The organism is Streptomyces sp. NPDC039609 (assembly GCF_055596705.1).
Map to the genome: position 1 here is coordinate 1 of NZ_JBVIUJ010000004.1, position 229,570 is coordinate 229,570.

199 protein-coding genes, 1 tRNA gene and 4 pseudogenes (1 of these 204 cut by a window edge) are annotated in these 229,570 nt (G+C 71.7%); 116 read left to right on the forward strand and 88 right to left on the reverse strand.

Annotation, left to right across the window (positions count from 1 at the left end; all coding sequences use genetic code 11):
• Positions 1–3,004 (forward strand): amino acid adenylation domain-containing protein (locus tag ACZ561_RS12240; protein ID WP_470993022.1); only part of this gene is annotated, 3,004 nt, incomplete at its 5' end.
• A gap of 74 nt (positions 3,005–3,078) precedes the next feature.
• Positions 3,079–4,344, forward strand: coding sequence for a cation:proton antiporter (locus tag ACZ561_RS12245; RefSeq protein WP_470993025.1), 1,266 nt, complete (start codon positions 3,079–3,081; stop codon positions 4,342–4,344).
• Here the strand turns inward: ACZ561_RS12245 and ACZ561_RS12250 are convergent.
• Together ACZ561_RS12250 and ACZ561_RS12255 are read right to left on the reverse strand one after the other, a co-directional pair.
• Entirely contained in the window at positions 4,271–4,693 is a 423-nt protein-coding gene (locus tag ACZ561_RS12250; RefSeq protein WP_470993028.1) for a DDE-type integrase/transposase/recombinase, read from the reverse strand. The genes ACZ561_RS12245 and ACZ561_RS12250 overlap by 74 nt on opposite strands.
• Entirely contained in the window at positions 4,690–5,010 is a 321-nt protein-coding gene (locus ACZ561_RS12255; RefSeq protein WP_470993031.1) for an IS3 family transposase, read from the reverse strand. Before ACZ561_RS12255 ends, ACZ561_RS12250 begins: the two co-directional genes overlap by 4 nt.
• Between ACZ561_RS12255 and ACZ561_RS12260 the strand changes: the two are divergent.
• Together ACZ561_RS12260 and ACZ561_RS12265 are read left to right on the forward strand one after the other, a co-directional pair.
• A pseudogene (locus tag ACZ561_RS12260) lies at positions 4,916–5,357 on the forward strand (LLM class flavin-dependent oxidoreductase); the annotation flags it as partial. The gene ACZ561_RS12255 and the pseudogene ACZ561_RS12260 overlap by 95 nt on opposite strands.
• Positions 5,358–5,499: 142 nt before the next feature.
• Positions 5,500–5,814: a hypothetical protein gene (locus ACZ561_RS12265; protein WP_470993034.1), complete on the forward strand. Its 315-nt coding sequence runs from the start codon at positions 5,500–5,502 to the stop codon at positions 5,812–5,814.
• Between the two features lie 219 nt (positions 5,815–6,033).
• On the opposite strand, the gene ACZ561_RS12270 is transcribed toward ACZ561_RS12265, so the two are convergent.
• Positions 6,034–6,207, reverse strand: coding sequence for a CsbD family protein (locus ACZ561_RS12270; protein WP_470994392.1), 174 nt, complete (start codon positions 6,205–6,207; stop codon positions 6,034–6,036).
• A 224-nt stretch (positions 6,208–6,431) separates the two neighbouring features.
• On the opposite strand from ACZ561_RS12270, the gene ACZ561_RS12275 reads away from it, so the two are divergent.
• Both ACZ561_RS12275 and ACZ561_RS12280 read left to right on the forward strand, forming a co-directional pair.
• Entirely contained in the window at positions 6,432–7,973 is a 1,542-nt protein-coding gene (locus tag ACZ561_RS12275) for an NCS1 family nucleobase:cation symporter-1 (RefSeq protein WP_470993037.1), read from the forward strand.
• Positions 7,974–8,006: 33 nt separating this feature from the next.
• Complete coding sequence (locus tag ACZ561_RS12280; RefSeq protein ID WP_470993040.1) at positions 8,007–9,425, forward strand: amidase; 1,419 nt, start codon at positions 8,007–8,009, stop codon at positions 9,423–9,425.
• Between the two features lie 256 nt (positions 9,426–9,681).
• Here ACZ561_RS12280 and ACZ561_RS12285 read toward each other — a convergent pair whose 3' ends face one another.
• Complete coding sequence (locus tag ACZ561_RS12285; protein ID WP_470993043.1) at positions 9,682–10,737, reverse strand: lipoate--protein ligase family protein; 1,056 nt, start codon at positions 10,735–10,737, stop codon at positions 9,682–9,684.
• 121 nt (positions 10,738–10,858) lie between these two features.
• On the opposite strand from ACZ561_RS12285, the gene ACZ561_RS12290 reads away from it, so the two are divergent.
• The 4 genes from ACZ561_RS12290 (at position 10,859) to ACZ561_RS12305 (ending at position 14,479) form a co-directional block, all read left to right on the forward strand.
• A complete protein-coding gene (locus tag ACZ561_RS12290; protein ID WP_470993046.1) occupies positions 10,859–11,695 on the forward strand; it encodes an inositol monophosphatase family protein in 837 nt (278 codons plus the stop codon).
• 63 nt (positions 11,696–11,758) lie between these two features.
• On the forward strand, positions 11,759–13,180 hold the full coding sequence (locus ACZ561_RS12295; protein ID WP_470993049.1) for a phytoene desaturase family protein: 1,422 nt from the start codon (positions 11,759–11,761) through the stop codon (positions 13,178–13,180).
• 117 nt (positions 13,181–13,297) lie between these two features.
• The gene (locus tag ACZ561_RS12300; RefSeq protein ID WP_470993052.1) at positions 13,298–13,822 is read left to right on the forward strand and encodes an O-acetyl-ADP-ribose deacetylase; all 525 of its coding nucleotides are present in this window, start codon (positions 13,298–13,300) and stop codon (positions 13,820–13,822) included.
• 93 nt (positions 13,823–13,915) lie between these two features.
• Positions 13,916–14,479: a tellurite resistance TerB family protein gene (locus ACZ561_RS12305; protein WP_470993055.1), complete on the forward strand. Its 564-nt coding sequence runs from the start codon at positions 13,916–13,918 to the stop codon at positions 14,477–14,479.
• 122 nt (positions 14,480–14,601) lie between these two features.
• Here ACZ561_RS12305 and ACZ561_RS12310 read toward each other — a convergent pair whose 3' ends face one another.
• Entirely contained in the window at positions 14,602–15,075 is a 474-nt protein-coding gene (locus ACZ561_RS12310) for an Lrp/AsnC family transcriptional regulator (RefSeq protein WP_470994396.1), read from the reverse strand.
• Between the two features lie 139 nt (positions 15,076–15,214).
• Here ACZ561_RS12310 and ACZ561_RS12315 point away from each other — a divergent pair, with 139 nt between their 5' ends.
• A complete protein-coding gene (locus ACZ561_RS12315) occupies positions 15,215–16,180 on the forward strand; it encodes a DMT family transporter (protein WP_470993058.1) in 966 nt (321 codons plus the stop codon).
• Positions 16,173–17,378, forward strand: coding sequence for an amino acid aminotransferase (locus ACZ561_RS12320; protein WP_470993061.1), 1,206 nt, complete (start codon positions 16,173–16,175; stop codon positions 17,376–17,378). Before ACZ561_RS12315 ends, ACZ561_RS12320 begins: the two co-directional genes overlap by 8 nt.
• Before the next feature lie 3 nt (positions 17,379–17,381).
• On the opposite strand, the gene ACZ561_RS12325 is transcribed toward ACZ561_RS12320, so the two are convergent.
• Entirely contained in the window at positions 17,382–19,325 is a 1,944-nt protein-coding gene (locus ACZ561_RS12325; protein ID WP_470993063.1) for a cellulase family glycosylhydrolase, read from the reverse strand.
• 163 nt (positions 19,326–19,488) lie between these two features.
• Here ACZ561_RS12325 and ACZ561_RS12330 point away from each other — a divergent pair, with 163 nt between their 5' ends.
• Positions 19,489–21,549 (forward strand): SpoIIE family protein phosphatase, encoded by a 2,061-nt coding sequence (locus tag ACZ561_RS12330; protein WP_470993066.1) that lies wholly within the window; start codon positions 19,489–19,491, stop codon positions 21,547–21,549.
• 15 nt (positions 21,550–21,564) lie between these two features.
• On the opposite strand, the gene ACZ561_RS12335 is transcribed toward ACZ561_RS12330, so the two are convergent.
• The gene (locus tag ACZ561_RS12335; protein WP_470993069.1) at positions 21,565–24,333 is read right to left on the reverse strand and encodes a SpoIIE family protein phosphatase; all 2,769 of its coding nucleotides are present in this window, start codon (positions 24,331–24,333) and stop codon (positions 21,565–21,567) included.
• A 207-nt stretch (positions 24,334–24,540) separates the two neighbouring features.
• On the opposite strand from ACZ561_RS12335, the gene ACZ561_RS12340 reads away from it, so the two are divergent.
• Genes ACZ561_RS12340 through ACZ561_RS12350 form a run of 3 tightly spaced genes read left to right on the forward strand, consistent with a single transcriptional unit; the run spans position 24,541 to position 28,003 of the window.
• Complete coding sequence (locus tag ACZ561_RS12340) at positions 24,541–26,022, forward strand: AlkA N-terminal domain-containing protein (RefSeq protein ID WP_470993072.1); 1,482 nt, start codon at positions 24,541–24,543, stop codon at positions 26,020–26,022.
• A gap of 13 nt (positions 26,023–26,035) precedes the next feature.
• The gene (locus tag ACZ561_RS12345; RefSeq protein ID WP_470993075.1) at positions 26,036–26,536 is read left to right on the forward strand and encodes a methylated-DNA--[protein]-cysteine S-methyltransferase; all 501 of its coding nucleotides are present in this window, start codon (positions 26,036–26,038) and stop codon (positions 26,534–26,536) included.
• A gap of 45 nt (positions 26,537–26,581) precedes the next feature.
• A complete protein-coding gene (locus tag ACZ561_RS12350) occupies positions 26,582–28,003 on the forward strand; it encodes a hypothetical protein (RefSeq protein WP_470993078.1) in 1,422 nt (473 codons plus the stop codon).
• A gap of 14 nt (positions 28,004–28,017) precedes the next feature.
• Here ACZ561_RS12350 and ACZ561_RS12355 read toward each other — a convergent pair whose 3' ends face one another.
• The 3 genes from ACZ561_RS12355 to ACZ561_RS12365 form a co-directional block, all read right to left on the reverse strand.
• Positions 28,018–28,737, reverse strand: a complete 720-nt coding sequence (locus tag ACZ561_RS12355; protein WP_470993081.1) for an SIR2 family NAD-dependent protein deacylase — start codon at positions 28,735–28,737, stop codon at positions 28,018–28,020.
• 114 nt (positions 28,738–28,851) lie between these two features.
• Positions 28,852–29,343 (reverse strand): NUDIX domain-containing protein, encoded by a 492-nt coding sequence (locus tag ACZ561_RS12360; RefSeq protein WP_470993084.1) that lies wholly within the window; start codon positions 29,341–29,343, stop codon positions 28,852–28,854.
• Positions 29,340–30,413 carry an ADP-ribosylglycohydrolase family protein gene (locus ACZ561_RS12365; RefSeq protein WP_470993087.1) on the reverse strand — a complete coding sequence of 358 codons (1,074 nt, stop codon included), beginning with the start codon at positions 30,411–30,413 and terminating at the stop codon, positions 29,340–29,342. Before ACZ561_RS12365 ends, ACZ561_RS12360 begins: the two co-directional genes overlap by 4 nt.
• A gap of 167 nt (positions 30,414–30,580) precedes the next feature.
• Here ACZ561_RS12365 and ACZ561_RS12370 point away from each other — a divergent pair, with 167 nt between their 5' ends.
• Positions 30,581–31,735, forward strand: a complete 1,155-nt coding sequence (locus ACZ561_RS12370; protein WP_470993090.1) for a glycerate kinase — start codon at positions 30,581–30,583, stop codon at positions 31,733–31,735.
• Positions 31,736–32,357: 622 nt separating this feature from the next.
• On the opposite strand, the gene ACZ561_RS12375 is transcribed toward ACZ561_RS12370, so the two are convergent.
• Complete coding sequence (locus ACZ561_RS12375) at positions 32,358–33,557, reverse strand: PucR family transcriptional regulator (protein WP_470993096.1); 1,200 nt, start codon at positions 33,555–33,557, stop codon at positions 32,358–32,360.
• Positions 33,558–33,738: 181 nt separating this feature from the next.
• On the opposite strand from ACZ561_RS12375, the gene ACZ561_RS12380 reads away from it, so the two are divergent.
• The 5 genes from ACZ561_RS12380 (at position 33,739) to ACZ561_RS12400 (ending at position 38,724) form a co-directional block, all read left to right on the forward strand.
• Positions 33,739–34,557 (forward strand): ABC transporter ATP-binding protein, encoded by an 819-nt coding sequence (locus ACZ561_RS12380; RefSeq protein ID WP_470993099.1) that lies wholly within the window; start codon positions 33,739–33,741, stop codon positions 34,555–34,557.
• An 82-nt stretch (positions 34,558–34,639) separates the two neighbouring features.
• Entirely contained in the window at positions 34,640–35,473 is an 834-nt protein-coding gene (locus ACZ561_RS12385) for an ABC transporter ATP-binding protein (protein WP_470993102.1), read from the forward strand.
• Positions 35,470–36,360, forward strand: a complete 891-nt coding sequence (locus ACZ561_RS12390; RefSeq protein WP_329114013.1) for a branched-chain amino acid ABC transporter permease — start codon at positions 35,470–35,472, stop codon at positions 36,358–36,360. The genes ACZ561_RS12385 and ACZ561_RS12390 overlap by 4 nt, the downstream gene beginning before the upstream one ends.
• On the forward strand, positions 36,353–37,456 hold the full coding sequence (locus tag ACZ561_RS12395) for a branched-chain amino acid ABC transporter permease (protein ID WP_376430644.1): 1,104 nt from the start codon (positions 36,353–36,355) through the stop codon (positions 37,454–37,456). The genes ACZ561_RS12390 and ACZ561_RS12395 overlap by 8 nt, the downstream gene beginning before the upstream one ends.
• Positions 37,453–38,724, forward strand: coding sequence for an ABC transporter substrate-binding protein (locus tag ACZ561_RS12400; protein WP_470993105.1), 1,272 nt, complete (start codon positions 37,453–37,455; stop codon positions 38,722–38,724). Before ACZ561_RS12395 ends, ACZ561_RS12400 begins: the two co-directional genes overlap by 4 nt.
• Positions 38,725–39,156: 432 nt before the next feature.
• On the opposite strand, the gene pssA is transcribed toward ACZ561_RS12400, so the two are convergent.
• The 9 genes from pssA to ACZ561_RS12445 form a co-directional block, all read right to left on the reverse strand.
• Complete coding sequence (gene pssA, locus ACZ561_RS12405; protein WP_470994399.1) at positions 39,157–40,023, reverse strand: CDP-diacylglycerol--serine O-phosphatidyltransferase; 867 nt, start codon at positions 40,021–40,023, stop codon at positions 39,157–39,159.
• Positions 40,016–40,672 (reverse strand): phosphatidylserine decarboxylase, encoded by a 657-nt coding sequence (locus ACZ561_RS12410; RefSeq protein ID WP_362355995.1) that lies wholly within the window; start codon positions 40,670–40,672, stop codon positions 40,016–40,018. The genes pssA and ACZ561_RS12410 overlap by 8 nt, the downstream gene beginning before the upstream one ends.
• 169 nt (positions 40,673–40,841) lie before the next feature.
• Positions 40,842–42,047, reverse strand: a complete 1,206-nt coding sequence (locus ACZ561_RS12415; protein ID WP_329114005.1) for an acyl-CoA dehydrogenase family protein — start codon at positions 42,045–42,047, stop codon at positions 40,842–40,844.
• A 2-nt stretch (positions 42,048–42,049) separates the two neighbouring features.
• Positions 42,050–42,562, reverse strand: a complete 513-nt coding sequence (locus ACZ561_RS12420; protein ID WP_329114003.1) for a MaoC family dehydratase — start codon at positions 42,560–42,562, stop codon at positions 42,050–42,052.
• A gap of 5 nt (positions 42,563–42,567) precedes the next feature.
• Positions 42,568–43,533 (reverse strand): HpcH/HpaI aldolase/citrate lyase family protein, encoded by a 966-nt coding sequence (locus ACZ561_RS12425; RefSeq protein ID WP_260226713.1) that lies wholly within the window; start codon positions 43,531–43,533, stop codon positions 42,568–42,570.
• Positions 43,530–45,665, reverse strand: a complete 2,136-nt coding sequence (locus ACZ561_RS12430) for a protein meaA (RefSeq protein ID WP_470993109.1) — start codon at positions 45,663–45,665, stop codon at positions 43,530–43,532. The genes ACZ561_RS12425 and ACZ561_RS12430 overlap by 4 nt, the downstream gene beginning before the upstream one ends.
• Before the next feature lie 14 nt (positions 45,666–45,679).
• Positions 45,680–47,017 carry a crotonyl-CoA carboxylase/reductase gene (gene ccrA / locus ACZ561_RS12435; protein WP_376430640.1) on the reverse strand — a complete coding sequence of 446 codons (1,338 nt, stop codon included), beginning with the start codon at positions 47,015–47,017 and terminating at the stop codon, positions 45,680–45,682.
• Positions 47,018–47,434: 417 nt separating this feature from the next.
• Positions 47,435–48,280, reverse strand: a complete 846-nt coding sequence (locus ACZ561_RS12440) for a TetR family transcriptional regulator (protein ID WP_470993112.1) — start codon at positions 48,278–48,280, stop codon at positions 47,435–47,437.
• A 109-nt stretch (positions 48,281–48,389) separates the two neighbouring features.
• A complete protein-coding gene (locus tag ACZ561_RS12445; RefSeq protein ID WP_376430638.1) occupies positions 48,390–50,171 on the reverse strand; it encodes a 3-hydroxyacyl-CoA dehydrogenase family protein in 1,782 nt (593 codons plus the stop codon).
• A 312-nt stretch (positions 50,172–50,483) separates the two neighbouring features.
• On the opposite strand from ACZ561_RS12445, the gene ACZ561_RS12450 reads away from it, so the two are divergent.
• Positions 50,484–51,080, forward strand: coding sequence for a HEAT repeat domain-containing protein (locus ACZ561_RS12450; protein WP_470993115.1), 597 nt, complete (start codon positions 50,484–50,486; stop codon positions 51,078–51,080).
• Here ACZ561_RS12450 and ACZ561_RS12455 read toward each other — a convergent pair.
• The 3 genes from ACZ561_RS12455 to ACZ561_RS12465 form a co-directional block, all read right to left on the reverse strand.
• The gene (locus tag ACZ561_RS12455) at positions 51,077–51,490 is read right to left on the reverse strand and encodes a RidA family protein (protein WP_470993118.1); all 414 of its coding nucleotides are present in this window, start codon (positions 51,488–51,490) and stop codon (positions 51,077–51,079) included. The two genes, ACZ561_RS12450 and ACZ561_RS12455, sit on opposite strands and share 4 nt — an antisense overlap.
• Before the next feature lie 51 nt (positions 51,491–51,541).
• Positions 51,542–53,158 (reverse strand): alpha/beta hydrolase, encoded by a 1,617-nt coding sequence (locus tag ACZ561_RS12460; RefSeq protein WP_470993121.1) that lies wholly within the window; start codon positions 53,156–53,158, stop codon positions 51,542–51,544.
• 71 nt (positions 53,159–53,229) lie between these two features.
• Positions 53,230–54,261 (reverse strand): Rv2578c family radical SAM protein, encoded by a 1,032-nt coding sequence (locus tag ACZ561_RS12465; protein ID WP_470993124.1) that lies wholly within the window; start codon positions 54,259–54,261, stop codon positions 53,230–53,232.
• Positions 54,262–54,411: 150 nt separating this feature from the next.
• On the opposite strand from ACZ561_RS12465, the gene ACZ561_RS12470 reads away from it, so the two are divergent.
• Together ACZ561_RS12470 and ACZ561_RS12475 are read left to right on the forward strand one after the other, a co-directional pair.
• Positions 54,412–54,885 carry an SRPBCC family protein gene (locus ACZ561_RS12470; RefSeq protein ID WP_470993127.1) on the forward strand — a complete coding sequence of 158 codons (474 nt, stop codon included), beginning with the start codon at positions 54,412–54,414 and terminating at the stop codon, positions 54,883–54,885.
• A gap of 237 nt (positions 54,886–55,122) precedes the next feature.
• Complete coding sequence (locus ACZ561_RS12475) at positions 55,123–57,531, forward strand: MFS transporter (RefSeq protein ID WP_470993130.1); 2,409 nt, start codon at positions 55,123–55,125, stop codon at positions 57,529–57,531.
• A 6-nt stretch (positions 57,532–57,537) separates the two neighbouring features.
• Here the strand turns inward: ACZ561_RS12475 and ACZ561_RS12480 are convergent, their stop codons facing one another.
• On the reverse strand, positions 57,538–58,575 hold the full coding sequence (locus ACZ561_RS12480; protein ID WP_470994402.1) for a hypothetical protein: 1,038 nt from the start codon (positions 58,573–58,575) through the stop codon (positions 57,538–57,540).
• Positions 58,576–58,769: 194 nt separating this feature from the next.
• Here ACZ561_RS12480 and ACZ561_RS12485 point away from each other — a divergent pair, with 194 nt between their 5' ends.
• From ACZ561_RS12485 to ACZ561_RS12520, 8 genes are all read left to right on the forward strand, one after another.
• Positions 58,770–59,366, forward strand: coding sequence for a TetR/AcrR family transcriptional regulator (locus ACZ561_RS12485; protein WP_470993133.1), 597 nt, complete (start codon positions 58,770–58,772; stop codon positions 59,364–59,366).
• A gap of 114 nt (positions 59,367–59,480) precedes the next feature.
• Positions 59,481–60,635, forward strand: coding sequence for an MFS transporter (locus ACZ561_RS12490; RefSeq protein ID WP_470994404.1), 1,155 nt, complete (start codon positions 59,481–59,483; stop codon positions 60,633–60,635).
• 101 nt (positions 60,636–60,736) lie between these two features.
• Complete coding sequence (locus ACZ561_RS12495) at positions 60,737–61,570, forward strand: M55 family metallopeptidase (RefSeq protein WP_470993136.1); 834 nt, start codon at positions 60,737–60,739, stop codon at positions 61,568–61,570.
• Positions 61,563–62,897, forward strand: coding sequence for a M20/M25/M40 family metallo-hydrolase (locus ACZ561_RS12500; protein ID WP_470993139.1), 1,335 nt, complete (start codon positions 61,563–61,565; stop codon positions 62,895–62,897). The genes ACZ561_RS12495 and ACZ561_RS12500 overlap by 8 nt, the downstream gene beginning before the upstream one ends.
• Positions 62,898–62,908: 11 nt before the next feature.
• The gene (locus ACZ561_RS12505; protein WP_470993141.1) at positions 62,909–64,900 is read left to right on the forward strand and encodes a S9 family peptidase; all 1,992 of its coding nucleotides are present in this window, start codon (positions 62,909–62,911) and stop codon (positions 64,898–64,900) included.
• On the forward strand, positions 64,897–65,829 hold the full coding sequence (locus ACZ561_RS12510) for a S66 peptidase family protein (RefSeq protein ID WP_470993144.1): 933 nt from the start codon (positions 64,897–64,899) through the stop codon (positions 65,827–65,829). The genes ACZ561_RS12505 and ACZ561_RS12510 overlap by 4 nt, the downstream gene beginning before the upstream one ends.
• 166 nt (positions 65,830–65,995) lie before the next feature.
• On the forward strand, positions 65,996–67,765 hold the full coding sequence (locus tag ACZ561_RS12515; protein WP_470994406.1) for a CocE/NonD family hydrolase: 1,770 nt from the start codon (positions 65,996–65,998) through the stop codon (positions 67,763–67,765).
• Between the two features lie 150 nt (positions 67,766–67,915).
• The gene (locus tag ACZ561_RS12520; RefSeq protein ID WP_470993147.1) at positions 67,916–68,680 is read left to right on the forward strand and encodes a GNAT family N-acetyltransferase; all 765 of its coding nucleotides are present in this window, start codon (positions 67,916–67,918) and stop codon (positions 68,678–68,680) included.
• A 134-nt stretch (positions 68,681–68,814) separates the two neighbouring features.
• Here ACZ561_RS12520 and ACZ561_RS12525 read toward each other — a convergent pair whose 3' ends face one another.
• Together ACZ561_RS12525 and ACZ561_RS12530 are read right to left on the reverse strand one after the other, a co-directional pair.
• Complete coding sequence (locus ACZ561_RS12525; protein ID WP_470993150.1) at positions 68,815–69,915, reverse strand: adenosine deaminase; 1,101 nt, start codon at positions 69,913–69,915, stop codon at positions 68,815–68,817.
• 77 nt (positions 69,916–69,992) lie between these two features.
• Positions 69,993–70,742, reverse strand: a complete 750-nt coding sequence (locus ACZ561_RS12530) for a GntR family transcriptional regulator (protein WP_470993153.1) — start codon at positions 70,740–70,742, stop codon at positions 69,993–69,995.
• Between the two features lie 157 nt (positions 70,743–70,899).
• Here ACZ561_RS12530 and ACZ561_RS12535 point away from each other — a divergent pair, with 157 nt between their 5' ends.
• Both ACZ561_RS12535 and ACZ561_RS12540 read left to right on the forward strand, forming a co-directional pair.
• Positions 70,900–72,327, forward strand: coding sequence for an MFS transporter (locus ACZ561_RS12535; RefSeq protein WP_470993156.1), 1,428 nt, complete (start codon positions 70,900–70,902; stop codon positions 72,325–72,327).
• 140 nt (positions 72,328–72,467) lie between these two features.
• Positions 72,468–72,857 (forward strand): hypothetical protein, encoded by a 390-nt coding sequence (locus ACZ561_RS12540; RefSeq protein WP_470993159.1) that lies wholly within the window; start codon positions 72,468–72,470, stop codon positions 72,855–72,857.
• Between the two features lie 28 nt (positions 72,858–72,885).
• On the opposite strand, the gene ACZ561_RS12545 is transcribed toward ACZ561_RS12540, so the two are convergent.
• Positions 72,886–73,218, reverse strand: coding sequence for a DUF6204 family protein (locus ACZ561_RS12545; RefSeq protein ID WP_470993161.1), 333 nt, complete (start codon positions 73,216–73,218; stop codon positions 72,886–72,888).
• 69 nt (positions 73,219–73,287) lie between these two features.
• On the opposite strand from ACZ561_RS12545, the gene ACZ561_RS12550 reads away from it, so the two are divergent.
• Together ACZ561_RS12550 and ACZ561_RS12555 are read left to right on the forward strand one after the other, a co-directional pair.
• Positions 73,288–74,193 carry an arginase family protein gene (locus ACZ561_RS12550; RefSeq protein WP_470993164.1) on the forward strand — a complete coding sequence of 302 codons (906 nt, stop codon included), beginning with the start codon at positions 73,288–73,290 and terminating at the stop codon, positions 74,191–74,193.
• Between the two features lie 40 nt (positions 74,194–74,233).
• Positions 74,234–76,207, forward strand: a complete 1,974-nt coding sequence (locus ACZ561_RS12555) for a DUF5107 domain-containing protein (RefSeq protein WP_470993167.1) — start codon at positions 74,234–74,236, stop codon at positions 76,205–76,207.
• A gap of 25 nt (positions 76,208–76,232) precedes the next feature.
• On the opposite strand, the gene ACZ561_RS12560 is transcribed toward ACZ561_RS12555, so the two are convergent.
• Together ACZ561_RS12560 and ACZ561_RS12565 are read right to left on the reverse strand one after the other, a co-directional pair.
• Complete coding sequence (locus ACZ561_RS12560) at positions 76,233–76,583, reverse strand: VOC family protein (protein ID WP_470993169.1); 351 nt, start codon at positions 76,581–76,583, stop codon at positions 76,233–76,235.
• 21 nt (positions 76,584–76,604) lie between these two features.
• Positions 76,605–77,441 (reverse strand): methyltransferase domain-containing protein, encoded by an 837-nt coding sequence (locus ACZ561_RS12565; RefSeq protein WP_470993171.1) that lies wholly within the window; start codon positions 77,439–77,441, stop codon positions 76,605–76,607.
• 218 nt (positions 77,442–77,659) lie between these two features.
• Between ACZ561_RS12565 and ACZ561_RS12570 the strand changes: the two genes are divergently transcribed.
• From ACZ561_RS12570 to ACZ561_RS12585, 4 genes and pseudogenes are all read left to right on the forward strand, one after another.
• Positions 77,660–79,510: a transketolase gene (locus ACZ561_RS12570; protein WP_470993173.1), complete on the forward strand. Its 1,851-nt coding sequence runs from the start codon at positions 77,660–77,662 to the stop codon at positions 79,508–79,510.
• Positions 79,511–79,701: 191 nt separating this feature from the next.
• A pseudogene (locus tag ACZ561_RS12575) lies at positions 79,702–80,897 on the forward strand (sulfite oxidase).
• An 84-nt stretch (positions 80,898–80,981) separates the two neighbouring features.
• On the forward strand, positions 80,982–82,214 hold the full coding sequence (locus ACZ561_RS12580; protein WP_470993176.1) for an aminotransferase class I/II-fold pyridoxal phosphate-dependent enzyme: 1,233 nt from the start codon (positions 80,982–80,984) through the stop codon (positions 82,212–82,214).
• A gap of 71 nt (positions 82,215–82,285) precedes the next feature.
• Positions 82,286–83,419: an MBL fold metallo-hydrolase gene (locus ACZ561_RS12585; RefSeq protein ID WP_470993179.1), complete on the forward strand. Its 1,134-nt coding sequence runs from the start codon at positions 82,286–82,288 to the stop codon at positions 83,417–83,419.
• Here ACZ561_RS12585 and ACZ561_RS12590 read toward each other — a convergent pair.
• Both ACZ561_RS12590 and ACZ561_RS12595 read right to left on the reverse strand, forming a co-directional pair.
• Positions 83,399–84,037 carry a DedA family protein gene (locus tag ACZ561_RS12590; protein ID WP_470994409.1) on the reverse strand — a complete coding sequence of 213 codons (639 nt, stop codon included), beginning with the start codon at positions 84,035–84,037 and terminating at the stop codon, positions 83,399–83,401. The two genes, ACZ561_RS12585 and ACZ561_RS12590, sit on opposite strands and share 21 nt — an antisense overlap.
• Before the next feature lie 8 nt (positions 84,038–84,045).
• Complete coding sequence (locus ACZ561_RS12595) at positions 84,046–84,819, reverse strand: MBL fold metallo-hydrolase (RefSeq protein ID WP_470993182.1); 774 nt, start codon at positions 84,817–84,819, stop codon at positions 84,046–84,048.
• 310 nt (positions 84,820–85,129) lie between these two features.
• Between ACZ561_RS12595 and ACZ561_RS12600 the strand changes: the two genes are divergently transcribed.
• The 6 genes from ACZ561_RS12600 (at position 85,130) to ACZ561_RS12625 (ending at position 92,011) form a co-directional block, all read left to right on the forward strand.
• On the forward strand, positions 85,130–85,534 hold the full coding sequence (locus tag ACZ561_RS12600; protein WP_376430611.1) for a recombinase family protein: 405 nt from the start codon (positions 85,130–85,132) through the stop codon (positions 85,532–85,534).
• Positions 85,535–85,634: 100 nt separating this feature from the next.
• Positions 85,635–87,764: a phage holin family protein gene (locus ACZ561_RS12605; protein ID WP_470993184.1), complete on the forward strand. Its 2,130-nt coding sequence runs from the start codon at positions 85,635–85,637 to the stop codon at positions 87,762–87,764.
• Positions 87,765–87,842: 78 nt separating this feature from the next.
• Positions 87,843–89,282 carry an amino acid permease gene (locus tag ACZ561_RS12610; RefSeq protein ID WP_470993186.1) on the forward strand — a complete coding sequence of 480 codons (1,440 nt, stop codon included), beginning with the start codon at positions 87,843–87,845 and terminating at the stop codon, positions 89,280–89,282.
• A gap of 387 nt (positions 89,283–89,669) precedes the next feature.
• Positions 89,670–89,975 carry a hypothetical protein gene (locus ACZ561_RS12615; RefSeq protein WP_470993189.1) on the forward strand — a complete coding sequence of 102 codons (306 nt, stop codon included), beginning with the start codon at positions 89,670–89,672 and terminating at the stop codon, positions 89,973–89,975.
• Between the two features lie 52 nt (positions 89,976–90,027).
• Positions 90,028–90,168, forward strand: coding sequence for a hypothetical protein (locus ACZ561_RS12620; protein WP_470993192.1), 141 nt, complete (start codon positions 90,028–90,030; stop codon positions 90,166–90,168).
• 37 nt (positions 90,169–90,205) lie between these two features.
• Positions 90,206–92,011: an alpha/beta hydrolase gene (locus ACZ561_RS12625; protein WP_470993195.1), complete on the forward strand. Its 1,806-nt coding sequence runs from the start codon at positions 90,206–90,208 to the stop codon at positions 92,009–92,011.
• Between the two features lie 33 nt (positions 92,012–92,044).
• Here the strand turns inward: ACZ561_RS12625 and ACZ561_RS12630 are convergent, their stop codons facing one another.
• On the reverse strand, positions 92,045–93,250 hold the full coding sequence (locus ACZ561_RS12630; protein ID WP_470993197.1) for a low temperature requirement protein A: 1,206 nt from the start codon (positions 93,248–93,250) through the stop codon (positions 92,045–92,047).
• A gap of 714 nt (positions 93,251–93,964) precedes the next feature.
• On the opposite strand from ACZ561_RS12630, the gene ACZ561_RS12635 reads away from it, so the two are divergent.
• Both ACZ561_RS12635 and ACZ561_RS12640 read left to right on the forward strand, forming a co-directional pair.
• The gene (locus ACZ561_RS12635) at positions 93,965–94,195 is read left to right on the forward strand and encodes a hypothetical protein (RefSeq protein WP_470993200.1); all 231 of its coding nucleotides are present in this window, start codon (positions 93,965–93,967) and stop codon (positions 94,193–94,195) included.
• On the forward strand, positions 94,192–94,338 hold the full coding sequence (locus tag ACZ561_RS12640; RefSeq protein WP_470993203.1) for a hypothetical protein: 147 nt from the start codon (positions 94,192–94,194) through the stop codon (positions 94,336–94,338). Before ACZ561_RS12635 ends, ACZ561_RS12640 begins: the two co-directional genes overlap by 4 nt.
• A gap of 351 nt (positions 94,339–94,689) precedes the next feature.
• On the opposite strand, the gene ACZ561_RS12645 is transcribed toward ACZ561_RS12640, so the two are convergent.
• A complete protein-coding gene (locus tag ACZ561_RS12645; RefSeq protein ID WP_376430602.1) occupies positions 94,690–94,944 on the reverse strand; it encodes a DUF6332 family protein in 255 nt (84 codons plus the stop codon).
• A 192-nt stretch (positions 94,945–95,136) separates the two neighbouring features.
• On the opposite strand from ACZ561_RS12645, the gene ACZ561_RS12650 reads away from it, so the two are divergent.
• Together ACZ561_RS12650 and ACZ561_RS12655 are read left to right on the forward strand one after the other, a co-directional pair.
• On the forward strand, positions 95,137–95,334 hold the full coding sequence (locus ACZ561_RS12650) for a hypothetical protein (protein WP_470993206.1): 198 nt from the start codon (positions 95,137–95,139) through the stop codon (positions 95,332–95,334).
• A gap of 356 nt (positions 95,335–95,690) precedes the next feature.
• Positions 95,691–96,107: a hypothetical protein gene (locus ACZ561_RS12655; RefSeq protein WP_470993209.1), complete on the forward strand. Its 417-nt coding sequence runs from the start codon at positions 95,691–95,693 to the stop codon at positions 96,105–96,107.
• Here the strand turns inward: ACZ561_RS12655 and ACZ561_RS12660 are convergent.
• Positions 96,097–96,906 (reverse strand): helix-turn-helix domain-containing protein, encoded by an 810-nt coding sequence (locus ACZ561_RS12660; protein WP_470993213.1) that lies wholly within the window; start codon positions 96,904–96,906, stop codon positions 96,097–96,099. The two genes, ACZ561_RS12655 and ACZ561_RS12660, sit on opposite strands and share 11 nt — an antisense overlap.
• Positions 96,907–96,997: 91 nt before the next feature.
• Here ACZ561_RS12660 and ACZ561_RS12665 point away from each other — a divergent pair, with 91 nt between their 5' ends.
• The gene (locus ACZ561_RS12665; RefSeq protein WP_385146622.1) at positions 96,998–97,303 is read left to right on the forward strand and encodes a 4a-hydroxytetrahydrobiopterin dehydratase; all 306 of its coding nucleotides are present in this window, start codon (positions 96,998–97,000) and stop codon (positions 97,301–97,303) included.
• A 37-nt stretch (positions 97,304–97,340) separates the two neighbouring features.
• Positions 97,341–98,084 carry a class I SAM-dependent methyltransferase gene (locus ACZ561_RS12670; RefSeq protein ID WP_470994412.1) on the forward strand — a complete coding sequence of 248 codons (744 nt, stop codon included), beginning with the start codon at positions 97,341–97,343 and terminating at the stop codon, positions 98,082–98,084.
• On the opposite strand, the gene ACZ561_RS12675 is transcribed toward ACZ561_RS12670, so the two are convergent.
• Positions 98,071–98,553, reverse strand: coding sequence for a hypothetical protein (locus ACZ561_RS12675; protein WP_470993216.1), 483 nt, complete (start codon positions 98,551–98,553; stop codon positions 98,071–98,073). The genes ACZ561_RS12670 and ACZ561_RS12675 overlap by 14 nt on opposite strands.
• 39 nt (positions 98,554–98,592) lie before the next feature.
• On the opposite strand from ACZ561_RS12675, the gene ACZ561_RS12680 reads away from it, so the two are divergent.
• Positions 98,593–99,585: a helix-turn-helix transcriptional regulator gene (locus ACZ561_RS12680; RefSeq protein WP_470993219.1), complete on the forward strand. Its 993-nt coding sequence runs from the start codon at positions 98,593–98,595 to the stop codon at positions 99,583–99,585.
• On the opposite strand, the gene ACZ561_RS12685 is transcribed toward ACZ561_RS12680, so the two are convergent.
• On the reverse strand, positions 99,542–100,375 hold the full coding sequence (locus tag ACZ561_RS12685; RefSeq protein WP_470993222.1) for an NmrA family NAD(P)-binding protein: 834 nt from the start codon (positions 100,373–100,375) through the stop codon (positions 99,542–99,544). The two genes, ACZ561_RS12680 and ACZ561_RS12685, sit on opposite strands and share 44 nt — an antisense overlap.
• An 83-nt stretch (positions 100,376–100,458) precedes the next feature.
• Here ACZ561_RS12685 and ACZ561_RS12690 point away from each other — a divergent pair.
• Both ACZ561_RS12690 and ACZ561_RS12695 read left to right on the forward strand, forming a co-directional pair.
• A pseudogene (locus ACZ561_RS12690) lies at positions 100,459–101,390 on the forward strand (AraC family transcriptional regulator).
• A gap of 61 nt (positions 101,391–101,451) precedes the next feature.
• Entirely contained in the window at positions 101,452–102,312 is an 861-nt protein-coding gene (locus tag ACZ561_RS12695) for a class I SAM-dependent methyltransferase (protein WP_470993225.1), read from the forward strand.
• Between the two features lie 15 nt (positions 102,313–102,327).
• Here ACZ561_RS12695 and ACZ561_RS12700 read toward each other — a convergent pair whose 3' ends face one another.
• The 7 genes from ACZ561_RS12700 to ACZ561_RS12730 all read right to left on the reverse strand — a co-directional run bounded on the left by ACZ561_RS12700 (position 102,328) and on the right by ACZ561_RS12730 (position 112,009).
• Positions 102,328–102,792, reverse strand: a complete 465-nt coding sequence (locus ACZ561_RS12700; protein ID WP_470993227.1) for an RICIN domain-containing protein — start codon at positions 102,790–102,792, stop codon at positions 102,328–102,330.
• A 95-nt stretch (positions 102,793–102,887) separates the two neighbouring features.
• Positions 102,888–103,682: an aldo/keto reductase gene (locus ACZ561_RS12705; protein WP_470994415.1), complete on the reverse strand. Its 795-nt coding sequence runs from the start codon at positions 103,680–103,682 to the stop codon at positions 102,888–102,890.
• A gap of 100 nt (positions 103,683–103,782) precedes the next feature.
• Entirely contained in the window at positions 103,783–104,580 is a 798-nt protein-coding gene (locus ACZ561_RS12710) for an ABC transporter ATP-binding protein (protein ID WP_470993230.1), read from the reverse strand.
• A complete protein-coding gene (locus tag ACZ561_RS12715) occupies positions 104,577–107,570 on the reverse strand; it encodes an ABC transporter permease subunit (RefSeq protein WP_470993233.1) in 2,994 nt (997 codons plus the stop codon). The genes ACZ561_RS12710 and ACZ561_RS12715 overlap by 4 nt, the downstream gene beginning before the upstream one ends.
• Positions 107,571–107,582: 12 nt before the next feature.
• Complete coding sequence (locus ACZ561_RS12720) at positions 107,583–108,836, reverse strand: ABC transporter substrate-binding protein (RefSeq protein WP_470993236.1); 1,254 nt, start codon at positions 108,834–108,836, stop codon at positions 107,583–107,585.
• A gap of 135 nt (positions 108,837–108,971) precedes the next feature.
• Positions 108,972–110,801 carry an AMP-dependent synthetase/ligase gene (locus ACZ561_RS12725; RefSeq protein ID WP_470993239.1) on the reverse strand — a complete coding sequence of 610 codons (1,830 nt, stop codon included), beginning with the start codon at positions 110,799–110,801 and terminating at the stop codon, positions 108,972–108,974.
• Positions 110,802–111,133: 332 nt separating this feature from the next.
• On the reverse strand, positions 111,134–112,009 hold the full coding sequence (locus ACZ561_RS12730) for a LysR substrate-binding domain-containing protein (RefSeq protein ID WP_470993242.1): 876 nt from the start codon (positions 112,007–112,009) through the stop codon (positions 111,134–111,136).
• A gap of 134 nt (positions 112,010–112,143) precedes the next feature.
• On the opposite strand from ACZ561_RS12730, the gene ACZ561_RS12735 reads away from it, so the two are divergent.
• From ACZ561_RS12735 to ACZ561_RS12745, 3 genes are all read left to right on the forward strand, one after another.
• Positions 112,144–113,193 carry a bile acid:sodium symporter family protein gene (locus ACZ561_RS12735; protein ID WP_470993244.1) on the forward strand — a complete coding sequence of 350 codons (1,050 nt, stop codon included), beginning with the start codon at positions 112,144–112,146 and terminating at the stop codon, positions 113,191–113,193.
• 119 nt (positions 113,194–113,312) lie between these two features.
• Positions 113,313–113,834, forward strand: coding sequence for an isochorismatase family protein (locus ACZ561_RS12740; protein WP_470993247.1), 522 nt, complete (start codon positions 113,313–113,315; stop codon positions 113,832–113,834).
• A complete protein-coding gene (locus ACZ561_RS12745) occupies positions 113,831–114,235 on the forward strand; it encodes a (2Fe-2S) ferredoxin domain-containing protein (RefSeq protein WP_470993250.1) in 405 nt (134 codons plus the stop codon). Before ACZ561_RS12740 ends, ACZ561_RS12745 begins: the two co-directional genes overlap by 4 nt.
• Here ACZ561_RS12745 and ACZ561_RS12750 read toward each other — a convergent pair.
• The 7 genes from ACZ561_RS12750 to ACZ561_RS12780 form a co-directional block, all read right to left on the reverse strand.
• Positions 114,232–114,561, reverse strand: coding sequence for a hypothetical protein (locus ACZ561_RS12750; RefSeq protein ID WP_470993253.1), 330 nt, complete (start codon positions 114,559–114,561; stop codon positions 114,232–114,234). The two genes, ACZ561_RS12745 and ACZ561_RS12750, sit on opposite strands and share 4 nt — an antisense overlap.
• A 9-nt stretch (positions 114,562–114,570) precedes the next feature.
• Positions 114,571–116,094: a hypothetical protein gene (locus ACZ561_RS12755; protein WP_470993255.1), complete on the reverse strand. Its 1,524-nt coding sequence runs from the start codon at positions 116,092–116,094 to the stop codon at positions 114,571–114,573.
• A gap of 162 nt (positions 116,095–116,256) precedes the next feature.
• Entirely contained in the window at positions 116,257–117,105 is an 849-nt protein-coding gene (fdhD, locus tag ACZ561_RS12760; RefSeq protein ID WP_470993258.1) for a formate dehydrogenase accessory sulfurtransferase FdhD, read from the reverse strand.
• A 5-nt stretch (positions 117,106–117,110) separates the two neighbouring features.
• Entirely contained in the window at positions 117,111–117,971 is an 861-nt protein-coding gene (locus ACZ561_RS12765; RefSeq protein ID WP_470993261.1) for a 2Fe-2S iron-sulfur cluster-binding protein, read from the reverse strand.
• Positions 117,968–120,097, reverse strand: coding sequence for an NADH-ubiquinone oxidoreductase-F iron-sulfur binding region domain-containing protein (locus ACZ561_RS12770; RefSeq protein WP_470993264.1), 2,130 nt, complete (start codon positions 120,095–120,097; stop codon positions 117,968–117,970). The genes ACZ561_RS12765 and ACZ561_RS12770 overlap by 4 nt, the downstream gene beginning before the upstream one ends.
• A complete protein-coding gene (locus tag ACZ561_RS12775; protein WP_470993267.1) occupies positions 120,078–122,018 on the reverse strand; it encodes a molybdopterin oxidoreductase family protein in 1,941 nt (646 codons plus the stop codon). Before ACZ561_RS12775 ends, ACZ561_RS12770 begins: the two co-directional genes overlap by 20 nt.
• Before the next feature lie 19 nt (positions 122,019–122,037).
• Positions 122,038–123,015, reverse strand: a complete 978-nt coding sequence (locus tag ACZ561_RS12780; protein ID WP_470993270.1) for a 2-dehydropantoate 2-reductase — start codon at positions 123,013–123,015, stop codon at positions 122,038–122,040.
• Between the two features lie 262 nt (positions 123,016–123,277).
• Here ACZ561_RS12780 and ACZ561_RS12785 point away from each other — a divergent pair, with 262 nt between their 5' ends.
• From ACZ561_RS12785 to ACZ561_RS12875, 19 genes are all read left to right on the forward strand, one after another.
• The gene (locus ACZ561_RS12785; RefSeq protein WP_470993272.1) at positions 123,278–124,225 is read left to right on the forward strand and encodes a beta-ketoacyl-ACP synthase III; all 948 of its coding nucleotides are present in this window, start codon (positions 123,278–123,280) and stop codon (positions 124,223–124,225) included.
• A 121-nt stretch (positions 124,226–124,346) separates the two neighbouring features.
• Positions 124,347–125,024, forward strand: coding sequence for a GntR family transcriptional regulator (locus ACZ561_RS12790; protein ID WP_470993275.1), 678 nt, complete (start codon positions 124,347–124,349; stop codon positions 125,022–125,024).
• A 234-nt stretch (positions 125,025–125,258) separates the two neighbouring features.
• Complete coding sequence (locus ACZ561_RS12795; RefSeq protein ID WP_470993278.1) at positions 125,259–125,819, forward strand: hypothetical protein; 561 nt, start codon at positions 125,259–125,261, stop codon at positions 125,817–125,819.
• 94 nt (positions 125,820–125,913) lie between these two features.
• Entirely contained in the window at positions 125,914–126,567 is a 654-nt protein-coding gene (locus tag ACZ561_RS12800) for a class F sortase (RefSeq protein WP_470993281.1), read from the forward strand.
• Between the two features lie 169 nt (positions 126,568–126,736).
• Entirely contained in the window at positions 126,737–127,918 is a 1,182-nt protein-coding gene (locus tag ACZ561_RS12805) for an ROK family transcriptional regulator (protein WP_376430575.1), read from the forward strand.
• A gap of 164 nt (positions 127,919–128,082) precedes the next feature.
• Positions 128,083–129,618: a sugar ABC transporter ATP-binding protein gene (locus ACZ561_RS12810; protein WP_470993284.1), complete on the forward strand. Its 1,536-nt coding sequence runs from the start codon at positions 128,083–128,085 to the stop codon at positions 129,616–129,618.
• Entirely contained in the window at positions 129,615–130,622 is a 1,008-nt protein-coding gene (locus ACZ561_RS12815) for an ABC transporter permease (protein ID WP_470993287.1), read from the forward strand. Before ACZ561_RS12810 ends, ACZ561_RS12815 begins: the two co-directional genes overlap by 4 nt.
• Positions 130,623–130,678: 56 nt before the next feature.
• Positions 130,679–131,725, forward strand: a complete 1,047-nt coding sequence (locus tag ACZ561_RS12820; RefSeq protein WP_470993290.1) for a substrate-binding domain-containing protein — start codon at positions 130,679–130,681, stop codon at positions 131,723–131,725.
• 47 nt (positions 131,726–131,772) lie between these two features.
• A complete protein-coding gene (locus ACZ561_RS12825; RefSeq protein ID WP_470993292.1) occupies positions 131,773–132,981 on the forward strand; it encodes a Gfo/Idh/MocA family protein in 1,209 nt (402 codons plus the stop codon).
• A gap of 12 nt (positions 132,982–132,993) precedes the next feature.
• Positions 132,994–133,998 carry a sugar phosphate isomerase/epimerase family protein gene (locus ACZ561_RS12830; RefSeq protein ID WP_470993295.1) on the forward strand — a complete coding sequence of 335 codons (1,005 nt, stop codon included), beginning with the start codon at positions 132,994–132,996 and terminating at the stop codon, positions 133,996–133,998.
• A 269-nt stretch (positions 133,999–134,267) separates the two neighbouring features.
• Positions 134,268–137,951, forward strand: a complete 3,684-nt coding sequence (locus tag ACZ561_RS12835) for a ThuA domain-containing protein (protein ID WP_470993298.1) — start codon at positions 134,268–134,270, stop codon at positions 137,949–137,951.
• An 83-nt stretch (positions 137,952–138,034) separates the two neighbouring features.
• Positions 138,035–139,180: an inositol-3-phosphate synthase gene (locus tag ACZ561_RS12840; protein ID WP_470993301.1), complete on the forward strand. Its 1,146-nt coding sequence runs from the start codon at positions 138,035–138,037 to the stop codon at positions 139,178–139,180.
• A complete protein-coding gene (locus ACZ561_RS12845; RefSeq protein WP_470993303.1) occupies positions 139,177–140,085 on the forward strand; it encodes an SCO3242 family prenyltransferase in 909 nt (302 codons plus the stop codon). Before ACZ561_RS12840 ends, ACZ561_RS12845 begins: the two co-directional genes overlap by 4 nt.
• Positions 140,082–140,972, forward strand: coding sequence for a sugar phosphate isomerase/epimerase family protein (locus ACZ561_RS12850; RefSeq protein ID WP_470993305.1), 891 nt, complete (start codon positions 140,082–140,084; stop codon positions 140,970–140,972). The genes ACZ561_RS12845 and ACZ561_RS12850 overlap by 4 nt, the downstream gene beginning before the upstream one ends.
• Positions 140,966–141,520: an EboA domain-containing protein gene (locus tag ACZ561_RS12855; protein WP_470993308.1), complete on the forward strand. Its 555-nt coding sequence runs from the start codon at positions 140,966–140,968 to the stop codon at positions 141,518–141,520. Before ACZ561_RS12850 ends, ACZ561_RS12855 begins: the two co-directional genes overlap by 7 nt.
• Complete coding sequence (locus tag ACZ561_RS12860; protein ID WP_470993310.1) at positions 141,520–142,368, forward strand: TatD family hydrolase; 849 nt, start codon at positions 141,520–141,522, stop codon at positions 142,366–142,368. The genes ACZ561_RS12855 and ACZ561_RS12860 overlap by 1 nt, the downstream gene beginning before the upstream one ends.
• Before the next feature lie 13 nt (positions 142,369–142,381).
• Complete coding sequence (gene eboE, locus ACZ561_RS12865; RefSeq protein ID WP_470993313.1) at positions 142,382–143,551, forward strand: metabolite traffic protein EboE; 1,170 nt, start codon at positions 142,382–142,384, stop codon at positions 143,549–143,551.
• Positions 143,548–144,945, forward strand: a complete 1,398-nt coding sequence (locus ACZ561_RS12870; protein ID WP_470993316.1) for a nucleotide pyrophosphatase/phosphodiesterase family protein — start codon at positions 143,548–143,550, stop codon at positions 144,943–144,945. The genes eboE and ACZ561_RS12870 overlap by 4 nt, the downstream gene beginning before the upstream one ends.
• A gap of 49 nt (positions 144,946–144,994) precedes the next feature.
• Positions 144,995–146,059: a sugar phosphate isomerase/epimerase family protein gene (locus ACZ561_RS12875; RefSeq protein WP_470993319.1), complete on the forward strand. Its 1,065-nt coding sequence runs from the start codon at positions 144,995–144,997 to the stop codon at positions 146,057–146,059.
• Positions 146,060–146,077: 18 nt separating this feature from the next.
• Here the strand turns inward: ACZ561_RS12875 and ACZ561_RS12880 are convergent, their stop codons facing one another.
• The 4 genes from ACZ561_RS12880 to ACZ561_RS12895 form a co-directional block, all read right to left on the reverse strand.
• Positions 146,078–147,463, reverse strand: coding sequence for an OFA family MFS transporter (locus ACZ561_RS12880; RefSeq protein ID WP_470993322.1), 1,386 nt, complete (start codon positions 147,461–147,463; stop codon positions 146,078–146,080).
• A gap of 112 nt (positions 147,464–147,575) precedes the next feature.
• Positions 147,576–149,747: an acetate--CoA ligase family protein gene (locus ACZ561_RS12885; RefSeq protein WP_470993325.1), complete on the reverse strand. Its 2,172-nt coding sequence runs from the start codon at positions 149,745–149,747 to the stop codon at positions 147,576–147,578.
• On the reverse strand, positions 149,747–150,991 hold the full coding sequence (gene frc / locus ACZ561_RS12890) for a formyl-CoA transferase (RefSeq protein ID WP_470993328.1): 1,245 nt from the start codon (positions 150,989–150,991) through the stop codon (positions 149,747–149,749). Before frc ends, ACZ561_RS12885 begins: the two co-directional genes overlap by 1 nt.
• 13 nt (positions 150,992–151,004) lie before the next feature.
• Positions 151,005–152,699 (reverse strand): thiamine pyrophosphate-binding protein, encoded by a 1,695-nt coding sequence (locus ACZ561_RS12895; protein ID WP_470993331.1) that lies wholly within the window; start codon positions 152,697–152,699, stop codon positions 151,005–151,007.
• A gap of 145 nt (positions 152,700–152,844) precedes the next feature.
• Between ACZ561_RS12895 and sucC the strand changes: the two genes are divergently transcribed.
• The 3 genes from sucC (at position 152,845) to ACZ561_RS12910 (ending at position 156,642) form a co-directional block, all read left to right on the forward strand.
• Positions 152,845–153,981 carry an ADP-forming succinate--CoA ligase subunit beta gene (gene sucC, locus ACZ561_RS12900; RefSeq protein ID WP_470993334.1) on the forward strand — a complete coding sequence of 379 codons (1,137 nt, stop codon included), beginning with the start codon at positions 152,845–152,847 and terminating at the stop codon, positions 153,979–153,981.
• Between the two features lie 14 nt (positions 153,982–153,995).
• Entirely contained in the window at positions 153,996–154,898 is a 903-nt protein-coding gene (gene sucD, locus ACZ561_RS12905; protein ID WP_470993337.1) for a succinate--CoA ligase subunit alpha, read from the forward strand.
• Positions 154,899–155,067: 169 nt separating this feature from the next.
• Positions 155,068–156,642 (forward strand): aldehyde dehydrogenase family protein, encoded by a 1,575-nt coding sequence (locus tag ACZ561_RS12910; RefSeq protein ID WP_470993340.1) that lies wholly within the window; start codon positions 155,068–155,070, stop codon positions 156,640–156,642.
• A 10-nt stretch (positions 156,643–156,652) separates the two neighbouring features.
• On the opposite strand, the gene ACZ561_RS12915 is transcribed toward ACZ561_RS12910, so the two are convergent.
• Entirely contained in the window at positions 156,653–157,921 is a 1,269-nt protein-coding gene (locus ACZ561_RS12915; protein WP_470994418.1) for a DUF2254 domain-containing protein, read from the reverse strand.
• Between the two features lie 255 nt (positions 157,922–158,176).
• On the opposite strand from ACZ561_RS12915, the gene ACZ561_RS12920 reads away from it, so the two are divergent.
• Positions 158,177–158,264: transfer RNA gene (locus tag ACZ561_RS12920), tRNA-Leu, on the forward strand.
• Positions 158,265–158,341: 77 nt separating this feature from the next.
• Here ACZ561_RS12920 and ACZ561_RS12925 read toward each other — a convergent pair.
• The 3 genes from ACZ561_RS12925 to ACZ561_RS12935 are packed head-to-tail and all read right to left on the reverse strand — an operon-like array spanning position 158,342 to position 159,922.
• On the reverse strand, positions 158,342–159,052 hold the full coding sequence (locus ACZ561_RS12925; RefSeq protein WP_470993343.1) for a class I SAM-dependent methyltransferase: 711 nt from the start codon (positions 159,050–159,052) through the stop codon (positions 158,342–158,344).
• Positions 159,021–159,467 carry a hypothetical protein gene (locus tag ACZ561_RS12930; RefSeq protein WP_470993346.1) on the reverse strand — a complete coding sequence of 149 codons (447 nt, stop codon included), beginning with the start codon at positions 159,465–159,467 and terminating at the stop codon, positions 159,021–159,023. The genes ACZ561_RS12925 and ACZ561_RS12930 overlap by 32 nt, the downstream gene beginning before the upstream one ends.
• 5 nt (positions 159,468–159,472) lie before the next feature.
• Positions 159,473–159,922 carry an ATP-binding protein gene (locus ACZ561_RS12935; RefSeq protein ID WP_329113818.1) on the reverse strand — a complete coding sequence of 150 codons (450 nt, stop codon included), beginning with the start codon at positions 159,920–159,922 and terminating at the stop codon, positions 159,473–159,475.
• Positions 159,923–160,176: 254 nt separating this feature from the next.
• Here ACZ561_RS12935 and ACZ561_RS12940 point away from each other — a divergent pair, with 254 nt between their 5' ends.
• The 3 genes from ACZ561_RS12940 (at position 160,177) to ACZ561_RS12950 (ending at position 162,170) form a co-directional block, all read left to right on the forward strand.
• The gene (locus ACZ561_RS12940) at positions 160,177–161,049 is read left to right on the forward strand and encodes a helix-turn-helix domain-containing protein (RefSeq protein WP_470993350.1); all 873 of its coding nucleotides are present in this window, start codon (positions 160,177–160,179) and stop codon (positions 161,047–161,049) included.
• Entirely contained in the window at positions 161,050–161,286 is a 237-nt protein-coding gene (locus ACZ561_RS12945; RefSeq protein WP_015037566.1) for a DUF397 domain-containing protein, read from the forward strand.
• 77 nt (positions 161,287–161,363) lie between these two features.
• Complete coding sequence (locus tag ACZ561_RS12950) at positions 161,364–162,170, forward strand: SAM-dependent methyltransferase (RefSeq protein WP_470993353.1); 807 nt, start codon at positions 161,364–161,366, stop codon at positions 162,168–162,170.
• A gap of 222 nt (positions 162,171–162,392) precedes the next feature.
• Here the strand turns inward: ACZ561_RS12950 and ACZ561_RS12955 are convergent, their stop codons facing one another.
• Together ACZ561_RS12955 and ACZ561_RS12960 are read right to left on the reverse strand one after the other, a co-directional pair.
• On the reverse strand, positions 162,393–164,306 hold the full coding sequence (locus ACZ561_RS12955) for a M64 family metallopeptidase (RefSeq protein ID WP_470993356.1): 1,914 nt from the start codon (positions 164,304–164,306) through the stop codon (positions 162,393–162,395).
• Positions 164,307–164,364: 58 nt separating this feature from the next.
• The gene (locus ACZ561_RS12960) at positions 164,365–165,708 is read right to left on the reverse strand and encodes a 6-phospho-beta-glucosidase (RefSeq protein WP_470993358.1); all 1,344 of its coding nucleotides are present in this window, start codon (positions 165,706–165,708) and stop codon (positions 164,365–164,367) included.
• A 17-nt stretch (positions 165,709–165,725) separates the two neighbouring features.
• On the opposite strand from ACZ561_RS12960, the gene ACZ561_RS12965 reads away from it, so the two are divergent.
• Positions 165,726–166,112 (forward strand): VOC family protein, encoded by a 387-nt coding sequence (locus ACZ561_RS12965; protein WP_470993361.1) that lies wholly within the window; start codon positions 165,726–165,728, stop codon positions 166,110–166,112.
• 13 nt (positions 166,113–166,125) lie between these two features.
• On the opposite strand, the gene ACZ561_RS12970 is transcribed toward ACZ561_RS12965, so the two are convergent.
• A complete protein-coding gene (locus ACZ561_RS12970; protein WP_470993364.1) occupies positions 166,126–167,943 on the reverse strand; it encodes a hydroxysqualene dehydroxylase in 1,818 nt (605 codons plus the stop codon).
• 144 nt (positions 167,944–168,087) lie between these two features.
• Between ACZ561_RS12970 and ACZ561_RS12975 the strand changes: the two genes are divergently transcribed.
• The gene (locus ACZ561_RS12975; protein WP_470993367.1) at positions 168,088–168,519 is read left to right on the forward strand and encodes a YchJ family protein; all 432 of its coding nucleotides are present in this window, start codon (positions 168,088–168,090) and stop codon (positions 168,517–168,519) included.
• Here ACZ561_RS12975 and ACZ561_RS12980 read toward each other — a convergent pair.
• On the reverse strand, positions 168,509–170,596 hold the full coding sequence (locus ACZ561_RS12980) for an MDR family MFS transporter (RefSeq protein WP_470993370.1): 2,088 nt from the start codon (positions 170,594–170,596) through the stop codon (positions 168,509–168,511). The two genes, ACZ561_RS12975 and ACZ561_RS12980, sit on opposite strands and share 11 nt — an antisense overlap.
• A gap of 281 nt (positions 170,597–170,877) precedes the next feature.
• A complete protein-coding gene (locus ACZ561_RS12985; RefSeq protein WP_376435313.1) occupies positions 170,878–171,075 on the reverse strand; it encodes a hypothetical protein in 198 nt (65 codons plus the stop codon).
• A gap of 536 nt (positions 171,076–171,611) precedes the next feature.
• Here ACZ561_RS12985 and ACZ561_RS12990 point away from each other — a divergent pair.
• Complete coding sequence (locus tag ACZ561_RS12990; protein ID WP_470993372.1) at positions 171,612–173,525, forward strand: AMP-dependent synthetase/ligase; 1,914 nt, start codon at positions 171,612–171,614, stop codon at positions 173,523–173,525.
• A 19-nt stretch (positions 173,526–173,544) separates the two neighbouring features.
• Here the strand turns inward: ACZ561_RS12990 and ACZ561_RS12995 are convergent, their stop codons facing one another.
• Positions 173,545–174,603: an ATP-dependent DNA ligase gene (locus ACZ561_RS12995; RefSeq protein WP_470993375.1), complete on the reverse strand. Its 1,059-nt coding sequence runs from the start codon at positions 174,601–174,603 to the stop codon at positions 173,545–173,547.
• 52 nt (positions 174,604–174,655) lie between these two features.
• On the opposite strand from ACZ561_RS12995, the gene ligD reads away from it, so the two are divergent.
• From ligD to ACZ561_RS13010, 3 genes are all read left to right on the forward strand, one after another.
• Entirely contained in the window at positions 174,656–175,678 is a 1,023-nt protein-coding gene (gene ligD / locus ACZ561_RS13000; protein ID WP_470993378.1) for a non-homologous end-joining DNA ligase, read from the forward strand.
• Positions 175,679–175,794: 116 nt separating this feature from the next.
• The gene (locus ACZ561_RS13005; RefSeq protein ID WP_470993381.1) at positions 175,795–176,055 is read left to right on the forward strand and encodes a WhiB family transcriptional regulator; all 261 of its coding nucleotides are present in this window, start codon (positions 175,795–175,797) and stop codon (positions 176,053–176,055) included.
• Positions 176,056–176,239: 184 nt separating this feature from the next.
• Positions 176,240–177,571 (forward strand): SDR family NAD(P)-dependent oxidoreductase, encoded by a 1,332-nt coding sequence (locus tag ACZ561_RS13010; protein WP_470993384.1) that lies wholly within the window; start codon positions 176,240–176,242, stop codon positions 177,569–177,571.
• 83 nt (positions 177,572–177,654) lie between these two features.
• Here the strand turns inward: ACZ561_RS13010 and ACZ561_RS13015 are convergent, their stop codons facing one another.
• The 4 genes from ACZ561_RS13015 to ACZ561_RS13030 form a co-directional block, all read right to left on the reverse strand.
• On the reverse strand, positions 177,655–178,629 hold the full coding sequence (locus ACZ561_RS13015; RefSeq protein WP_470993387.1) for an acyl-ACP desaturase: 975 nt from the start codon (positions 178,627–178,629) through the stop codon (positions 177,655–177,657).
• 204 nt (positions 178,630–178,833) lie between these two features.
• Entirely contained in the window at positions 178,834–180,492 is a 1,659-nt protein-coding gene (locus tag ACZ561_RS13020) for an ABC-F family ATP-binding cassette domain-containing protein (RefSeq protein WP_470993390.1), read from the reverse strand.
• Between the two features lie 264 nt (positions 180,493–180,756).
• Positions 180,757–181,173 carry a spore wall synthesis regulator SsgD gene (gene ssgD / locus ACZ561_RS13025; protein ID WP_376435256.1) on the reverse strand — a complete coding sequence of 139 codons (417 nt, stop codon included), beginning with the start codon at positions 181,171–181,173 and terminating at the stop codon, positions 180,757–180,759.
• Positions 181,174–181,298: 125 nt separating this feature from the next.
• Positions 181,299–181,754, reverse strand: a complete 456-nt coding sequence (locus ACZ561_RS13030) for a (4Fe-4S)-binding protein (RefSeq protein WP_470993392.1) — start codon at positions 181,752–181,754, stop codon at positions 181,299–181,301.
• Positions 181,755–181,838: 84 nt separating this feature from the next.
• Here ACZ561_RS13030 and ACZ561_RS13035 point away from each other — a divergent pair, with 84 nt between their 5' ends.
• Positions 181,839–182,915, forward strand: coding sequence for an oxidoreductase (locus ACZ561_RS13035; protein ID WP_470994421.1), 1,077 nt, complete (start codon positions 181,839–181,841; stop codon positions 182,913–182,915).
• Positions 182,916–182,999: 84 nt separating this feature from the next.
• Here ACZ561_RS13035 and ACZ561_RS13040 read toward each other — a convergent pair whose 3' ends face one another.
• Entirely contained in the window at positions 183,000–183,299 is a 300-nt protein-coding gene (locus ACZ561_RS13040) for a YciI family protein (RefSeq protein ID WP_470993395.1), read from the reverse strand.
• A gap of 85 nt (positions 183,300–183,384) precedes the next feature.
• Between ACZ561_RS13040 and ACZ561_RS13045 the strand changes: the two genes are divergently transcribed.
• From ACZ561_RS13045 to ACZ561_RS13060, 4 genes are read left to right on the forward strand one after another with little or no spacing between them, the layout of a single operon-like run.
• Complete coding sequence (locus ACZ561_RS13045; protein WP_470993398.1) at positions 183,385–184,083, forward strand: endonuclease V; 699 nt, start codon at positions 183,385–183,387, stop codon at positions 184,081–184,083.
• The gene (locus ACZ561_RS13050) at positions 184,080–184,997 is read left to right on the forward strand and encodes a hypothetical protein (RefSeq protein ID WP_470993401.1); all 918 of its coding nucleotides are present in this window, start codon (positions 184,080–184,082) and stop codon (positions 184,995–184,997) included. The genes ACZ561_RS13045 and ACZ561_RS13050 overlap by 4 nt, the downstream gene beginning before the upstream one ends.
• A complete protein-coding gene (gene mmpA, locus ACZ561_RS13055; RefSeq protein WP_376435240.1) occupies positions 184,994–185,128 on the forward strand; it encodes a morphogenic membrane protein MmpA in 135 nt (44 codons plus the stop codon). The genes ACZ561_RS13050 and mmpA overlap by 4 nt, the downstream gene beginning before the upstream one ends.
• Positions 185,125–185,499: a VOC family protein gene (locus ACZ561_RS13060; RefSeq protein ID WP_376435238.1), complete on the forward strand. Its 375-nt coding sequence runs from the start codon at positions 185,125–185,127 to the stop codon at positions 185,497–185,499. Before mmpA ends, ACZ561_RS13060 begins: the two co-directional genes overlap by 4 nt.
• 63 nt (positions 185,500–185,562) lie before the next feature.
• Here ACZ561_RS13060 and ACZ561_RS13065 read toward each other — a convergent pair whose 3' ends face one another.
• Positions 185,563–186,768, reverse strand: a complete 1,206-nt coding sequence (locus tag ACZ561_RS13065; protein ID WP_470993404.1) for a saccharopine dehydrogenase family protein — start codon at positions 186,766–186,768, stop codon at positions 185,563–185,565.
• Positions 186,769–187,039: 271 nt separating this feature from the next.
• Between ACZ561_RS13065 and ACZ561_RS13070 the strand changes: the two genes are divergently transcribed.
• The 4 genes from ACZ561_RS13070 to ACZ561_RS13085 are packed head-to-tail and all read left to right on the forward strand — an operon-like array spanning position 187,040 to position 192,842.
• The gene (locus ACZ561_RS13070; RefSeq protein ID WP_470993407.1) at positions 187,040–188,233 is read left to right on the forward strand and encodes a CaiB/BaiF CoA transferase family protein; all 1,194 of its coding nucleotides are present in this window, start codon (positions 187,040–187,042) and stop codon (positions 188,231–188,233) included.
• Positions 188,230–189,372, forward strand: coding sequence for an acyl-CoA dehydrogenase family protein (locus ACZ561_RS13075; protein ID WP_470993410.1), 1,143 nt, complete (start codon positions 188,230–188,232; stop codon positions 189,370–189,372). The genes ACZ561_RS13070 and ACZ561_RS13075 overlap by 4 nt, the downstream gene beginning before the upstream one ends.
• Positions 189,373–189,406: 34 nt before the next feature.
• Entirely contained in the window at positions 189,407–190,621 is a 1,215-nt protein-coding gene (locus ACZ561_RS13080; protein ID WP_470993413.1) for an acetyl-CoA C-acetyltransferase, read from the forward strand.
• A gap of 34 nt (positions 190,622–190,655) precedes the next feature.
• Positions 190,656–192,842 carry a 3-hydroxyacyl-CoA dehydrogenase NAD-binding domain-containing protein gene (locus ACZ561_RS13085; RefSeq protein WP_470993416.1) on the forward strand — a complete coding sequence of 729 codons (2,187 nt, stop codon included), beginning with the start codon at positions 190,656–190,658 and terminating at the stop codon, positions 192,840–192,842.
• A 17-nt stretch (positions 192,843–192,859) separates the two neighbouring features.
• Here the strand turns inward: ACZ561_RS13085 and ACZ561_RS13090 are convergent, their stop codons facing one another.
• Positions 192,860–193,594 (reverse strand): MerR family transcriptional regulator, encoded by a 735-nt coding sequence (locus ACZ561_RS13090; protein ID WP_470993419.1) that lies wholly within the window; start codon positions 193,592–193,594, stop codon positions 192,860–192,862.
• A gap of 116 nt (positions 193,595–193,710) precedes the next feature.
• Between ACZ561_RS13090 and ACZ561_RS13095 the strand changes: the two genes are divergently transcribed.
• Positions 193,711–194,193: a macro domain-containing protein gene (locus ACZ561_RS13095; protein ID WP_470993422.1), complete on the forward strand. Its 483-nt coding sequence runs from the start codon at positions 193,711–193,713 to the stop codon at positions 194,191–194,193.
• Between the two features lie 114 nt (positions 194,194–194,307).
• Positions 194,308–194,784, forward strand: a complete 477-nt coding sequence (locus ACZ561_RS13100) for a hypothetical protein (RefSeq protein WP_470993424.1) — start codon at positions 194,308–194,310, stop codon at positions 194,782–194,784.
• 106 nt (positions 194,785–194,890) lie between these two features.
• Here the strand turns inward: ACZ561_RS13100 and sph are convergent, their stop codons facing one another.
• Positions 194,891–195,913: a sphingomyelin phosphodiesterase gene (gene sph, locus ACZ561_RS13105; RefSeq protein WP_470993427.1), complete on the reverse strand. Its 1,023-nt coding sequence runs from the start codon at positions 195,911–195,913 to the stop codon at positions 194,891–194,893.
• A gap of 125 nt (positions 195,914–196,038) precedes the next feature.
• On the opposite strand from sph, the gene ACZ561_RS13110 reads away from it, so the two are divergent.
• A complete protein-coding gene (locus ACZ561_RS13110) occupies positions 196,039–196,527 on the forward strand; it encodes a F0F1 ATP synthase subunit B family protein (protein WP_470993430.1) in 489 nt (162 codons plus the stop codon).
• Between the two features lie 126 nt (positions 196,528–196,653).
• A complete protein-coding gene (locus ACZ561_RS13115; protein ID WP_470993433.1) occupies positions 196,654–197,571 on the forward strand; it encodes an oxygenase MpaB family protein in 918 nt (305 codons plus the stop codon).
• Here the strand turns inward: ACZ561_RS13115 and ACZ561_RS13120 are convergent.
• The 7 genes from ACZ561_RS13120 to ACZ561_RS13150 all read right to left on the reverse strand — a co-directional run bounded on the left by ACZ561_RS13120 (position 197,546) and on the right by ACZ561_RS13150 (position 206,444).
• Complete coding sequence (locus ACZ561_RS13120) at positions 197,546–198,913, reverse strand: GH1 family beta-glucosidase (protein ID WP_470993436.1); 1,368 nt, start codon at positions 198,911–198,913, stop codon at positions 197,546–197,548. The genes ACZ561_RS13115 and ACZ561_RS13120 overlap by 26 nt on opposite strands.
• Positions 198,914–199,061: 148 nt before the next feature.
• Positions 199,062–199,901: a carbohydrate ABC transporter permease gene (locus ACZ561_RS13125; protein WP_470993439.1), complete on the reverse strand. Its 840-nt coding sequence runs from the start codon at positions 199,899–199,901 to the stop codon at positions 199,062–199,064.
• Positions 199,898–200,866, reverse strand: coding sequence for a carbohydrate ABC transporter permease (locus ACZ561_RS13130; RefSeq protein ID WP_376435198.1), 969 nt, complete (start codon positions 200,864–200,866; stop codon positions 199,898–199,900). Before ACZ561_RS13130 ends, ACZ561_RS13125 begins: the two co-directional genes overlap by 4 nt.
• 158 nt (positions 200,867–201,024) lie before the next feature.
• Positions 201,025–202,329 (reverse strand): ABC transporter substrate-binding protein, encoded by a 1,305-nt coding sequence (locus ACZ561_RS13135; RefSeq protein ID WP_470993442.1) that lies wholly within the window; start codon positions 202,327–202,329, stop codon positions 201,025–201,027.
• A gap of 156 nt (positions 202,330–202,485) precedes the next feature.
• On the reverse strand, positions 202,486–203,514 hold the full coding sequence (locus tag ACZ561_RS13140) for a LacI family DNA-binding transcriptional regulator (RefSeq protein WP_470993445.1): 1,029 nt from the start codon (positions 203,512–203,514) through the stop codon (positions 202,486–202,488).
• 253 nt (positions 203,515–203,767) lie between these two features.
• The gene (locus ACZ561_RS13145; protein ID WP_470993448.1) at positions 203,768–204,748 is read right to left on the reverse strand and encodes an ADP-ribosylation family protein; all 981 of its coding nucleotides are present in this window, start codon (positions 204,746–204,748) and stop codon (positions 203,768–203,770) included.
• 136 nt (positions 204,749–204,884) lie between these two features.
• Positions 204,885–206,444 carry a M1 family metallopeptidase gene (locus tag ACZ561_RS13150; protein WP_470993451.1) on the reverse strand — a complete coding sequence of 520 codons (1,560 nt, stop codon included), beginning with the start codon at positions 206,442–206,444 and terminating at the stop codon, positions 204,885–204,887.
• 202 nt (positions 206,445–206,646) lie between these two features.
• Here ACZ561_RS13150 and ACZ561_RS13155 point away from each other — a divergent pair, with 202 nt between their 5' ends.
• From ACZ561_RS13155 to ACZ561_RS13170, 4 genes are all read left to right on the forward strand, one after another.
• A complete protein-coding gene (locus tag ACZ561_RS13155) occupies positions 206,647–208,638 on the forward strand; it encodes a Xaa-Pro dipeptidyl-peptidase (protein WP_470993454.1) in 1,992 nt (663 codons plus the stop codon).
• The gene (locus tag ACZ561_RS13160; RefSeq protein ID WP_470993457.1) at positions 208,635–209,945 is read left to right on the forward strand and encodes a M14 family metallopeptidase; all 1,311 of its coding nucleotides are present in this window, start codon (positions 208,635–208,637) and stop codon (positions 209,943–209,945) included. The genes ACZ561_RS13155 and ACZ561_RS13160 overlap by 4 nt, the downstream gene beginning before the upstream one ends.
• Before the next feature lie 95 nt (positions 209,946–210,040).
• Positions 210,041–211,780 carry a BCCT family transporter gene (locus ACZ561_RS13165; RefSeq protein WP_470993460.1) on the forward strand — a complete coding sequence of 580 codons (1,740 nt, stop codon included), beginning with the start codon at positions 210,041–210,043 and terminating at the stop codon, positions 211,778–211,780.
• 77 nt (positions 211,781–211,857) lie between these two features.
• Positions 211,858–212,163, forward strand: coding sequence for a hypothetical protein (locus ACZ561_RS13170; RefSeq protein WP_470993463.1), 306 nt, complete (start codon positions 211,858–211,860; stop codon positions 212,161–212,163).
• 74 nt (positions 212,164–212,237) lie between these two features.
• On the opposite strand, the gene ACZ561_RS13175 is transcribed toward ACZ561_RS13170, so the two are convergent.
• Positions 212,238–213,194, reverse strand: coding sequence for an NAD(P)/FAD-dependent oxidoreductase (locus ACZ561_RS13175; protein ID WP_470993465.1), 957 nt, complete (start codon positions 213,192–213,194; stop codon positions 212,238–212,240).
• 103 nt (positions 213,195–213,297) lie between these two features.
• Here ACZ561_RS13175 and ACZ561_RS13180 point away from each other — a divergent pair, with 103 nt between their 5' ends.
• The 4 genes from ACZ561_RS13180 to ACZ561_RS13195 all read left to right on the forward strand — a co-directional run bounded on the left by ACZ561_RS13180 (position 213,298) and on the right by ACZ561_RS13195 (position 217,163).
• Positions 213,298–214,332 carry an oxidoreductase gene (locus ACZ561_RS13180; RefSeq protein WP_470993468.1) on the forward strand — a complete coding sequence of 345 codons (1,035 nt, stop codon included), beginning with the start codon at positions 213,298–213,300 and terminating at the stop codon, positions 214,330–214,332.
• Between the two features lie 61 nt (positions 214,333–214,393).
• Positions 214,394–216,031, forward strand: coding sequence for an ABC-F family ATP-binding cassette domain-containing protein (locus ACZ561_RS13185; RefSeq protein ID WP_470993471.1), 1,638 nt, complete (start codon positions 214,394–214,396; stop codon positions 216,029–216,031).
• Positions 216,031–216,759, forward strand: a complete 729-nt coding sequence (locus tag ACZ561_RS13190) for a 2-phosphosulfolactate phosphatase (protein ID WP_470993474.1) — start codon at positions 216,031–216,033, stop codon at positions 216,757–216,759. Before ACZ561_RS13185 ends, ACZ561_RS13190 begins: the two co-directional genes overlap by 1 nt.
• Positions 216,756–217,163, forward strand: a complete 408-nt coding sequence (locus tag ACZ561_RS13195; protein WP_470993477.1) for a hypothetical protein — start codon at positions 216,756–216,758, stop codon at positions 217,161–217,163. Before ACZ561_RS13190 ends, ACZ561_RS13195 begins: the two co-directional genes overlap by 4 nt.
• 49 nt (positions 217,164–217,212) lie before the next feature.
• Here the strand turns inward: ACZ561_RS13195 and ACZ561_RS13200 are convergent, their stop codons facing one another.
• The 4 genes from ACZ561_RS13200 to ACZ561_RS13215 all read right to left on the reverse strand — a co-directional run bounded on the left by ACZ561_RS13200 (position 217,213) and on the right by ACZ561_RS13215 (position 222,674).
• On the reverse strand, positions 217,213–218,733 hold the full coding sequence (locus ACZ561_RS13200; RefSeq protein ID WP_470993481.1) for a UDP-N-acetylmuramoyl-L-alanyl-D-glutamate--2,6-diaminopimelate ligase: 1,521 nt from the start codon (positions 218,731–218,733) through the stop codon (positions 217,213–217,215).
• 192 nt (positions 218,734–218,925) lie between these two features.
• Positions 218,926–219,063, reverse strand: a complete 138-nt coding sequence (locus tag ACZ561_RS13205; protein WP_470993484.1) for a hypothetical protein — start codon at positions 219,061–219,063, stop codon at positions 218,926–218,928.
• Positions 219,064–219,287: 224 nt separating this feature from the next.
• On the reverse strand, positions 219,288–221,711 hold the full coding sequence (locus tag ACZ561_RS13210) for a Tex family protein (RefSeq protein WP_470993487.1): 2,424 nt from the start codon (positions 221,709–221,711) through the stop codon (positions 219,288–219,290).
• Between the two features lie 99 nt (positions 221,712–221,810).
• Positions 221,811–222,674, reverse strand: a complete 864-nt coding sequence (locus ACZ561_RS13215) for an SCO6745 family protein (RefSeq protein WP_470993490.1) — start codon at positions 222,672–222,674, stop codon at positions 221,811–221,813.
• A 137-nt stretch (positions 222,675–222,811) separates the two neighbouring features.
• On the opposite strand from ACZ561_RS13215, the gene ACZ561_RS13220 reads away from it, so the two are divergent.
• Together ACZ561_RS13220 and ACZ561_RS13225 are read left to right on the forward strand one after the other, a co-directional pair.
• A complete protein-coding gene (locus tag ACZ561_RS13220) occupies positions 222,812–223,783 on the forward strand; it encodes a GlxA family transcriptional regulator (RefSeq protein ID WP_470993493.1) in 972 nt (323 codons plus the stop codon).
• 164 nt (positions 223,784–223,947) lie between these two features.
• On the forward strand, positions 223,948–224,592 hold the full coding sequence (locus ACZ561_RS13225) for a DJ-1/PfpI family protein (protein ID WP_470993496.1): 645 nt from the start codon (positions 223,948–223,950) through the stop codon (positions 224,590–224,592).
• Between the two features lie 16 nt (positions 224,593–224,608).
• On the opposite strand, the gene ACZ561_RS13230 is transcribed toward ACZ561_RS13225, so the two are convergent.
• Positions 224,609–225,352 (reverse strand): enoyl-CoA hydratase/isomerase family protein, encoded by a 744-nt coding sequence (locus ACZ561_RS13230; RefSeq protein ID WP_470993499.1) that lies wholly within the window; start codon positions 225,350–225,352, stop codon positions 224,609–224,611.
• A gap of 66 nt (positions 225,353–225,418) precedes the next feature.
• Between ACZ561_RS13230 and ACZ561_RS13235 the strand changes: the two genes are divergently transcribed.
• Positions 225,419–226,102 carry an HdeD family acid-resistance protein gene (locus ACZ561_RS13235; RefSeq protein WP_470993502.1) on the forward strand — a complete coding sequence of 228 codons (684 nt, stop codon included), beginning with the start codon at positions 225,419–225,421 and terminating at the stop codon, positions 226,100–226,102.
• Positions 226,103–226,233: 131 nt separating this feature from the next.
• Positions 226,234–226,680 (forward strand): annotated as a pseudogene (locus tag ACZ561_RS13240) (ATP-binding protein); the annotation flags it as partial.
• 82 nt (positions 226,681–226,762) lie between these two features.
• On the opposite strand, the gene idi reads toward ACZ561_RS13240, so the two are convergent.
• The 3 genes from idi to ACZ561_RS13255 all read right to left on the reverse strand — a co-directional run.
• A complete protein-coding gene (gene idi / locus ACZ561_RS13245) occupies positions 226,763–227,371 on the reverse strand; it encodes an isopentenyl-diphosphate Delta-isomerase (protein WP_376435130.1) in 609 nt (202 codons plus the stop codon).
• A gap of 143 nt (positions 227,372–227,514) precedes the next feature.
• Positions 227,515–228,762: a GNAT family N-acetyltransferase gene (locus ACZ561_RS13250; RefSeq protein WP_470993505.1), complete on the reverse strand. Its 1,248-nt coding sequence runs from the start codon at positions 228,760–228,762 to the stop codon at positions 227,515–227,517.
• A 204-nt stretch (positions 228,763–228,966) separates the two neighbouring features.
• Positions 228,967–229,570, reverse strand: the 3' portion of a protein-coding gene (locus tag ACZ561_RS13255) for a cation diffusion facilitator family transporter (protein WP_470993508.1). The gene runs 338 nt beyond the window's last position; the window shows 604 of its 942 coding nt (coding positions 339–942); the start codon falls outside the window, past its right edge — the gene reads right to left on this strand; it ends in the stop codon at positions 228,967–228,969.

Consider the following 229,570-nt stretch of genomic DNA (forward strand, 5'->3'; position numbering starts at 1 on the left):
CCGCACCCGCACCACCGACCTCGCCGCCTACACCCACCAGGACACCCCCTTCGAACGCATCGTCGAAGCCGTCAACCCCCACCGCTCCCTCGCCCGGCATCCGGTCTTCCAGGTCATCTTCGGCCTGGACTCCACCGGCGGCGGTGCGCTGCGCCTGCCGGGGCTGGACGTGGCCCAGGAAGTGGTCCCGTCCGCGTACAGCAGGTTCGACCTGGGCTTCCACTTCACCGAGCAGTTCGGGCCCGACGGCAGCCCGGCCGGAATCGGCGGCCTGCTGCACTACAGCACGGACCTGTTCGACCGGGGGAGCGCCGAATCCTTCGCGGCCCGGCTGGTGCGCCTGGCGGAAGCGGCGGCCGCGGACCCGGACCGGCCGGTCGGGGGGATCGGGATCCTCTCGGCGCGGGAGGAGCGGCAGGTCCTGGCGGAGTGGAACGACACGGCGGCCGAGCCGGTCCCGGCGACCCTTCCCGCGCTCTTCCAAGCGCAGGCCGCCCTGACTCCGGGGCGCCCCGCGGTCCTGGCCGCGGACGCCGACCTGACCTACGGCGAGCTGAACGAGCGGGCCAACCGCCTGGCCCACCACCTGATCGCGCAGGGGGCCGGTCCGGAGAAGTTCGTGGCCCTGGCCCTGCCGCGTACCGCGCAGACCATGGTGGCGCTGCTGGCGGTGCTCAAGGCGGGAGCCGCCTACCTGCCCGTCGACCCCGCATACCCGGCGGACCGGATCGCCTACCTGCTGCGGGACGCCGATCCGGCGCTCGTCCTCACCGTCGCGGAGACCGAGCGGATCCTCCCGGACGGCTGCGGGACCCCGCGCCTGGTCCTGGACGCTCCCGAAGTCGTCGCGGCCCTGGAGAGCCGGCCCGCCACCGACCCGACCGACCGGGACCGGAGCGGCGTCCTGGAGCCGTTGCACCCGGCCTACGTCAACTACACCTCGGGTTCCACCGGCCGCCCCAAGGGCGTCGTCGTCAGTCACGCCAACGTGGCCAACCTGGCCGCCTGGGCCCGTGACGAGTTCGGCGCCGCGCGGCTGTCCCACGTCCTGTTCACCACGTCGCTCAACTTCGACGTCTCCGTGTTCGAGATGTTCGGTCCGCTGCTGACCGGCGGCCGCATCGAAGTCCTCCCGGACCTGCTGGCCCTGGGCGACCGGAGTCCCGACGCGGGCCCGGCGGCCCTGGTGAGCGGGGTGCCCTCGGCCCTCGCCAGGATCGTGTCCCAGGGCGTGGTGCGCACCATGGCGGACACCGTGGTGTTCTGCGGCGAGGCCCTGACCGCCCAGGCCGCCGCGGAGGCCCGGGACGGACTCCGGGCCGGCCGCGTGTACAACCTCTACGGTCCGACCGAGGCCACGGTGTACGCCACCGCATGGTCCACGGACGAAGCCGTGACCGGGGCCCCGCCGATCGGCCGCCCGCTGCGCAACACGCAGGTCTACGTTCTCGACGACGGTCTGCAGCCGGTTCCGGCGGGCGTGACCGGCGAGCTGTACCTGGCCGGTACGGGCCTGGCCCGGGGCTACCATGGGCGTCCGGACCTGACGGCGGAGCGGTTCACCGCCGACCCCTTCGGCCCGGCCGGCAGCCGCATGTACCGCACCGGCGACCTGGTCCGCTGGTCCGGTGACGGGCTGCTGGACTACCTGGGCCGGGTCGACGACCAGGTCAAGATCCGAGGGTTCCGCATCGAACTCGGCGAGATCGAGGACGTGCTGGGCCGCTTCCCCGGCCTGTCACAGGTGGCGGTGGTGGCCCGGGAGGACCGGCCCGGCGACAAGCGCCTGGTGGCCTACGCGGTCCCCGCCCCCGGGAACGACGGAGTGGACACCGGGGCCCTGCGGGCGCATGCCGCCGGACTGCTGCCGGAGTACATGGTGCCCTCCGTGTTCGCGGTGGTGGACGTGCTGCCGTCGACCGCGAACGGCAAGCTGGACCGGCGGGCCCTCCCCGCGCCCTCGTACGCGGCGGGCGCCTTCGGCCGGGCTCCCCGGACCCCGGGGGAGGAGATCCTGTGCGGACTGTTCGCGGAGACCCTGGGCCTGCCCGCTGTCGGCGTCGATGACAACTTCTTCGAACTGGGCGGCCACTCCCTGCTGGCGGTCCGGCTGATCGGCCGGATCCGGGAGGTCCTCGGGGACACGCTCGCCCTGCGGGCCCTCTTCGAGGCGCCCACGGCCGCCGCCCTCGCCGAACGGCTGGGCCGGTCCTCGGACGGAGAGGGCTTCGAGGTGCTCCTGCCCGTGAAGGAACACGGCGGTGGCACGGCCACCTTCTGCGTCCACCCCGTCAGCGGAATCGGCTGGTGCTACGCGCCGCTGGCGGGGATCGCCTCGCCCGAGGAGTCGGTCCACGCCCTTCAGGCGCGCGGCATGGACCGCGGTGAGGTCCTCCCGGACTCCGTCCGGGAGATGGCGGCCGACTACGTCCGGCAGATCCGCACCGTCCAGGCATCGGGTCCGTACCGCCTGATGGGCTGGTCCTTCGGAGGCGTCGTCGCCCACGAGATGGCCGTCCAGCTGCGGGCCGAGGGAGAGCGGGTGGAGACCCTGGCCCTGCTCGACTCCTACCCCGTGACCGGGGCCGGGGCGGACCTCTCCCTCACCGAGGAGGAGGTGGTGGCGGGACTCGCCGAGTTCTTCGGCCTGCGGGCCGGGGACGGCCAGGAGCCCCTCACGATGGCCGGGATGGTGCCGGCCCTACGCCGGGACCGGAACACGTTCACCGAACTCGCCGAGAGGTACCTCCCGGAGATCGCCGCGGTGTACCGGAACAACCACCGGATCATGGCGGATCACACCCCCGGGGAGTTCGACGGCGACGTCCTCTTCTTCGAGGCGGGACACGGGAAGCCCGCCGGTGCGCCCGGCCCGGACATCTGGAACGGGTACGCCTCGGGCCGGCTCGACGTCACCCGTATCGCCTGCAGCCACGCGGAAATGGCCCGGCCGGAGTCGCTGGCCGAGATCTGGCGCGGCATCTCCCGCGCGACCGGCCGCTAGGACGCCGGGGGGCGGGCCCCGGCCCGCCCCCGGTCCTCCGCTAGGTCCGCAACTCACAGAACTGGTGCTCTGTCATGTCTCTGATTTCCCATCTCTTCCTGATACTTCCCCTGGTCATGCTCTGCTGCCACCTCGCGGGGCGGGTCTGCCGCCGCCTCGGGCAACCCCCCGTGATCGGCGAGATCGTGGCCGGCGTCGCACTTGGTCCCTCGCTCTTCGGGGCCGTCTGGCCCTCGGGGCAGCAGTGGCTCTTCCCCCGGGAGGTGCTGCCCCTGCTCGACGCGTTGGCCCAGATCGGCCTGGTCCTCTTCATGTTCCTGATCGGGTACGAGCTGAACGTGGGGCAGGTCCGCAGCCGCGGCAAGGTCGCGGCACTGGTCAGCCACGCGAGCGTGGCGGTCCCCATGGTCGGCGGGGTCCTGCTCGCGCTCGCGATGTACGGGAGGTTCGCATCCCCCGAGGCCGGGTTCCCGGCGTTCGCCCTCTTCATCGCCGTGTCCATGAGCATCACGGCGTTCCCGGTGCTCGCCCGGATCCTCACGGACCGGAAGATGGACCGCACCCTCGTCGGGGGACTGGCCCTCACCTGCGCGGCCGTCGACGACATCACCGCCTGGTGCCTGCTCGCACTGGCCACGGCGCTGGGCCGGGACACTTCTCTGACCGGGGTCCTCATCACAGTCGTACTGACCGCCGTGTTCATCTCCGCGATGGTGTACGGACTGCGCCCCCTGCTGGCCCGGCTGGCCGAGCGCCGCGCGGACCGGCCGGGCGGGGGACCGGCGGTCCTGCCCCTGCTGCTCACAGGGATCCTGCTGGCCTCGTTCGCCACCGACTGGATCGGCATCCACCCGATCTTCGGGGCCTTCCTGTTCGGTGCCGTCGTACCGCGCGGCGCCGCCCAGGCAGAGGCCGCGGAGCTGATGCGAGGGGTCACCGTGGCGCTGCTCCTGCCGCTGTTCTTCGCGTACTCCGGGATGAAGACCGACTTCCGGCTCATCGGCGCGGAGCCCGGCCTGTGGGGCTGGTGCGCCCTCATCGTGGTCGTCGCGACCGTCAGCAAGTGGGCGGGCAGCACCGGTGCGGCCCGGGTGGCCGGTCTCGGGTGGCAGGAGGCGTCCTCGCTCGGCGCGCTCATGAACTGCCGGGGGCTGACCGAGCTCGTGGTGCTCGGCATCGGTCTGCAACTGGGGATCATCACGCCCACCGTGTTCGCCATGCTCGTGGTCATGACGCTGGTCACCACGGTGCTGACAGCGCCTGCGCTCACCCTGATCGACCGCGTGGCCGCCCGGCAGCGGAGCACCTCTCTGAAGGGGCCGGAAGCCGTGGCGCGATGACTGCACGCCCCCGAGTTTCAACCGCGTACCTGGGGTTGAAGGTGCCGTTGAGTGCCTCGGCCATCGCGTTGTCGTACCTGTCCGCGACGGACCCGACCGACGCCGGGGCGCCGATGTCGGAGAGTCGATCGGTATACCGAGTGGACACGTATGGCGACCCGCGGTCGCTGTGGTGAATGAGGCCGGAGTCCTTCTTGATCCTCCGTCTCCACAGGACCATCTCCAGGGCGTCCGGAGGGAGTTCGGTCCGCATGTGGTCCGCCGTCTGCCAGCCGACGATCATCCGCGAGTACACGTCCAGGACGAACGCCACATACGCCCAGCCCGACCAGGCGCGGACATATGTCATATCCGCCACCCGCAACTGGTCCGGGCGCGAGGCGGTGAATTCGCGCTCGACCAGGTCCGGTGGTTGCGGCGCAGACGGCTCGGGCACCGTGATGCGGCGCCGCTGCCCGCGGATGCGCCCTCGATGCCCAGCTCGCGCATCAGCCGCTCGACCGTGCACCGGGCCGCCTCGATGCCTTTGCGCCGAAGCGCGCGGGTGATCCTCCGGGCCCCATAGGTGGTGACCGTCTGCGGCATCGGCCGCGGCGACTCCGCGATGCGCGTCGCCGGCCGCAAGCCCAACACCCTCGCCCGGCTCGGGGAGGCCATCGACGTCATCCGCGACCTCGCCGAGGGCAGCGAGGCGCTCGTGGACGAGAACCCGATCCGGATCCCCTGGGTACGGGACGGGAAACTGCCGGTCTGGATGGCCGCGTACGGCCCGAAGGCGCTCGCCCTCGCCGGACAGAAGGCCGAGGGCTTCATCCTCCGGCTCGCCGATCCGTTCCTCACCGAATGGATGGCCAAGGCGGTCCGCCAGGCAGCTACGGACGCCGGCCGCGACCCCGACGCGGCGGCTGCGGGAGATGGGCGTGGACCAGTTCGCCGTGTATGCCATGCACGACGCGAAGGAGACGACCATCGACGTGTACGGCTCCGAGATCATCCCGGCGCTCAACGCCTGAGCGTCGGGGCGCCGCATGCGTGTGCCGTGGTGCTTGAGCGGTTCGGGTGACACGCGAGAGGGCGGGGAAGGGCGTTCCGGTGATCGCTGTCCGGGAAGTGCAGACTGCTGCAAGCCCCGAGCCGAGCCCCTGGAGGTAGATCGTGCTGATCAGCCATGTCGTCGAGGACGGAGTCCTGAAGGTGCGGGTTCATCGGGACCTGGACATCACGAACCGTGCGGCGGCGGCCCTGCAGATCCAGGCCCTGGTCCACGCGCTCCGGCCCTCCCGTCTCACCGTCGAGCTCCCCGTCGCCAACCCCTCGGCGGCGTCGCTCAGCGCCGTGGCCCGCACCCACCGCATGTGCCAGAGCGTCGGCATCCCCTGCGACGTGACCGGGCCGGGCACCGCGGTCACCGGCTCTCTGCCGGCCGCCGCGCCCCAACGGCTGGAGTTCGGCGCACGCGGGCATCGGTAAAGAGTTCGGCGCGGACGGACATCGGTCACCTCAGGCCTCGGTCACCTCAGGCCTCGGTCACCTCGGGCATCGGTCACCTCGGGCATCGGTCACCTCGGGCATCGGTCACCTCGGGCATCGGTCACCTCGCGAAGGGTGATCGCCGGACGGAGACCGCACGCGTCAGGCGCCGAGAGGGCCGGTGGCCTCCCCGGTGCCTGACGTCGTGCGCACAGCCGGTCAGTCCTCGAGCGTGTCCTTGACCTTTTCCTTGGCTTGGCGGGCGTCTCCCTTGGCCTTCTCGGCGCGCCCCTTGGCGGTCATGCGCTCGTTGCCCACGGCCCGACCGACGGTCTCCTGGGTCTTGCCCTTCGCCTGCTCGGCCTTCGCTTTCGCCTTCTGCTCGCCCGACACAATGACCACTTCCGGTGGATAGGGAACTACGTACTCTTCCGCGACTGACCCGCACGGCCTCCCGCAAACGTCCTGTCGTGCGGCCATTGCTCTCGTCCGGCCCATAGGGCGGCCGGTGGCATCGCTGTTATCGTCAAAAACGCCCGCTGGACCCCCGCGCCCCGCCGAACCCCCCACGCGCCGCACGGCCTCGTTCCGTCCCCGAACGAAGGGTTCCGCCGCTCATGACCGCAACCACTCCCTCCGAAAGACCCGGAACACCCGCACACACCGACGGTCGCGTCGAACTTCCGCCCGGCACGGCCCCCTCCGACCCCCGGTTCGTCAACGACGATCTCCTGCCCGTTCCCGTCGAGCGGCGCCGCTGGACCACGTACAACTTCGCCGCCCTCTGGGTCGGCATGGCCCACAACATCCCCTCCTGGCTGCTCGCCTCCGGACTCGTCGCCCTGGGCATGGACTGGAAACAGGCCGTCCTCACCATCGCGTTGGCGAATGTGATCGTGCTTCTGCCGATGCTCCTGACCGGGCACGCGGGACCGAAGTACGGCATCCCCTTCCCCGTCCTCGCCCGCGCCTCCTTCGGGCTGCGCGGGGCCAACCTGCCCGCCCTCATCCGTGCCGGCGTCGCCTGCGCCTGGTTCGGCATCCAGACCTGGATCGGCGGACAGGGGATCTTCATCCTGCTCGACAAGGTCTTCGGCGGCTGGTCCGATGCGGCACGGGTCGGCGGCCAGCCGTGGACGCTCTGGCTCTGCTTCGTCCTCTTCTGGATCCTCGAACTCGCCATCATCTACCGGGGGATGGAGGCGCTGCGCCGCTTCGAGAACTGGGCCGCGCCGTTCGTCATCGTCGGCGCGCTCGTGCTGCTCGTCTGGATCGCCGCGAAGGCGGGCGGGCTCGGGCCGCTGCTCGACCAGCCCTCGAAGCTGGGCTGGGGAGCCGACTTCTGGCCCGTCTTCTTCCCCTCGCTCATGGGGATGATCGCCTTCTGGTCGACCCTGTCCCTGAACATTCCCGACTTCACACGGTTCGGCGCCGGGCAGCGGGCGCAGATCTGGGGCCAGACCCTGGGCCTGCCGACGACCATGACGCTCTTCGCCCTGCTCTCCGTCCTCGTGACCTCCGGCTCGCAGGCGGTGTACGGCGCGCCCGTCTGGGACCCGGTCGCGCTCGCCGCGAAGACGGACAACGTCTTCGGGCTGCTCTTCGCCCTGGTGACCGTGCTCGTCGCCACGATCTCGGTGAACATCGCGGCGAACGTCGTCTCGCCGGCGTACGACCTCGCCAACCTCGCGCCGAAGGTCGTCAACTTCCGTACGGGCGCGCTGATCACGGGCGTCGTGGGCGTTCTGATCATGCCCTGGAAGCTGACGGAGACGCCCGAGCTGTACATCTTCACCTGGCTCGGCCTGGTCGGCGGACTGCTCGGTACGGTGGCGGGCATCCTCATCGCCGACTACTGGATCCTCCGGCGGACCGTTCTCGACCTGGCCGGTCTCTACCGGCAGGACGGCCCCTACTGGTACGCGGGCGGCTGGAACCCCGCCGCCGTCCTCGCCTTCGCCGTCGGCGGCGTCCTGGCGATCGGCGGATCGCACTCCGCCCCGGGCAAGGGTCCCTTCCCCGAGGACGGACTCGTCCCCTTCCTGAAACCGCTCGCCGACTACGGCTGGGCCGTGGGTCTCGCCGCCGCGCTGCTGCTCTACACGGCCCTCATGGCAGGGCGCCGGAAGAGTGATGACAGGGAAGTTACGCTCCAGTAGGGTTCCGGCAGCCGAAGAGACGAGGGGGCTGCCGTGACCACGGTCGACTACATCGGACTGGCGGAACAGGCGCGGCGGTTGGGGGACGGAACGGCCACCTCGACCGCCGTCGTCCAGGCCGCGCTCGACCGGATCGAGGCCACGCAGCCCACCCTCAACGCGTTCCGCTGCACCCGGCCGGAGGCCGCCCTCGCCGAGGCGGCGGAGGCGGACCGCAGGCTCGCCGCGGGGGAGAGGCTGCCACTGCTCGGCGTGCCGATCGCCGTCAAGGACGACACCGACGTCGCCGGACTGCCCACCCGCTTCGGCTGCGCCGGGGACATCCCCGACGCGGCCGAGGACGGCGAGGCCGTGCGGCGGCTGCGGGCCGCCGGGGCGGTGATCGTCGGCAAGACCAACGCCTGCGAACTGGGACAGTGGCCGTTCACCGAAGGACCCGCCTTCGGCGCCACCCGCAACCCCTGGAACACCGGCCATACCCCCGGGGGTTCGTCCGGGGGATCGGCGGCGGCCGTCGCCGCCGGCATCATCCCCGCCGCGCTCGGCTCCGACGGCGCCGGCTCCATCCGGATTCCGGCCGCCTGGACCCATCTCGTCGGCATCAAGCCACAACGCGGCCGGGTCTCGGTCCATCCGTACGACGACTGCTTCCAGGGCCTGACCGTCAACGGCCCGCTCGCCCGGACCGTCCGCGACGCCGCACTGCTCCTCGACGCGGTCGCCGGGCCGCACACGGGGGACCGCTTCCGGCCGACCGCCGTCGACGCGTCGGCCGCCGCGCGCCGGGAGCCGGGGCGGCTGCGCATCGCGCTCGCCTGGCGGGCGCCCTTCACCGCCACGTACAACCCCCTCGACGCAGGGATACGCCGGGCCGTCGGCGACCTCGCCGAGGCGCTCGCCGGGCTCGGCCACACCGTGGAGGAGGCGCGTCCGCGCTACGGCCAGATCGGGCTGAGCTTCCTGCCCCGCGCCACCGCCGGAATCGCCGAGTACGCCGACCGGCACCCCGAGCCCGCGCTGCTCGACCCTCGCACCCGCAGCGCCGCCCGCACCGGGCACCGCCTCGGCGGCCGCCTCCTGCGTGCCGCCCGCGCCCGCGAGGCCCGTCAACACCGGAGGATCGGCGCACTCTTCGACACGTACGACGTCCTCCTCACCCCGACGACGGCGGCGCCCCCGCCCCGGATCGGCACCTTCGACGCGATGCCGGCCTGGCGCACCGACCTGACGATGGCGTCGGCCTGCCCCTACGCCTGGCCGTGGAACGTCCTCGGCTGGCCCGGCGTGAACGTCCCGGCCGGCTTCACGCCCGACGGCCTCCCGGTCGGCGCGCAACTGCTCGGCCCGGCGGGCAGCGAACCGCTGCTGATCTCACTCGCGGCCCAACTGGAGGACGACCAGAAGTGGTTCGCTCACCGCCCGCCGATCGCCGGAGCCGTGTCGGCGGGTTGAGGCGGCGGTGACACGGCCACGCGCCTGCCGCCCGCACCGAGTGATCAGGCGTCGGCGTCCGGGGACCAGCCGGGGGGCGTGCTTCGCCACCGCGGCCTCCCAGGCGGCCGGGCCGCCGGGCAGCGGCCAGGCCCTGGTCAGGTCGGTGGCGGCAGTGAGGGCCCGGAGTTCCTCCGCCGGCCGACGGCTCGCGGCGGCCGTCCGTGCCGCCGCGAGGGGGCCGTCCAGCGCGGCCACCTTCTTCCCCGGCGGGAACCTACGGCACCCGCGCCGTCCACTCCTCCGTCGCGAACTTGGTCGCGGCCAGCTCCTTCGCCCGCGCCATCTCCTCCTCCGTCACCCGGCCGTCCGACAGGCCGTACCGGTCACGGAAGGAGCCGATCATCCGCTCGATCACCGCCTCGCGCGGCAGACCCGTCTGACGGCGCAGCGGGTCCACCCGCTTCTTCGCGCTCTTCGTCCCTTTGTCGGAGAGCTTCTCGCGGCCGATGCGCAGCACGTCCGTCATCTTGTCGGCGTCGATGTCGTACGCCATCGTCACGTGGTGCAGGACCGCGCCCTCGCCCGCCACCATCCGCTTCTGCGCCGCACCCGCGATCTTCCCGGCGTCCGTGGCGATGTCGTTCAGTGGCTGGTACCAGGCCTTGACCCCCATGTCGCCGAGGGCGCCCAGCACCCATTCGTCGAGGTAGGCGTAGCTGTCGGTGAAGGAGAGTCCCTGGACCAGGGCGTCGGGCACCGACAGCGAGTACGTGATGGTGTTGCCCGGTTCGATGAACATCGCACCACCGCCACTGATCCGGCGCACCACCTCGAAGCCGTGCCGCTCGGCCGCCTCCGGGTCCACCTCGTTGCGCAGCGACTGGAAGCTTCCGATGACGACGGCCGGCGCGCCCCACTCCCAGACCCGCAGGGTCGGCGGACGGCGGCCCGCCGCGACCTCGGCGGTGAGGACCTCGTCCAGGGCCATGTGCAGGGCGGGGGACTGCGGCGGCTCGTGGACGAGCTGCCAGTCGTAGTCGGTCCAGTCCGTCGCGTGCGCGAGGGCCCGGCGGACCGCGACCCCGATGCCCTCCGTGGTCAGGCCGTACATCTCCGTGCCGGGCGGCAGCGCCGCGTCGATCCGGGCCGCGAGCCCCGACGCGTCGGTGTCGACGGGGGCGCCGTCGAGTGCGCGGTCGATGGCGAGAATCGCCTCGTCCGGCTCCAGGAAGAAGTCGCCCGCGACCCGGACGTCCGCGAGGAAGCCGTCCCGCGTCTCGAGGTCGACGACCACCAGCTTGCCGCCGGGAACCTTGTACTCGCCGTGCACGGACCCTCCCTCTCCCCGATTCCCCGTAAGGGGTGAACCGGTCCAAAGCGTACTCCGCGGGGAAACGGAGGGTTAAGGAGCGGACAGCCGACATGTCAGACCGACGTGCTTAGCTGGACGCATGATCGATGACTTCCTTGACCACATCCTCGCCGGTGGTACGACCGAAGTGGAGGAGGCGGTCCGCAAGGCGGCCGCGGCCGAGATCACGCCGCGCTTCCGCCAGCTCGCCGCGCACGAGATCGTCGAGAAGAACGGACCGCACGACCTGGTGACGGTCGCCGACCGGGCCGCGGAGGAGCATCTGACCGCGTCCCTGACGGCGCTGCTGCCCGGCTCCGTGGTCGTCGGCGAGGAGGCCGTCCACGCCGACCCCGCGGTCTACGAGGCGCTGCAGGGCGACGCCCCGGTCTGGATCGTCGACCCCGTCGACGGCACACGCCAATTCGTGCGCGGAGAGCCCGGCTTCTGCAGCCTGGTGGCGCTCGCCCGGCGCGGCGAGCTGCTCGCCTCCTGGACGTTCGCCCCCGTCCTGGACGAGATGGCGGTCGCCGTGCGCGGACGCGGGGCCACGCTCAACGGAGAGCCGATACGGTCCGGCTCACCCGCGCCCGGGGCCGTTCTGGAAGTCGCCACCTCCCACCCCGACTACACCACCGAGGACCAGAAGCGAGCCCTGCTCGGCCTGGACGCGGAGGGCGTCCACCCGCGCCCCTGCGGCTCGGCCGGACTGGAGTACCTGGACGTGGCCCGGGGCGTCCTCGACGGCACCGCCTTCGGTTGGGAGTACGCCTGGGACCACGCCGCCGGACTGCTTCTGGTGACCGAGGCGGGCGGCGCCCACACGACCATCGCCGGCGAGCCGTTCCGCATCACCGGAGGCAACGCGCTGCCGTTCACCGCGGCGCGCGACGCGGCCACCGCAGACCGGATCCGGACACTGCTCCGGGGGCAGTGAGGTCCGGAGGGGCCCAGGAATATCCTGGGAGCCTTGGCCATCGGCTGACGAAGGAGTCCCAAGGTGCCGTCGATGCTCGATGCCGTCGTCGTGGGGGCGGGACCCAACGGACTGACCGCCGCGGTGGAGCTCGCCCGACGAGGCTTCTCCGTCGCCGTGTTCGAGGCCCGTTCGACCGTGGGCGGGGGTGCCAGGACCGCGGAGCTGACGCTCCCCGGCTTCCTGCACGACCCCTGTTCCGCCGTGCACCCGCTGGGATTCGGCTCACCCGTCTTCAAGACGATGCCGCTGGACCGGTACGGCCTCGAGTGGCTGCATCCCCCACTGCCCATGGCGCACCCCTGGGACGACGGCACCGCGGCCGTGCTCTCCCGGTCCGTCGCCGAGACCGCCGCCTCCTTCGGGCCGCGTGACGCCGGCACGTACCGCAGGCTCGTCGCCCCGTACCTCGGCAAGTGGGACACCCTGGCACGGGACTTCATGTCCCTGCCGCTCACCGCGCTGCCCCGGGACCCGGTCACGCTCGCCCGGTTCGGCCTCGACGGCATGCGGCCCTCGACCTGGACCCTGCGCCGTTTCCAGGACGAGAAGGCGCGGGCCCTGTTCGCGGGGCTCGTCGGTCATGTCATCGCCCCGCTGGGCGGGTTCGCCACCACGGCGGTCGGTCTCGTCTTCGCGCTCGCCGCGCACGAGGGCGGCTGGCCGATGCCGCGCGGCGGTTCCCAGTCGATCTCGGACGCCCTCACCGCGTATCTGAAGGATCTGGGCGGCGCCGTCCACACCGACTACGAGGTCAAGCGGCTCGACGACCTGCCGCCGGCCCGCGCGTACATTTTCGACACCTCACCCACCGCCCTCGCGCGCATCGCCGGCTTCGGCAGCCACTACGACCACTACCGGTACGGCGCGAGCGTCTTCAAGATCGACTACGCGCTGGACGGCCCCGTGCCGTGGACGGCGGAGGCGCCCCGACAGGCGGGCACCGTCCAGATCGGGCCCACCAGCGGCGAGATCGGCGCCGCACTGAACCAGGCGTCCTCCGGTACGGCCCCCCGCACCCCCTTCCTCATCACCGCCCAGCCCAGCCTCGTCGACCCCGGCCGGGCCCCCGAGGGCAAGCACTCCTTCTGGACGTACGGCCATGTGCCGAACGGCTGGGAGGGCGATCTCACCGACGCCGTGGAGCGCCAGATCGAGCGCTTCGCCCCCGGCTTCCGCGACCTGGTCCTGGCCCGCGCCACCGCCGGACCGCCCGAAATGGCCGCCCGCAACGCCAACTACGTGGGCGGCGACATCGCCTGCGGCGCGGCCCGCGGGCTCCAACTGCTGCTGCGTCCCAAGCTGTCGCTGCGTCCGTACGCCACCCCGCACCCGGCGGTCTTCCTCTGCTCCGCCGCGACGCCTCCGGGCCCGGGCGTGCACGGCATGTCCGGCCACAACGCGGCCAAGGCGGTCTGGCGCCGACTGCGGGCGACGCGGAACTGACGACCGTACGGCGGCCGGTGTCCGTCCGGGCCTCGGAGGCCGCCCGAGCAGCCGGAGCGTTTCCGAGCCGCACGCAATTCCGAGGCGCCGGTGCGAGGACGGCGGGATGATGGCTTCATGAGCACGCAGCCGTCCCTCGTCCTCGACTTCGGCGACATCACGGACCAGCACGTCGACGCCATCGTCAACGCCGCGAACTCCTCCCTCCTCGGCGGAGGTGGCGTCGACGGCGCGATCCACCGCCGTGGCGGCCCGGCCATCCTGGACGCCTGCCGCGCGCTCCGAGCGGGCCACTACGGCCGGGGCCTCTCCACCGGCCGAGCCGTCGCCACGACGGCGGGACGGCTCGACGCCCAGTGGGTGATCCACACCGTCGGTCCCGTCTGGTCCCGGGACGAGGACCGGTCGGAGTTGCTGGCCTCGTGCTACCGGGAGTCTCTCCGGGTGGCCGACGAGCTGGGCGCCCGTACCGTCGCCTTCCCGGCCATCTCCACCGGGATCTACGGCTGGCCGATGGACGACGGCGCCCGCATCGCCGTCGAGACGGTGCGGAGCACGGAGACCGCCGTCGAGGAGGTCAGGTTCGTCCTCTTCGACGAGGAGGCGTATCGGGCCTTCGCCGCGAGGGTCCCCACCGCGTAGCCCGGGTGGCGAGGGAACTCGGAAGGGGCGGCAGCCGTTTCCAGGGGGACGTGCGGAACGCGCGCGGACGAACGGCTAGCCGAGGTGGCACGCATGGCGATGTGGGACCGGATCAAGGACCAGGCCAAGGGGCTCCAGCAGCAGGCGCAGGGAGCACGGGGCGCCGGTGGCCACGGACAGCCCGGTGCGGGGTCGAGCGCGGGCGCGCGCGGGGGATCGAAGGCCCAGCTCGTCGGCGTGCTCAAGACCCAGCTCGCCTCCCTCAAGACGGAGCTCAAGAGCGGCGCCTACCGGGACGCGAGCATGGCCATGTGCGCGCTGGTCGCGGCCGCCGACGGGTCGGTCGATCCGGTGGAGCGGCAGCATGTGGAGTCGCTCATCCTGCAGAACGACGTCCTGCGGAACTTCCCGCCCGACCAGCTGCGGCAGCGGTTCAACAAGCACGTCGACCAGTTGACGTACAACTTCCAGCAGGGCAGGACGGAGGCCCTGCAGGAGATCGCCAAGGCGGCGAAGAAGCCCGTGGAGGCCAAGGCGGTCGTGCAGACCGGCTTCGTCGTCGCCGGCGCGGACGGCTACATCGCCCCGGCCGAGGAGCAGGTCCTCCGTGAGGCGTGCGCGGCGCTCGGCGTCTCCCCGCAGGAGTTCGGCCTCTGATGCGGTCGGCCGGGGTCGGACCGGTCGTCGCGGCGCCGTCGGTCGGCGCGGTGACCCCCACCGGTCGGGCCCCGGCCGCCGGTCGGTGACGGCCGTTGGGCAGGTCGGCCGCCGGGTGGGATTCAGCCCCGGCGGCTTCCGTCCGGAGCCGTCGGTCGCGGATAGATCCTGGACTGCTTCACGCTGCCGAAGGCGAAGCTGGACTCGATGGACGCGATACCGGGGATGGCGTGGATCCGGTTGCGCACCAGGGCTTCGTACGCCTCCAGGCTCTCGATCACGACCCTGAGCAGGTAGTCGCTGCTGCCTGCCATCAGATAGCAGTCCTGGATGTGCTCGATGAGGCCGACGTGCTCCTCGAACACGTTGACGGCCTCGGCGGTGTGGCGTTCCAGCCGGATCCGTACGAATACGGTGATCGGCAGACCGAACGCGACCTGGTCCACCATGGCCGTGTAGCCGCGGATCAGGCCCGCCTCCTCCAGACGGCGCACGCGCCGCAGACACGGCGACGGGGACAGCCTGATCCGGTCGGCGAGATCCTGGTTCGACAGCCGGCCGTCCTGCTGCAACTCGTGGATGATCTGCAGGTCCACCGCGTCCAATGCCGCTCCCTCGTCGTTTCTTGGCAGATTCTGCCTCCACGCTAGGTCTGGAGGGCAGAACTGGCAATCGGCTGCCTCGCCGAAAGCTCTACCGTTGCTTGTGGCAGTGGTGCGAGCGGGAGGACTTTCGGTGGGCGGGATACGAATGGCGGGGGCACCGCCCGTGGAGCCGACGCCTCGCGTCGGCCGGAGCGGGTCCCTCTCGCCGCAGACCGTCGGGTTTCTCGCCCTGCTGCTCACCGTGGCCATCTGGGCCGCGTTCGCCCTCAGCGCCCGTGCGCTGAGCGCCTCCACGCTGCTGCCCGCCGACGCGGCGCTGCTGCGCTTCGGCGTGCCCCTCGTGGTCCTCGCGCCCGCCCTGTGGCGGCGCAGGCGCCGGCTGGCCGCGGTGCGGCTCGGCCCCGCAGTCAAGATCATCTGTGGCGCGGGGGTCCCGTTCTTCCTCGCCGCCATGTACGGCGGTTCGCTGACCTCGGCCGCGTTCGTCGGGGCGATCGTCCCGGGCATGGTCCCGCTGTTCGTCTCCGCCCTCATGGTCGCGGGCGGGAAGAGCGTCCCGCGCGGCACCCAGTCGGCCGGTCTCGCGCTGATCGTGGCAGGCGTCGTGGCGCTGGTGTGGCGCCACACGGCAGCGCTGGACGCGGACGCGCTGCTCGGCGTGGGAACGCTGCTCGTCGCCAGCGGCCTGTGGGCCCTCTACACCGTGGGTCTGCGCGAGGTGGACCTCGACCCCATCGGGTCCATCGGGCTGCTCTGCCTGCCCTCCTTCGCCGTCATCGCGCTGCTGACCCTGACCGGGTTCCTGCCCACCGGCCTCGCCCGGGCGGCCGGTGGCGACATCGCGTTGTTCCTCGTCGTCCAGGGCCTGGGCGTCGGCCTGTGCGCCGGGCTGCTGTACGCGTTCGCCATCCGCCGGCTGGGACCGGAGCGCAGCTCGGTCGTCGGCAGCCTCAGCCCGGTCGCCGTCGTCCTGCTGGCCATCCCTCTCCTCGACGAGTCGCCGACCCTCTCCGTCATGGTCGGCGTGCCCCTCATCACCCTCGGCGTCGCGCTCGCCAACCGGCGCCCCCGATCCAAGGTCTCCGCCCATGCTTGAGCTGCTGCCCGCCCCGCCCGTGGACCCGCTGTGGGACCTCGCCGCCGAGTTCGCCGCCGATCCGCGACCCGAGCGCCTGAACCTCGTACTCGGCGTCTACCGCGACCACACCGGGGTCACCCCCGTCATGGCCGCGGTCAGGGAGGCCGAGATACGCCTGGCGGAACGCTCCGCCTCCAAGGAGTACCGCGGGCTCTCCGGCAACATCGCCTTCAACCGCGCCATGCTGTCCATGGTTCTCGGCACCGAGGCCCTGACCGCGCGGGCGACGGCCGTCCAGACCGTGGCGGGCACCGGAGCCCTGCGTCTGCTCGCCGATCTCGTGAGCCGGACGCGCCCCGGCACCACGGTCTGGATCAGCGATCCCGCCTACGTCAATCACCGCCCCATCCTGGAAGGCGCCGGCCTCCGCGTCCGGACGTACGGCAGGCTCGACTCCGCCGGACTGCCGGACACCGCGGCCGTGCTCGACGATCTGAGCGCTGCCCGCCGGGACGACGTCGTCCTGCTCCAGGGCTGCTGCCACAACCCCACCGGGGTCGACCCCTCCTTCGCCATGTGGGAGGAGCTGGCCGCACTCGCCGCGACCAACGGCTGGGTCCCCTTCGTCGACCTCGCGTACCACGGGCTCGGCGACGGCCTCGCCGCCGACCTGCGGGCCACCCGGATGCTGGCCGAGCGGCTGCCCGAGGTGCTGATCGCCGTCAGCTGCTCCAAGAACTTCGGCCTGTACAGCGACCGCACCGGGTGTGCCATGGTCGTGGGCTCGTCGGGCAAGGCGCTGACGCACGTCGAGACGGCACTCCAGAACGCCGCGCGCACCCTGTACTCCATGCCGCCCGAGCACGGCGCCGCCGTCGTCGCCACCGTCCTGGAGGACGAGCGGCTGCGGGCAGAGTGGCTTGCCGAGCTCGACGTGATGCGGCACCGCATCACGGCCAACCGCGCCGACCTCGTCGCCCATCTCCGCGCCCTCGGCCAGGACGAACAGGCGACGTCACTCGCGCGGCAGAAGGGCATGTTCTCGATGCTGCCGCTCACGCCCGACCGGATGGGCCTGCTGCGCGAGCGGTTCGGCATCTACGGCACGACCACGGGCCGCATCAACATCGCGGGCGTCTCCGCGCACAGGATCCCGTACCTGGCGCACAGCATCGCCGCCGTCCTGGAGACGCCCCACGCCATGTCGTCCGTCTGACCGTCACGCCTCCGGGGGAGCGGGGCGGCACAGCAGTGCGGCCGGGGAGGTCCGGGCGCCGAACCGGGTGGTGAAGGCGATGCCCGCGGCGTACTCGGTGGGCGGACACTGGCCCTTGTAGTGGCCGCTCGCGTACTCCCCACCGGGCGCGCCCGACGGGCGGTTGTCGCCACGGTCGAACCACACCGTGCGGCCGCCGCTCGCCGCGAGCGCCGTACGGGCCGGCGCGCACAGGGCGGCCGAGACCCGCTCGCCGCGCAGGCTGTAGCCGATCAGGAACTGGCCGGCCGGGCACTGGAACTTGGTGTACCCGCCGGCCCAGTCCCCGCCCGGTGGGACGTGCGACTCGTCGCGGACGACGGTGTGCCCGCCGGTGGCGGCGCGGAGGGCGGAACTCGCGCACAGACCGCGTCCGCCGGTGTGGCTGAGCCCGGCCAGCCGGGAGCCGTCGGGGCAGACGGCCTTCCGGGCGCCGCTGTCCCAGTCCCCGCCCGCCCGCACCCGTAGCGAGGCGTTGTGGTCACGGTGGTCGGTCGTCAGCTGGTACCAGGCGGGTGTGACGGGTACGGCTCCGGTGCGGCCGGGCGCGTTCGTCAGCCCGGTCCACAGCGGGGTCCGCCAGTCGCCCGCGTCCAGGACCCCGGTCCGTCGGCCCTCGGAGTCGTACCGCAGCAGCGCCCAGCTGTCCCCTCCGCCGCTCCAGCCGACGAGCGGCCAGTACGCGTAGTCCACGTCGGCGTCGGTGAGCAGCTCGGTCAGGTTGCGGAACCAGTCGCGCGGGCGGCTGTTCGTCTCGTCGGCTCCGATGCCGAACTCGCTGATCCAGACCGGGGCGGTGAAGTGCTTCCCGGTCTCGGCGGAGACGTAGAGCGCCTGGTCGTGGACGACCTGGCGGAGCTGCTCGCGGCCGAGGTCCTGGTAGCGGAGGTCGCTGGTCTCGCCGATGCCCGTGGCGCCGCTGTGGTTCGGGCCGGTGTAGCCGTAGAAGTGGGCCGAGTAGACGAGCTTGCCCGAGGCCACCAGGGTGTGCGAGAGGGTACGGACCGGGGCGAGCGTGGGGCGGCCGTGCGGGAAGCCGTCCACCGGAATGCCCTGCCAGTTGATGCCCTCGACGACGATCAGCAGGTTCGGATTGGCCTCGGCCAGGATGCGGTCGCCGGCCTCCTGCGCCGCGGCGTGCCAGTCGTGGTTGTCGCCCAGGCCCCAGTTGGGGTCGTCCCAGATGTCGCGGCGGACCTCGTTGTACAGGTCGGCGCCGACCACGCGCGGGTCGGCGCGGTAGCGCTTCGCCATGAAGACCCAGTCGTCGGCCCACCGGGCGGTGGACTGCCCGCTGCTGTTCCAGCGTTCGTTTCCGTCCACCGCACAGCACCAGCGGGTCGTCACGGTGTGGTTGTTGAGGATGACGGCGAACCCGTCGGCGGTGAGGGCGGTGACGACGGCGTCGAAGACCTGGAGCGGAGTCCTGCCGCGCAGGGCCGGGTTGGCCGCGACGGCGCTGTCCGGCACGGGAGCCGTCGCGCGCAGCATCTCGTTGGAGAAGGGGAGCCGGATGCTGTTCAGGCCGAGGGCGCGGAAGTCGGCGAGGAGCGTGGGGAGAGGGGCGCGGTCCAGGCCGATCGGGATGCCGTGGGAGGGCTGCCCGGCATGGTGGTTGGCCGGGTCGGCGATGTCGCCCGACCCGTTCCAGGAGCCTTGGGCGCCGTCCCAGTTGCCGGACCGCAGCCGGAAACGGTTGCCGTGGGCATCGACCACATGGCGCCCGCGGGTGGACAGCGGCGGGGTCCAGGAGGCGGCCTCGGACAGGCGGGCGGTGGCGTCCGCCCTGTCCGACGCGGCCGTCGACGACCGGAGAGGACCGGCCTGCGCCGCGGCACCCGGCACGGTCGGCACCAGCAGCGCGCCCACCAGGAGGACGCCTCGGACCACACGTAACACGCTCTGCATCTCGTACCTGCCATGACGGTCGGGGAGTGGGCGCGCGTCAAGTTACCGGCGGGTCGCCGGGAGGGGAACCCACACCGTACGGAGCGGTGCCACAGCGCCCCGTTCCGACGGCTCGGATAGGGTGATGGGGAAGGAAGGCACCCCCCGGGGTTAGGTCGAAGTGTTGGACACTTTTCAGTCGCCGAGCGAGACGCCGGAACGGCCACCGGCGGCCATCGGATACGCGGGTGTACTGCGCGAACTACTGCCGATCGCCCTGTGGAGGGAGGACTCGGACGGGTGCGTCGTGGAGTGGTCGCTGGCCGCCCAGGACCTGCTCGGCCACCGTCCCGAGGACGTCCTCGGCCGCCCCGCCGCACCCATTCTGGTCCCCGACGCCAACCGGGAACTCGCCGATCAGCTGACCCGCCGTGTCCAGGCCGGCGAGACCGTCGTCGGCACCCTGCCCGTACGCCACCTCGACGGTCACCAGATCACGATGGAGATGTGGATCGTCCCCGAGGTCGACCCCCAGGGGCGGCCCGGCGCGATGCTCATCGCCGTGGAGACCTCCGAGGTCCTGCGGATGCGGGACTCGCTCGCCGCCCTCCAGAGCCTCTTCACCCAGTCGCCCATCGGCCTCGCCACCCTCGGTCCCGACCTGCGGTTCCTCCGGGTCAACGACGCCCTCGCGCGGATGAACGGGGCCTCGGCCGAAGAGCACCTCGGCAAGCGGCTGACCGAGGTGGTGCCCGGTGTCAACGCCGTCGCGCTGGAAGCCACCATGCGGCAGGTCCTCGAACGCGGCGAGGCCGTCGTCGATGTGCGCCGCACCGGCCGGACCTCGGCCGACCCCGACCACGACCGGACCTGGTCCTGCTCCTACGCCCCGCTCCTCGACGGCTCGGGCCGGCGACTCGGCCTGATCGCCTCCCTCATCGACATCACCGAGGGGCAGCGCGCGCTCGTCGAGGCCGAACGGGCCCGGCACCGCTTCGCCCTGCTCGCGGAGGCCGGCACCCGGATCGGCACCACCCTCGACCTGAGCCAGACCGCCGAGGAGATCGTCCAGGTCCTCGTACCGCAGCTCGCCGACTCGGCCGATGTACAGCTGCTCGAGAGCGTCATCGAACCCGACGAGGCGGGCGCCTCCAGCCATGGCCTGCTGCGCCGCCTCGCGGCCGTCTTTCCCGACCCGACCGCGCCCACCGCCCTGCTCGTCCCAGGACAGACCTTCCAGATCCCGCTCGGCACCGTGTACGAGCAGGTCATCACCGACGCCCGGCCGATGAACCTCTACCACTCCGACCTTCCGGCGCTCTTTCCCGACCCCCGTACCGACCCCCTCAAGGCCTACTTCGAGGCCAACATCGGCTCCGCGCGCATCGTCCCGCTCGTCGCCCGCGGCAAGGTGCTCGGCGCCGTCAGCATGACCCGTCTCAACGAGCGCGAACCCTTCGACGAGCAGGACTGCGTCCTCGTCGACGAACTCGTCGCCCGCGCGGCCCTGAACATCGACAACGCCCGGATGTACACCACCCAGCGCGAGGCCGCCCTCACACTGCAACGCAGCCTCACCAACAGCGCCCTGCCCAAGGTCGAAGGCCTGGAGCTCACCGGCCGCTACCTTCCCGCGAGCGACCACGACGTGGGCGGCGACTGGTTCGACGTCATCGCCCTGCCCGAGGGCCGGACGGGTCTCGTCATCGGTGACGTCATGGGGCACGGCATCCACGCCGCGGCCGTCATGGGCCAGCTCCGTACGGCCGTACGCACCCTCGCCCGGCACGGGGTGCCGCCCGCCCAACTGCTCCGCTCCCTGGACGCGGCCGTCGCCGACCTGGGCGAGGACGAGATGGCGACCTGTGTCTACGCCGTCCACGACCCGGCCACCGGCGGGGTCGTCATCGCCCGGGCCGGACACCCCCCACCGGCCGTGGCCACGGCGGACGGCGCGATCACCTTTCTGGAGGGCCCGCCCGGCACCCCGCTCGGCACCGGCGCGCAGGACTTCCGGACCGAGGAGCTGCGGCTCCCGCCCGGCAGCCTGCTGGTCCTGTACACCGACGGCCTCATCGAGGCCAGGGACCGGGACCTCGACCAGGGCATGGACCAGCTCGCCCAGGCACTGCTGCACATCGAACAGCCGCTCAGCCAGCTCTGCGACGACATCCTCGCGCAACTGCTGCCCTGCGCACCGCCGGACGACGTCGCCGTACTCCTGGCCCGCACGCCCCTGCGGTGACGGCCGGACGCCGACTCACCAGGCCAGGTCCTCCAGGGCGTCGAGGTCCGGCACCGGAAGTCCCGGCAGCTCCGAGTCGCGCGTGGTCAGGAGAAGTTCCGCCCAGATGACCTTGCCGCGCTCGGTGTAACGGGTGCCCCACCGCTCGGCGAACTGGGCGACGAGGAACAGCCCACGGCCGCCCTCGTCGGTGGTGGCCGCGTAGCGCAGATGCGGGGCGGTGCTGCTGCCGTCGGAGATCTCGCAGATCAGCCGGCGGTCACGGAGCAGTCGGACCCGGATGGGCTCGGCACCGTACCGGATGGCGTTGGTGACGAGTTCGCTGAGGATGAGTTCGGCGGTGAACGAGAGGGAGTCCAGCTCCCAGGCTTCGAGCTGCGCGGCGCCTTCGTTGCGGACCCGGGAGACCTCGGCCGGGTCGGCGGGAACGTTCCACTCCGCGATCCGGTCGGCGTCCAGGCGCTGGGTGTCGGCGACCAGCAGCACGATGTCGTCGTCCGGAGCGGGCACGAGCAGCGCGGTCAGGACATCGGCGCAGGCCTGCTCAGGACTGCGCCCCGTCGTGGCCAGCGCGTCGCACAGCAGCCCGAGCCCCGTGTCGAAGTCCCGGTCGCGATCCTCCAGAAGTCCGTCGGTGAACAGCACCAGCCGACTCCCCTCCGGCAGTTGCAGCTCGGTCGCCTCGAACGGCATCCCGCCCACGCCCAGCGGCAGCCCGGCCGGCACCTCCGGGAACTCCACCCGGCCGTCGCGGTGCACCAGCGCAGGCCCCGGATGCCCGGCCCGGGCCATGGTGCAGCGCCCGCTCGCGGGGTCGTAGACCACGTACAGGCAGGTGGCGCCGGTCATCCGCTCGTTGCGCCCGTTCTCCTCGTCCCCGGCGTGGCCCGCACCGGCCTCGCCCCCGTCCTCCCCGTCGCCCGTGTCGGGCCGGTCGATCCTGTCGATCAGCTCGTCGAGGTGGCCCAGGAGCTCGTCGGGCGGCAGGTCCAGGGTGGAGAAGTTGTGCACCGCCGTGCGCAGCCGGCCCATCGACGCCGCGGCATGGAGACCGTGCCCGACGACATCGCCGACGACCAGCGCCACCCGGGCGCCCGGCAGCGGGATCACGTCGAACCAGTCGCCGCCGACGCCCGCCTTCGCCGGCAGATAGCGGTAGGCCACGTCGACCGCCGACAGCTCGGGCAGGCCGCGGGGGAGCAGACTGCGCTGAAGCGTCACCGCCATGGCGTGCTCGCGGGTGAACCGGCGGGCGTTGTCGATCGAGACCGCGGCGCGCGCGGTCAGCTCCTCCGCGAACGTCAGGTCCTCCTCCCCGAAGGCGTCGTCGGTCTCGGCCCGCCAGAAGTTGGCCATCCCCAGGACGACACCCCGGGCCAGCAGCGGCACGGCCACGAGCGAGTGCAGTCCGTACGCCAGGGCGTCCGTCGCCCCCTCGGGGTCCTGGGCCTGCCAGCCCCCGGCCGTCGTCAGGTCCGCCACCAGCACCGCATGACCGGCGTCGAGCGCCCTCGCCATCGGCGTGGTCGGCACGACGAACCTGATCACGTCGCCCACCGGCTGGAACGGATGCTTCGTGCGGGTGCCGTTCAACGCCGTACGCCGCATCTCGGTGAACGCCCCCGACGGCTCCTCGCCGCGCAGCACCGGCTCCAGCAGCTCCACGGTCACGAAGTCCGCGAAGCGCGGGACGGCCACCTCCGTCAGCTCCTCCGCGGTCCGTACGACGTCCAGCGTCGTCCCGATCCGCACCCCGGCCTCGTACAGCAGTTGCAGCCGGCCCCGGGCCACCTCGGCCCGACCCGAGATCGTGCTGAGCTCGGTCGAGTCCCGCAGGGTCATCACGGTTCCGGTCGGCCGGCCCCGGTAGGGCTCCGTGGGGCGTACGTTGACGGCGAGCAGCCGGTCGCCCGCCAGATGCACCTCGTCGGTCACGACCCGGCCGGAGGAGAGCAGCGCGGCGGTACGGGGGTCCAGGCCCAGCTCGGTGACGTGCCGTCGCTCGGCGTCGGGTGCCAGGTCGAGCAGGCGGCGCGCCTCGTCGTTGGCGAGCAGCAGCCGACGGTCCGCGTCGATGATCATCACGCCCTCGCGCACCGCGTGCAGGACCGCCTCGTGGTGCTCGTTGATCCGGGTCATCTCCAGCGGGCCCAGACCGTGGGTCTGCCGGCGCAGCCGCCGACTCACCAGCGCCGCGCCGCCCACCGCCAGCAGCAGCGCTCCCGCGGCCGTGCCGAACAGCAGCGGCAGCTGGTCCTCGACCACGTTGCCGACGTTCTGGATCTCGACCCCCGCGCCCACCAGGCCGACGATGTCGCCGTCCTCGGTCCGCACCGGGACGATGGCCCGGACGGCGTCCGTCGGCTCCCCGGTGAAGATCTCCGTGAACGACTCACCGGCCCTGGCCCTGTCGATGTCGCCGGTGGCGCGCTGCCCGATCAGCTCCGGCCGGGAGTCCGTGTAACGGATCCCGTCGGGTGTCATCACGGCGAGGAAGTCGAGCCCCGAGGCCGTGCGGGCGGCCTCGGCCCGTTCCTGGAGCAGGAGGGTCGGGTCGGGTGCCTTCAGGGAGTCGACAAGCCCCGGCGCGTGCGCGAAGGCCTCCGCCGCTGCCAGCGAACGGTTCCGTGCGTCGCGCTCCGTGTCGTACCGGGCCTGGAAGAGCAGGGCCAGCGTCCCGGCGGTCACCAGCAGCACGACGATGATCGCCTGCAGGGCGAACACCTGCCCGGCGACGCTTCGCAGCCCCAGCCCCTTGGGTCGGCGGCCAAGACGTCCGCTCATGGGGTGCTTCTCGGAGGTTCGGCTGTCGTCACTGATTCGGCTGTCACCCGTCCACTTCCTCGGTTTCCCTTCCATGCTGCTCCTGCCGCGGCGGGATATCGAGGCGAGGCGGGGCTGGGTGGGGCAGTCGGGCCCGATCCGCCGCGCGGGGACGTCCATGTCGTTTTCTCGCCAGCCGACCGCCCCGGGATCCCCGATCCTGGATTCATGCACACCGACACCGAGCGCTGCGTACGGGCCGTCCGATCGAAGGACGCCCGCTTCGACGGCGTGTTCTTCACCGCCGTCCTGACGACTCGGATCTACTGCCGCCCCAGCTGCCCCGTCGTGCCGCCGAAGGCCGAGAACATGGTCTTCCACCCGAGCGCCGCCTCCTGCCAGCGCGCCGGCTTCCGGGCGTGCAAGCGCTGCCGCCCCGACACCAGCCCCGGTTCGCCCGAGTGGAACGTACGGGCCGACGCCGTCGCCCGGGCCATGCGGCTCATCCAGGACGGCGTCGTGGACCGCGAGGGCGTGCCCGGCCTCGCGGCTCGGCTCGGCTGGTCCACCCGACAGATCGAACGCCAGCTCCTCGCCGAACTCGGCGCGGGACCGCTCGCCCTGGCCCGCGCCCAGCGGGCCCAGACCGCCCGGCTGCTCATCGAGACGACGCCGATGCCCATGGCCGAGATCGCCTTCGCCGCCGGCTTCTCCTCGATCCGTACCTTCAACGACACCGTCCGCGAGGTCTTCGCCCTCGCGCCCGGAGAGCTGCGTGCCCGGGCGGCGCGGTCGCGGGGCGCCGCGGACGCCCCTCGCACCCCGGGCGTCATCGCGCTACGGCTGCCGTACCGCGCGCCCCTCAACCCTTCCAACCTCTTCGGCCATCTCGCCGCGACCGCCGTCCCCGGCGTGGAGGAGTGGCGGGACGGCGCGTACCGGCGGACCCTGACGCTGCCGCACGGCCACGGCATCGTGGCCCTCACTCCCCGGACCGACCACATCGCCTGCCGGCTCTTCCTCACCGACCCGCGCGATCTCACCCTCGCCATCAGCCGCTGCCGCTGGATGCTCGATCTCGACGCCGACCCGGTCGCCGTCGACGAGCAACTGTGCACGGATCCGCTGCTGGCCCCGCTGGTCGAGCGGGCTCCCGGGCGGCGCGTGCCGCGGACCGTGGACGCCGCCGAGTTCGCCGTACGGGCCGTGCTCGGCCAGCAGGTCTCGACGGCGGCCGCGCGCACGCACGCGGCCCGGCTCGTCGCCGCGCACGGCGTCCCCGTCGAGGACCCCGAGGGCGGCCTCACCCATCTCTTCCCCACCTCCCAGGCGCTCGCCGGACTCGACCCCGAGTCCCTCGCGCTGCCCGGCAGCCGCCGCACCACCCTCCTCACCCTCGTCGAGGCCCTCGCCGACGGCTCCCTCAGTCTCGGACCGGCCACCGACTGGGACGAGGCCCGCGCCCGGCTCCTCGCGCTGCCCGGCTTCGGCCCCTGGACCACCGAGGTCATCGCGATGCGGGCGCTCGGCGACCCCGACGCCTTCCTCCCCGGGGACCTCGGAGTCCGCCGCGCCGCCGAGGGCCTCGGCCTGCCCGCCACCCCGGCCGCGCTCACGGCCCGCGCCGCGCGGTGGCGGCCCTGGCGGGCGTACGCCGTCCAGTACCTCTGGGCCACCGACAGCCACCCGATCAACCACCTCCCCGCCTGAGGAGCAGCGCGCCATGCCCACCGTCCAGCACACCGTCATCGACAGCCCCTACGACGCGCTGACCCTGGTAGCCGTCGACGGCGTTCTCAGCCGTGTCCACATGACCGACCAGCGCCACCGTCCCGCCGAGGAGACCTTCGGGGAGTCCGACCCCCGCCCCTTCGGCGAGGCGATCCGCCAGCTCGACGCCTACTTCGCCGGTGAACTGACCGAGTTCGACCTGCCGTTGAAGCTGATCGGTACGCCGTTCCAGCTGCGGGTGTGGGAGCAGCTGACCCTGATCCCGTACGGCGAGACGCGCACGTACGGCGAACTGGCGGAGGCCCTCGGCAGCCCCGGCGCCTCACGTGCCGTCGGTCTCGCCAACGGCAAGAACCCGGTCAGCATCGTCGTGCCCTGCCACCGGGTGATCGGGGCGAGCGGCTCCCTGACCGGGTACGGCGGCGGCCTCGGCCGCAAGCAGCGGCTGCTCGCCTTCGAGTCGGGCACCGCCGAGCCGGGCGCGCTGTTCTGAACCCCCGCCGCGTGCGATGCCGGAGCGCCGCTAGGGTTCGGCCGTATGACCGACCGCGTTCTGGAGCTCTTGCGCAGCCGCCCCGATCTGGCCGAACTGGCCGCGTTTCCGTTCAACTTCGATGTGGGACGGGCGTACCACGTCGAGCCGGTGCACCTGGCCTCCGGCGCGTCCTTGGAGCCGATCGCCGGTGACGACACGGGCGGCACGTACTTCCTGAGCGGGGGAACGGCCGTGCTCTACGCATCCTCCGAGGGGAGCGCCGTGCTGCTCGCCGACAGTGTCGGCGAGGCGCTCGAGATGCGGGTCCGGCTGCCCTGGTGGTGCGAGAACATCTCCTCCGAGCTCGGCGAGGAGGAGCTCCTCGCCGAGACAGCGGCGGCGGACGACGAGGCGCGGGAGGAGTTCGCTCCCGAACTGCACGCCCAGCGAGCGGCGTTGATCAGCGGGCTCGGTCTGCCGGAGCGGCCGCTGGCCGAGCTCGTCGCCCTGTCGGAGTCGACCGGCCGGCGTACCGAACCGGATCACCTCCTGCTCAACTCCGACGAGCTGTGCGCGTACCGGCTGCACGAGCCGTACCGGCAGCCCCTCCGCGAGATCGTCCTCGCCCCGGGACGGGAAGCGCTGGAACGGCTGCGCTCCGGCGACGTCGACGCGCGCCAGGAGGCGGCCGAGGATCCGGTGTTGCGCGCGGCGACGATACGGGCGGCGTGGCACGACCGACGGGACGGCGACCTGCCGCTGCTGCGGTTCCTGCTGGAGCACGAGAACGCCGAACGGACCGACTGGTACCGGGAACGGCGACTGGCCGCGCTCCTGGTGGCGGCGCACGGCCGGGCCGAGGACGTCCCGCTCCTGCGGGCGGCCACCCACGGGGAGGTCACCGACAGCGCCGGAGGCGTGGAATGGGCGGGCACCGAGGAGGCCGAGGACAGCGAGTTCACCTGGATCGAACTGGCCCACCGGCAGGGGCGTGTCGAGCACGCCCGGGTCGCCCTGATCCGGATGCTGGACGACACGGGCCCGGACGCGGACCGGCTCCGGGAGCTGAGCCGTGCGCTGGAGCGCCTCGGCGACCACGCACAGGCGGCGCGCGCCCAGTTCAACCTCCTCTCGCTCCAGGACACGGCCCGGGGGCGGGCCACGGAGGCGTACGTCCTCGCCCGCCTGGAGCGCCTCAAGGGCGACCTCGCGGCGGCGGGGCGGGCACTGGAGCGGGCCAGGGCCGCGGTCGGCGCCGACGCCACCGAATGGCACCGCCGGCGCGTGGGCCGGCTGATCACGGAACAGCACCTGGAGCTGACGCTCGCCGCCGTCGAGGCGGGTGACGCGAACCTCGCGAAGGCGACGATGGCGCATGCCGGAGTGCTGCTGGACAAGATCGCCAAGCCGTCGGTCAAGGCGCTCGGTCCGCTGTCCGCACGGGCGAAATGGGTGGTGGCCGGGCTGCGCCGCTCCGACGACTGACCCGGCCTCCCCCCTCAGGCCCCGAGGCGCGTCAGCAGCGCGGGCAGTGAGGTCCCGATCGGCTCGCGGACGATCTCGTCGGCGATCTCGTCGTACGGAGTGGGCTCGGCGTTCACGATGATCAACCGGGCTCCGTGCTCGGCGGCGATCCCCGCGAGCGAGGCCGCCGGCTGGACGTGGAGGCTCGTACCGACCGCGATGAACACCTCGGTGGCCTTCGCGATCGACATCGCCTCGCCCAGCACCATGGGGTCGAGCCGCTGACCGAACATCACCGTCGCCGACTTCAGAATGCCCCCGCAGCGCAGGCACTTCGGGTCGTCCTCACCGGCCTTCACCCGCTCCAGCGCCTCGGCCATCGGCGACCGGGCATGGCAGCCGGTGCAGACCACCGACCGGGCCGAACCGTGGAGTTCGAGGACCTTGCGGTCCGGCACCCCGGCGATCTGGTGCAGCCCGTCGACGTTCTGCGTGATGACCCGGAGCGCGTTCCCGGTCCGCTCGAACGCGGCGACGGCCCGGTGCGCCGCGTTCGGCTCGGCACGCAGCACCGGCCCGTCGAGACGCATCCGCCACGCCCGCCGCCGGATCTCCGGGTCCGCCATGTAGTGGTCGTACGTAGCGAGCTTCTCGGCCTCCGGATCACGCGTCCACACGCCGTTGGGCCCCCGGTAGTCCGGGATGCCCGAGTCCGTGGAGATGCCTGCCCCGCTGAGAATCGCGACCATGGTCATGACGCGAGCGTAGGCAGGTCCGTGGGCTCCCGCGAACGGATTGACGGGTGTGACGTGCATGCCGAGGCCCGGGCCGGCCGGCCACTGCACTCGACGCCGAGCGCCGCGGCTCGCTCAGCGCGGTGCCCGACCGTTCTCCAGCTCCGCCGGGCCCCGGCCGGTCGCGAGGACGTCCAGGGCGACGAGGACGCGCAGGCCGAGACTCCCCGGGAGATGGGCGGTGACCTCGTCGCGGGTGATCAGCTTCCAGGACAGCAACTCCTCCTCCTGGAGCCGGATCTCGGCGAACCGCCCGTCCGACAGCACCCCGCCGTCGTACACGTACGCCACGATCGGCGGCCTCGCCGTGCCGTGCGACCAGTCGACCGCGAGCAGCGCCCCCAGCTCCACGTCCAGGCCGATCTCCTCCGCCGTCTCACGGCGCGCCGCCTGACGGGGCGTCTCGCCCGTGTCGGACTCGATCGTGCCGCCGGGCAGCGTCCAGCCCTCGCGGTAGTTCGGCTCGACGATCAGAACGCGGCCCGCCGCGTCCCGGAAGAGCGCGGCGGCGCCTGCGAGGACACGCGGCAGGGTGGCGATGTACGCGGCGTAATCGGTCGTCGTCATACCGTCAGCGTAGCCAGCCGAAGCGTCCGCTCCGCCAACTCGCCGATCCGCACCCCGTCGAAACCGAACACCGCGCTGCGCACCCGGTCACGCAACGGCTCCGACCACTGCGGCGGGATCGCCGCCGCACCGCACATCACCCCGGCCACCGAGCCCGCCGTCGCTCCGTTCGAGTCCGTGTCCAGACCGCCGCGGACCGTCAGGGTGATCGTCGTCGTGAAGTCGCCGCCGCCGTACAGCAGTCCGGCCGTCAGCACCGCCGCGTTGGGAACGGTGTGGATCCAGCCCAGGCCGGCCGTCTCCTCGGCGAGCACGGCGAGGGTGTCGGACCACTCCACCCCCGACTCGTACAGGGCGATCGTGTGCCGCACCGTCCGCGCCAGGCGGGCGCTCGCAGGGATCCGCTCCAGCGCCGTCTCCAGCGCTGTGCGCACGTCCGGTGCGGTGAACGCGGCGGAGATCAGCGCCGCCGCCCACATCGCGCCGTACACCCCGTTGCCCGTGTGCGACAGCACCGCGTCCCGCCGGGCCAGCGAGGCGGCCCGGCGCGGATCGCCCGGGGAGGTCCAGCCGTAGACGTCCGCCCTGATCAGCGCACCGATCCACTCCTGGTGAGGATTGTCGTACGTCGCGGTGAGCGGCGGCTTCAGACCGTTGGCGAGATTGCGGTACGCCGTCCGCTCGGCGGTGAACGTCTGCAGATAGGGCAGGCGCAGCAGCCAGAGCTCGCCGACCTGCTCCGTGGTGAAGGCGAAGCCGTGGGTCTCCAGGAGGTGCAGACCGAGCACCGAGTAGTCGATGTCGTCGTCCCGGCAGCTTCCGTCGATCCGCCCACGCACGCACTGCGGCCACTCGGGCCGCAGCTCGAACCCGGCCGCCAGGGCGTCCGCGGGCGGCGGCGGCAGGTAGTCGGTGAGCGGGAGCGCGTCCGTGAGCCGCAGGTAGCGGTCGATGTGCTCGGGCGTCCAGTGATCGCCCCGCTCGACGGGCTTGCCGAGCATGTTCCCGGCGATCCGTCCCGTCCAGCCGCCGAGGATGCGGTCGGCGAGTTCGCCGTGCGTGAGCGCCATACGTCCGGTGTACCGAATCCCCCGTCCCGGCGCGCGCCGACGCGTCGGGCGCTCGGATAGCACCCTTATGGTGCGGAATATCGTCTTATCAGGGGGTGGCACGGTGTCGGGGGGTGCGGATAGGGTCGGCTCGGCGCGACTGCACGTTCGAAAGCAAGGGATGCAAGGTGACGGACGGAGCAGTAACTGAGGTCGCACGCGTACTCGTCGCGGCCGACAAGTTCAAGGGCTCGCTCACGGCCGTACAGGTCGCGGAGCGGGTCACAGCAGGTCTGCGACGGGTCGTCCCGGAGCTGGAAGTGGAGACCCTGCCGGTTGCGGACGGCGGCGACGGTACGGTCGCAGCCGCGGTGGCGGCCGGGTTCGAACGGCGTGAGGTACGGGTCACCGGGCCCGTCGGCGACCCCGTGACGGCGGCGTTCGCGCTGCGCGGCACCACGGCCGTCGTGGAGATGGCGGAGGCCTCGGGCCTCCAGCTGCTTCCGACGGGCGTCTTCGCGCCCCTCACGTCGACGACGTACGGCTCGGGCGAGCTGCTGCGCGCCGCGCTGGACGCGGGCGCGACGACGATCGTCTTCGGCGTCGGCGGCAGCGCGACCACGGACGGCGGGGCGGGGATGCTCGCCGCGCTCGGCGCGGTGTTCCTGGACGCGCAGGGCGAGCCGGTGGGACCCGGAGGAGCGGCGCTGGCGTCGCTCGCCTCCGCCGACCTCACCGGCCTCGACCCGCGCTTCGCCTCGGTGGACCTGATCCTGGCCAGCGATGTCGACAACCCGCTGACCGGCCCGAAGGGCGCTCCGGCCGTGTACGGCCCGCAGAAGGGCGCGTCCCCCGAGGACGTCGAGACGCTGGACGCGGCGCTCGCGCACTTCGTGACCGTCCTGGAGAAGGCGATCGGCCCCAAGGCGGCGGAGTGCGCGGTCGCGCCGGGCGCGGGCGGCGCGGGCGGTATCGGGTACGGGGCGCTCGTCGGCCTCGACGCGAGCTTCCGCCCCGGCATCGAGCTGATGCTCGACGTCCTGGGCTTCGCCCCGGCCCTCGAGCGGGCCACGCTCGTCATCACGGGTGAGGGCTCGCTCGACGAGCAGACCCTGCACGGCAAGGCCCCCGCGGGCGTCGCCGCGGCGGCCCGGGCGGCGGGCAAGGAGGTCGTCGCGGTCTGCGGCCGCCTGGCGCTCGCCCCCGCGACCCTGGGCACCGCCGGCATCCGCCGCGCCTACCCGCTCACGGACCTCGAGCCGGACACCGCGAAGTGCATCGCGAACGCGGGCCCGCTCCTGGAGCAGGTGGCGGAGAACATCGCCCGGGACTTCCTGGCGTAGCGCCCATACGCACGCGGGTCGACGGGCACTCGGCGGCCCCGTGCGGGCCGAGCCACGTGAACCTGCCACTCCGACCTCGCGGCCGGGCGGACCCGGGGCGGTACCGACGCCACGAAGCCACCTGGGCGCCCCGCGCCCTGCGGCGCGAAGCCGTCGGCGCCCTGCGGCGCGAAGCCGTCGGCGCCCTGCGGGTGCGTGCCCGGAGCCGTACCGCGCCTGGGGCGGCGCGGTGACTGCGCGCCCCTGGCCCGCGGGGGCCGGTGTGCGCTGCCGATGGTGCCGAGCCGCCTCGGGCGTCCGGCGCCCTGCGGCGCGAAGCCGTCGGGGCCCTGCGGGTGCGTGCCCGGAGCCGTACCGCGCCTGGGGCGGCGCGGTGACTGCGCGCCCCTGGCCCGCGGGGGCCGGTGTGCGTTGCCGATGGTGCCGAGCCGCCTCGGGCGTCCGGCGCCCTGCGGGGCGTGCCCGGGGCGGTGCCGACGGCGGCAAGCCAACCTCGGCCCCCCGCTCCCCGCGGCGCGAAGCCGCCGTTCTCAGGGGTGTGGGGGCGTAGCCCCCACATCGACCCCAACACGCCCCCGGCAGGGTTTCGGGGAGGGGCGGGTGGGGGAGTCCGCCCCGCCCCTCACCCCGTCGCCGTCAGCCGGAACGCGTCCAGCGCCAAGGTCATCTCCGTGAGGTCCCGCGGACGGGACAACGACCGCGACGTCAGTTGTTCCAGCCGGCGGAGGCGGTTGAAGACCGTATTGCGGTGGCAGTACAGACGACCCGCCGCCCGCCCCGCCGACCCCTCGCAGTCCAGCCAGACGTCCAGGGTCTCCAGCAGGACCGCCCGGTCCGCCGGATCCAGTTCCAGCAAGGCGCCCAGCACGTCCGTGACCAGCAGCCCGGCCAGCTCCGGCTGGCCCACCACCAGCGCCCCGCCCATCCGGCGGTCCAGCCGCACGACCTGGTGGGAGCCGGGCGGACAGGTGCGCAGCGCCAGCTCGGCGAGGCGCCGCGCGCGGCCCAGCTCCGACAGGCCGGTGACCACCGGGCTGATCCCGCCGGGCCCCGGACAGCGACCGTCCAGGAGCTCCGACAGCGCGTCCAGACCCGTGCCCTCCGCCAGCGACACCACACCGAACTCGCAGTCCGCCCCCATCCGCCACAGGAACCGCACCCCCGCCCCCTGCACCCGCCGGTGGAACGGCTCCGGCACCTCCCGGCGGTCGTGGCGCAGGACCACCACCGCGTACCGCCCGTGCTCCGGCAGGTCCAGGCCCGCCGCCGCCCGTGAGGTCACCTCCGGCGAGCGCTGCCCCTGAAGCAGGGCGTCCAGGAGCGCCTGCAGCTGCTCGTCCGTACGGCGTCGCAGCTCGAGCTCCGTCGACCGGTACGCCTCCGACGCGGTGTCCGCCTGCGCGTCCACCGCCGACCACACGATCGTCGCCGACTGCGTCAGCGCGGCCAGCCTCGGCGGGAACGCCGACGCGTCCTCGATCAGCGCGTCCCAGACCAGATGCCCGGCGTGCCGGTACGCGTGCACCACCAGCTCCACCGGCATCCCCTGCTCGGCCCGCCGCCGCCCCATCTCGTCCGCGTGCTCCAGGTCCCGCCGCGGCGAGTCCCGGGGCGCCGAGATCATCTCGATCCCGATCCGCATCGCCTCATGGGCCTCCTGCCAGTGCTGGTCGTACGGCACGATCCGGCCGTACGCCGGCTCGTACGCGTGCAACTCCCTCAGATGCTCGTCCACCAGCTCGGGCAGCCGCTCCAGAAGCGCCGTGCACGCCTCTGCCAGCAGCTTCCAGTCATCGCCGGTCCGCGGTCTGCGCCGTCCCATGCCCGGAGGATGCCACCCCGCACCCCTTCCCGACAGGCCCCTGACACGCGGTGTTGTGCGCGTGCACAACCCACCGCCGCGCCCGCTGGTCACCGGCAGCGTTTCGGCCGCCGCACGTGGACGCACGGCCCCACGCGGTGTTGGGGTGAGCGCCACTGAACGGGCCCACGGAAGGGGAACCATGGGAGGTACCGCACTCGCCCTCGAGGTGGCGGACCTGTCGGCGGGATACGGACCGGTACGCGCCCTGCGGCAGGTGTCGCTCGCCGTGCCGGAGGGCAGCGTCGTGACCGTCCTCGGCGGCAACGGCGCGGGCAAGTCCACGCTGCTGCGGGCCATCTCGCGCACATTGCCGTTCCACGGCGGAGCCGTCACCTCCGGCACCGTCAGCCTCGGCGGCAGGGAGATCGGCGGGCTCGCACCCGACCGGATCGTGGCCGCCGGGGTGTCCCAGGTGCCGGAAGGCCGCCAGGTCTTCGCCCGGATGACCGTCGAGGACAACCTGCGGGCGGGAGCGCTCGGCGCGCCGGGAGACCGCGCCGCGAAGGCGGCGGCCCTGAAACGGGTCCACGAACTCTTCCCCGTGCTCTCCGAGCGCGCCCACCAGCGCGCCGGGCTGCTCTCCGGCGGCGAACAGCAGATGCTCGCCGTCGGGCGCGCCCTGATGGCCTCACCGAAACTGCTGCTCCTGGACGAGCCCTCGCTCGGCCTCGCGCCGCTGATGGCCGCCCGGATCGCCGACACCATCCGCGAGATCAACGCCCAGGGCACGGCCGTGCTGCTCGTCGAGCAGAACGCCGCGCTCGCGCTGCGCCTCGCCTCCCGGGCGTACGTCCTGGAGGTCGGCGAGGTCACGCTCTCCGGCCCGGCCGCCGAACTCGCCGCCTCCGACGAGGTCCGCCGCCGCTACCTGGGCGTCGTGGACGAGGACGCCGCCGCCGACGCGGCGGGCGCCGCGAGCACGCACCCGGTCCTGGCCCGCTGGGAGGGCGGCCGATGACGACGACCTTCGCCCCGTCCGCGGCCGGCCGCACACCGCGCGCCGCCGCCTCCCGCCCGATGCCGTCCCGTGGGGAGAACCGATGAGCCAGCTCCCGCCCCCCGGCGAGGCAGCCGCCGAGGCGGACCGGCCCCCCGCCGTGTCCGTACCCGCCCTCGAAGTCCGTGACCTCACCGTCCGTTTCGCCGGGCTCACCGCCCTCGACTCGGTCGGCTTCACCGTCCGCCCCGGCACCGTCCACGCCGTCATCGGCCCCAACGGCGCCGGCAAGTCCACCTGCTTCAACGTCCTCTCCGGGGTCTACAAGGCGACCTCGGGCAGCGTCCGCTTCGGCGAGCACGAGCTCACCGCCCTGCCCCCGCACAAGATCGCGGACCTCGGCGTCGCCCGTATCTTCCAGAACCTCGCGCTGCCGCCCCGCGCCACCGTCGAGGACAGCCTGATGCTCGGGCGCCACCGGCTCACCCGGACCGGCTTCGTCGCCGCCGGGCTCCGGCTGCCCTCCGCCGCCCGCGAGGACGCCCGCCACCGTGCCCGGGTTCGCGAGATCGCCGCCTTCGTCGGCCTGGAGAAGCAGCTCGCCCAGCCCGCAGGATCGCTCCCGTACGGGCAGCAGAAGCTGGCCGAACTGGCCCGCGCCCTCTGCATGGAGCCCAAGCTGCTCCTCCTCGACGAGCCCGTCGCCGGTATGACCGCCGACGAGCGCCGACGTACCGCCGCCGTCATCGCCGGCGTCCGCGACAGCCTCGGGATCTCCATCGTCCTCGTCGAGCACGACATGGGAGTGGTGATGCGGCTCGCCGACGCCGTCACCGTTCTCGACTTCGGCCGTCGCATCGCCGACGGCGCCCCCGGCGACGTACAGAACGACCCGGCGGTCGTCCGCGCCTATCTCGGAGAGGAGACCGCCGAGTGACCACCTTCGCCGAACTCCTGCTCAACGGCGTCTCGTTGGGCTCCATCTACGCCCTCATCGCCCTCGGCTTCGTGGTGATCTTCCGCGCCACCGAGGTCGTCAACTTCGCCCACGCCTCCCTGCTGCTCGCCGGCGGGTACTTCACCGCCGTGCTCCATGACGACATCGGCTTCTGGCCGGCGCTGCTCGTCGGCATCGGCGGCGCGGCCCTGGTCGGGGCGGCCGTCGAGTTCCTTGTGATGCGCCGCTACCGCGGCTCCGACCACAGCGTCCTCGCCATCGTGACCATCGGCGTCGACATTCTGCTGGCCACCGAGCTGACGCGTCGCATCGGTACGGACATCCTGTCGCTCGGCGACCCCTGGGGCGATGCCGTCGTCACCTTCGGCCCGGTCACGATCGCCCAGACCCGGATCGCCGCCTTCCTCGCCGCTGCGCTGCTCATCACCGCGTTCCTGCTGGCCTTCCGCTACACCTCGTGGGGCGTCGCCATGCGCGCCGCCGCCGAGAACCAGGAGACCGCGGCCCTGATGGGCATCCGGCTCGGCCGGGTCTCGCTCGGCGCCTGGGCGGTCGCCGGCGGACTCGCGGCCGTCGCCGCCCTCTTCCTCACCGTCTTCCCGACCCCCGGCCTGGAGCGCACCACCTCGTTCGCCGCGATGAAAGCCTTCCCGGCCGCGATCCTCGGCGGCCTCGACTCCACCACCGGCGCCCTCGTCGGCGGACTCCTGGTGGGCGTCACCGAGTCCCTCGCCACCGGCTACCAGGGCGATCTGACCTTCCTCGGCCGGGGTATCGGCGACCTCGCCCCGTACCTCGTGATGGTCGCGGTGCTGCTGATCCGCCCCGCCGGACTCTTCGGCACGAAGGAGCTGGCCCGTGTCTGACGCGCTTCCCCGCCGTGGAGTCGCCACGCTCGCCCGACCCCGCGTCTACGCATGGGCCGTCGCCGGCCTCGTCCTCGCCGCGTTCCCCTTCTACCTGGACCGCTTCTGGCTCCAGGCCGGGCTCTTCGCCATGGCAGCCGCGATCGGCGCCATCGGCATCAACCTGCTGACCGGTGCCACCGGCCAGCTCTCCATGGGCCACGCCTTCTTCCTCGCCGTCGGCGCCTACGGCTACTGCGCCTTCGCCGGCGACGGGAAGGACGACCTCGCCGGATTCGGCCTGCCGGGCTGGCTCGCCGCCGTCCTCGCCGTCGCCCTCGCGGGCCTGGCGGGTGGTGTGTTCAGCCCGATCGCGGGCCGGCTGCGCGGCGCGTACCTCGGTATCGCCACCCTCGCGCTGATCTTCATCGGTCAGCACGTCCTCTTCAACGCCCACGACCTCACGGGCGGTTTCAACGGACGCGCGGTGCCTCCGCTCAGCCTCTTCGGCGTCACCTTCGACGACAGCGAGCTCCTTGTCGCCCAGGTGCCCTTCGGCTCCGCCGAGAAGCTCTGGTACCTCGGCCTCGTCCTCCTCCTCGCGGGCGCCCTGTTCGCCCGCGGAGTCCTTCGCGGCCGTCCCGGCCGCGCCATGAACGCCATCCGGGACCACCGGATCGCCGCCGGCGTCATGGGCATCCCCGTGGCCCGCTACCGCGCCGCCGTCTTCGTCCTGTCGTCCATGTACGCGGGGCTCGCCGGCGTCCTGCTCGCGCTGGTCTTCCAGCGGACCGTGCCGGAGTACTTCGGCATGATGCTCTCCCTCGAATACCTGGCCATGATCGTCATCGGCGGTCTCGGTTCGGTCGCCGGTGCGGTGATCGGAGGCGTCTTCGTCTCCCTGCTCCCGCAGCTCCTCAACCGGTACAGCGACGCGCTTCCCCTGGTCTCCGCCCCCGGGACGGGCGGGATCGCACCGGGGGAGGCAGCCCGCTATCTCTACGGCGCCGCCGTCGTCGCGGTGGTGCTCTTCCTGCCCGGTGGCCTGGTCCGGCTGGCCGCCCGGAAACCCAAGCGAACCGCCCAACCCTCGCACTCCTCTGGGGAGGAACGATGATCCACCGACGACAGGCGACCAGAACCACGGCCGCCGCGCTCGCCACCCTCGTCGCCCTGACCGCCGCCGGCTGCAGCTCCAAGGCCAAGAGCGGTGACGACAACGGCACCGGTGCGGGCGGGGTGAAGGCCGGCAAGGGCGTCACCGACAAGACCATCGCGCTCGGCGCGCTCACCGACATGACCGGGGTGTACGCCACGCTCGGCAAGAGCGTCACGCAGGCCCAGCAGCTGTACGTCAAGCAGGTCAACGCGGCCGGCGGAATCTGCGGCCGGCAGCTGGAGCTGACGGTCCGCGACCACGGCTACGACCCGCAGAAGGCCCTGTCGGCCTACACCGAGCTGGAACCGAAGGTGGTCGGGTACACCCAGTTCATCGGCTCCCCGTTCGTCGCCGCCGTCAAGCAGCGCGTCGACGGCCAGGACAAGGGGCTCGTGCTGCCGCAGGCCTGGTCGGCCTCGCTGCTCGGCTCCCCGTACATCCGCGTCCTCGGCTCCACGTACGACGTCGAGACGATCAACGCCGTCGACTTCCTGGTCAAGGAGAAGGGGCTGAAGTCGGGCGACAAGCTCGGCCACGTCTACTTCGAGGGCGACTACGGCGAGAACGCGCTGGCCGGCTCGAAGTACGCGGCCGAGAAGGCGGGGCTCACGGTCGTGGAGCAGAAGATCAAGCCCACGGACAACGACATGTCGGCGCAGGTGGCTGCGCTCAAGCAGGCCGGGGTCAAGGGCATCGTCATCAGCGCGGGCCCGCGTCAGGCGGCCTCGCTGGTCGGTGTCGCCGCGGCGACCAAGCTCCTGGTGCCGATCATCGGCAACAACTCGGCCTTCGCCCCGCAGCTGCTCGGCACCCAGGCCGGTCCCGCGCTGGAGAAGATGTACTGGTTCGCCTCCCCGGCCCTGCCCATCGGGGCGGACACCCCGACGGCGAAGAAGCTCGTCGCCGACTACAAGGCCGCGTACCCGAGCGACAGCCTCGACAACGGCATCGTGGCCGGCTGGACGGCGGCCAGCGTCTTCGGCGAGGCCCTGAAGAAGGCCTGCGCCTCCAAGGACCTCACCCGTGAGGGCATCGACACGGCACTGCTGACGCTCAACAGCTACGACGCGGGCTTCGGCACGCACGACTTCAGCGACCCGAAGGCCCCGTCCTCCCGCGAGTCGGTCATCCTCCAGCCGGACAAGACGGTCCCCGGCGGTATGCGCACGGTCCGCCAGCCGGAGGTCTCGGAGGCGGCGAAGGGCTTCACCCCGAAGGTGGGCTGACCCCAGAGGTACGCATCGCCCCGCCGCGCGGCTCGCGCGGCGGGGCGATGCGCTGTCCGAGCCCGTCAGCCGCGCCGGTCGGCGAAGCCCGTCCCGCCACGACGGATACGAGGACCGCCGTCCGGTTCCCGCGGGCTCTGGCGTTCGTCCCGTCGCGGGCCTTGAGGGCGCCGCCCGGCGTCCGCCCCGGCGCCACTGGTCCCAGCGCCCCGGGCCGCCCGGCGTCCACCCCGGCGCCACTGGTCCCAGCGCCCCTGAGAGGACCCGGACCAGGAGCGGGCCCGTGTCGCCGGCGCGACCGAGGCGGCCGCACACGTGGACCGGGCCGTGCCCAGGGGCGTAGACCCGGCTGCCGGACTCCCTGGGCGGCCGACAGAACGAGGAAGGGCCCGGAGAGACCATGTCTCCGGGCCCTTCCTCGTACACGTACCGCTACGGCAGCTGAGCCGCCTGCGCCTGGCGCGCCTCGCGGCGGTTGCCGCGGAAGGTGTTCACCCGACGGGCCGTCGCGAAGAGGGGGATCACGGCGCCCATCACCACCTGCAGGGCGCAACCGGCCTGCAGCAGGAACTGTCCGCCCGGCGCGTCGAACGCCCAGGCGGCCAGCATGCCCATGGCTCCGACGATCCAGGCGAGCATCGCCACCGCGAGGACACCCCGCGGCTTGGGGTACTCGACCCGGCTCACCATCAGCCAGGCGACACCGATGATCGCGAGCAGCGTCGGGATGAACGGCAGCTCCAGCAGGACGATCGAGACCACCGTCAGCGCGCCGAAGGGGCTCGGCATGCCCTGGAACATGCCGTCCTTCAAGGTCACGCACGAGAATCTCGCCAGCCGCAGCACCACCGCGAGCAGCACCACGATCGCGGCCACCGCCGAGACCTTCTGCTGCGCGCCGGGCGTGACCATGCCGTACACGAGTACGAAGTAGGCCGGGGCCAGACCGAAGCTGATCAGGTCCGAGAGGTTGTCGAGCTCGGCGCCCATCGGGGACGAGCGCAGCTTGCGCGCCACGATGCCGTCGAACAGGTCGAAGATCGCCGCGGCGAGCATCAGGATCACGGCGGTGGCGGCGCTGTTGCGCGCCATGCCGGTCTCGGCGCTGCCGGTGAGGTGCGGGATGAGGATGCCGGTGGTGGTGAAGTACACCGCCATGAATCCACACGTGGCGTTACCGAGCGTGAGGGCGTCCGCTATGGACAGCCTCAACGACAGAGGCATCTCCTCGGCCTCTTCGGCCTCGTCCGCGTCGCCGTCGGCGACCCAGTCGGCGGCCCTGGTGTCAGGATCAATCACGGTCAATGCGAGTCACCCCCGCGGTCGTGGTCTGACCGACCTCGACGGCGACGTCGACACCTTCCGGAAGGTAGATGTCAACGCGCGACCCGAAGCGGATCAGACCGATGCGCTCACCCTGCTCGACCTTCGTCCCCTGGGGGATGTACGGCACGATGCGGCGGGCCACGGCCCCCGCGATCTGCACCATCTCGATGTCACCGAGCTCGGTGTCGAAGTGCCAGACAACGCGCTCGTTGTTCTCGCTCTCCTTGTTGAACGCCGGGACGAACCCACCGGGGACGTGCTCCACGGACGTCACCGTGCCGGCGAGCGGCGCGCGGTTGACGTGGACGTTCAGCGGGCTCATGAAGATGGCGACCCGGGTGCGCCCGTCCTTCCACGGCATGATGCTCTGCACCACACCGTCGGCGGGGGAGATGACCCGGCCCTGAGCGATCTCGCGCTCGGGGTCGCGGAAGAACCACAGCATGCCCGCCGCCAGGGCGGTGGTGGGCACGGCGATGGCCGCGGCACGCCGAGACCTGCGCGCACGCACGAGGCTCAGCGCCGCGGTGGCGACGGTCGGCAGAAGCCACGGCGATGCTCCGCGTGCGATGCGTACGCCCTTGGGGGTGTCGCGGTGTGCAGAGGTTTGGCTGTGGGGCATGGATGACCTTCGTAGCGGATGATGCCGCACTGGCAACAGGGGACGGCGGCTTTCGGGCGATGCTATCGGTTGCGGGCCGCAACTGGGCAAGCCAGAAGCCGAGTCGGCGGCCGGAAGACGATGACAGGGTGTGATCTTCTTCGCGGCCAAACCGACCCCAATGCGACAATCAGCCCTGGAATCGGTACTCCTCGAGCAGCCTGCGCCCAATGATCATTTTCTGGATCTCGGCGGTACCCTCGCCGATGAGCAGCATCGGAGCCTCGCGGTAGAGGCGCTCGATCTCGTACTCCTTCGAGAACCCGTATCCGCCATGGATACGGAAGGCGTCCTCGACGACTTCCTTGCAGTATTCGGAGGCGAGGTACTTCGCCATCCCTGCTTCGAGGTCGTTTCGTTCCCCGGAGTCCTTTTTGCGCGCTGCATTCACCATCATGGCATGAGCGGCCTCGACCTTGGTAGCCATCTCGGCGAGCTTGAACTGAATCGCCTGGTGCTGGGCGATCGCCTTGCCGAAAGTGTGACGTTGCTGGGCATACGAGACACCCAGTTCGAAGGCACGCTGTGCGACACCGCAGCCACGGGCGGCGACATTCACGCGGCCGACCTCGACGCCGTCCATCATTTGGTAAAACCCTCGGCCGGTGGTGCCGCCGAGTACCCGATTGGCCGGAATGCGCAGTCCGTCCATGATGAGTTCGGTCGTGTCGACACCCTTGTAACCCATCTTGTCGATCTTCCCGGGGATCGTGAGGCCGGGGCGGACCTCTCCGAAGCCGGGCTCCTTCTCGACGAGGAAGGTCGTCATCGACTTGTGGGGCGCCGTGCCCTCGGGGTGTCCTTCGTCACTTCGGACGAGAACGGCGACCAGCGTTGACGTTCCGCCGTTCGTCAGCCACATCTTCTGGCCGTTGAGGACGTACTCGTCGCCGTCCTTGACCGCCTTGGACGTGATCGCCGAGACGTCCGAGCCGAGGCCCGGCTCCGACATCGAGAAGGCGCCACGCGTCTCGCCGGCCGCCATACGCGGAAGGAAGTAGTCCTTCTGCTCCTGGGTGCCGTGCTGCTTCAGCATGTACGCGACGATGAAGTGCGTGTTGATGATGCCGGAGACCGACATCCAGCCGCGGGCGATCTCCTCCACGCAGAGCGCGTAGGTGAGCAGCGACTCACCCAGGCCCCCGTACTCCTCGGGGATCATCAGACCGAAGAGGCCGAGCTCCTTGAGCCCGTCGACGATCTGCTGGGGGTACTCGTCGCGGTGCTCCAGCTCGGTCGCGACCGGGATGATCTCCTTGTCGACGAACTCCCGGACGGTCTTGAGGATCTCCTGCTGGACGTCCGTGAGCCCGGCGGTCTGGGCGAGTCGGGCCATGGCTACTTCCCCTGTTCCTTGAGCTCCGGGCGGCCGGGCTGCTCGCCGCCGCGCTCCTTGATGTACGTCTCGGTGGGGACCATCACCTTGCGGCGGAAGACGCACACGAGCGTGCCGTCCTGCTTGTAGCCCTTGGTCTCGACGTAGACGATGCCGCGGTCGTTCTTCGACTTCGACGGGGTCTTGTCGAGGACCGTGGTCTCGCCGTAGATGGTGTCGCCGTGGAAGGTCGGCGCGACGTGGCGCAGCGACTCGATCTCCAGGTTGGCGATCGCCTTGCCCGAGACGTCCGGCACGGACATGCCGAGCAGCAGCGAGTAGATGTAGTTGCCGACGACGACGTTCTTGCCGAAGTCCGTCGTGTTCTCCGCGTAATTCACGTCCATGTGAAGCGGGTGGTGGTTCATCGTCAGCAGACAGAAGAGGTGGTCGTCGTACTCGGTGACCGTTTTTCCGGGCCAGTGCTTGTAGACGGCGCCGATCTCGAACTCTTCGTAGGTGCGGCCGAACTGCATCGGACTCAGGCCTCCGGGATCTCGAACTTGGTGGTGCGCTCCATGCCGGCGGCGCGGCCCTTGCCGGAGATGACCAGGGCCATCTTGCGGGAGGCCTCGTCGATCATCTCGTCGCCGAGCATGGCCGAGCCCTTCTTGCCGCCGGCCTCGGAGGTGTAGTAGTCGTACGCGTCCAGGATCAGCTCGGCGTGGTCGAAGTCCTCCTGCGAGGGGGAGAAGATCTCGTTCGCGGCGGCGACCTGGTCCGGGTGGAGCACCCACTTGCCGTCGAAGCCCAGGGCGGCGGCGCGGCGGGCGACCGCCTGGTAGCCCTCGGGGTTGCGGATCTGCAGGTAGGGGCCGTCGATCGCCTGGAGGTTGTTGGCGCGGGCGGCCATCAGGATCTTCATCAGGATGTAGTGGTAGGCGTCGGCGTCGTAGCCGGGCGGCTGCTCGCCGACGACCAGGGACTTCATGTTGATGGAGGCCATGAAGTCGGCCGGGCCGAAGATGATCGTCTCGACGCGCTGCGAGGCGGTCGCGATCGCGTTGACGTTGTTCAGGCCCTGAGCGTTCTCGATCTGCGCCTCGATGCCGATCTTGCCGACCTCGAAGCCCATGGTCTTCTCGATCTGCGTCAGCAGGAGGTCGAGCGCCACGATCTGCTGGGCGTCCTGGACCTTCGGAAGCATGATGCAGTCGAGGTTCTGGCCGGCGCCCTCGACGACGGTGACGACGTCACGGTACGTCCAGTGGGTCGTCCAGTCGTTGACCCGCACGACCCGGGTCTTGCCGGTCCAGTCGCCCTCGTTCAGGAACTTGACGATGGTGTGACGGGCCTCGGGCTTGGCGAGCGGCGCGCAGGCGTCCTCCAGGTCCAGGAAGACCTGGTCGGCGGCGAGCCCCTGGGCCTTCTCCAGGAAGCGGGGGTTGGAGCCGGGGACCGCCAGGCACGAGCGACGCGGGCGGAGTCGGTTCACGGGGCTGGTCATGCGGGGACCTCCAGGGGGTCGAGCTTGTTCGCTTTCCGGATCTCGTCGACGATACGGCCGATGATCTCCGTGATACCGAAGTCCTTCGGTGTGAAGACGGCGGCCACACCCGCGCGCTTCAGTTCTGCGGCGTCGGCGTTCGGGATGATCCCGCCGACGATGACCGGGACGTCGTTCGCCCCCGCCTCGCGGAGGCGGTCGAGGACGTCCGGGACCAGCTCGGCGTGCGAGCCGGAGAGGATCGACAGACCCACGCAGTGCACGTCCTCGGCGAGTGCCGCGTTGACGATCTGCTCGGGCGTCAGCCGGATCCCCTGGTAGACCACCTCGAAACCGGCGTCACGCGCGCGTACCGCGATCTGCTCGGCCCCGTTGGAGTGCCCGTCCAGGCCGGGCTTGCCGACCAGGAGCCGCAGTCGCCCCGCGCCCAGCTCCGTGGCCGTCCGTGCCACCTTCTCGCGTACGAGAGCCAGCGGGGTGCCCGCCTCGGCCGTCACCGCCACAGGGGCGGAGGAGACTCCCGTGGGGGCGCGGAACTCGCCGAAGACGTCCCGAAGCGCCCAGGACCACTCGCCGGTGGTGACGCCCGCACGCGCGCACTCCAGGGTGGCGGCGAACAGGTTGCCCTCCCCGGCGGCCGTCGCCTTGAGAGCCGCCAGCGACTCCTGGGCGCGGTTCTCGTCACGGTTGTCGCGCCACTCGTGGAGCTTCGTGACGACCTTGGCCTCGTTGGCCGGGTCGACCGTCATGATCGCCGTGTCGAGGTCCGCGGTGAGCGGGTTCTCCTCGGTCGACTGGAAGATGTTGACACCGATGATCTTCTCGTCGCCGGCCTCGATCCGGGCGCGCCGCTCGGCGTGCGAGGAGACCAGCTGCGACTTGAGGTAGCCGGACTCGACGGCGGCCATCGCGCCGCCCATCTCCTGGATCCGGTCGATCTCGGCCAGGCACTCCTCGACGAGCGAGCCGACCTTGGCCTCGATCACGTGCGACCCGGCGAAGATGTCCTCGTACTCCAGCAGGTCGGACTCGTGGGCGAGCACCTGCTGGATACGGAGCGACCACTGCTGGTCCCACGGGCGGGGCAGGCCGAGCGCCTCGTTCCACGCGGGCAGCTGGACGGCACGCGCGCGTGCGTCCTTGGAGAGCGTCACGGCCAGCATCTCGAGCACGATCCGCTGGACGTTGTTCTCCGGCTGGGCCTCGGTCAGGCCGAGCGAGTTGACCTGGACGCCGTAACGGAACCGGCGCTGCTTGTCGTTCTCGATGCCGTACCGCTCGCGCGTGACCTTGTCCCAGATGCGGCCGAAGGCGCGCATCTTGCACATCTCCTCGATGAAGCGGACGCCCGCGTTCACGAAGAACGAGATGCGGGCGACCACCTCGCCGAAGCGGTCCGCCGGGACCTGGCCGGAGTCCCGGACCGCGTCGAGCACCGCGATCGCGGTGGACATCGCGTACGAGATCTCCTGGACCGGAGTGGCCCCCGCCTCCTGCAGGTGGTAGCTGCAGATGTTGATCGGGTTCCACTTCGGGATGTTGTTCACCGTGTAGGTGATCATGTCCGTCGTGAGGCGGAGCGACGGGCCGGGCGGGAAGACGTGCGTCCCGCGCGACAGGTACTCCTTCACGATGTCGTTCTGGGTGGTGCCCTGGAGCCTGGTGACGTCCGCGCCCTGCTCCTCCGCGACCACCTGGTAGAGCGCCAGGAGCCACATCGCCGTGGCGTTGATGGTCATCGAGGTGTTCATCTGCTCCAGGGGGATGTCCTGGAACAGCCGGCGCATGTCACCGAGGTGCGAGACCGGGACACCGACCCGACCGACCTCGCCGCGGGCGAGGATGTGGTCGGGGTCGTAGCCGGTCTGCGTCGGCAGGTCGAACGCGACCGAGAGGCCGGTCTGACCCTTGGCGAGGTTGCGCCGGTACAGCTCGTTGGACGCCTCGGCGGTCGAGTGACCGGCGTACGTCCGCATGAGCCACGGCCGGTCCTTTTCCTTCCGCGCCTGCGGCTGAGTGCGCTCGGTGCCGGCGTCGACGTTCCTCAGCCCGCGGTCGCTTCGCTCCCTTGCCTTCGTCTCTCTCGACTCCGGCGCGCCCTCAGCCGCAGGCGCAGTCTGACGCTCAGTCATGTACGGTCCCGGGATCAGATGTTACGGAAGCGGTTGATGGCGTCGATGTGCTTCGCGCGCATCTCCGGGTCGCGCACGCCCAGGCCCTCCTGCGGGGCGAGGGCGAGAACGCCGACCTTGCCCTGGTGCAGGTTGCGGTGGACGTCGTAGGCGGCCTGTCCGGTCTCCTCCAGGGAGTAGACCTTGGAGAGCGTCGGGTGGATCTTGCCCTTGGCGATCAGGCGGTTGGCCTCCCACGCCTCGCGGTAGTTGGCGAAGTGCGAGCCGATGATCCGCTTCAGCGACATCCACAGGTAGCGGTTGTCGTACTCGTGCATGTAGCCCGAGGTGGAGGCGCAGGTGGTGATGGTGCCGCCCTTGCGGGTGACGTAGACGCTCGCGCCGAAGGTCTCCCGGCCGGGGTGCTCGAAGACGATGTCGATGTCCTCGCCGCCGGTCAGCTCGCGGATGCGCTTGCCGAAGCGCTTCCACTCCTTCGGGTCCTGGGTGTGCTCGTCCTTCCAGAACTTGTAGCCCTCGGCGTTGCGGTCGATGACCGCCTCCGCGCCCATCGCCCGGCAGATGTCGGCCTTCTCGGGGGAGGAGACGACACAGATCGGGTTGGCGCCGCCGGCCAGCGCGAACTGGGTGGCGTACGAGCCGAGGCCGCCGCTGGCGCCCCAGATCAGGACGTTGTCGCCCTGCTTCATGCCGGCGCCGTTGCGGGAGACCAGCTGGCGGTACGCGGTGGAGTTCACCAGGCCGGGGGAGGCGGCCTCCTCCCAGCTCAGGTGGTCCGGCTTCGGCATGAGCTGGTTGGACTTGACGAGGGCGATCTCCGCCAGCCCGCCGAAGTTGGTCTCGAAGCCCCAGATGCGCTGCTCGGGGTCGAGCATCGTGTCGTTGTGGCCGTCCGAGGACTCCAGCTCGACCGAGAGGCAGTGGGCGACGACCTCGTCACCGGGGTTCCAGGCGTTCACGCCGGGGCCGGTGCGCAGCACGACGCCCGCGAGGTCGGAGCCGATGATGTGGTACGGCAGGTCATGGCGCTTGCTGAGCTCCGACAGGCGTCCGTAGCGCTCCAGGAAGCTGAAGGTGGACACCGGCTCGAATATCGAGGTCCAGACGGAGTTGTAGTTCACGGAGCTGGCCATGACGGCGACCAGGGCCTCGCCCGGGCCGAGCTCGGGGAGCGGCACGTCGTCGAGGTGGAGCGACTTGCGCGGGTCCTTGTCGCGGCTCGCGAGGCCGTTGAACATCTCGGCCTCGTCCTTGTGGACGGTCACGGCGCGGTACGACTCGGGGAGCTTGATGTTGGCGAAGTCCGAGGACGTGGAGTCCGGGGACTGGATCGCGTCCAGGATGTCCTTCACGGGGTGCCTCCGGCGGTGCGGCGTCTGAGGGGGACGCGCTGAGGGTTACGTCTTGGAGTGCTGCTGTGGAGGTGTGCCGTCGGTTCGGCGGGGTGGTGCGGTGGCTGCGCCGGGTACGGCGCTGAGGGTTGCCTGTGACGCAGGCGTCCGGGCGCACAATCGCTTGTGGGGACAGCCGACGCACGAGCTGATCTCTGCGCGCCGGCCGCCCGGACAACATCAACGTATGGCACGGCGTGTCACCTGACAAGGCACTGCGTGCCAACAATTTCACTCAGATGCAATCCCCTGGTCACACATGAGCGATGATCGATCGAGCCGGGGGTCGAAAACGGACGAAGGTGACGGCCGGGGAACGGACGAAGGCCGCCCCGGAATGAGGGGCGGCCTTCGTCGTGGGACGGGGTCGGTGCGTCGTCAGTTCTTCCTCAGCGCCTGCTGGATCGTGCGCATGACCTCGTCCAGCGGAGCGTCCGTACGGGCCACGGCGACCACCACGTCCCCCTCGGTGGATGCCACGGCCGCGGGGCCCGCGGGACCCGTGGGGGCCGGCTGCGCCTGCGGAGCCGCGGCCGGACGGGCGCCTATGCCCGTACCGAAGGTCTCCCGCACGATCGCGAAGGCGTGGTCCAGCTGGGCCTCCACGTCGCCCTGGCCGCCCGCACGCAGCCAGCGGCGCAGCACGTGGTTGTGGGCGGTGACGACCGCGGAGGCGGCCACCTCGGCCAGCAGCGGGTCGTCGTTGCCGTCGTGGTGGTCGCGCTCGTCGAAATGGCCCAGCAGGTAGCGGGTGAACAGCCGCTCGTAGCGGGCCACCGAGGCGATCTCGCGCTCCCGCAGGGTCGGCACCTCACGGGTGAGCCGGTAGCGCTCCACGGAGACCGCAGGGGACCCCGCGTACATCTTCATGACTTCCTTGATGCCCCGGCAGACCGTGTCCAGCGGGTGCTCGTGCGGCGGTGCGGCGTTCAGCACCGCCTCCGCCCGCACCAGGGTGTCGTCGTGGTCGGGGAAGATCGCCTCTTCCTTGGAGCGGAAGTGGCGGAAGAAGGTCCGGCGCGCGACCCCGGCCTGGGCGGCGATCTCGTCGACCGTCGTGGCCTCGTACCCCTTGGTGGCGAAGAGCTCCATGGCCGCCGCCGCCAGCTCTCGGCGCATCTTCAGCCGCTGCGCGGCCGCGCGGGTGCCCGCCGGGCTCTCCTGCGTGTCGGAGGACGACGGGGACGTGGACGTGGCACGGGGTGACTTCGCGGCCTTGGACATGTCCTGAACGTACTGCATCAGCGCGGGAGTGTGCCCAGGTGGGGGAGGGTCGCCCGGGGTGCCGGAGGCACCCCCGGGACTCAGCAACCCTCCCCAGCCCGCGTAGGGCTCAGCGTCGGGCATATTCGCGGAAGCCGCGCCCCGTCTTGCGGCCCAGGCAGCCGGCCGCCACCAGGTGCTCCAGGAGCGGCGCCGGGGCCAGGCCCGGGTCGCGGAACTCGCGGTGCAGCACCTGCTCGATGGCGAGGGAGACATCGAGGCCGACGACGTCGAGGAGCTCGAACGGACCCATCGGGTAGCCGCCGCCCAGCTTCATGGCGGCGTCGATGTCGTCCAGCGTCGCGTAGTGCTCCTGGACCATCTTGATCGCGTTGTTCAGGTACGGGAAGAGCAGCGCGTTCACGATGAAGCCGGCGCGGTCGCCGCAGTCCACCGGGTGCTTCCTGATCTTCGCCGTGACCTCGCGGACCGTGGCGTGGACGTCGTCGGCGGTCAGGACCGTACGGACGATCTCCACCAGCTTCATCGCGGGCGCCGGGTTGAAGAAGTGCATCCCGATGACGTCCTGCGGGCGCGAGGTGGCGCGGGCGCAGGCGACGACCGGCAGCGAGGAGGTCGTGGTGGCGAGCACCGCGCCGGGCTTGCAGATCTTGTCGAGCCGCGCGAACAGCTCCTGCTTGATCGTCAGGTCCTCGGCGACCGCCTCGACGGCCAGGTCGACCTCGGCGAAGGCGTCGAGCGAACCGGCCGGGGTGATCAGGGCCAGCGTCTCGTCCCGGGCCTCACCGGTCATCCGGCCCTTGTCGACCGAACGGGCGAGGGACTTCGCGATCCGGGCCTTGGCGGTGTCGGCCTTCTCCTGGGATCGGGCGGCCAGCACGACCGTGTAACCCGCCTTGGCGAAGACCTCGGCGATGCCGGAGGCCATGGTGCCGGAGCCGGCGACGCCGACCGAGCGGACCTCACGGCCCTCGGCGGTGGCCGCGCTCTCCAGCGGGGTGAGCGCGTCGCGGACCACGGTGGCCGAGCCCGGGGCGTCGTACGTGTAGAAGCCGCGGCCCGACTTGCGGCCCGTCAGACCGGCCTCGCTGAGCTGCTTGAGGATCGGGGCGGGGGCGTGCAGCCGGTCGCGCGACTCGCTGTACATCGCCTCCAGGACCGTACGGGCGGTGTCGACGCCGATCAGGTCGAGCAGTGCCAGCGGGCCCATCGGAAGACCGCAGCCGAGCTTCATGGCGGCGTCGATGTCCTCGCGGGAGGCGTACTTGGCCTCGTACATGGCGGCGGCCTGGTTGAGGTAGCCGAAGAGCAGCCCGTCGGCGACGAAACCGGGACGGTCGCCGACGGCGACCGGCTCCTTGCCGAGGTCGTGCGCGAGGGCGGTGACGGCCTCGACGGCCTGCGGGGCGGTGAGGACGGAGGAGACGATCTCCACCAGCTTCATCGCCTGGACCGGGGTGAAGAAGTGCAGGCCGAGCACGCGCTCGGGGTGCGCCGAGTCGGCGGCCAGCCGCGTCACGGAGAGCGCGTTGGTCCCGGTGGCGATGATCGCGTCGGGGCGGACGATGGCGTCCAGGGCCCGGAAGACCTCCTGCTTGGCCTCGTACGACTCGGGGACGACCTCGATCACGAGGTCGGCGTCCGCCGCGGCCTGGAGGTCGGAGAAGGTACGGAAGCGGGCGAGGACGTCCTGCCGCTCCTCCTCCGTGATCCGCTCACGGGTCACCGCGCGGGCGGTGGAGGCCTCCAGGGCGGCGACGGCCTGGGTGGCGGCGGCTTCGCTGATGTCGACGCCGATGACCTCACGGCCGGCCCGGGCGAGGACATCGGCGATGCCCGTGCCCATCGTGCCGAGACCGATCACGGCGATGGTGGAGAGAGGGGTGTCCATCAGGGGACTCCAGGGAGGGAAGAGTGACGACTGAAGGCGGCAATGCGGGCGCGAACGGATCGCGAACGGAAAGCGCGAGAAGTCCGCGACGGAAGCGCGAAGAGATCGCGTGGAAAAGGCGACGGACTCTGTCCCGGAGTCACATCGAAAACTGCCGAACCGACAAACTCGATCTCACGACGGCTGCGTCACCAGGCCGTTGTGAGTGTGCGGGGGGTGACCCGCCCACCTGAGATTAACCGGCGAGTAACGAGCGCGCCAGTCCCCGGGAGTTCGGAAAATGTGATCTGGATCGCGGATACGCTGACGGCCATGGATATCGCCCAGGACCCCGAATTCTGCTCGATGATCGATCGATTGCGGGACGAGATCCACCACGGCGCGGAAGTCGATCGAAAGCCATTCGAAGAACTCGTCGCCACCGACGATCCCGAGGAGTTCGCCCGCGTGCTGACCGCACCCGGCCAGCCCCTCTGGGCCCGCGAGATCGCCGCCTTCCGGCTCGGCCTCGCCGGCGATCCGCGCGCCTTCGAAGCCCTGGTCCTGCTCCTCAACCACCGCGACCCGGAGCGCTGCGTCTCCGCCGCCTACGCCCTGACACGTCTTGGCGACCCGCGCACCGCACGGGCGGCCGCCGCCCTCGCCACCAACGAACTCCGCGTCGCCTACGCCCTGTTGCCGGTCCGGCTGCTCGCCGACCTGCGCGCCCCCGAGTCCCTGCCGGCCCTCCTCGCCGTCCTCGAACGCCGCCTGGCGGCAGACGACCCGCACTGGCGGGTCGGCATCGCCTGCGTCGAGGGACTCGGCGCCCTCGGCGACCCGCGCGCCCTGTCGGCGATCGAGGCCGCCCTGCCGCACCCCCGACTCGGCCGGGCGGCCGCGGAAGCGCTCGCCCGGCTCGCCGGCTAGCCCGCGACGCTCTCCGGGACCAGGGCGAAGGCCTCGATCTCGATCAGGAGTTCCGGGCGGACCAGGGCGGCGACCTGAACCGCCGAACTCGCGGGAAGCGGGGCCGTGCCGAAGGCCTCGTCCCGCGCCGTCCGGACCGCGGGCAGATGGGCGACGTCGGTGACGAAGTACGTCAGCTTCACCACGTCCTCGAACCCCGCGCCCGCCGCGGCCAGGCAGCGGCGCAGGTTCGCGAAGACCTGACGGGCCTGCGCCCCGGCGTCGTCCACCCCGACCACCGCCCCGGCAGCGTCGAGGGAGCACTGGCCGGATATCGCGACGAACCGGCCGGTGCCCCACACGACGTGGCTGTACTGGGGGCTGGGGGCGATCCCCTCGGGAGCGGGGACGTGGGTGAGGTGCGTCGTCATGCCCGACATCCTCGCGCACGCCACTGACAGGGCCCCGACCGAGGGGGTGTCTCAGCGCACGTGGCCGAGGAGGCCGTGCAGCACCGTGCCGCCCTTCGTGTCGGGTCGCGCGGATCCGCTACGGGACGAGGTGGCCTTCATCGGCTCCGGCTTCGGCTCCGGGAGCGCTTCGCAGACCGCGTCCGCCTCCGCCTGGCCGTCGCCGCGCGGCACCCGTCCCGTGGCGAGATACGTCGCCAGGTGCTCGTCCATGCACGCGTTGCCCGCCAGCGACACCCCGTGGTTCCCGCCGCCCTCCTCGACCACCAGACTGGAGCCGCGCACCATCCGGTGCAGGGCCACACCGCCCTCGTACGGGGTCGCCGCGTCGTTCGAGGCCTGGAGGATCAGTACCGGCCCCACCTCGTCGTTGGCGACGTCGGGCGGAGTGAGCGAGTCCACCGGCCAGAACGCGCACGGAGCGTTGTACCAGGCGTTGTTCCAGGTGGCGAAGGGCGCCTTGGCGTGCACGTCCCAGTTGTCCGTGCGCCAGGTGTTCCAGTCCCGCGGCCACTTGGCGTCCCGGCACTGCACGCTCGTGTAGACCGAGTAGCCGTTGTCGGCCGCCGCGTCAGCCGCCCCGTAGGCCTCGTACGTCCGGGTCAGCGGGACCGCGTCCTTGTCGTTGACGTACGACGAGAACGCCGCCGCCAGGCTCGGCCAGTAGCCGTCGTAGTACCCGCCCGGCAGGAAGGTGTCCTCCAGCTCGCCCGGACCGACCTTGCCGCCCGCCGGGCTCTTCCCCAGCGCTTCCCGCATCCCGTACCAGGCCGCCTCCACCGCCGCCGGATCCGTGCCCAGCTTGTACGTGGCGTTCTGGCGGGCCACCCATGCCATGAAGTCCTTGTGGCGGGTGTCGAAGGCGTAGTCCTGCGCGATGTTGTCCTCGTACCAGACGCCCTGCGGATTGACGACAGAGTCCAGTACGAGGCGGCGCACCCGATCCGGGTACAGCCGCGCGTACACGGCGCCGAGGTACGTGCCGTAGGAGTACCCCAGGTAGTTGAGCTGCGGCGCGCCGAGCGCCGCGCGGATCGCGTCCAGGTCCCGGGCCGTGCTGACCGTGTCGATGTACGGCAGGACGTCGCCGTGCTTCTTCCCGCAGGCCGTCGCGAAGGACCGGGCCCGCTCCACGCCCGTCCGCTCGCCCTCGGCGCCGAGCGGCACGGAGTCCGGCCGCACAGGGTCGAAGTGGCCGGGCTTGCAGTCGAGCGCGGGCTCGCTCTTGCCGACCCCGCGCGGGTCGAAGCCGATGACGTCGTACTGCGCCGCCACCTTCGCGGGCAGCGAGGCGGCCACGAACCCGGCCATGGTCCGTCCGCTGCCGCCCGGTCCTCCCGGGTTGACGAGCAGCGGACCCTGGTACTCCTTGGCGTCCTTCACGGTGTGCGCGACCCGGGTCAGGGCCAGGCTGATCGACCGGCCGGCCGGGTCGTCGTGGTTCAGCGGCACCTTGAGCGTGGCGCACTGGAGCTTGGGATACGCCTTGGTGGCGCAGTCGCTCCACAGGAGCGGCGCGATGGGACGGGGGGTCGGCTCGGGGCGGGGCGTCGCGGACGCGGGCAGGGCGGTGACCGTCCCTGCGACCAGTGCCCCAGTGGCGATCAGCATTCCTGCGCGTGTGGTCATAGGGCGTCCGTGCCCCGATCGGTACCCGGAAGGACCTGTTCCGCTCAGAGTTGACCCGAACAGAGGAACAGTCAGAGGAAGGTGAGCTGTTCGGGAGCCCCCGCGAGCGCCGGCTCCTCCGGTACGGGAATCCGGCGCGGCGCTCCCCGACGGGAGGGCCCGATCCCGAACTCGGCGGCGAATTCGTGCACCTGACGGGTGATCCGTCGCTGGTACCAGGTCGGTGCGTAGGCCCCGTCCGCGTACATCCGCTCGTACCGCCCCACCAGATGCGGGTGGTGCTGCCGCAGCCAGGTGAAGAACCACTCGCGGGCGCCCGGCCTCAGATGCAGCACGAGCGGGGTCACGGAGGTCGCGCCGGCCTCGGCGATGGCGCGCACCGTGTCGCGCAGCTGCTCGGGGCGGTCGCCGAGGAAGGGGACGACCGGGGCCATCAGCACCCCGCAGCCGATGCCGTGCTCGCCGAGCGTCCGTACGACGTCGAGGCGCCGCTGGGGGGAGGGCGTGCCGGGCTCGACCGTGCGCCACAGCTCCCGGTCGGTGAAGCCGACGGAGACGGAGATGCCGACCTCGGTCACCTCGGCCGCCTGGACGATCAGGTCGAGGTCGCGCAGGATCAGCGTCCCCTTGGTGAGGATGGAGAAGGGGTTGGCGTGGTCGCGCAGGGCCGCGATGATCCCCGGCATCAGGCGATAGCGCCCTTCGGCCCGCTGGTAGCAGTCGACGTTGGTGCCCATCGCGATGTGGGCGCCCTGCCAGCGGCGGGAGGCGAGCTGGCGGCGCAGCAGCTCCGGTGCGTTGATCTTCACCACGATCTGCGAGTCGAAGCCGAGGCCGGTGTCCAGGTCCAGATAGCTGTGGGTCTTGCGGGCGAAGCAGTACACGCACGCGTGCGTGCAGCCCCGGTACGGGTTGACCGTCCATTCGAACGGCATCCGTGAGGCGCCGGGCACCCGGTTCACGATCGAGCGGGCCCGCACCTCGTGGAAGGTGATTCCGCGGAACTCGGGCGTGTCGAACGTGCGGGTGGTGACCGCGTCCGTACCGAACAGGGCCGTCTCCGCGGCGGTGGCGGGATTGTCGCCCAGATTGTCCCAGCGCATGGACGCCTCCTCGGTAGCCGTGTCCTCAGCCGTGCGCACAGAATAGAACACGTGTTCCCTTGATCGTTGCAACCCGGATTTGGGGGGCTCGGGCCCAGGTGGTTGGCTGGGCGCCACACCCCTGAAGAACCACGTGTTGGAGGAAGTGCAATGGCGCAGGTCGAGGCCACGACGGAGCGGATCATCTCGGCGGACCCGGAGAAGGTGTTCGACGCTCTGGCCGACTACAGCGGCACGCGCGCGAAGCTGCTGCCGGAGCACTTCAGCGAGTACGAGGTGCGCGAGGGCGGCGACGGCGAGGGAACCCTCGTCCACTGGAAGCTCCAGGCCACCAGCAAGCGCATCCGCGACTGCCTCCTGGAGGTCACCGAGCCCACTGGGGGCCCCGCCCATGCCGCAGGCTATGGGGGAGGACAGCTCGTCGAGAAGGACCGCAACTCCTCCATGGTCACCACCTGGACCGTGACGCCCGCGGGCGAGGGGAAGTCCAAGGTCGTCGTCTCCACCGTGTGGAACGGCGCCGGAGGCATCGGTGGATTCTTCGAAAAGACCTTCGCGCCCAAGGGGCTCGGCCGCATCTACGACGCCGTACTGGCCAACCTGGCCACCGAGGTGGAGAAGTAACGCCTCCTCGGTCACCGATTCGAGTGGTTTCCCCGCCGCCCCCACAAGAGCGCCCCGTGCGCCGAGGGGGCGCGGGGGCATTCGTAAACGCGCTGATGAGCGCCCCAAGTGCCACCCCGTGCAGGGCTGTTCGGCACCGCCGACCCCATCGGCCTCCCGTACCGTCCGACTTGCCCCCGCTTCGCGCCCGATGCGAAGAATGGCGCGGCGCTGACGTCGTGACGAGGGGAGCAGCACGTGGGTGCGATCACGCCGGTGAAGGACGACGTACCGCTCGTCGAGGACGGTCCGCCCTTCGACCGGCCACCGCCGCCCGCCGACGGGGAAGCCGCCCTCGACCCCCGTCGTGTCCGGCTCGTCTTCTTCGGGCTCATGCTCGCGCTGCTGCTCGCCGCGCTGGAGCAGATGATCGTCGCCACCGCCCTGCCGAAGATCGTCGGTGAACTCCAGGGCCTGGACCGGATGTCCTGGGCGATCACTGCCTATCTGCTCACCGCCACCATCGGTCTGCCGATCTACGGCAAACTCGGCGACCTCTTCGGCCGCAAGGGCGTCTTCCTCTTCGCCATCGTGGTCTTCGTCGTCGGCTCCGCCCTGGCCGGCTGGTCACGGTCCATGGACGAGCTCATCGCCTTCCGTGCCGTCCAGGGTGTCGGCGCGGGCGGCTTGATGATCGGCGTCCAGGCGATCATCGCGGACATCGTCCCCGCCCGGGAGCGCGGCCGCTACATGGGCCTCATGGGTGCGGCCTTCGGCCTCGCCTCCGTCGCCGGCCCGCTGCTCGGCGGCTTCTTCACCGACCACGTCTCCTGGCGCTGGTGCTTCTACTTCAACGTCCCCTTCGGGCTCGTCACCCTCGCCGTCGTCGCCGTGGTGCTCAAGCTCCCCAAGCCGCGCACACGGGCCAGGCTCGACGTCCTCGGCTCGATCCTGCTCGCCGCCGCCTCCACCTGCCTTGTGCTGCTGACCAGTTGGGGCGGGACCGCGTACGACTGGGACTCCGAGGTCGTCATCGGCCTCGGCTGCGGAGCCGCCGCAACAACCCTGCTCTTCCTCGTGGTCGAGCACTTCGCGCCCGAACCCCTCATTCCTCTACGGCTGTTCCGCGACTCGGTCTTCACGGTCACGAGCCTCGTCGGCGCGGTGGTCGGCATCGCGCTCTTCGGCGCCGCCGGCTATCTGCCGACCTTCCTCCAGATGGTAGAGGGCGCCACAGCCACCGAGTCCGGCCTTCTCATGCTGCCCCTGATGGGCGGGATCGTCCTCGCCTCGGTCGTCTCGGGACAGCTCATCACCCGCACCGGCCACTACAAGGTCTACCCGGTCCTCGGGGGCGCCGTCTCCGTCGTCGGCATGTGGCTGCTCTCCCGGATGGGGACGGACACCCCGCGCCTGCACCACAGCATCTGGCAGGCCGTGCTCGGACTCGGCATCGGCCTGGTCATGCCGGTCCTGATCCTCGCCGTGCAGAACTCCGTACGCCCCACCGACCTCGGCACCGCCACCAGCGCCCACAACTACTTCCGCCAGATCGGCGGCAGCGTCGGCGCCGCCGTCTTCGGCACCCTCTTCGCCGCCCGGCTCGACGACGCCCTCGCCGACTCCCTGCCCCGTACGGCGGGGACCCCGCTGCCCGCCGTCGAATCGATCACTCCGCAGGCGGTGCACGCCCTCCCGCCCGTGCTGCGCGACGCCTACATCCAGGCGTACGCGGACGCGATGCCGCGGATCTTCCTCTACCTCGTGCCGGTCCTCGTGCTCGGCCTCGTCCTCGCCTTCTTCCTCAAGGAGAAACCGCTGGTGTCCCACCACACCCCCACCACCGAGGCCCCCACCGCCGTCCCCCGGGCCCGCGCGGCGGGCGCCCCCGCCCCGGCCGCGTACACCGCGGGCCTCCCGGTCTGCGGAACCGTCCAGCACCACGACGGCAGCCGTGTCCCGCGCGCGGCCCTCACCCTCATCGACGTCCAGGGGCAGCAGATCGGCCGCGGCGGCAGCGGCGAGGACGGGCGCTACGCGCTGAGCGCCCCCGGCCCCGGCTCGTACGTCCTGATCGCGGCCGCCGGTGGACATCAGCCGCAGGCCGTCTCCGTCACCGTCGGCGAACGGCCGGTGGAGCTCGACGTGGTCCTCGGCGGCGCGGGCCGGCTGGCCGGCACCGTGGTGACCGCCGACGGAACTCCCGTACGGGACGCGGCGGTCACCCTCACCGACGTACGCGGAGACGTCGTCGCCTCCACGCGCAGCGGGCGCGAGGGCGACTACGTCATCACGGAGCTGGTGGCCGGCGAGTACACCCTGGCCGGGAGCGCCCCCGCCTTCCGGCCCGCCGCGCTGCCGGTGAGCGTGCAGGCCTCCCGCGAGACCCGGCAGGACATCGAGCTGGCGGGCGGCGCGATGCTGCGCGGCACGGTGCGCGCGGGCGGCGCCCGGCCGGTCGTGGACGCGCGGGTGACGCTCCTCGACGCGGCCGGCAACGTGGTCGACACCCTGACCACGGGCCCCGACGGCACCTTCCGCTTCGTGGATCTGTCCTCGGGGGAGTACACGGTCATCGCGGCGGGCTATCCGCCCGTCGCCACCGTCCTCCAGGTCGCGGGCGGCGGACGCACCGAACGCGATCTCCAGCTCGGCCACGAGGACTGAACGGGATCAGGAGGAGGCGTCGGTCGCCTTGCGCAGCGCGCTGATGCAGCTGCCGATCGCCTCCTGAAGGGCTTCGAGGCGCTGGAGCATGTCGTCCTCGAGGACGTCCTCCTCCAGGACCTCGTCGAGGGTCAGCTCCTCGAAGACCTTCGTGGCCTTCTGCAGGCTGTTGTAGAACTTCGTACGCCGCTCCTGGACGCGCAGCGCCGGGTCCGCCTCGACGGCCTCGGCGACCATGCCCTTCACGGCTTCGTAGGCCTCGCCGGCCCACTCGCCCGTCTCCTCGGAGTCGTCGAGCTCGTCGATGAGGGAGAGGTGCCGCTCCGCCTCGGCGCGCACCGCGGCGGGCGCCTCCACGGTCTGTCCGGCGGGGGTGCGGACCTGGCCCTTCTCGACGATCTGCCGGACGTAGCCGATCCGGTCGGCCGCCTTGGCCTCGCCGGCCACGGCCTTCTTCAGCTCATCGGTCCGCGCGATGGCGCGGGCCATCCCCGTCTGCAGCGCCGGGTCCTCCTTCATCCGGTCGAGCAGCGCGCTGCGCGCCGCCTCGGCCGTGCCGGGGTCGGCGAGGATCGCGGCACGCAGGGCGGTCGGGTTCTCCGCGACCTCCAGCGCCTTCGTCGGCCGGATGCCCTCGGCCTCCGCCGCGGCGGTGATCGCGTGTCCGCGCACCGAGGAGGCGCTGGAGCGGGAGGAGTAGTACGACAGCCAGACGTCGGCCTCCGGCAGCTCGATGTCCTCACCGGGCACCAGCGCCTCGAACTGCGGGACGAGCCCGTCGTCGGCGGCCATGTCCCAGGCCCTGTAGTACCGCATGACCCGCTCGGGGGAGCACTCGGCCAGCTCGGCGAAGGCCTTCGCCGACACCTTGGGCGAGTCCTCCGCCGCCTGCCCGCCCGGGCGCACGCTCCGGGCCACCTTCAACGCGAAGGCCCAACCGCCGGTGCGGGCGTAGACCCCGAACTCCCGGGCGTCCCGGACGACCGCGTCGGGTACGTCCTGGACGACGAAGTCGGTCGCCTCGCGGGCCTCGGGGACCTCGATGGTCCCGGCGGTGGCGTCGGCGGTGGCGTCGGCGGGCTCGGAAGGGGCGAACGCGGTGGTCACCGAGAGGTCTCCTGACGGTCGGGGGTTCGGGGAGGGAGAACTGCGCCCGCAAGCCTATACGCGCCTGTTGGCGGGGTATCGCCCGAATTCGATATTGAACCGATCGGTCCAATACCTGCTACGGTACTGCCATGGCACGCCCGAGGATGTTCGACGAGGCGCGCGCCCTGGACGCCGCGATGCACCTGTTCTGGGAGAAGGGCTTTGAAGCCACCTCCACCCAGGATCTGTGCGAGGCGACCGGCCTGGGCCGCAGCAGTATCTACAACACCTTCGTGAGCAAGCACGCGCTGTTCCTGCGGGCGCTCGCGCGCTACACCGAGATGACCACGAGCAGTCAGCTCGCACTCCTGGAGGACGAGACCCTCTCGCCCGTCGACCGCCTGAAGGGTGTCATGGCGTCGGTCGTCGAGATGGAGGAGACCCATCGGCGGGCGGGCATCGGCATCGGCTGCCTCGGTGTCAACAGCACGGTCGAACTCTCCGGTCGCGACCCCCAGGCCGCCGCGCTCCTCGGGCGGGACCAGGAGCGCCGGCTCGTGGCGCTCGCCGCGACCATCGCCGCCGGTCAGAGTGCCGGCGTCCTCTCGCGGCATCGCCGGGCCGACGAGCTCGCGCGGTTCTTCAACGCCGCCGTCGCCGGGATGCGCGTCTCCGCGCAGAACGGCGCCGACCGCGCCGTCATCGAGTCCATCGCCGCCATCGCGTTGGACGCCCTGACCGCTTGACCTGCCGCGCGCCAAGCCCCTCCGTGGTCGAACGCCCCTTCGTGGCTGCGCGTGCCCTCATTTCGTACTGATCAGTCCAAAACTTGCTCCCGAACAACGAAGGACGTGAACCACGTGCCACGCGCCGTGTACGTACTGGCCATCGGCATCTTCGCCATGGTTACCAGCGAGTTCGTCGTCGCGGGCCTCATGCCGCAGATGGCGGCCGGGCTCGACGTGACCATCCCTCAGGTCGGTTACCTCATCACCGTCTTCGCCGTCGCCATGGCGGCCGGTGGCCCCTTCCTCACCGTCGCGGTGCTGAAGCTGCGTCCCAAGCCCGCACTCCTGGTGCTCTTCGGTGTCTTCCTGACGGGTAATCTGCTGGCCGCGACCGCCACCTCGTACGGCGCGATGGTCGTGGCCCGCGTCATCACCGGCGTCGCCTCCCAGGCCTTCTTCGGCGTCGCCATCTCGGTCTGCTCCGCGCTCACCCGGGAGGAGGCACGCGGCCGTGCCATCGCCGTGGCGATGAACGGACTGATGCTCGGCACGCTGCTCGGGCTGCCGATGGCGACCTTCATCGGCGGGCACCTCGGCTGGCGCGCCGCGTTCTGGGCCATCACCGCGCTGACCGTGCTCGCCGCCGCGGCCGTGCTCGTGGGCGTCCCGCGCCTCGAGCGGCCCGGTGCCGCAGGCGCCTCCTTCCGGGACGAGGTACGGGTCTTCCGCAGGCCTCGCCTGTGGCCGGCGCTCGCCACCAGCACCCTCATCATCGGCGCCACCTTCTCCGCCTTCAGCTACTTCAACCCGATCCTCACCGAGGTGACCGGCTTCGAGGAGGGGGCCGTACCCGTCCTGCTCATCGCCTACGGCGCCGCCACGGTGATCGGCAACACGGTCGTCGGCCGTCTCGCGGACCGTCGCACCGTCGGCGTGCAGGTCGCGGGCCTCGCCCTCAACGCCCTGTTCCTGACCGGCTTCGCCCTGCTGGCCGATGTCGGTGCGGCCGCCGTGGTCCTCATGACGGGCATCGGCCTGGTGGGTGTCACCATGAACCCGGCCATGGTGACCCGCGTCCAGCGGGCGGGCAACGCGGGACCGCTCGTGAACACCGTGCACTCCTCGTTCATCACCCTCGGCGTCATCATCGGTTCCTCCGCCGGAGGGATACTCGTCGGCGCGTACGGACTCCGCTCGCCGCTCTGGCTGGGCGCCGTGCTTGCCGTCCTCGGTCTGCTGTCGCTCCTGCCCGAGTTGGGGCGCCGCCGCGCCCTGGTAGAGGTCTAGACCATTATTCCTTTCCGAGGTCCTGGCCTGGCCCTTCCCCGGGGCGTAACGTGACGCGGCATGAGCGTCGTCGTCACCGCACGTGAGGGGACAGGGGTTTCGTGAAGATCCTGATCAGCGCCGACATGGAAGGCGCCACCGGCGTCACCTGGCCCGGCGACGTCCTCCCCGGGACACCCCAGTGGGAACGGTGCCGGTCCATGTTCACCTCGGACGTCAACGCGGCGGTCCTCGGATTCTTCGACGGCGGCGCCGACCAGGTGCTGATCAACGAAGCCCACTGGAGCATGCGGAACCTGCTGCTCGAACAGCTCGACGAGCGGGCCGAGATGATTACCGGGCGGCACAAGACCCTCTCCATGGTCGAAGGGGTGCAGCACGGGGACGTCGACGGCATCGCGTTCGTCGGCTACCACACCGGCGCCGGAACCGAAGGCGTCCTCGCGCACACCTACCTCGCCAACTCCATCACCGGCGTGTGGCTCGACGGCGAGCGGGCGAGCGAGGGACTGCTGAACGCCCATGTCGTCGCGGAGTACGGCGTGCCCGTCGTCCTCGTCACCGGCGACGACCTGACCTGCGACGACGCCCTCGGATACGCACCCGAGGCACGCAAGGTCGCCGTCAAGGACTACGTCTCGCGGTACGCGGCGGTGTGCCGGACCCCGAAGCGTACGGCGAGCGAGATCCGGGCCGCCGCCCAGTCCGCGGCCGCCCTCGCCGTACGGCACGAGCCGGTGCGGGGTGGACCGTTCACGGTGGAGCTGGAGTTCGACGCCGAGCATCTGGCCGGCTCCGCGACCGTCGTGCCGGGCGTGGCGCGGAACGGCGAGCGCCGGGTCGCGTACACCAGCGGGACGATGTACGAGTGCATTCGCACGTTCAAGGCGGTCACCACGATCGTCTCCGCGGCGGTGGAGGAGCAGTATGGCTGAGCAGGGCCGAGAGCCGGACGCCACGGCGCTCGACGAGGTGGTGACCTTCACCTCCGAACTCATTCGCATCGACACCACCAACCGCGGCGGCGGCGACTGCCGCGAGCGGCCCGCCGCCGAGTACGTCGCCGAACGCCTCGCCGCCGCCGGCCTGGAACCCGTCCTGCTGGAGCGGACCCCCGGCCGCACCAACGTGGTGGCGCGCATCGAGGGCACCGACCCCTCCGCCGACGCGCTGCTCGTCCACGGCCACCTCGACGTCGTCCCGGCGGAGCCCGCCGACTGGGCCGTGCACCCCTTCTCCGGAGAGGTCCGCGACGGCGTGGTCTGGGGGCGCGGCGCCGTCGACATGAAGAACATGGACGCGATGGTTCTCGCCGTCGTCCGCTCCTGGGCCCGCCAGGGGATCCGGCCGCGCCGCGACATCGTCCTCGCCTACACCGCCGACGAGGAGGCGAGCGCCGAGGACGGCTCGGGCTTCCTCGCCGACGAACACCCCGGGCTCTTCGAGGGCTGCACCGAAGGCATCAGCGAATCCGGGGCGTTCAGCTTCCACCCGACCCCGGGTATGACCCTCTACCCGATCGCCGCCGGCGAACGCGGCACCGCCTGGGTCAAGCTCACGGCACACGGCCGGGCCGGACACGGCTCGAAGGTGAACACGGCCAACGCCGTCACCCGCCTCGCCGGAGCCGTCGCCCGCATCGGCGCCCATCCCTGGCCCCTCCACCTGACCTCGACCGTACGGGCGGCACTCACCGAACTCGCCGCGCTGTACGGCATCGAGACCGACGTCGACGCGGCCGGCTTCGACGTCGACCTGCTGCTGGAGAAGCTCGGCCCGGCCGCCGCGCTGGTGGAACCGACGGTCCGCAACAGCGCCAACCCGACGATGCTGGACGCGGGTTACAAGGTCAACGTGATCCCCGGGCACGCCGTCGCCTACGTCGACGGCCGGATGCTGCCGGGCGGCGAGGAGGAGTTCACCGAGACGATGGACCGCCTCACCGGGCCCGACGTCGAGTGGGAGTTCCACCACCGGGAAGTCCCCCTGGAAGCCCCCGTCGACTCACCCACCTTCGCCCGACTGCGCGCCGCCGTGGAGCACTTCGACCCGGAAGGCCACGTCGTCCCGTTCGCCATGTCGGGCGGCACCGACGCCAAGCAGTTCTCCCGGCTCGGTATCACCGGCTACGGCTTCTCGCCGCTGAAGCTGCCCCCCGACCTGGACTACGCGGCGCTGTTCCACGGAGTCGACGAGCGCGTCCCCGTCGACGCCCTGCACTTCGGCGTCCGCGTCCTCGACCACTACCTGAAGTCCGCGTAAGGGGAGTCGAGATGGTACCGACAGGCGCCTACGGCACCTGGCCCTCCCCGATCGACGCGGCGCTCGCCGCCCGGCACGACGGGCGCCCCGAGTACGTCGGCGTCGTCGGCGACGAGGTGTGGTGGACGGCGCCACGGCCCACCGAGGGCGGTCGGCGTGCGCTCGTCCGCCGACGCGCCGACGGCACAGAGGAGTCGCTGCTCCCCGCCCCGTGGAACGTCCGCAGCCGGGTCGTCGAGTACGGCGGACAGCCCTGGGCGGCCCTGGCCCGCGCGGACGACGGACCGCTCGTGGTGTTCAGCCACTTCCCCGACCAGCGTCTCTACGCATACGCACCCGACGCCGCTCCCGGCGCCGAGCCCCGGCCCCTCACCCCCGTCTCCACCGTCGGCGGAGGGCTGCGCTGGGCCGATCCGGTGATCCACCCCGATCGCGGCGAAGTCTGGTGCGTCCTGGAGGAGTTCACCGGACCCGCGCCCACCGACGTACGCCGCGTCCTCGCCGCCGTGCCCCTCGACGGTTCGGCGGCCGACGACCGCAGCGCCGTACGCGAACTCTCCGACGGACGCCACCGGTTCGTCACCGGCCCCCGGCTCTCCCCGGACGGACGACAGGCCGCCTGGATCGCCTGGGACCACCCACGGATGCCCTGGGACGGCACCGAGGTGCTCGTCGCCGGAATCACGGCCGACGGCACCCTCCACGGCGCGCGGACCGTCGCCGGCGGGCCGGAGGAATCGGTGCCGCAGGTCGGCTGGACCGCCGACGGACGGCTCCTGTACGCCAGCGACCGCAGCGGCTGGTGGAACCTCTACCGGCCCGCGGAGGGCGGCGACGGTGAGCCGGTCGCCCTCTGCCCGCGCCCCGAGGAGTTCGGCGGACCGCTGTGGAAGATCGGCCTCAGCTGGTTCCATCCGCTGGAGAACGGCCTCGTCGCCGTCATCCACGGCAAGGGCGCCACCGCGCTCGGGATACTCGACCCCGAGAGCGGCGAACTCGTCGACGCCGCGGGCCCCTGGACCGAGTGGGCCGCCACTCTCGCCGTGCACGGCAGCCGGGTCGTCGGCGTCGCCGCCAGCCCGCGCAGCGCCTACGAGGTCGTGGAGCTGGACACCGGTACCGGCCGGGCCCGCGTCATCGGAGCGGCCCACGACGACCCCGTCGACCCGGCGTACTACCCCGAACCCCAGATCCGTACCTTCACCGGCCCCGACGACCGCGAGATCCACGCCCACGTCTACCCGCCGCACAACCCCGACCGGATCGCCCCCGGCCAGGAGCTTCCGCCCTACGTGGTCTGGGCGCACGGCGGGCCGACCGGGCACGCTCCGCTCGTCCTCGACCTGGAGATCGCCTACTTCACCTCCCGGGGCATCGGCGTCGCCGAGGTCAACTACGGCGGGTCCACCGGCTACGGACGGGAGTACCGCGAGCGGCTGCGCGAACAGTGGGGCGTCGTCGACGTCGAGGACTGCGCCGCCGTCGCCGAGGCGCTCGCCGCCGAGGGGACCGCCGATCCGGCGCGGCTCGCGATCCGGGGCGGCAGCGCCGGCGGCTGGACCACCGCCGCCTCGCTCGTCACCTCCGAGGTGTACGCCTGCGGCACGATCATCTACCCGATCCTCGATCTGCTGGGCTGGGCCACCGACGAGACCCACGACTTCGAATCCCAGTACCTGGAGTCGCTCATCGGCCCGCTCGCCGAGGTGCCCGCCCGCTACCGGGAACGCTCGCCGCTCGACCACGTCGAGCGGATCTCCGCGCCCTTCCTGCTGCTCCAGGGACTCGACGACGTGATCTGCCCGCCCGCGCAGGCCGAACGGTTCCTGGGACGGATGGCGGGACGCGGGGTGCCGCACGCGTACATCGCCTTCGAGGGCGAGAGCCACGGCTTCCGGAGGGCCGAGACGATGATCCGGGCCCTGGAAGCCGAACTCTCCCTGTACGCACAGACCTTCGGCATCGCACGCTCCGACGTCCCGCTCCTGGAGCTGAAGAAGTGACCGTGACCCCGCTGAACCGTCCCCCGCGACTTCGGCCCGGCGCCCGCGTCGCCGTCGTCGCGCCCAGCGGACCGATCCCGGAGGAGCGGCTCGCGGCGGGTCTCGACATCCTGCGCGGCTGGGACCTCGAACCGGTCGTCGCACCCCATGTCCTGGACGTCCACCCGGAGTTGGGCTACCTCGCCGGTGCGGACGGGAATCGCGCCCGTGACCTCCAGGAGGCCTGGTGCGACCCCGCGGTCTCCGCGGTGATCTGTGCGCGCGGCGGCTACGGCGTCCAGCGGATGGTGGACCTGATCGACTGGGCGGCGATACGGGCCGCGGGCCCCAAGGTCTTCGTCGGCTACAGCGACGTCACCGCCCTGCACGAGGCGTTCGCCGTCCGCACCGGACTCGCCACCCTGCACGGGCCGATGGCCGCCGCGGCCGCCTTCCTCAAGGACCCCCGCACCCAGGAGTCCCTGCGCGCCACCCTCTTCGAGCCCGAGTCCGTGCGGACCCTCGGCCTGGACACCGCCCGGGCCATGGTCCCGGGCCGGGCGCACGGCGTCACCCTCGGCGGCTGTGTGAGCCTCCTCTCCGCCGACCTCGCCACCCCGCACGCCCGCCCCTCGGCCCGCGGGGGCCTGCTGCTCCTGGAGGACGTGGGCGAGGAGCCGTACCGACTGGACCGCATCCTCACCCAACTGCTGCGCTCCGGTTGGCTGGACGACGTCGCGGGCATCGGCCTCGGCTCGTGGGAGGAGTGCGGCCCCTACGAGGCGGTCCGGGCGGTCCTCGTCGACCGGCTCGGCGGCCTCGGAGTCCCGGTGGTCGAGGAGATGGGCTTCGGCCACAGCGAGACGGCGCTGACCCTCCCCCTCGGCGTGCCGGGCGTCCTGGACGCGGAGGCGGGGACGCTGACGCTGGACGTGCCGGCGCTGCGGTGAGCCGGCCTCGCCGGGCGCGCCTGCGTGCAGGGGTGCTCTCCGACCTTCACTGAATCTCCGTCAACAACCCTTGTCAGACGCGTTGACGGAGATCTGACACGTGTCACACGATGGGCCCGGATCGATACTTACCAGTCGGTATCCTCAGCGTGGAGGCCCCGTGTCCGTGTCCCGTGCGCTACCGCTGTCCCGCAAGCTCCTTGCTCTGGCCGCGAGTTCGGCGCTGGCCGTGCCCCTCGCACTCGCCGGCCTGGCGAGTGCGGCCGAATCGGGCCCGTACACCGTCACCCCGCTGAGCTTCACCGTCGAGGCGGGCGGCCGTAGTTGTGTGATCGACGCCGACCTCTACCGCCCGGCCGGGGTGGACGCTACGCACCCGGCGCCCGCCGTGCTCGCCACCAACGGGTTCGGCGGGAGCAAGGCGGACGGGTCCACCGACGCCATCGGCAAGGCGTTCGCCGCCCGGGGCTACGTCGGGCTCGTTTACTCCGGGCTCGGCTTCGGGAAGTCCGGCTGTCTGATCTCCCTCGACGACCCCCGCATCGACGGACAGGCCGCCACCCGGCTCGTCGACTTCCTCGGCGGCACCCGGGCCGCCGACGACGGCACCCGCGCCGACTTCGTCGTCAAGGACGGCGCCGGCGACCCGCGCGTCGGCATGGTCGGCGGCTCCTACGGAGGCGCCATCCAGCTCGCCACCGCCTCCGTCGACCCCCGGCTCGACGCGCTCGTCCCCCTCATCACCTGGAACGACCTCGCCTACTCCCTCGCCCCGAACGGTGCCGACCGCGCGACCCCCGGTGTCTTCAAATGGCAGTGGGCCAACGGCTTCTACCTGATGGGGGAGGGGCAGCCCTTGCTCGTTCCCTCCCTCGACCCTTCCCGGATCAACCGCCTCGGCTGTCTGCACTTCGTCACCGACGCCTGCGACACCGTCCGGCTGCTCAACTCCGGCCGCTACCGTGACGCGGACACCAAGAAGATGCTCGACTTCGCCCGGAGCGTCTCCCCGGTCTCGTACCTCGACCGCGTCAAGGCGCCCACGTTGATCGTCCAGGGCCAGTCCGACAGTCTCTTCAACCTCAACGAGGCCCAGGACACCTACGAGCGGCTCCAGGCGCGGGGCGTCGAGACCAAGATGATCTGGCAGTCGTGGGGACACAGCGGCGGACAGGCGCCGGGTGAACTCGACCTCGGCCAGGGCAATCTGGAGACCAGCTACGTCGGACAGCGCGTCCTCACCTGGTTCGACCGGTATCTGCGGGGCAACGGCAAGGCCGACACCGGCGCCGAGTTCGCCTACTACCGCTCCTGGGCGAGTGGTTACGGCACCGCGGCCCGGGTCCCCGCACTCAGCCGGAAGCTCTACCTCTCCGGGGACGGGAAGCTCGTCGACAAGCGGGCCGAGGTCGCCCGTGGTTCGCGCGAGTACAGCAACTGGCTGGTCCCCACGAGCCATTCGGAGTCCTCGCTCACAGGACTCCTCGGCCTGCCCGACCCCCGCCCGTACGACATCAAGGGCACCTATCTCGGCTGGACCAGTGCCCCGCTGACCGCCCCCGTCGACGTCGTCGGCTCGCCGAAGGCCACGCTGCGGGTCGTCTCCCCGAAGACCGAGCGCGTCCAGGACTCCGGTGACGCCGCCGACAAGCTCGTGCTCTTCGCCAAGGTCTACGACATCGCCCCGGACGGAACGAAGACCCTGGTCAACCGGCTCGTGGCGCCGGTACGGGTACCGGACGCGACCCGCCCCTTCACGGTGGAGCTGCCGGGCATCGTGCACCGCTACGAGACGGGTCACCGGCTCGAATTCGTGATCGCCGCCAGTGACGACGCGTACTCCGGGAACCGGGGCATCAAGCCGGTGACCGTCACCGCCGCACCCGAGGACACCGGCACCCTGGAGCTGCCCGTTGTCAAGGGCCAGGTGGGGTAGCAGCCATAAGGGTGGATTCACGCGACCTTCGGTCGTTCTTTACCTGTTCTTTTCCCACTCTGTGGGCAGCGGGACGGAGACTGTGCCACCGCCTTCGCGCCGTGACGTCGGCGCGGGGCAGCTCCCACTCGCAGAAGGACCGAAGGCCCCGTGCCACTTCCCGTTGTGCTGTCCGGCCGCACCGTACGGCTGGAACCCCTCGCACCACAGCACGCCGCCGCGATCGCCGCGGCCGGCTCCGAGGACCGTACGACGTACGCGTTCACGCCCGTCCCCCACAATCTGGATGCGGCGGAGATCTATCTCGAACGTGCCCTGGCCGAACAGGCCGCGGGCCGGGCGCTTCCCTTCGCCGTCGTCAGCACCGCCGACGGGCAGGTGGTGGGCGCGACGAGGTTTCTCGAGCTCGACTACTGGCAGGGGCCGCTGGTCTGGCCCTCTGTGCCCGGGATGCCGTACGGCGATCCGGCCACCGCGGTGCCGGACGCCGCGGAGATCGGCAACACCTGGCTCGCGCCGCAGGCCCAGGGCACCGGGATCAATACGGAGGCGAAGCTGCTGATGCTCCGGCACGCCTTCGAGGTGTGGGGGGTACGGCGCGTCTCGATGCGCGCCGACGCCCGGAACCTGCGGTCGCGGGCCGCCATCGAACGCCTCGGAGCGACCTGCGAAGGGGTCCGGCGGGCGCATTCGCGCGGACTCGACGGAGCCGTGCGCAGCACCGCCTTCTACTCGATCCTCGACGAGGAGTGGCCGGCCGTCCGGGCTGTCATCGAGGCCAGGATCGACCGGGGGCCGCGGCTCGACGGCGTGACCCGGGCGGACGGTGCGGCTCGGCCGGCCGGACCGCCCCTGCTCGACGGTGCGGTTCGGCTCGACGCGATGGCGCCGCGCGGGCCGCTCGTACCGGCGTAGGAGCGTGCCGGCCCAGGGGCGTCCCGCCCAGGGGCGTCCCGCCCAGGGGCGTCCCGCCTAGGGCCGGCGCGGCACGGGGACGGCCCCGCCCGGTCGACCATGACCGTGCGGGGCCGCTGCGTACACCCAAGGCGTCAGAGCGCCGCGTACCCCGGGCGCACGACCTCGTCGATCAGCCGCTGCCGCTCCGGCAGCGGCAGGAACGCGGCGTCGAGCGCGGCGACGGTGAACTCCTCGAAGACCTCGGGGCCGTAGCCGAAGGCGTCCGCCATGTGCTGGAACTCCTCGCTCATGGTGGTGCCCGAGACCAGCCGGTTGTCCGTGTTCAGCGTGATGCGGAAGCCGAGGCGGCGCAGCTCGTCGATGGGGTGCGAGGCGTAGTCCTTGGCCGCACCGGTCTGGAGGTTGGAGGTCGGGCAGACCTCCAGGGCGATCCGGTTGTCGCGGACGTACGCGGCCAGGTGGCCGAGCGTGCCGTCCTCGGCGATGTCGTCCGTGATCCGCACACCGTGGCCGATCCGCTCGGCGCCGCAGACCTGCACGGCCTCGTGGATCGACTCCGCGCCGACGGCCTCGCCCGCGTGGATCGTGAAGTGGCAGTTGTGCCGCTTGAGGTGCTGGAAGGCGGGGAGGTGGCGGGACGGCGGGTTGCCGATCTCGCCGCCGGCGATGTCGAAACCGGCCACGCCCTCCTCGCGGTGGGCGACCGTGAGCCGCGCGATCTCCAGGGAACGGTCGGTGTGGCGCATCCCGGTGAGGAGGGCGCGGACCGTGATCCGGCCGCCGGTGCGGCGCTCGCCCTCGCGGAAGCCGTCGTTCACGGCCTCGACGACCTCGTCGAGGCTCAGCCCGGCCTCCAGGTGCTGCTCGGGGGCGTAGCGGATCTCGGCGTAGACGACCCCGTCCGCGGCCAGGTCCTCGGCGCACTCGGCCGCTATGCGGTGCAGCGCCTCGCGAGTCTGCATCACCGCGCAGGTGTGGGCGAAGGTCTCCAGGTACCGCTCCAGCGAACCGGAGTCGGCGGCGTCCCGGAACCAGACCGCGAGCGCGGCCGGGTCCTCGGTCGGCAGCGCGGTGTAGCCGCACTCCCGGGCCAGTTCGACGATGGTGGCCGGGCGCAGGCCGCCGTCCAGGTGGTCGTGGAGGACGGCCTTCGGCGCGCGGCGGATCCACTCGGCGACGGGCGCGGCGGCCGGGGTGCTGAGCGGGGCGGCAGGGTTGTCAGACAAGTGCATGGCGCGGAAGTGTACGCCACGACGGCGGCGCGACGCTGTGACGGTGATCGCCCGCCTGGTTCCGGAGGGAAGCCCGCTCAGTTCGACTGGAGGACCGGGAGCGCCGGGGCGCCGGTCGGGAGCATGTGCTTGGCCGCGAGGACGGGGGTGTCCCCGACCCGTACGACCTGGGTGACCAGGACCGCCGGGGTGTCGGCGGGGCGGCCGAGCTGCTCGCCCCGGCGCTGTCCCAGCAGTGTCGCGGTCACACTGCTGTGCGCGCCCAGCGGCACTCCGCGCGAGGCCCCGGTGAGCACCGCCAGCATCGAGGTCCGCTCGGGTGCCGACTGGCCGCGCAGCGCTTCCGCGAAGGCCGGGTGGGCCCGCTCCAGTACGTCGTCGGCCGCTGCCCACTCCTGGCTGAGGGCAGCCGCCGCACCCTCTCCGGCCAGCAGGGACTCCCAGAAGCGCAGCTCCGCCCGGGCCGGTGCGAGCAGGTGCTGGGTGGTGAAGTCGGTCGGCTCCTCGACCGCCCGCAGCAGCGCCCGTACGCGCAGCGGGGCGCCTGCGCCGATCAGCTCCTCCAGAGGCTGGATGTGCTCGAAGCCTCGTCGGGGCGGGTGGTCGTTGACGGTCCGGCCGACCCCGCGCCGTACGGACAGCAGGCCGTCCTCCTGGAGCAGCAGCAGTGCCTCGCGCAGGGCGGGGCGGCTCACTCCCAGCTCGCCGGCGAGCTTGGGCTCGGAGGGGAGGGTCGAGCCCGGGGGATAGGTGCCGTCGTGGATGGCGTCCGCGATCCGCTCGTAGAGCACCACGACCGGTCGCCGCTGCTGTCCGCTGACTGCCACTGCCCCTCCTCCGCCCACCTGTCGGCAAGTGAACGGTATTCGGAATCACAGGTCAAAGGGACTTGACGTGTGACGCGCGTAGAACTCACTCTGTCTGGGCGCTGCTTGTCTGACAAGCAAAGTTCATCGTCATGACATCCACGGCAAAGGGGCCCACATGTCAGCAACATCCGACCTCAAGGGCCGTGGGCCCATGCTGCTGGCGATGGTGCTCGCCGTCCTCGGCTACCAGATCAACGCCACCATGCTCAGCCCCGCGCTGCCGGATGTCATCGAGCGCCTCGGCACCACCACGGCCGCCGCCGGTCTCTCCCAGACCCTCTTCTTCCTGATGGCGGCCATCGGTCAGGTCACCCTCGCCCGCCTCAGCGACCAGCGCGGCCGCAAGCCGATGATGATCGTCTGCGCCTTCGTGCTGATCGCCGGAAACCTGCTCTGCGTCTTCGCGCCGAACATCGAGATCTTCATCGCCGGCCGCGTCCTCCAGGGCATCTCGGCCGCGATGTTCACCCTCGCCTTCCTCACCCTCAACCAGCTGCTGACCCCGGCCGGCTTCGGCAAGGCCGCGGGCATCATCACCGCCGTCAACGGCGGCCTCGCGGGTGTCGACGCCATCGCCGGCGGTCAGATCGCCGACACCATCGGCTTCCGCGGCATCTTCGTCTGCTCCACCCTGATCGCCGTCGCGGGCCTGATCGGCGTACGCAAGTACGTCCCCGACGTCCCGGCGACCGCGGTCGACGGCCGCTTCGACTCCCGCGGCATCGCCGCCCTCGCGCTCGGCCTCACCGGCATCCTGGTCGGCCTCGCCCAGGGTGCCGCCTGGGGCTGGACCTCCGTCCTCACCCTCGGCTTCCTGCTCGGCGGCCTCGCCTCGCTCGTCTTCTTCGTCGTCTCGCAGAGGACCGCGGCCAACCCGGTCATCGACATCGAGGTGCTCGCCTCGCGCCGCGCCTGGCCGCTACTGCTCACCACGGTCTGCACCCTGGGCGGTGCCTTCGGCGCCATCGCGCTCACGATCCCGCTCTTCTCGCAGGACGCCAGGGTCGGCCTCGGCCTCTCCGCCGTCACCGCCGCCGTCCTCTTCCTCACCCCGATCCAGCTGATCGGCGTGATCTCCGCCCCGCTGACCGGCCGGCTCGGTCCGAAGATCGGCTGGCGGACCATCGTCGTCACGGGCGCGGTCGCCAACTTCGCGATCTTCCTCTTCGCGACGTTCTTCCTGCACAACGAGTGGATCCTGGTCGCCTCGCTGGCGGCACTCGGCGTCACGTACGGCGGATTCATGCTGACCGGCCTCAACGGTCTCGCCGTCACCACCGCCCCGAAGGACAAGCCCGGCTCGCTCTCCGGCCTCAACGGCGCGTGCTTCGGCATCGGGGCCTCGCTCGGTATCGCCCTGGCCTCCGCGATGATCACGGCGGGCAGTGACGCGGGCGGCCCCACCGAGGCCGGCTACCAGCACGCGATGTACACGGCGCTCGCGCTGCTCGGCATCGGCGTCCTCACGGCCTTCCTCATCCAGCGACCGGACCCGGCCGAAGCGCCCGCCGAAACACCGCAGCCGGTACTCGCCCACCACTGACCGGGCCACCCGCCACCGACCGGGCCCCGGGCGAGGCCGCACCCTCACCCGTACGGCCCCTCCCACCGCCCCCGTGCGGACCGGATCCCCTCATCCTGGTCCCACGGGGGCGGACGCGTACGAGGAGGAGAGGTCCGGGGATGAGGCCCAAGGAGACGTCGAGCACGGGCCGGCCCCGCCGCACCGGGCCCCTCACGATCGGCCGGATCGCCACCGGCGCCGTGCTCGCGCTCGCGGTGGTGGCCTTCACGACGGGGGAGGAGGCGGTGGCCGAGGAGGACGCCCCGCCGATGCCCGGCTTCCTCGGCAAGGGGCTGTGGCAGGTCTTCACGGCGCTCGACCACCGCACCCGCATAGACGTCCATGATGTCGGCGGCAGCGACCGGAGGGTGCTCTGGCCGTCGAACTGGACGGTGTGCACCCAGCATCCGGCCGAGGGCGTGGCGCTCGACGGCGGCACCACGGTCGTGATCGGTGTGGTGAGGAAGGGCGAGACCTGTCCCCGGAAGGTCCGCTCGGCCCGCCGCTGACCGGCCGCCCGCCGAAGTCGGCGGGCGGTCAGCGCTTGTAGTTGATCTTCATGGTGTCCATGTCCGTGACGGACGCCCTGAGTTCACCGTGACCGTGCCCGCGCTCCTTCAGCGCCGTCTCCACCCGGTCCTCGGCGATCGCCGCCGCCATCTCCTCGCCGTCCGCCGCGTCCGAGACCACGATCAGCCGGTACGAGAAGTGCTTCAGCGTCCTGTCGTAGGCGAGCGAGCCCTCGGCGGTGAACCTCATCGCCGACATCCCGTGCTCGTCGACCTCGGCGAGCAGCCGCGCCCTGCTCTCCTCCGACAGGCCCTCGAACGTGCCGCGCACGATCACCCGGTAGGTGTGCTGGGTGCTCATTCCCCTGGTCCTCACGTTGTCCACCGAAGTCGATTGAAGATCCAGACTACGGCGGCGAGGATGAGGCGCATGCGGAATATCGTGGCCCTCGACGCCCCGTCCAACCTCGGCCTGCGTCCACCGGCCCCCGGCACCGTTCCCGGCTGCTACAAGCTCGCCGGCGCCCTGCGCGAGAACAGGATCGTGCAGAGACTCGGTGCGCTGGAGGGCGGCGTGGTCGTCCCGCCGCGCTACGACCTGGGCGACTGGCAGGAGGGCGACGGAGTATTCAACGCGGCCGCCCTCGCCACGTACACCCGAACGCTCGCGGACCGGATCGAGGGGCACGTACGGGCCGGGGACTTCCCGCTCGTCCTCGGCGGCGACTGCTCCATCCAGCTCGGCGCCTCGCTCGCCCTGCGCCGCCTCGGCCGCTACGGGCTCGCCGCGATCGACGCCTCCCCGGACTTCCGCCACGCCGGCAACTCCGACCGGGTGGGCGCCGCCGGCGGCGAGGAACTGGCCCTCGCCACCGGCCGGGGCCAGCGGGACCTCACCGACCTGGAGGGCCTCGGGCCCTACCTCCGGGAGGAGGACGTCCGGCTCTTCGGCATCCGCGACGCCTACCACGACGATCCCGAACTCGTCGACCTGCGCGCCCTGAAGGTGCCCGTCGTCACCGTCTCCGAACTGCGCGCCTGGGGCCCGGCCGAGCTCGCCGCCGCCACCGTGACCGCCTTCGAGACCCCGGCCCTCGACGGCTTCTGGGTCCACCTCGACGCAGACGTCCTCGATCCGTCGGTGATGCCGGCCGTCGACAGCCCCGACCCCGACGGCCTGCTTCCCGACGAACTCACCGCGCTGCTGGGCACCTTGGTCCGCTCCGAACGCTGCGTCGGGCTCAACGTCACGATCTACGACCCCGATCTCGACCCGGACGGCACGGCCGGAGCGCTGCTCACGGACCTCGTGGTGGCCGCACTGACCGAAGCCTGACGAGCGGCGCCCCTGGTCAGGAGCGCGCCCGACGTGTTCCATGGTCGACATGACGACCGTACGACGTGCCGTACTGACCCTGCCCGCAGCTCCGTTGGGCCCGGACAACCCGTTGCCCGCCCTGCGGAACCCCGGCGCGGCGCACGAGACCGCCCGCCTCGACGCACGCGTCAGAGAGGGCCTGCCGCGCGACATGGCACGCCAGTGGGGGTACGCACCGCTGCGCAGCCTGCTGCCCGTCCCGGTCCGCGACGGATACGGACGCGAGCGCACCCCCGCCGCCCTCGAAACGATCGTCATCGAGAACGACCGGCTGCGGGCGACCGTGCTCCCGGGCCTCGGTGGCCGTGTCCACTCCCTGCACCACAAGCCCACCGGACGCGAACTGGTGCACCGCAACCCGGTGTTCCAGCCCGCCGCCTTCGCCCTCAACGGCGCCTGGTTCGCCGGCGGGATCGAATGGAACATCGGCGCCACCGGCCACACCACCCTCTCCTGCGCACCCGTGCACGCCGCGATCGTCCCGGCCCCCGACGGCGGCGAGATGCTCCGGCTGTGGGAGTGGGAGCGGCTGCGCGACCTGCCCTTCCAGGTCGACCTGTGGCTGCCCGAGGACTCCGACTTCCTTCACGTCGGCGTCCGCGTCCGCAACCCGCACGAGCGGACCGTCCCGGTCTACTGGTGGTCCAACACCGCCGTCCCCGAGGACCGCCGGATCCTCGCCCCCGCCGACGAGGCCTGGCTCCACGGCTACGAGAACGGCCTGCGCCGCGTCCCCGTCCCGGTCACCCAGGACGACACGGGCACGGCGGCGGACCGTACATACCCGCTGCGCAGCACCCTCCCCGCCGACTACTTCTACGACATTCCCGAGGAACGACGGCGCTGGATCGCCGCCCTCGACGAGACCGGCACGGGACTCGTCCAGACGTCCACGGACCTGCTGCGCGGACGCAAGCTGTTCCTCTGGGGCTCGGCCCGGGGCGGACGGCGCTGGCAGGAGTGGCTCACCGAACCGGGGGCGCCCGGCTACGCCGAGATCCAGGCCGGACTCGCCCGCACCCAGCTGGAGCATCTGGAGCTGGAGGGCGGCACGGAGTTCAGCTGGCTGGAGACGTACGGGCCCCTGTCCGCCGAGCCCGCGGTGGTGCACGGCGAGGACTGGGCGGCGGCCCGCGCGGTCGTGGAGGGGCACTTGGAGGAGGCCCTGCCGCGCGCCGCCGTCGATGCCGCGTACACGGCGTGGCGCGACGGCGCGGCCGACGCCGAACCGGTGACCGTCCTCGCGGCGGGCTCGGGCTGGGGCGCGTTGGAAGTGCTCGCCGGAGGGCACGAGCTGCCGGGGACCCCGTTCCCCGCCTCGACCCTGGGCGAGGAGCAGAAGCCCTGGCTGGAGCTGCTCCGCACCGGCGTCCTGCCGCCTCCGGAGGACAGGGCCGCCCCCGGGCCGTCGCTGGTCGCGGCCCACTGGCGCGACATGCTGGAGACCGCGCCCGCGGAACCGCTCACCGAGTACCACCTCGGGATCGCGCAGTGGCATGCGGGCGACCTGGCCCAGGCGGCGCGGAGCTGGGAGCGCGGACTCCAACAGGCGGGTGTGTGCTGGCCGTTGCTGTACTGCCTGGCGGTCGCCGACGAGGAGGGCGGCCACCCGGAGCGGGCGGCCGAGCGCTTCGCGGAGGCCTTCGGCACGCTGCCGGGCGACGTGGACCCCGTGGTGACCGCGACCCTGGGCCGCGAGGCCGTCACCGCGCTGCTGGCCGTCGGTCGAGTGGCTCCGGCCCGCGCTCTCTGGGAGCGCCTGCCGGCGCCGGTCCGCGCACGCGGCGCGTTCCGCTTCATCGAGGCCCGCCTCCTCCTCGCCGAGGGCAGGAAGCCCGAGGCCCGCGCCGTCTTCGACGCGGGCTTCGAGGTGCCCGACCTGCGGGAGGGAGCCGAGATCCTGGGCGACGTGTGGTCGGCCGTGACCGACGAACCGCTCCCGGACTCCTACGAGTTCCGGATGCGTCCCTGAGGCGTCCCGTGGGACCCGGGCCGTCTCAGGCGGTCCGGCGGTCCACGTACTCGAAGACCGATCCGTCCGGGTGGACCGCGATCAGATTGCGGCCCACCGGGGTCGGGACCGGGCCGGCCAGAATCTTGGCGCCGGCCTCCGTCAGCGAGGTGAACGCCGCGTCCACGTCCTGGACGGAGATGGTCGCGGCGACCTTCCGCAGGACCTCCAGCTCCTCCGCGGGTCCGCTCATCAGAAGGAAGCAGCCGACGGCCGCGACCGACACCCCGCCGCGCTCGAAACGCAGGGCCGAAGCGCCGGTGAGACGCTCGTAGAACTCCACGGCCGGATCGAGGTCGTCGACGCAGACACGTAGCGTGGTTCCCAGAATCTCCATGCGAACGAGCCTAGTTGAGGTTCAGAAGACGCGGCAGAGGATCTCCCCGTGGGGGACCATGAACCAGGCGTCCTCCTGCCGGCCCCACTCCCGCCACGCCTCGGAGACGTCGGCCAGCACGTCGGGCGTCGTGTGGCCGCCGTCCACCGCCAGCTTCGCGTACACGGACTCCGTCGTCCGGTCCGCCCACAGACCGCTCCACCACGCCCGCTCGTCCGGCGTCGCGAAGCACCACGTGGCGGCCGTCGTCGTCACGTCCGTGAACCCCGCCCGCCGCGCCCAGGCGAACAGCCGCCGTCCGGCGTCGGGTTCGCCGCCGTTGGCCCGAGCGACCCGTCGGTACAGCTCCTGCCAGGCCTTCATGGCCGGCGGCTCCGGGTACCACGCGAAGGACCCGTAGTCGCTGTCCCGGGCGGCGACCACACCGCCCGGGCGACAGACCCGGCGCATCTCGCGCAGCGCGCGCACCGGGTCGCCGACGTGCTGCAGCACCTGGTGGGCATGGACGACATCGAAGGAGTCGTCCGGGAAGTCCAGGTCGTGGACGTCGGCGACCGCGAACTCCACATTGTCCAGGCCCCGTTCGGCGGCCGTGGCCCGCGCCTTGTCCAGGACGTCCTCGGCCGCGTCCACCGCGGTCACCCGACCGGGGGCCACCAGCGCGGCCAGGTCGGCGGTGATGGTGCCGGGCCCGCAGCCCACGTCCAGGACGTCCATGCCGGGGCGCAGCTCGGGGATCAGATAGGCCGCGGAGTTGGCGGCGGTGCGCCAGCTGTGCGAGCGCAGCACCGACTCGTGGTGCCCATGGGTGTAGACGGCGGTCTCGTGCGGCGCGGTGCGCTCGGAGGCATGGGGCATGACCGGACTCCCTCGTCTGGGTGGGTACGGCCACGGTACGCGCTCGGGCCGCATGGTGAGATGCCAATCTCGCTATGTGGGCATCGCGTTGACGGGAATCGCAGGCCCCGCACCCCGCCACGCGGCGCGAATCGCGGGGCATACGCCGCGCCGCCCTGGGTACGCGCATCGATGGACCCCGTCCGGCCGCCGCGAAGGATCGTGGAGGAAGGATCGTGATGCGGTACGAAACGATGTCCTCGCTCGCCCGGCAGCTCCGCGTGGATGCCGTACGCGCGGCCGACGCGGCCGGCTCCGGGCACCCGACCTCCTCGATGTCGGCCGCCGAGATCGGCGCCGTGCTGCTCGCCCGGCATCTGCGGTACGACTTCGACCGCCCGGACCACCCGGGCAACGACCGGCTCGTCCTCTCCAAGGGACACGCCTCGCCCCTGCTGTACGCCATGTACCGGGCCGCGGGGGTCGTCGGCGAGAGCGAGCTGCTCACCTTCCGCGGCAAGGGAAGCCTCCTCGAAGGCCACCCCACGCCCCGGCTGCCCTGGGTCGATGTGGCCACCGGCTCACTGGGTCAGGGCCTGCCCATCGGGGTCGGGATGGCGCTGGCCGGGAAGTTCCTCGACCGCGTCCCTTACCAGGTGTGGGTCGTCAGCGGCGACAGCGAGATGGCCGAGGGGTCCGTCTGGGAGGCCGTGGAGCACGCCGCGTACTGCCGCCTGGACAACCTCACCCTGATCGTCGACGTCAACCGGCTGGGCCAGCGCGGCCCCACCCGCCACCAGCACGACCTGGGCGCCTACGCCGCCCGCCTCGAAGCCTTCGGCTGGCACACCCTGCGGATCGACGGCCATGACGTCGAAGCCGTGGACGCGGCCCTTCGCGAGGCCCGCACGACCGTTCGCCGGCCCACCGCGATCCTCGCCGCCACCCGCAAGGGCCGGGGCGTGGCCGCCGTGGAGAACCGCGAGGGGATGCACGGCAAACCGCTCCCGGACGCCGAGGCCGCCATCGCCGAACTGGGCGGCCCGAGCGATCTGCGGGTCCAGGTGACCGAGCCGCCCGCCGCCCTGGTGCCCCGTCCGGCAGGGGACGGCGCGCTGCGGCTCCCGAGGTACACCCGGGGCGAGAAGGTCGCCACCCGCGACGCGTACGGGCACGCCCTCGCGGCCCTCGGCGAGGTCCGCGGCGACATCGTCGCGCTCGACGGCGAGGTCGGCGACTCCACCCGTACCGAGTACTTCGCGAAGGCCCATCCCGAACGCTACTTCGAGTGCTGGATCGCCGAGCAGCAGCTCGTCGGTGCCGCCGTCGGGCTCCAGGCGCGCGGCTATGTCCCGTACGCCTCGACCTTCGCCGCGTTCCTCACCCGTGCCTACGACTTCGTCCGGATGGCGGCCGTGAGCCGAGCCGGGATCAACCTCGTCGGTTCGCACGCCGGGGTCTCCATCGGCCAGGACGGTCCCAGCCAGATGGGTCTGGAGGATCTGGCGATGCTGCGTGCCGTGCACGGCAGCACCGTGCTCTACCCCTGCGACGCCAACCAGACGGCGAAACTGGTGGTGGCCATGGCCGGCCTCGAGGGCGTCCGCTACCTGCGTACCACCCGCGGCGGCACGCCCGTCGTGTACGGGCCCGAGGAGGACTTCCCGGTCGGCGGGAGCAAGGTGCTCCGCACCCACGGCGAGGACGACCGGGCGACCGTCGTCGCGGCCGGGGTGACCGTCCACGAGGCGCTCGAGGCGGCCGACCGGCTCGCGGAGCACGGCCTGCCGGTCCGGGTGATCGACCTCTACTCGGTCAAGCCGGTGGACACCGAGACCCTCGACCAGGCGGCCGGGACGACCGGCTGCGTCCTCACGGTGGAGGACCACCATCCCGAGGGTGGGCTCGGCGACGCCGTCGCCGAGGCGTACGCCAACGGGCACGGCGGGATGCCTCGTCTGGCACGACTCGCCGTACGCTCCATGCCTCTCTCCGCGACCCCGGAGGAACAGCTCCACGAGGCCGGCATCGACGCGGACGCGATCGTCTCGGCGGTCGAACTGATGCTGGAGCGCGTGCTGGTGCGCTAGACCGACGGACCTGACGGTCCCTCATATGACGAACCCGTGAACAGACCGTTCCGAAGGCTTTCGCCCGCCTAGCATCGGGCCCGCCGCCACCTTCGTCGTACCCCTGCGCGCCGCCGCCGTACCCCCGGACGCCGTCGTACCCCGCCCCCCCCCCGCCGCACCCGCATCCGCCGTCGCACCCGAGGAGAAACGTGCCCCACGTGTCCGTGCCGGACCGCCGGTCCCTGCTGAAGCTGCTCGCCGCCGCCCCCGCGGCCTCCATGCTCGGCGGACCGGCCACCGCAGCCCCGCGGCGGCAGCCTCCGGGCCGGGCATCGTCAAGCAGCTGCCGCCCGAGCTGTTCACGATCCGCGGGACCAACGCCGAGTCCCGCTTCGACTCCTTCGCGCACACCGGCCTCCTCACCCCCACGGACCGCTTCTTCGTCCGCAATCACACCTCCACCCCCGTCCTCGACGCCGCCACCTGGAGGCTCACCCTCTGGGGCGACGGACTGCACGGCCGTGGCCCCGTCCAGTTCACCTACGGGCAGCTGCGGGACCTCCCCTCCGTCACCCGGACGGCCCTGGTCGAGTGCGCCGGAAACGGCCGCAGCCTCTACGCCAGCCAGCAGGGCGAGACCGTCAGCGGCACCGCGTGGACCCTCGGCGCGGTCGGCGCCGCCCGCTGGCGCGGGGCCCGCCTCTCCGACGTGCTGCGCCGCGCCGGGATCGCCGCGGACGCCGTGGACGTACAGCCGAGTGGCCTCGACGACGAGTACGTCACCGGGGGCGTGAACCTCGGCCGGGTCCGCCGGCCGCTGCCGGTGGCCAAGGCACTCGACGACGTGATCCTCGCGTACGAGATGAACGGCGAGCCCCTTCCGTACGACCACGGTTACCCGGTCCGCCTCGTCGTTCCGTCCTGGGTCGGCATCGCCTCCATCAAATGGCTCGGCGACATCCAGGTCTCCACCACCCCGCTCTCCTCGCCCTGGTCCACCGACTACTACCGGCTCTTCGGTGCCGCACATCCCCCCGGCGGCAGCGCGCCGATCACCCGCCAGACCCTCAAGTCCGGGTACGAGCTCCCCTTCGGCGCCACGCTGGAGGCGGGCCGCGTCCACCACCTCACGGGCCGCGCCTGGTCCGCACTCGCACCCGTGCGCAGGGTGCAGGTCTCGACCGACGGCGGCGGGCAATGGCGCCCCGCCCGGCTCCTCGACGCCCCCCGACGTGACGGCTGGGTCCGCTGGACCGTGCCGTGGCGCCCGCGCCGCACCGGCCCGGCGACCCTGCTCTCCCGCACCACCGACGCGGCAGGGAACGTCCAGCCCGAGCGGGCCGTCCACAACACCCAGGGCTACCTCTTCCACGCGGTGGTGCGACACCCGGTCGCCGTCGTCTGAGGCGGCGAACCGACCCGAACCTTCGTATAAAGGGCACTGTGGGCGCCGTGCGGGCGCGACCCGGTGCTTCAGGAGGTGCGGGAGATGAGGCGGACGGCTCCGGAAGGCCGCGGCCCGGTGCGCTACGGCCCTCCGGCCCCGGAACCGGGTCTGCCCGTGCTCCCCGGACTCGCCGCGATCCTCGCCGCCTCCGCCGACCGCACCGCCGTCGAACCGCCCGGCGGCGGGCCCGTGCTCCGCGAGGCCGCGAGCGGATACTGGTGGCGGCGCGGCCTGCGCACCCACTCCGAGGACGTGGTCGCGGCCCCGGGCGCACAGCCCCTGCTGCTCGCCCTGATCGCCGCCCACGGCGGCGACCTGCTGATGCCCCGGCCCTGCCCTGCCTGGTGGACCCCGCAGGCCCGCCTCCTGGGCCGCCCCGCCTATCACGTGCCCACCCCGGCCGAGTGCGGCGGCGTCCCCGACCCGTACGCCCTGCTCGAAACCGTCCGGCGGGTCCGCGCCGAGGGCGGGCACCCCCGGCTGCTGCTGCTCTCCGTCGCCGACGACCCCACCGCCACCGTCGCCCCGCCCGAGCTGGTCCGTGAGGCGTGCGAGGCCGCCGTCGCCGAGGGGCTGCACGTCATCAGCGACGAGACCTGGCGCGACACGCTGCACCGGCGCCACGACACCGTCCTCCTCAGCCCCGCCGAGATGTGCCCGGACGACGTCACCGTCCTGTACGACCTGGCCGGCGCCCTCGCCCCGGCCGCCTGGCCCTGCGCCGTGGCCCGCTTCCCGCCCACCGACCCCTCACGGGCCGACCGCTACACCGACCCCCGCGCCCGTACCCTCGACATCCTCACCGCACTCGGCGCCTTCGTCGCGGGCCCGGTCGCCCCCGCCGCCGCGCACGCCCTCGACGAGCCGGAGGACGTCACCGTACGCGCCGCCCTCTCCGCCACCCTCCACGCGCGCGTGGCCACCGCCGTGCACCGGGCAGTCCTCACCGCCGGCGCCCTGGCCCGGCCCCCGCAGGCCGGCCGCCACCTCTACGCCGACCTGGGGCCGCTCCGGGCGGGGCTCTCCGCCCGAGGCGTCACCGACTCCATGGAGCTGGAGAACCACCTCAGCGAGCGGCTCGGCACACCGGTCCCCGGCGGTCACCGCTTCGGCGACGAACTCGGCGCCCTGCGTGTGAGGTTCGACACCGGCGCGTTCCTGGGAACGACCGACGAGGAGCGGATGGAGTCCCTCGCATCGGGGGACCCGGTGGAATTGCCGCATGTGGCCCACGCGTTGAGCGCCTTCGGAGCAGCGCTGGAGGAACTCCGGTGACGGCGGGGGCACTTCGTACCCCGTACGCCCGTAACGCGTCCTCGACGAACTGCGCAGAACGGAGCTCGCAGATGACGGAACAGACGGCACGGCCGGCGCAGGCCCCGCGGACCACCCCAGACGGCCGGACTACCCCCGACGGCCGGAGCACTCCCGACGGCCGGAGCACTCCCGACGGCTGGACCGCCCCAGACGGCCTGCCCGCCCCCGACAGCCGGACCGCCCCCGCACTCCCCGCGCCCGTCCTCCAGCCCCTCGGTCGGACCAGGGCCGACTGGCCGCGTTCCTTCGCCGACCGGCTCACCGCGCCGCTCCCCGGCGTCCGCGCCATGGCCCGGCTCGCCCGCGAAGGCGCCGTGCGCCCGGGCTCCGACGGTCTGCGCGACATCCCGCTGCTGCCGTTCGCGCCAGGACCGCTGCCCGCCGCCGGGCCCGACACGCTTGCCGTCACCTGGGCCGGCCACGCCAGCTGGATCCTGCGCGTCGGCGGCCTGACCGTCCTCACCGACCCCGTCTGGTCCCGCAGAATCCTCGGCACCCCGACCCGGATCACCCCCGTCGGGGTGCGCTGGGAGGACCTGCCGCCGGTGGACGCCGTCGTCATCAGCCACAACCACTTCGACCACCTCGACGCCCCCACCCTCAAGCGGCTGCCCCGGGACACCCCGGTCTTCGTCCCCGCCGGTCTCGGCCGCTGGTTCACCCGCCGCAGATTCCACCGGGTCACCGAACTCGACTGGTGGGAGGCGGCCGAACTCGACGGTGTGCGCTTCGAGTTCGTCCCCTCCCACCACTGGTCCAAGCGGACCCTCCTCGACACCTGTCGCTCGCTGTGGGGCGGCTGGGTCCTCACCGACCCCTTCGGCCGCCGGGTCCACTTCGCCGGCGACACCGGCTACGGCCACTGGTTCGCCGAGATCGGGCGCCGCCACCCCGGAATCGACCTCGCGCTGCTGCCGATCGGCGCCTACGACCCGCGCTGGTGGCTCAGCGACGTCCACACCGACCCCGAGGAGGCCGTCCGCGCCTTCCAGGACCTCGGGGCACGGCGGATGGCGCCGATGCACTGGGCGACCTTCGTCCTCTCCTCGGAGCCGGTCCTCGAACCCCTCACCCGGGTCAGAGCCGCCTGGGCGCGGGCCGGCCTGCGCCGCGAGGACCTCTGGGACCTCCCCGTCGGCGCCTCACGTGTGCTCGCGCCCTGACCTGCTGCCGCGCCCCGTTCGCCGTACCCGCCGCCACAGCGCGGGAGCCCCGCTGATCAGCACCGTCAGCGCCACCGCCGCCAGCACGCCCTGCCACGGCTCGGGGAACAGCGAACCGCCCAGAATTCCGATCAGCTGGTACGTCGCCGCCCACGCCAGACAGGCCGGCACGTCCCCGCGGACGAACCGGCGCAGCGGCACCTGCGCCAGCAGGCAGGCCAGCATCACCGGAATCCGCCCGGCCGGCACCAGCCGCGACAGCACGAGCACCGACACCTGGTGGGTCTCCAGCTTCGCCTGCGCCTGCGCGAGCCGGTCGGGGGCCGCCCGGCCGCGCAGCACCTCCAGCCACCGCGAACCGTTCCGCGACCGCACCCCGCGCTGCCCGAGCCAGTACAGCGTCACATCGCCCAGCAGCGCCGCGAAGGCGGCCACCAGGAACACGAAGAGCAGCGACAGCGGAGACGTCTGATGGAAGGCGACCACGGCCGCCGAGCTGACGATCGCCCCCGTCGGCACCACCGGCACCAGCGACCCCAGCGCCACCAGTGCGAACAGCGTGGGATAGCCGACCGCCTGCTGCGTCGACTCGGGCGGCAGATCCCGTACCGCCCCCATCAGATCGATCACCGGGCGACCTCGGGCCGCACCCGTTCGCCGTGGCCGAGCAGATGCACCGCCACCTTCGGCGCGAGCCGCGCCGCGTGCCGCACGAACTCGTCGCCCGGCGCGTGGAACTCGTGCGGCCGGATCGCGTCCATCCCGATCGGCCAGTACGTGCCGTAGTGCACCGGCACCGCCGCCGCGGGGGAGAGCGCCGCGAGCGCCTGCGCCGCCCGCCCCGCGTCGAGGTGTCCGTGCCCCAGATACGGCCCCCAGCCGCCGACCGGCAGCAGCGCCACGTCCACCGGGCCGACCGCCTCGGCCATCCCGTCGAAGAGACCGGTGTCGCCGGCGAAGTACGTCCGCACCGCACCCTCGACGACGTACCCGAGCGCGGGGGAGCGGTGCGGCCCCACCGGAAGCCGTCGGCCGTCGTGCAGCGCCGGGACGGCCCGTACGGTCACGCCCTCCACCGTCACCGCGTCGCCCGGCTCCAGCTCCGTCAGCCGCAGACCCCGGCCGTCGAGCCTCCGCAGCCCCGCCACGGCTCCCGGTGCGCCGCGCGGAACGATCAGCCGCGTCCCGGGCGCGAGCCGGGCCAGCGAGGGCAGATGCAGATGGTCGGCGTGCAGATGGGAGACGAGTACCGCCTCGGCGGCCGCGGCCTCGGGCGGCGGCAGCGCACCGCGGCGCCGCCGCAGATGCGCGAGCCGGCGGGCGAACAGCGGGTCGGTGAGGAACCGGACCCCCGAGTCCTCGACCGTGCAGGTGGCATGACCCCACCAGGTGACCTCCACCGGTACGCCGCCCTTCCGCCCGAGTCGATGCGCTGATACCGAGGGTAGATGTCCCCAGCGGTCGACGCGGGGCGTCCGATGCCGGTCGCGGGGGTAGCCATCGTGGAGCAAGGCGATGGGAGCCGTGGTGAGCACGATGGGGACGACCTGCCATTCGGCGCAGTGTCCGCGCTGCGGGGGCGTGCTGGCCGTGACCCAGGACGGCTGGCAGATCTGTCACACCTGTGGCTACTCCTCGCCACCGTGAGGCCCGGGGGCGCCGGGAGGGGACGCACTCCTCGCCCGAGCCGGTTCGGAGTAGGGTCGGTCCATGGACGACGTTCGGGTGGCGGCGATCGCCAGCCTCACCCCGCTCGAGGAACTCGACAGCGACCCCTTCCTGGTCGACACACGCAGCCAGCACGAGATGTGCGGCCGTTGGGCCCACCACAAGGGCTACGTCGTGTCGAGACAACTGCTCTGCTACGGGATCCGGCCCGACCACGCCGCGCTCTGGGCCGATGTGGACGCCGGACACGTCGACCTCTTCGTCGCCCCGAACGAACGGGTCCTCGCACGGGCGTTGACCGATGTGCCGGCGTTCTTCGCGGAGTGCGAGCGACGGGGCGTACGACTGGAGACCGCGGGTCTCGACGAGCCGGTGTACGACGCCGCGGCCAAGGCCGATGTGCACCGCCGCCTCTCCATGCCCACCGCCGGTTACGACGGCTGTTAGTGCCGTCCTCCGCTGTCACGCGCGCCCTTTCCCGCCCTGACCGCGCCCTCGGGTGATGTGCCACGCTTGAGGCAGGAAACGGGCGAAAGGTGAACCACGCGTGGGTGACGGGCGATGGCGTACCGCCGGCCGCTGGCGGACCGCGGGGAGCGCGCTGGTGCGGGTGGTCGTGGTCTGGGCGGTGTCGACCCTGACGATGCTCGCCCTGGCCGGACTGCTGCCCGACTTCCAACTCCAGTCCGACGACGGCGACAGCGTCACCCGCACCGCGCTCACCGCCGCCTGGGGCGCCGGAGCGTTCGGTCTGCTCGGTGCGCTGGTGTGGCCCGTGATCGTCCGGGCGCTGCTGCTCGTACCGGCCCTGGTCCTCGGCCTGTTGGTGTTCTTCCTCAACGGCTCCCTGCTGCTGATCGCGCTCTGGCTCATCCCCGACGGGCGCGGCGCCGCCGACCCCGAGACCGCCGTCGTGGTCGCCGCCGTGATGTCGGCCGTCGCCTCGGCCACCTCCACCGGTCTCGCGGTCCGCGACGACGACGCCTACCGCCGTCGTCTCTACCGGCTCGCCGACCGCAAACGCCCCCGGGCCGTGACCGGGGGTCCCGAACCCGTCCCCGGCACGCTCTTCCTGCAACTCGACGGCGTCGGGCACCGGGTGCTCCGCGACGCCGTCGCGGACGGGCTGATGCCCACCGTCGCCGACTGGCTCGACAGCTCCCACCGGCTCACCCCCTGGCGCACCGACTGGTCCAGCCAGACCGGCGCCAGCCAGCTCGGCATCCTCCACGGCTCCAACGAGGACGTGCCCGCCTTCCGCTGGTACGAGAAGGAGACCGGCCGGCTGATGGTCTCCAACCGTCCCGCGAGCGCCGTCGAACTCCAGCGGCGCGCCATCGAGCGGACCGGGGACGGCGGGCTGCTCACCGTCGACGGCGCCTCCCGCGGCAACCTCTTCAGCGGCGGCGCCGACCAGCTCGCCCTCGTCCTGTCGATGGCCGCCCGCCGCGGTCGCCGCAACCGCTCGCGCGCCGGCTACTTCACCTACTTCTCCGACCCCGCCAACGCCGTCCGTACGGCCGGCTCGTTCGTCGCCGAGGCCGCGCGCGAGGTGGTCCAGTCGATCAGGGCACGGCTGCGCAAGGAGACCCCGAGGGTCTCGCGCGGCGGCACCTACCCCCTCATCCGGGCCTTCGCCACCGTCGTGGAGCGCGACGTCGTCGTCGCCGCGGTCATCGGGGACATGCTGGCCGGACGGACCGCCGTCTATGCCGACCTCGTCGCCTACGACGAGGTGGCCCACCACTCCGGCCCGCACGGCCACGACACCGACCGCGTCCTCGCCCGGCTCGACCGCACCCTCGCGCTGATCGCCAAGGTCGCCGAGCACGCGCCCCGCCCGTACCGGATCGTGCTCCTCTCCGACCACGGCCAGAGCTCCGGCGAGACCTTCGAGGGCGCCTACGGGCTCACCCTGCGGGATCTCGTACGCGCCGGATGCGGGCTGCCCGTGCCGCGCCGGGTCCGGCGCACGCGCAGCGGCTCGGAGGCCAGGGACGCCGCTCGCGACGCGCTGCGCAGCGCGCTGCACCGACCGGTGGACGAGGACGGGGGAGTGGTGCCCGACAAGGCCGGGCCCGTCGTGCTCGCCTCCGGCAACCTGGGCCTGATCTCCTTCCCCGGGGTGCCGCACCGGATGACCCGCGAGGAGATAGAGCGCCGTCACCCCGCGCTGCTGCGCACCCTCGCCAACCACCCCGGCATCGGCTTCCTGCTGGTCGCGAGCGCCGAGCACGGTTCGGTCGTACTCGGCCGGGACGGCGCGGAGGTGCCGGTCGCCGAACTCGCCGACGACGGGCCGCTCGCGGTCTTCGGGCGGGGCGCGGCGGACGCGGTACGGCGCACGGACGGGTTCCCGCACGTCGCCGACATCATGGTCAACTCGATGTACGACCCGGCGACGGGCACCGTGCACGCCTTCGAGGAGCAGATCGGTTCGCACGGCGGGCTCGGGGGCGAGCAGTCGCGCCCCTTCCTGCTCTCGCCCGTGGACTTCTCCGCGCCGGTAGGGGCCGGGGCGGAACTCGTGGGCGCGGAGCAGGTCCACCGGGTGCTGCGCCGCTGGCTGCGGGAGTGCGTGGGGCCGCAGGTGCCGCTGGAGATTTCCCCGCCCACAAGCGATGCGGAAGCGTTTCTTCCGGTCGAGGATGCCGTCGCACCGGACAAAAACAACTGATTTGGTGGGGCGTCTCACCTGCCGGACCATGGTCGGGTTTGCACGACGAGAGGCGCACCACCCCCCATGAGCACGGCCATGTCCGAACAGTCCGCAGAAGAGACCAAGCACGCCCGGCGATTCGGACTACCGATCGCCACCGCCCTGGTCATGGGCAACATCATCGGCGGCGGAATCTTCCTGCTCCCCGCCTCCGTCGCCCCCTTCGGCACGATCAGCCTGGTCGCCTTCGGCGTCCTCACCCTGGGCGCGATCGCCCTCGCCCTCGTCTTCGGCCGGCTCGCCCACCGCCACCCGCAGACCGGCGGCCCGTACGTCTACGCCCGCGCCGCCTTCGGCGACTTCGCCGGATTCCTCGCGGCCTGGTCGTACTGGATCACCGCCTGGGTCTCCAACGCGGCCCTCGCCGTGGCCGCCGTCGGCTACCTCGACGTGCTGGTCCCCGTCCACGAGTCGAAGCTCGCCACCATCGCCGCTGCGCTCACGCTCCAGTGGCTGCCGGCGCTCGCCAATCTCGCCGGGACCCGGTACGTGGGGGCGGTGCAGCTCGTCGCGACCGTCCTCAAGTTCGTCCCGCTCCTGCTGGTCGCCGTCGGCGGACTGTTCTTCTTCGACAGCGCCAACCTCGGACCGTTCCAGGCCGGCGAGGGCGGTGCGCTCGGCGCGGTCTCCGCATCCGCCGCGATCCTGCTCTTCAGCTACCTCGGCGTCGAGTCGGCGGCCGTCAGCGCGGGTGAGGTCCGCGATCCCCGGCGCAACGTCGGCCGCGCCAGCGTCCTCGGCACCCTGGGCGCCGCCGCGATCTACCTCCTCGGCACGCTCGCCGTCTTCGGCACGGTCGCGCACGACCGGCTCGTCGAATCCTCCGCGCCGTTCTCGGACGCCGTGAACGCCATGTTCGGAGGCTCGTGGGGCGGCACCGCCATCGCCTGCATGGCCCTTGTCTCCATGCTCGGCGCGCTCAACGGCTGGACCCTGCTGAGCGCCCAGACCCCCTACGCGGCGGCGCGCGACGGACTCTTCCCGAAGGTCTTCGCCCAGAAGCGGCGCGGCGTCCCGACGGTCGGTGTGATCGTCACCGTCGTCCTCGCCTCGCTGCTGACGGTCTACAACTACACGGTCGGCACCGAGGGCGTCTTCGAGATCCTCGTCCTCGTCACCACCTTCACCGCCACCGTCCCGTACCTGCTGTCCACCGCCGCCCAGATCTACTTCCTGCTCTCCGGCCGGTCCGAGCGCGTCGACCGCGCCCGGCTGATCCGCGACGGTGTCCTGGCCGCAGCCGCCTTCGGCTTCTCCATGTGGCTCGTAGCGGGCTCGGGATACGCGGCGGTGTACCAGGGCGTGCTGTTCCTCTTCGCGGGTGTGCTCGTGTATGCGTGGATGTCGGCCCGCAAGGTAAGGCGGGGGACCGAGCCGACCGCGCCGGTGCCGAGTCCCGACTCCGTCTCCGTGCCGGGTCCGACGCGGGCCACCGACGGCGCGTCCGAGCGCGTGAATTCCGGCGCCTCCGCGTAGGCCGCCCGGGCGGAATCACCGCCCGCCCCGGCACGTCCGGCCCGGCACGGGGCAGTACGCATCTCCGTGAGCCCTGCTCCCTTGCCGCCCACCGAACCCGCCGTCCCGGCGGGCGAGCCGGTGCGCGACACGGCCGAGAACGGCGCATCCTGCATGGGCGCCGTTCCCGGACCCGGCGCACCCTGCGTGGGAGCCCCTGCCGGATACGGCGCACCCTGCGTGGGCGCCCCTGCCGGGCATGGCGCACCCCACGCGGGCGCCGCTCCTGGACCCGGCGCACCCTGCGTGGGCGCCCCTGCCGGACACGGCGTACCCAGTGCAGACGCCTCGGCCGGGCCCACCACCCGCAGGCGACGGAGCTCCGGAGCAGCAGCCCTGGGGCGGGTCGTGGTTCCGGTGCTGCTCGTGCTGGCCGCCCTCTTCGGGGCGTACGGCGGCGGAGGCCCCGGAGCCACCGAGATGCTGCCCGCCGCTTCCGGCGCGGCCGACCCCGGCGCGGAGACCCACGAGGCGGGCGAGGCCGAGGCCGCCGCCCCGGCCTCCCGGAACCGCTCGCGCCACGGAGCCGCACCCCGCGACATCGGTCGGCGTCGCGGACCGACGGGTTCCGGCATCGCCGTCGGGGCACCCACACCCGTACCCGCACCGAGCCCGCGCGACGACGCCCTGCGATGTGTGGTGATGCGCTGCTGAGAGGCCCGTACCTCTCGCAGCCCCTCACCCCCCCACCGCAAGGAGCTTCGCCATGCCCGTCGACCCCTTCGCCGTCCTCCGCGCCCTGCTGCGTGCCGAGGCCGCCCGCAACGCACGCGGCGCGGCCGCCGAACCGGAACGCACCCCGGCCCGCGGGTCGGAACCCGCCCGCGAGGAGCGTCCCGCCCACTAGGACCGGGCCGGCGGGCGGAGTTGCGGAGCGGTGCGCCGTGGACGAGGATCATCCGATGATCTCGGCCGACCGGCACACCGCCCCCGATCGGCCCGCCGGCCCCGCCGACCGGCTGAAGCCGTTCGGCATACCGCTCCTCGCCGTCGCCCAACACCCCTACTGGGACCGCCCCGACCCCTCGTACCTGATCCGCCGCTGGCCCGATCTCACCGCGCTCTGCGTCGCCACGTTCTTCTTCTGGTCCTCCCTCACGCCCTCGCTCGTCCCACGCCCTTGGTACCTCCAGGGGCTCGTCGGCGGCATCACCGCCGCCATCGGCTACGCACTCGGCTCCGTCCTCGCCTGGCTGTTCCGGGCGCTCGTACCTCGGCGCCCGGGGCAGCGTGCGCGGAGCAGGTGCTGGCAGGTGTACTGGGTTGTCGCCCCCGTCGCCTCGATCTGGCTGATCTCCGAGAGCGCCCAGACGCAGCGTCAGCTCCGGGTCCTGCAAGGTCTGCCGCCCGCCGTCACCTGGCACACCCCGGTGATCGCGCTGATGGCGATCGGGCTCTGGCTCGCGCTCCTCCTCGTCGCCCGCGCCGTCCGCCTCGGCTCCGCCAAGCTGATCCGGCTGCTGGGCCGGCTCCTGCCCAAGCCCGTCGCCTTCGCGGTGGGGGCGGTGCTCTCCACCCTCGTCGTGCTCGTCGGCGTCCGGGACGTGGTCTTCGACCGGGGGATCATCGACGTCGCCGACCGGATCGCCGAGGCCACCAACGGCGGCACGAAGGACGGCATCCACCCACCCGTCTCGCGGTACGTCTCCGGCGGCCCGGGCTCCCTGCTCCGCTGGCAGAACCTCGGCAACCAGGGCCGCAACTTCACCGGTGCCGTACCGACCCGCGACCGGATCACCGCCTGGAGCGGGCGCCCCGCCCTCGACCCGGTCCGCGTCTACATCCCCTCCGCGGTGCCCGCCGCCTTCGAGGACGAGAGCCCCTTCAGGGCACAGGCCTCACTCGCCGTACGCGAGCTGGAACGCACCGGCGCCTTCGACCGCCGGGTGCTCGTCATCGCCGGCACCACCGGCACCGGCTGGGTGAACCCGAACGTCGCCGAGCCGCTGGAGTACATGTACGGCGGCGATACCGCGATCGTCGCCGTCCAGTACTCGTACCTGCCCAGCTGGGTCTCCTTCCTCGTCGACAAGGAGAAGGCGGGCCAGGCCACCCGGGAACTCGTCCGGGCGGTGCGCGCCCGCCTCGACGCGCTTCCCGCCGAGGCCCGGCCCAAGCTCCTCGTGACCGGCGAGAGTCTCGGCGCCTACGCCGTCGAGGCCTCCTTCGACGGCCCCGACGACCTGCTCGCCCGGACCGACGGGGCACTGCTCCTCGGTACCCCCAACTTCTCCCCGACGTCCCAGGAGATCCGCCGCGACCGCGACCCGGGCAGCCCGGTGTGGCGCCCGCAGTACGAGGGCGGTGCGCAGGTGCGGTTCGCGCAGTTCCCGCGGGCTGACCTCGCCCGGCCCCCCGCCCGCTGGGAGTGGCCCCGCGCGGTCTATCTGCAGAACGCCTCGGACCCGATCGTCTGGTGGTCGCCGGAGCTCCTCCTGGAGCGTCCCGAGTGGCTCGACCACCCGCTCGGCCCGGACATCACGCCCGAGATCGACTGGTTCCCCTTCGTCGCCTTCTGGCAGACCTCGATCGACATGGCCGTCTCGTACGGGGTGCAGGCCCCGCACGGCCACCGCTACGGCGCGGGCGCCGTCGACGGATGGGCGGCGATCGCCCCGCCCGAGGGCTGGACGGCCGCGGACACCACCCGGCTGCGCACCTTCATCCAGCACCGCAGAGCCGCGTACTGAGTCCGGGGGCCGGAGAGCTGATCCGCCCCGCCTTCAGCCGGCTTCCTGGAGGCTCTTCCCCGCGGTGCCCCTGCCGTGCAGGGTGACCAGCGTCGTCAGACCGGCGGCGAGGAGGACCAGTGCCACCAGGGCCGGGACCAGACCGACGAGAGCGCCGGCCGCCAACGCGCACACCCCGCCCACGGCGAGGACCGTCGGCCGGCGGCCGGAGGTGCGCATCACGATCGCGGCGCCGCCGAGCAGGAAGACGCCGACGCCGCCCGTCAGCGACCAGGCCACGACGCCGTGCAGCGGCTCGGAGAGTCCGTAGTGGCCGGTGTCCGCGACCTGTTGCAGGACCTTCTTCATCCCGAGCGCGCACAGCACCACACCCGCGACCAGCGGAAGGTGCAGGAAGGTGTACACGTCCCGGGCGAACCGGGTCCGCTCGTCGCCCTCCAGCGCCTCCAGCCGATGCTCGGCCCCCTCCGCGAGCCGCCGGAAGTACAGCGCCCAGAGCGCGGCCGAGAGCAGCAGCCCGGCCGCGGCGGCGCCCAGGACCGCGACCGTGATCGGGAACCCGGACACTCCCACGCCCATCGCCACGATCGACTCGCCGAGCGCGATGATGACGATCAGCCCGTGCCGCTCGGAGAAGTGCCCGGGGGACTGGACCCGCCAGCCGGAGGCTCCCGTGACGTAGATCCCGCCGTAGTCGATGACCACCGCGCCCAGCCACAGCAGGAGTTGGACCTTGCCCGTGTACGCGGAGCCGATCAGCAGCAGCACCAGCGGCGGCGCCACGGACAGCAGCGCCGTGCGGCGCAGGGTGGCCCGCAGGGCGGTGTCGTCGGGGCTGGAGATCCAGTACGAGACCAGATGGAGCGTGCGCACGGCGCCGTAACAGAGCACGAAGAGGAGCGGGGCCGAGAGCCCGCCGGGTGCGTCCGCGAACACCTCGGGCACCACGAGCGACACGATGAAGACGACGGCCATCACGACGACGAGCACCGCGAACAGGGCGCCGGAGTCGGCCCGTACGACATTGCCCAGCCAGGCGAAGCAGCACCAGCACCACCACAGCAGCGCGAGTACGATCATCGCGCCGACCACCCGCATCGCCGACGGATCGGCGGCCATCAGCGCCGTGACCTGAGTGATCGCGTAGACGAACACCAGGTCGAAGAAGAGTTCCGCGGGTGTCACCCGATGGTCGTCCCCGGCCGCGACCATCCGCGCCCGGTCCTTGCGCCGTGCCATGTGAACTCCCCGCGTCCTCGGTGCGGCCCCCGCCGCCACGGCGCGAACAATACCCACGCCCCGACGGCGGCGAAGCGATCTCCGGGATTGGGCACCTCTGACGACCTGCCCGACCGGTGATCGTGCTGCCTGTTGCCGTCGGGCGCCCCTGGCGGCAGCGCGGGAGGTTCGTACGATGCGGCCTTCTGATACGCCAGTAGGTTGATCCTGCCGCGCTTCTCTCAAGTCCGATGATCTGCGGGTCGATGCCGCAAGGGGAATTGAAGATCGTTCCGGAAGCACACGCTTCTGGTTCCTCAAGGAGCACACATGATTTCTGATCGCGGGCACAGGACGACGCTCGGTCCCCTCCCCAGGAGAGGGAAGTGGGCTGCCGGCGGCGCGATGGCATCGCTGGTTCTCGTGATGCTGGGCTTCAGCAGCCCTGCGACGGCGACCGCTGCCCACCAGTCGGCGGCCTCGGTGAGCCAGGCGGGCCCGGAACCCAAGGACTGCAGGGAGCACTGGCACGACGCGTGCGAGGACTGGGGCCACGCTGTCGGTCCTACCGGGCCTGCGGGACCGACCGGTCCGGCCGGAGCCACTGGGCCCACGGGTGCGACCGGGCCGACAGGCCCGCAGGGAGACCCGGGTACGCCAGGCGCGACGGGCCCTGCCGGTGCCACAGGTGCAACTGGCGACACGGGCCCGGCCGGTTCGGCGGGTGAGCGCGAGGTGGTCACCCTGACCGAAGGCATTGACGTGGGCGGCGGCCTCACTCGTACTCCGGTATGCCCGGAGGGGCTGGAGCCCGTCTCGGGCGGCGCACAGTCGGGCACTACAGCGACGGTGATCGGCCAGTCGTATCCCAATGCGGACGCCAACGGCTGGACCACCAGCGTGACGAACAACTTCCCTGTCCCCCTCGACGTGACCTGGTACTCGGTCTGCGAAACGCCTGCATGAGGCGCACGGGTGGCGCCGGGCACGACGCCACAAGCCGTTTCACCGTCGGGGACAAGGACTTCACCCTGCTCAACCGCTCCACCGACTGCGGCACGTTCGCCGAAGAAGCGAACACCGCCGACCCGGATCGCACCGTCGGCTGACCACGCGGCTCCCCCGCTTCCGGCGACGGTGAAGCGGGGGCCGGCCGTACTGCCCTGTCACGGGGCACTGACGGCCGGGAAGCCTCGGCATTGCCTCGCACCGACACCCTGCTCCTGGCGGCATCGTCCCAGCATGTGAAGCCCGTGGGGATCGTGACCGACGGGCAGGGGCCAAACAGGGAGCCGCCGAACAGCTTCCAGGCCTAGGCCCAGGGGACAGGTTGTCGGTGCGGCGCGGGAGAGCCTCCGCGTGACAATGCGGGGGTCTTGAGCGAGTCCCTCAACTCATCCGGCACTAGCCGCACAACAATCCCCTCGGCAGGCTGTCGACCCCAAGAAGGAGGCCCGCAGTCAGCGACCCTTACGGCGCTGGGCGTCGAAGCGACGCAGTACCCGCACCAAACGCCACACTCCGGCCGCCGCTCCGAGCAGCGCACCCCCCGTCAATGTGCCCTTTCCCGCTGGACCAGAGATGCCAAGAGCCAGTGCGGGAGCCAGAGCGATGGCAAAGACCGCCGCAGCCAGAGCAACAGCAGTCACCAGAGCGAAAACGATCTCCACCGTCATTGCGTCCTTCTCCCACCGCGACTCGCGCCCCATGTCCATGCTGCAAGTCTCACATCACGGTCAAGCAATGGAACTCAGACCGAGCAGCACCCGAGCTCTCCCTCGCCCAGGCACGCGAACCAATTGAGATGCTCAACTCCGACGGCAGGGGCAGGCGCTGACATCGCCGGGTAGATTCACGGTGACTTGCGCGACGACGGGTTTCGCCACCGCTGCCGACAACGCGGACCGGTGGAGGACCCCGACCACTGGCGCATGGTGGTCGAGACGCAGGAAGGGGAGTGGCACGAGGCCCCCGGCCCCTTCACCGAGTTCCTCCTGAGCTGCGTCGAAGGCCCGCACCGCCCGTCCTTCCTGGGGCGCTACCGGCCCGGCCCGACCCTGCGCTACCACCCGGAGTCCGAGGACGGCCCAGACCACCCCCGGTGAGCACCCGTCGGATACCTGGACACCCGGCACGTCCGCCATGAACCGGCCGCCGGCGGTCGTCGTTCCGCGGTACGGAGACCTTGCCGACGACGTCATGAGACAGCGCATCGAACAGGGAGCCACCTACGGCGACGTCCAGCGGACGAAGGCGAACTTCGGCGGACATCGTGGCCCCCCGGCGCAGGGGCGACCGGGCTCCCGGCCAAAGCCCCGAGCCGCCCCCCATTACCTCCCACGTAATCGACCCGCGCCGAGCGCGGCGGCATCGTGGTGTTCACCGGGACTCGGGCGGCGCACTCCGGCCGAGTTCCGGTCCCACCTACCCGCAGACCCATCCCCACGGAGGGTGATCCGTCATGTCCCAGGCCCTGCTCGCCGGTCTCTCCCGCACCACCCAGCCGCAGTCGATGGTGCGCCGGTTCCTCGCGCTCGACGCCGTCGTCACCGGCGGCAACGGACTCGCCTACCTCGCCGCCTCCGGGCCGCTGGGCGAGCTGCTCGGCCTCGACTCCGCGCTGCTGCTCGAACTCGGCCTCCTCCTCACCCTGTACGCGGTGGGCGTCGCCTGGCTCGCGGGCCGCACACAGCCGCCCGCCCTCGGCGTCAAGCTCGTGATCGACATCAACGCCCTCTGGGCCGTCCTGAGCGTCGTCGCCCTCGTCGCCTGGCTGGAGCCCTCCACCGCCGGGCTGGTCTGGGTCCCGATGCAGGCCGCCGTCGTCGCCGCGTTCGCCGGACTCCAGTGGTCGGCACTGCGCGCCACTACCCCCTGAGCGACCGCAGGTACGAGACCGTCGCCGGGTCGGCCGGGAGCAGCGTCTCGATGGCCAGCTCGGCGACCGTCACATCCATCGGGGTGTTGAAGGTCGAGATCGACGACACGAACGACAGGACCCGCCCGTCGTGTTCGATCCGCAGCGGCAGCGCGAAGTACGGGTACGACTCCGGGTCCTCCCGGTCGTCGGGGGCCGCGGTGCCCGACGGCAGCGGGTACGCCACCACCTCCTCGTACAGCCTCCGCAGCGGCTCCGAGCGGGACAGCGCGATCTGCCGCTCCATCTGGGCCAGCAGATGGCCCCGCCACTCCCGCAGGTTCCTGATCCGCGGCGCGAGCCCCTCCGGATGCAGCGTGATCCGCATCGCGTTCAGCGGCGGGGTGAGCAGATGCTCCGCCACGCCGGACAGCAGCACGCCGATGCTCTCGTTCGCCGCCACCACCGTGTACGCGCCGTCCACGACGAGCGCCGGATACGGGTCGTACCCGCGCAGCAGCTGTTCGATGCCTTCCCGCAGGGTTTCCAGACGCGGGTCGTCGAGCGTCGACTCCTGGTACCGCGGGGCGTACCCGGCCGCGAGCAGCAGCGCGTTGCGCTCCCTGACCGGCACGTCCAGGTGCTCGGAGAGGCGCAGGATCATCTCCTCGCTCGGCCGGGCGCGACCCGTCTCGATGAAGGAGATGTGCCGGGCCGAGGAATCGGCACGCAGCGCCAGCTCCAACTGGCTCAGCCGCCGCTGTTCGCGCCAGCCGCGCAGCAGCGGTCCCACTCCCCGGTCCGTCGCGACTGTTGTCATGCCCCGACGGTATCCCAGGTGTCGGCCCGGGTATCGAGTCCCCGGGACCGTATCGTCACGGTCAGCAACCCCGACCGGAGGGAGTACGGACATGCCCACAGAGCCGCTGTCGCAGAAGGAGATCGAGGACCGCCTGCGAGAGCTCCCCGGCTGGTCCCTGACGGACGACCGGATCACCCGCACCTACCGTCTCGGCGACCACTTCGCGGCCACCGCGATGGTCGTCCACGTGGCGCAGATCCAGCAGGAGCTCGACCACCACTCCGATCTGACGCTGGGTTACAACACCGTCGCCGTGTCCGTGAACACCCACTCCGCCGGACCCGCGGTCACGGAGAAGGACTTCGAGCTGGCCACCCGGGTCGAGACCATCGCTCCCGGGCACGGGGCGAGCTGACCCTCCACCAACTAGGCTCTCCGGCATGGGGGAGACCTTGCTGGACTACGACGCCGAGGCGGACCGCTACGACGAGACGCGCGGCGGTGTGCCTCGCGCGCGGGCGGCGGCGGACGCCGTCCTGCGCCTCGTCCCGCCCGGTGCCCGCACGCTGCTCGACCTCGCCTGCGGCACCGGTCTCGTCACCGAGCGGCTCACCCGGCCGGGCCTGCGCGTGTACGGCGCCGACGCCGCGCCCGGGATGGCCCACAGGGCAGGGCGGCGCCTACCGGGCGGCGTCGTTCTCGCCGACGCCCGGCGGCTGCCCCTCCCGGACGCCTCCGTCGACGCGGTCAGCGCCGTGTGGCTGCTGCACCTGGTCCCGTTCTCGGACGCGATCGTCGCCGAGGCCGCCCGTGTGCTGCGGCCCGGCGGCGTCCTGATAGCCACGGTCGACAAGGACGCCGCCCACGACGTCGGCAGCGACATCGACACCGTCCTCGCCCCTCACCGTTCGTACGAGAAGAGCTCCGACCGGGCCGACCGGATCACGGCCCGCGCCGCCGCGCTCGGCCTCGAACCGGCCGGCGCCACCCGTTTCACCGGCCACGACCAGGGCAACACCCCCCGCGGCACCGTGGAGAAGCTGCGCCGCCGCTACTTCGCCTCGTGGTTCGACGGCTCCCCGGAGACGACGGCCGCGCTCATGGCCGAACTCGCCGCGCTGCCGGACCAGGACCGCCCCCGTGACGACCCCGAATACCGGCTGGTGTCCTACCGGCGGCCCGTCAGACGCGACTGAAGTCCATCACCCAATTCGTCACCCACGGCCCGTCGTCGAGGGCGAACGCCTGCTCCCAACGGGCGGTGGTGGACGAGATCCCCGACCAGCGGAAGCGCACCCGCACCGCCTTGCCCCCGTAGACGTCCACGCCGTGGAACTCACCGGTGCCGTCCTCGGACCAGCGGCCCCTGACCGGCGGATCCAGGCGGCCCGTCCGGCTGTTGGACCAGTTCAAAGTCCACTCGTCCGTCTCCGGCTCGTACAGCCGCAGCGTCAGCCCGCTGAACCCCTTCGAGGGGAAGACGATCTCGTCGACATGGGCCCGGCCGTCCCAGAAGAGCCGGCCCGTGGTGTGGCCGTCGAACTCCTCCCAACCGCTGTCGGGATCGATGAAGTCGGCGAGGCGGCGATTGCGGACGTGCCAGTCGCCGTCGAGGAAGGAGAAGCCGTGCGTCGGGGTGGGCAGAGGGGTCTCTGTGGAAGTCATGGCTGGACCGTAGAGGGGCTTCACTGACATCTTGTGTCAGTGAAGTCCAGTCGGCTCATCTCCGTCCTTCTGCTGCTCCAGACCCGGGGCCGGATGACCGCCGCCCAGCTCGCCGAAGAGCTGGAGGTGTCCGTTCGCACGATCTACCGCGACATCGAGTCCCTGCACGCGGCAGGGGTGCCGCTCTACGGCGACGCGGGCCACTCCGGCGGCTACCAGCTGCTCGCCGGCCACCGCTCCCGGCTGACCGATCTGTACACGGCGGAGGCCGAGGCGCTCTTCCTCGCCGGGATTCCCGGGGCCGCGGCCGAACTCGGTCTCGGTGAGCACTTCGTGGACGCCCAGCTCAAGCTGCGGGCCTCCCTGCCGGCGCCGCTGCGCGAGCATGTCGACCGGCTGCGGGCCCGGTTCCACATCGACGCACCCGGCTGGTACGCGGAGGACACCGACGCACCCTTCCTGCCCGAGGTCGCCGAGGCCGTACGGGCCGGCCGGGTCCTCGCCGTCCGCTACCGCCGCTGGAGGGAACCCACCGACGTCGACCGGCGCCTCGAACCGTACGGACTCGTCCTCAAGGCCGGCCGCTGGTACCTGGTCGCCGGTCCCGGGCCGCGCACCTACCGGGTCGACCAGATCCTCGAAGTCGACGTCACCGGCGAGGAGTTCGAGATCCCTGCGGACTTCTCGCTGACCGCGTACTGGACGGACCACCAGGCCGCCTTCCATGCCCGGCTCCACCGCGGCGACGCACTCGTCCGGCTCTCCCCGGACGGCGCTGGACGCCTCACGGGCGAAGCCGCCCGGGCCCTCGCCGCGACCGGCTCCCCGGAGCCGGACGGCTGGACCCGCGCCATCCTCCCCATCGAATCCCTCACCCACGCCCACGACACCTTCCTCGCCCTCGGCGCGGAGATCGAGGTTCTCGAACCCGCCGAACTCCGCGCCCGGATCACCGGGACCGTCGCCCGCATGGCGGCCCACTACGGAGCTACGCCCCCGGCGCCTGCCACGCCTCCGTCGCGAAGGCCGTGAAGTCGCGCGGCTCGCGGCCAAGGACCCGCTTCACCCCGTCCGTCACCGACGCGTTGTGGCCGTCGAGCAGCATCGAGAAGAGCGCCGAGAGCCACTGCGCGTCGGGCTCGGGCAGCCCGAACCGCTGAAGCAGGGAGGCGTATTCGCTCTCGCTCATCGGGACGTACGTGACCTCACGGCCCGAGGCGCGGGAGATCGCCGCCGCCGCCTCCGCGAACGTCAGCAGCCGCGGACCGGTCAGCTCATGGACCGCCCCCGCGTGGCCGTCGCCGCCCAGGGTCTCGACGATCACCTCCGCCAGATCGTCGGCGTGGATGAACGGCTCGGCCGTGTCACCCGCCGGGAACGCGATGGTGCCCGCCGCGACGCCCTCCGCCATCGCGCCCTCGTTGAAGTTCTGCGCGAAGAACGACGCCCGTACGACGGTCAGTTCCGCCCCGGACTCGCGCAGCCCCTCCTCCGCCTGGACCGCCGCAGGCTCGCCGCGCCCGGACAGCAGCGTCAACCGCCGCACCCCGTTCGCCACGGCCAGTTCGCCGAGGGTCCGCATCGCCTCCACCGCGCCCGGCGCGGCGAGGTCCGGATAGTAGTTCACGTACGCGGCGTCCGCGCCCCGCAGCGCCGGAGCCCAGGTGCTCACATCCTCCCAGTCGAAGCGGGTCGTACCGGAGCGCGAGCCCGCCCGGACGGTCGCGCCGCGGGCCGCGAGGAGCTCCGCCACCCGTCGGCCCGTCTTGCCGGTCGCGCTCGTCACCAGAACCGTCTGCGTGTCGTTCGTGTTCGTCGTCATGTCCTCAAGACTCGCGGGCCCGCGGCCTACTTCCCATGCTCCACCGACTCACTCCCATACGCGTCCGTCTAGGCTTGGCGCTCATGGACGCTCTCGCCGGACTCCTCGACGGACCGCGGGCCAAAGGGGCCTTCCTGCTCCGGATGATCATGGAGTCGCCGTGGTCGGTACGGATCGAGGACCGCGCACCGCTCTGCCTGATGTGCGTCACGGAGGGCGAGGCCTGGATCGTCCCCGCGCTGAGCGAGCCCGTCCTGCTGCGGCCCGGCGACATCGCCATCGCCCGCGGCCCCGAGCCGTACATCGTCGCCGACGCCCCGGACGCCCCGCCGCGGGCGGTGATCGGCCCCGGCGGCGTCTGCACCACCCTGAGCGGCGAGCCGCTCGCCGAAGCCATGCACCTCGGCGTACGGAGCTGGGGCAACGCCCTCGACGGCTCCACCACCGTGCTCGTCGGCACCTACCAGATGGACGGCGAGGTCAGCCGGCGGCTGCTCGACGCGCTGCCGGACCTGCTGCACCTGCCCGCCGACGTGTGGAATTGCCCCCTCATGCCCTTCCTCGACGAGGAGATCTCCCGCGACGACCCGGGCAGAGCGTCGTTCTCGACCGGGTCCTCGACCTGCTCCTGATCGCCGTGGTCCGGGCCTGGTTCTCCCGGCCGGGAGCACAGGCCCCCGCCTGGTACCGCGCCATGGCCGACCCCGTCGTCGGCCCTGCCCTGAGGCTGCTCCAGAACGACCCGGCCCACCCCTGGACCGTTGCCTCGCTGGCGGCCGAGGCGGGCGCGTCGCGGGCCGGACTCGCGCGCCGGTTCACCGAGCTCGTCGGCGAGCCGCCGATGGCGTACCTCACCGGCTGGCGCCTCGCGCTCGCCGCCGATCTGCTGCGCGAGACGGACGCGACCATCGAGTCCGTGGCCCGGCAGGTGGGCTACAGCAGCGCGTTCGCGCTCAGTGCCTCCTTCAAGAGGGTACGGGGGGTCAGCCCGCAGGAGCACCGCCGACGGGATTGAATCCGTTGCCGGAACGGCAACTTTTCTCGCGTTTCCCGGGTGCCGGACGCAGGCTGGCACCATGACTCACCACCACAGCACGCACCTCGACTGGGCCGCGATGGCACCGCTCATGGAGCGCCAGGCCGAACTCCACAGCCCCCTCTACACCCGGGCCGCCGCGTGGCTCGGCGAGCTCGTCCCGGCCGTCGGCGTCCGCCGGATCCTCGACGTCGGCAGCGGCCCCGGTGTCGTGTCCACCCTGCTCGCCGAGGCCTTCCCGGCCGCGGAAGTGGTCGCCGTGGACGCGTCCCCGGAGCTCCTGGAGATCGCCCGTGGCCGCGCCGAGGCCCGCGGCCTGGCCGGCCGGGTCACCACCCTGCGCGCCGAACTCCCGGCGGACTTCGACTCCTTGGGCGACGCCGACCTGATCTGGGCCGGCAACTCCACCCACCACATCGGTGACCAGCGGGCCGCCCTCGCCTCCTTCGCCGGCCTGCTGCGGCCCGGAGGCCTGATCGCCCTCGTCGAGGGCGGGCTCTACGCCCGTCATCTGCCCGCGAACATCGGCTTCGGCCGGTCCGGCCTGGAGACCCGGATCGAGGCCGCGCACGCCGACTGGTTCGCCGAGATGCGGGCCGAACTGCCGGACAGCAAGGACGAGCCGGACGACTGGCGGGCGCTGCTCGGGGCCGCCGGCCTCACGCCCAGCGGCACCCGTTCGTTCCTCACCGACGTCCCGGCCCCCGTGCCCGCCGTCGTACGCGAGCAGATCGTCGCGCACTTCACGCGCCTGCGGCACCCGATCGGTGAGCGGGTCGACGCCGAGGACGCGGCCGCCCTCGACCGGCTGCTCGACCCGGCGGACCCGCTCTCCCTGCACCGGCGCACGGACCTCTTCCACCTGTCGGCCTCGACCGTCCACACCGCCCGCAAGGGCTGAGCGGCGCCCCGAGGGTCAGGACAACGGCTCCAACCGCCACCACTGGGACGGCGAGTCGGTGTCCTCCCACTGCCGGACATTGGCACCGTCGTCCATCGAGCCGTCCTCGACCTCCAAGAGCAGTCCGCTGATGAAACTCACCAGCGCGACCGTCCCGGGCGACTGGAGGTCCTGCTCGATGATCCACTCCTGCGCGCCGAAGTTGTTCGCCTTCCACTGCTGGACGTTGGCGCCGTTCTCCGTCGAGGCGTTCGCCACGTCGAGCCGCTTGCCGCCGGCCGCGTTGACCAGGTGGTAGAGGCCGCTGCCGTTCGGGACGGCAGTGATGTGCCAGTGCTGGCCGGGTGAACCGTTCTCCTTGCCCTGCTGGACGTTCGCGCCGCTGCGGGTCGAGCCCTGGTACACCTCCAGGAGCAGCCCGCTGGCCACGTTCCGTACCCGGTAGAGGCCTTCCTCGACCGGTGCGGGCGAACCGCTCACTGTCCGTACTCCTTGTCCGTGGCCGGCCACCGGGGCGGTCGACCACCGGGGCATGGGAGAGGGCCGGCCCGATACCGGGCCGGCCCTCCGCGCGCTCAGGCGCCGACTCTGAACTCGGCCGGGTTCGGCCCGAGACGCCGGTTCTCGTCGAGGACGGCGATCGCGGCCATGTCCTCGGCGTCCAGCTCGAAGCCGAACACGTCGATGTTCTCCTGGATACGGGACGGGGTCACCGACTTCGGGATCACCACGTTCCCCACCTGCAGGTGCCAGCGCAGCACCACCTGGGCCGGGGTGCGGCCGTGCTTCTGCGCGACGGCGACGATCGCCGGAACCTCCAGGAGGCCCTTGCCCTGCCCCAGCGGCGACCAGGCCTCGGTGGCGATGCCGTGCGCGGCGTGGGCCTCGCGCGACGCCGCCTGCTGGAGGTGCGGGTGCAGCTCGATCTGGTTGACGGCGGGGACGATCGAGGTCTCGCCGATCAGCCGCTCCAGGTGCTCCGGAAGGAAGTTGGAGACACCGATCGCCTTCGCCCGGCTGTCGGCGTAGATCTTCTCGAACGCCCTGTACGTGTCGACGTACGCGTCCTTCGTCGGCACCGGCCAGTGGATCAGGTACAGGTCGACGTAGTCCAGACCCAGCTTGTCGAGGGAGGCGTCGAAGGCCCGCAGGGTCGAGTCGTGGCCCTGCTCGCTGTTCCAGAGCTTCGTGGTGACGAAAAGCTCCTCGCGAGCGACGCCGGACGCGGCGATCGCCTTTCCGGTGCCCGTCTCGTTCTGGTAGATCGCGGCGGTGTCGATGGAGCGGTAGCCCGCCTCCAGAGCCGTGGTCACCGCGCGCGTCGCCTCGTCGTCCGGCACCTGCCAGACACCGAATCCGAGCTGCGGCATCTCCACGCCGTTGTTCAGGGTGAGGGAAGGGACCTTGTTGTCCGTGCTCACGTGCGGTCGATCCTAACGTCGTCGGGTGGTACTCCCACGGTCAACCATCTCAGACCCCATGGCATTCCTCGGAGCCCGGAGGCGTCTGCGGATGTACCCCGGGAACGGCGCCGGGAACCATGCCGGGCGCCGCGCCGAGATAGGCCTCCCTCACGGCCGGGTCCGCACGCACCTCGGCGGCCGTCCCCTCGGCGAGGACCCGGCCGAGGTCCAGGACCACCACGCGTGCGCACAGCTCCATCACGAAGGCCACGTTGTGCTCGACCAACAGCACCGCGCAGTTCTCCTCCTCGGCCATGTGCCGGACGACAGCGGCGAGTTGACGGCGCTCCTCCGCGGTCGTGCCGGAGGCCGGCTCGTCGAGGAGGAGCACGCGGGGCGGGTCGGCGAGCGCCCGGGCGAGCTCGACCATGCGGGCCTGCCCGACGGGCAGCGCCCCGGCATACGACTCCGCGAGCGCGTCGAGCCCGCACTCACGGAGCACGGCGGCGGCCCGCTCCCGATGGCGGCGCGTACCGCCCGGCCGCCAGTCCTGGGCGACCACGAGGTTGTCGGTCACCGTCAGCTGTCCGAAGAGCTGCTGGCGCTGGAAGGTCCGGCGGATGCCGTGGCGGGCCCGCCACACGGGGGAGCGGCGGGTGATGTCCTCTCCCGCGAACGCGATGGATCCGCCGTCCGGCCGCCGGATCCCGGACAGGACGTCGAAGAGCGTGGTCTTGCCGGCGCCGTTCGGCCCGATGAGGCCGCAGACCTCACCGGGGCGTACGGAGATCGTCACGTCGCGCAGGGCGTGGACGCCGCCGAAGCGGACGTCGATCCCGGCCGCGTGGAGCACCGCACGTGTCATCGGTGGACCCCCGTTCCCAGATAGGCGTCGGCGAGTCGGCCCGTGTCCACCTCGGAGCGCGGCCCGTACCAGGCGATCCCGCCCTGCGAGAGATAGGCGACGGTGTCGGCGATGCCGAGCACCTCGGCCGCCTTCTCCTCGACCAGGAGCAGGGCCGTGCCGCTCGCCCGCAGTTCGGTGAGGAGGCGGAAGACCTCGTCCACGAGGCGGGGCGCGAGCCCGAGGGAGGGTTCGTCGGCGACGAGGACCGCGGGCGGGCGGTGGAGGAGCGGGGCGAGCGCGAGGAGCTGCTGCTCGCCGCCGGAGAGGGAGCCGGCGGCGACGGAGCGACGGGCGGCGAGCGCGGGGAAGCGGGTGTACACCGCGTCGCGGTCCTCGGGCGCGGGTAGCTGGAGGGCCAGGTTCTCCTCGATGGAGAGCCCGGCGAAGATCCCCCGCCCCTCGGGTGCGAGCCGCACCCCGCGCCGGGCACGGGCGACCGCCGTGTCGCGGTCGGCGTCCTCCCCGCGTACGCGTACATGCCCTTCGGCGGGCCGCAGGAGCCCCGCGGCCACCCGGCACACGGTGGACTTCCCGGCCCCGTTCGGTCCGAGCAGCACCAGCGTCTCCCCGGCGCGCACCCCGAGATCCACCCCGTGCAGCACGGCCGCGCCGCCGTAGCCTGCGTGGATGCCGCGCAGTTCGAGCGCGGGCGGCGACGCGGCGGCTGCCAAGGCCATCACCTTGGCGCCGACGACGGACGGCTCCGCGGCCCGTGCGGCGGCCTCCGCCCGCTCTGAGTCGCCCGCGTCCTGCGGCGTGCGAGCCGGTGAGTCCGTCGTCGGCGCGGCGTCCGCGGTGCGTGCGGCTGCCCGAGCCGTCTCCCCGGCGTTCGCGGTCCGCGGCGCGAGAGCCGGTGCGTCCGTCGCAAGCCCGGCTGCCCCCGCCGTCTCCGCCGCGCTCGGCGTCCGCGGCGCGCGAGGCGGTGGCCCCGTCGTCCCGGCCGTCTGCCCCGCGCGCGGTGCGGGCAGCCCCACCACGGCCGCGTCCGCGCCGCCCGGCGTGAGGCCCGCGCTCTCCGGCCGACGGGAGCCTCCCCGTGCCCCGCCCCGGCGGGCGGCTCGACGGGACGGCAGGGCCGCGCAGTACCCGTCCGGGTCGTTCGCGAGGGCCAGGCCCGCCAGGCCGAAGAGGATCACCGGCAGGTGCGCGGACTCCGTCACGTACGTCGCCATCAGATGCGGCACCACCGCGAAGACCAGCCCTGCCACCACCGCGAACTGCGGCCGCCGCACCCCCGCCGCGACCACCACCGCCAGCCACACCAGACCGGTCATCGCCGTGAAGTCCGTCGCCGTGATCCGGGTGTTGTACGAGGCGTACAGCACGCCACCGAAGCCCGCGAGGGCCGCCGACACCGTGAAGACCAGGAGCTTCGTCCGCACCACCGAAACGCCCGACGCCGACGCGGCCTCCGGCGCCGAGCGGACCGCCAGGACCGCCCGGCCCCACCGGGAGCCGCGCAGCCAGGTCAGCAGCCACACGACCGCCGCGCACAGCAGGACCAGAGCCACTCCCAGCGCCCGGTCGTCGCCGAGGTCCACCGGGCCGAGGACGGGGCGCGGGATCTCCCAGCCCGTGTCCCCGTTCCGCAACCACCCCACCTGGAACAGCACCTGGTCCGCCAGGAACGCGAGGGCCAGCGTGGCCAGCGCCAGCGACCGGCCCCCCAGCCGCAGCGCGGGCAGCGCGACCACCGCGCCGAGCAGCGCGGCCGCGACCGTGCCGACCGCCGCCGCGGCCACGAAGGGCCAGCCACGGCTCATCAGCAGCCCCGCCACCAGCGCCGCGCCCGTCACGAACGTCGCCTGGGCGAGCGACACCATCGCACCGAGGCCCGTGACCACCGTGAACGACATGAAGACCAGCCCGATCGCGAGACCCTGGGCCAGGATCCCGCTCCAGAACGGCGTGGTCACCGTGTAGAACGCCGTGGCGAGCAGCCCGCCGGCGACGATCCACACGCCCCACCGGCGGCCCCGGCCCTTCCCGGCGAGATAGTCGACCGGCGGTGGATCCGCGGCGGCGGTGCCCGCCGCTCGCCGGCGCCGCGCCAGGACGACGAGGCCGCCGAAGAGGATCAGGAACGGCACCGCGGTACGGAACCCGGTGATGTCCTCGGCGAACGACGCGTACCCGGCCACGAGGTTCTGAAGCACCCCGAGCCCGAGGCCGCCCGCGAACGCGAGCGGCACCGATACGAAGCGCCCGAGCACCGCCGCGGTCGCGGAGACGAACAGGAACAGCGTGTAGTCGTGGGCGGAGAGCCCGAGGAGAGGGGTCGCGAGGACCCCGGCGAGGCCCGCGAGACCCGACGACAGCATCCACGCGATCGAGGACAGCCGGTCCGCGCTGATGCCCCGCAGCTCCGTCAGGGAGCGGTTGTCGACGGCGGCCCGCAGCTGGAGCCCGAGCCGGGTGTGCCGCATCAGCACCCACAGCCCGGTCGCCACGAGCGCCGTCGCGATCCAGGTGATCAGCTGGTCGGAGTCGATGCCGACGCCGTCGAGGGGCTGCCAGGACACCGCCGGGCTCGGGCCGACACCGGGCAGCCCGAACTGGTTCTCGGCGGGCTGGACCGGGGCGCCGGCCCGCTCCAGGAGCTCGACCACCCAGAGGCCGGCCGCCGGCAGCGCGACCAGCAGACCGATCGTGGCCACGATCTGCGCCGTCTCGCCGACCCGGGCCAGCTTCCGGAACATCAGCCGGTCCAGTCCCCAGCCCAGTGCGGGCGCGACGACGCACACGAGCAGCAGCGCCGTCGGTACGGCGGGCCAGCCGAAGCCGGAGTGGAGCTCGTAGAAGGTCAGCGCGCACAGATAGGCGGTGGCCCCGTGCGCGAAGTTGAAGAGTCCGGAGGCGGAGTACGACAGCACGAGCCCGGTCGCGAGCAGCGCGTACAGCGCGCCCGAGACCAGACCGCTCAGCACGAAGCCCAGCAGGTCACCCACGCGAGGCGCCCCTCAGCCGAAGGGGATCGGGGGGTAGCACTTGAAGGGCACGGCCACCTCGTACCGCCCGTTCTTCAGCCGCACCAGCGCCCCGCAGCCGAAGCTCTCCTTCTGCCCCTTGGGCTCGGCGCGGTCGCCCACGAGCGTCCCGGTGTCGGAGAAGCCGTTCGCCGCCTTCTGGAAGGACTCGACGGTCAGGTCCTTGCCGGCCTTCTCGGCGATCGAGAGGAAGAGATCGGCGCTCATGTAGCCGGTCAGCATGTGCATGTTGAGCGGCACGTCCTTCCCTCCCGCGGCCTTCTTGATGTCCTCCTTGAACCGGCGCATCGCGGGACTGTCCGCCTCGAACGGCTGGAACTGCAGCAGTACGTGCACCCCGTCGAGCGCCTGCCGCGTCGCGTCCTTGGCCAGCAGCCCGGGGTCGTAGTCGGTCGGGTCGGAGATGACACCCTTGTATCCGGACCGCTTGAGCGCGGTGAACAGGCCGATGTTGTACGGGGTCTGCATCACGGAGACGACGGCGTCGGGCGCGCCGCCGCCGGGGCCCGAGCGCAGGATCTCCTTCGTGTACGCGGACCAGTCGCTGGGCATCGAGGTCGCGGGCACCGCTGCCTTGGCGTACGAGACCTGGAAGCCGGCCGCCTTGAAGCCCTGGGTGAAGGTACGGATGCCGAACTTTCCGGCGTCGTTGTCGCCGGCGATCAGCGCCACCGACTTGCCGCGCGCCCCGCCGAGGACGGTGGCGAGCCCCTCGGGCCAGGTCTGGTTGAGGGTGCCGCCCGGGGTCGGTACGAGGCAGCCGTTGAAGCCGTAGATGTACGCCGGACCGCAGAACGAGGGGAGCGTGCCCCAGCCCACGGTGGGCACCTTCTGGCCGTTGAGGAAGTCCGCTCCGGCGAAGGTGACCGAGCTCATGGGGGAGACGGCGAACACCTTGTCCTGCTGGACGAGTTTGCGGGCCGCCGCCAGGTTCCGGGCGGGGTCCTGGCCGTCGTCCTCGGCGCCCAGGTAGTCGATCCTGCGCCCGTTGACACCGCCCTCGGCGTTGGCCCGGTCGTAGCGTGCCTTGGCTCCGAGGTCGGTGTCCTTCTTGGAGTAGCCGCTCGCGGTGGTCATGGAGACGATGCCGCCGACCTTGATGGTGTCGGCGGTGACTCCGCGTGCGGAGGTGCTGGTCGTCGTACTCCCGCCGCTGGAAGCGGAGTTGCAGGCGGTGACGAGAAGCAGGGCGAAGGCGGCGGCGATGGTGCGCAACGGTCGAGGCACGGGCGATCCCTCCGTCGGGGTGACCGCATTCTGTGACCGTGCTGATGAACCGTCAATAACTGATGCACCGTCAATTGATGATGCGTCAGCCAGGTTTGGCGCGGACCGGACGGTCGCCGCGTCCGTGCGACGCGATCAGCCGTACAGCGCCTCGACCTCCGTCGCGTACACCTTCTCGATCGCCTTGCGCTTCAGCTTGAGGGAGGGCGTGAGCAGCCCGTGCTCCTCGCTGAACGGGTGCGCCAGTATCCGGAAGGTCCGGATGGACTCGGCCTGCGAGACCAGCGTGTTGGCCGCCACCACCGCCCGCCGGATCTCGGTCTCCAGGCTCGGGTCGCGCACCAGCTCGGCCGGCGGCAGCGGCGGCCGCCCCTGCATCGCCAGCCAGTGCTCCACCGCCTCCTGATCCATCGTCACCAGCGCGGCGATGTACGGCCGGTCGTTGCCCACCACGATGCACTGCGCGATCAGCGGATGCGACCGCACCCGCTCCTCGAGACCGGCCGGCGACACGCTCTTGCCGCCCGAGGTCACCAGGATCTCCTTCTTCCGCCCGGTGATCGTCAGATAGCCGTCCTCGTCGAGCATCCCCAGATCGCCGGTGGCCAGCCATCCGTCGTTGAGGACGGCGGAGGTGGCCTGCGGATTGTTGAGGTACCCGGAGAAGATCTGGCCGCCGTGCAGCCACACCTCCCCGTCCTCCGCGATGTGCACCGTCGTGCCCGGGACCGGCTGCCCCACCGTCCCGTACTTCGTGCGCTCGGGCGGATTCGCGGTCGCGGCCGCCGAGGACTCGGTCAGGCCGTACCCCTCGAACACCGTCACCCCCGCACCCTCGAAGAAGAGCCCGAGCCGACGGTCCATGCCCGAGCCGCCCGACATCGCGTGCCGGACCCGCCCGCCCATTGCGTCGCGGACCTTCCCGTACACCATCTTCTCGAAGAACTGGTGCTGCATCCGCAGCCCCGCCGACGGGCCGGGGCCCAGCCCGAACGCCTTCTGCTCCATCGCCTCGGCGTACTTGACCGCCACGTCCACGGCCTTGTCGAAGGGGCCCAGCTTCCCCTCGCTCTCCGCCTTGCGGCGGGCCGCGTGGAAGACCTTCTCGAAGACGTAGGGCACGGCCAGGATGAACGACGGCCGGAACGCGGCGAGGTCGGGCAGCAGCTCGGACGCCGCGAGCACCGGCTGGTGGCCCAGCTTCACCCCGCTCTGCACCGCCGCGACCTCCACCATCCGCCCGAAGACATGGGCGAGCGGGAGGAAGAGCAGGGTCGTGGCCTCGTCGCCCGGCTTGGAATGGAAGACCGGCTCCCAGCGCCCGACCAGCATGTCCGTCTCGAACATGAAGTTGGAGTGCGTGATGATGCAGCCCTTGGGGCGGCCCGTGGTGCCCGAGGTGTAGATGATCGTCGCCACGGACTCGGGCGTCACCGCCCGCCGGTGGCGCTGCACGATGTCCTCGTCGATCTCCGCGCCCGCCGCGACCAGCTCGGCGACCGCACCCTCACCCGCGTCCAGCTGCCACAGCCGCTGGAGCCGCGGCAGCCGGTCGATCACCGAACCGATCGTCATGGCGTGGTCCTCGTGCTCCACGACGCAGGCGGTGACCTCGGCGTCGTGCAGCATCCAGTAGACCTGGTCGGCGGAGGACGTCGGGTAGATCGGCACCGACTGTGCGCCCAGTGTCCACAGCGCGAAGTCGAACAGGGTCCATTCGTAGCGGGTCCTGGCCATGATGGCGACCCGGTCGCCGAACCGTACGCCGTGCGCGATCAGCCCCTTCGCGAGGGCGAGCACCTCGTCCCGGAACCGCGCCGCCGTCACGTCCTGCCACTGCCCCGCGGCGTCCTTGCGCCCGAACGTGACCCGGTCCGGGGTCCGCTCGGCGTGATCGAACACCGCGTCCGCCAGACCGCCGACCTGAGGCGCCGCCTCGACGGGCGGCACGGTGAACTCGCGCAATGACCTGCTCCTCGCCCGCTCGTTGTCGCTCTCCGTACGGCGCGGGTGACGGTACCCCACCCGACTGGCAGGCGGGAGGTCCTTCACCAAGCCGGGACAATGGGTGTTCTCACAGGTCAGGAGAGGGGGAGCGGGTAAGTGGCGGGTGATCGGGGCGGGTTACTGACTGGCGAGTAAGCAGGGTGGGCCCGAATCTCCACGGAATCTGTACCGGGCACACGGAATCTGTACCGGGCACCCACGATCCGGGCGGAAGCCCGGGTGGTGCCGTACCGGATCACGTCTCACGAGGAAGAAGCCCAAGGCCTGCCCCTGACCGCTCCCGTACGTCGTCAGCTCGGCGCGTGCGGCCGGTGCAGGCGGTCGCCGCCCGCCAGGATCGCCGCGGCCAGGGCGTCGGCCGCCTCCTGGGACGGCCCGCGCCGCCGGCCCTTGCGCAGGACGAAGTCGACGTCGCCCAGCTCCGGCAGATCCGCCCGGGCCGGGAGCCGGGTCAGGCCGGGCGGAACCAGGCCACGCGTGTGGGCCATGACGCCGAGCCCGGCGCGGGCCGCCGCGATGTTCGCGCTCAGGCTGCTGCTCGTACAGGCGATCCGCCACGCCCGGCCGTGCGCCTCCAGCGCTTCGAGGGCCCGGGAGCGGGTGATCCCGGGCGGCGGGAAGACGATCAGCGGAACAGGCCGGTCCGGGTCCAGGCGCAGCCGCGGGGAGCCGATCCAGATCAGCGAGTCCTGCCAGACCAGCTCGCCCCCGCTCTCCTCGGCGCGCCGCTTGGCGAGGATGAGATCGAGGCGTCCCGCCTCGAGCCGGGCGTTCAGCGTCCCCGACAGCTCGACCGTCAGCTCCAGATCCACCTCGGGGTGCTCGCGCCGGAAGGACTCCAGGATCTCGGGCAGCCGGGTCACGACGAAGTCCTCCGAGGCGCCGAAGCGCAGCCGCCCCCGCAGCCGGGTCCCGGTGAAGAAGGCCGCGGCCCGCTCATGGGCCTGGAGGATCGTCCTGGCGAAGCCGAGCATCGCCTCGCCGTCCTCCGTCAACTCCACGCTGTGGGTGTCCCGGGTGAAGAGCGGACGCCCGGTCGCCTCCTCCAGGCGCCGAACGTGCTGGCTCACGGTCGACTGCCGCACGCCGAGCCGGCGCGCGGCCTGCGTGAAGCTCAGCGTCTGGGCGACCGCGAGAAAGGTCCGCAGCTGTGAGGGGTCGTACATCCGTCCACCGTAACGCGGTCATCACGAATCGCGATGGCAGTCAGAGCGCTGTACGGGATTCCCGATGTCCGTGCGAGGGAGCAGGATGGGGAGGGAACGACCCCGTCCGAAGGCATCCGAAGGCAATGGAGCACATGAGCCGCCGCACGACCCTCCTCCCGTCCTGGTTGCCGATCGACCCGTTCATCCTGGCGATGCTCGGAACGGTCGGCCTCGCCGCCCTGCTGCCCGCCTCCGGCGCCGCGGCCACGGTCGCCGACGGGGCCTCGACGGCGGCCATAGCCCTGCTGTTCTTCCTCTACGGCGCCCGGCTCTCCACCCGCGAGGCGCTCGACGGAATCAAGCACTGGCGGCTCCAGCTCACCGTCCTCGCCTGCACCTTCCTCCTCTTCCCGCTCCTCGGACTCGCGGCGAAGGGACTGGTACCGGCCGTTCTCACGCCCCCGCTCTACAGCGGCCTCCTCTTCCTGTGCCTGGTGCCCTCCACCATCCAGTCCTCGATCGCCTTCACCTCGATCGCGCGCGGCAACGTGCCCGCCGCGATCTGCGCGGGCTCCTTCTCCTCCCTCGCCGGGATCGTGCTGACCCCGCTGCTCGCCGGGGCGCTGATCGGGGGCGGCGCGGCCGGCTTCTCCGGCGACTCGCTGATGAAGATCGTGCTCCAGCTCCTCGTGCCGTTCGTGGCGGGCCAGTTGCTGCGCCGCTGGGTGGGCCCGTTCCTGACCAGGAACAAGAAGGCGCTCGGATACGTCGACCGGGGCTCGATCCTGCTCGTCGTGTACACGGCCTTCAGCCACGGCATGGTCGCCGGAATCTGGCACCTGGTCACCCCCGCCCGGCTCGGACTCCTGCTGGCCGTCGAGGCGGTCCTGCTCGCGCTGATGCTCACGCTGAGCTGGTACGGGGCGAAGCGGCTGGGATTCGACCGGGCGGACCGGATCGCCATCCAGTTCGCGGGCTCGAAGAAGAGCCTGGCAGCGGGGCTCCCGATGGCGAGCGTGCTGTTCGGGCCGCAGGCGTCGCTCGCCGTGCTGCCGCTGATGCTCTTCCACCAGATGCAGTTGATGGTCTGCGCGGTCCTCGCCAAGCGGCGGGCCCGGGAGCCGGAACCGGACGTGGCCCCGAGCTCGGATCCGACGGCGGACGGCGCAAGGACGGCGGAAGCCGCCGGGGCGAGGGGCTGAGGGCGGGCCGGGCCCGCCGCCCACGCCGCCGCCGAGGGGCCTCGCGACCTTCCCTCCCGTTGGCGGGATCACATCCCCACCCCCACCGTGAAGATCACCGAGCCCGCTACCGTGCTCCCATGCCCGCACTCGATCCCGGCCGCACCGCGCTCGTCCTCGTCGACCTGATGGAACGCATCGTCGCGCTGCCCCTCGCACCCCGCTCCGGCACCGACGTCGTCGCCGCGGCCACCCGGCTCGCCCGGACGTTCCGGGCCGCCGGCGCGCCCGTCGTCCACATCAGGGTCGAGCGGCCGAACGTCGAGACCCAGCCGCCCGGCAGCGAGCTGGTCCCCTCCCTCGTCCAGGCCGGCGACCATGTCGTCGTCAAGCGGACGATCGGCGGCTTCCAGGACACCGGGCTCCACGAACTCCTCGCCGAACACTCGGTCACCACCGTCGTGTTCGGCGGCATCGCCACCAACCTGGGCGTCGAGTCCACCGCCCGCGCCGCCTGCGACCTCGGCTACGAACCCGTCTTCGCCGAGGACGCCATGACCGCGCTCACCGCCGACGAGCACCGTGCCTCGGTGGCGCTCGACTTCCCACGCCTCGGCACGGTCGCCCCCGTCGCCGCGATCACCCTGGAGGGACCCTCGTGACGCCCGTCCCGATACGTTACGGCGCCCGCCCCTGCTCCCTCGTCGTCTGCCGGGGCTGCTGCTGCGGCGACGCCCGCAAGAACCCCGGCATCGACCACGCCGGCCAGCTCGCCAGGCTTCGCAGCGCCGCGGCGGAGTCCGGTGGCCGGCTGTCGGTCCGTACGAGCGACTGCCTCGGCCCGTGCGCGCAGGCCAACATCGTCGTGGTCCAGCCCTCCACCGAGGGCCGCCGACGCGGCGGCCGGGCCGCGTGGATCGGCTTCACCGTGGACGACGACTGCCTCGACGACATCCTCGCCTGGACGGCGGCGGGCGGCCCGGGCATCGCCGAACCCCCGCCCACTCTGGCCCTCCAGATGATCGACCCCCCGGCCGAGACGACCGGCCGTCGAGTCCGCTAGGAGAGCCCCAGCGCCTGAGCCAGCGACGTCACCAGGCCGATCGCCCCGCTCCCCGCGGCGGCGCCGTCCCGGATCGTGCCCAGCCAGGTGCGGGCCCGGCCCTCGTCCACGGGCCGGCCCTCCTCGGCGGCCCGCGCCAGCTCCCCGTGGAGCAGCACGGCGGCATCCTCCCGCCCCACCCCCTCCGTACGCAGCAGGGCCACGAGCTCGGCGGCCAGCCGGATCGCGTCGGCGGGCGTGGCCCCGTGGTGGAAGATCTGGTTGCGGCCGTGGTCACCGAAGTTCGACTGGCCGCTGACCGGTCCGTGGAAGTTGTAGGTGCTCATCGCTGTCCTTCACCCTTTCGTGCCGGCGGCCTTGGCCGGCGGAGCGGCCGAGGGCACGGGTGACCCGGCGGCGATGGCCGGTGCCCCGCCGGCGACATTGGACCCGTAGTTCCCGAAGATGTTCTGTCCGACGACCGCGCCCTTGAAGGTGTACGAGTGGTGCGAGATGAGGGTCTGTGCCCGCTCGAAGTCCGACGTGTCCACGTTGTGCTCCCTGAGGAACTGCTCCGTCGCCAGCAGCACCCCCTGTTCGAGCCGCTGGAACGTGTCCAGCACGTCCATCCGCTGGAGGTAGTCGAGCCGGTCCAGATCCGCCGCCCAAGAGCGCACGCTGCCGACCGTGCCGTAGTCGAAGCGGCCCCGGCGGTGCACGATCCGACGCCGGTCCCACCACAGCCGCCAGATGTTCCGCACCCGCTGCTTCCCCCGGCGCAGCAGCCGGACGGGTGCCCTCGACAGCAGCTTCCACAGCTGGAACAGGGTGTACCCGAGCAGCCGCCAGACCTCCTCCACGAGGCCGCGGGGCAGATTCTTCACCTCGTCGAAGAGCGCGTGCAACGGGGGCAGGACGTAGGCGGAGACCTCCCAGGACAGCAACGACCGGCTGAGCCGCGCCCGTACGAACATCGTCACCACGTACGCACCCCCGGCACCGACCGCGTCCAGGGCGAGATACGTCCGCATCACCCGGTCCTTCTCCGCGATGCCCGCCTCGACCAGCGCCGGGTCGATGCGGGTGCGCGGCCGCCGCAGCGGATCCGGCAACAGTTCCTTCCCCAGGTCGTGTGCCTGGTGCCCCTGGACGTAGAGCCGGTTACGGGCGCGCAGTTCCTCGATTCCCGAGGTGTCGGCCAGCCGCTCGATCAGACACGTGTGCAGATCGGCGGCGTCGAACGGGGCCATCGGCAGGGCGACACCCTGCCCGTCCTTCGCCGGTCGGCCGACCTCGATGCCCGCCCACACGGTCTCGCTGATCCGAACTCCGCTGCCGACGAACGGGAGCTCCTCCTCGCCGGACGTTCCGTACGGCACGACATTGGTCTCGTCCCGCTCGTCGAGCTCCTGCTCGATCCGGGCGGCGGCGGCCGGCGCGCCCTCGCGCGGCGAACGCGTGCCCCGGTGGATCGAGCGGGCCGTACGGCGGCAGACGAGACCGGAGACGAAGGTCACCAGGACCGCCGCGAGGAGCCCGTATCCCGCCAGCTGCACGGCGTCGCCCAGCCGCTCGCCCCTTGTCTCCAAGGGTGTGGGCAGCGCGACGACCGCGGAGGCCAGGGCGAGGAGCAGGACCAGGAAACAGGCTGTGAGCAGGCTGTCCCGGATCGCATGCAGGCGCTGCGCGACCCTGGCGTGCCGGACGAGTGCCACGAGATCGACGCCGAGCGGGAGGCCGTGCGCCCTGAGCCGTTCGGCGACGAGGTCCTGGATCACGGACCCGGCGAACTCCGTGCTCAGATACGTGTACCCGCAGAGCAGCCGAGTCGCCTCGTCGTTGTGGTACCGCGGTAATTCCACAGAGATCTGTTGCGTCATCAGTTCCCCCTCGCTGGTGCGCAGTTACACCATAAGGAGGGGGTGGTCACTTGTCTCCCGATCGTTCTGCGCGAGAACCGGGGAGGGCGCGGGGCCGGCCGGCGCAGGGGGCGCTCCCCGCCGGCCGGTGGCCCGACCCGTGCGGCGGGCGGGCCCCCGGGGTCAGCCGTGGGAGGCTGCCGCCCCGAGGGCGATCCGGTGCTCGCCCGCGTACACGTTCATGTCCGGCCCGCGAAGGAAACCCACCAGCGTCAGGCCCGTCTCGACCGCCAGGTCCACGGCGAGCGAGGACGGCGCCGAGACCGCCGCGAGTACCGGGATACCGGCCATCACCGCCTTCTGCGCCAGCTCGAACGAGGCCCGGCCCGAGACCAGCAGGACCGCCCGCTCCAGCGGCAGCCGCCCGTCGGTCAGGGCGCGCCCCACCAGCTTGTCCACCGCGTTGTGGCGGCCCACGTCCTCCCGTACGTCGAGCAGCTCGCCGTCCTCCGAGAACAGCGCGGCCGCGTGCAGGCCCCCGGTCCGGTCGAAGACCCGCTGGGCCGCGCGCAACCGGTCGGGGAGGCGGGCCAGCAGCTCCGGGGCCAGCCGGACCGGGGGAGTGTCGGCGATCGGGAAGCGGGCCGTGGTCCGTACGGCGTCCAGGCTGGCCTTGCCGCACAGCCCGCACGACGACGTCGTGTACACGTTCCGCTCCAGGGTGATGTCCGGGACGGGGACACCGGGCGCCAGCTGCACGTCCACCACGTTGTACGTGTTCGTGCCGTCGTCCTTGGCGCCCGCGCAGTACACGATGTTCCGTACGTCCGACGCGGCGCCGAGCACCCCCTCGCTGACGAGGAACCCGGCGGCGAGCGCGAAGTCGTCGCCGGGCGTGCGCATCGTGATCGCGAGCGGCTTGCCGTTCAGCCGGATCTCCAGCGGCTCCTCGGCCACCAGCGTGTCCGGGCGCTCGTTCACGGCCTCGCCGCGGATCCGCAGGACCCGTCGTCGCTCGGTCACCCGTCCCATGATCGCTACACCCGATTCTGTACGTGCTGGAAGCCGAAGCGGCCCTTGATGCAGAGGTTGCCGTGGGTCACCGGGTTGTCGTGCGGGGAGGTGACCTTGACGATCTCATTGTCCTGCACGTGCAACGTGAGGTTGCAGCCCACTCCGCAGTAGGCGCACACCGTCGTCGTCTCCGTCTGCGCCTCCTCGTCCCAGGAGCCGTCCGCCCGCATGTCGAACTCGCGCTTGAAGCTCAGCGCGCCTGTCGGACAGACCTCGATGCAGTTCCCGCAGTACACACAGGCGGACTCGGTGAGCGGACCGTCGTGCTCGACGGCGATCCGGGCGTCGAAGCCGCGGCCCGTGACGGAGATCGCGAACGAGTTCTGCCACTGGTCGCCGCAGGCGTCGACGCACTTGTAGCAGAGGATGCACTTGTCGTAGTCCCGCACATAGAGGTCGTTGTCGACGCGCGGCTCCTCGCCGAGCCGGCGGGCCTCCGGGCCGAAGCGGTCGGGCTCCGCCCCGTACGCCTTGATCCACTCGGCGGCGCGCGGGGTGGTGGAGAGATCCACCGAGGAGGCGAGCAGCTCCAGGACGACCTTCCGGCTGTGCCGGGTGCGCTCGGTGTCGGTACGGACGACCATCCCGGGCTCGGCGAGGCGCGAGCAGGCCGGGGCGAGGGTCCGCGCGCCCTCGACCTCGACCACGCACACCCGACAGGCGTTCTTCGGGGTGAGCGTGTCGCCGTGACACAGGGTCGGCACCTCCTTCCCGGCGGTACGGCAGGCATCGAGGATCGTCGCGCCCTCGGGGACACGCACGGGCGTGTCGTCGAGCGTGAACTCCAGCAGGCGGCGAGGCGGGGCGAGGGGAACCGTGGTCACTTGTAGACCCCCAGACGGTCGATGGCGGACTCGACGGCGTTCCACGCGGTCTGGCCGAGACCGCAGATCGATGCGTCGCGCAGGGCCTGCCCGACCTCGCGCAGCAGGGCGATGTCACCGGCCGCCGCCTCGCCCGTACGGTCCTTGATGCGGTGCAGCGCCTCCTCCTGGCGGACCGTGCCGACCCGGCAGGGCACGCACTGGCCGCAGGACTCGTCGCGGAAGAACTCGGCGATGCGCAGCAGGATCCGCGGCAGGTCCACGGACTCGTCGAGGACGAGGACGACACCGGAGCCGAGCGTGGTGCCGGCGGCCCGGGTGCCCTCGAACGTGAGCGGGATGTCCAGCTCGTCCGGGCGGACGAACCCTCCCGCCGCCCCGCCGAGCAGCACCGCCCGCAGCGTGTCCGGCCGCCCGGCGAGGTCGAGGAGCTCGTCGAGGGTCGCCCCGAACGGGAGCTCGTACACCCCGGGCCGGTCGACGGCGCCCGAGACGCAGAACAGCTTGGTCTCGGTGGCGCGGAACGCCTCGGCGCCCTGGGTGAGGATCGGCAGGACGTTGACGAGCGTCTCGACGTTGTTCGCGGCCGTCGGCTTGCCGAACAGGCCCTTCTCGACGGGAAACGGCGGCTTGGAGCGGGGCTCGCCCCGATAGCCCTCGATGGAGTTGAAGAGGGCGGTCTCCTCGCCGCAGATGTACGCGCCGGCGCCGCGCCGCATCTCGATGTCGAAGGCGAAGCCGCTGCCGAGGATGTCGTCGCCCAGCAGTCCACGGGCGCGCGCCTCGTCGATTGCGTGGGTGAGTCTCTCGTACGCGCGGGGGTACTCGCCGCGGATGTACAGATAGCCCCGGTGGGCGCCGACGGCGTACCCCGCGACGGTCATCGCCTCGACGAGCGCGTACGGGTCGCCCTCCATCACGACGCGGTCCTTGAAGGTGCCCGGCTCGGACTCGTCGGCGTTGCACACGACGTAGTGGGGGGCGTCGGGCTGCGAGGCCGTCGCCTGCCACTTCCGCCCGGTCGGGAACGCGGCCCCTCCCCGTCCGACGAGCCCGGACTCCGTGACCTCCCGGATCACCCCGGCGGGCCCGAGCGCGAACGCCCGCCGCAGCGCCGCGTACCCGCCGTGCGCCCGGTAGTCGTCCACGCTGGTCGGATCGACTACCCCGACCCGCCCGAGGAGCGTGAGCCCGGGATGCCCGGCCTGCGGAACGGCCATGACGGCGGGCGGCTCGGACGGGGCGGCCTCCGGGTGCCGGGCCGCCCGGGCGAGCGCGACGGTCGCGGCGGGAGCCACGACGACGGAGAGACGGGTGCGGGCGACCGGCGCAGTGGAGGCGGGCCCGCCGCCCGCGGGCGCGGCTTCGGTGGGTCCGTCGCCCCGGGTCGTGCCTCCCGGGGCGACGGAGTTCACGGAGTTCAGGGTGCCGGCGGTGCCTGTGGTGCCCGGGGCTGTCGGCTCCTGGCCGCTGAGCGCGCCGAGCAGTGAGGTGCCGGGGCCGGCGGGTGACGCCGACGGACCGGGGGCGGGTCCCGACGGGCCGCGGGGTGTCGCGGACGGATCGGGCGCCGGCCCCGACGCACCGAGGGCCGGCCCGGATGCCCCGGGCGCGGGTTCCGACGTCCCGCCGCCCTCGGCGGCTGCCGCGTCCACCCCCGCCCGTACCAGCAGCGCCGCCGGCGCTCGCTCGCACAGGCCCAGACACGGGCTCGGTTCGAAGGCGACGCCCTCGGCCGTCAGGCCCTCCGTCACCGCCGCCGATCCCCGGGCCGCGCACGTCAGGTCCGTGCAGACGTGGAGGACCTGCGCCGGGCGGGGACGTACCGCGAACATCGCGTAGAACGTCGCCACCCCGTACGCCTCCGCCGGCGGCACCGTCAGCCGGCGGCAGAGATAGTCCAGGCCGCCCTCGCTGATCCACCCCACCCGGTCGTTGAGCGCGTGCAGCCCCGGCAGCAGCAGGTCCCGGCGCTCCCTGGCCTCCCGGCCACCCCGCGCCCAGCGCAGATCCGCCGCCGAGCGGTCGTCCGCGCCCTCCCACGCCGACTCCGGCGGGCCGAGGACCGCGTCCACGGCCTCCCGCTCGTCGTCCGTCGGCTTGCTGTCACCGAAGCGCAGATCCATCGTCCGCCACCCTCTCGATCCGTATCGCCGACGCCTTGAACTCCGCCGTTCCCGCGATCGGACAATTCGCCTCGATCGTCAGCTGGTTGGTGTCGACCTCGTCCGGGAAGTGCATCGTCATGAAGGCCAGCCCCGGCCGCAGCGCGGGGTCCACCCACACCGGCGCCACCACCGACCCCCGCCGCGACGTCACCCGCACCCGCTGGCCCACCGCGACCCCGTACCGCTCCGCGTCCTCCGGGCACAGCTCCACGAACTCGCCGCGCCGCAACGGAGAGGCGTAACTCCCGCTCTGCACACCCGTGTTGTACGAGTCGAGCCGTCGCCCGGTCGTGAGCCGGATCGGATACTCCTCGTCCGTGAGGTCGACCGGCGGATCGTGCCGGACGATCCCGAACGGCGCCCGCCTGCCCAGCAGCTCCGGATCCCTCTCCCACAACCGGCCGTGCAGGAACGACGGTTCGAGGCGCTCCAGGTCAGGACACGGCCACTGGATGCCCTGATGCTCCTCCAGACGGTCGTACGTCATGCCCCAGTGGTCCGGCGACAGCGCACGCAGCTCGTTCCAGACGGCCTCCGAGTCCGCGTACTTCCACTCCTCGTGGCCGAGCCGGCGCGCGAGCTCGCAGATGATGTCGATGTCCTCGCGGGCCTCACCCGGCGGCAGCACCGCCCTGCGGACCCGCTGCACCCGCCGCTCGCTGTTGGTGGTGGTGCCCTCCGTCTCGCACCACGCCGCCGTCGCCGGCAGCACCACGTCCGCGAACTCGGCCGTCCTGGTGAGGAAGATGTCCTGCACCACCAGGCAGTCCAGCTTCGCCAGCCGCTCCATCGCCTGCCCGCTGTCCGCCTCCGACTGCGCTGGGTTCTCGCCGATGCAGTACACGGCCCGCAGTTCGCCGCTCTCCATCGCCTCGAACATCTGGGTCAGCGTCCGCCCGTACCGCGGCTGGATGCCCACACCCCAGAAGGACTCGAACTTCTCCCGCACCCCCGCGTCGAGGATGTCCTGGAACCCGGGCAGCCGGTTCGGGATCGCGCCCATGTCCCCGCCACCCTGCACGTTGTTCTGCCCGCGCAGCGGCTGCACCCCGGAGCCGTAACGCCCCACGTGCCCGGTGAGCAGCGCCAGGTTGATCAGCGCGCGGACGTTGTCGGTGCCGTTGTGGTGTTCGGTGATCCCGAGCGTCCAGCACAGCTGCGCCCGCTCCGCCCGGGCGAACGCGTGCGCCAGCTCCCGTATCGCGGCGACCGGTACGCCCGTCACCTTCGACGCGGCCGTCGGTGTCCACGGCTCGACCAGGGCCCGGTACTCCTCGAAGCCGCTCGTCGCCCGCTCCACGAACGCCCGGTTGTACAGGCCCTCGTGGATGATCTCGCGGCCGATGGCGTGCGCCAGCGGGATGTCGGTGCCGACGTCGAGCCCGAGCCAGCTCTCGGCCCACTCGGCGGTCGAGGTGCGGCGCGGATCGACCGCGTACATCCGCGCCCCGTTCCGTATCCCCTTCAGGACGTGCTGGAAGAAGATCGGGTGCGCGAAGCGGGCGTTGGAGCCCCACATCACGATCACATCGGTGTGCTCGATCTCCTCGTACGAGGAGGTGCCGCCGCCCGAGCCGAAGACCGCCGACAGCCCGGCGACGCTCGGCGCGTGACAGGTCCGGTTGCAGGAGTCGACGTCGTTGGTGCCCATCACCACACGCGCGAACTTCTGCGCCACGTAGTTCATCTCGTTGGTCGCGCGGGCGCAGGAGAACATCCCGAACGCGCCCCGGGCCGCCCGGAACCCGGCCGCCGCCCGTTCCAGAGCCTCGTCCCAGCTGGCCGGCCTCAGCGGCCCGCCCTTCTCGTCCCGTACGAGCGGGTGGGTGAGCCGGGTGTACGTCGTGGGGACGCGGTCCCGCTTCCTCGTGTTCGTCATGCGGTGCTCCTGGACTGGGTCATGCCGTGCTCCTGGACTGGGTCGCGAGCAGATCCGACAGGGCGTGGACGGTTCGGAGCGTCGGCACCGGCACGTCGGTGACGGCCGCGAGCTCCACCACGGCCGCGAGGAGCACGTCCAGCTCCAGCGGCTTGCCCCGCTCCAGGTCCTGGAGGGTGGAGGTGCGGTGGTCGCCGACCCGTTCCGCCCCGGCGAGGCGCCGCTCGACGGAGATGTCGGGGCGGCAGCCGAGGGCCGCGGCGACGGCCAGGGTCTCGTGCATCATCAACTCGACGACCTGCCGTGTGCCGCCGTGCAGACACATATCGCGCATCGTCGCCCGGGCGAGCGCGCTGATGGGGTTGAAGGAGATGTTGCCGAGCAGCTTGATCCAGATGTCGTGGCGCAGCTCCGGCTCGACCGGGCACTTCAGGCCCCCGGCGCGCATCGCGTCGGCGAACACCTCGCAGCGCTTGGACGCCGAACGGTCGGGCTCGCCGATGGAGAAGCGGGTGCCCTCCAGATGGCGGACGACCCCGGGCCCGCTGAGCTCGGTCGCGGCGTAGACGACGCAGCCGATGGCCCGCTCGGGGGCGAGGACGGCGGAGACGGCGCCGGCCGGGTCGACGCTCTCGACACGATGGCCGTCGTGCGGGCCGCCGTGCCGGTGGAAGTACCACCAGGGGATTCCGTTCTGGGCGGCCACGACCGCCGTGGTGTCGTGCAGGAGCGGCGCGATGAGCGGCCCGCACGCCGCGTACGCGTTCGCCTTCAGACCCAGGAAGACGTAGTCGACGGGGCCGACCTCGGTCGGGTCGTCGGTGGCGTGCACCCGGGCGGTGAAATCGCCGCGCGGGCTCTCGACCCGTACGCCGTGCTGCCTCATGGCCGCGAGATGCGGTCCACGGGCGATCAGATGGACATCGGCGCCGGCGCGGTCGAGCGCGGCTCCGACGTAGGCGCCGATCGCACCGGCGCCGAGGACTGCGACCTTCACGTGCGGGTCTCCGTTCGGTTGAGGGAACCGCGAGGGACCAGGCGGGAGTTCACTGTGTCGACGAAATATTGTCTACAGTATGGAAGGAGGGGCGACAAGGGGGCGCGGAACGCCCCGTTGTCCCCGTTGTCGCGGTCTCCCAACACCTACGGGCGAATCTTGGTGGTTTACGTGCCTGGTTACCGATCAGTCGCTGGCAAGACTGGGTGGTTCCTGCTTCCGCTTCACCACGCGCCACATTGAACCCAAGGGGGTCCCGGGCATGACGGGCACTCGTATCGCCGCGCTCGGGCACTACCAGCCCGCCAAGGTGCTCACCAACGGCGACCTGGCCGCACTCGTCGACACCAGCGACGAATGGATCAGCAGCCGGGTCGGGATCAGGACGCGCCACGTGGCCGGCCCGGACGAGCCGGTCGACGAACTCGCCGCACACGCCGCGGGCAAGGCCCTCGCCGCCGCCGGGCTCGGCCCCGCCGACATCGACCTGGTCCTCGTCGCGACCTCCACCGCGATCGACCGCTCGCCCAACACCGCGGCCCGCGTCGCCGCCCGGCTCGGGATGGGCTCGCCCGCCACCATGGACCTCAATGTGGTCTGCGCCGGCTTCACCCACGCGCTCGCCACCGCCGACCACGCGATCCGTGCCGGCGCAGCCCGGCGCGCGCTGGTCATCGGCGCGGACAAGATGACCGAGGTGGCGGACTGGACCGACCGCACCACCTGCGTCCTCGTCGGCGACGGTGCGGGCGCGGCGGTCGTCGAAGCGGTCGGGGAGGGCGACGAGCCCTGCATCGGCCCCGTGCTGTGGGGCTCGGTCCCGGAGATGGGCAACGCCGTACGGATCGAGGGCACCCCGCCGCGCTTCGCGCAGGAGGGCCAGTCCGTCTACCGCTGGGCCACCCAGCGGCTGCCCGCCCTCGCCCGCCAGGTCTGCGAGCGATCGGGGCTGGCGCCGGAGGACCTCGCCGGCGTCGTGCTGCACCAGGCCAATCTGCGGATCATCGAGCCGCTCGCCGCGAAGATCGGCGCGGTCAACGCGGTCGTCGCCCGCGATGTCGTCGATTCCGGAAACACCTCGGCCGCCTCGATCCCGCTGGCGCTCTCCAAGCTGGTCGAACGCGGGGAGCTCCCGTCCGGGACGCCGACGCTGCTCTTCGGCTTCGGAGGCAACCTCTCGTACGCGGGGCAGGTCGTACGGGTGCCGTAGCCGGACATGGGAGCGTTCCGGCCGAGATCGGGACGGGCCGCATGGCTGGACTTTGGCGCCGGTAGACTGTAGACGATAGCCAATCCGCGTTGATCGCTCACGGCGAATCGAGGGGGCCGCGATGTTGTCCGCAGGACTGCCGCAAGGAGCCGTGCCCAGGCTGGAGCGGCCCGGGCCGCTGCGCGACCGGGTCTACGAAGCGCTGCTCGAACTGATCACCACCCGCGCCCTGCGTCCCGGTCAGCACCTGGTCGAGAGCGAACTCGCCGGACACCTCGGTGTCTCACGGCAGCCGGTGCGCGAGGCGCTCCAGCGTCTGAACACCGAGGGCTGGGTGGATCTGCGGCCGGCGCAGGGCGCCTTCGTCCACGAGCCGACCGACAAGGAGGCCGACCAACTCCTCTCCGTCCGTACGCTCCTGGAGGCGGAGGCGGCCCGGCTCGCCGCCGCGAACTCCGGCTCGGCCGGGATCGCCGCGCTGGAGGAGCTGTGCGCGCGGGGCGAGCAGGCGGTCGCGGACGACGACGTCGATCTCGCCGTCGCGACCAACGCGGCCTTCCACGCCAAGGTCATGGAACTGGCCGGAAACCTCGTCCTCTCCGAGCTGGCGGGCCAGGTCGACCGCCGGGTCCGCTGGTACTACACGCCGGTCGCCCGGCAGCGCGGCAAGCAGTCCTGGAAGGAACACCGGCAACTGATCGACGCGATCGCGGCCCGCGACGAGGCCCGCGCGACCACGATCATGCGCGCCCACACGGAACACACCCGCGCGACCTACCGCGAACACAGCCAGGGCTGACGGGGCCGAGCGGGGGTGTCGCCCGCCGCGGGCCGCCGGCGGGCGAAGGCCGGCGCCTCGGTCGCGCGCCGTTCCCGTTCCGGCTCGCCGTTCCGGGTTCCCCGTTCCCCGTTCGGCGGAGCCCAGTGGCGAGGGGGCCCGGGCGGCCCTAGCTTCGATCGCGTCGAGGGGCATTTCCGGCCGTACGCGGAAACCGTCCGCGCCCGCCCCTCTCGCGTGATCTGGAGGATCGCCATGCGCGCGATACGTGTCGCTTCCGCGGCCCTGCTCGCCACCGCCGCCCTCGCCACGCCGACGGCCCTGGCCGACGACGGCACCGGAAGCAACGTCACGTCGTTCGGCTTCTCCGTCTCACCCACGACGGTCGCTCCCGGCGGCACGGTCACGCTGAAGTCCGACAGCTGCGAGGTCCCGTCCGTCACCGTCTCGTCCGGTGTCTTCGACACCGTCACTCTCGACGAGGGCGGCGCGGGTACCGCCACCGTCGACGTCGAGGCCAAGGTCGGTGCGGAGTACCAGGTGACCTTCGACTGCAAGGGTGAGAAGGGCACCGCCCCCCTCACCATCGCCGGAGCGTCCACGGGCGGCGACTCCACGAGCGGTCAGTCCACGAGCGGCGACGCAACGGCCGTCCACGACACCGGCGCGCACAAGGGCGTCAAGGCGGGCTTCGGCGGCGGCGCCGGGGAGCTCGGCACCACCGAGGTGGTCGCCGGCACCGCTCTGATCGCGGGCGCGCTCGGAGGCGCCGGGATGCTGCTGATGCGCCGCCGCCGCACGGACAGCCACGACTGACGACGGGGTCGACGGGGCCGGAGACGGCTCCTCCGCCCCGGGATGACGAGGTCCGGGGCGGAGGGGCCCACCGCGTACACGAAGAGAGCGGATCGTGCAGGGGTCGAACGGATCGTCGAGGCGCGGCGCGTGGGGCGTTGTGGCCGTCGTCCTGCTGGTGGGGATCCATCTCGTTCGGGGAGGTACGGAGGAATGGCGCGCCGGAGGCCCCCCGCAGCCGGTCGCCGCCGCGGCACCGGACCGTACGAGCGCCACCGCCGCCCCGGACCACGCAACCGTCCCCGACCCGCTGCCCGCCTCCCGCCCCGTACGCGTCCGCATCCCGGCCGTCCGCGTCGACGCCCCCGTCACGGACGTCGGCCGCGACGCCGAGGGATGGATCGACACCCCGCCCGCGTACGAGAAGAACCTCGCCGGCTGGTACACCGGCGCCGTCACCCCGGGCGAGCGGGGCACGGCGGTCGTCGTCGGCCATGTCGACACCCCGGACGGGCGGGCCGTCTTCTACGACCTCGGCGCGCTGAGCAAGGGCCACCGCATCGAGATCGCCCGCGAGGACGGCCGGACGGCGGTCTTCTCCGTGTACGGCGTCGAGGTCGTCCCGAAGGAGGACTTCCCGGCCGAGCGGGTCTACAAGTGGGGTGCTCTGCCCGAGCTGCGCGTCCTCACCTGCGGCGGAGACTTCTCGAGGCGGCAGGGGTACGAAGGCAACGTCGTCGTCTCCGCCCGCCTGGTCGCCGTGCGCTGACCGGCACCCCCGTGCCGTAGCCCCCACCCGGCTTTGTCCTCGTTCAGGAAAAAGTCTGCTCGGATTCCTGCGCGACTTCTTCCCACCCCGGGACACCGCTGCTACGTTCCCCTCGAAAGCACGACGGAGAGCCCGCCACACGGCACCAGGGGAGGGGCGCGTGAGACGCATGACGGCACGACCTGCCAACGCGCACCAGGCGCGTCTGCTCCGGCTGTTGCGCGACGGAGGACCCAACTCCCGTGCCCAGCTGGGCGATCAGATCGACCTCTCCCGCTCCAAGCTCGCCGTCGAGGTCGACCGGCTCCTGGAGACCGGTCTCGTCGTCGCGGACGGCCTCGCCGCCTCCCGCGGCGGACGCCGTTCGCACAACATCAGGCTCGCCCCCGAACTCCGCTTCCTCGGCATCGACATCGGCGCCACATCCATCGATGTGGCCGTCACCAACGCCGAGTTGGAGGTGCTCGGACATCTCAACCACCCGATGGACGTCCGTGAGGGTCCCGTCGCCGTCTTCGAGCAGGCCCTGTCGATGGCGGCCAAACTGCGGGCCTCCGGCCTCGCCGAAGGATTCGACGGAGCCGGTATCGGCGTCCCCGGCCCGGTCCGCTTCCCCGAGGGCATCCCGGTCGCACCCCCGATCATGCCCGGCTGGGACGGCTTCCCCGTACGGGAGGCGCTCAGCCAGGAACTCGGCTGCCCGGTCATGGTCGACAACGACGTGAACCTGATGGCCATGGGGGAGCAGCACGCGGGCGTCGCCCGCTCGGTCGGCGACTTCCTCTGCGTCAAGATCGGTACGGGCATCGGCTGCGGCATCGTCGTCGGCGGTGACGTCTACCGTGGTACGACGGGCAGCGCGGGCGACATCGGGCACATCCAGGTCGAACCGGACGGCCGCGCCTGCGCGTGCGGCAACAAGGGCTGTCTGGAAGCCCACTTCAGCGGCGCCGCCCTGGCCCGCGACGCCGAGGACGCGGCGCGCGCGGGCAGGTCGGACGAGCTCGCCGGACGCCTCGCGGCGGCCGGCCGGCTCACGGCGATCGACGTCGCCGCCGCGGCCGCCGCGGGCGACGCCACCGCACTCACGCTCATCCGCGAGGGCGGCAACCGGGTCGGGCAGGTCATCGCCGGACTCGTCAGCTTCTTCAATCCCGGTCTGGTGGTGATCGGCGGCGGGGTCACCGGCCTCGGTCACAACCTCCTTGCCAGTGTCCGCACCCAGGTCTACCGGCAGTCCCTGCCGCTGGCCACCGGCAACCTCCCCATCGTGCTGGGCGAGTTGGGCCCGACGGCCGGAGTCATCGGCGCGGCCCGCCTCATCAGCGACCACCTCTTCTCCCCGGCGTAACCCCGCCCACGGGTGGGGTGTGGACACGCGTTCCTCCCCCCGGACTCCGTTCGGGATCTCAGCGGAACGGGTGGGCACACGCCATCCACCGGCCCCCATCCCGCCGGAACCACCTCAGCACCCACTCGCTCAGGCGCCACCCGCACCCGCCGAGGGGATCACCCATGCCATCGCCACCGTCGGCACGCCTTGAAACACCCCTGCTCACCATGTCCGCCATCACCAAGTCGTTCCCCGGCGTCCGCGCCCTCGACGGCGTCGACCTCGAGGTCGCGCCCGGCGAGGTCCACTGCCTCCTCGGCCAGAACGGCGCCGGCAAATCCACTCTCATCAAGGTCCTCGCCGGTGCCCACCAGCCCGACGGCGGCCGGATCACCTGGTGCGGCGCACCCGTCCAGCTCCGCTCCCCGATCGCCGCCATGCGGCTCGGCATCGCCACCATCTACCAGGAACTCGACCTCGTCGAAGGGCTGTCCGTCGCCGAGAACGTCCACCTCGGCCACGAACCCACCACCGCCGGCTTCGTCGTCCGTGGCCGCGCAGCCAGGACGGCCACGGCCGCGCTTCTCAAACGGCTCGGCCACCCCGAGATCGACCCGGCCCGCCTCGTCGGCGGCCTCTCCGCCGCCCAGCAGCAAATCGTCTCGATGGCCCGCGCCCTCTCCCACGACGTCCGCCTCATCGTGATGGACGAGCCGTCGGCCGCGCTCGACCCCGACGAGGTCGACAACCTGTTCCGTATCGTCGCCGACCTCACGGCGGCGGGCGTCGCGGTCGTCTACATCTCCCACCGCCTGGAGGAGATCCGCCGCATCGGCGACCGGGTCACCGTCCTCAAGGACGGCCGTGCCGTGGCCGGTGGGCTGCCCGCGGCCTCCACGCCCACCCGAGACATCGTTGCCATGATGACCGGTCGGAATGTCGAGTACGTCTTCCCGCCCCGCCCCGCCGAACCCCCGGCCGCCGCACCCGTCCTCCAGGTCCACGGGCTCGCCAGGGAAGGCGAGTTCGACCCCGTCGACCTCGAACTGCGGCCGGGCGAGATCGTCGGCCTCGCCGGACTCGTGGGATCGGGCCGTTCCGAGATCCTGGAGACGATCTACGGTGCCCGGAAGGCCACCGCCGGACGGGTCGTCGTCGACGGCCGCACCCTGCGCCCCGGCAGCGTCCGCGACGCCGTCCGTGCCGGCCTCGGCCTCGCTCCCGAGGAGCGCAAGGCCCAGGGGCTGCTGATGCTGGAGTCCGTCACCCGCAACGTGTCGGTCTCCACGCTCGCCCGCTTCTCGCGCGCCGGCTGGATCGACCGTGACGCCGAACGCGAAGCCGCCCGCACGGCCACCCGGGAGCTCTCGCTGCGACCCGACAACCCCGACGCCCGGATCCGTACCCTCTCCGGCGGAAACCAGCAGAAGGCCGTCCTCGCACGGTGGCTGCTGCGCGGCTGTCGTGTCCTGCTGCTCGACGAGCCGACCCGGGGCGTCGACGTCGGAGCCCGCGCCGAGCTCTACGCCGTCATCCGCCGCCTCGCCGACGACGGCCTCGCCGTCCTTCTCGTGTCGAGCGAGGTGCCCGAGGTCCTGGGCCTCGCCGACCGTGTCCTGGTGCTCAAGGAGGGCCGTGTCGTCCACACGGCACCCGCCCGTGAGCTCGACGAACACCGCGTACTCGACCTCGTGATGGAAGGGAGCCCCACGTCATGACGCTGTCCACCGCCAAGAGCACCAAGGCGCCTGTGCAAGGGGGTGGTTGGCGCTCGCTCGGGCTGAAGGCCGATGTCCGCAACCTCTCCCTGCTCGGGGTGCTCGCCGTCCTGATCGCGGTCGGCGGCTTCACCAAGCCCGACGAGTTCCTCGCCACCTCCAACCTGCAGCTCGTCCTCACCCAGGCCTCCGTCATCGGGGTCGTCACCGTCGGCATGACCTTCGTCATCACCAGCGGCGGCATCGACCTGTCCGTCGGCGCGATCGTCGCCCTCGCCTCCGTCTGGGCCACGACGCTCGCCACCCAGGAGTACGGCTTCGCCGGCATCCTCTTCACGGCCGTCGTCGTCGGCCTCGGCTGCGGACTGGTGAACGGGCTGCTCATCGCGTACGGCGGGATGGTGCCGTTCATCGCGACCCTCGCCATGCTCGCCTCGGCCCGCGGACTCGCCCTCCAGATCACCGACGGCCGGACCCAGATCGTCACCGTCGAGTCCGTCCTCGACCTCGGCATCCCCGACGCCTACATCCTGGGCATCCCGCCGCTCGTCCTCGTCTTCGCGGCCGTCACCGTCGTGGGCTGGCTGATCCTCAACCGGACCACCTTCGGCCGCCGCACCGTCGCCGTCGGCGGCAACGCGGAAGCCGCCCGCCTCGCCGGCATCGACGTACGCCGACAGCGCCTCTACCTCTATCTGCTCTCCGGCCTGTGCTGCGGCATCGCGGCCTTCCTGCTGATCATCCTGTCCGGCTCCGGCCAGAACACCAACGGCAACCTGTACGAACTCGACGCCATCGCCGCCGCGATCATCGGCGGAACCCTGCTCTCCGGCGGCCGCGGCACCATCGTCGGCTCCGTCCTCGGCGTCCTGGTCTTCACCACGATCACCAACATCTTCGCGCTCAACAATCTGCAGAGCGACGTCCAGCAGATCGCCAAGGGCGCGATCATCGTCGCCGCCGTCCTGGTCCAGCGCCGCACAGCCCGCCACGGCGAGGCCTGACCCCCTACCCCCGCAACGCCCCTGTATCTCCCTCACCCCCGAAGGGATCCATCGCCATGCCAGAAACCAGCCGCAGAGGACTGCTGTTCGGCACCGCGGCCGTCTCCGCCGGAGCGCTGCTCACCGCCTGCACCAGCAACGAGCCCAGGAACGCAGAAAACACAGCCCCGGCCGCGAGCAACGTACCCGCCGCCGACGACAAGCCCGGCACCCCCGTCACCATCGGTTTCGCCGGCCCGCAGGCCGACCACGGCTGGCTCAACGCCATCAACCAGAACGCCAAGGAGCGCGCGAAGAAGTACTCCGAGGTCACGCTGGAGATCACCGAGGGCTCCAACGACACCGCCATCCAGATCGGCCAGATCCAGACCCTCATCAACAAGAAGGTCGACGTCCTGGTCATCCTGCCGGCCGACGGCAAGGCGCTCACCCAGGTCGGCCTCCAGGCGATGAAGGCCGGCATCCCCGTCATCAACCTGGACCGCATCTTCGCCTCCCCGCAGGCCTACCGCTGCTGGATCGGCGGCGACAACTACGGCATGGGCCTCAACGCCGGCCGCTACATCGGCGAGCAGCTCAAGGGCAAGCCGAACGCCACGGTCATCGAACTCGCCGGCATGGACAACCTGGAGCTGACCAAGCAGCGCACCCAGGGCTTCGACGACGCCCTGAAGAACTACCCCAACATCCGCAAGGTGGCCCGTCAGGCCGCCGACTTCACCGTCGAGTCCGGCCAGGCCAAGATGGCCCAACTCCTCCAGGCACAGCCGAAGTTCGACGCCCTGTGGAACCACGACGACGACCAGGGCGTGGGCGCGCTGCGGGCCATCGCCCAGGCCGGCCGCAAGGACTTCCTGATGGTCGGCGGCGCCGGCGCCAAGTCCGCCATGGACGCCATCAAGGCCGACGACAGCGTCCTCAAGGCCACCGTCCTCTACCCGCCGACCATGGCCGCCTCCGCCATCGACCTGGCTCGCGCCCTCGGCCAGAAGAAGGGCGTCGGCGGCATGGCCGAGCTGGAGATCCCGGCCTCCATCACCCTCTACTCGGCCGTCGTGACCAAGGAGAACGTCGACGAGTACCTGCCCACCGGCTTCAGCTGACCGGCCTCCGGCCGCCCCCACCGCGCAACCGACGAGGAGGAATCCGTATGGAACAGAGGGACAGCGAGGCCGGCGAGGCCACGCCGCCGACACTCGGCATCGGCATGGTCGGGTACGCGTTCATGGGCGCCGCCCACTCCCAGGGGTGGCGCACCGCGGGACGCGTCTTCGACCTGCCGATGCGGCCGGTCCTCGCCGCCGTCGCCGGCCGTGACGCGACCGCCGTCCGGGCCGCCGCCGCGCAGCACGGCTGGGCGGCGACGGAGACCGACTGGCGCGCCCTCGTCGCCCGCGACGACGTCCAGCTCGTGGACGTCTGCACCCCGGGCGACAGCCATGCGGAGATCGCCGTTGCCGCGCTGGAGGCCGGCAAGCACGTCCTGTGCGAGAAGCCGCTCGCCAACTCGGTCGCCGAGGCCGAGGCCATGGTCGCCGCCGCCACGGCGGCGGCCGCCCGCGGCCAGGTCGCCATGGTCGGCTTCAACTACCGGCGAGTCCCGGCGATCGCGTACGCCCGCCGGCTCGTCGCCGAGGACAGGCTCGGCGCGCTCCGGCACGTACGGGTCACCTATCTGCAGGACTGGCTCGTCGACCCGGGCTTCCCGCTGACCTGGCGCCTCGAGCGCGAGCACGCGGGATCGGGAGCCCTCGGGGACCTCGGCGCGCACGCCGTCGACCTCGCCCAGTACCTCGCGGGGGAGCTCCTGGTCGGGGTGTCGGCGCTCACCGAGACCTTCGTCAGGGAGCGGCCGCTGCTCGCCGGAGTGTCGGCCGGGCTCGCCGGGGCTCCCGCGGGCGCGGCGTACGGGACGGTGACGGTGGACGACGCGGCGCTGTTCACCGGGCGGCTCGCCTCCGGGGCGCTCGCCTCCTTCGAGGCGACCCGGATGGCCGCCGGCCGCAAGAACGCCCTGCGGCTGGAGATCAACGGAGAGAAGGGCTCGCTCGCCTTCGACCTGGAGCGGCTCAACGAACTCTCCTTCCACGACCACACCGAGCCGGCCGCCTCCGCCGGATTCCGCCGCATCCTCGTGACCGAGCCGGACCACCCGTACCTGGAGGGCTGGTGGCCACCCGGTCACGCGCTCGGCTACGAGCACACCTTCGTCCACCAGGCCCGCGACCTGGTGGACGCCGTCGCGACCGGAGCCGGCCCCGCGCCGTCCTTCGCCGACGGGCTCCAGGTGCAGCGGGTCCTCGCCGCGGTGGAGGAGAGCGCCGAGAAGAACGCCGTCTACACCCCCGTACAGCTCTAGGAGGCCGTGATCGTGACCCGTCCCTTCACCCTCTTCACCGGCCAGTGGGCCGATCTGCCGCTGGAGGAGGTCTGCCGGCTCGCCCGTGACTTCGGCTACGACGGCCTTGAACTCGCCTGCTGGGGCGACCACTTCGAGGTCGACAAGGCCCTCGCCGATCCGTCGTACGTCGACGGCCGCCGCGCCCTCCTGGAGAAGTACGGCCTGAAGTGCTGGGCGATCTCCAACCATCTGGTAGGCCAGGCCGTCTGCGACCATCCGATCGACGAACGCCATCAGGCGATCGTGCCGGCCCGGATCTGGGGCGACGGCGAGCCCGAAGGCGTACGGCAGCGGGCGGCGCGCGAACTGGCCGACACAGCACGGGCCGCCGGGGCCCTGGGCGTCGACACCGTCATCGGCTTCACCGGCTCGTCGATCTGGCATCTGGTGGCGATGTTCCCGCCGGTGCCGGAACGGATGGTCGAGCGCGGCTTCCAGGACTTCGCGGAGCGCTGGAACCCGATCCTCGACGTCTTCGACGCCGAGGGCGTGCGCTTCGCCCACGAGGTCCATCCGAGCGAGATCGCGTACGACTACTGGACCACCCAGCGCGCCCTGGAGGCGGTGGACCACCGGCCGGCCTTCGGGCTCAACTTCGACCCGAGCCACTTCGTCTGGCAGGACCTGGACCCGGTCGGCTTCCTGTGGGACTTCCGCGACCGGATCTACCACGTGGACTGCAAGGAGGCCCGCAAGCGCCTCGACGGCCGCAACGGGCGGCTCGGCTCGCACCTTCCCTGGGGCGACCCCCGCCGCGGCTGGGACTTCGTCTCGGCCGGGCACGGCGACGTGCCCTGGGAGGACGTGTTCCGGATGCTCCGCTCGATCGGCTACGCCGGGCCCGTCTCGGTGGAGTGGGAGGACGCAGGGATGGACCGGCTCACCGGAGCTCCGGAAGCGCTCTCCCATCTGAAGCGGTTCGACTTCGACCCGCCTTCGGCGTCCTTCGACGCCGCGTTCGGCGGCGATCGGTAGCCCTCTGGGCTTCATGCACGCAGGTCGGCGCCTGGTGGCGGCAACGCCACCGGGCCGGTCCGCCCTGCCCGCGAGCGGCTTTGTCCTCTCGCGGTTGAAAGTTCGACAGCACCGGCGCACAAGGGCTTTCGGGCGTGGACGAACCCCGCTACGGTCCCTCTGTGTGGCTGATGTGTACATGACGTAACTGTGGAATACGCGACCAGCGTGACGGCGCACGCCGGTCCCCGGACAACCCGCACACCCGGCCCTACTCCGGAGGACACCCCGTGCACAGAAAACGACTCCGAACCAGAAAGTCACTCGCCCTACTGACCGTCGGACTGCTCGCCCTCGGCACCCCCCAGGTCCTCGCCGCCGAAGCGGACGACCCCGCCGGCACCACCGCCGCAGCGGAGGAATTCCAGCAGGTCACCCTCGCCAAGGGGGGCGAAGAGGTCGGCGAACCCATGTCGCTCGCCGTACTCCCCGACCGCAGCGTCCTGCACACCTCGCGAGGCGGCGAGCTGCGCCGCACCGACGCCGCCGGCAACACCGAGGTCATCGGCACCATCCCCGTCTACTCCCACGACGAGGAAGGCCTCCAAGGCATCGGGCTCGACCCCGACTTCGCCCGGAACAAGGCCATCTACCTCTACTACGCCCCACCCCTCGACACCCCCGCCGGAGACGCCCCCGAGAACGGCACCGCCGCCGACTTCGCCAAGTACGACGGCGTCAACCGACTCTCCCGCTTCACGCTGAAGGCCGACGGCACACTCGACAACGCCAGCGAGAAGAAGGTCATCGACATCCCCGCCACCCGCGGCATCTGCTGCCACGTCGGCGGCGACATCGACTTCGACGCCCAGGGCAACCTCTACCTGTCGACCGGCGACGACTCCAACCCCTTCGCCTCCGACGGCTTCACCCCCATCGACGAACGCCCCGGCCGCAACCCCGCGTTCGACGCCCGACGGACATCCGGCAACACCAACGACCTCCGCGGCAAGATCCTGCGCATCAAGGTCGCCGACGACGGCTCCTACACCGTCCCCGACGGCAACCTCTTCGCACCCGGCACCGACAAGACCCGCCCCGAGATCTACGCGATGGGCTTCCGCAACCCCTTCCGCTTCAGCGTCGACAAGGCGACGGGCGTACTGTACGTCGGCGACTACGGCCCCGACGCCGGCGCCGCCGACCCCACACGCGGCCCCGCCGGCCAAGTCGAGTTCGCCCGCATCACCAGGCCCGGCAACTTCGGCTGGCCCTTCTGCACCGGCAAGAACGACGCCTACATCGACTACGACTTCGCCACCAAGATCTCCGGCGCGACCTTCGACTGCGCCGCGCCCAAGAACGACTCGCCCTACAACACCGGCCTCGTCGACCTCCCGCCCGCCGAACCCGCCTGGATCCCCTACAACGGCGGCTCCGTCCCCGAGTTCGGCACCGGATCCGAATCACCGATGGGCGGACCCGTCTACCGCTACGACGCCGCCTCCACCTCCCCGGTGAAGTTCCCCGAGTCGTACGACGGGGACTTCTTCGCCGGCGAGTTCGGCCGCCGCTGGATCAAGCGCATCGAACAAGGCACCGACGGCGCCGTCCAGACCATCAACTCCGTACCCTGGACCGGCACCCAGGTCATGGACATGGCCTTCGGCCCGGACGGCGCGCTGTACGTCCTCGACTACGGCACCGCCTGGTTCGGCGGCGACCACAACTCCGGCCTCTACCGCATCGAGAACGCCACCGGCGGACGCTCCCCCGTCGCCGAGGCAAGCGTCGACAAGACCTCCGGCAAGGCGCCCCTCAAGGTCACCTTCTCCTCCGCCGGCACCACCGACACCGACGGAGACACCCTCACCTACAGCTGGAACTTCGGCGACGGCGGCACCTCGACCGCCGCCAACCCCACCTACACCTACCGCAAGAACGGCACCTACACGGCGACCGTGACCGCGAAGGACGCGAGCGGCCGCACCGGCTCCGCATCCGTCCACGTCGTCGTCGGCAACACCGCACCCAAGGTGACCCTCGAACTCCCCTCGGAAGGCGCCCTCTTCGGCTTCGGCGACGAAATCCCCTTCAAGGTGACCGTCACCGACCCCGAGGACGGCACCATCGACTGCACCAAGGTCAAGGTCACCTACATCCTCGGCCACGACAGCCACGGCCACCCCATCACCTCCGCCAACGGCTGCACCGGCACCATCAAGACCTCCGCAGACGGCGGCCATGACGACGACGCCAACATCTTCGCCGTCTTCGACGCCGAATACACCGACGGCGGAGGCGGCGGACAAGCCGCCCTCACCACCCACGACCAGGCCAAGCTCCAGCCCCGCCACCGCCAGGCCGAGCACTTCGACGCCCAGAACGGCGTCGCCGTCATCGACAAGGCCCCCGCGAACGGCGGACGGACCGTCGGCGACATCAACGACGGCGACTGGATCTCCTTCAAGCCCTACAACCTGAGCGGATCCACCAAGCTCACCGCCCGCGTCTCCTCCGGCGGCGCCGGCGGCTTCCTCGAAGTCCGCACCGGATCACCCACCGGCACCCTCCTCGGCTCCGCGCCCGTCCCCGTCACCGGCGGCTGGGAGACCTTCCAGGACATCGACGTACCCCTGCGGAGCGTCCCCCGCAAGACCACCGAACTCTTCCTCGTTTTCAAGGGCGGCGCCGGCGCCCTCTACGACGTCGACGACTTCACCCTCTCGAACAGCCCCGTGGACCGGACCGCCAAGCGCGTCCTCGTCTTCTCCCGCACCGCCGGCTTCCGACACGACTCCATCGCCACCGGCATCACCGCACTCAAGGAACTCGGCGCAGGCAGCAACATCACCGTCGACGCCACCGAGGAACCCCGCCAGTTCACCACCAACAACCTCGCCCGCTACGACGCCGTCGTCTTCCTCTCCACCACCGGCGACGTCCTCAACGCCGAACAGCAGACCGCCTTCGAGAACTACGTCTCCACCGGCGGCGGCTACATGGGCATCCACGCGGCCGCAGACACCGAGTACGACTGGGAGTTCTACGGCGGACTCGTCGGCGCCCACTTCGCCTCGCACCCGCAGATCCAGCCCGCCACCGTCCGCGTCGAGGACCACGACCACCCCGCCACCACACACCTCGACGGCCCCTGGCAGCGCACCGACGAGTGGTACAACTACCGCACCAACCCGCGCGGCCAGGCCCGCATCCTCGCCACCCTCGACGAAACCACCTACCAGGGCGGCACCATGAAGGGCGACCACCCCATCGCCTGGTGCAAGTCCTACGGCGGCGGCCGCTCCTTCTACACCGGCGGAGGCCACACCAAGGAGTCCTACACCGAGTCCGCCTTCCGCCAGCACCTCCTCGGCGGACTGCGCTACGCCGCCGGCCAGGTCACCGCCGACTGCCGGCCCCAGACCGGCTACCGCGACCTCTTCAACGGAGAGACCCGCGAAGGCTGGAAGCAGGCCGGACCCGGCAGCTTCGACGTCGTCGACGGCGAACTGCGCTCCGTCGGCGGCATGGGAATGCTCTGGTATCAGGCCAAGGAGCTCTCCTCCTACTCCCTCAAGCTCGACTGGAAGACGGCCGGTGACGACAACTCCGGAATCTTCGTGGGCTTCCCCGCCTCCGACGACCCCTGGTCAGCCGTCAACAAGGGCTACGAGATCCAGATCGACGCGACCGACGCCGCCGACCGGACAACCGGAGCCGTCTACGGCTTCAAGTCCGCCAACCTCAAGGCACGCGACGCCGTGCTCCGGCCGCCCGGCCAGTGGAACAACTACGAGATCCGCGTGCAGGGCGAGCGGCTCCAGGTGTTCCTCAACGGAGTGAAGATCAACGACTTCACCAACACCGACCCGGCCCGCAGCCTGAAGGACGGCCACATCGGCATCCAGAACCACGGGGCCGACGACCAGGTGTCCTTCCGCAACATCCAGCTCAGGGAGCTCACCCCGTAGAGCCCCCACCACAGCCGGCGGCGGGCGGGGAGGCGCCGTACCCCCCGCCCGCCGTCTCCACCACCGTCCAGGGAGGCAGGGTCGTGACCCCAGCAACACACACGGGAGCCGGAACACACGGAGCCGGAACGCGCACGGGAGTCTGGTTCATCGGAGCGAGAGGCTCCGTGGCCACCACGGCGGTCGCCGGCTGCGCCGCGACCACGGCCGGCCTGCACCCACCGACCGGCATGGTGACCGAGACCGACGCCTTCACCACGGCGGGCCTCCCGCCGCTCGCCTCCCTCGTCTTCGGCGGACACGACACGGCGGCGTGTCCGCTCCCCAAACGCGCCGAGGCACTCACCGCCGCCGGCGTCCTCCCGCACGGCCTCGCCACCGCCGTCGCAGCCGAACTCACCGCCGCCGACACGGAGATCCGCCCCGGCGGACCCGCGCCCGGCGACACCCGCGACGAGCAGGAACTCATCACCTCCTTCGCCGCAGACATGACAGACTTCCGCCAGCGGCTCGCATTGGATCGAGTCATCGTCGTCAATGTGGCCTCGACGGAGCCGGCGCCGGGGGGCGCCGGGCTCCCGCCAAGCTCCCTCTACGCCGCCGCCGCACTCCGCGCCGGCTGCCCCTACATCAACTTCACTCCCTCCACCGGACTGCGCCACCCCGCCCTCACCGACACCGTCGAGGCGAGCGGCCTTCCCCACGCGGGACGCGACGGCAAGACCGGCCAGACGCTCCTGCGCTCCGTCCTCGCCCCGATGTTCCTCCAACGCGCCCTGACCGTACGGGCCTGGTCCGGCACCAACCTCCTCGGCGGCGGCGACGGTGCCGCCCTCGCCGACCCGGCCGCTGCGGCGGCCAAGAACGCGGGCAAGGAACGAGTGCTCGCCGACATCCTCGGCCGAGCCCCGGAAGGCGAAGTCCACATCGACGACGTCCCGGCCCTGGGGGAGTGGAAGACCGCCTGGGACCACATCGCCTTCGACGGCTTCCTCGGCTCCCGCATGACCCTCCAGACCACCTGGCAGGGCTGCGACTCCGCCCTCGCCGCCCCGCTCGTGCTCGACCTGGCCCGGCTGACGGCCCGCGCCCATGAGAGAGGCCTGTCGGGGCCCCTGGAGGACCTGGCCTTCTACTTCAAGGACCCGGAGGGCGAGGCTCCCGCCGCGCTGTCGGAGCAGTACGCCCGGCTCCTGGCCTTCGGCTCCCGCCTGGGGGAGACCCGATGAGCGGACACCTCGCCTCCTGGGCGGAACTGCTGCGCGTCTCCGCACTGTTCACCGTGCCCGGAGACGCCCTCGCGGGCGCGGCCGCCACGGGCCTGCGACCGAACCGGTCCACTCTGCTGGCCATCGGTTCCTCCCTCTGCCTGTACGAGGCGGGCATGGCCCTCAACGACTGGGCCGACCGAGCCGAGGACGCCGTCGACCGCCCCCACCGCCCGATCCCCTCCGGCCGCATCACCCCCCGCGCCGCCCTGACCGCCTCGGCCGCCCTGACCGCCGCCGGCCTCGGCCTCGCCGCCCGCGCGGGCCGCCCGGCGCTCACGGTCGCCACCGCCCTCGCCGCCACCGTCTGGGCCTACGACCTCCACCTCAAGCACACCCCGGCGGGGCCTGCGGCGATGGCGGGGGCACGCGCGCTGGACCTCCTCCTCGGCACGGTCGCGACCACCACCGGGGGGCCCTCCCCCTCCCCCCACCCTCCCCTCCGCCCCTCCCGCCGCCCCCCGAGGGAGGCGCTGCGCTCGGCTGCGCTCCTGAGCGCGCACATCTACGCGGTCACCACGGTCTCCCGCCATGAGGCGCAGGGAGGCTCGACACGCAGCCCGTTGCTGGCCCTCACCACGACCCTGGCACTGGCTGCCGAAGCCACCCGCACCGCCAAGGCCCACCCCCTCATGACCGCCGTGCTGGCCGCCGCCTACGCCCACACCCCGGCCACCCCGCTCCTTCACGCGGCCCTCAACCCGTCACCTCCGCTCACCCAGCGCTCCGTCGGCGCCGGCATCCGTGCCGTGATCCCCCTCCAGGCCACCCTCGCCGCCCGGGCCGGCGCGCCCCGCACCGCTCTCGCGCTCCTCTGCCTCGCTCCGCTCGCCCGCGCCCTTACCCGGAAGGTGAGCCCCACATGACCCACCAACCTCCCGGACTGCGCCTCGGCTACGGCACGAACGGCCTCACCGACCTCCGCCTCGACGACGCCCTCGCCCTCCTCGCAGACCTCGGCTACGACGGCGTCGGTCTCACCCTCGACCACATGCACCTGGACCCCCTGGCGCCCGACCTTCCCGCCCGGACCGCCCGCCTGGCCCGGCGCCTCGGATCACTCGGCCTCGGGGTCACCGTCGAGACCGGCGCCCGCTACGTCCTCGACCCCCGCCGCAAGCACGGCCCCTCCCTCCTCGACCCGGACCGCGACGCCCGCGCCGCCCGCACCGACCTCCTCCTCCGCGCCGTCCGTGTCGCCACCGACCTCGGCGCCCACGCCGTCCACTGCTTCAGCGGCGTCACCCCCGCGGCCACCCCCGAGCCGACCGCCTGGAAGCGTCTCGCCTCGTCCCTCGGCCCCGTCCTCGAAGCAGCGGACTCCTCCGGCGTCCCGCTCGCCGTCGAACCCGAACCCGGTCACCTCCTCGCCACCCTCGACGACTTCCACACCCTGCGCGGTCTCCTCGGCGATCCGGACCCCCGCCTCCTCGGTCTCACCCTTGACATCGGCCACTGCCAATGCCTGGAGTCGGCGTCCCCGGCCGACTGCGTCCGTGCCGCGGCCCCGTGGCTGCACCACATCCAGATCGAGGACATGCGGCGCGGCGTCCACGAACACCTGCCGTTCGGTGACGGAGAGATCGACTTCCCGCCCGTCCTCACGGCCCTCGCCGAGCTCACCGCCGCCGGCTACCCGGGCCTGACCGTCGTCGAACTGCCCCGCCACTCCCACGCCGGCCCCGAACTCGCCCGCTCCTCCCTCTCGTTCCTGCGCGACCAGCCCACCCCACGGGAGGCCCCGGCATGTTGACCGACTCCGCCCGCGCCTGGCTCGACGAGGCACTCACCGCCGCTGCGGCCCACACCGCCCTCTGGGAGCTGCGCTTCGCGTCCGCCGGCCGACACTGCGGCCCCGAGCACGCCGACGCCGCACGCGTCCTCCTCCTCGAAGCGGCCCACGCCGACACGGCCGCCCTCACCCGCCTCTACCACCAGGGCTCCACCGCCGAACGGCGTGCCGTGCTCCTCGCCCTCCCCTCACTCGTCACCGGGCCGGAGGCCCTGCCTCTCGTCGAGGACGCACTGCGTACCAACGACACCACCCTGTTCGCCGCCGCCCTCGGCCCCTACGCCGCCTCCCATCTCGCCCCGCACCCCTGGCGCCATGCCGTCCTGAAGTGCCTCTTCACCGGCGTTCCCGTCGATGTCGTCGCCGACCTGTCCCACCGGGCGCGCGGCGACCGCGAACTCGCCCGGATGCTCACCGACTACGCCGCCGAACGCACCGCCGCCGACCGCCCCGTCCCCGCCGACCTCCATCGCGTCCTCGCCCTCACCGCCCCCACGGAGGAGTCCTGATGCGCATCTTCGACCCCCACATCCACATGTCCTCGCGCACCACCGACGACTACCGGGCGATGTACGACGCCGGAGTACGTGCCGTGGTCGAGCCCTCCTTCTGGCTCGGCCAGCCGCGCACCTCACCAGCCTCCTTCCTCGACTACTTCGACTCCCTCCTCGGCTGGGAACCCTTCCGCGCCGCCCAGTACGGCATCGCCCACCACTGCACCCTGGCCCTCAACCCCAAAGAGGCCAACGACCCCCGCTGCACCCCCGTCCTCGATGTCCTGCCCCGCTACCTCGTCAAGGACAACGTCGTCGCCGTCGGCGAGATCGGCTACGACTCCATGACCCCGGCCGAGGACACCGCCCTGGCCGCCCAGCTCCAGCTCGCCGCCGACCACGGCCTGCCCGCCCTCGTCCACACCCCCCACCGCGACAAGCTCGCCGGCCTGCGCCGCACACTCGACGTCGTCCGCGAGTCCGCACTCGCACCCGACCGCGTCCTCCTCGACCACCTCAACGAGACCACCGTCAAGGAGGCCGCCGACAGCGGCGCCTGGCTCGGCTTCTCCATCTACCCCGACACGAAGATGGACGAGGACCGCATGGTCGCCGTCCTCAAGGACCACGGGCTCGAGCGTGTCCTCGTGAACTCGGCCGCCGACTGGGGCAAGAGCGATCCGCTCAAGACCCGCAAGGTCGGCGACGCCATGCTCGCCGCCGGATTCTCCGACGACGACGTCGACCGGGTGCTGTGGCGCAACCCCGTCGCCTTCTACGGCCTCAGCGGCCGCCTCCGTCTCGACCCCCCTTCACCCGACACGTCCCACCAGGGCAACTCCATCCTCCGCGGCGGGGAATGAGGCGGGCCCGCCGATGCGCTTCCGCCACCCCGACGGCTCCACCGTCCACCTCGCCTACTGCACCAACGTCCACCCCGCCGAGAGCCTCGAAGGCGTCCTCGCCCAGCTCCGCGACCACTGCGAACCCGTACGCCGGCGCCTCGGCCGCGACCGGCTCGGCATCGGACTCTGGCTCGCCAGGGACGCCGCCCGCTCCCTGATCACCGACCCGGCCTCCCTGCGCGCGCTGCGCGCCGAGATCGACCGCCGCGGCCTCGAGGTCGTCACCCTCAACGGCTTCCCCTACGAGGGGTTTGGTGCCGAAGAGGTCAAGTACCGCGTCTACCAGCCGGACTGGACCCGCCCCGAACGCCTCGCCCACACCACCGACCTGGCCCGCCTGCTCGCCGCCCTCCTTCCCGACGACATCACCGAGGGCACCATCTCCACACTGCCGATCGCCTGGCGCACCCCCTTCGACTCCCGGGCCGCGGACACCGCCCGCACCGCCCTGACCACTCTTGCCGAACGCCTCGACGCCCTCGAGGAACTCACCGGGAAATCCGTCCGGATCGGCCTCGAACCGGAACCCGGCTGCACCGTCGAGACCACCGCGGACGCCATCGCCCCGCTCACCGCCCTCTCAAGCCCCCGCATCGGCGTCTGCGTCGACACCTGCCATCTCGCCACCTCCTTCGAAGACCCGCACACCGCCCTGGACGCCCTCGGCGCCGCCGGCATCCCCGTCGTCAAGACCCAGCTCTCCGCCGCCCTGCACGCCGAGCACCCCCATCTCCCCGAAGTCCGCGCCGCACTGGCCGAGTTCGCCGAACCCCGCTTCCTCCACCAGACCCGCACCCGGACCGCCGCCGGCCTACGCGGCACCGACGATCTGCCCGAAGCCCTCGCGGGCCGCTCGCTCCCGGACGGCGCCCCCTGGCGCGCGCACTTCCACGTCCCCCTTCACGCCCCACCGGCGCCCCCGCTCACCTCCACCCTTCCCGTGCTCGGGACCGCCCTCGGACTGCTCGTGGGCGGCCCCCGCCCGCGGACGCACCACCTGGAGGTCGAGACGTACACGTGGCAGGCGCTTCCGGCCGACCGGCGCCCCCGCACCCGCGCCCGCCTCGCCGACGGAATCGCCTCCGAACTCACCCTGGCACGTGACCTGTTGACCGACCTCGGCCTCAAGGAACTCCCATGACCGGCCCCCGGAGCGACACCCGACCCACCCCCCTCCTGGTCCTTGACGTCGTCGGTCTCACCCCCCGCCTCCTGGAGCACATGCCCCACCTCCAGGCTCTCGGCCGGACCGGATCGCAAGCGGCTCTCTCCACCGTCCTGCCGGCCGTCACCTGCACCGCCCAGTCCACCTTCCTCACCGGCACCCTCCCCTCCGAACACGGCATCGTCGCCAACGGCTGGTACTTCCGTGACCTCGGCGACGTCCTCCTCTGGCGCCAGCACAACGGCCTCGTCTCCGGCGACAAACTCTGGGACGCCGCCCGACGCGCGCACCCCGGCTACACCGTGGCCAACATCTGCTGGTGGTACGCCATGGGCGCCGACACCGACATCACCGTCACCCCCCGTCCCGTCTACTACGCCGACGGCCGCAAGGAACCCGACTGCTACACCCGGCCCCCGGCCCTCCACGACGAACTCACCGACAGACTCGGTACCTTCCCCCTCTTCCACTTCTGGGGCCCTGGCGCGGACCTGGTCTCCAGTCGGTGGATCATCGACGCCACCCGCCACATCCTGCGCACCCGCCGCCCCGACCTCGCCCTCTGCTACGTTCCGCACCTCGACTACGACCTCCAGCGGTACGGCCCCGACGACCCGCGGTCCTTCCGCGCCGCGGCCGAACTCGACACCGCCCTCGCACCCCTCCTCGACGACGCCCGCGCCGAAGGCCGGACGGTCGTCGCCCTCTCCGAGTACGGCATCACCCGCGTGAACCGGCCCGTCGACATCAACCGGGCCCTGCGCCGAGCCGGCCTCCTCGAGGTCCACACGCAGGACGGCATGGAGTACCTCGACCCGATGGCCTCCCGGGCCTTCGCGGTCGCCGATCACCAACTCGCCCATGTCTACGTCCGACGCCCCGAAGACCTCGACGCCGTCCGAGAGACCCTCGCCGGGCTGCCCGGCATCGAGCGACTCCTCGACGACGAGGGCAAGAAGGAGCACGGCCTCGACCACCCCCGCTCCGGGGAGCTCGTCGCCCTCGCCGAACCCGACGCCTGGTTCACGTACTACTACTGGCTCGACGACTCCAAGGCACCCGACTTCGCCCAGCTCGTCGAGATCCACCGCAAACCCGGCTACGACCCCGTCGAGCTGTTCATGGACCCGCTCGACCCGTACGTACGGATCAAGGCGGCGAAGGCGATCGCCCGCAAGAAGCTCGGTATGCGCTACCGGCTGGCGGTGGTCCCCCTCGACCCCTCACCTATTCGCGGCAGCCATGGCCGCCTCCCCACGAGCGATGACGAAGGTCCGCTCATTCTGTGCTCCACCCCCCGCGCTGTAAGCGGCCGCGTCGCGGCCACCGATGTGAAGTCCCTCTTGCTCCACCTGGCCGGTCTTCACTGACCGGACTCCAGTGAAGCAGACCCGACCGACAACAAGGAGTTATCCACAGATGAGCCGCACCCGCCGCACACCCGCCGACCCAGAGCTCAGCCACAAGCTCAGCAGACGGAACATGCTCGGCGTCGCCGCCGGCGCCACCGCCGCGGCACTCCTCGGCGCGACCGCCCCCACAGCCACGGCTGCCGAAGCGGGCGCCGACACCGCGGCCGCCGACCGGGGCCACGGCCGGGGCCGCCCTGTGCTGCCTCCCGGCCGCCTCGGCATCCAGCTCTACTCCCTGCGCGACAAGGTGGCCACGCTCGGCTTCGCGACCGTCTTCGCCGAGCTGAAGAAGTACGGCTACGACGAGGTCGAGTTCGCCGGCTACAACCAGGGCTCGGCCGGCCCCATCACCCTCGCCCAGCTGAAGAGGCTCACCCGCGACAACGGCCTGCGCGGCATCGGAAGCCACGTCGGCTACTACTCCTCCGACCCCAACGCCTACACCTTCGCCCAGAACCTCGACCAGGTCCTCGACGACGCCCAGGCCCTCGGCCTCCCGCACATCGGGACCGCCTCGGGCCCGTGGCGCTACGGGGCCACCGTCGACGGCTGGAAGCGCTGCGCCGAGGAGTTCAACCACTACGGCGCCGAGGCGAAGAAGCGCGGCATGAAGTTCTACCAGCACAATCACGCCGAGGAGTTCTCGTTCGCCAGCGACCGGCCGAACGTCCGCCTCTATGACGTCCTGCTCGCCGAGACGGACCCCGACCTCGTCCACCTCGAAATGGACATCTACTGGGCGTACGCCGCCCAGTTCCGCTTCTCCCGCCGCGTCGACGGCACCCCGGCCCCCTTCGACCCGCTGGACTACGTACTCGACCAGCCGCACCGCTATCCGCTCTTCCACGTCAAGGACGGCGAACGCGACGACTCCGTCCGCGACGGCTACCGCATGGCGGACGTCGGGGACGGAGACATCGACTATCGGCGCTTCATCTCGGCGGTGAACCGCACTCAGCACGGCTACCGCTCCCACCACTGGCAGGCCGAACACGACAACCCGGTCGAGTCGTTCGCGTTCGCCCGCAAGTCCGGCGCGCACCTCCACTCCCTGCGCGAGAAGGACTGCTGACCGGGGCGGCCACCGCGCTCACGCGTCCCGGCTGATAGGCCGCGGGTTCGCCGCCACACGGCGTGCCCGCGGCCTTCCCGGCGGATGCAGGAAGATCGCCACGAACCCGGCGAACAGCGAGATCGACCCGGCGAGCAGGAACGCGCCCGAGTAGTCCCAGGCCGAGACCACGACCGCGCCCATGCCCGATCCGAGCAGCCCCGACACCAGCTTGGAGCTATAGACCAGGCCGTAGTTGGAGGCGTTGTTGTTCTCCCCGAAGTAGTCGGCCGTCATCGCCGCGAACATCGGGAAGATCGCGCCGCCGCCGAAACCGGAGATGCTGGAGAACACCAGGAACAGCGGCAGATTGTGAATCGTGCCGGACCAGAGGATGCCGTACTGGGCCAGCCCGAGGACGATGCAGACGAAGATGAGGCACTGCTTGCGGCCGTAGCGGTCGGAGAGCCAGCCGATCACGCCGCGCCCGGTGCCGTTCACGATGGCCTTCAGTGACATCGCGGTCGCCACGATCCCGCCCGCGAAGCCCGCCTCGTCACCGAAGGGGACCTGGAAGGCGATTCCGAAGATGTTGACGCCCGATGTGCACAGCAGACAGAACCACATCAGCGCGACCCGCCCGGTCCGCCAGGCCTCGATCGGCGTGTACTGCTTCACAGCCGGCGGGTTCTTCTCCAGAGCCCTGCGCGCCCGCGGGTCGTCCGGCTTCCGCAGCGGATCCACGGTGTCCGGCCACCAGTTCTTCGGCGGGTCCTGGAAGAAGTACCCGGCCACGGCCACCATCGCGGCCAGGAAGAGCCCGACGGTCACCAGCACCCAGCGGAAGTTCGTCAGATCCATGTAGCCGGTGAAGATGAAGACGAACGGCACCGATCCGTACGCGAAGCCGCCGTTGACGAATCCCGTCTTCCCTCCCTTGCGCTCCGGGTACCACTTGCCGACCATGTTGACGCAGGTCGCGTAGACCATGCCCGCGCCCATGCCGCTGAACATGCCGAAGCCGAGGTATGCGACGATCACATGGGGTGCGAACGCGAGGGAGACATAGCCGAGCAGGGTGCCGACGGCGCCGAGCATCATCGCCCAGCGGGCCGGCAGTTTCCCGCTCTCACGCAGCTTGCCCGCCGGGAAGGCCACCGCTGCCTGGAAGAACACCCAGACCCCGAGCATCCAGAAGATGTGTGCGCTGCTCCAGCTGTGCGCGGTGTGCAGGGTCTCCTCGGCGGAGGCGAACGCGTACTCCGCCGAGCTGATGCCCATCATGCCCACCCAGGGCAGGATGACCATCCACTTGCGTTTGCGGCCCATCAGATCGATGTCGGTCTCGCCCAGCCGGTAGGTACGGCCGTTGGCGTCCGTCACCTCCCTGTAAGGGAGGGTGGTGGTGATGTCGGTTGTCGTCATGGAGATCGAACCCCTTGCGTGGAAGAAGTCTGGCCAGCGCCCCCTGTCCGTTCCCTTCGCACCGGGGCCCGCGGCGAGCGGCCACCGCGAGCCCCGTGGTTCGAGCTGTCGCTCAGCTCATCGACCGCCCCCCAACGCCGTCCTCGCCCAGCAGCCCCGCCGCCCGGGCCCACCGGTACTTCGCACCGAGCACCGCCACGGGCCGCTCGGTCGTGTACGGGTAGGCCACGACACCTCGTTCGAAGAGGTACTGGCATGCCTCCTCGACCTCGACGTCGCCCGCGAGCGACGCCACGACCGGCTTCTCGATGCCCCGCTCGCGGAACTCCGCCACCACGCGCGCGGTGAGCTCGGCGAAGACCATCGGGGGAGTGACGATGGTGTGCCAGTAGCCCAGGACGAGCGCGTGGATCCGGGGATCCTCCAGGCCGAGCCTGATGGTGGCCTCGTACGTCGACGGCGGCTCGCCGCCCGTGATGTCGATAGGGTTGCCCGACGCCCCGAAGGGCGGGATGAACGCCTTGAAGGCGGCGTCCAGGTCGTCCGGGATCTCCATCAGCCGCAGTCCGTTGTCGACGATCGCGTCCGACAGCAGCACCCCCGACCCGCCGGCGCCGGTGATGACCACGACGTTGTCCCCCTGCGGGGCAGGCAGGACGGGCAGGGCCCGGGCGTACTCCAGCATGTCGCTGAGCCCCGGGGCCCGGATGACCCCCGCCTGCCGCAGGATGTCGTCGTACACCGCGTCGTCACCGGCGAGTGCGCCCGTGTGGGAGCCGGCCGCCCTCGCCCCGGCGCTGGTCCGGCCCGCCTTGAGGACGACCACCGGCTTCTTGGGCACGGTCTGCCGGGCCGCTTCGACGAAGGCCCGCCCGTCCTTGAGGTCCTCCAGGTGCATCGCGATGCACTCGGTACGGGGATCCTCGCCGAACCAGGTCAGCAGATCGTCCTCGTCGATGTCCGACTTGTTGCCGAGCCCGACGATCGCGGACACACCCGTCCTCGTGGTGCGGGCGAAGCCCAGGATGGCCATCCCGATCCCGCCCGACTGCGAGGTCAGCGCCACGCCACCCTTGACGTCGTACGGTGTGCAGAAGGTGGCGCACAGGTCCTGCCAGGTCGAGTAGTACCCGTAGATGTTGGGGCCGAGGAGCCGGATTCCGTACCGTTCGGCCACAGCGACGATCTCGTCCTGGAGTGCGTGCTCACCGGTCTCGGCGAAGCCGGACGGAATGAGCACCGCGTTGGGAATGCCCTTGCGACCCACCTCCTCCAGCGCCGCCGCCACGAACGGAGCGGGGATCGCGAAGACCGCCACATCCACCTCACCGGGAACGTCCGTGACACTCTTGTACGCCTTGCGGCCCAGAATGTCATCGGCCCGGGGGTTCACCGGATGGATCTCGCCCGGGAAACCGCCGTCGATGAGGTTGCGCATCACCGAATTGCCGATCTTGCCCTGTTCGTTGGAGGCCCCGATGACGGCCACCGCATTCGGCTGCATCAGCCGTCGCATCGATCGCAGGATCTCCTCGCGGCCGAACGTCCGGCGTGGTGCCGGGACTTCGCCGGCGAGAATGACGCGGATGTCGGCCGCCATGGCGCCCTCGGGCGTGGCGATCACCGGATTCAGATCGACCTCGGCGATCTCCGGAAAGTCGGTGACCAGTTGGGAGACGCGCCGGATCTGCTCGGCCACCGCCCACCGGTCCACGGCCGGCGCCCCGCGCACTCCGCGCAGGATCTCCGCCGCCCGGATCGAGTCGAGCATCGACGCCGCCTCGTCGGCGGTGACCGGAGCGAGCCGGAAGGTGACGTCCTTCAGCACCTCGACCAGCACACCACCGAGCCCGAAGGCGACGACCTTCCCGAAGGCCGGGTCGGTGACGGCGCCGACGATGACCTCCTGGCCCGGTGGCAGCATCTGCTGCACCTGTACACCGTCGATGCGTGCGTCCGGAGCGTAGGCCTTGGCGTTCTCGACGATCCGGCAGAACGCCTCACGGACCTGGGCCGCCCCCTCCACCCCGACGACGACACCACCCGCGTCGGTCTTGTGCAGGATGTCGGGCGAGACGATCTTCAGCACCACCCTGCCGCCGAGCCGGTCGGCCTGCGCCACCGCCTCGTCGACGTCCCGGGCGAGCGCCTCACCCGGCACGGCGATGCCGTACGCGTCGGCGATCGTCTTCCCCTCGGGCGCGGTGAGCGCCGTGCGCCCGTCCGCCCGTACGGCGTCGAGCAGTTCGCGTACCGTCCGCTGGTCGAAGCTGTGCGTCGTCACTAGATCACCCCACTCGTCTTCAGCAGCCGCAGCTCCTCGTCGCCGAGACCGAGCTCGCCGATGTACACCTCTTCGTTGTGCTCGCCGAGCAGCGGCGACGTGATCACGTCGACCGGGGAGTCGGAGAGCTTGAGCGGGGAGCCGACCGTGGTGAAGCTGCCGCGCCGGGGGTGGGGGACCTCGACCACCATCTCGTTGGCGACCAGCGAGGCGTCCTCGATGATCTCCTTGGTGGACAGGATCGGGCCGCACGGGATGCCGCGTGCGTTCAGCAGCTCCAGCACCTGCCACTTGGGCAGCGTCGAGGACCACTCCTCGATGAGCTGGAACATCTTGGGGAGCTTGGGCAGCCGGGCCTCCGGCGTCGCCCACTCCGGGTCCTCGGCGAGCTCGGGCCGGCCGATCAGCTCCGAGATCGGGGACCAGCCGACGGGCTGGACGATGACGTACACGTAGTCGTTCGGACCGCCGGGGGCGCAGCGCACCGCCCAACCGGGCTGGCCGCCGCCGGAAGCATTACCCGAACGAGGGACTTCCTCGCCGAAATCCTCGTTGGGATACTCGGAGAGCGGCCCGTGGGACAGCCTCTGCTGGTCCCGCAGCTTCACCCGGCACAGATTCAGCACCGCGTGCTGCATCGCGACGTTCACCCGCTGCCCCCGCCCGGTGTTCTCGCGCTGGAAGAGCGCCGCCAGAATGCCGGCCACGGCATGGACGCCGGTGCCGGAGTCACCGATCTGGGCGCCCGTCGCCAGCGGCGGCCCGTCCTCGAACCCGGTGGTGGCCATCGAGCCGCCCATGGCCTGAGCGACCACCTCGTACGCCTTGAAGTTGGTGTACGGCCCGTCCCCGAACCCCTTGATGGAGGCATAGACGATTCGTGGATTGATCTCCTGGATGCGCTCCCAGGTGAAGCCCATCCGGTCGACGGCCCCCGGGCCGAAGTTCTCGACCATCACGTCACTGCGCCGGATCAGCTCGGTGAGGAGCTCCTTGCCGCGCTCGGTCTTCGTGTTGAGGGTGATGCTCCGCTTGTTGCAGTTGAGCATCGTGAAGTAAAGGGAGTCGACCTCCGGGATGTCCCGCAGCTGCTTGCGGGTGATGTCACCGGAGGGGGCCTCCAGCTTCACCACGTCCGCGCCGAGCCAGGCGAGGAGCTGGGTGGCGGACGGGCCGGACTGCACATGCGTCATGTCGAGGACGCGGATGCCTTCAAGAGCCTTGGTGCCCTGTGCCTTGGTCATGACCGGACCCTCCTCACTTGTACATGGTCTGGTTCATGGTTCCGGGGGCGTACGCGTCGGGGTCGACCCAGACGTTGATCAGGGACGGCAGTCCGGACTCGCGGGCCCGTCGCAGAGCCGGGGCGATGTCGGCGGGGTCCCGCACCTCCTCGCCGTAACCACCCAGCATCTGCGCGAACGTGTCGTAGTGGACGTCGCCGAGGGTGTTGCCGACCCGCTCGCGCTCCAGGCCGTACTTCTGGGCCTGGCCGTAACGGATCTGGTTCATCGAGGAGTTGTTGCCGACGATGCCGACGAAGGGGAGGTTGTAGCGGACGAGAGTCTCGAAGTCCCAGCCGGTGAGGGAGAACGCGCCGTCACCGAAGAGAGCCACCACTTCCTTGTCCGGGCGCGCCTGCTTGGCCGCCAGGACGAAGGGGATGCCGACGCCGAGCGTGCCGAGCGGACCCGGGTCCATCCAGTGCCCGGGTGACTTGGGCTGGACTACTTGACCGGAGAAGGTGACGATGTCCCCGCCGTCGCCGATGTAGATCGAGTCCTCGGTCAGGAAGTCGTTGATCTCGCTGACCAGGCGGTACGGGTGGATCGGCGAGGAGTCCGAGCGCAGCTGCGGCAGCCGCTTGTCGAGGGCGGTCTGCTCGGCGGTGCGCAGCTCCTCCATCCATGCCTTGCGCTTGATGGCGCCGCCGTTGAGCCGGCCGCCGGCCGCCTCCGTCACCGACTTCAGGATCAGCCCCGCGTCGCCGACGATCCCGAGGTCGATGTCGCGGTTCTTGCCGACGGTCCGGTAGTCCAGGTCGATCTGGACGACGGTGGCGTCCGGGGAGAGCCGCTTGCCGTAGCCCATCCGGAAGTCGAAGGGGGTGCCGACGATGACGATGACGTCCGCGTTGGAGAAGGCGTAACGCCGCGAGAGCTGGAAGTGGTGCGGATCGCCGGGCGGCAGTGTGCCGCGCCCCGCGCCGTTCATGTACGCGGGGATGTTGAGGGTCCGTACGAGCTCGACGGCCGCGTCCGTGGCCCGGGTCGTCCAGACCTGGCTGCCCAGCAGGATCGCCGGCTTCTCGGCGTGCACGAGCAGATCGGCGAGCTTCTCGACCGCCTCGGGGTCGCCGCCACTGCGGGTGGACGCCCGGTACTGCCCGGCCTCGGGCACGCGTGCCTTCTCCACCGGGACGGTGGCGTCCAGGACGTCGCGCGGGATCTCCAGGAAGGACGGTCCCGGGGCGCCGTGGTAGCACTCGCGGAACGCCATGGAGACCATGTCCGCCGCTCGCGCCGTGTCCGGGACGGTCGCGGCGAACTTGGTGATGGGCGTCATCATGTCGACGTGCGGCAGGTCCTGCAGCGAGCCCATCTTGTGCTGGGTGTGCGCTCCCTGACCGCCGATCAGAAGCATGGGCGACTCGGCGCGGAAGGCGTTGGCGACGCCGGTGACGGCGTCGGTGGTGCCGGGCCCCGCGGTGACGACCGCGCAGCCGGGCTTGCCGGTGATCCGGGCATAGCCGTCGGCGGCGTGCGCGGCCACCTGTTCGTGGCGTACGTCGACGACTTCGATGCCCTCGTCGACGCAGCCGTCGTAGATGTCGATGATGTGGCCGCCGCAGAGCGTGTAGATGCGGTCGACGCCCTCCGCCTTGAGGGCCTTGGCGACCAGATGTCCACCGGAGATGCGTTCCTGCTGGGCCTGCTGGCTGTCGTCGGGCATGGCGAAGTCCTGTCCCTTCGTAGGGGGGTGAGGTGCTGTCGCGGTCGATTGCATACAGTCGACGAATACTGTATGAAGCTTGTTATCCCGCATCGCCCGGATGGTGTCCAGGGGGTGTGCGGCACTTTCGAGACAGGGAGCCGAGATGGACCTGTACGAGCACCAGGCAAGGGAACTCTTCAAGGGCTACGGCATCGCGGTCCCCGACGCCGCTGTGGTCGACCACCCCCGCGAGGCGCGGCGCGCCGCCGAACTCCTCGGCGGACGGGTAGTGGTCAAGGCGCAGGTGAAGACCGGAGGCCGGGGCAAGGCGGGCGGTGTCAAGCTCGCCGCCGACCCCGCCGCCGCCGAGATCACCGCACGTCAGATCCTCGGCATGGACATCAAGGGCCACACCGTGCATCGAGTGATGCTCGCCCAACCCGTCGACATCCAGGACGAGTTCTATGTGAGCTACGTCCTCGACCGGGCCGCCGGCACCTTCCTCGCCATCGCCTCCGCCGAGGGTGGCATGGACATCGAGGAGGTCGCCGCCACCCGCCCCCAAGCCGTCGCCCGCATCCCCGTCGACCCTGCCGAAGGCGTCACCGAGGCCAAGGCCACCGAGATCGCGGCCGCGGCGGGTCTGCCCCCGGAGGCCGCCGACGCACTGCGCCGTCTCTGGGAGGTCCTCGTCCGGGAGGACGCCCTCCTCGTCGAGGTCAACCCCCTCGTCCGTACCGCCCAGGGCACGATCCTCGCCCTCGACGGCAAGGTCACCATCGACGACAACGCCGTCTTCCGCCAGGCCCGTTGGGGCGAGACGCCCGACGCGCCGGCGGCCGACGCCGATCCGCTGGAAGCCGCCGCCAGGGCCAGGGGCCTCAACTACGTCAAGCTCGACGGCGAGGTCGGCATCATCGGCAACGGCGCCGGACTCGTCATGTCCACCCTCGACGTCGTCGCCGGCCGGGGTGCCCGCCCCGCCAACTTCCTCGACATCGGCGGCGGCGCCTCCGCCCAGGTCATGGCCGACGGCCTCGACGTGATCCTCTCCGACCCCGAGGTCAGAGCCGTACTCGTCAATGTCTTCGGAGGCATCACCGCCTGCGACGCCGTCGCCGAGGGCATCGTCCAGGCCCTCGAATCCGTCCACCTGACCAAGCCGCTCGTCGTGCGCCTCGACGGCAACAGCGCGGCACGTGGCCGGGCCATCCTCGACGCCCGCGCCCACCCGCTGGTCGAACAGGCCACCACGATGGACGGCGCCGCCGCCCGTGCAGCCCAGCTCGCCACCCGCTGAAGGGAAGCAACGCCATGGCCGTCTTTCTGACCAAGGAGAGCAAGGTCCTCGTCCAGGGCATGACGGGAGCCGAGGGAATGAAGCACACCCGCCGGATGCTCGCCGCCGGCACCGACATCGTCGGCGGGGTCAACCGGCGCAAGGCCGGCAGCACCGTCGACCTCGACGGACGTGCGATCCCGGTCTTCGGCTCCGTCCGCGAAGGGATGGACGCCACCGACGCGGACGTCACGGTCGTCTTCGTCCCGCCACCGTTCGCGAAGGCGGCCGTCATCGAAGCCGTCGACGCGGGCATCGCCCTCGCCGTCGTCATCACCGAAGGCATCCCCGTCCACGACACCGTCGTGTTCCAGGCGCACGCCCGTGCCCACAGCACCAGGATCATCGGCCCCAACTGCCCCGGCCTCATCAGCCCCGGCCAGTCCAACGCGGGCATCATCCCCGCCGACATCGCCGCCAAGCCCGGCCGCATCGGACTCGTCTCCAAGTCCGGCACGCTCACCTACCAACTCATGTACGAACTGCGGGAGTACGGCTTCTCCTCGGCCGTCGGGATCGGTGGCGACCCGGTCGTCGGCACAACCCACATCGACTGCCTCACCGCCTTCGAGGCCGACCCCGACACCGATCTGATCGTGATGATCGGCGAGATCGGAGGTGACGCCGAAGAGCGCGCGGCCGACCACATCGCCGAGCACATCACCAAGCCCGTCATCGCCTACGTCGCCGGCTTCACCGCGCCCGAGGGCAAGACGATGGGCCATGCGGGCGCCATCGTCTCCGGTTCGTCCGGGACGGCCGAGGGGAAGCGGAAAGCCCTGGAAGCGGCCGGGGTGCGGGTCGGCTCCACGCCCACCGAAACGGCCGGCCTCGTCCTCGCCCGGCTGGCGAGCCCCGGCGCCCTCACCCACGATTGACGCGGCCACCGCGCCACAAAGCCCGCCGGTGCCAGGCCGCCCGGCCCCACCCCGCCCGCGCGATCGCCCCAGCCGTCGCACTCTCCCGCCCGCGCGCGCCCCCCAGCCGTCGCGCCCCGAGCCATCGCACCCTCCCGCCCGACTGTGCACCGAGAGCGGAGAACCCTCCATGGCACCCACCCCAGCCCCGTCCCCAACCCCCACCCTCCGACTCAAGCCCGGCACCGCCTGGTCCGACGCCTGGCAGCGCTGCCTGACCACCGCTCCCGAGTCGTTCCGCGACGACAGCGTCCACAACCTCTGGAACGGTGCCTGGCAGCCGGACGGCCGGCCGCTCCCCGCCACAAGCCCCGTGGACGGCAGTCCCGTCGCCGGCCCGCCGCGCCTCGACGCCACCACCGCCCACCAGGCCGTACGCGCCTCGCTCGACCAGCACCGCGCCTGGCGGCACATCCCGTTGCCCGAACGCCGGGCCCGTGTCTCCGCCACCCTCGACGCACTCACCGCGCATCGGGAGCTCCTCGCCCTCCTCCTCGTCTGGGAGATCGGCAAGCCCTGGCGGCTGGCGCAGGCCGACGTCGACCGCGCGATCGACGGGGTGCGCTGGTACGTCGACGGCATCGACCCCATGCTGGCCGGCCGTGCCCCGCTGCCCGGCCCGGTATCCAACATCGCCAGCTGGAACTACCCGATGTCCGTCCTGGTCCACGCCATGCTCGTGCAGGCGCTGGCCGGCAACGCGGTCATCGCCAAGACCCCGACCGACGGAGGACTCGCCTGCCTCACCCTCGCCTCGGCGCTCGCCGCCCGCGAGGGCATCCCGATCACCCTGGTCAGCGGCAGCGGCGGCGAACTCTCGGAAGCACTCGTCCGCGCCCCCGAGATCGGCTGTGTCTCCTTCGTCGGGGGCCGCGACACCGGCGCCCGGATTGCCACCGCAGTCGCCGACCTGGGGAAACGCCACATCCTGGAGCAGGAGGGACTCAACACCTGGGGCGTCTGGAACCACACCGACTGGCCCGCCCTCACCTCCGTGATCCCCAAACTCTTCGACTACGGCAAGCAGCGCTGCACCGCCTACCCGCGCTTCGTCGTCCAGCGCACCCTCTTCGCCGATTTCCTCGCCGCCTACCTGCCACCCGTCCGCGCCATCCGGTTCGGCCACCCGCTCGCCGTCGAACACCCGGAGGACGACCTCCCCGACCTCGACTTCGGCCCCCTCATCAACGCCGCCAAGGCCAAGGAGCTCGGCGACCTGGTCTCCGAGGCCGTCGACCGGGGGGCCGTCCCGCTGCACCACGGTTCGCTCGCGGACGGCCGCTTCCTGCCGGGCCAGGACACCTCCGCGTACCTACCGCCCGTCACGCTCCTGAACCCGCCCCCTTCCTCACCTCTCCATCACGCCGAACCCTTCGGCCCGGTCGACACGATCGTCCTGGTCGACACCGAGGCGGAGCTGCTCGCCGCGATGAACGCCTCCAACGGGGCTCTCGTCGCCACGCTCTCCACCGACGACCCGGAGACGTACGACCGCCTCGCGCCGCAGATCCGTGCGTTCAAGACCGGTCACGGGAAGCCCCGCTCGCGAGGGGACCGCGAAGAGCTTTTCGGCGGCTTCGGCGCCTCCTGGCGCGGGGCCTTCGTCGGCGGCGACCTGCTGGTCAAGGCCGTCACCGAGGGACGGGACGGGCCCGACGGGGCGCGGCTGCCGGGCAACTTCCCCGACTACCACCTGATGCCCTGACAGGGGCCGTTCACCCGATCCCCTGACGGTCCGACTCCAGGGCGAAGGTCCGGTCGGCCGCCTCCGGCACCGCGCGCTCCACCAGTTGCGTCAGCAGCGCGCGGTGCCGGAGCAGGGGTGCCCTGCGCTCCTCGGGGACCATCGACAACAGGTCGTCGATCCCCGCCAGCATCCGCCGGGACACCTGCGGGCTGTCGGCCGCGCAGCCGCGGACCTCGGTGAACCCCAGATCCACCAGATCGGTCCACTCGGGTCCGTCCTGCACCAGCCGGACGGAGCCCGCGCGGTCCCGGTGCTGGACGGATCCCAGCGGCCGGTTCGCCAGCATCGCGAGGATCTGGACGATCCGGTCCAGGCACTGCACGGCCGTCGTCGGGTCGTTGACGGCGGGGGAGAGGGCCCGCAGCGCGATGTCGGCGAGCTGCCGCAACCCGAATCCGAGATCCTGGTGGAACGTCCGCTCGACCCCGAGGGAGACCGCCGAGGCCAGCCGGCGCGGCACCTGCCCTCCGTGTACGGCGAGGATCCGGGTCCCGGGCACCACGAAGTCCCCGATCTTGGGGACGAGGCGCAACACCACTCCGTGCCGTTGCGCGCCTCCGACGAGCCAGGCCACGTTCACGTCCCGCAGCACGCCGGCACGGCCCCGGTGCACCAGGAACGCCGTGGGCTCCCCGAGCTCGCCGACCTCGTCCCCGTACAGCGGCTGTTTCAGGAGCACGGACAGGGCCTCGGTCGTGATCCGTTCCACCACGTGCCCCACCCGCATCAGCTGCAGCGTCGTGCTCACATACGCGACGAAGAGCAGCAGGCTCAGCGCCACCATGATCAGCGTCAGCACCGCCTGCACCAAGGGCACGACCGTCACGTACCGCGGATCGGTCTCGCTCTCGTACGAGGCCAGGACGAGCAGCGAGAGCAGGAAGGTCGACAGGAAGACGGAGAAGGTCGCCTTGGTGATCCGGCTCCGGATGAAGATCCGCACGATCCGGGGACTGAACTGGCCGCTCGCCATCTGTACCGCGACCAGCGAGATGGAGAAGACGACACCGATGAAGGTCATCATCGCGGAGGAGATCGTCGTCACGATCGTCTTGGCGTCGTCGGCGATCCCGATGAGCTCCGCGATCTCGTCGTACGCCTCGTCCTCGCGGAGCCAGTCGACGATCGCCTCGTCCAGAGCCGTCGCACCCATCCACAGCGCGACGATCGCCACCATCGAAAGGATCGGGGCGAACCAGAACGTGTCCCGCAGATGCTCCCGCAGCGGCGACAGCATCCGGGGCCTGCGGTAGGTCGACCTGCGGTACTCGGATCGGTTACTCACCCAGGGCAGGCTAGGCGGCACGGCTCGCCACTCCACGTATGCGCACGGCGACACTCTGTGCAACGTTCGGCGGGTGCGGACTGGATCAAGGACATCCAGGCCGCCGCACCCCACTGACCACGGGAAACGTGGGTGAAAGGCACCTCGAACCCCTGGTAGAGTTATCCATGTCGCCGCGGGGAACACCCCGAAACGACACAACACCTGGTCCGGGTGGCGGAATGGCAGACGCGCTAGCTTGAGGTGCTAGTGCCCTTTATCGGGCGTGGGGGTTCAAGTCCCCCCTCGGACACCAGAGACATGCAAAGGCGGGTTGTGGCTGAAGAGCCACAACCCGCTTTCGTCGTTGTCCGCCCGGCTCCCTGAAGCGCGCTACGGCTTCCGCGCCGCCACCAGCCTGCATCGCGGGCTGCCGTCCTCCCGTCGGCCCAGCGCCTCGATCGGCAGCAGTGACACCTCGAACCCCGCCTCCGTCAGCCGCTCGCTCACGTCCGCCAGGCGGAACGTGCGGTAGTACATGACGAAGGGCGGGCGCCACAGCGCGTTCCGTACGCGCATCGTCGCGTCGAAGCCCAGCAGGGTCCAGTACGGCAGCGAGCCGACCCGTGGGGGCGCCGGGAGGGGGAAGGCGAGGAGGCCGCCCGGGCGGAGGGAGGCGTGGGTCTGCGTGAAGAGTCTCGACTGCTCCGCCGGGAGGAAGTGGCCGAAGGCACCGAAGCTGACCGCCAGGTCGAAGGCCGGCGCGAAGGGGAGGGCCAGGGCGTCCCCGCGCACCAGGGTGGCCTTCGGATGGGCGCGGCGGGCCTCGGCCAGCATGCCCGTACTGAAGTCCACGCCCGTGACGCGGCCCGTGCACAGGGATCGCAGGACGGAGAGGCCCGCGCCGGTGCCGCAGCAGACGTCGAGGCCCCTGTCGAAGGGGCCCAGGGGGCGCAGGGTCTTTGTCACCGCGTCCAGGACGCGGTCCGGGGTGCGGAACGGGGTCTCGTCGAACTTCTTCGCCAGCAGGTCGTAGCCGTGCTCCACCGAAGAGAGGGCCTGGACGGCCAGCTCACGGACGGTCGGGCCCTGAGGGGTGAACATGCTCCGACATTACGCCGTCACTCTGCGTGGGAAAGAGGGTCCAGGAAGGAGCGGTTCCCGTCAGCTGGCAGGCCAGCAGATACAGGGGGATCGGCGGGGTGTACGGCGACGTGCCGTCGGGGCGGTGGATCAGGCGGGGGCGGCGGTCCGGGATCTCCGCGCCGGGGGCGTAGCAGGCCGGCATCGGCCAGGTCAGCTCCAGGTCCGAGCCGGTCGGGACCAGCCACCACCACCAGTCGGTGTCCGCGTAGACACAGCCCTTGGCGGGCAGCCGGGACAGGATCCGGAAGCCGTAGCGCGCCGGCACGCCCACCGCGTCGCAGCCCAGAGCGGTACGGAAGCCCGGCGGCACGACCAGACGGGTCGAGTCGGCCCCCGTGCTCCTGCGCGACCTCGGCGTCAGGAGCGTCGCCATCGACCTCAGCACGTGTGCCCCATGCCGTGGGCCAGCTCGGCCCAGACGACCCGCGCCGTTCCATGGCCCGTACGGTCCGCACCCCACGCGCTGCAGAGTCCGTCCACGAGCATCAGTCCCCGCCCTCGCTCCTCCTCGCCGCAGTCCCGTATCCGCGGATCGCCCGCGCCGCCCTCGTCCCGTACCGCTATGCGCAACTGCTCTTCACCCTCGCGCAGTTCGCAGATGACATGGGTGCTCGCGGTGTGCACGACGGCGTTGGTGACGAGCTCGGAGACGATCAGCGTCACCGTGTCGCGGATCTCCGGATCGCAGCCCCAGAGGATGAGTCGCTCCTCCGCCAGCCTGCGGGCGCGCGACACGGAAGACGTGCGGGCCGGCAGTTCGAAGGCGAACCGGCGGACATCGGGGCGGAGGCCGGGACGGGAAACGTCGGTTCGTGGGCGCTGGGTCATGACGCGGGGGGTCGCTAGACCTGAGGGGAGCGCGTTACCAGAAGCCACGACCGGTCCTCACAACAGTGGGTAAGCAGTGCCGCACGTCGCCCCCGTGGCGGCGCGCGGCAGCAGCACGTACTGGTTCACCGGAATACTCTGCTCCCGACGAGGACACTTGGCAAGTGGCACTCTGAAAATTGCAGAGTGCGGTGTTCTCTCTGGCCCTGTTCATGGCACACTCAACCAAAACAGCGCGTCGGGGAGGTCTGAGAGTGAGCGAGCCGCGGTCCGCCCCCACAGTGGGACAGGTCGTTCTCGGCAAGCGTCTGCAGGATCTGCGCGAGCGGGCCGGCCTGAAGCGGGAGGAGGCCGCCAAGGTCCTCCGCGTCGCTCCGGCCACCATCCGACGCATGGAAACGGCGGAAGTCGCGCTGAAGATCCCGTACGTCCAGCTCCTGCTGAAGGCGTACGGCATCACCGACTCCGAGGCGGAGGGCTTCGTCGCCCTCGCCGAAGAGGCCAATCTCCCCGGCTGGTGGCAGCGGTTCCACGACGTGCTGCCCGGCTGGTTCTCCATGTACGTCAGCCTGGAGGGGGCGGCCGCCCTCATCCGGGCCTACGAACCGCAGTTCGTCCCCGGTCTCCTGCAGACCGAGGGATACGCCCGCGCCATCCTGCGCAGCGGGGCCGTCGGCGGGAGCAGTGCCGGGAACGCCGAGGAGACAGAACGTCATGTAGCCCTGCGGATGGAGCGGCAGTCCCTGCTGACCAGGGAAGACGCCCCGAAGTTCTGGGTGATCATGGACGAGACCGTCCTCCGCCGACCGGTCGGCGACGGGCCCGAAGTGATGCGCGACCAGCTCGACCGGCTGCTCGAAGCGTCCGAGCTGCCGAACGTCACCCTGCAGATCGCGGAGTTCGCGTCCGGCCACCACCCCGGCACCTACGGACCGTTCGTCCTCTTTCGCTTCGCCGTGCCCGAACTCCCGGACATGGTCTACAGCGAGTACCTCACCGGCGCCGTCTATCTCGACGCGCGCCCCGAGGTGGCCTCTCATCTCGAGGTCATGGACCGCATGGCGGCCCAGGCCGCGACTGCACAACGCACGAAGGAGATCCTCCGGGATCTCCGCAAGGAGCTGTGAATGGATCGCATATACAACGGCATGCCCGCCGCGGAGCTCGGTGCCGAGGGATGGCACAAGCCGTGGAGCGGCGGGAACGGGGGCAACTGCGTGGAGGCCATGAAGCTGGCCGACGGCAGAGTCGCCGTGCGACAGTCCGCAGACCCTGAGGGACCCGCGCTCATCTACACCCACGGAGAGATCGCCGCCTTCATCCAAGGAGCGAAATCCGGTCAGGCCGACTTTCTGCTCACCTGACCCCTTCCGTCACACCCCTACCGTCGCGTAACTCTTGCTCTCATACCCGTAGTTCTCTCCGCCGACCAGGAGCCTCGATGAGCCAGGACCCCGCAGCCGTACGGATCGACACCAGCAAGCCGCATCCCGCGCGGATGTACGACTGGTTCCTGGGCGGCAAGGACAACTACCCGGTCGACGAGGAGATGGCCAGGCAGCTGCTCACCGTCGACGCGCGGGGCCGGGACATGGCGCGGGTCAACCGGGCGTTCATGCACCGCGCCATACGCTGGCTCAGCGCCCACGGCGTACGGCAGTACCTGGACATCGGTACGGGCATCCCCACCGAGCCCAACCTGCACCAGATCGCCCAGGAGGCCGCGCCGGACTCCCGGATCGTCTACTGCGACAACGACCCGATCGTGCTCGCGCACGCGGCCGCCCTGCTGCGCTCGACGCCCGAAGGGGCGACCGAGTACATCCAGGCGGACGCCCGCGACCCCGAACTCATCCTCGAAAGGGCCGGAAAGGTCCTTGACTTCGACAAGCCCATTGCCCTGTCGATGCTCGCCCTGCTGCACTTCGTCGGGGACGAGGACGGGGCGTACGACCTGGTCGGCAAGCTCGTCGACAAGCTCGCGCCGGGCAGCTACGTCGTTCTCTCGCATGTCACTGGCGACTTCGACCCGGAAGGCGCGGCGAAGGCCGTCGGCATGTACAAGGCTCGCGGGCTGACCTTGCGGCCGCGCTCCCGCGACGAGCTGGCCGCGTTCTTCGACGGTCTCGAGCTCGTCGATCCCGGTGTCTCGCTCACCGCCGAGTGGCACCCGGAGCTGGGCGAGGTCGTCCCGGTCCAGGGCGACGACCCCATCCCGGGCTGGGCCGCGGTCGGCCGCAAGGCCTGACGGACGCCGGGAGGCATCGAGGCCCGCGGACCGGACGGTCCGCGGGCCTCCGTACGTCGGTCGGTACGTGGTCCGCCGCGCGCGCCTCCGTGCACCGGTCGGTGCCCCGTCGGCCGCGCGCCTCCGTGCACCGGTCGGTGCCCCGTCGGCCGCGCGCCTCCGTGCACCGGTCGGTGCCCCGTCGGCCACACGCCTCCACGCGTCGGTCGGCGACGCGCCCCTTCAGCCGCGCGGCTCGACCAGCGTCACCAGGAAGGACTTCGCCGCGCTCACATTGCCCGCCGCGTCCATCGAGCGGTACTCGACCGTGTGCGTCCCGTAGTCCGGCGTCGCGTCGTCCCACGGGACCGCCCGGCTCCTGCCCAGCTTGCCGTAGACGAGATCGTCGATGACCGTGCCGCTCGGCGAGAAGCGGAACGGCGCGTCGGCGTCGGTCGGCCAGCCGTAGTACGTGTACCAGCCGTCGCCGTCCACCCGGAACTGGCTGACCACGGTGCCCGGTTGATCGTCCCTGGCGGTCAGCCTCATCGTGAACTCGCCGTCGTAGACGTACTCGACCGGGCGGCCGGGCCGACTCACCGTGCGCAGCGGCTCGGACAGCTCGTACGCCCCCGTCGCCGGACGGGCGTCCACCGTCCACCTCAACTCGGCGTCAGTGCCAGGGATCCTGGCCGTCAGCGTGTGGGTGCCGGGGGTGAGGCGCAGGGAACGCAGGTCCAGATCACGGTCGTTGCCCGGGTTGTCGACCGTCCGGCCGTCCAGTCGCCAGCGGACGGCGAGGGTGTCGCGCGTCGGGTGGGTGGTGTCGGCGTGGACGACCGAGCGCGCGCCGACGGGCGACGTCGTCGGCGTGTGGCCGGTGAACGCCGCCTCGACCTCGGCCTCGGGTGTGGTCAACGCGCGGTTCACCGTCCAGCTCACCGTACGGGTCAGGGCGGCCGAACCGCGGACCGAGGGGTCGCGGACGAACGGGGTCGGGTCGCCGACCGTCGCCGTCAGGGTGTGATTCCCGGGGGAGAGGTGCATGCGGCGCAGGTCGACGGTCCGGGAGTTGCCGGTCCCGATCGTCCGGCCGTCCAGCCGCCACACCACGGAGAGTTCACCGCCCAGCGGGTGCAGGGTGTCCACCCAGACCGTCCGGTCCGCCCCGATCGGCGCCGTGTCGGGCGTGTGCTGCTGCACAAGGTTCACCTTCGCCGAGATCGCCTGGACCATCACCTCGCGTTCGACCTGGTCGAAGGCGTAGCCGAGCGTCTTCATGATCGAGTGCTTGCTCGGCCGCCAGACGCCCTTGGTGCTGTACAGCCCGCCCTCGAAACGGCCGATGACACCACCCGCCTCGCTCCGGTCACCGAGCCAGCGCCACCACTTCGCGCGCTGCTCGCGCATCTGCTCCTCCGTCAGCAGGGTGTGGTGCGTCGAGGACGGCTCGGGGCCGGAGTACGTACCGCCGGCGACGCCGCGCGCGTAGTAGTCGTACTCGTCCTGGAGCTTGCCGAGCGAGTGGCCGATCTCGTGCGGGGTGATCAGCGAGGAGAGCGCGTTGCCGCCGGACGCGGTGGCGTAACTGCCGCCCGCGCCGCCGTACGTGTCGCTGTGGGCCAGCGCCACGATCTGCCGGTTGGCGCCGCTCGTGCCCGGGACGAGGTCGGCGAGGGACGCGGCCTTCCCGCTGTCGACCGTGAGCAGCCGCTGCACACTGCCCGGATTGCAGCCGCCCCAGAAGCCCATGCTCAGCGGGGTGTCACGCCGCGGCGCGTCGAGCCCCGGGTCGCAGTCCACGCCCGACTCCGGCGAAGGGACCTCCACCGCCCAGACGTTGATGTACGAGCGGTACGAGGCGAAGGGTTCGACGCTCCACAGCACGTTCAGGTGCTTCTCGACGTCCGCCCGGAACTCCGGCATCTCCTCGGCGGTGTAGCCGTCGCCCATCACGACCAGGTTGAAGCGCTTGTCGGCGGGTCCCGTGGTCTGTACGGGAACGACGGTCGCCGTGTCGACGACGTCGTCGACCGCCCCGGACGAGTCGGCGGCCGCCGGTCCCGCTCCCACCAGACCGGCGGTCATCAGGCAGCCCGCGGTGAGACGGACCAGCGCCCTTCTCAGATGTGTGCGACGTATCCCAGGTGAGTCCATGGGGCGCGAGCGTATGCCGCGCCCCATGGGGCGTAAAGATGTTCGTCGGACAGTCGTTTCAGCTTCGTAGGTAGGCCAGTTCCGCGTGACCGGCGGTGTAGCCGTCGACCAGCCGGCGGGCCACGGACACCGAGTCGACCAGTGGATGCAGTGCGAACGCCTTCACCGCTGTGGACCGTGATCCGCTCTCCGCCGCCGCCAGCACCTCGCGCTCGACGGCCTTGACCGCCGTCACCAGACCCACCGCGTGGTACGGCAGCGGCGCCACGGACACCGGATGGGCGCCGGCCGCGTCCACGAAGCACGGCACCTCGATCACCGCGTCCGCGTCGAGAACCGAAAGGGTGCTGCCGTTACGGACGTTGAGGATCAGCGTGGCTCGCTCGTTGCGCGCGATCGCCCGCATCAGCGCCAGGGCCACCTTCTCGTACCCGCCCGACTCCAGATCCTCCTCGTCGCGGTCGCCGATCCCGGCGGCCTCCCGGTTGGCGGCCATGTACGTCGCCTCCCGGTCGGCGAGCGTCCGGTGCCAGGTGGCCAGCGGAGGCGTGTCGGGTTTGCCCATCTCCTCGTAGAAACCGGCCTGTTGGTCGCGGAGGTAGGCGCCACGGGTCCGTTCGGCCTGCTGATAGGCGCGGACGGCCTCGCGGTTGAAGTAGTAGTAGTGCAGATACTCGTTGGGGATGGCGCCCAGCGAGCGCAGCCACTCGGGGCCGAAGAGACGACCCTCCTCGAAGGAGCCGAGCGCCTGCTCGTCGGCCAGCAGCCGAGGGAGCTCGTCGCGGCCGGCGACCCGCAGGCCGCGCAGCCAGCCGAGATGGTTGAGACCGACGTAGTCGATCCACGCCTCGTCCGGATGCGCGCCGAGGACCCGGGCGACCCGACGGCCGAGGCCGACGGGGGAGTCGCAGATGCCGACGACCCGGTCGCCGAGCACCCGGGACATGGCCTCCGTCACCAGACCGGCCGGGTTGGTGAAGTTGATGACCCAGGCGTCCGGGGCGAGTTCGGCGATCCGTCGCGCGATGTGCACGGCGACCGGTACCGTCCGCAGCCCGTACGCGATCCCGCCCGCGCCCACCGTCTCCTGGCCGAGAACTCCCTCGGCCAGCGCGATCCGCTCGTCCGCCGCCCGACCCTCCAGACCGCCGACCCGGATCGCCGAGAAGACGAAGTCCGCTCCGCGCAGCGCCTCGTCAAGATCCGTGGTCGCCGTCACCGAAGGGGCGTCCGGCACGCCCGCGCCCTGCTCGGCGAGGACACGGGCGATCGCCGAGAGCCGTGCGCCGTCGAGGTCGTGCAGCGTCACCTGGGTGACCCGCCCCTCGGCGTGGTCCGCGAGCAGGGCGCCGTACACGAGCGGGACCCGGAATCCGCCGCCTCCGAGAATCGTCAGTTTCATGGTCGTACGCTACTGCTGTGCACGTACTGAGCAGCCGGATTCTGCTCCGGCCCACCGATCCCGACCGCACCCGCCGCTTCTACGGAGACCTGATCGGGCTCACGGTGTACCGCGAGTTCGGCACGGGACCCGACCGGGGCACCGTCTACTTCCTGGGCGGGGGCTTCCTGGAGATCTCGGGGCGCGCCGCCCCGACCGAGGTCCCGTCACGCCTGCGCATCTGGCTCCAGGTGGCGGATGTCCGGGCGGTGCACCAGGAGCTCCTCGGCCGTGACGTCGAGATCCTGCGGGAGCCGGTGACCGAGCCCTGGGGGCTGGTCGAGATGTGGGTCGCGGACCCCGACGGCGTCGAGATCGTCGTCGTCGAGGTCCCCGAGGACCATCCGCTGCGCTACCGCCCCTGAGCGGTGCGCCGGATCACCCCACGTCGAGCGCGTTGCGCAGGCCGAGCCGGTACCGCAGCCGGTCGTGCCGCTTGAGCGACTCCAGCTCGGGTGCTCGGAACAGCGGCTGGACCGTGCAGCGTGCGGCCGTCGAACCCGTACGGTCGAGCAGCGCGTTCACGGCCTGCCGGGCGGAGGCGTTGGCGCCCTCCATGGTGGCGAGGTCGATGTCGACGGCCACGTAGTCGCCGGCCAGATAGAAGTTCGGGACCTTCGTCGCGGCCTGCGGGCGGTTGTGGAAGGTGCCGACCGGGTGGATCAGGAGCTGGTCGTCGTTGGTCGGGTTCGGGGTACCGAGGCCGTCCACGCCCGGGTCCAGGAACCAGGAGTGCAGGGCGCCGTCCTTCAGCACCGTACGGCCGGTGTCGTTGAATCCGGCCTTCAGCTGCGCCCACACCTCGCGCGCGACCTCGGTCCGGGTGCACTGCTTGGCCGTCTTGCCGTAGAGGATCCCCGGCCGGTCCCACTCCGAGACGTCCACCGAGAGACAGTCGACGACCGACCCGTCGCCGTAGTCGGCGGGAAAGTCACGCGTCGGCCAGTGGTGGGCCTGCTGGATGCACGTCAGGGACCAGGGGGAGTCGATCAGGTTGGCATGGCCCGCGAGGAGTGGGGCCCGCTCGGTCAGATAGAACTGGATGCCCGTCATCCAGTCCGTCTCCAGCCGGTCGCAGCGCGCCAGTTGAGGATCGGCCGCCCGCAGCGCGGCTCCCCAGGTGCGTCGCGCGTGCTCCACCGGCATCGCGGAGACGTAGTGGTCCGCCGTCACCGAGCGGCGCACCCCCTGCGGGTCCTCGATCACGGCGGCGGAGATCCGCCCGGCGGCGGAGTCGTACGCCATCTCCCGTACGGTCCAGCCGACACGGAACTCCACGCCCAGGCCGGTCAGATGGGTCACCCAGGGGTCGATCCACGCCTCGTTCGTGGGCAGGTCGAGGATCCGGTCGAGGGGCCCGTCCGCGCCGCGCCCGAGCGCGTTGAAGGCGAAGGCCTCCAGGAGCGTGGCGACCGTGCGGGTGCTGGCCTCCTCGGCCTTGGTCGCCACGATGTTGCGGGTGAGTCCGACGGCGAGGATGCGCTGGTAGTCGTAGCTCATCCGGTCGGCCCGCAGGAACTCCCACCAGGGCGTCGCCTCCCAGGTCCGGTCGCGCCGCTCGTCGCAGCTGGTGAGGAAGACGAGGAAGCGGTTGACGAAGTAGGCGGCCTCGTGGAGGGGGATGGAGCGAGCGGTCTCCAGGAGGGCGGTCAGGGCGCGGCGGATCTCGTCGAGGGTGAGCTCGGCGGGCCGGTGACCGGGCCACGGCAGCGGGATGCGCAGGTCCTCGCGGCCGGTGCGGGCGAAGGCCATCTCGGCCGGGGCGACGAGGTTGTCCCAGACGCCGTTGGCGTTCCCCGGGAAGGGAATGCGCCGCATCGTGTCGGGGAGGTTGTGGTAGATCCCGGGGATGAAGCGGAAGCCGTGCTCGGCGGGGAGCGGTCGCCGGGCGCCGCGCGCACTGTCCGGCACATCCATCGAGCGGGCCTTGCCACCGAGCGCCCGGCGCTCGTAGACGGTGACGCGGAAGCCTCGTTCGGCCAGTTCGTGGGCGGCGGTGAGACCGGCGACTCCACCGCCGAGGACGGCGACGGCGTGGGGCGCCGCCGCCCCGGGCCCGGCTTCCGCTTCGGCGGCCCGCGCCGCGGTCGCCGGCAGGGCTCCGACGGCGACCGCCCCGGTGACGGCCGCGGCGCCCACCACGAAGGCCCGGCGCGAACTCCCGTTGCTCCCTGCGCTCTCGTCCGTACGATCCATGCCCCGACCCCTTTACCGGCGGTAACCATCACGTCCGGCGCAGGAGCATACGGTCGCCCCCCTGCCCCCGGAAGAGTCGCGCGAGCCGCCCCGCGCACATGGCTCGATCCCGCCCTCCTCGCGGGCGCAGGACACAATGGCCCCATGGCCCGACGCACCACACGCAAGAACCCCCCGTCCCCCCGCATCACCACGGACTCGCCGTGCCCCTGCGGACTGACCGCCCGCTACGGCGACTGCTGCGGACGCTTCCACTCCGGATCGGCCGCCGCGCCCACCGCCGAACTGCTCATGCGTTCCCGCTACAGCGCCTTCGTCGTCCGCGACGAGGCCTATCTGCTGCGCACCTGGGCCCCGCAGACCCGGCCGTCCGAGGTCGACTTCGACCCCTCGATGCGCTGGACCGGCCTCGAGATCCGGGACACCGGCGACGGCACCGCCTTCCACCAGGCCGGAACGGTCACCTTCGTCGCCTCATACACCCACGGCGGCGTCCCCGGCGCGCTCCACGAGCGCAGCCGCTTCGCCCGCCATGAAGGCGCCTGGGTCTATGTCGACGGGGAGTTCATCGAGTAGCGCCCTCCAGCTCCCGCCTGCCCCTCGGCAGCCCGGTCGCCAGATCCTCGGCGATCAGCTTCTTCGCGATGGCGTCGGTCGCCGCCCGCAACTCGGGCCCGCTCGGCCGCCCGCGCTCCCGCTCGACCTGGCCGCTGAGCCAGTCGCCCCAGGCGTGCGTGATGACCTCGGCCTCCCGCTTCCCCGCAGGGGTGTGCGAGAGGAGATTGCCGTCCCGGGTCAGGAACCCCTCGTCGACCATGCGGTCGAAGACCGGGAGCAGGACTTCCGGAGGCACCCGCCGGCCGGCCGAGACGAGCCCGAGGCTGGCGTGTCCGACGATCCGGGTGTAGAGCTCCACCTGCATCACGGCCCACGCGCCCGCCGTGTCGAGCCGGGTGTCGGAGTCGGCGACGATCCGGCGGGCGGTCTCGAAGTCCGTCTTCCGCAGGATCCTTCCGACGGAGAGTTCGAGCAGCTTGGCCGAGTCGCCGGCGGTGGTGGGTGAGCCGAAGCCCTCGCCCATGTCGGGTGCCGAGGCCCGGGCCGTGTCCCGGAGCTTCACCTGCTTCAGGAACAGCGCCACGACGAAGCCGATCGCGGCGACCGGCACCGTCCAGAGGAAGACCGTGTGCAGGGTGTCCGCATAGGCCTCCACGATCGGCGCCGCCACGTCGTCCGGCAGCCCGTGGACGCCGGACGGGCTGGTCGCGGCCGTGGCGATCGCCGCCGGGTCCTGGCCGGGCCCGGCGATCGCCACGGCCTCGCGGACTCCCTGGGCCAGGTTGGGCTCCAGGGAGTTGGTGTAGATCGTGCCGAAGACGGCGGTGCCGAAGGAGCTGCCCAGCGTACGGAAGAAGGTGACGCCCGAGGTGGCGGTGCCGAGATCGGCGTACTCCACGGTGTTCTGCACGGCGATGGTGAGCACCTGCATGCACAGACCGATGCCGACGCCGAGCACGAACATGTACAGCGACTCCAGCCAGGCGCTCGTCCCCGTGCCCATCAGGGACAGGAGGAAGAGACCGACCCCCATCACCAGACAGCCCACGATGGGGAAGATCCGGTAGGAGCCCGTCTTGCTCACCACATTGCCGCTGTAGATCGACGCGATCAGCAGACCGACGACCATCGGCAGCGTGCGGATGCCCGAGACGGTGGCCGAGTCACCGTCGACGTACTGCAGGTAGGTGGGCAGGAACGTCATCGAACCGAGCATGGCGAAGCCGACGACGAAGCTCAGCACGGAGCAGACGGTGAACACCGGATTGGCGAAGAGCCGCATGGGCAGCATCGGTTCGGCGGCCCGGGTCTCCACCCAGCAGAACAGCGCGAGGGCGATCAGTCCGCCGGCGAAGAGACCGATGATGACGCCGGATGTCCAGGCGTACTCGTTGCCGCCCCAACTGGTCGCCAGGATCAGGGCGCTGGAGCCAGCCGCGACCAGCGCGATGCCCGCGTAGTCGATGACCGGCTTGCTCGCGGAGCGTACGGAGGGGATCGTACGGGCGGCGGCGATCACCACCAGGATCGCGATCGGGACGTTGACGTAGAACGCCCAGCGCCAGGTCAGATGGTCGGTGAAGAGCCCGCCGAGCAGCGGGCCGATGACGGTGGAGACGCCGAAGACGGCGCCGATCGCGCCCTGGTACTTGCCGCGCTCCCGCAGCGGGATCACATCGGCGATCAGCGCCATCGAGGTGACCATCAGACCGCCGGCGCCGACGCCCTGCAGTCCGCGCCAGACGATCAGCAGGGTCATGTTGGTGGCGAGGCCGCAGAGGAACGAGCCGGTGATGAAGATGATCGCGGAGATCTGGAAGATCACCTTGCGCCCGAACAGATCACCGAACTTGCCGACGAGCGCGGCGGCGACCGTCTCGGCCAGGAGGTAGGCGGTGACCACCCAGGACATGTGCGCGGCGCCACCGAGGTCCGAGACGATGGTCGGCAGGGCGGTGCCGACGATCGTCTGGTCCAGCGCGGCGAGCAGTACACCCAGCATGATCGTGCCGAAGACGATGTTGCGGCGGCGACTGTCGAGCACGGGGGGCCCGGCGGCCGGGGGCGCGGGCGCGGCTTCGCTGGTGGTGGTCACTCTCGCAGCCTCACACCGGGTGGCGCCGCCCGCATGTGGGGGACGGCCGAACCGGTGCGGCGACGGGGCGGCGCCCCGAACGGAGTAGGGGCCGCCTGCCGGTGGAGCGCCGGCGGAGCGCACCGGCAGCAGCGAGTGGTGTGCCGGGCGGGGCAGCACCGGCCGTCAGCGGGTGATGCCGGGCGGGGCAGCACCGGCCGTCAGCGGGTGATGCCGGGCGGGGCAGCACCGGCCGTCAGCAGGTGGTGCAGGGCGGGGATACGGGCAGCCGCCGGGTGGTGCTAGCGCGGCAGCACCGGCAGCAGCGGGTGATGCTTCGCCAGGACCTTGTTGGCCCGGGCGAGCGTGGACAGGGCGTGCTCGCGGTCCGCGTGGTCCTCGGCGCACAGCGGCCCACGGAACCTGAGCACCTCGCGCGCCGCGCAGTCGGCATCGACCTCCGCCTGCAGGACGTGCAGCGGCAGACAGGAACCGATCATCGCGGCCACACGGTCGGGGATCGGGACGGGGACGAGGGGTGAGGGCGAGGTGATCACGGGTCAGTCCTTGTGGGGGTCCGGTGTCGGGGAGGGGTCTCCCCCTCCATACGTACAGGATGGGCTTCCGGGTTCGTCGACGGGGATGTCTCCGTGCGGCAACGGCCGGAAGGCCGCTCGGCCGGGCGTACGGAGCGGATGTGCACCCCGCTCCGGGGGCCCCGGGCGGCGGCGCGGAACGTTCTCGCAGGTGTACGGCGCGCGGTGCGATCTTCACCAGGAGACCGCCGCCCCGAATCGCTCGGGTGTCCGTCGAATGCAGAATCGAGAATCCCTGCCCGGTGGCGGATCGTCGAAGCGGGAATGTGAAGCATCTCACGCCGGATTCGGTCGCTCGATGACGCCGTGGCGGGCCGAAGTGGTTTACGGGAGAACATGCGAGGGCGGTTGAAAACGCCTTACGCGCGGGTAAGTTGACTGTTCGGTAAGTCCAGAGAACCGGTCACTCCCCGCCCGCATGCCGCGAACAGGAGCCCGCCATGGGCGTACGCAAGGATCTGAAGCAGGCCAAGAGGCGCAGCGCCCTTCTCGACCGCTTCCCGGTCGAGCTCGTGCGCGAGAACGGTGTCGTGCGCGAGGCGCGTACACCCCTCCCGGACGGGCCGCCGCCCACCGGTACGCCCGCGGACATCCCCTTCGTCAACGCCGCTGAGGATCCCGGCGCGGTCGTCATGCGTCGTAAGCGGCAGGGGAGTTGGCAGCCCGTCACCGCGGCCGAGTTCGCCGGCGACGTCCGGGCCGCCGCGAAGGGGCTGATCGCCGCGGGGGTGGAGCCCGGTGGGCGGGTCGTGCTGATGGCGCGCACGAGTTACGAATGGTGCGTGCTCGACTTCGCCATCTGGGCGGCCGGCGGGCAGACCGTCCCCGTCTACCCCACGTCCTCGGCCGAACAGATCGTCTGGATCCTCCAGGACTCCGGCGCCCGTCATGCCGTCACCGAGGCCGCCGAGCACACGGCCGCGCTTCTCGAAGCGGCCGCGAGGCTCTCCGAACCGGTCCGGAGCTGGGAGATCGGCTCCGGCGGAGTGGAGGAACTGACCGGAATCGGAACGGAGTTGCCCGACGAGGAGGTGGCCAGGCGCCGCGCCGCGCTCACATCGGACACCGTCGCCACCGTCTGCTACACCTCCGGGACCACCGGCCGCCCCAAGGGCTGTGTCCTCACCCACGGCAATCTTCACGCCGAAGGGGCCGGCACCGTGGAGCTGCTGCACCCGGTCTTCAAGGAGGTCACCGGTCAGGCGGCCTCGACGCTGCTCTTCCTGCCGCTCGCCCATATCCTCGGACGCGCCATCCAGATCGCCTGCCTCATGGCCCGTATCGAGATCGGTCACTTCCCCAGCATCAAGCCCGATGAACTGCGGCCCGAACTACGGCGGTTCAGGCCCACCTTCGTCGTCGGGGTGCCCTACCTCTTCGAGAAGATCCACGACACCGGGCGCGCCACCGCCGAGAAGCTCGGCCGCGGTTCGTCCTTCGACCGCGCCGACTCCATCGCCGTGCGGTTCGGCGAGGCGGCGCTGAGCCGCCTGCTGGACGAGGGCCGCCGCCCCGGACTCGGACTGACGGCCGGCTGGGCCCTGTACGACCTCCTCGTCTACCGGCGCATCCGCAAGGAGCTCGGCGGGAATCTGCGGTACGCCATCAGCGGCGGATCCCCGCTCGACCGCCGCCTCAGCCTCTTCTTCTACGCCGCCGGGGTGCTCGTCTACGAGGGGTACGGCCTCACCGAGACGACCGCGGCCGCCACCGTCACCCCGCCCCTGAGGCCCCGGCCCGGCACCGTCGGACGGCCCGTCCCCGGCATCGCGATCCGCATCGCCGACGACGGGGAGGTGCTGATCAAGGGCGGCATCGTCTTCGCCGCGTACTGGAACGACCCCGACGCCACCGAGGAGGTGCTGCGGGACGGCTGGTTCGCCACCGGCGATCTCGGCGCCCTCGACGACGACGGCTATCTCGTCATCACCGGCCGCAAGAAGGACATCCTGATCACCTCGGGCGGCAAGAACGTTCCCCCGGCCGTTCTCGAGGACCGGCTGCGCAGCCGTCCGCCGGTGGGGCAGTGTCTGGTCGTCGGCGACAACCGCCCGTACATCGCGGCGATCGTCACCCTCGACCCCGAGGCGGTCCAGCACTGGCTGGCCGTACGGAAGCGGCCCGGGGACACCCCGATGGCCGCGCTCTGCGAGAACCCGGAGCTGATCGCCGACATCCAGAAGGCCGTCGACTACACCAACCAGGCCGTCTCCCGGGCCGAGTCGATCCGCAGGTTCCGCATCGTGCCGGGGGAGTTCAGCGAGGAGAACGGGATGCTCACCCCGTCTCTCAAGGTCAAGCGGCACGCGGTGGCGGCGGCGTACGCGGCGGAGATCGAGGCGCTGTACCGCTGAGACGTCGTACCGCCGATGGCTACGCCAGCACCTCGGAGAGGTCGTACGAGACCGGCTCCTCCAGCTGTGTGTACCCGCAGGACTCCGGCGCGCGGTCCGGCCGCCACCGCTTGAACTGGGCCGTGTGCCGGAACCGGTCGCCCTCCATGTGGTCGTAGCCGACCTCGCAGACCCGCTCCGGTCGCAGCGCCACCCAGGAGAGGTCCTTCTTCCCCGACCAGCGGCTCGGCGCGCCCGGCAGCCGCGCCCCCGCGTGCGCGGCCTCCTCCGCCCAGGCCGCCCACGGGTGGCCGTCGGGCGGGTCCATCCGCAGCGGCTCCAGCTCGGTGACCAGCTCCTCGCGGCGCTTGGCGGTGAAGGCGGCGCAGACCCCGACGTGCTGAAGGGTGCCGCCGCCGTCGTACAGCCCGAGCAGCAGGGAGCCGACCACGGGCCCGCTCTTGTGGAAGCGGTACCCGGCCACGACCACGTCGGCGGTCCGCTCGTGCTTGATCTTGTACATCAGGCGGGCGTCCGGCCGGTACGGCAGATCCAGTGGTTTGGCGATCACGCCGTCCAGCCCCGCGCCTTCGTACTGCTCGAACCAGCGCGCCGCGACCTCCGGGTCCGTCGTCGCCGGTGCCAGGTGAACCGGGGCGTCGACCCCGCGCAGGGCTTCCGCCAGGGCGGCCCGGCGGTCGGTGAGCGGGGTGTCGAGGAGGGACTCGTCGCCGAGGGCGAGCAGGTCGAAGGCGATGAACCGGGCGGGGGTCTTCTCGGCCAGCATCCGCACCCGTGAGTCGGCGGGGTGGATGCGCTCGGTGAGCCGGTCGAAGTCGAGCCGCCCCTCGTGCTCGATCACGATCTCGCCGTCGACCACGCAGCGCTGCGGGAGCCGGTGCAGCAGAGCCTCGACCAGTTCGGGGAAGTAGCGGGTCAGCGGCTTGCCCGTACGGCTGCCGATGACGAGGTCCGGCCCGTCGCGGTGCACGATGGCGCGGAAACCATCCCATTTCGCCTCGTACTGCATCCCTGGGGGGATCTTCTTCACGGCCTTGGCCAGCATCGGCTTCACGGGCGGCATCACCGGCAGATCCATGGGTCGATTGTCCGGTATGCGGGGAATGTCGGCGAGCTCTACGCTGGCTCGCATGGCGAGCAAGGCGGCAGCGGTGGAACTGGAAGTCGGCGAGCGGACCGTACGCGTGTCCAATCCGGACAAGGTGTACTTCCCCGAACCCGGCTACACCAAGCTCGACATGGTCAGCTACTACCTGGCGGTCGGGGACGGCATCACGCGTGCGCTGCGCAACCGTCCCACGACCCTGGAGCGTTACCCCGACGGGGTGACGGGCGAGTCCTTCTTCCAGAAGCGCGCCCCCAAGTACCTCCCGGAGTGGATCCCCACCGCGCACATCACCTTCCCCAGCGGCCGGTCCGCCGACGAGATGTGCCCGACCGAGCCCGCGGCCGTGCTGTGGGCCGCCAACCTCGGCGCGGTCACCTTCCACCCCTGGCCGGTCCGGCGCGAGGACACCGACCATCCCGACGAGCTGCGCATCGACCTCGACCCGCAGCCGGGCACGGACTACGCCGACGCGGTGCGCGCCGCGCACGAGCTGCGCGCCGTGCTCGACGAGCACGGACTGAGGGGCTGGCCCAAGACCTCGGGCGGGCGCGGCCTGCACGTCTTCGTTCCGATCGAGCCGAACTGGACCTTCACCCAGGTCCGCCGTGCGGCCATCGCGTGCGGACGCGAGCTGGAACGGCGGATGCCGGATCAGGTGACGATCAAGTGGTGGAAGGAGGAGCGCGGCGAGAAGATCTTCGTCGACTACAACCAGACGGCCCGCGACCGCACGATCGCCTCCGCCTACTCCGTCCGGCCCCGCCCCCATGCCCCGGTCTCCGCCCCGCTGAACTGGGACGAGATCGACGACGCGACGCCCCTGGACTTCGACATCAGGACGATGCCGGCCCGCTACGCCGAGCTGGGCGACGTCCACGCCGGCATGGACGACGAACGCTTCAGCCTGGAGAGCCTCCTGGAACTGGCCCGCCGCGACGAGGCGGACCACGGCCTCGGCGACCTGCCGTACCCGCCGGAGTACCCGAAGATGCCGGGGGAACCGAAGCGCGTGCAGCCGAGCCGGGCGAAGAAGGACGACAGCTGAGGTCCCTCCTTGCGCGACCCGCGAGTGCGCCGCGCAAGGAGGCGTCGAAGCGCTCGGCGCGCCGCATTGATCGAACGTTGATGGGCCGTTTACGGCCACGGGGCAACGTGTCCGCCATGCAGACCGACACCACCGCCGTACTGAACGCCCCGGCCCCCGACATGTCCTGGCAGGAGAACGCCCTGTGCGCCCAGGCGGGCCCCGAATTCTTCTTCCCGGCCCCCGGTTCCTCCACCCGCGAGGCGAAGCAGCTGTGCGGGGCGTGCGAGGGGCGGGTGCAGTGCCTGGAGTACGCCCTGGACCACGACGAGCGGTTCGGGGTGTGGGGCGGGCTCTCGGAGAAGGAGCGGGGGCGGCTGAAGCGACAGCAGGGGTGAGCCGTGCGGGTCGCCGGAACGTGAGGTCCGGGTACCGGCCGTTCCGGGCCGCTCCAGCCACCTCGGTTCCACCCGTGCCGGCCGTTCCGTTCCGGGCCGCTCCCGCCACCTCGGTTCCACCGGTGCCGGCCGAGGCGATAACCGGGTGCCGACCCTGGTCCACGCTCACTACGATCAAGGACCCATGGACCAGGAACTCGCCGCCTTCGAGCGCACCCTCACCAGGCTGCGCAGCCTGCCCCTCGGCGACCCCCACCGGATGCGCGGCGAGGAGCTCGCCGCCGGCTTCGCCCGCGAGAGCCGCAACAAGCGGCGCAAGGCCCGTCGTGCCGAGCAGGCCGCAACCGACGCCGCCCTGACCGCGCGCACCGCGACCGGGGCTCTCGATCGACGCGAGGACGCCCCTCTGGCGGTCGCGGGGGGCACGTCGCCCGGTGAGTTCCTCAAGAGCCACAACTGCTATGTCTGCAAGTCGCCCTATCGACAGGCCGACGCCTTCTACCACCGGCTCTGTCCGCCCTGCGCCGCCGACAACACCACCCGTCGCGCCCTGAGCACCGACCTCACCGGTCGCCGGGTCCTGCTCACCGGCGGTCGCGTCAAGATCGGGTTCCAGCTGGCGCTGATGATGCTCCGCGACGGCGCCGAGGTACTCGTCACCAGTCGATTCCCGCACGACACCCTGCGCCGCTTCCGCGCCGCCGAGGGCAGCGAGCGGTGGCTGGAGCGGCTCACCGTCGTCGCCATCGACCTGCGCGACCCGCGCCAGGTCCTCGGCCTCTGCGAGCGGCTGCGTGCGGAGGGACGGCCGCTGGACATACTCGTCAACAACGCCGCCCAGACGATACGCCGGCCCCCGGAGTCGTACGCCCTGCTCGCGGCGGGGGAGCGCGAGGCGCTCCCCGAAGGTGTCATTCCCGCGCCGGGCTACGACACCGCCGAGACCGTACCCGTCCTCGCCGCGCTGGAGTCGGACCAGGTCGTCCGACCGGACGCGCAGCCCGACGAGGCCGGGCTGCTCCCCGACCTCGCGGCCCACAATTCCTGGTCGGTGCGGCTCGGCGAGCTCGACGCCGCCGAGCTTCTGGAGGCCCAGCTCGTCAACGCCGTCGCACCGACCCTGCTCTGCGACCGGCTGCTGCCGCTGCTGCTCGCCTCCCCGCGTCCCCGCCGCTACATCGTGAACGTGTCCGCCGTCGAGGGGCGCTTCGCCGTGCGCAACAAGACGGGCGGCCATCCCCATACGAACATGGCGAAGGCCGCCCTCAACATGCTCACGCGCACCAGCGCCGGCGAGCTGGCGGAGCAGGGCGTCCACATGTGCAGCGTGGACACGGGCTGGATCACGGACGAGAACCCGGCGCCGCGCAAGGCCCGGATAGCCGCCGTGGGCATTCGGACTCCGCTCGATGTCGTCGACGGCGCCGCCCGGATCTACGACCCGATCGTGCGCGGCGAGGCCGGGGAGCCCGTCACGGGCGTCTTCCTCAAGGACTACCGGGAAGCCGCCTGGTAGCCGGTCCGCCCGCCACGTGGGCGCAGCCGATCGACCCGCCCCGCGGGGCCCGGCCGGTCGGCCCGCCGAGCCGGTCCGGCCGGTCAGCCCGCCTTGCGGGACTCCATCCGCGCCTTGCGGGCGGCGAGCTTCTCGTCGAACTTGCTGGCCTCGCTGTCCAGGCCCGCCATGTAGAGCCCCAGCTCCTCCTGGGCCTTCAGCCCCTCCGGGCCCAGGCCGTCGATCTGGAGGACCTTGAGGAAGCGCAGCACCGGCTGGAGCACGTCGTCGTGGTGGATGCGCATGTTGTAGATCTCGCCGATCGCCATCTGCGCCGCCGCCCGCTCGAACCCGGGCATGCCGTGTCCGGGCATCCGGAAGTTCACGACGACGTCCCGCACGGCCTGCATGGTCAGGTCGGGGGCGATCTCGAAGGCCGCGCCCAGCAGGTTGCGGTAGAAGACCATGTGCAGGTTCTCGTCGGTGGCGATACGGGCCAGCATCCGGTCGCAGACGGGGTCGCCGGACTGGTGGCCGGTGTTCCGGTGCGAGATGCGGGTGGCGAGCTCCTGGAAGGCGACGTACGCGACCGAGTGCAGCATCGAGTGCCGGTTGTCGGACTCGAAGCCCTCGCTCATGTGCGCCATCCGGAACTGCTCCAGCTTGTCCGGGTCGACCGCGCGCGAGGCCAGCAGGTAGTCGCGCATCACGATGCCGTGGCGGCCCTCCTCGGCGGTCCAGCGGTGCACCCAGGTGCCCCAGGCGCCGTCGCGGCCGAAGAGGCTGGCGATCTCGTGGTGGTAGCTGGGGAGGTTGTCCTCGGTAAGCAGGTTCACCACGAGGGCGATCTTGCCGATGTCGGTGACCTTGGACTGGGACGGGTCCCAGGCCTCGCCGTCCTCGAAGAAGCCCGGGAAGTTCCGGCCGTCGGACCACGGCACGTACTCGTGCGGCATCCAGTCCTTGGTGACCTTGAGGTGCCGGTTGAGCTCCTTCTCCACCACCTCTTCCAGCGCGTAGAGCAGCCGCGCGTCGGTCCACCCTGTCGAGCTGCCGAGGTGGGGAGAGGTGAGCGTCACTGGGACTCCTGGGGACGGAGAAGGGTATACGGAATTACCTACGGATTCGTAGGTTACGAGACCGTAGGTTAAGGCTCCGTAAGGCGTCGGCCAAGCCCGTCTCGGCGATGTCCGGTTACGTTCCGTTATGTGCGCTGCTGATGGGCGTGGACGGAGAGGCAGGTCACGCACTCGGCGTGCCCTGCCGTCCGCGATCACGGCTACTCAGAGCAGATGGTCGGTCTTGTCCACCGGCGCCCCCTCCAGCACCGCCTCCGGCGTCGTCGGCCTCAGCTCACCGTCGAGCAGCAGCCAGCGGGTGATCCCCAGCGACTCCAGGAACGGCACATCGTGGCTCACCACGATCAGCGCGCCCTCGTACGCCTCCAGCGCCGCCGTCAGCTTCCGGACGGAAGCGATGTCCAGGTTGTTGGTCGGCTCGTCCAGCATCAGCAGCTGCGGAGCGGGCTCGGCGAGCAGCAGCGCCGCCAAGGTCGCCCGGAACCGCTCCCCGCCCGACAACGTCCCGGCGGCCTGATCCGCCCGCCCGCCCCGGAAGAGGAAGCGCGCGAGCCGCGCCCTGACCGCGTTCGCCGTCGCCGAGGGTGCGAACCGGGCGACGTTCTCCACCAGGCTGAGCTCCTCGTCGAGGACGTCGAGTCGCTGCGGCAGGAAGCGCAGCGGCACGTGCGTCATCACCTCGCCCGACAGCGGCTCCAGTTCACCGGCGATCGTCCGCAGCAAGGTCGACTTGCCGGCCCCGTTCCGGCCCACGAGCGCGATCCGCTCCGGTCCGCGCAGCTCGAACTCGCCGCCCACGCGGGCTCCGTAGCGCAACTCCACCTCGCGCAGCGACAGCACCTCCCGGCCCGGATGGACCGTGGTGCGCGGCAGTTCGATCCGGATCTCGTCGTCGTCCCGCACCGCCTCCACTGCGGCGTCCAGTCGCTCCCTCGCCTCGGCGAGCCGCTCGGAGTGCAGGGCGCGGTGCTTGCCCGCCGACACCTGGGCCTCGCTCTTGCGGTTGTTGGCCACGATCTTCGGGACCACCTTGTTCGCGGCGCTCTTCTGGGCGTAGCGCTTGCGTCGCGCCAACTTCTGCTGGGCGTCGGAGAGTTCACGCTTCTGGCGCTGAACGTCGGCCTCGGCCACCCGCACCATCCGTTCGGCCGCCTCCTGTTCGGCGGCGAGCGCCTCCTCGTACGCCGAGTAGGCGCCGCCGTACCAGCCGACCTCGCCGTCCCGCAGATCCGCGATCTGGTCGACCCGCTCCAGGAGTTCGCGGTCGTGGCTGACCACGACGAGCACCCCGGACCAGGCGTCCACCGCCTCGTAGAGCCGGCGACGGGCGTACATGTCGAGGTTGTTGGTCGGCTCGTCGAGCAGCAGGATGTCGGGCCGGGCGAGCAGCAGTGCGGCGAGCCGCAGCAGGACCGACTCACCGCCCGACACCTCGCCGATGGTCCGGTCGAGCCCGATGTGGCCGAGCCCGAGCTGGTCGAGCGTGGCGCGGGCCCGCTCCTCCACGTCCCAGTCGTCGCCGACGGCCGCGAAGTTCTCCTCGGAAGGGTCACCCGCCTCGATGGCATGCAGCGCCGCGCGGGTGGCGGCGATCCCGAGCGCCTCGTCGACCCGGAGCGTGGTGTCGAGGGAGAGGTTCTGCGGGAGGTAGCCGACCTCGCCGACCGTACGGACCGTGCCGTCGGTGGGCGTCAGCTCACCCGCGACGAGCTTGAGGAGCGTGGACTTGCCCGATCCGTTGAGGCCGATCAGGCCCGTTCTGCCGGGACCGACCGCGAGCCGGAAGTCGTCGAGGACCTCGGTGCCGTCGGGCCAGGAGAAGGAGAGAGAGGAGCAGGTGATGAACGTGGGATGGGTCGCCATGGGGGCCTCCCGGTTGCAAGAGCGTGGGCTGGGGCAACGGGTGAGACACCGGGGGCGCGGGCAGGCACAAGAGCTCGTACGCCGAGGTCGAAGACGGCACACGCGGCGGCAAGGGGCACGCGCGGCACGGTGTCTCGAAACCTCAGACGAGCAACGGCCTTCTCCGATCGGGCGACAACAGGGCCAGGCCAGGACGGTACGCCGTGCGTCGAGCGGGAGACAAGCGATTTACGGGCGGTGCCCGGAGCGGCGGAGAGGTACCGCTCAGGCGTAGTCGTCGAGCAGTTCGGCCAGATCCTGGTCCCAGTCCAGGTACTGGTGCTCGCGGCCGATCGGCACCAGGTGCTGCGACCGCTTGAGGAAGTGCCGCAGTTCGGACGTGCGGACGTGCACCACGGCCACGCCCTCGGGCGCGTGGAACTCGACGACGGTGCGGTCGTAGCCGTACGGACGGACGCGGACGTCCCCCAGCCCGGCCGGGCCGTCCACCCCCTCCGTCAGCAGCTCGCGCGAGAACGCCCACGACACCTCGACGCCCTCCAGCGTCGCCGGCGGCGGGAACGCCATGCTCACCGCGAAGGGGTCCTCACGGTCGTACCGCAGTGTGGCGGGGACGGTTTCCATCCGGGGAGCGGATGCGACCAGACGGGCCTGGACGGCCTGTTCGATGACGGTGGGCAAGGCCAGCTCCTGTCGCGCGGCTTCGGTTCCTGACGTCTCCCTGACACAAGGAAGGACGAACGATCGGGCCCGAACGTGCACTGGTGGAGGACGTGAGCTGTGTCACCGCCGTTCACCTGGGCGTTTCACCTCGACTCGGCGGGGCGGTCCACCGGGTCGTCGGTCGGCGGGGCGGCGCAGGGCCCCGAGTGGTCGCAGTACGGCTGGTTCCCGGACGCCCCGCAGCCGCAGAGCATCACGCGCGTCTCGTGCCGTACGCCCTGTTCGCCGGCGACCGAGAGGTCGCCGCGGAGCACGAGCTGTCCGGCCACGTTCCTGCGCACGGTCGTGGGGGAGTCCGGGGGCTCGGCGGAACCGTCGGCCGGGTGGTACCGCAGTGCGCCGGAGGGGCAGCGGCGGACGACCTCGGCGACCAGAGCGGTGTCGGCGCCGTCGGGTCGGACCCAGGGACGCTTCTCCAGGTCGAAGACCGCCGGCAGACCCCGCACGCACTCGGCCGCGTGCAGACATCGGCGCGGTTCGAAGGTGACGGTGATGCCTTCGCCCGCGTACTCCTTGAGCTTCGGCTTCTCGTCGGTCATGCGGTCCAGCCTAGGAAGGAGGCGGGCGCGACGCACTCTGGACGGGATCACCGGGGTGGGCTAGCTTCCGGCGCCATGACGTCCATGGGGAAGACGAGACGAATGTTGTCGGTGGGCCTGAGCGGGGCGGTGCTCGCCCTGGCGGCGGTGGCGATTCCGGCGGGAGCAGCGCAGGGCGCGTCGCACGGGGTGTCCTGGCAGCTCACCGAGACCGGAACCGACGCCCGCTTCCGAGGGCTCGCGGCGGTCGACCGTCGTACGGCCTGGGCTGCGGGTTCGAAGGGGACGGTGCTGCGGACGACGGACGGCGGGCGGAGCTGGCGGAACGTCTCGCCGCCCGGGGCGGCTGAGCTGGAGCTGCGCGACGTGGAGGCGTTCGACGCCCGGCGCGCGGTGGTCCTCGCGATCGGCGAGGGGGAGGCGTCGCGTGTGCTGCGTACCGACGACGGCGGCGCGACCTGGACCGAGGCCTTCCGCAACACCGATCCGCGGGCGTTCTACGACTGCATGACGTTCTTCGACCACCGGCACGGGCTTGCCATGAGCGATCCCGTGGACGGGAAGTACCGGATCCTCGCCACGCGGGACGGCGGCCGTACGTGGGGGGTGCTGCCGGACACCGGGATGCCGGCCGCGCTGCCCGGCGAGGCGGGGTTCGCGGCGAGCGGCCAGTGCCTGGTCTCGTCCGGGCCGAAGGACGTCTGGCTCGCGACCGGCGGCGGGGCCACGGCGCGCGTGCTGCACTCCGGCGACCGGGGCCTGACCTGGACCACCGCCGAATCCACGATTCCGGCGGGCGACCCGGCACGCGGTGTCTTCGGGCTCGCGTTCCGCGACCGTACGCACGGGATCGCGGTGGGCGGCGACTACCGCAAGGACCAGCCGTCCCCGCGGGCGGCCGCGGTCACCGGCGACGGCGGACACGGCTGGCGCGCCGCCTCCGTCCCGCCGCCCGCGTACCGCTCGGGTGTCGCCTGGCTCCCGCACAGCCGGACGGCCGCGCTCGCCGTCGGCCACACGGGCACGGACCTGACGACGGACGGCGGCCGCACCTGGCGGACGGTCGACGCCGGCTCGTTCGACACGGTCGACTGCACGTGGGACGGCGCGTGCTGGGCCTCCGGCGAGCAGGGCAGGATCGCCCGCCTCGGACGGGGCTAGGGAACGCCTGCCGGAGCCACGGCATGTGGCTGCCGGAGCCCGCGGCGCACAGGGTGTGTCCGACAGATCAGGGTCGGACACATCCTAGGAAGGAAGCTGCTCCCGGTACGGGGCGAGGGCGTCGGCCGTCTTGGTCGCGTAGAACTCGGTGATCCGGTACGCGCAGACGCCCTCGACGCTGAAGGGGTCGGCCGCGGCGATCTTCTCGATCTCCGCGCGGTCGACCCCGGCGGCGAGGATCACACCGCCGTCGCGCGGGTTCTTCCGCCCCGAGGCGATGAAGACGCCGCCGGCGTACTGCGCGTCGAGCCACTCGATGTGCGCCGCGAGCAGCGCGTCGACCCGCTCGACGGGAGCGGTGTAGGTCAATTCCAGTACGAACATGATCGCCAGGCTACCGGGGAGCCGGAACGCGGTGGGAAAACCGTTCGCCTGTCGGACGGAGGGGCGCCGTAGGCTGGCCGGCACCATGAAGATCATCGACATTCCCGCGGGCTGGCCCGCCGACGAAGCCGCCGCCCGTGCCGTGCAGGGGGAGCTGCGGGGACGCCTCACCCTCGACGAGCCGGGCCCGGCGCCCGGCACGGGGCATGTCACGGGTCTGGACGTGGCGTACGACGACGAGCGGGATCTCGTCGCGGCGGCGGCCGTGGTGCTCGACGCCCGGACGCTCGACGTGGTGGAGGAGGCCACGGCGGTCGGCCGGGTCTCTTTCCCCTACGTCCCTGGGCTGCTCGCCTTCCGCGAGATCCCGACGGTGCTCGCCGCGCTCGCCTCGCTGGAGACCGACCCCGGGCTCCTGGTCTGCGACGGCTACGGCCTCGCGCACCCGCGCCGCTTCGGTCTCGCGAGCCATCTCGGAGTGCTGGCCGGGTGCCCGTCGATCGGCGTCGCGAAGAACCCCTTCACCTTCACGTACGACCAACCCGGCGCCGAGCGGGGCGACTTCAGCCCGCTCGTGGCCGGTGACGAGGAAGTAGGCCGCGCGCTGCGCACCCAGGCCGGCGTGAAGCCCGTCTTCGTCTCCGTCGGCCACCGCGTCTCCCTGGACAACGCGTGCGCCCACACCGTGCTCCTCACCCCGCGCTACCGCATCCCGGAGACCACCCGCCACGCCGACTCCCTCTGCCGCCGCGCCCTCAAGGAAGCCCTCGGGGGAGCGCCGTGACCGAGTTGATCCTCGATGTGAAGGACCGGCCGAGGCCCGGACTCCGCCTGCGGACGGCCGGCAACCGGCTGGTGCTGACCCAGGAGGACGACCCCCTGCTCCTCGCGGTCGTGGACCCGCACCTCTACGGCGTCGACTTCTACCGCGCCGGCGCGCCCCGCCCGCTCCTCCCGCCCCTCCGGGCGGCCGACGCCCGCGCGTACGCGGACCGGCCCGAGCGCTGGGCCCACCACATCGCCCGCGAGCTGACCACCGATCCGGACGGGCCGCTCCACGACGGCCGTTGGGTGCTCACCCCCGAGACGCAGCCGCAGTGGAACCGGGACGGCATGGGCCCCGCCGAGTACTGGGGCGAGCTCGTCGTCGCCGGGCATCCCGACGGATACATCGACTGGTTCATCCACTCCGGTTCCTGGGAGGTGCTGCCGCTGCGCCCGCTTCCGGACGCGGACGACGGCCGCGTCACGGCGTACCGCAAGCAGGCCCGCGCCGGGATCCTGCCCCCGGTCCTGCTCTGGTGGGTGAGCGGATTCGACTGCTATCTGCTGCTCGACGGGCATGCCAGGCTCGCCGCCGCGATCGCCGAGGACGTCGAACCGCCCGTTCTCGTCCTCCGGCGGACCGTCCCGCGCGACGAGCGGGAGCGGGGAGAGTCCGAGGCGGCCGCCGTGTACGAGGCCGAACTCGCCCGGTTCTCCGCCCTCATGGCCCGCCACGGACCCGCGGTCCCCGACGGGGCCGAGATCGCGGGCGGCGCCCTCGTCCGTCGTCTCGAAGAGCTGCGTACCGGCAACCGTCCCACCTGGGCCTGGCCCCTGGCCGGAGGTGAGCACGAGTGGCAACGGATCGTGGAGGACCTGAGTACGAGTACGGATGGCGGGCCGCGATCATGGGCGGCAGAGTGGGGTTCATGACAACCCCCGTTCCCACCCATCCGCGTTCTGTCGCACGCGGCACGACCGCGACCCTGGCCGTCGCCGGGCTCGTCGCCCTGGCGTGGGTCTGCGCCATGACCTACGTGCTCGCGGGCTGGGTGATCGCGTGATCGGCACCCTGCAGTGCGTCGTGCTCGACTGTACGGACGTGCTGGAACTTGCCGGGTTCTACCAGCAGTTGCTCGGCGGCGAGATCAACCGCCCCGACTCGCAGTGGGCCGTCAACGATAGCTGGGCCACTCTGCACGACGCCTCGGGCGCGCCGGTGCTCGCCTTCCAGGGGGTGGCCGACCACCGGCCGCCGGTCTGGGGCGCGCCCGAGCAGCAGTTCCACCTGGACGTGAAGGTCACCGATCTGGAGGCCGCGCACCACGCCGTGCTGGCGCTCGGGGCGTGGCAGCTCGACGAGGGGGACGGCGACCGGGGGTGGCGGATCTACGCGGACCCGGCCGGCCATCCCTTCTGTCTCGTACGCCACTGAGTTCGGTGCCGTACGGCACCGAGTCCGGGCGACCCCGTCCCGTACGGCACCGAGTCGGGGGCGTCAGCCCTCGTACGCCACCCGGAAGCGGATGCCCGCCGCCCGCAGCCGGTCGAGGAGCGCGTCGCCCATCGCCACGGCCGTCGTGACCTGCCCGGCGGTCTTCGGCAGGTCGTCGAAGGCGAGGCTCAGGGCCGACTCGGCGAGCATCTTCGCCGTCTCGTCGTACCCCGGGTCGCCGCCCGACACCTCCGTGAACACCCGCCGCCCGCCGCCCTCACCGACGAACCGTACGGAGAACCAGCTGCGTGCGCGCCGCTCCGCGCTGGGGCCGTCTCCCGGCTCGTAACGGTCCATCAGCCAGCGGCGTACGGGCGCCAGTTGGGCCGCGATGACGCCGGTGCCGATCGCGGCGGAGCCGCCGAGAGCCATCGGCAGCGTCTTCACCGAGGCGTAGTGCCGGTAGCGGAAGTCCGGGCCGTAGGACTCCAGGGCCCGCGCCGACCTCGCCACCACCTGCGGATCTATCGTCGGCAGGGGCAGTGCCCAGGTGCCGGTCTCCCGGCTGAACCGCGGTGCGCCGAGCGGCGCCCGCGCCCGCCGGCCGACCAGCCGGGGCTCGTGCAGGCGTCGTTCGTGCGAAGCGCGCTGGATCTCCCGGCCGCGCCCCATCGCGGTCAGCGCCGACGCGAAGGTCCCGCCCGAGAAGATCGCTCCGGCGCGGACGAATCCGTCGATCCGCAGCGGCACGTCCGTCGGCAGCTGCTGGACGGTGAAGTAGACGCCCAGATCGTGCGGTACGGAGTCGAAGCCGCATGCGTGGACGATCCGGGCACCCGTCTCCCGGGCCCGCGCGTCGTGCCGTACGTACATCAGGTCGACGAACTCGGACTCTCCGGTCAGATCCACATAGTCCGTGCCGGCCTCCGCGCACGCGGCCACCAGTCCCTCGCCGTACCAGACGTAGGGGCCGACCGTGGTGGCCACCACCCGGGTGGACTCGGCCAGTTCGCGTACGGCGTCCGCGTCGGCGGAGTCCGCGACCAGCAGCGGCAGCTCCGCGCACCGCGGCCATCGGACGGCCAGCTCGGCCCGCAGGGCCTCCAGCTTGGCGCGGCTGCGCCCGGCGAGCGCCCACCGGCAGTCGGCCGGTGCGTGTTCGGCCAGATACTCCGCGGTGAGCACGCCCACGAACCCCGTCGCCCCGAACAGGACCACGTCGTACGGCCGCTCCGCCGTCTCCCGTCCCGTGCCGTTCCCGGTCTCCATTCAGCCCCTCGCCTTCGCCTTCGGCTTCCCCTGAGAGCGCGGAGCCTAGCGGTACCCTCCGCGGGCTCCGTCAGCGGTAGCCGTCGGGGTGGTCCCTGGCCGCGTTTCGGTGTGGACATGGCAGGACCCCAGCGGCACAAGATCCGGACTTCCGCCTCTGTCGACCGAATTTCCAAGCGCTTGCTCGGCCGGGGGGCTTGTGCGGAGTGGAACACGTTCCTAGCATCACTGGTGTTACATCATTGGTGTCACACATGGTCCTGGGGGCTCGATGACAGCGCAGGCGAACGGTGGGAACGGCCCGCTCTCCGGGGTGCGCGTGGTCGAGCTGGCCGGGATCGGGCCCGGCCCGTTCGCCGCCATGCTCCTGGCGGACCTCGGCGCCGACGTCGTACGGATCGACCGGCCCGGCGGCCCCGGACTCGGCATCGACCCCGCGTACGACCTCACCAACCGCAACAAGCGCTCCGTCCTGGTCGACCTCAAGGCCGACGGCGGCCCGGCCACGGTGCTCGACCTCGTCGAACGCGCCGACATCCTGATCGAGGGCTACCGCCCCGGTGTCGCCGAACGCCTCGGCGTCGGCCCGGAGGCCTGCCTCGCCCGCAATCCGAAGCTCGTCTACGGCCGGATGACCGGCTGGGGCCAGGACGGGCCGCTCGCCGCGAGCGCCGGACACGACATCGGCTACATCGCGATCACCGGCACCCTCGGCATGATCGGCCCCGAGCCGGACGGCCCGCCCACCGTCCCCGCCAACCTCGTCGGCGACTACGCGGGCGGCTCGCTCTACCTCGTCGTCGGCGTGCTCGCCGCACTCCAGCACGCGCGGACGCACGGCGAGGGCCAGGTCGTCGACGCGGCCATCGTCGACGGCGCGGCCCACCTCACCACCATGATCCACGGCATGGTGGCGGCCGGCGGCTGGCAGGACCGCCGGGGCGTCAACCTGCTGGACGGCGGCTGCCCCTTCTACGGCACCTACGAGACCTCCGACGGGGGGTACATGGCCGTCGGCGCCCTGGAACAGCAGTTCTACGAGGAGTTCACGCGCCTGCTCGGCATCGAGGACGTCGCCCCCGCCCGTAAGGACTTCGGACGCTGGGACGAACTGCGCGCCGCCGTCGCCGACCGCTTCCGCACCCGGACGCGCGACGAGTGGGCGGCCGTCTTCGAGGGGACGGACGCCTGCGTGGCGCCGGTCCTCTCGATGCGCGAGGCCCCCGCCCACCCCCACCTCGCGGCCCGGGGCACGTTCGTCGAGCACGCCGGCCTCACCCAGCCCGCACCCGCGCCCCGTTTCTCCGTCACCCCCGGAGCCGTCCGCTCCGGACCCGCCCGGCCGGGCGCCGACACGGACGCGGTCGCCCGCGACTGGTCCGTACCCGCGCTGACCGGCAAGGAAGCACGGCCGGCCGGCCGCCCGGAAGCCCGCGACGAAGCCCCTCAGGAGCCCGAAGCATGAAGCGCCAGCTCTACACCGCCGACCACGAAGCCTTCCGCGGGACCGTCCGCACCTTCCTCGCCAAGGAGGTGCTGCCCCACTACGAGCAGTGGGAGAAGGACGGCATCGTGGCGCGCGAGGCCTGGCTCGCCGCCGGACACCAGGGGCTGCTCGGCCTGGCCGTCGACGAGGAGTACGGAGGCGGCGGCAACGCCGACTTCCGCTACAGCGCCGTGCTCGCCGAGGAGTTCACCCGCGCCGGCGCGCCCGGCATAGCGCTCGGCCTGCACAACGACATCATCGGTCCCTACCTCACCTCGCTCGCCACCGAGGAGCAGAAGCGGCGCTGGCTGCCCGGCTTCTGCACGGGCGAGCTGATCACCGCCATCGCGATGACCGAGCCGGGTGCCGGTTCCGACCTCCAGGGGATCCGGACCAGCGCCGAGGACCGCGGCGACCACTGGGTCCTCAACGGTTCCAAGACGTTCATCTCCAACGGCATCCTCGCCGACCTGGTGATCGTCGTCGCGAGGACGACCCCGGAGGGCGGCGCGCACGGTCTGTCGCTGCTGGCCGTCGAGCGTGGCATGGAGGGCTTCGAGCGCGGCCGCAACCTCGACAAGATCGGGCAGAAGTCCCAGGACACCGCCGAGCTCTTCTTCACCGACGTGCGCGTCCCCAAGGAGAACCTCCTCGGCGAGCTCAACGGCGCCTTCGTCCACCTCATGACCAACCTCGCCCAGGAACGGATGGCCATCGCCGTGGCCGGCATCGCCGCCGCGGAGCACCTCCTGGAGATCACCACCACCTACGTCAAGGAACGCGAGGCGTTCGGGCGGCCGCTGGCCAAGCTCCAGCACGTGCGTTTCGAGATCGCCGAGATGGCCACCGAGTGCGCCGTCACCCGGACGTTCCTCGACCGCTGCATCGTCGATCACTCGAACGGGGAACTCGACGCCGTCCACGCGTCGATGGCGAAGTGGTGGGCGACCGAGCTGCAGAAGCGGGTCGCCGACCGCTGTCTGCAGCTCCACGGGGGATACGGCTACATGGCCGAATTCCCGGTCGCCAGGGCCTTCACCGACGGCCGCATCCAGACCATCTACGGCGGGACGACCGAGATCATGAAGGAGATCATCGGCCGTTCCCTGCTCGGCTGACCTCCCTGTTGCCCACCCTCCTGAAAGGCTTCTCGTGAGCACCGAAGCGTACGTGTACGACGCGATCCGCACCCCGCGGGGCCGTGGCAAGGCCAACGGCGCCCTGCACGGCACCAAGCCCATCGATCTGGTCGTCGGCCTCATCCACGAGATCCGGGCCCGCTTCCCCGGACTGGACCCGGCCGCGATCGACGACATCGTCCTCGGCGTCGTCGGCCCGGTCGGGGACCAGGGCTCCGACATCGCCCGGGTCGCCGCGATCGCCGCCGGACTGCCCGACACCGTCGCCGGCGTCCAGGAGAACCGCTTCTGTGCCTCCGGCCTCGAAGCCGTCAACATGGCCGCGATGAAGGTCCGTTCGGGCTGGGAGGACCTCGTCCTCGCCGGTGGCGTCGAGTCCATGTCGCGTGTCCCGATGGCCTCCGACGGCGGTGCCTGGTTCGCCGACCCGATGACCAACTACGAGACCGGCTTCGTCCCCCAGGGCATCGGCGCCGACCTCATCGCCACCATCGAGGGCTTCTCCCGCCGCGACGTCGACGAGTACGCCGCGCTCTCCCAGGAGCGCGCCGCGGCCGCCTGGAAGGACGGCCGGTTCGACCGCTCCGTCGTCCCGGTGACGGACCGCAACGGTCTCGTCGTCCTCGACCACGACGAGCACATGCGCCCCGGCACCACCGCCGACTCCCTCGCCGCCCTCAAGCCGTCGTTCGCGGCCATCGGCGACATGGGCGGCTTCGACGCCGTCACCCTGCAGAAGTACCACTGGGTCGAGAAGATCGACCACGTCCACCACGCCGGCAACTCCTCCGGCATCGTCGACGGCGCCTCCCTGGTCGCCATCGGCTCCAAGCAGATCGGCGAGCGCTACGGACTGACCCCGCGCGCCCGCATCGTGGCCGCGGCCGTCTCCGGGTCCGAGCCGACCATCATGCTCACCGGACCCGCCCCGGCGACCCGCAAGGCGCTCGCCAAGGCCGGCCTGACGATCGACGACATCGACCTCGTCGAGATCAACGAGGCGTTCGCGGGCGTGGTGCTCCGCTTCGTCAAGGACATGGGCATCAGCCTGGACAAGGTCAACGTCAACGGCGGCGCGATCGCGCTCGGCCACCCCCTCGGCGCCACCGGCGCGATGATCCTCGGCACCCTCGTCGACGAGCTGGAACGCCAGGACAAGCGCTACGGCCTCGCCACGCTCTGCGTCGGCGGCGGCATGGGCATCGCCACGATCGTCGAGCGCGTCTGACCGTCCGTCCCACCAGCCTTACGGAGAAGCAGCAATGAGCCAGAGCACCACCATCCGCTGGGAGCAGGACGAGACCGGCATCGTCACCCTCGTCCTCGACGATCCCAACCAGTCCGCCAACACCATGAACCAGGCGTTCAAGGACTCCATCGCGGCGATCGCCGACCGCGCGGAGGCCGAGAAGGACTCCATCCGCGGCATCATCTACGCCTCCGCGAAGAAGACCTTCTTCGCGGGCGGCGACCTCAAGGACATGATCCGGCTGCGCCCGGAGGACGCGAAGATCGCCTTCGACACCGGCACCGAGATCAAGCGCTCGCTGCGCCGGATCGAGACCCTCGGCAAGCCGGTCGTCGCGGCCATCAACGGAGCGGCGCTCGGTGGCGGTTACGAGATCGCGCTCGCCTCCCATCACCGCGTCGCGCTCGACGCACCCGGCTCCAAGATCGGCCTGCCCGAGGTCACCCTCGGCCTCCTCCCGGCGGGCGGCGGTGTCACCCGAACCGTGCGCCTCATGGGCATCGCCGACGCCCTGCTCAAGGTCCTCCTCCAGGGCACCCAGTACTCCCCGCAGCGTGCGCTGGAGAACGGTCTGGTCCACGAGGTGGCCGCCACGCCCGAGGAGATGCTCGCCAAGGCGCGCGCCTTCATCGACGCCAACCCCGAGTCGCAGCAGCCCTGGGACGTCAAGGGCTACAAGATCCCCGGCGGCACCCCGTCGAACCCGCGGTTCGCAGCCAACCTCCCGGCCTTCCCCGCCAACCTGAAGAAGCAGCTCAACGGAGCCCCCTACCCGGCCCCGCGCAACATCCTCGCCTGCGCCGTCGAGGGCTCCCAGGTGGACTTCGAGACCGCGCTGACCATCGAGGCCCGCTACTTCACCGAGCTGGTCACCGGCCAGACCGCGAAGAACATGATCCAGGCCTTCTTCTTCGACCTCCAGGCCGTCAACGCCGGCGCCAGCCGCCCCCGGGGCTTCGAGAAGAGCAAGGTCCGCAAGGTCGCCGTCCTCGGCGCCGGCATGATGGGCGCCGGCATCGCCTACTCCTGCGCCCGCGCGGGCATCGAGGTCGTCCTCAAGGACGTCACGGCGGAGGCGGCGCAGCGCGGCAAGGAGTACTCCGAGAAGCTGCTCGCCAAGGCGCTCTCGCGGGGCCGTACGACCGAGGCGAAGCGCGACGAGCTGCTCGCCCGGATCACCCCGACCGGCGACCCGGCCGACCTGGCCGGCTGCGACGCCGTGATCGAGGCCGTCTTCGAGGACACCGCGCTCAAGCACAAGGTCTTCGAAGAGATCCAGGACATCGTCGAGCCGGACGCGCTGCTCTGCTCCAACACCTCCACCCTGCCCATCACCGTGCTCGCCGAGGGTGTGGAGCGCCAGGACGACTTCATCGGACTGCACTTCTTCTCACCCGTCGACAAGATGCCCCTGGTCGAGATCATCAAGGGCGAGCGGACCCGGGACGAGGCCCTCGCCCGCGCCTTCGACCTCGTGCGGCAGATCAACAAGACCCCGATCGTCGTCAACGACTCGCGCGGCTTCTTCACCTCCCGCGTGATCGGGCAGTTCATCAACGAGGGCGTCGCGATGGTCGGCGAGGGGGCCGACCCGGTCTCCGTCGAGCAGGCCGCGGCGCAGGCCGGCTACCCGGCCAAGGTCCTCTCCCTCATGGACGAGCTGACCCTGACCCTGCCCCGCAAGATCCGCAACGAGACCCGGCGCGCGATCGAGGAGACCGGCGGCACCTGGACCGGGCACCCCGCGGACACGGTGATCGACCGGATGGTCGACGAGTTCGGCCGCCCGGGCCGCAGCGGCGGCGCCGGCTTCTACGACTACGCGGAGGACGGCAAGCGGACCGGGCTGTGGCCCGGACTCCGCGAGCACTTCACCCGGACCGGCGTGGACATCCCCTTCGAGGACATGAAGGAGCGGATGCTGTTCTCGGAGGCACTGGACTCGGTCCGCTGCCTGGAGGAGAACGTCCTCACCTCCGTCGCCGACGCCAACATCGGCTCCATCATGGGCATCGGCTTCCCCGCCTGGACCGGCGGTGTGCTCCAGTACATCAACGGCTACGAGGGCGGGCTGCCCGGCTTCGTGGCACGCGCGCGTGAGCTGGCGGAGAAGTACGGCGACCGCTTCCAGCCGCCGGCGCTGCTGGTGGAGAAGGCGGAGCGGGGCGAGGTGTTCACGGACGAGCCCATCAGGGGCTGAGGGCCGGGAGCCAAGGACTAAGGGGTCCTGAAGGCCGTCCGCAGCTCCTCGCTGAGGGAGCGCTGGAAGGCCGTGACGAGGGCCTGGATCACCATCGGCTGCATGTGCGCGGAGAGCGACTTCATGGCAGCGAGGTGGTCCGGGTCCTCGGCGCTCTCCCGGTACGGGTTCCACACCTCGTCCCGGAAGAGCCGGGAGAGCTCCTGCGCGGCGGCGCGGGCGTGCTCCAGGAGGACGGTGCGGGAGGCGAGGATCGTCTCGTGCGCGATGGGCACGTCGAGGAGTTCCACCCCGAGGCGCAGCAGTGTCGCGTCGAGGCGGAAGACGTCCGGGTCGGCGGTCCTGTCCAGGACTCCCATGGCGGCGAGCCGGTCGACGTCCGTGTCGGCGAGGGCCCGCCCCGCCCGCCGTTCCAGCTCGCGCCGGGTGATCTCCTCTGCGGACTCGGGGGCCCAGGAGGCGACCAGAGCCCGATGGACGGCGAGGTCCCGCGCGCTGAGGTCGGGTGGCAGCTGGTGCAGATACCGCTCGATGGCGGCGAGCGTCATGCCCTGCCGCTGGAGCTCCTCGATCAGCGCGAGCCGGGAGAGGTGGTCGGGCCCGTAGTGCCCGACCCGCCGCGGCCCGATGGCCGGCGGCGGCAGCAGCCCCTTGGTGCTGTAGAACCGGACGGTCCGCACGGTGACGCCCGCCCGCGCGGCCAGCTCGTCGACGGTGAACGTCGGCTGCTGCTCCTCGGTCTCGGTGCCCATCTGAGCTGCCTCGCTTCCGGTGCCGTGCCGTTCCCCATCAGTGCAACAGTATTGCTGTCTCACCAGCGTTGTAAAAGCGTTGGGACGTTGTCAGTGGTGCCTCGTACGGTGGGGACATGTCGGGGATCACGTATGTACGGGGGGACGCCACCGCCCCAGGGGGCAAGGGCGTCAAGATCATCGCGCATGTCTGCAACGACCTGGGCGGCTGGGGCAAGGGCTTCGTCCTCGCGCTGTCGCGGCGCTGGCCGGAGCCCGAGGCGGCCTACCGTCGCTGGCACCGGGAGCGCGCACGGAACGACTTCGGCTTGGGGGCCGCCCAGTTCGTCCAGGTCGGGCCGTACGTCTGGGTGGCCAATCTGGTGGGGCAGCGCGGGATGCGGACCGGTCGGAGCACGGGCGTGCCCGTGCGGTACGAGGCGATCGACGTGGCGCTCGGGCTGCTCGCCGACAAGGCGGAGGAGCTGGGGGCGTCCGTGCACATGCCGCGGATCGGGTGCGGGCTGGCCGGCGGGAAGTGGTCGCGGGTGGAGCCGCTGATCGTCGCGCGGCTCGTGGAGCGGGGGATACCGGTCATCGTGTACGACTTCGATGCGTGACCGGCCGCGACGGACACGCGACGGACACCACCCCACCCGCGCGTCACGTGGCGTGTACCTGCCGCTAGAGTCACGTGCTTGTTCGAATTCGGGGAATGGTGACTGGGGAGGGTCATGTACACGGAACTCAGGGAGACGGCCACGGAGTTGGCCGCGGTCCTGTGGCGGGAACACACCGTGTACCGGGAGCGGGGCGGCGGTGTGGTGATCCGCGGTGAGCACGTGGGGCGCTGGATAAGCCTGGCGCCGACCGGTGGCAAGGACCAGGCGCGCCTGCGGGCCGGACGCCTCCTCGACGGCGGCACCACGGCGCCGGCCCGTTCGGAGATCGTCGTCGACCTCTCGGTGGGGACGGCCGAGTTGGCGGCGGTCTGCCGCCGTCTGCTCGCCGACGTCGCCGCCGTGGACGCCGCACCGCCGCGGGCCCGCACCTCGCGGCCCACCCGGGCCGCGCGCAGCGAGCGCCCGGCCAAGCCCGCCCGCCCCCGCAAGAGCCGCCACACCGGCTTCGGCTCCTGGGTCGTGATCCTCTGCGTGGCGGGGATCCTGGGCCTCTGGGCCTATACCCAGTTCAGCAGGTACGGGTACTAGGACCGGGCGCCGGCCGGGCCCGCGCGGCCCGGCCGGTCACGATCGACCGTGGCGGGGGGCCACGGTCGATCGGTGATCAGATGGGTGATCCAGAGGCTCGGTGCGCTCAGTAGGCGGTTATCGGGTAGTGGTCGGAGAGGTTGGTGTACGTGTACGACGTGCCCCAGCTGGAGACCGTCCACGGCGCGCTCTGCTCCAGGACGACGTTGTTCGTCCAGTTCGCCGGGCGCGCGTTGCCCGAGCGGTACAGGACGTAGTCGAGGTCCTCGCGCGGGTCGTCCGGGTAGCGCTCGGAGGCGATCGAGTTCAGCTCGGTGTCGAAGGAGTACGGGTGGCCGGTGCGGGCGTCCGCGCCGGCGAGGCCCGCGTCGCTCAGCATGGTCGAGTACTCGGGCGTCCGGGAGTCCACATTGAAGTCGCCGGCCACGATGACCTGCTCGTTCGCCGGGATGTTCTTGGCGTCGAGGAAGCCGTCCATCGCCTTGAACTGGCGGCTGCGCATCTGCGCCGCCTCGCCCGCCGAGCAGCCCGGGTCGGTGGACTGGGCGTGCGTGCCGACGACGTGGACCTTGGTGCCGTTCACGTTCAGGACGGTGTAGACGAAGCCCTTGTTCGAGTACCAGTCGGCGCCGCACGCGTCCTTGTAGACGTACTGCTCCTTGCGGACGATCGGCCACTTGCTGAGGATCGTCACGCCCCCGTCCTCGGGGGTGGTGGCGGAGTAGGCCCCGCTGGTGGCGTCCCAGCCGCTCTTGCTCCGGCCCATGACCGGCGTCTGGTAGGGGTACTGGGCGGCAGAGTTCGCCTTGAGGGCGTCCGAGGAGGAGTTGTCGAAGGCCTCCTGGATCACGACGACGTCCTGACCCTGGTAGAAGCCGGCGGCGGGGATCGCCTTGGCCCGGTGGTCCTGGCCCCAGTTTGGGTAGAGGGTCTTGCTGAAGAGGAAGGCGTTGTAGCTGAGCACCTTCAGGCGCGGGGCCTCGGCCGCCGAGGCCGAGGGGGCTGCCGTGGCCAGGGTCGCGGCGGCGAGCGCCAGGGACAGGGCGGCGCCGGAGGCACGACGGCGGTGAGCGGCGATCGGCACAGAAACTCCCGTATGTGGGTGGGGGGTTGGTGCGGCGCGGCACATCAAACCAGCCGTAGTTACCTTCCGGTAGACTTTGGGTGCCAGGAATCTTGCGCGGTCGACACGAACATGCCAACAGTTGAGCACCCGCGGAAATTGTCGCCTTTTCGAGCAGGTATCATGCGCGCATGACCCTCGCGCAGAACTCGACGATCTTCGACATGGACCTCGGTCCGCTCAACCCCGTCACCGCTGAGCTCATCCTCGGCGTGGTGTTGTTCGCCCTCACCTTCCTGATCCTGGCGAAGGGCATCCTGCCGAAGATCAACCGCACCCTCGCCCAGCGCGAGGACGCCATCGCCGGCGGAACCGAGCGCGCCGACGACCTGCGCGCCGAGGCCACGCAGATCCGTGAGCAGTACGAGGCCGAGCTGGCCGAGGCCCGCCACGACGCCGCCCGCATCCGCTCCAAGGCCACCGAGGACGGCACGGCCGCCATCGCCGCCGCCCGCGCCGAGGGCATCGCCGAGCGCGACGCGATCGTGGCCGCCGGTGCCGCGCGCATCGCCGAGGAGCGTGCCGCCGCCGAGCGCGAGCTCTCCGCCGACGTCGACGCCTGGGCCCGCGCCCTGGCCGGCCGCATCGTCGGCGAGCCCGTCGGCGCCGACCGCGGCTGACACCCACGCACCACGAGATCGGGGCCGCGCCCCGGGCCGAGGCCCGGGACGCGGCCCCGACCCATGTGCGCCCTTTGCCGGAAAGGCCCGGTCGGGGCACGCTGAGAACGTGAGGAGAGTGCCCCCATGACCGGACCGACGAGGCCCGTCGGGCCCACCCGGCCCGCCACGGACGAAGGCCCGAAGGAGACCGATCCCGCGCCGCCGCCCGTCGGCGGCGTCCTGTGGAGCGTCGCGGGGGACGTCCGGGGCCTCCTGATGCTGCCCTCCGCGCTCGCCCTCCAGGTCGCCCACCCGGCCGTCGGCGCAGGCGTCGACCAGTACTCCGTCTTCCGTACCGACCCCTGGGGCCGCGGCGAGCGCTCCCTGCGCTCCGCGCTGCTCTGGGTGTACGGGGGCGAGGGCGCGGCCGAGGAGGGGCGCCGGCTCCGTACGCTCCACAGGACCATCCAGGGCACCGACGCGCACGGCCGCCGCTACCACGCGCTCACCCCGGCGAATTACGCCTGGGTGCACGCCACCGGCTTCCCCGTCTACCAGCACGGCCTGCGCCTCCTCCACCGCCCGCTCACCGAGGCCCAGGAGCGGAGGCTCTACGCCGAGTGGCTCCAGGTCGGCCGCATCCTCGGCATCCACGACCGGGACATGCCCGGGACGATCGAGGAGTTCTGGCCGTACTACCGCAAGATGCTCGGCGAGCTTGAGGCCACCGTCGTCCTGCGCGAGCTCGTCGCCACCGACCAGCCGGTGCCCCCGCCCGACCGCGGCCCGCTGCCGCTGAGGCTGCTGCTCAGGGCGCTGTGGCCGATGATCCTGCCCCCGCTCGCCCGCTTCCGCTCCTTCGTCACCGTCGGCCTGATGCCGCCGGACGCCCGCGAGGCCGTCGGCCTGGAGTGGACCGACGAGCAGGAGCGCCGGCTGCGCCGCTTCGCCCAGGTCGTACGGGCCGTGGTGCCCGTACTCCCCGAGCGGCTGCGCTATCTGCCGCTCGCACGCGAGGCGCGCCGCGAGGCACGGCTCAGCGGGCCAGGCCGCCGCGCCTGATCACCTCCGCGTACCAGCGCGCGCTGTCCTTCGGCGTACGGCGCTGGCTCGCGAAGTCCACGTGCACGATGCCGAAACGCTTCCCGTAGCCGTACGCCCACTCGAAGTTGTCCAGGAGCGACCACAGGAAGTACCCGCGCACATCGGCGCCGTCGGCGATCGCCCGGTGCACGGCCGCGAGATGGGCGTCGACATACGCCACCCGCTCCGGGTCGTGGACCTCGCCCTCCGGGTCGGCGTAGTCGTCGTACGCGGCGCCGTTCTCGGTGATCAGCAGCGGGACGCCGGGCAGCTCGTCACGCAGCCGGACCAGCAGCTCGTGCAGACCGTCCGGGTCCACGGGCCAGTCCATCGCGGTCCGCGGCCCGGGCGCGGGCAGGAACCGTACCCGGTCCGCGGCGCCCGGCCAGGGCGACGGCGACTCCGAGGTGCCGGCGGCGACGACGGAGGGGGCGTAGTAGTTGATCCCGAGCGAGTCGATCGGCGTGGAGATCGTCTCCAGGTCGCCGTCCCGGACGAAGGACCAGTCCGTGATCCGCCGTGTGTCCTCGACCAGATCGGTCGGCAGACGACCGTGGAAGACCGGATCGAGGAAGATGCGGTTGCCGACCCCATCGATGCGGCGGGCCGCGTCCACATCCTCCGGGGCATCCGAACCGGCCCTGATCGCATGGAGGTTGAGGGTCAGGGAGAGTTCCGCCGTGGACGGTGCGGACGCGCGCAGCACACCGGCGGCCATACCGTGCGCGAGATTGAGGTGGTGGGCGGCGCGCAAGGCCGCCGCGTCGTCGGTGCGGCCCGGGGCGTGCACCCCGGAGCCGTAGCCGAGAAAAGCCGCGCACCAGGGCTCGTTGATGGTGGTCCAGGTGGTGATCCGGTCGCCGAGCGCCTCCGCGGCGAGACCCGCGTACTCCGCGAACCGCTCGGCGGTCACGCGTTCCGGCCAGCCGCCCGCGTCCTCCAGCTCCTGGGGGAGATCCCAGTGGTAGAGGGTCGCGACCGGACGGATACCGGCCTCGAGCAGCTCGTCGGCCAGGGCGCGATAGAAGTCGAGCCCCTTCTGCACGGCCGGTCCCCGCCCGGTCGGCTGGATCCGGGGCCAGGAGAGCGAGAAGCGGTAGTCCGTCAGTCCCAGCTCCCGCATCAGGGCGACGTCCTCGCGCATGCGGTGGTAGTGGTCGGCTGCGATGTCACCCGTGTCGCCGTTGCGTACCTTGCCCGGCGTACGGCTGAAGGTGTCCCAGATGGACGGGGTACGGCCGTCCTCGGCCGCCGCGCCCTCGATCTGGTACGCGGCGGTGGCCGCGCCCCAGCGGAATCCGTCAGGGAAGAGAGCGTTCATGAACGGAGAACTCCTGTGAGAGTGAGGGAGGATAGGGGTCGGTCCTGGGGCGGCACGACCTGCCGGCGGCTCGGCGGCTCGGCGGATCGGCGGATCGCGGCTCGTTCCTCGGCGGCCCGGCTCCGACCACGGGCCGGCCCGGGCCGGCTCAGCCCTTGACTGCGCCCTGCATGATGCCGCCCACGATCTGCCGGCCGAGCAGGCCGAAGACCAGCAGGACCGGCAGGGTGCCGAGGAGCGTGCCCGCCATGATCACGGACTGGTCGTGGACGTAGCCGCCGCCGAGCTGACGCAGCGCGACCTGCACCGTCGGCTCCTGCGAGGACAGCGCGACGATCGGCCAGAAGAAGTCGTTCCAGGCGGCCATGAAGGTGAGCAGCCCGAGCACCGCCATCCCGGGCCGGGCGACGGGCACCACGATCGACCAGAAGATCCGGGCGGAGGACGCCCCGTCGACCCGGGCCGCCTCGATCAGCTCGTCCGGCAGCGACTGGACCAGGTACTGGCGCATGAAGAAGACGCCGAAGGCGGAGACGAGGCCGGGCAGGATCACCGACTGCAGCTGGTTCACCCAGCCCAGCTCGGCGATGAGCATGAAGAGCGGGATCACCCCGAGCTGCGGCGGGATCATCATCGTGCCGACCGTGATCGCGAGCAGCGCGCCCCGGCCGCGGAAGCGCAGCTTGGCGAAGGCGAACCCGGCCAGCGTGCAGCACAGCACGGTGCCGACCGTGATGGAGCCGGAGACCACGAGGGAGTTGAGGAGCGCCGTGCCGATGTCGGCCTCCTCCATCACCGCCTCGAAGTTCCGGAAGAGGTTCGGCCCCGGCAGCAGGGTCGGTGGCACCTGCGCCAGATCGGCGTTGGAGCGGCTGGCGGCCACGATCGTCCAGTAGAAGGGGAAGGCGGAGACGAGAACGGCCAGGACCAGGACCGCGTAGGTGATCCGGCCTCCGTGGCCCGTACGGCCCGCGACGCGCACGCTCATGCCCGGCCCTCCTTCCGTGAACGGCGGCGCAGGAGCAGGGCGTTGACCCCGACCAGGACGAGGATCAGCAGGAACATCAGCCAGGCGATGGCGGCGGCCCGGCCCAGGTGGAAGAAGCCCCAGCCCTGCTCGTACAGATAGAGCCCGAGGGTCTGGTACTGGTGCGAGATGCCGCCCGAGATCGAGCCCTCGAAGAGCAGCGGCTCACCGAAGAGCTGGGTCGCGCCGATGGTGGAGACGACCGTCGTGAAGACGATCGTGGGGCGCAGGCCGGGCAGGGTGACGTGGAAGAACTGTCGCCACCGTGAGGCACCGTCCATCTCCGCCGCCTCGTACAGCTCGGCGGGGATGGACTGCATCCCGGCGAGGTAGATCAGGGCGTTGTAGCCGGTCCAGCGCCAGACGACGATCGAGGAGACGGCGATCTGCGAGGCCAGCGTGCCGTTCTGCCAGTCGACGGGGCCGAAACCGACCAGGGAGAGGGCGTAGTTGACGAGCCCGAAGTCCCGGCCGAAGAGCTGGGCGAAGACGAGCGTGGCGGCCGCCACGGAGGTCGCGTACGGCAGCAGCATCGCCGTACGGAAGAACGTCCGGCCACGCAGCTTGTAGTTGAGCAGATGCGCGAGGCCGAGCGCCATGGCGAGCTGCGGCACCGTCGACAGGACCCCGATGGTGAACGTGTTGCGCAGCGCGGTCCAGAAGAATTCGTCGGTGAGCAGCGCCGCGTAGTTGCCGAGGCCGCGCCACTGCATGTCGCCCGGGGTCTGCAACTCGACCCGGTAGAGCGAGACGAAGGCGGTGTAGAGGAGCGGGAAGAGACCGAACGCGGCGAACAGGGTGAAGAACGGGGCGACATAGGCGTACGGGACGAGGGCGGCCCACCTGCGGCGGGGCGCCCGGCGGGTGGACCGGGCCGGCGGCGGCGGGACGGGCGCCGTCGCCGGCCCGGAGGCGGTGAGGGTCACGGTGCGGCCCTTCGGGATGGTCGGGAGGGTGCGGTGGAAGCGGGGCCGGTGGCCTGCGCGGGCTCTCGGCCCGGACGGCCGGGGCGGGGAGGGGCCGGGGTGCGGCGGGCCGCCCCGCCGGGGGCGGGGGCCGGCGTCGCGGCCCCCCGCCCCGGTGCTCAGCCGATGGCGTTGTCGACGCCCTTCCGCGCGTTCGACCACGCCTTCTCCGGGCTGGTGCCCTTGCGCTCCACCTCGCTCAGCGCGTTGGTGATCTGGTCGGCGACGTTCTTGTCGTGGACCCCGAGCACCTGGACCGGAGCCGCCTTGGCCGCGTCGCCGAAGATCTGACCGATCGGGGCACCGGAGAAGTACGGGTCCGTCGCCGACGACACCTGGGCGATGGCGTCGGTGGAGGAGGGGAAGTTGCCCTGCTTCGTGAAGAGGGTGGCCTGCTGCTCGGGGGCGGTGAGCCACTTGATCAGCTCGTACGCCTCCTTCTTGTGCTTCGCAGCGCGCGGTACGGAGAGGTAGGAGCCGCCCCAGTTCCCGGCGCCGCCGGGCAGCTTGGCGATGTCCCACTTGCCCTTGCCCGCGTCACCGGCCTGGCCCTTGATGTAGCCGAGCATCCACGCGGGGCAGGGGAGCGTCGCGAACGAGCCGGTGGAGAACGCCTGGTTCCACTGCGGCGACCACTGGTCGAGCTTGGCGCTCAGACCGTCCTGTGCGGCCTTCGCCGAGGTCTCCCAGGCCGTCTTCACGGCAGGGCTGTCGGCATAGATCAGCTTGCCGGAGGCGTCGTAGTACCGCTCCTTCTCCTGGCCGATCATGACGGTGAAGAGGCTGCCGACACTGTCCATCCACGCGCTCTTGGCCGGAGCCTTGGCCTTGTACTGCCGGCCGAGCTCCAGGTATCCGTCCCAGGTGGCCCACTTCTGCGCCAACTCCGCCCGGTCCACGGGGAGTCCGGCCTGCTTGAAGAGGTCGGTGCGGTAGCAGACGGCCTCCGGGCCCACGTCGGTGCCGAGCCCGAGGACCTTCCCGTCCTTGGTGGTCGCCGCGGACCACTTGGCCTCGGCGAACTCGCCCTTCAGCGCGTCCGCGCCGTACTTCGTGAGGTCCTCGAACTTGTCCGACTGCTGCTGGGTGACCGAGGCGATCCGGCCGACCTCCAGGCCCTGGACGTCGGCGAGTCCGCCCCCGCCGGCCAGCCGGGTCTGGAGCGACTTCCAGTAGTCCTGCTCGTCCTCGGTGTCGGTCTGCTTGATGGTGATGTTCGGGTGGAGCTTCTCGTACGCGGCGTACAGGCCGGCCTCCTTGTAGCCGAAGGAGCCGTAGAGGTCGACGGTGATCGTGACCTTGCCCCCCGCGCTGTCGGAGGCGCCGTCGGATCCCCCGGATCCGCAGGCGGCGAGCAGGGCGCCGGTGAGGACGACGGCGCCGAGACGTACGGCGGTCGATCGGGCGGATCGGGCAGTGGGCATGGGAAGCCTCCGTCTTGAGAGCGCTCTCAGGAATGCGTCAGGAGCGTGCCTCTCCGGCGAGGTTCCCGTCAAGAGTCGAACGCGTAACAGCTCGATGTACCCGGGCTGTTCGCCCCGGAGTTCAAGGCCCTTACACGGAGTTCCGGGGTACGGTCGTCACGCGGAGGCGCGCCGGATCAGCTCGATCGGCGTGATCACGGGCTCGGCGACGCCCGCGCCGTCGAGGGTGCGCATCAGGAGCCGTACCATCAACCGGCCCATGCCCTCGATGTCCTGACGGACCGTCGTGAGCGGGGGATCGGTCGCCTCGACCACCTGGCGCATGTCGTCGAAGCCGACGAGCGCCACGTCCTCGGGGACCCGGCGGCCGTGTTCGCGCAGCACCCGCAGCGCACCCGAGGCCATCAGGTCGTTGGCGGCGAACACGGCGTCGAGATCGGGGCGGCGGTCCAGGAGTTCGCTCATCGCCCGGGCTCCGCTCTCCTCCGTGAACGCGCCCTCGGCCACCAGGTCGGACCCGGCGTCCGGCAGTTCGTCCCGGTATCCGTCGAGGCGGTCGAGCGCGGAGGTCTGGTCGCGCGGGCCGGTGATGTGCGCGATGTTCCGGCGGCCCAGCGAGCGGAGGTGCCGCACGGCGACGCGCGCCCCGCCCCGGTTGTCGCAGTCGACGTACGGGACCGGCGGCTCGCCCTCGGGACCGGTCCAGCCCGGGCGCCCGCCGTAGACCGTGGGCACCTTGACGCGCCGGACGATCTCGGGGAGTTCGTCGTCGTTGTGGAGTGAGAACGCCAGCGCGCCGTCGACATGACCACCCCCGAGGTAGCGCGCGATCCGCTCGTGATCGCCCGGCCCCTCCACCCAGAGCAGTACCAACTGGGCGTCGTGCAGGGTGAGTTCGCGACTGATTCCACGCACCTGCTGCTCGAAGAACGGGTCGGAGAAGATCCGGAACTCGGGCTCGGCGATGATCACGGCGACGGCGCCGTTGCGCCGGGTCACCAGGGTCCGCGCGGCGTGGTTCGGGATGTAGCCGAGCTCCTCGACGGCCTTGCGCACCTTCTCGGCCAGGGCCTCGCGGACCCCGGCACCGCCGTTGACGACACGGGACACCGTGGCCCGGGACACGCCGGCGCGCTCGGCGACGGCTTCCAGGGTCGGGCGCGTCCCGGACGTCGACTCGCTCAAGGCTGGCTCCTCACGGGCACGGTGGGTGACGGTGCTGACAGCGTCGAGCGTATCCCGTGACGGGCCGACGGGTCTGTCACGGGGAAAGCGCTCTCGGGGCCGGCGGCGGCTGCTCAGGACGTCGCGCTTCGCCGCGAGGCGGATCGGGCGCCGACCCGCCCGCGCCCCGGGCTTCGCCCGCGACGAGCGGACCCCGGCCCTGAGCGCGCCCGCCCGTCGAGCTTCGCCGCGAGGCGGGTCGGACCCCCGGCCCTCAGCCCGTCCGCCGCAGCACGTCCACGTCGGCGAGCGCGCGGTGGCGGTGGTGGGTCGCCGCGATCGTCGCGAGGGACGGGCGGTCGAGATCGCGGTACGCCACGGCCAGCAGCTCGCGTGCGTACTCCTCGCGTTCCGGGTCGCCGTACGATGCCCAGTGCAGGTCCCGCCCGAGCACCAGCGCCTCCGTCGGATCGCCGGCGGTGGCCCGTCGCAGGGCCTCGTCGAGGGCCGTCCGGAGCGACTCCGGGTCCTCGAACAGCTTCTCCATGAAGGTGCCGAAGCGGTACTCGTCCGCTCCGTTGTGCGGCGGACGGTCCAGCGCCGTCGCCCCGGACACCAGCGCTCCCGCACTGTCCAGGGTCGTGATCCGGCCGGGGTCGACGGGCGGCCGGCGGGAGTCGTACGCGTGGGAGTACGCGAGGCCCGTCTCCGTACGCTCCCCGCTCTCGAAGCCCGTCAGGGCCGCCCGCAGCCGCCCGAGATCAGCGAGCCGCTCGTGTACGTCCTCCCCGTCGGCCGCGTAGTCCGTCAGGTCCCGCTGAACCCGCTCGATCAGCGCCCGCACCGCCTCCAGCGGCGTCCGGTCGCAGCGCTCGATCCCGCCGCCGTCGTTGGTCCGGTACGAGGCGACTCCGTCGCATGTGCGCCCGTCGTCGGACCAGAGCCCGTAGTGGAGCCCGTCCGACCCACCGTGCAGAAACGTGAGGAACTCCGGCGGATCCCGGTAGTACCGCCCGTGCACCAGGATGTCGAGGCCCTCGCGGGGGAGCGCCGAAGGGTCCGCGAACAGGTCCATGACGCCGTACGGAACCAGCTCCAGGTTCCGTAGCGCCCGCTCCTCGACCGTACCGAGGGCGGCCAGGAAGTCGAGGAACCGGAAGAAGGAGCCGGGCAGTTCGAGCCCCCACTCCGCGGCGATCCGCCCCGCCACCGCCTCCCGCACCGCCGGATCGCCGTATCGCTCCGACTCGGCCACGCTGTGCTCCCACCCTCCGGTTGCCTGTGAGGGCCCGAGCCTACCCATGGCGTACGGACGCGCCCCGCCCTGCCCCATGGCGTACGGACGCGCCCCGCCCTGCCCCAGGGGGCCGGAGCGGGGCGCGCCGCCGAACTCAGTGCTCGTCGTGCTCGTGGATCGTGTTCGTCTCCGCGATCTTCTTCCAGGACTTCGGCTGCACGGACTTCGCCGGCTTCGCCACCGGCGCCGCAGAAGTGGTCCCGGCAGCGGCCGAGCGCGCCGAGACACCGCCCGTGACGCCGACCCCGACCCCGGCCGCCGTCGAAGCCGCCGGCTTCACCGGCTGGTACAGCCAGGTGTCGAAGAGCGAGGCCAGCGGCTTGCCCGAGACCCGCTCCGCGTACGACACGAAGTCCCCGACCTTGGCGTTGCCGTAGGCGAACTCCGTCGGCCAGCCCTTCAGAACGGCGAAGAAGTCCTCGTCGCCGATCTCGTTGCGCAGCGCCTGGAGCGCCAGCGCGCCCCGGTCGTACACGGCGATGTGGAACTGGTTGTCCGGACCCGGGTCGCCCGGCTTCACCGTCCAGAACGGGTCCTCGGCGGTGCGGGTCGCGTAGACGTGGTCCGCCAGTTCCTGTGCCGTGCCCTCGCCCTCCTTCTCCGACCACAGCCACTGGCTGTAGCGGGCGAAGCCCTCGTTGACCCAGATGTCCTTCCACTTGTCGACCGAGACGCTGTCGCCGTACCACTGGTGCGCCAGTTCGTGGACGACCACGGACACGTTCGCCCCGTTGGCGAACTGCCGGGGGCTGTAGAACGGCCGGGTCTGCGTCTCCAGGGCGTAGCCGCTGGTCACGTTGGGGACGTAGCCGCCGAGCGCGTTGAAGGGGTACGGCCCGAAGACCTCCTCCAGCCACTCCGCGACCTCGGTCGTCCGCTCGATCGACGCCCGCGCGGCGCCCGCGTTGTCGCCGAGGTCCCGGCTGTAGGCGTTGAGGACCGGGAGCCCGTTCGCCGTCCTGTCCGTGGTGATGTCGAACTTGCCGACGGCGAGCGTGGCCAGATACGTGGCCTGCGGCTTGTTGGAGCGCCAGTTGTAGCGGGTCCAGCCGAGCCGGGAGGACTGCGACTGCAGCACGCCGTTGCTGATGGCCTGCGTGCCGTCCGGCACCGACACCGAGACGTCGAAGGTCGCCTTGTCCAGGGGGTGGTCGTTGGACGGGAACCACCAGGCGGCGGAGTCCGGCTCCTGGGCGGCGACCCCGCCGTCGGGCGTACGGTGCCAGGCCGTCCAGCCGCCGATCTTCACCTCGGAGGGCTTGCCCGCGTACCGCACGACGACCGAGATCGTACGGTTCTTCTCCAGCGGGGCCGCCGGGGTGATCTCCAGCTCCTGTTCGCCGGTCGTGGCGAACTTCGCCTTCTTGCCGTTCACCCGCACCTCGCTGACCTTCAGCCCCAGGTCCAGGTTGAAGCGGGAGAGGTTCTGCTTCGTGGTGGCGAGGATCGTCGCCGTGCCCTCCAGGAGGTCGGTAGCGGGCTGGTACGTCAGCCTCAGGTCGTAGTGGGAGACGTCGTAACCGCCGTTGCCACTGGCCGGGTAGTAGGGATCGCCGATGCCCGATGCGCCCGGAACGTAGTCGGCGGCCGATGCCGGGATCGCCAGCAGGAGAGAGGCCGCGAGCGCGCTCGGAACGACAAGTCTGCGGTGCACGAGAGCTCCAAGTCTGTAAGAAGCACGAATGGTCTTCGGTCCTTATCGACACTATTCAGGGCCACGACGCCCCGTCATGTCCATGGCCCCATCCGCCACACGATCGCCATTCGGCCGAAACGAACGCTCCGGCCCCAGCTGACGCGCTCTGCTCTCGACTGCACTCTTTTGCCAGGGAGTTGACCGGGGTACGTTCCGCCCCATGCCGATACCTGTGCGGAGAACCCGCAGAGCCCGTCTGTCGTGCAGAACCCTGGTGGCGGCCGCCGCGGCCGCCCTGATGACCGCGCTGGTGTCCCCGACCGGGGCTCAGGCGCAGGCCCCCGTGCGGGAGTCGAAGCCCGTCCATTCCTACGCCGACGCGATCCGCGAGTCCGTGTGGGTGGACACCGGACTCGACGGCGACGGCGACGGCCGCGGCGACCGGGTCGCGGTGGACATCGTCCGGCCCCGCGAGCCCGCCGCCACGGGCCGGAAGATCCCGGTCATCATGGACGCCAGCCCGTACTACGCATGCTGCGGACGCGGAAACGAAGGCCAGAAGAAGACGTACGACGCGGCCGGGAACCCCGTCCAGTTCCCGCTCTTCTACGACAACTACTTCGTTCCCCGCGGGTACGCCTTCGTCGCCGTCGATCTGGCCGGCACCAACCGCTCCGACGGCTGCGACGACGTCGGCGGGCGCTCCGACGTCCAGTCCGCCAAGGCCGTCGTCGACTGGCTGAACGGCCGGGCCCGGGGGTACACCACCCGTACCGGCTCCGACCGCGCCCGGGCCACCACGTGGTCCACAGGCAAGGTCGGCATGATCGGCAAGAGCTGGGACGGGACCATCGCCAACGGCGTCGCCGCGACCGGCGTCGAGGGTCTTGAGACCATCGTGCCGATCGGCGCGATCTCCTCCTGGTACGACTACTTCCACTCCCAGGGCGCCCCGCTCTACAACGCCAACCCGAGCTGGCTCTCCGAGTACGTCAACAGCCCCGAGGCGAACGCCCGCTGCGGCGCGGTCCAGGAGCGCATCACCACGGCCACCCCGTACAGCGGCGACTGGACCCGCGCCTGGAGCGAGCGGAACCACGTCCCGGACGCCGGCAAGGTGAAGGCCAGCGTCTTCGTCGTGCACGGACAGCAGGACCTCAACGTCCGAGCCAACCAGTTCGGCCAGTGGTGGGACGCCCTCGCCGCCCGCGGTGTCGAGCGCAAGATCTGGCTCTCGCAGACCGGTCACGTCGACCCCTTCGACTTCCGGCGCGCCGACTGGGTCCGTACCCTGCACCGCTGGTTCGACCACTACCTCCTCGGTTACGAGAACGGCGTCGACCGGGAGCCGATGGCCGACATCGAACGCGCTCCGGACCGCTGGACCACCGATCGGGTCTGGCCGCCGCGCGCCACCGAGCGCACCACCGTGCGCCCCGGCACGGGCGCCGCGCCCGGCGTCGGAACCCTCGGCCGTACCCCCGCCGCACCCGGCGCCACGGAGACCTTCACCGACGATCCGGGCCTGGGTGAGATCGACTGGGCCGCGCGGATCGACGAGTCGACCGCCGCCAAAGCCGGCTTCGTCACCCGGCCGCTCGCACGCGACCTGCGGCTCTCCGGTTCCTCCACGGTGACCGTCACCGCCACACCGTCCTCCGCGACCGCCCATCTGACGGCCGTGCTCGTCGACCTCGGCCCGGACACCATCCGGGACTACGCGGCGGCGGGCGAGGGCATCACGACGCTCACCCAGCGGTCCTGCTGGGGCGCGAGCACAAGCGGCGACAGCGCCTGCTTCAAGGACACCGAGGCGCGCACGGCGGACGTGGAGTTCACCGTCGTCAGCCGTGGCTGGGCGGACCTGGGCACCTGGGCGGACCCCGGCAAGGGCAGGCCGCTGACCCCCGGCACGGCGTACACGATGACGCTGAAGCTGGCGGCCACCGACCATGTCGTCCCGGCCGGGCACCGGCTCGCCCTGATCGTCGGCGGCACGGACAAGGACCTTCTCGACCCTCCGTCCACCACGCCGACGATCACCCTCGATCTCGCCCGTACATCTGCCAAACTGCCCCTGGTCGGCGGCGCGGACGCCTTCACCCGGGCGACGGCCGGCACGGACGGCGCACGCCTGGCGCCCAGCGGGCGCGCGCTGAACGGTGTCGGACACCCGCGCTCGAACCACCCCGTTCCCGGAGAGGTCCGATGACGCACACCCCGCACCACCGCTCCCGGCGCACGCTCGCCCTCGTGGCGGGCGTCGCCGCCCTCGGCCTCCCGCTCGTCGCCGTCCCCGCGGAGGCCGCCGGCACCGCGTCCGCCGCACCGCCCCCGAGAACGGGCTTCGAGGGGAGCGGGGGTGCCCGGTGGACCAGTGAGCAGGAGGAGACGGCCTTCCTCGCCGCCGTCGACCGGGGCAGCGACCGGGTCTCCGTGCGCACCATCGGCACGACCGAGCAGGGCCGTCCGCTCCGGCTCGCCACGGTGGGTGCGCCCCACGCCTCCACGACCGTGCTGCTGGTCTGCAGCCAGCACGGTGACGAGCCGTCGGGCCGGGAGGCCTGTCTCACCACCGTGCGGGACCTGGCGTACGCCCGGGACCCGGAGACCCGCCGCTTCCTCTCCCGTACCACCGTTCTTGTCGTTCCCTCCGCCAATCCGGACGGGCGCGAGGCCGACACCCGGGGCAACGCCGACGGGGTCGACGTCAACCGCGACCACATCGCCCTGCAGACCGCCGAGGGCCGGGCGATGGCCGCGCTGATCCGCGACCGGCGCCCGGAGGTGATCTACGACCTGCACGAGTACGGCGGCACCTCGCCCTACTACGACAAGGACCTGCTCGCGCTCTGGCCGCGCAATCCGAACGCCGACGCGCGCGTGCACGACGAGGCCCACACCCTGTCGGAGTCCTATGTCCGGCCGTCGGCCGGGGCCGCCGGCTTCGGCAGCGGCATCTACGGGATCTGGACCGATCCCCTCACCGGAAAGCCCATCAAGCAGGTCGCGGGCGACGGCCAGGAGCGGATCCTGCGCAACACGGCAGGCATCAAGCACTCCGTGGGCCTGCTCGTGGAGACCCGCGTCGAGGCCCTGACCGACGCCGAGAAGGACGACACCGCACGCAACCAGCGACGCCGTGTGAACACCCAACTCGCCGCGTTGAAGGGGGCCTTCGCCTATGTGGACGAGCGGCGCGGGCGGCTCGGCGCGGCCACGGCGGCGGCCCGGCTCTACGGGTTCGCCGACCGGGGTCCGGTGCTGCTCGGGGGCGCCGACAACGATCCGGCGGAGCCCGCCGAGACGCTCCAGGACCCGCCCTGCGGCTACCGCCTGGACCGCGCGCAGCACGCCGAGTTCGGTGACGAGCTCGCCCTGCACGGGATCACCGTCCGGCGCGACGGCGACGGGGTCCTCGTGCCCCTGCGGCAGTCGCAGCGCGCGCTCGTCCCGCTGCTGCTCGACGGCCGCGCGACCTACCGGCTCACCACCGGACGGCCGGTGGAGGTCTGTTGACGGGCTGAGTTGATCCCGGAAGTGACGCGTCACCTGTGGTACTGCCTTACGGAGCGAGTTCCGTCTGTCCCGTAATGCCGTGAAAGGTGCCACCTGTGTCGCAGGAAGATCAGAGAGCGGGCGAACCCGGGGGCGGCGGAGGCCGGGGTGGAGGCCGGGCGGGGCTGCCGGTGACGGCGGCCCTCCCGCGTGCCCCGGGACACCACCCCAAGGCCCGGACCGATCGGATCGTGTTCGGCGTCACCGCCGTCCTCACCGTCGCGTTCGTGGTCTGGGGCGCGACGGCCACGGACAGCCTGGAGAGCGTCTCCAGCAAGCTGCTCGACGGTCTGATCCGCAACTGGGGCTGGGCGTTCATGCTCGCCGCCTCCGGTTTCGTCGTCTTCGCGCTGTGGCTCGCCATCAGCCGGTACGGGCGGATCACCCTCGGCCACGAGACCGAGGCCCCGGAGTTCCGGACCGTGTCGTGGATCGCGATGATGTTCAGCGCGGGCATGGGCATCGGCCTGATGTTCTACGGGGTGAGCGAGCCGCTCGCCCACTACGGAACCCCGCCGCCCGGCACGAGCCCCGCCGACTCGGCCGAGCGGATGCAGGTCGCGATGGCCACCACGCTCTTCCACTGGACGCTCCACCCCTGGGCGATCTACGCCGTCGTCGGGCTCGCCATCGCGTACTCCACGTTCCGGCGCCGTCGTCGGCAGACCATCAGTGCCGTCTTCGTGCCGCTGATCGGGAAGAAGGCGGCCAACGGGGGTCCCGGCCGGGTCATCGACATCCTGGCGATCTTCGCCACCCTCTTCGGATCGGCCGCCTCACTGGGTCTCGGCGCGCTCCAGATCGGTAGCGGAGTCGAGGAGTTGGGATGGATGGAGAGGACCGGGACCGGACTGCTCGTCGGCATCATCGCGGTGCTGACCGTGGCGTTCGTGCTGTCCGCCGTCTCGGGTGTCGAGAAGGGCATCCAGTGGCTCTCCAACATCAACATGGTGCTCGCCCTGGTGCTGGCCCTGTTCGTCTTCGTGGCCGGCCCGACCATCGTCGTGCTCGATCTGCTGCCCACCTCGATCGCCGCCTACATCGGTGACCTGCCGCAGCTGATCGGACGTACCGAGGTGACCGGAGGGGAGAACGTCCACGACTGGCTGGGGAGCTGGACGGTCTTCTACTGGGCGTGGTGGATCTCCTGGACGCCCTTCGTCGGCATGTTCATCGCCCGCATCAGCAAGGGCCGGACGATCCGTCAGTTCGTCGGCGGAGTCATCCTCGTGCCGAGCACCGTGAGCCTCGTCTGGTTCGCCGTCTTCGGCGGCACCGCGATGAAGCTCAGCGAGCGCGGCGAGCTGGCGGAGGAGACGACCCCGGAGGGTCAACTCTTCGGCCTTCTCCAGGAGTTCCCCATCACCGGGGTCATGAGCCTGCTCGTGATGATCCTCGTCGGCATCTTCTTCGTCTCGGGTGCGGACGCCGCCTCGATCGTCATGGGCACGCTGTCGCAGCGCGGCTCGTTCGAACCGACCCGCCCCGTGGTCGTCTTCTGGGGCGTGGTGACCGGCGCCGTCGCCGCCATCATGCTCCTCATCGGTGACGGCCAGGGTGACGCGCTCGCGGGGCTGCAGAACCTGACGATCCTGGTGGCGGCGCCGTTCGTCATCGTCATGATCGGCATGTGCGTGGCGCTCATGCGGGACCTGCGCCACGACCCGCTCATCGTCCGGGGCGAGGTGGGCGAGGAGGTCATCGAACTCGCCGTGATCGCGGGCCACGAGAAGTACGACGGCGACTTCGAACTGCGCATCGGGCCGGGTACGGGTGCACCGGGTGAAGGCTCCTGATCCATGTGGGCTAGGGTTACCGACCGGTATTGACCGTACCTGAACGGGTCCCCACGGCCCGGAAGTTGGAGAACCACATGAAGTACGCGACGCCGCTGCGCCGTACCCTGACCGCACTCACCACGACGACGCTGCTGGCCGGGGGCCTGCTGCTCGGTCAGACGGTGACGGCCGAGCCCGCGCACGCGGCCGGCAAGAAGATCGTCTGCAACGTCCCCAAGATGCGTCAGCAGGCGGCCGACCTTCGTTCGAAGGCCGCGCAGCTCCAGCGCCTCGGCGCCACGGCGGAGGCCCGTAAGGCCCGTGGCCAGGCCGACGCCCTGGACCGCAGGGCCCAGGCGTGCATCGACGCGGAGAACAACAACCCCAAGCCCTGGAAGTAACCCTTCACAGGCCCGGCTCCGGCTCGATCTTCCGATCGGGCCGGAGCCCCGGCTCTTCGGAGGCTGACCGGCCGTCAGTCGGCGGCCAGATCCGCCGCCCTCCGGGCACAGCCCCAGGCGACCGTCACCCCCGCGCCCCCGTGCCCGTAGTTGTGGACGAGACGCCCGCCGCCCGGCAGCGGCTCCACCGCGATCCGTACCCCGCCCGACCGGGCGGGCCGCAACCCCACCCGGTGCCCGAGCACCCGGGCGTCCGCGATCTCGGGCCGTACCCGCGCACACCGCGCCACGATCGCCGCCGCCGTCGCCGGATCCGGCGTGAGCCGCTCGTCACCCTCCTGCGCGGTCCCACCCAGGATGAGCCGCCCGGGCTGCGGGAAGAAGTATGCCGTCTCGCTCGACGCCGAGTCGGCCGCCGTGAACCACTCCTCGATCCCCGGATTCTCCACCAGCACCAACTGCCCCCGCACCGCCCGCAGTCGGGCGTCCGGTACGAGCTCCCGAGCCCCGAGCCCAGCGCAGTCGACCACCACGCGCGCCCGCTCGCCCGCCTCCGCGAAGCCGGTCACCGCCCGTCGCTCCACCACACCGCCCGCCGCCTCGAACCGGGCACGGAGCCACTCCAGATGGACCGGCATGTCGAGCAGCGGCAGCCGTGCCGCCAGCCCCACCGCGTACGGCCCCGGCACCTCCTCGGCCGCCAGCCGCCGCAAGCCGGAGACCTCCCGCGCCCATTCGCCCAGCTCCCCGAGGACCGTGTCCGCGTGGACCCCGGGCACCAGCCGGACCCCCGTGCGGACCGGATCGTCCGCCAGCTTCTCGTACACCCGCAGCGAGTCGAGCGCCCAGGCGCCGGCCTCCGCCTCCGGCTCGATCCGGTACGGCCACCACAGCGCGCCCGCCACCGCCGAGGTCGTCTCCGTCACCGCGTCCCGCGACCACACCCGCACCCGAAGCCCGCGCTCCGCCAGAGTCAGAGCCGTCGTCAGGCCGATGACCCCGCCGCCGACCACGATCACCTGTTCGCTCATGAGCGGAACGTACCCGGGCCACGAGCGGACGGACCACACATCGACAGGTCACGCCCGCACGGACCATGCACGGATTGCCCGGCGCCGGGGAATACTTCCGAACATGTCTGCCGAGTACGCGACCTTCGCCCTCGCCCCCGCGATACGCACCGGAGCCGTCTCCCCGAGCGGCAGCCACCGTACGCACCGGGACTTCCTGGACTTCGTCGTCGACGGGCGGCCGCTGCTCTTCCGCCTCGCCGACCTCGACGCCGTCTCGCCCCTCGCCGCCGACATCCCTCCCGCGATCCTGACCGAGAGCGTCCGAGGGCTCCTCCTCGAGGCCGATGCGCCGCTGGAGGGCGGTCGGCACGTGATCTACGGCTGCCCCGAGTGCGACGACCTCGGCTGCGGGGCGGTCACCGCCGTCATCGAGCGCGACGGCGAGGACATCGTGTGGCGCGACTTCGCCTGGCAGACGGACGACACCGCCGACCTCGACTTCAACGGCTACCAGGGGATCGGCCCGTACCGCTTCCGCGGCGATCGGTACCGCTCCGAGTTGGAGCGACTGCTGCGGGACGACGAGGACGCCACGGCGACGCCCACCCACCGCCGAGTGCTGCTCATCGGCGCCCGCGCCGCCGTCCTCGGCAAGCTCGCCGCCGCCCTGCGCACCATCGGCATCGGCGCCGACATCGTCCAGGACACCGACGGGGTCACCGACGACGAGCTGCGCGGCTACGGCGCCGTCGCCTTCGGCCGAGCCGTCACCGACGAGGTACGGGCCCGGGTCCGCGCCTCCTTCGGCCGCGCCGGAGCCGACGTGGCGTACGTCGACGGGCTCGCCCCGGTCGTTCCCGTCCTCGTCGCGCAGATCGTCACCGCCCTCGACCCCACCCCGCCGGAGCGGCGACGCGTCACCGCGCTGGCCGCCACGGCAGCCGAGGCCACCGTCGAGGTCAGCTCGGCGGTCGGCGTCCAGCTGGTCGCCTACCGCCTCGACCGCCTCTACCGCACCCACGAGAAGCTGCTCCTCGACGACGTGCTCGAGCCCGGCACCCACCGGATCCCGCTCGACGCCAAGGCGGTCAAGGGGCAGTCCTTCGTGGTGGCACGCACCACCGGCAGCGAGCTGGTGGTCCCGGTCGTCCGCTGACCGGCCGGGCACCGGTCGCATACGGACCCATCGGCGGGCCTGACCTAGGATTCATCTCCTGATGACTGCAACCCTCGTCGCCAAGGACCTCGCCGCCGGCCACGGCGAACGCTCCCTCTTCGCCGGCCTCGACCTCGTCGTCGCCCCCGGCGACGTCATCGGCCTCGTCGGCGTCAACGGCGCCGGCAAGTCGACACTGCTGCGGCTTCTCGCCGGGCTCGACACCCCCGAGGACGGTGAGCTGAAGCTCTCCCCGCCCACCGCCACCGTCGGCCACCTCCCGCAGGAGCCGGAGCGGCGCGAGGGGGAGACGGTACGGGAGTTCCTGGCCCGCCGCACGGGCGTGGCCGCGGCGCAGGTCGCCATGGACGAGGCCACCCAGGGCCTGGTCGACGGGACACCCGGCGCGGACGACGCGTACGCCGTCAGTCTGGAGCGCTGGCTCGACCTCGGCGGCGCCGATCTGGACGAGCGCGCCGAGGAAGTCGCCGACTCGCTCGGCCTGACGGTCGGCCTCGACCAGCCGATGACCTCCCTCTCCGGCGGCCAGGCCGCCCGCGCGGGCCTCGCCTCCCTCCTGCTCTCCCGCTACGACGTCTTCCTGCTCGACGAGCCGACCAACGACCTCGACCTCGACGGTCTCGAGCGGCTCGAAGCCTTCGTGCAGGGGCTGCGCGCCGGCACGGTCGTCATCAGCCACGACCGCGAGTTCCTCACCCGCACGGTGACCAAGGTCCTCGAACTCGACCTCGCCCAGCAGCAGATCACGCTCTACGGCGGTGGCTACGAGGCGTATCTGGAGGAGCGGGACACCGCCCGGCGGCACGCCCGCGAGGACTTCGAGGAGTACGCGGGCAGGAGGGCCGCCCTCGAAGCGCGCGGCCACATGCAGCGGTCCTGGATGGACAAGGGCGTCAAGAACGCCCGCCGCAAGGCCACCGACGGCGACAAGCTCGGCCGCAACGCCCGCAGCGAGGCCAGCGAGAAGCAGGCCGCGAAGGCCCGGCAGACGCAGCGGATGATCGAACGACTCGATGTCGTCGAGGAGCCCCGCAAGGAGTGGGAGCTGCGGATGGAGATCGCCGCCGCCCCGCGCTCCGGGTCGGTCGTGGCGACCCTGCGCGAGGCCGAGGTCCGTCGCGGCGACTTCCGCTTCGGGCCGGCCACCCTCCAGATCGACTGGGCCGACCGCGTCGCCATCACCGGTGCGAACGGCGCCGGCAAGTCGACGCTGCTCGCCGCGCTCCTCGGGCGGCTTCCGCTCGACGCGGGGAACGCGGTCCTCGGCTCGGGTGTCGTCGTCGGCGAGGTCGACCAGGCGCGGAAGCTCTTCCACGGCTCCGAGTCGCTGCTCGACGCGTTCTGCGCGGCTGTTCCCGAGACCGAGCCCGCCGAGGTACGGACGCTGCTCGCGAAGTTCGGTCTCAAGGCCGAGCACGTCCTGCGCCCGGCCACCACGCTCTCCCCGGGCGAGCGCACCCGCGCCGCGCTGGCCCTGCTCCAGGGCCGTGGGGTGAACCTGCTGGTGCTCGACGAGCCGACCAACCACCTGGACCTGCCGGCCATCGAGCAGCTGGAGTCCGCCCTCGACTCGTACACCGGCACGCTGATCCTGGTCACCCACGACCGGCGGATGCTCGACGCGGTGCGCACGACGCGTCGCATCGAGGTCGCGGACGGCAAGGTGACCGAGCTCTGATGGGTGTCACGTTCGGCTGGGGCCCGACGGAGGCGGCCGTCCTCGCCCGGGACGCCGCGTGCCTGGTCGTCGTCGACGTCCTCTCCTTCACGACGGCGGTCGGCGTCGCCGTGGAGTCCGGCGCGGCGGTGTACCCGTACCGGTGGAGGGACGAGACGGCCGTCGGGTACGCGGCGAAGCTGGACGCCGCGCTGGCCGTCGGCCGCAGCGAGGTGTCTCCCGAAGCGCCGTGGTCGCTCTCCCCGGCGGCCCTGCGGACCGCCCCGCCGACCGACCGCCTGGTCCTGCCCTCCCCGAACGGCTCCACGATCGCGGCGCAGCCGGGCGGGCTGCCGGTCGTCGCGGCCTCGCTGCGCAACCGCACGGCCGTCGCCCGTTGGCTCGCGGACCGGGGATACGGCTCCGAGTCTCTCCCTCTCGCTGTCATCGCCTCGGGCGAACGGTGGCCGGACGGCTCCCTGCGCCCCGCCCTGGAGGACCTGCTGGGCGCCGGCGCCGTGCTGTCGGCGCTGCGCGCCCTGGGCCCGTACGACCTGACGCCCGAGGCACGGGCGGCGGCCACGCTGTGGGAGGCGACGGAGGACCCCGTGGCGGAGCTGCACCGCTGCGATTCGGGGCGTGAACTGTACGAGTACGGCTATCCGCAGGATGTGGCGGTGGCCGCCGAGGCCGACACCTCGGAGACCGTCCCCGTCCTGACGGACGGCGCATTCCTGGAGGCACCATGACCGACCTGCTGACCCGGCTCACCGAGATGCTGGACGACCTCGACGCCGACGTCGACGAGACGATCGACCTGGCGGACGAGATCGCCGCCTCGGGCGACGCCGCGCTCCTGCCGCGACTCCAGTCCGAACTGGACCGCGCCCTCGTCGAGCGGAACGCCTACGCCCGCGAGCTGCTCGGCGGCGTCCTCGCCGCGATCGGCGGCCCGGACGCCCTCCCGGCGCTCCTGCGGGCCTCGTCCGTCGACCTCGGTGACGACCAGGACGCCCTGGCGACCGAGATCGTCGAACTGGTCCAGTCCGACCCGACCCGCTCCCGCGCGCTGCTGCAGCCCTTGACCGAGGACGACGACCTGACGGTGGCCAACCGCGCCGAATGGGCTCTCCGCTTCCTGCCGCAGGGCTAGGTGTCGCGTCTCCCCTCTCTGCGGGAGGGGTCCCGCCGCTGTGAACGGATCACGCGGCAGGCCGAGGGACGCGGGAGCGGGTGGCCGTCTGTTCCAAGGTGAGTTCACGCACGGTGGCCATGTCGCTGAAGGGCAGCAGCTCCTCGCCGACGATCTGGTGCGGCTCGCTGCCCTTGCCGGCGATCAGGACGGTGTCCTCAGGGCCCGCCGCGGACAGGGCGAACGAGATGGCCTCGTAACGGTCGGCGATCCGCTCGAACGGGGTGCCGGTCGCGGCGAGGCCGGGGACGATCTGGTCCAGGATCGCTTGCGGGTCCTCGTTGCGCGGGTTGTCCGAGGTGAGGACACACAGGTCGGAGTGGGCCCCGGAGATCCGCCCCATGTCGGCCCGCTTCGTCGTGTCCCGGTCTCCGCCGCAGCCGAAGACGGTGATCACCCGGCCGCGCGCGTAGCCGCGGATGGTGGTCAGGACCTTGTCCAGGGAATCCGGGGAATGGGCGTAGTCCACGATCACGGAGGTCCCGCCCGGGGTTTCGAAGCGCTCGAACCGGCCCGGTACGGGCGGCATCCGGTCGAGTGCGGCGACGAGCGCGCCCAGCTCGTGTCCCAGGACGTGGCAGGCAGCCAGGGTGGCGAGCGCGTTGGCCACCGAGAACCGGCCCGGAACCGGGATCGACGCCGGATACGTGCGCCCGCCGTGGTGGAGGGTGAACCGCGTGCCGGACGCGCTGACGGCCAGGTCGGTCGCCCGGTAGTCCGCCGGAACATCGAGGGCGTACGTGGTCACCGCACCAGGCATCATCGCCACGATCCCGGCGCCCACTGGATCGTCGGCATTGACCACCGCGCGCCGGCACAGCCCCTGGAAGAGGCGGAGCTTGGCGTCCCGGTAGTTCGCCATCGTTCCGTGGTCGTCGAGGTGGTCCTGCGTCAGGTTGGTGAACACCCCGACGTCGATGAACGTACGGTCCACCCGGTGCGTCAGCAGGCCCATCGACGTGGCCTCCAGCACCACACTGGCGGTCCCACGGTCGCGCATACACCCGAGGAGATACTGCAGGTCCGGCGACTCCGGGGTGGTCAACACCGATCGTGGCATCGGGATCAGCTCGTCGCCGATACGGCTGCCGGCCGTCCCGATGACTCCCACCTTCGCGCCCTCGGAGATCCGCAGGGCGGACTCGACCATGTACGAGACCGAGGTCTTGCCGTTGGTGCCGGTGATCGCCACCACGTCCATCTGCCGCCCCGGTTCGCCGAAGTAGCGGGAGGTCACGATCGCGGCCGCCCTCCGGATGTCCGGCACCCGCACGGCACACGCGCCCGGCGGCCACACCGACGCCGACGGCGCCGGTTCCGTGCCGTCGACCAGAACGGCGGCCGCTCCGCGGGCGAGCGCGGGTGCCACGGAGCCGGGCCCGCCCTCCCGGTGCCCGGGCACGGCGATGAACAGGCAACCCGGCATCACCCGGTCCACGTCGAAGGTCGTCCCCGCGGTGATCAGTGTGCTGCTCGGGTCACCCTGGAGTACGTGGTGCTCCTGCCCGGCCAGCAAATCGCTCAGCTTCACAATGATCCCTTCGAAGTGGCCCGGCCCGGTCGTGCGGCCGTAGCCAGGCGGCAGCGCCGGCGAGTGCCGGAAGGCTGCTGTGGTGACGTGGAGCGGGGCGGAGACCGCCCGGCGGTGGGCGGGGCGAGGCGGACTCGGCCGGGGAGGGGCCCGACGTACGGCGGGGGAGCGGCGCGCCGGGGAAGAGGGGCGCTAGCCGTGGCCGTGCAGGGCGATACGGCGGGTTCGGGGCGACTCGACGTCAGCGGCGGTGGCCGGGTCGACGACGGCCGGACGCACTCCGGACGCGGCCTGCCGCAGGCACTGCCTCGTCGAACGGATGCGACCCATGGAGCGAGTGTAGGGCCGTTCCGGCGGCTCGCCGCCCACATGGCCGGCCTCCCTGCCCGCCGAGAGCGGGGCCGCAACGTGTGGGTCGAGACGAGAAGGACGTCAACGTGCCCATGTCCCGTGGGCCGGCCTTCTCTTTCGGCTCACTGGTCTGTGTGACATGTTCCCGGCCGAAGGACCGGAGAAGGCGAAGGGCCCGGCCTTCCGGCCGGGCCCCGTACGTGTCAGCGACCGCGCCGCTTGCCGCCGCCCTCGTTCAGCAGGCCCGCCTTGCGCAGGGCGTCCGCCATCGCGCTGTTCGACGGGGCCGGGGCCTGGGAGCGACCCCGGTCGCCACCGCCACCGCCGCCGCCACCGCCCGCGCCACGGCCACCGCCGCCGCCCGCGCCACGGCGCTGCTGCGGCGGGCGGCCACCGCGCTCGCCGCGCTCCCCCTTCGGGGCACCCCCGCCGGACGTCTCCGCCGTCGCCTCGTCGTCGAGCCGCAGCGTCAGCGAGATCCGCTTGCGCGGGATGTCGACGTCCAGGACCTTCACCCGGACCACGTCACCCGGCTTCACCACGTCCCGCGGGTCCTTCACGAACGTCTTCGACATCGCCGACACGTGCACCAGGCCGTCCTGGTGCACACCGATGTCCACGAACGCCCCGAACGCCGCCACGTTCGTGACCACGCCCTCAAGGACCATCCCCGACGCGAGGTCGCCGAGCTTCTCGACGCCCTCCTTGAACGTCGCCGTCCTGAACGCCGGCCGCGGGTCCCGCCCCGGCTTCTCCAGCTCACGCAGGATGTCGGTGACCGTCGGGAGACCGAAGGTCTCGTCGACGAAGTCGTCCGCCCGCAGTGACCGCAGGACACCCGTGTTGCCGATCAGCGACGCGACCTCGCCGCCCGTCGTCTTCACCATCCGCCGCACCACCGGGTACGCCTCCGGGTGCACCGAGGAACCGTCCAGCGGGTCGTCGCCGCCCCGGATCCGCAGGAAGCCCGCGCACTGCTCGTACGCCTTCGGTCCGAGCCGTGCCACGTCCTTCAGCGCCCTCCGCGACCGGAAGGGACCGTTGGCGTCGCGATGCGCCACGATGTTCTCGGCGAGCCCGGCGCCGATGCCCGACACCCGCGAAAGCAGTGGCGCGGAGGCGGTGTTGACGTCGACACCGACGCCGTTCACACAGTCCTCGACCACCGCGTCCAGCGAACGCGAGAGCTTCACCTCCGACAGGTCGTGCTGGTACTGCCCGACGCCGATCGACTTCGGGTCGATCTTCACCAGCTCGGCCAGCGGGTCCTGGAGCCGCCGTGCGATCGAGACGGCACCGCGCAGCGACACGTCCAGCTCGGGCAGTTCCTGCGAAGCGAACGCGGAGGCCGAGTACACCGAGGCGCCGGCCTCGGACACCATGACCTTGGTGAGCTTCAACTCCGGGTGCTTGGCGATGAGTTCGGCCGCGAGTTTGTCCGTCTCGCGGGAGGCCGTGCCGTTGCCGATGGCGACGAGCTCGACCGCGTGCTCCTTCGCGAGCCGCGCCAGCTTCGCCAGCGACTCGTCCCACTTGTTCGCGGGGACGTGCGGGTAGATCGTGTCGGTGGCCACGACCTTGCCCGTCCCGTCGACCACGGCGACCTTCACGCCCGTGCGGAAGCCGGGGTCGAGCCCCAGCGTCGCCCGCGTGCCCGCCGGCGCGGCGAGCAGCAGGTCACGCAGGTTCGCCGCGAAGACGCGTACCGCCTCGTCCTCCGCCGCCGTCCGCAGCCTCAGCCGCAGATCGATCCCGAGGTGGACCAGGATCCGGGTCCGCCAGGCCCAACGGACCGTGTCCTGAAGCCACTTGTCGCCCGGGCGCCCTCGCTCGGCCACGCCGAAGCGGGAGGCGACCATCCCCTCGTACGCGGACGGGCCGGGCGTCGCGGTGTCTTCGCGGTCCTCCGGCTCCAGTTCCAGGCTGAGGACGTCCTCCTTCTCGCCGCGCAGCATCGCGAGGATCCGGTGCGAGGGGAGCGCGGTGAACGGCTCGGCGAAGTCGAAGTAGTCGGCGAACTTCGCGCCCGCCTCCTCCTTGCCCTCGCGGACTTTGGCGGCGAGCCGGCCCCGGCCCCACATCCGCTCACGCAGCTCGCCGATGAGGTCGGCGTCCTCGGAGAACTTCTCGGTGAGGATCGCGCGGGCGCCCTCCAGCGCGGCGGCCGGGTCCGCGACGCCCTTGTCGGCGTCGACGAAGGCCGCGGCGGCGGCCGCCGGCTCCACCGACGGGTCGGCGAGGAGCCCCTCCGCCAGGGGTTCCAGACCTGCCTCGCGGGCGATCTGCGCCTTCGTGCGCCGCTTGGGCTTGAAGGGCAGGTAGATGTCCTCGAGACGGGCCTTGGTGTCGGCGGCCCGGATCTGGGCCTCCACCTCGGCCGTCAGCTTGCCCTGCTCCCGTACGGAATCGAGGATGGCGGTCCGCCGGTCCTCCAGCTCCCGCAGATACCGCAGCCGCTCCTCGAGCGTGCGCAGCTGCGCGTCGTCGAGCATCTCGGTCGCTTCCTTGCGGTAGCGCGCGATGAACGGCACGGTCGACCCGCCGTCGAGCAGCTCGACGGCCGCCCTCACCTGTCGCTCGCGTACGCCGAGTTCCTCGGCGATCCTGCCTTCGATGGACGTCGTCACGGTGTCCCGACTCGCCTTCTCGTGCCTCAAGCTTGCGACTGCATTGTGCCGGGTCGCCGACAGGATCGCCGCACCCGCCCCGCCCGCGCGGCGGTTCCGTCAGCCCTTGTCGCCGAGGTCCGCGGGGAAGGCTCCCGCCAGGTACGCCGCGTTGCGGAAGCCCTTGCCCAGCTCCGTCAGGCGCTCGACGCCGGCCGCGCCCAGGTGCTCGTACGGGGCGGAGTCCAGGCGGTCCGTGTGCTCCTCCACCGCGTCGCGCAGGCTCATGCCCTCGGGCGTGAGCTCGCCGTCCGCGTCCAGCAGCCCGCGGTCCCGCAGCCGCGCGGCCGCGGCGTCCCAGTCGGCGCGCCGCCAGCCCCGGGCGCCCAGGGCCCAGCGCGGGTTCATGCCCATGCCCGTGGCGGTGTGGCTGACCATCGCCTCCAGCGGGTCGAGGCCCACACTCAGCAGGGCCGCGAGGTGGCCGTCGCCCCGGTGCTCGCGCAGCAGCGTCGCGGCGTACCAGTAGCGCAGGTGGGCCTCCTCCGGGACCGGCAGGTCGGCGTGGGCCGAGTACAGCGGCCGGGCGTGCCGGGTACAGGCCTCGGTGGCGCGCAGGGCGAGCTCGGCGGCCTCCGCCATCTCGGCCGAGGCGACCGCCTCCTCGCCGAGGAGACGGCGCATCGTGGTGTCCACGGCCCGCAGCCGTGCGGCCACCACGTCCGTCGGCGAGGCGATGTCCCAGACGGCGGGCAGATGCCGGGCCAGCAGCTCGACGTTGTAGTTGTAGAAGGCCGCGGCGACGGTTCCTGCGCCCACGGCCCCCATCGCGGCGCTGCGCGAGGCGAGCCGCATGGCCGAGGTGTCCTCGAAACCGAGGGCCCGGAACTCGGTGTCCAGGTCCGGTGAGAAGTACACCGTGGAGTGCATCGGGTTGAGCATGTGATGGCAGCGGCGGCCCGCGCGGGGCGGCAGAGAGGTCATGGAACGGAACGTTACCGACTGGTCGGTACGACGGGAAGTCCGGGGCGGTCGCGGTCGGCGGTCGCCCGCGGCCGATGGCAGGAAAGGTGGGGTCTTCGTCATTGCGGACATCCCGCGCTCCGCCAAGGATGGAACACATGACGAAGCGACCCGTGCTCGTCGTCCTCTTCGACGACGTGCAGAGCCTGGATGTCACCGGACCGGTGGAGGTGTTCGCCGGGGCCGGCCGCGCCGCAGGCGGTGACGCCGCCTATCCGATCCGGACCGCCTCGCTCGACGGGCGTCCGGTCCGCACCCAGAGCGGCCTGCGGATACTCCCGGACACGACGCTCGCCGACGCGGACCGCCCGCACACGCTGCTCGTCCCCGGGGGCGAGGGCACCCGCCACGCCGACCCCCGGCTGATCGACTGGCTGCGCGAGAACGCGCCGTACGCCGAGCGCCTGGTCTCCGTCTGCACCGGCGCCCTGCTGCTCGCCGAGGCCGGGCTCCTGGACGGCCACCGGGCCACCACCCACTGGGTCGCCTGCGACCACCTCGCCCGCTGCTATCCCGAGGTCGAGGTGGAGGCGGAGCCCATCTTCGTCCGCGACGGCAGGATCTCCACCTCGGCCGGCGTGACGGCGGGCATCGACCTCGCCCTCGCGCTCGTGGAGGAGGACCTGGGCCGTGACACCGCCCTGACCGTCGCCCGTCATTTGGTCGTCTTTCTGCGTCGCCCGGGCAACCAGGCCCAGTTCAGCGCCCAGTTGGCCGCCCAGACCGCCCGCCGGGCACCTCTGCGGGACCTCCAGCAGTGGATCACCGAGCACCCCGAACGGGACCTCTCCGTCGAGGCGCTGGCGGCCCGCGCCCGGCTGTCGCCCCGCCACTTCGCCCGCGCGTTCCAGGCGGAGACCGGCACGACTCCCGGCCGGTACGTCGACCGGGTCCGGCTCGAACACGCGCGCAGGCTCCTGGAGGAGACGGCCGTGGGGGTCCAGGAGGTCGCCCGCGCGGCCGGCTACGGCACCCCCGAGGCCATGCGCCGGGCCTTCGTCAAGGCGCTCGACACGGCCCCGGCCGAGTACCGGCGCCGCTTCCACGCACCCGTGTCGACGACGCCCTGAACCGACGTACGCATGGAACCGAAGCACCGGTTCGACGCGCACGCACCGAACCGACCACCGCACCGAACCGACCACCGCACGGCCGCCGACCACCGCACGGCCACCGACCACCGCACGACCACCGACCACCGCACGACCACCGCACGACCACCGAGGGGAACACCATGCAGATCGCCGTCCTGCTCTACGACCGCTTCACCACGCTCGACGCCGTCGGCCCCTACGAGCTGCTCGCCCGGCTCCCCGGAGCCGAGACCGTCTTCGTCGCCAAGGAGGCCGGCCCGGTCCGGGGCGACCAGGGAAGCCTCGCCCTCGTCGCCGACAAGACCCTGGCGGACGTACCGACCCCGGACATCGTGCTGGTCCCCGGAGGGCCGGGATCGCGGGAAGCGATGCACGACCCCGAGATCCTCGCCTGGGTCCGTACGGCCGACGCCACCAGCACCTGGACCACCTCCGTGTGCACCGGCTCGCTGATCCTCGCCGGAGCGGGCCTGCTCGCCGGCCGCCGGGCCACCGCCCACTGGCTCGCGCTCGACGAGCTGAAGCCGCTCGGCGTCGAACCCACCGGCGAGCGGGTCGTCTTCGACGGCAAGTACGTCACCGCCGCCGGGGTGTCCTCGGGCATCGACATGGCGCTGCACCTGGTCGGCAGGATCGCCGGGGACGAGGTCGCGCAGACGATCCAGCTCCTGACGGAGTACGACCCGCAGCCGCCCTACGACGCGGGTTCGCCCGAGAAGGCGCCGGCCGGGATCGTCGCGCACTGGCGCGGGCAGGGCGAGAGGATTCTCGCTCAGGAGGGCTGACCCGGCCGGGCCCGGCTCAGCCCCCGTACGTGAAGCGGGGCGCGCGGCGCTCCAGGAAGGCGGCGACACCCTCGGCGGTGTCGCCGCTGCCGCGCGCCTCCTCCGCCCAGTACGCGTCCCGGTCGGTGCGGCCGTCGGCGAACTCCTTCGCCGCCGCCTGCGTCAGCAGGGAGCGCGAGGCCAGGACACGGGTGAACTCGCCCACCCGCTTGTCCAGCGCGCCCGCGGGGAGCACCTCGTCCACCAAGCCGGTGCGCAGCGCCCGCTCCGCGTCGATCAACTCGCCCGAGAAGAGCAGGTATTTGGCGGCCGAGGGCCCCATCAGCGAGGCCAGCCGACGAGTCGAGGAGGAGGGATAGACGATGCCGAGCTTCGACGGGGTGACTCCGAACCGTGCCCCCTCCTCGGCGAACCGCAGGTCGCAGGCGGCCGCGAGCTGGCTGCCGCCGCCCACGCAGTAGCCGCGGACGGCGGCCAGCGTCGGCTTCGGGAAGGCGGCGAGCGCCTCCTCGGCCCGTACCGCGAGCGACTGCTGCTCGTCGCCCGGCTCCCGCAAGGTCGAGATGTCGGCGCCGGCGCAGAAGGTCTCGCCCTGACCGGTGAGGACCAGGACGCGGACCTCGGCGTCGGTCGCGAGCGGGGCGAGCACCCCCGGCAGGGACCGCCACATCGCGGCCGTCATCGCGTTGCGCTTGGCGGGGTTCGAGATGACGACGGTGGCGACCCCGTCGGCGACGCTGACACTCAGCTGCGGCTCCATGCGCCGGATGCTATCCGGGCACCCCGACCGTACGATCAGGAAGGGGGTGCGAGGAGGAGGCGCCCCATGGCCCAGGGTTCCCACGACGCCGTACGCGAGGGCAGAAAGCTGCGCCGCAGTTTCGGCTGGCTCGTCCTCCTCGGTGCCCTGCTCGTCATCGCCGGGATCGTCGGCCTGTTCTACACCGGCCTCGCCACGCTCACCTCGATGCTCCTCTTCGGCTGGCTCCTGCTCATCGGCGGTGTCGTGGGTCTGCTGCACGCCATCGAGTCCCGGGGCACCAGCTACTTCTGGCTCGCCGTGGTGGTGGCCGCCCTGAACATCGCGGCCGGTGTCGTCGTCATCCGGCATCCGGAGGGCTCGGCCGAGGCGCTGACCATGTTCGCGGCGCTGCTCTTCCTGACCGGCGGGGTGTTCCGGTTGGTGGGCAGTGTGGTGGTGCGCGGACCGCAGATGGGCTGGACGCTCCTCCAGGGGGCGTTCGGACTCCTGCTCGGGCTGCTGGTGCTCTTCGACTGGCCCGACAGCAGCCGTTACGTGCTCGGAGTGTTCTTCTCGCTGGCCCTGCTCTTCGACGGTCTCGGCCTGATCGCCATCGGTGTCGGAGGTCGACGGATCGTCAGTATGGTCGCCCCTGAGGCGGCCTCTCCGCAGGCGTCCGAGCAGGCCCGTTCGCAGGCCTCTCCGCCTACCTCGTCGGAGTCCCCTCCGAAGCCGTCAGAAGCGGATCAGGAGCAGTCGAACAACTGACGTTGGCATACTCACCCGATCAAAATTCGGTCGATAAGTGTCGACTTCTGGTCAGTAGGCCGGTCCGGACCTACGGATTACCAAGACTCGATCCCGTGGCGACAATCGAGCACGAGGGTGGGAGCCGGACTATGGAGAGCCGGGGGAGCGTCCCCGCACGGCCACCGTCCTACGAAGGGGTCTGGCGCTTCACCGCTCCCGCGGTCGACGTCTCCGTTCCGCAGGCCCGGCACGCCGTTCGGGACCTGCTGATCCGTCAAGGGGTACCGGTCCACGACGACACGGTCCAGGGCCTGCTCCTGATCGTTTCGGAGCTGGTCACCAACGCCGTCAAACACGCGGCGCTGCTCTCCCCCGAAGTGGCGGTGGAGGTGGCGATCGGCGCGGAGTGGATCCGGGTGTCCGTCGAGGACAACCATCCGTACCGCCCCAAGGCGCTGGAGGCGGACTACGGGCAGACGGGTGGCCGCGGGCTGCTGCTGGTACGGGAGATCGCGCTGGAGGCCGGCGGGGCGTGCGACGTGGAGCACACCGCGAACGGCGGCAAGATCATCTGGGCCGCCCTGCCCCTGACACCGCAGGTGCCGGGGCCCGGGACCGCGCAGGGAATCGGATCCCGGGCGCCGGCGTCGGCGCCCGGAACCCCGAACCTGCCCGGGATCACCAGCCCCCGGACGGACCCGTCAGCTCCCTGACGGCCGGACGCGCCGCGTCCAGGACCGTCATGAACCAGGCGGAGAACGGCACGGTCGCGTGCCGCTTGGCCAGCTCCTCCGCCGTCACGAAGGCGGTCTCCTCGACCTCCTCCGGGTCCGGCCGCAGATCGGCCTGCACCATGCCGACGAAGAGGTGGTTGTACTCCTGTTCCACCAGGCCCGACGCCGGGTCCGGGTGGTTGTAGCGGACGGTGCCCGCCTCGGCGAGCAGCGAGGGCGAGATGCCCAGCTCCTCGTACGTGCGCCGGGCGGCGGCCGCGAACGGCGCCTCGCCCGGGTACGGGTGGCCGCAGCAGGTGTTCGACCAGACACCGGGGGAGTGGTACTTGCCCAGCGCGCGGCGCTGGAGCAGCAGCCTGCCGGACTCGTCGAACAGGAAGACGGAGAAGGCGCGGTGCAGCTGCCCGGGCGCCTGGTGTGCGGCGAGCTTCTCGGCCGTACCGATGGTGGTGCCGTCCTCGTCGACCAGCTCGAGCATGATCGACGCCGGGACACCGCCCGAAGAGACGCCGTTCGGCGAGCTGTGTGCCGCGGTGGCTGGTGTGGTCGGCATACCCATCCTTCGCTTCGATCCTCGGCCCGTTGGGGCATCATCAGTCTGCCGCACAAAAGCGGCTTGTCCGTACTTCGGAGGCCGGACATGGCCCGCTCCCACCACACCGGAGTACACCCGGTGCGGCGGGAGCGGGCGACGCGTCAGACGCCGAAGGCCGTCGGATAATGGATCATCCCCCGGGCGGCCGGGGCGGAACCGTCGAGGACCAGGGCCATCATGGCTTCGTCCGGTACCTCGAAACCTGGCTTGATCCCGTATTCGGACGCCCGTACGAAGCCGAATCGCGGGTAGTACTCCGGGTGACCGAGCACCAGCACGAGCCGCTCCCCGCGCAGCCGTGCCGCGTTGAGCACGGCCCGGACCACGGCCTCTCCGGCACCCTGCCGCTGGTACGCCGGATCGACGGCGACCGGAGCGAGCGCGGCCGCCGGAGCGCCGTCGACGTGGCAGCGGGTGACGAGCGCGTATCCCGCCACCGTGCCGTCGGACGCCTCGGCGACGTACGAGAGGCCGGGCAGCCAGGCGCCGGTGTCCTCCCGCAGGGCGTCGACCAGCGCGGCCTCGTCCGCGGTGGCGAAGGCGGACGCGTTGATCTCCCGTACGCGCGGGATGTCGGCGGCCGTCTCCTCCCGCGTACGCCACCGGGGGTCGGCGGGCCGCAGGACGTAGCCGGTGTAGCCGTACTCGCCGCCGTGGTCACGGCGCATGGCGAGCTCCGCGCGGGTCGAGACGAGAGCCTCGGTCATGCCGGGAGCCGCCGGGTCGGCGGCATCGGCCCGCGCGGAGAGCGGACCGTAGTACTCGTCCCAGTCGCTCTCGGGCTGGGGGACGACCCCGAGGACGTGATAGCCGGCCCCGGTCGCCGCCGCGGTGTTCGCGGCGGAGGTACGGAGCGGGTAGTGCACGTCCCAGAAGGCGCGGGCCTCCTGGCTCGGTTCGTCCACCGTCCACTCGCACTCGGTGAGGACGAGCGTTCCGCCGGGAGCAAGGAGGCGGCGCCACTCGCGCAGCGCGGTGTCGAAGCCGATGGCGTAGGCCGAGCTCTCGGCCCAGACCAGATCGAAGGATCCGTCCGGGAACGGGAGCGCACCCATGTCGGCGGCGAGCGTACGGACGGAGTCGCCGAGCCCCCGCGCGTCGGCGCTCTCTCGCAGCTCGTCGAGGAAGGGCTCGTGCAGGTCCACGGCCGTCACCTCGGCGCCGGCCTCGGCGGCCAGGAGCAGCGCGGAGCGGCCGGGGCCGCAGCCGAGATCGAGCACACGGGGTCGCTCGGGGAGCGGTCCCGCGAGCGCGAGCAGGCGACGGGTGGTGGAGTCGGAGCCCGGACCCTGCCGCGGAAGACCGTGGTGCAGGGCGAAGAAAGCGGTGTACAGATCGTTGTCGGACAACGTGGGAAACCCTTGTGTGAGAGGGTCCCGGCCGACGACGTGACGAACCGGTTCGGAAGAACCGGGAGATCAGGTCAGCCGGTGACCCGGGAGCTGAAGCCGGACCGGGCGCTGCCGCACTGGGCAGCCTCCATCGCGACGGTCATCAACCTCAGCTCCTCTCTCACCTCACGTTTGCCGATCAACGGTAGCAGGCACCGGGAGTCAGAGACAGAGCTTGGCCTCGTGCTCGGCGTGACCGGCCGGCTCCAGCTGGAAGGTGCAGTGCTCCACGTCGAAATGGGAGCCCAGGCAGCCCTGGAGATCGTGCAGCATCTTCTCGTGGCCCACAGCGTCCAGCGCGGCCTGGTCCACCACCACGTGCGCGGAGAGCACCGGCATCCCGGAGGTGATCGTCCAGGCGTGCAGATCATGGACGTCCTCGACACCCGGCAGCGCCAGGATGTGCGCGCGTACCTCGGCCATGTCGACGCCCTTGGGGGCGGACTCCAGGAGCACGTCGAGGGTCTCGCGGAGCAGCTTGACCGTGCGCGGCACGATCATCAGGCCGATCAGGATCGAGGCGATCGGGTCGGCGTACTGCCAGCCGGTCGCGAGGATGATGGTCGCGGAGATCAGGACCGTCACCGAGCCGAGGGCGTCGGCGAGCACCTCCAGATAGGCGCCGCGTACGTTCAGGCTCTCCTTCTGGCCGCGGACGAGCAGAGAGAGCGAGATCATGTTGGCGACCAGACCGATCAACGCGAACGCGATGGCCAGACCGCCCCTGGTCTCGGCCGGCTCGATGAACCGCTGGACCGCCTCGTAG

Excerpts from the sequence above, each read along its gene's own strand:
- ACZ561_RS12245 (WP_470993025.1), top strand. The coding sequence starts at position 3,079 with ATGTCTCTGATTTCCCATCTCTTCCTGATACTTCCCCTGGTCATGCTC.
- ACZ561_RS12250 (WP_470993028.1), bottom strand. The coding sequence starts at position 4,693 with ATGACATATGTCCGCGCCTGGTCGGGCTGGGCGTATGTGGCGTTCGTC.
- ACZ561_RS12255 (WP_470993031.1), bottom strand. The coding sequence starts at position 5,010 with ATGACGTCGATGGCCTCCCCGAGCCGGGCGAGGGTGTTGGGCTTGCGG.
- ACZ561_RS12275 (WP_470993037.1), top strand. The coding sequence starts at position 6,432 with ATGACCGCAACCACTCCCTCCGAAAGACCCGGAACACCCGCACACACC.
- ACZ561_RS12290 (WP_470993046.1), top strand. The coding sequence starts at position 10,859 with ATGATCGATGACTTCCTTGACCACATCCTCGCCGGTGGTACGACCGAA.
- ACZ561_RS12300 (WP_470993052.1), top strand. The coding sequence starts at position 13,298 with ATGAGCACGCAGCCGTCCCTCGTCCTCGACTTCGGCGACATCACGGAC.
- ACZ561_RS12305 (WP_470993055.1), top strand. The coding sequence starts at position 13,916 with ATGGCGATGTGGGACCGGATCAAGGACCAGGCCAAGGGGCTCCAGCAG.
- ACZ561_RS12320 (WP_470993061.1), top strand. The coding sequence starts at position 16,173 with ATGCTTGAGCTGCTGCCCGCCCCGCCCGTGGACCCGCTGTGGGACCTC.
- ACZ561_RS12325 (WP_470993063.1), bottom strand. The coding sequence starts at position 19,325 with ATGCAGAGCGTGTTACGTGTGGTCCGAGGCGTCCTCCTGGTGGGCGCG.
- ACZ561_RS12335 (WP_470993069.1), bottom strand. The coding sequence starts at position 24,333 with ATGAGCGGACGTCTTGGCCGCCGACCCAAGGGGCTGGGGCTGCGAAGC.
- ACZ561_RS12340 (WP_470993072.1), top strand. The coding sequence starts at position 24,541 with ATGCACACCGACACCGAGCGCTGCGTACGGGCCGTCCGATCGAAGGAC.
- ACZ561_RS12345 (WP_470993075.1), top strand. The coding sequence starts at position 26,036 with ATGCCCACCGTCCAGCACACCGTCATCGACAGCCCCTACGACGCGCTG.
- ACZ561_RS12350 (WP_470993078.1), top strand. The coding sequence starts at position 26,582 with ATGACCGACCGCGTTCTGGAGCTCTTGCGCAGCCGCCCCGATCTGGCC.
- ACZ561_RS12355 (WP_470993081.1), bottom strand. The coding sequence starts at position 28,737 with ATGACCATGGTCGCGATTCTCAGCGGGGCAGGCATCTCCACGGACTCG.
- ACZ561_RS12360 (WP_470993084.1), bottom strand. The coding sequence starts at position 29,343 with ATGACGACGACCGATTACGCCGCGTACATCGCCACCCTGCCGCGTGTC.
- ACZ561_RS12365 (WP_470993087.1), bottom strand. The coding sequence starts at position 30,413 with ATGGCGCTCACGCACGGCGAACTCGCCGACCGCATCCTCGGCGGCTGG.
- ACZ561_RS12375 (WP_470993096.1), bottom strand. The coding sequence starts at position 33,557 with ATGGGACGGCGCAGACCGCGGACCGGCGATGACTGGAAGCTGCTGGCA.
- ACZ561_RS12380 (WP_470993099.1), top strand. The coding sequence starts at position 33,739 with ATGGGAGGTACCGCACTCGCCCTCGAGGTGGCGGACCTGTCGGCGGGA.
- ACZ561_RS12385 (WP_470993102.1), top strand. The coding sequence starts at position 34,640 with ATGAGCCAGCTCCCGCCCCCCGGCGAGGCAGCCGCCGAGGCGGACCGG.
- ACZ561_RS12400 (WP_470993105.1), top strand. The coding sequence starts at position 37,453 with ATGATCCACCGACGACAGGCGACCAGAACCACGGCCGCCGCGCTCGCC.
- ACZ561_RS12410 (WP_362355995.1), bottom strand. The coding sequence starts at position 40,672 with ATGCCCCACAGCCAAACCTCTGCACACCGCGACACCCCCAAGGGCGTA.
- ACZ561_RS12415 (WP_329114005.1), bottom strand. The coding sequence starts at position 42,047 with ATGGCCCGACTCGCCCAGACCGCCGGGCTCACGGACGTCCAGCAGGAG.
- ACZ561_RS12420 (WP_329114003.1), bottom strand. The coding sequence starts at position 42,562 with ATGCAGTTCGGCCGCACCTACGAAGAGTTCGAGATCGGCGCCGTCTAC.
- ACZ561_RS12425 (WP_260226713.1), bottom strand. The coding sequence starts at position 43,533 with ATGACCAGCCCCGTGAACCGACTCCGCCCGCGTCGCTCGTGCCTGGCG.
- ACZ561_RS12430 (WP_470993109.1), bottom strand. The coding sequence starts at position 45,665 with ATGACTGAGCGTCAGACTGCGCCTGCGGCTGAGGGCGCGCCGGAGTCG.
- ACZ561_RS12440 (WP_470993112.1), bottom strand. The coding sequence starts at position 48,280 with ATGTCCAAGGCCGCGAAGTCACCCCGTGCCACGTCCACGTCCCCGTCG.
- ACZ561_RS12445 (WP_376430638.1), bottom strand. The coding sequence starts at position 50,171 with ATGGACACCCCTCTCTCCACCATCGCCGTGATCGGTCTCGGCACGATG.
- ACZ561_RS12450 (WP_470993115.1), top strand. The coding sequence starts at position 50,484 with ATGGATATCGCCCAGGACCCCGAATTCTGCTCGATGATCGATCGATTG.
- ACZ561_RS12455 (WP_470993118.1), bottom strand. The coding sequence starts at position 51,490 with ATGACGACGCACCTCACCCACGTCCCCGCTCCCGAGGGGATCGCCCCC.
- ACZ561_RS12460 (WP_470993121.1), bottom strand. The coding sequence starts at position 53,158 with ATGACCACACGCGCAGGAATGCTGATCGCCACTGGGGCACTGGTCGCA.
- ACZ561_RS12465 (WP_470993124.1), bottom strand. The coding sequence starts at position 54,261 with ATGCGCTGGGACAATCTGGGCGACAATCCCGCCACCGCCGCGGAGACG.
- ACZ561_RS12470 (WP_470993127.1), top strand. The coding sequence starts at position 54,412 with ATGGCGCAGGTCGAGGCCACGACGGAGCGGATCATCTCGGCGGACCCG.
- ACZ561_RS12485 (WP_470993133.1), top strand. The coding sequence starts at position 58,770 with ATGGCACGCCCGAGGATGTTCGACGAGGCGCGCGCCCTGGACGCCGCG.
- ACZ561_RS12500 (WP_470993139.1), top strand. The coding sequence starts at position 61,563 with ATGGCTGAGCAGGGCCGAGAGCCGGACGCCACGGCGCTCGACGAGGTG.
- ACZ561_RS12505 (WP_470993141.1), top strand. The coding sequence starts at position 62,909 with ATGGTACCGACAGGCGCCTACGGCACCTGGCCCTCCCCGATCGACGCG.
- ACZ561_RS12525 (WP_470993150.1), bottom strand. The coding sequence starts at position 69,915 with ATGCACTTGTCTGACAACCCTGCCGCCCCGCTCAGCACCCCGGCCGCC.
- ACZ561_RS12535 (WP_470993156.1), top strand. The coding sequence starts at position 70,900 with ATGTCAGCAACATCCGACCTCAAGGGCCGTGGGCCCATGCTGCTGGCG.
- ACZ561_RS12540 (WP_470993159.1), top strand. The coding sequence starts at position 72,468 with ATGAGGCCCAAGGAGACGTCGAGCACGGGCCGGCCCCGCCGCACCGGG.
- ACZ561_RS12545 (WP_470993161.1), bottom strand. The coding sequence starts at position 73,218 with ATGAGCACCCAGCACACCTACCGGGTGATCGTGCGCGGCACGTTCGAG.
- ACZ561_RS12550 (WP_470993164.1), top strand. The coding sequence starts at position 73,288 with ATGCGGAATATCGTGGCCCTCGACGCCCCGTCCAACCTCGGCCTGCGT.
- ACZ561_RS12555 (WP_470993167.1), top strand. The coding sequence starts at position 74,234 with ATGGTCGACATGACGACCGTACGACGTGCCGTACTGACCCTGCCCGCA.
- ACZ561_RS12560 (WP_470993169.1), bottom strand. The coding sequence starts at position 76,583 with ATGGAGATTCTGGGAACCACGCTACGTGTCTGCGTCGACGACCTCGAT.
- ACZ561_RS12565 (WP_470993171.1), bottom strand. The coding sequence starts at position 77,441 with ATGCCCCATGCCTCCGAGCGCACCGCGCCGCACGAGACCGCCGTCTAC.
- ACZ561_RS12570 (WP_470993173.1), top strand. The coding sequence starts at position 77,660 with ATGCGGTACGAAACGATGTCCTCGCTCGCCCGGCAGCTCCGCGTGGAT.
- ACZ561_RS12580 (WP_470993176.1), top strand. The coding sequence starts at position 80,982 with ATGAGGCGGACGGCTCCGGAAGGCCGCGGCCCGGTGCGCTACGGCCCT.
- ACZ561_RS12585 (WP_470993179.1), top strand. The coding sequence starts at position 82,286 with ATGACGGAACAGACGGCACGGCCGGCGCAGGCCCCGCGGACCACCCCA.
- ACZ561_RS12590 (WP_470994409.1), bottom strand. The coding sequence starts at position 84,037 with ATGGGGGCGGTACGGGATCTGCCGCCCGAGTCGACGCAGCAGGCGGTC.
- ACZ561_RS12600 (WP_376430611.1), top strand. The coding sequence starts at position 85,130 with ATGGACGACGTTCGGGTGGCGGCGATCGCCAGCCTCACCCCGCTCGAG.
- ACZ561_RS12610 (WP_470993186.1), top strand. The coding sequence starts at position 87,843 with ATGTCCGAACAGTCCGCAGAAGAGACCAAGCACGCCCGGCGATTCGGA.
- ACZ561_RS12620 (WP_470993192.1), top strand. The coding sequence starts at position 90,028 with ATGCCCGTCGACCCCTTCGCCGTCCTCCGCGCCCTGCTGCGTGCCGAG.
- ACZ561_RS12630 (WP_470993197.1), bottom strand. The coding sequence starts at position 93,250 with ATGGCACGGCGCAAGGACCGGGCGCGGATGGTCGCGGCCGGGGACGAC.
- ACZ561_RS12640 (WP_470993203.1), top strand. The coding sequence starts at position 94,192 with ATGAGGCGCACGGGTGGCGCCGGGCACGACGCCACAAGCCGTTTCACC.
- ACZ561_RS12645 (WP_376430602.1), bottom strand. The coding sequence starts at position 94,944 with ATGGACATGGGGCGCGAGTCGCGGTGGGAGAAGGACGCAATGACGGTG.
- ACZ561_RS12655 (WP_470993209.1), top strand. The coding sequence starts at position 95,691 with ATGTCCCAGGCCCTGCTCGCCGGTCTCTCCCGCACCACCCAGCCGCAG.
- ACZ561_RS12660 (WP_470993213.1), bottom strand. The coding sequence starts at position 96,906 with ATGACAACAGTCGCGACGGACCGGGGAGTGGGACCGCTGCTGCGCGGC.
- ACZ561_RS12665 (WP_385146622.1), top strand. The coding sequence starts at position 96,998 with ATGCCCACAGAGCCGCTGTCGCAGAAGGAGATCGAGGACCGCCTGCGA.
- ACZ561_RS12675 (WP_470993216.1), bottom strand. The coding sequence starts at position 98,553 with ATGACTTCCACAGAGACCCCTCTGCCCACCCCGACGCACGGCTTCTCC.
- ACZ561_RS12685 (WP_470993222.1), bottom strand. The coding sequence starts at position 100,375 with ATGACGACGAACACGAACGACACGCAGACGGTTCTGGTGACGAGCGCG.
- ACZ561_RS12695 (WP_470993225.1), top strand. The coding sequence starts at position 101,452 with ATGACTCACCACCACAGCACGCACCTCGACTGGGCCGCGATGGCACCG.
- ACZ561_RS12705 (WP_470994415.1), bottom strand. The coding sequence starts at position 103,682 with ATGCCGCAGCTCGGATTCGGTGTCTGGCAGGTGCCGGACGACGAGGCG.
- ACZ561_RS12710 (WP_470993230.1), bottom strand. The coding sequence starts at position 104,580 with ATGACACGTGCGGTGCTCCACGCGGCCGGGATCGACGTCCGCTTCGGC.
- ACZ561_RS12730 (WP_470993242.1), bottom strand. The coding sequence starts at position 112,009 with ATGTACGACCCCTCACAGCTGCGGACCTTTCTCGCGGTCGCCCAGACG.
- ACZ561_RS12735 (WP_470993244.1), top strand. The coding sequence starts at position 112,144 with ATGAGCCGCCGCACGACCCTCCTCCCGTCCTGGTTGCCGATCGACCCG.
- ACZ561_RS12740 (WP_470993247.1), top strand. The coding sequence starts at position 113,313 with ATGCCCGCACTCGATCCCGGCCGCACCGCGCTCGTCCTCGTCGACCTG.
- ACZ561_RS12750 (WP_470993253.1), bottom strand. The coding sequence starts at position 114,561 with ATGAGCACCTACAACTTCCACGGACCGGTCAGCGGCCAGTCGAACTTC.
- ACZ561_RS12755 (WP_470993255.1), bottom strand. The coding sequence starts at position 116,094 with ATGACGCAACAGATCTCTGTGGAATTACCGCGGTACCACAACGACGAG.
- fdhD (WP_470993258.1), bottom strand. The coding sequence starts at position 117,105 with ATGGGACGGGTGACCGAGCGACGACGGGTCCTGCGGATCCGCGGCGAG.
- ACZ561_RS12770 (WP_470993264.1), bottom strand. The coding sequence starts at position 120,097 with ATGGATCTGCGCTTCGGTGACAGCAAGCCGACGGACGACGAGCGGGAG.
- ACZ561_RS12775 (WP_470993267.1), bottom strand. The coding sequence starts at position 122,018 with ATGACGAACACGAGGAAGCGGGACCGCGTCCCCACGACGTACACCCGG.
- ACZ561_RS12785 (WP_470993272.1), top strand. The coding sequence starts at position 123,278 with ATGACGGGCACTCGTATCGCCGCGCTCGGGCACTACCAGCCCGCCAAG.
- ACZ561_RS12790 (WP_470993275.1), top strand. The coding sequence starts at position 124,347 with ATGTTGTCCGCAGGACTGCCGCAAGGAGCCGTGCCCAGGCTGGAGCGG.
- ACZ561_RS12795 (WP_470993278.1), top strand. The coding sequence starts at position 125,259 with ATGCGCGCGATACGTGTCGCTTCCGCGGCCCTGCTCGCCACCGCCGCC.
- ACZ561_RS12805 (WP_376430575.1), top strand. The coding sequence starts at position 126,737 with ATGACGGCACGACCTGCCAACGCGCACCAGGCGCGTCTGCTCCGGCTG.
- ACZ561_RS12810 (WP_470993284.1), top strand. The coding sequence starts at position 128,083 with ATGCCATCGCCACCGTCGGCACGCCTTGAAACACCCCTGCTCACCATG.
- ACZ561_RS12815 (WP_470993287.1), top strand. The coding sequence starts at position 129,615 with ATGACGCTGTCCACCGCCAAGAGCACCAAGGCGCCTGTGCAAGGGGGT.
- ACZ561_RS12820 (WP_470993290.1), top strand. The coding sequence starts at position 130,679 with ATGCCAGAAACCAGCCGCAGAGGACTGCTGTTCGGCACCGCGGCCGTC.
- ACZ561_RS12825 (WP_470993292.1), top strand. The coding sequence starts at position 131,773 with ATGGAACAGAGGGACAGCGAGGCCGGCGAGGCCACGCCGCCGACACTC.
- ACZ561_RS12845 (WP_470993303.1), top strand. The coding sequence starts at position 139,177 with ATGAGCGGACACCTCGCCTCCTGGGCGGAACTGCTGCGCGTCTCCGCA.
- ACZ561_RS12850 (WP_470993305.1), top strand. The coding sequence starts at position 140,082 with ATGACCCACCAACCTCCCGGACTGCGCCTCGGCTACGGCACGAACGGC.
- ACZ561_RS12855 (WP_470993308.1), top strand. The coding sequence starts at position 140,966 with ATGTTGACCGACTCCGCCCGCGCCTGGCTCGACGAGGCACTCACCGCC.
- ACZ561_RS12860 (WP_470993310.1), top strand. The coding sequence starts at position 141,520 with ATGCGCATCTTCGACCCCCACATCCACATGTCCTCGCGCACCACCGAC.
- eboE (WP_470993313.1), top strand. The coding sequence starts at position 142,382 with ATGCGCTTCCGCCACCCCGACGGCTCCACCGTCCACCTCGCCTACTGC.
- ACZ561_RS12870 (WP_470993316.1), top strand. The coding sequence starts at position 143,548 with ATGACCGGCCCCCGGAGCGACACCCGACCCACCCCCCTCCTGGTCCTT.
- ACZ561_RS12875 (WP_470993319.1), top strand. The coding sequence starts at position 144,995 with ATGAGCCGCACCCGCCGCACACCCGCCGACCCAGAGCTCAGCCACAAG.
- ACZ561_RS12880 (WP_470993322.1), bottom strand. The coding sequence starts at position 147,463 with ATGACGACAACCGACATCACCACCACCCTCCCTTACAGGGAGGTGACG.
- frc (WP_470993328.1), bottom strand. The coding sequence starts at position 150,991 with ATGACCAAGGCACAGGGCACCAAGGCTCTTGAAGGCATCCGCGTCCTC.
- ACZ561_RS12895 (WP_470993331.1), bottom strand. The coding sequence starts at position 152,699 with ATGCCCGACGACAGCCAGCAGGCCCAGCAGGAACGCATCTCCGGTGGA.
- sucC (WP_470993334.1), top strand. The coding sequence starts at position 152,845 with ATGGACCTGTACGAGCACCAGGCAAGGGAACTCTTCAAGGGCTACGGC.
- sucD (WP_470993337.1), top strand. The coding sequence starts at position 153,996 with ATGGCCGTCTTTCTGACCAAGGAGAGCAAGGTCCTCGTCCAGGGCATG.
- ACZ561_RS12910 (WP_470993340.1), top strand. The coding sequence starts at position 155,068 with ATGGCACCCACCCCAGCCCCGTCCCCAACCCCCACCCTCCGACTCAAG.
- ACZ561_RS12915 (WP_470994418.1), bottom strand. The coding sequence starts at position 157,921 with ATGCTGTCGCCGCTGCGGGAGCATCTGCGGGACACGTTCTGGTTCGCC.
- ACZ561_RS12925 (WP_470993343.1), bottom strand. The coding sequence starts at position 159,052 with ATGTTCACCCCTCAGGGCCCGACCGTCCGTGAGCTGGCCGTCCAGGCC.
- ACZ561_RS12930 (WP_470993346.1), bottom strand. The coding sequence starts at position 159,467 with ATGGCGACGCTCCTGACGCCGAGGTCGCGCAGGAGCACGGGGGCCGAC.
- ACZ561_RS12935 (WP_329113818.1), bottom strand. The coding sequence starts at position 159,922 with ATGACCCAGCGCCCACGAACCGACGTTTCCCGTCCCGGCCTCCGCCCC.
- ACZ561_RS12945 (WP_015037566.1), top strand. The coding sequence starts at position 161,050 with ATGGATCGCATATACAACGGCATGCCCGCCGCGGAGCTCGGTGCCGAG.
- ACZ561_RS12950 (WP_470993353.1), top strand. The coding sequence starts at position 161,364 with ATGAGCCAGGACCCCGCAGCCGTACGGATCGACACCAGCAAGCCGCAT.
- ACZ561_RS12955 (WP_470993356.1), bottom strand. The coding sequence starts at position 164,306 with ATGGACTCACCTGGGATACGTCGCACACATCTGAGAAGGGCGCTGGTC.
- ACZ561_RS12960 (WP_470993358.1), bottom strand. The coding sequence starts at position 165,708 with ATGAAACTGACGATTCTCGGAGGCGGCGGATTCCGGGTCCCGCTCGTG.
- ACZ561_RS12970 (WP_470993364.1), bottom strand. The coding sequence starts at position 167,943 with ATGGATCGTACGGACGAGAGCGCAGGGAGCAACGGGAGTTCGCGCCGG.
- ACZ561_RS12975 (WP_470993367.1), top strand. The coding sequence starts at position 168,088 with ATGGCCCGACGCACCACACGCAAGAACCCCCCGTCCCCCCGCATCACC.
- ACZ561_RS12985 (WP_376435313.1), bottom strand. The coding sequence starts at position 171,075 with ATGATCGGTTCCTGTCTGCCGCTGCACGTCCTGCAGGCGGAGGTCGAT.
- ACZ561_RS12990 (WP_470993372.1), top strand. The coding sequence starts at position 171,612 with ATGGGCGTACGCAAGGATCTGAAGCAGGCCAAGAGGCGCAGCGCCCTT.
- ACZ561_RS12995 (WP_470993375.1), bottom strand. The coding sequence starts at position 174,603 with ATGGATCTGCCGGTGATGCCGCCCGTGAAGCCGATGCTGGCCAAGGCC.
- ligD (WP_470993378.1), top strand. The coding sequence starts at position 174,656 with ATGGCGAGCAAGGCGGCAGCGGTGGAACTGGAAGTCGGCGAGCGGACC.
- ACZ561_RS13005 (WP_470993381.1), top strand. The coding sequence starts at position 175,795 with ATGCAGACCGACACCACCGCCGTACTGAACGCCCCGGCCCCCGACATG.
- ACZ561_RS13010 (WP_470993384.1), top strand. The coding sequence starts at position 176,240 with ATGGACCAGGAACTCGCCGCCTTCGAGCGCACCCTCACCAGGCTGCGC.
- ACZ561_RS13020 (WP_470993390.1), bottom strand. The coding sequence starts at position 180,492 with ATGGCGACCCATCCCACGTTCATCACCTGCTCCTCTCTCTCCTTCTCC.
- ACZ561_RS13030 (WP_470993392.1), bottom strand. The coding sequence starts at position 181,754 with ATGACCGACGAGAAGCCGAAGCTCAAGGAGTACGCGGGCGAAGGCATC.
- ACZ561_RS13035 (WP_470994421.1), top strand. The coding sequence starts at position 181,839 with ATGGGGAAGACGAGACGAATGTTGTCGGTGGGCCTGAGCGGGGCGGTG.
- ACZ561_RS13040 (WP_470993395.1), bottom strand. The coding sequence starts at position 183,299 with ATGTTCGTACTGGAATTGACCTACACCGCTCCCGTCGAGCGGGTCGAC.
- ACZ561_RS13045 (WP_470993398.1), top strand. The coding sequence starts at position 183,385 with ATGAAGATCATCGACATTCCCGCGGGCTGGCCCGCCGACGAAGCCGCC.
- mmpA (WP_376435240.1), top strand. The coding sequence starts at position 184,994 with ATGACAACCCCCGTTCCCACCCATCCGCGTTCTGTCGCACGCGGCACG.
- ACZ561_RS13065 (WP_470993404.1), bottom strand. The coding sequence starts at position 186,768 with ATGGAGACCGGGAACGGCACGGGACGGGAGACGGCGGAGCGGCCGTAC.
- ACZ561_RS13070 (WP_470993407.1), top strand. The coding sequence starts at position 187,040 with ATGACAGCGCAGGCGAACGGTGGGAACGGCCCGCTCTCCGGGGTGCGC.
- ACZ561_RS13075 (WP_470993410.1), top strand. The coding sequence starts at position 188,230 with ATGAAGCGCCAGCTCTACACCGCCGACCACGAAGCCTTCCGCGGGACC.
- ACZ561_RS13085 (WP_470993416.1), top strand. The coding sequence starts at position 190,656 with ATGAGCCAGAGCACCACCATCCGCTGGGAGCAGGACGAGACCGGCATC.
- ACZ561_RS13090 (WP_470993419.1), bottom strand. The coding sequence starts at position 193,594 with ATGGGCACCGAGACCGAGGAGCAGCAGCCGACGTTCACCGTCGACGAG.
- ACZ561_RS13095 (WP_470993422.1), top strand. The coding sequence starts at position 193,711 with ATGTCGGGGATCACGTATGTACGGGGGGACGCCACCGCCCCAGGGGGC.
- ACZ561_RS13100 (WP_470993424.1), top strand. The coding sequence starts at position 194,308 with ATGTACACGGAACTCAGGGAGACGGCCACGGAGTTGGCCGCGGTCCTG.
- sph (WP_470993427.1), bottom strand. The coding sequence starts at position 195,913 with ATGTGCCGCGCCGCACCAACCCCCCACCCACATACGGGAGTTTCTGTG.
- ACZ561_RS13110 (WP_470993430.1), top strand. The coding sequence starts at position 196,039 with ATGACCCTCGCGCAGAACTCGACGATCTTCGACATGGACCTCGGTCCG.
- ACZ561_RS13115 (WP_470993433.1), top strand. The coding sequence starts at position 196,654 with ATGACCGGACCGACGAGGCCCGTCGGGCCCACCCGGCCCGCCACGGAC.
- ACZ561_RS13120 (WP_470993436.1), bottom strand. The coding sequence starts at position 198,913 with ATGAACGCTCTCTTCCCTGACGGATTCCGCTGGGGCGCGGCCACCGCC.
- ACZ561_RS13125 (WP_470993439.1), bottom strand. The coding sequence starts at position 199,901 with ATGAGCGTGCGCGTCGCGGGCCGTACGGGCCACGGAGGCCGGATCACC.
- ACZ561_RS13135 (WP_470993442.1), bottom strand. The coding sequence starts at position 202,329 with ATGCCCACTGCCCGATCCGCCCGATCGACCGCCGTACGTCTCGGCGCC.
- ACZ561_RS13155 (WP_470993454.1), top strand. The coding sequence starts at position 206,647 with ATGCCGATACCTGTGCGGAGAACCCGCAGAGCCCGTCTGTCGTGCAGA.
- ACZ561_RS13160 (WP_470993457.1), top strand. The coding sequence starts at position 208,635 with ATGACGCACACCCCGCACCACCGCTCCCGGCGCACGCTCGCCCTCGTG.
- ACZ561_RS13170 (WP_470993463.1), top strand. The coding sequence starts at position 211,858 with ATGAAGTACGCGACGCCGCTGCGCCGTACCCTGACCGCACTCACCACG.
- ACZ561_RS13175 (WP_470993465.1), bottom strand. The coding sequence starts at position 213,194 with ATGAGCGAACAGGTGATCGTGGTCGGCGGCGGGGTCATCGGCCTGACG.
- ACZ561_RS13180 (WP_470993468.1), top strand. The coding sequence starts at position 213,298 with ATGTCTGCCGAGTACGCGACCTTCGCCCTCGCCCCCGCGATACGCACC.
- ACZ561_RS13185 (WP_470993471.1), top strand. The coding sequence starts at position 214,394 with ATGACTGCAACCCTCGTCGCCAAGGACCTCGCCGCCGGCCACGGCGAA.
- ACZ561_RS13190 (WP_470993474.1), top strand. The coding sequence starts at position 216,031 with ATGGGTGTCACGTTCGGCTGGGGCCCGACGGAGGCGGCCGTCCTCGCC.
- ACZ561_RS13195 (WP_470993477.1), top strand. The coding sequence starts at position 216,756 with ATGACCGACCTGCTGACCCGGCTCACCGAGATGCTGGACGACCTCGAC.
- ACZ561_RS13205 (WP_470993484.1), bottom strand. The coding sequence starts at position 219,063 with ATGGGTCGCATCCGTTCGACGAGGCAGTGCCTGCGGCAGGCCGCGTCC.
- ACZ561_RS13215 (WP_470993490.1), bottom strand. The coding sequence starts at position 222,674 with ATGACCTCTCTGCCGCCCCGCGCGGGCCGCCGCTGCCATCACATGCTC.
- ACZ561_RS13220 (WP_470993493.1), top strand. The coding sequence starts at position 222,812 with ATGACGAAGCGACCCGTGCTCGTCGTCCTCTTCGACGACGTGCAGAGC.
- ACZ561_RS13225 (WP_470993496.1), top strand. The coding sequence starts at position 223,948 with ATGCAGATCGCCGTCCTGCTCTACGACCGCTTCACCACGCTCGACGCC.
- ACZ561_RS13230 (WP_470993499.1), bottom strand. The coding sequence starts at position 225,352 with ATGGAGCCGCAGCTGAGTGTCAGCGTCGCCGACGGGGTCGCCACCGTC.
- ACZ561_RS13235 (WP_470993502.1), top strand. The coding sequence starts at position 225,419 with ATGGCCCAGGGTTCCCACGACGCCGTACGCGAGGGCAGAAAGCTGCGC.
- idi (WP_376435130.1), bottom strand. The coding sequence starts at position 227,371 with ATGCCGACCACACCAGCCACCGCGGCACACAGCTCGCCGAACGGCGTC.